Source organism: Acidovorax sp. YS12 (assembly GCA_021496925.1).
GTDB lineage: Bacteria > Pseudomonadota > Gammaproteobacteria > Burkholderiales > Burkholderiaceae_C > Paenacidovorax.
In genome coordinates, this window is sequence record CP053915.1 from 507,781 (window position 1) to 730,281 (window position 222,501).

Below are 222,501 nucleotides of genomic sequence, written 5' to 3' on the forward strand. Positions count from 1 at the left end.
ACGCTGGAGACCCTGTACGCGGCCGAGCGCGAGCGCATCGAGGCCGCCATTCCGCGCGGCACCCGTGTCGTGGCGCTGGACGAACGCGGCACCAGCCTGACCACGAAGGCGCTGGCCGAGCGCCTCAAGGGCTGGCAGCTCGGCGGCGACGACGTGGCGCTGGTCATTGGCGGGCCGGACGGGCTCGACCCGGCGTTCCGCCAGGCCGCGCACGAGCGCATCCGCCTGTCCGACCTGACGCTGCCGCACGCCATGGTGCGCGTGCTGCTGATCGAGCAGCTCTACCGCGCCTGGTCGGTGAATGCGGGGCACCCGTACCACCGCGAATAGACTATTGTTTTCATAGCTGCTTGCGCAGGCTGAGAGCGCTTTGGAGGGCGATTTGACTGATAAATTTATCTACCTCGCCTCGCAGAGTCCGCGCCGCCGCCAGCTGCTGGAGCAACTGGGTGTGCGCTACGAGCTGCTGCTGCCCGGCCCCGAAGAGGACGCCGAGGCCATCGAGGCCGTGCTGCCCGGCGAAGATCCCGCCGCTTATGTGCAGCGCGTCACCGCGCTCAAGCTCGACGCCGCCGTGGCGCGCCACGCGGGGCGGCGGCTGGCACCGGCGCCCATCCTGTGTTCCGACACCACGGTGGCGCTGGGCCCGCGCATCTACGGCAAGCCCGAGGATGCGCAGGATGCCGCGCGCATGCTGGCCGAACTGGCGGGGCGCGCGCACCAGGTGCTCACCGCCGTGGCCCTGCAGGCGGCGGATGGGCGGCGCCTGGCGGCGCTGTCGGTCTCGCGCGTGCGCTTCGGCGCGATGACGCCGGCGCAGATCGCCGCCTACGTTGCCAGCGGCGAGCCCCTGGGCAAGGCCGGGGCCTATGGCATCCAGGGGCCGGTGGCGCAGTACGTGGAGAACCTCGACGGCAGCTACACCGGCATCATGGGGCTGCCCTTGTACGAAACGGCCGGGCTGCTGCGCGCCGCCGGGGTGCTGGACTGACGTTATTGCAGCGTGTGGCTGGCCAGCCGCGCGGCGTTGGGGATGTGGATGTCGCGCTTGTCGATGCGGATCAGGCCGGCTTCCTCCAGCTCGTGCAGCACGCGCGAGAAGTATTCCGGCGTGATCGACAGGCGCGAGGCAATGGTGGCCTTGCTCACGGGCAGCGAGACGTTCAGCGCCACGGCGTCCTTGCAGCCCGTGGCGCTGCCCGCGCTGGCACCGGCGGTGCTGCTGGCGGGGCCGTCCTCGGGCAGCGAGTGCAGCAGGTAGCCGATGACGCGCTGCATGCCGCTGTGCAGCGAGTAGGCCTGCACGTCATGCACCAGCCCGTGCAGGCGGCGCGAGATGCCGGCCAGCATGTGCATGGCGAAGCGCGGGTCGTCCTCGATCTCGCGCACCACGGCGGCCTTGCCCACGCTCAGCACCAGTGCGTCGGCCAGGGCCTGGGCGTTGATGATGTAGGGCTTGTCGGTGAACATCAGCGCCTCGGCGAAGCTCACGCCGGGCCCGGCCAGCTCGATCACCTTCTCCTGCCCGGCGGGCGAGATGGCGAACAGCTTGATCTGGCCGGTGACGGTGACGTGGAACTCCTCGCAGGGCATGCCCACGCGGAAGATGCAGTCGCCGCGCCCGTAGCGCCGCAGGCGGCAGCCCGTGGCCAGCCGCTGCAGCTCGGACGGGGTCATTTCCTGGAACAGCGGCAGGGCGGCCAGGTAGCGGGGGATGTCGAATTGCTGGGTGTCCATGGTGTGGGGATGTTTTTTTGTATTGCCTGCAATTAAAGAGGAATTCTGAATGAATTTTCATGATCTGCGGCAATTCTGCGCCTGTTCTGCCGCAGTTCCATGACACTGTGAATACGGGAAAACGCCTGTCTGCCGCGCACCTGCAAGGCGGCGCACGGCGGGCGGGGCGGTGGGGCAGGGAAAAAGGGGCGCCGCCGCTGTGTTGCGTCAGCGCGTCAGTCCCGCGTAAGCGGCGGCCAGGCGCCGCACCAGGTCCTGCGGGCGGTGCACCAGCGCATAGCCCTGCGAGCCGAACAGGTGCGGCAGGTAGTCGTGCGCCTGGGCGTCGATGGTCACGCAGAACGGCGTGAGGCCTGCCGCGCGCGCCGCGTGCACGGCGTGGCGCGTGTCCTCCAGGCCGTAGCGGCCCTCGTACACGTCGAGGTCGTTGGGCTTGCCGTCGGTGAGGATGAGCAGCAGGCGCTGGCGCTCGCTGCGCTCCAGCAGCCGGGCCGTGGCGTGGCGCAGCGCCGCGCCCATGCGCGTGTAGTAGCCGGGCTTGATGGCGTTGACGCGCGCGATGGCGCCCGCGTCCCAGCGCTCGTTGAAGCCCTTGAGGTGCTGGATGCGCACGTGCTGGCGCCGCACCGAGGAGAAGCCCAGGATCTCGAAGGCGTCGCCGCTGGCCGACAGCGCCTCGCCGAAGACGTGCAGCGCGTCGCGGATCACGTCGATGACGCGCGCGTCCTGCGTGGCGTAGGCGTCGGTGGACAGCGACAGGTCGGCCAGCAGCAGCGTGGCCAGGCTGCGCTCCGCGCGCACGCGCTGGATGTAGACGGGCGGCGCCTCGCTGGCCGGGCCGTGGCCGGCCTCGACCTGGTGGCGCACCCAGGCGTCGATGTCGATGTCGTCGCCCTCGGTGCGCCCGCGCAGGCGGGCCGGGGCGGCGCGCAGGGCTTCGAGCCGGCGGCGCATGCGCCGCGCCACGGCGCGCAGCGGCGGCGGCGCGGTGTAGCGGGCAGCGTCGCGCGCCACGTAGCACTGCACGGCACAGTGGTCGGGGTGCAGCAGCGCGCGCTTGTAGTCCCACTCGGGGTAGCGTGCGCCGGGGCCGAGGGGCAGGTCGTCGTGCGCGGCGCTGGGCAGATCGAGGTCGAACTTCACGCGCGAGGCCATGGCGTGCCCATCGGGGGCGATGGCGAGTTCGTCCATGTCGTTGGCGGCGCTGAGCGCGGTGCCGTCGTCATCGTCGTCGTCGGCGCGGTTGACGCGCGTGAACTCGGTCCACGACAGGATGGACTCGGCGCGGAACATCATCATCAGCGGCGCGTTGTTGCGCTCGTCGGCCACCGACTGCGCGGCGCGGCGGCGCGGGTCGCTCACGGCCGGGGGCTGGACGGCGGCCTCCTCGGCGCCCTGGCCCTGCTTCTTCTGCGTGGGCGCGGCGCGGGCGGCGTCGGCGGCGGGCAGGGTCAGCCACAGCCACAGCGGGGCCACGTCGCCGTGGCGGATGTCCAGGTCCATGTCCAGGCCGGGGGCGTGGCCGTGCAGGGCCTGCTGCACGGCGCGCTCGGCGATGGCGGCGCGGCCACGCAGGCGCGCCGGGTCCGGGCGCTGCGCCAGCTGCCGGGCGCGCAGCCGCTCGTAGCGCGGGCGCAGGCCGGGGAAGGCGGCCAGCGCCGCCTCGGTGGCCGTGACGTGGCCGGCGAGCCAGCCCCGGGCCGGGTCGAGGTGCGCGGCCAGCGCGGCCAGCCACAGGTACAGGTCGCGGTTGTGCGGGGCTTCGTCGAACACGCCAATCTCGGGCGGCAGGGCCAGCACGTCGGCCTGCCACTGGCCCAGCACGGCGTGGGTGCCGCCGCCGGCGATGCGCTGCAGCAGCGAGCGCGCGCCGCCGCCGCCCACGCGGCTGGTGCCCGCCGGGGCGATGCGCACGCCCTGGCCGCCGCCGCCGGCACGGAACATGAGGCCGATGGTGCGCTGCATCTCCTCCAGCCGCACCGGGGCCTGCGAGGCGCGGCCATCGGCCGCGCGCGTGATGAAGCGGTGCCACTGGCGGCCGACCCATTCTTCCATGCCGCTCTCCTGCGAGGTTTCAAAAACAATAGCTGCCAGCGCTTGCCCCGCAAGGGCTGGAGGCCAAAAAGATGCCTAACTGCCTATCACGGCGGCCACCACCTCGGCCAGCGCGGCGGCGGTGTCGGCGTCGTCGGTCAGCGCATCGACCACGGCGGCCTGGCAGGCGGTGGGCAGCGCGATGCCGCTGGCCACCAGGCGTGCGGCCATGACCAGCAGGCGCGTGCTGACGGTTTCCTCCAGGTCCTGCGCGGTCAGGCGGCGCAGCGCCTGGGCCAGCGCCACCAGGCGCTGGGCCACGGCGGCGTCCACGCCCGATTCGCGCGTGACGATGGCCTGCTCCACCTCGGGCGCGGGGTAGTCGAAGTTGAGCGCAATGAAGCGCTGGCGCGTGCTTGGCTTGAGGCTCTTGAGCACGTTCTGGTAGCCGGGGTTGTAGCTCACCACGAGCATGAAGCCCGGGGCGGCGGCGATGTGTTCGCCCGTGCGCTCGATGGGCAGCACGCGGCGGTCGTCGGCTAGCGGGTGCAGCACGACGGTGGTGTCCTTGCGCGCCTCGACCACTTCGTCGAGGTAGCAGATGGCGCCCGTGCGCACGGCGCGGGTCAGCGGTCCGTCGGCCCACACGGTGCCGCGTTCGGAGATGAGGTGGCGGCCCACGAGGTCGGCCGCCGAGAGGTCGTCGTGGCAGCTCACGGTGATGAGCGGGCGGCCCAGGCGCGCCGCCATGTGCTCGACGAAGCGGGTCTTGCCGCAGCCCGTGGGCCCCTTGATGAGCACCGGCAGGCGCTGCGCGAACGCATGCGCGAAGAGCGCGGCCTCGCCGCCTTGCTCGGCGTAGTAGGGCACCTGTTCCAGGTGCTTTTGTTCGCTGTGGTCCATGGGCATGGTCTCGGTGGTTGGGGGGAACTTGCCCGGCCCCGGAGGGCCGGGCAAGCCGCTTGGGTCAATCGCCAGGTCAGACGCGCGGGTGCACGCGCTGGGCCGGCTTGGCCTGCAGCGGGTTCACGGCGGCACCGCTGGCGTGGTCGCCGTCATGGCCGTGCTTGTGGTGCTTCTCGCCGGGCAGCACGTGGTTGCCGCCGGCAAAGAAGCTGGCGAAGTACACGAACTGGCCGATCAGGAACAGCACGCCGCCGCCGACACGCACCCAGTAGAAGATGCGCAGTTCGTCCTGCGTGGCCATGAAGGCCAGGGCGTTGGTCTCGGGCAGGCGCTGCAGCCAGACCTGCACGGTGCCCGCGGCCGTCAGGGCCAGCACCATCACGGCCATGCCGATGCACATGATCCAGAAGCTCCACATTTCCAGGGCCTGCGAGCGCTGGCTGTTGGCCAGGCGGCCGCGCAGCGTGGGCATGGCGTAGCTGATGATGGTGATGACGACCATCACGTAGGCGCCGAAGAAGGCCAGGTGGCCGTGCGCGGCGGTGACCTGCGAGCCGTGGGTGTAGTAGTTGACCGGTGCCAGGGTGTGGATGAAGCCCCACAGGCCCGCGCCCAGGAAGCCCATGACCGAGGTGCCCACGGCCCACAGCACGGCGGCCTGGTTGGGGTGGTTGCGGCGGCGCTTCTGCACCATGTTGAAGGCGAACATGGTCAGCAGGAAGAAGGGCAGGGGCTCCAGTGCCGAGAAGATGCTGCCGATCCACAGCCAGTAGCCGGGCATGCCGATGAAGAAGAAGTGGTGCCCCGTGCCCAGCAGGCCGCTCATCAGCGCGAAGGCGATGATGATGTACATCCACTTGTCGATCACCTCGCGGTCCACGCCGGTGGTCTTGACCAGCACATAGGCCAGCAGCGCGGCCAGGATCAGCTCCCACACGCCTTCCACCCACAGGTGCACCACGAACCACCAGTACATCTTGTCGCGCACCAGGTTCTCGGGGTTGACGAAGCTGAACAGGAACATCAGCGCCAGGCCCCACAGGCCCATGAGCAGCACCAGGGTGATGCTGGTCTTGCGGCCCTTGAGCACGGTCATGCTGATGTTGTAGAGGAAGCCCAGCGCGACGACGACGATGCCGACCTTGGTGGGCAGCGGCTGCTCCAGGAACTCGCGCCCCATGGTCTGCAGCAGGTTGTTGCCCGTCAGCTCGGCCAGCTTGGCGTAGGGCACCAGCAGGTAGCCCAGGATGGTGAGCGCGCCCGCGGCCAGGAAGATCCAGAACAGCGCGATGGCCAGCGCCGGGCTGTGCAGCTCGGTTTCGGCCTCTTCGGGAACCATGTAGTACGCCGCCCCCATGAAGCCGAACAGCAGCCACACGATGAGCAGGTTGGTGTGCACCATGCGCGCGATGTTGAACGGGATGTACGGGAAGAACAGGTCGCCGATCACGTACTGGAGGCCCAGCGTGATGCCGAAGATGATCTGCCCGGCGAACAGCACCATGGCTGCGATGAAGTACAGCCGGGAAACCGACTGGCTTTGGTATTTGAGAACCTGGGTGGTCATGGCTTGTGCTCCTCGGTCAGCCTTCGATGTTGGGTGGCCAGTTTTCGGTATTGATCTCGCCGGTCCACTTGAGGAATTCGATCAGGTTGTTGGTCTGCTCCTCGGTCAGGTTGAACTGCGGCATCTGGCGGCGGCCGGGGGTGTTGGAGGGCATGGAGGCCATCCAGGCCTTGATGAAGTCGGGGCCGCGGCGCTTGACCACGTTGCCCAGCTCGGGCGCGAAATACGCGCCTTCGCCCAGCAGCGTGTGGCAGCCGATGCAGTTGTTCGTCTCCCAGACCTTCTTGCCCGCCACCACCGCAGGGGTGATGGCATGGTCATTCGACCGTTCGGGGATGCGCCGCTCGCTGTCAAAGATGAGTGCGGCGAACAGCAGTGCGAAAAACACCGTGCCGCCGTAGAACATGTTGCGGGCCATTTGCTTGGTAAACCCGCTGTGTACCTGGCTCATTCGTAAGCCCTCCTTTTAAATGGGAGTTTCATCTTCCCCTTTTGCGGCGGAAAAATCCTTGAACTTGTTCAAGATTAAGGTGTCGCCCCGATGGCTTGAAGCGTGTTCTTCAGCGCGCGTGCCAGGCCGAGGCGGCCAGCAGCAACAGCACCACCGCCGCCAGCCAGCCGAGCAGCAGCCGGCGCCACAGCGCCGGTGCGTGGCGCAGTTCCATGTAGTCGAGCACGATGAGCGCGCCCTTGAGCGCCGACAGCCCGAGCACGATGGCGGCGCTGGCCAGCTCGGCGCGCGTGGCGCTGCCGCTCTCGCCCAGCCACCACGTCAGCGCCGTGGCCAGCAGCAGGACGGCCCAGATGACATTGATGCGGCGTGCGGTCATGGTTTTTCAGTGTTTTTGGCCTCCAGCCCTTGTGGGACAAGCGCTGGCAGCTATCAAATTAGTGGATCGGCAGCGAATCAGCGCAATACATAGACCAGCGGGAACAGCACCATCCACAGCAGATCGACCATGTGCCAGAACACGGTGACGGTCTCCAGCGCGTGGCAGTTGCCGGGGCCGTAGGCGCCGCGCCGCGTGGGTGCCCACAGCAGCGCGAACAGCAGGCAGCCCACGGCGGCGTGCAGGAAGTGAAAGCCCGTCAGGCCGACGTAGAGCATGGCGAAGGTGTTCTCGGCGACGTCCAGCCCCTCCTGCCACTTGTGCACGTACTCCAGGCTCTTCACGCCCAGGAACCCCAGGCCGAAGGCCAGCGCGGCCAGCAGCCAGCGCGCGCCCGCGCGGCTGTCGCTGGCGCGCACGGCGTGCAGCGCGCGCGCCGCGCAGGCGCTGGCGCTGACCAGCAGCACGGTGTTGAGCGCGCCCGAGTTCAGGTCCAGCGTGGCCTGGCCCGCGGCGAACAGCGCGGGATCGCGCAGGCGCGCCCCGGCGAAGGCCACGAACAGCATGCCGAAGGTGAGCAGCTCCAGCAGCACCAGCAGCCAGACCACCAGGTCGCCCGGCAGGCGCTGGGCCGGAGCCTGGGGCGTATCGGGTGCGGGGGGGAGGGGGAGCGCCGCTGCTGCGGCGGCGCCGGTCAATGCGAGGTGCCCTCGCTGCGCGTGATCTTGTTCCACACGTTGTATTTTCCTACGGGCTTCTTCATGGGCAGGCGCTTGACCTCCTTGAAGGTGGTGGCATCGAAGACGATGAGGGCGCCGTCCATCTCCCACACGCTGGCCAGCGCGTAGCGCCCGTCGCGCGTGAACTCGATGTGCGCCAGCGTCTTGCCCGGCTCGCGCACCTGGGCCACCGGCTCCAGCGTGCGCTTGTCGATGATGGTGAGCGTGTCCTTGGCGGCGGGGCTCATCATCGAATCCGTCCAGGCGTAGGGCGTGTCCTCGTGGCTGCGCATGAAGAAGCCGGGGCCGGGCGTCTTGAGGGTGCGCACGGTCTTCCAGGTCTTCATGTCGATCACGTCCACCGCGCCGCCGCCCAGGTTGGGGCTGGCCAGCACGGTGGTGCCGTTCCACGCGAAGGTGATGCCCGAGCCGAGGTGCGGCATGCCGGCGATGGGCAGGTCGGCCACCTTGCGGCGGATGTCGAGGTTGACCACCTGGGCGCTGGCGGCGCCTTCGCCCTGCTTGGGGCGCGTGGCGCCGAGCGCGTGGCGGTAGCTCTGGTCGAAGAAGAAGTCGTCCAGCGGCTCGGAGAGGGGCGTGCGGCGCACGCCCAGGTAGCCGGGCTTGGCGATGGATTCGCCCATCTTGTAGTCGTGCACCAGGCCGTCGTAGATGGGTTCGGCCTTCTTGTCGTAGGAGATTTCCCAGAGTTCGGGAATGTCCTTGAGCGCCACCACGAAGCTGTGGCGCGGCGTGGCGTCATAGACGGCCGAGACGCGCGAACTGGCCTTGCCGTCGAGCGTGGCGGCGTCGTAGGTCTTGACCAGGTTGAGGTCGGCGTCGAACAGCGCCAGCGTGTGCGGCAGGTAGTTGGCGGCCATGACCCAGCGCCCGTCGCCGCTCACGGCCACGTTGCGCATGTTCAGGCCGGCGCGCACCTCGGCCACCACGGCCAGGCGCCACAGGTCGTACTTGGTGATCCAGCCGTCGCGCGAGCCGAAGAACACGTAGCGCCCGTCGGGCGTGAACTTGGGGCCGCCGTGCAGCGCATAGCGGCTGGCGAAGCGCGTGATGACCTCGAAGCGGTCGCCGTCGAGCAGCGAGACGTGGTGGTCGCCGCCTTCGACGACGACGAACAGGTTCATCGGGTCCGCGTCCCACTTGGGCTTGACGGGTTCGTCGGCCGGCAGGGGCGTGAAGCTGCGCGAGGCGCGGATGTCGGCCTCGCCCCAGCGCGGCGCGGGCACCACGGGCGTGCGCACCCAGGCCGCCAGGGCGGCGATTTCGCCTTCCGAGAGCTGGCCGCCGAAGCCGGGCATCTGCGTGGCCGGGCGGCCTTGCGCGATGACGCGCTGCAGCGCGGCCGGGCGCGTGCGCTCCAGGCTCTCGGGCAGCAGCGCCGGGCCCATCAGTCCGGTGCGCTGCGCGCCGTGGCACACGGCGCAGTGCTGCTGGTAGAGGGCGGGGGCGTCGGGCTTGGCGGCCTCGGGCGCCTGGGCGTGCGCTGCTGCAAGCCAAGCCATGCCCAGGACGGCCAGATACTGGCGCAGCCGAGGCCAGCGGCCGCCGCGCAAGGGCCGCCCCGCCGCGCTGGCGGCGTCCCCTTTCCCCGCGATAGCGGAGAGAAGGGGGAAGCGGCGCAGCCGCTCAGGGGGATGTCGAAAGTTATGCATGGGCGATCTCGATGGTGCGGCGCGCGTTTTTCCTGGCGGGCGCCTCGAACGGCGTGCTGGCGGCGCCCACCTCGGCATCGCCGAGGTAGCAGCCCGGGTCCTCGAACCACGGGTTGCCGGTGAGCTGCTGGGCGCGCACGCGCGTGTTGCCGTTGCAGATGGCAAGGTACTGGCACGCCGCGCAGCGGCCCTGCACGGGGCGCGGGCGCTGCTTCAGGCCGGCCATCAGCGGGTCGCTGGTGTCGTTCCAGATCTGCGAGAACGGGCGCGCGCGCACGCTGCCCAGGTCGTGGTGCCACCACATGGTGTCGGGGTGCACGTGGCCCAGGTTGTCGATGTTGGCCACCATCTGGCCGCTGGCGTTGCCGCCCCAGGCCACCAGGCGCTGGCGCAGCGCGCCCTCCCACTGCGGCAGGCGCTGGCGCACCCACTGCAGCAGGTAGGGGCCGTCGGCGTCGTTGTTGCCGCTCACGTAGTCGTCCAGGCTGCCGGCCTGGGCGGCAGCCCAGGCGTGGTCGAACAGCAGGTCCATGGCGGCGCGCGTGGCCTGGTGGTGCGCGTCCTTGTCTCGGTGGATGTTGCCGCGCCCGGCGTAGTTCAGGTGCGAGAAGTAGAACTTGTTCGCGCCCTCGTCCTGCATGAGCTGCAAGAGCGCGGGCAGGTCGTGCGCGTTCAGCGCCGTCATGGTGAAGCGCAGGCCCACCTTGACGTTGTGCGTAGCCAGGTGGCGGATGGCGGCCAGGCTGCGGTCGAACGCGCCGTCGAGGCGGCGGAACTTGTCGTGCGTGGGTTTCAGGCCGTCGAGGCTGATGCCCACGTAGTCGAAGCCCGCGCCGGCGATGCGCGCGGCCATGGGGGCGTCGATCAGCGTGCCGTTGGTCGAGAGGCCGGTGTAGAAGCCCAGGTCACGCGCGCGCGCGGCGATCTCGAACAGGTCGGGCCGCAGCAGCGGCTCGCCGCCCGAGAGGATGAGCGCGGGCACGCCGAAGGCCTTCAGGTCGTCCATCACCGTGAAGACTTCCGGCAAGGACAGCTCGCCCGCGTAGTCGTGGTCGGCCGAGAGCGCGTAGCAGTGCTTGCAGGTGAGGTTGCAGCGGCGGATCAGGTTCCAGATGACCACGGGGCCGCGTGCGTGGCGCTCGCGGGGCGTGGGGTATTGGCCGGTGGCTTGTGCCTGGGCGAGTTCGCGCAGGTACTGGCTGATGCGGAACATGGCTTCACTCCTTCAGGCGCAGGCCGGTTTTCTTGAGGATGGCGGTGGAATACAGGATGTCGTGGCCACGGCAGGCGTCGCCCAGCAGCGCGGCGATCTCCCCGGCCTGCTGCGCCACGTTTTCGCGGCTGGTGCCGTGCAGCATGGCGAACAGGTTGTAGGGCCAGCCGGGCAGGTGGCGCGGGCGGCGGTAGCAGTGGCTCACGCCGGGCAGGGCGGCCACGCGCGGGCCGAGCGTGGCGACGTGCTCGTCGGCCACGTCCCACACGCTCATGCCGTTGGCGGTGTAGCCCAGGCGGTAGTGGTTGGGCACGGCGCCGATGCGGCGCACCAGGCCCTGGGCCAGCATGTGTTCCAGGCGTTCGCGCACCTGTTCGCCGGGCACGCCGAGCATGGCGCCCACGGCCTCGTAGGGGCGTGCCACCAGCGGCAGGCCGCCCTGGGTGGCGGCGATCAGCGCGCGGTCGAAGGCATCAAGCGCCATGGCGTTCTCCTGGTGCGGCGGCGGTGGCCAGTGCGGGCAGGCGCAGCTCGACGAAATACTCCTGCTCCTTCGGGAAGGCGAGCACGGGCAGGCCGATGGCGTCCTCGATGCGCGCCAGGGCGCTGCCGGCCTGCGCCGGGGATTCGGCGGCGACGACGAACCACATGTTCAGCGCGTGCGTGCGCCGGTAGTTGTGCGCCACCTCGGGAAAGCTGTTGACCACGGCGTTCACGGCGTCGAAGCGTTCCTCGGGCACGGCGATGGCGGCGAGCACGAACTGCCCGCCCGCGCGCTCGATCTGGAACAGCGGGCCGAAGCGCGTGAGCACGCCCTGCGCCAGCAGCTGGTGCAGGCGCTCGATCACGCGCTCCTCGCTCCAGCCCAGCTCCGCGCCGACGGCGGCGAAGGGCCGGTCCACGAGCGGGAAGCCGCCGTGCAGCCGGTCGATGAGGCGGGCGTCTTCAAGGGTGAGCATCGTGGGTTCCTTGTGTGTTTTTATTGGTCAAATCGGCCTCCATCCCTTGCTGGTCAAGCGCTGGCAGCTATCGAATTCGATAGCTTGGCGGGCGCCAGGTGGGCAAAGCGGCGCGCCCCGGTCTGCTTGAAGCGGCGCAGCGAGAACAGCAGCGCCTGGGGCCGGCTGGCCAGCCCGGCGTGCGCCGTGGCCTGGGCCACGGTGGCGCGCACGGCCTGGCGGTCGCGGCCATGCACCATGCAGTACAGGTTGTAGCGCCAGCCCGGCGCGCGTGCGCGCTGGTAGGCCAGCGTGACGCCCGGCACCTGCGCCAGCGCCTCGCCGCAGGCATCGACGGCGCTGTCGGGCACGTCGAACACGGTCATGGCGTTGGCGGTGTAGCCCAGCTCGTGGTGGCGCACCACCACGCCGAAGCGCGCCAGGGTGCGCTGCGCCAGCCAGCGCTGCAGCTGCGCCAGCACGGCATCGGCGCTCTGGCCGAGCTGTTCGGCCCACAGGTCGTAGGGGCGCTCGGCCAGCGCCAGGCCATGCTCGGCCAGCGCCGCCAGGGGCTGCTCGTGCGGCTGCAGCGGCGTGGCCGCCCAGTGCGTGGCGCCCGTGGCCTGGGACTGGCTGGCGCGCAGGTCGAAGCCGGTGTCGATGCGGTAGGGCCGCAGCATGGGCAGGCGCAGCACGGGCAGGCCGGTGTCGGCCTCGATCTGGCACAGCAGCTGTTCCACCTGCGCGTCGTCGCGCCCGGTGGCGACGAACCACAGGTTGGTGGCGTGCTCGCGCTCGTAGTTGTGGTTTACGCCGGCGTGGCTGGAGACGCTGGCGGCCACTGCGTCGAGCCGCCCGGGCGGCACTGCCATGGCGGCCAGCAGCGAGGCGCCGCCCGCGCCGGGCGCGAACACCGCGCCGATGCGGCTGAGCGTGCCCTGGCGCTGCAGCCGCGCGTAGTGCGCGAGAACCTCGGCGGCACCCAGGCCCAGGGGCTGGCCAATCGCCGCGAACGGCTCGGGCAGCAGCGGAAAGCCGCGCTGCCAGGGGTTGAGCAGGGCAAGGTCGAGGGCCTGCTCGGGCGGGTGTGAGCTCATGCGTACCCCATGCAAAGATCGTGGTCAGAACCCCATGCGTTGCGCGCGTGCGGTGAAGAAGATGCCGCTCGGGGCATCGACAGGCAGCGTGGCCTGCGCCTGCAGCGTGTGCGTGTCGTAAACCTGAATGCGGTTGTCGTCGCGGCAGCTGATCCACACCGATTCGCCGCGTGGCGTGAATTCCATGTGCAGCACGGCCTTGCCGGGCTCCAGCGTCTGCACCACGCGCTGGCTCGGGGTGTCGATGACCTGCACGCGGTTGTAGTCGGGCACCGAGAAGTTGACCCAGACCTGGCGCCCGTCGGGGCGCGCCATGACGAACACCGGCTGGCCCGCGACCGGGATGCGCCCGACCTCGGCCCAGGTGGCGGTATCGACGATGAGCACCTCGTGGCGGCCGATGGCGGGCAGGTAGGCGTGGCGCCCGGCCACGGCCCAGCCGCGCAGGTGCGGCATCTTGTACACGGGCAGGGGCTGCTGGCCGCGCCCATAGCCGCCGAGGATGCGGCGCGCGCGCGGCTGTTCTTCCCACAGATCCACCATGGCCAGGCCGTCCTCGCCGAACAGGCCGGCGATGTAGTGGCGGCCGTTGGGCGACACCAGGGCGTCGTAGGGCTGCTTGCCGATGCCTTCCAGCGTGGTGACGCGGGGCTTGCGCGGGTCGGCGCAGTCGGCGATGCAGATGGCGCCGGCGTCGAACAGGCTGTAGATGAAGCGGCGCTGCGGCAGGTCGGCCAGGCCGACGACGCGCGAGCGCTCGCCGCGGGGGGTGAGCGCGGGCAGGTCTGCCAGCAGCTCCAGCGTGGCGGCGTCGAACACCTTGATGCCGCCGGGCGTGTAGTTCTGCGCCACCACCAGGCTGCCGTCGGCGCTGATGGCGCCGCCGATGGAGTTGCCCGCCTGCATGACGCGGGCGGTGATGCGCCGGGCCAGGATGTCGACCTGGGTCAGTCCGCCGTCGCGGCCGAAGACGTAGGCGAAGCGCTCATCGCGCGAGAACACCACCGAGGCGTGCGAGAGGTCGCCCAGGCCGGTGACGCGGCCGATGGCCTCGCGGCGGCTGGTGTTGACCAGGGTGAGCGCGCCCTGGGCGCGCTCGATGACCACGCCCAGGTCGCCCGTGCCTTGCAGCGCGGTGGCGGGGGCGGACGTGGCCAGGGAAGAGGTGGCCGCGCAGCCGCTGGCGAGCAGCGGCGCGCTGGCGCTGAGGGAGAGCAGGGTGCGCCGGTTCATCATGGGGCGGAGCTCCTGTTTTCTTCGGGGAAGCCGCTGGCCAGTTGCTCTGCGATCCACCGCGCCTCGGCGCCCTGGAGCATGGCGCTCCAGGGGGGCATGGGTGTTCCGGGGATGCCGTGCAGGATGACCGCGGCCAGATAGTCCGGGGGTTTGCCGGCCAGGGCCTGGCGCGTGAGCGCCGGGCCCAGGCCGCCGGTGAGACGCATGCCATGGCACGAGCCGCAGTCCTGCCGCACCATGCGCACGAGCTGCGCGGTGCGCTCGGGGCCGGGCACGGGCACTGGCGCGGTTTGCGCACCAGCGGCCGTGGCCAGCAGCACCCCAGCCAGGGACAGGACGGCGGAACGTGGCATGTCAGGTCTCCAATCGCAGAATCAGTAGACGTCGTGCTGCGTGTTGTACACGTTGAAGTGGCCGGTCGGGGTGATCAGGCGCGGGTCCTTGATGACCTTTTTCAGCTTCAGCGTCTTGTCGTCCACGACAACCAGGGCGCTTTGCTTGTCCTTGGCCGACCAGACGGCGAACCATACCTCGTCACCCGCCTTGTTGTACTCGGGCTGGGTCACGCGCTTGGCACCGCCGTCGTCCGGCAGGCCGGCCCATTCGGCGATGGGCAGCGTGGTGTAGCCCTTGTCGAGGTTGGCGATGTCGAACACCACGACGGCTTGCGAAACCTTCGGATCGGGGTTCAGCGGCGCGTCGGACCACAGGTGCTTGGACTTGGGGTGGCTCTTGATGAAGAGCGCGCCGCCGCCCGGGCCCTTGAGCTTGGCCACTTCCTTGAAGGCATATTGCTTGTGCTTCTCGGGGTCGGTGCCGACGAGCGAGATGGTCTCGTCGCCCAGGTGGCCGGTGGCCCACACGGGGCCGTACTTCGGATGGGTGAAGTTGGCGCCACGGCCCGGGTGGGGGATCTTGCCCACTTCGGTCAGGCCGGCGAGCTTGCCGTCCTTCGCATCGATCGCGGCGATCTTGTTGCTGTTGTTGGCGGCCACCATGAAGTAGCGCTTGGACGAGTCCCAGCCGCCGTCATGCAGGAACGGGGCCGAGCCGATCTCGGTGGTCTTGAGGGAGTTGAGGTTGGAATAGTCCACCAGCATGGTCTTGCCGGTTTCCTTCACGTTCACCAGGAACTCGGGCTTGTAGTGCGAGGCCACGATGGAGGCCACGCGCGGCTCCGGATGGTATTCCTGCGTGCCCACGACCATGCCGCGGGTGGAGACGATCTTCAGCGGCTCCAGCGTGTCGCCGTCCATGATGGTGTACTGGGGCGGCCAGTACGAGCCGGCGATGGCCAGCTTGTCCTCGTAGCCCTTGAACTTGGAGGTATCGACCGAACGCGCCTCCAGGCCCACGCGCACCTCGGCCACGTTGTCGGGCTTTTCCATCCACAGGTCGATCATGTTGATCTTGGCGTCGCGGCCGATCACGAACAGGTAGCGGCCCGAGGCCGACATGCGCGAGATGTGCACCGCGTAGCCGGTCTTGACGATGTTGATGATCTCCTTGGTGTCGCCATCGACCAGCGCCACTTCGCCCGTGTCGCGCAGCGTGGTGGAGAAGATGTTGTCGATGTTGTACTTGTTCATCTTCTTCTTCGGACGCTGGTCCGGAGGAATGATGACTTTCCAGGTGTTCTTGGTGTCGGCCATGCTCCACTCCGGCGGGGTGGGAGGGTCTTGCTGGATGTAGCGCGCCATCAGGTCCACGGTGGCCTCGTCGAACTCACCCGAGGTCTGCCAGTTCGGCATGCCGGCGGGCGAGCCGTAGGCGATGAAGACCTTCAGGTAGTCGGTGCCCTTGCCCAGGGTGATGTCCGGGGTGAGCGGCTTGCCGGTGGCGCCCTTGCGCAGCACGCCGTGGCAGCCGGCGCAGCGCTCGAAGTAGATCTGGCGCGCGCGGTCGAACTCGGCCTGCGTCATCTTCGGCGCCTTGGGGTTCGAGCTCTGGTACATCGGCACGTCGGCCAGCGGCGAGCCGCCGGCCGCCTGGTAGTTCTTCTCCGCCTCCGCGATAGGCTTTTGCGCCATGGCGGTGGCCGACACCAGGGTGGCGGCCGCTAGCGCGACCAGCCTGGCAATTCTTTTTGCGGTCATTGTGGGTCCTCTGCGTCAGGGATCAGCACATGGGTAGTGTCCGCGGCGGATGCCGCGGCACTTCTCGCGAGGTCGCTGTCCATTTCCCTCTTCTTGCGAGTAACGGCATCGTCGCCGTGGGTGGGCCTGGCTGTCCTTGAACTGGTTCAAGGACGGAGCCCCGCATGCGCCCGAACAATGCCTGCACCACGATGCCGACAAAGAAAGGCCGCCATGAAGTTCGTTGAAGACGCGCGCTGGTTCCGCGCTCCCCCCCGCGAGGAATGCGCCAACACCCCCCTGCCGCCAGGGCGCGTGACCCTGGTCGGCGCCGGGCCGGGCGACCCCGAGCTGCTCACGCTGCGCGCCGTCAAGGCGCTGCGCGGCGCGCGCCTGGTGCTGTACGACCACCTCGTCGGCAAGGAGGTGCTGCGCTACGTGGCCGAGGATGCCGACCTGATCTACGTCGGCAAGGAGTCCTCGCACCACACGCTGCCGCAGGAGTCCATCATCGACCTGATGGTGCGCCTGGCGCGCAGCGGCCGTCCGCTGGTGCGGCTCAAGGGCGGCGACGGCTTCATCTTCGGCCGGGGCGGCGAGGAGGCCCAGGCCCTGGCCGAGGCCGGCATCCCGTTCGAGGTGGTGCCCGGCATCACGGCGGCCCAGGGCGCGGGGGCCTGCGCCGGCATCCCGCTGACGCACCGCGACCACGCGGCCACGCTGGTGTTCGCCACCGGCCACCTGCGCGGCGACAACGAGGTGGCGCTCGACTGGGAACTGCTGGCGCGCCCGCGCCAGACCGTGGTGATCTACATGGGCATCGGCACGCTGCCCACCATCTGCGCCGAGCTGGCGCGCCACGGCCTGCCCGGCGACACGCCGGCGGCGCTGGTCGAGCAGGCCTCGCTGCCCACGCAGCGCTGCATCACCGGCACCCTGCAGGCGCTGCCCGCGCTGGCGCAGGAGCACCGCGTGCGCCCGCCCGCGCTCATCGTCATCGGCGGCGTGGTGGCGCTGCAGCCGCAACTGCTGCAAGGCATGCGCGGTCTGGCGCAGCCGGTGGCCCTGTAGCAGATTACTCCTGTTTCGATAGCTGCCAGCGCTTTCCAGATAAGCGCTGGTGGCCGATTCGACGCCTATTCGTCATGTGGGCCCGTGTGGCGAAACGCTTTGAGGCATCATGGCTGCCTCAAGGAATTCCGCCGCCATGCAACAAGACATTCTCATCAACTGGTCCCCGCAGGAAACGCGCGTCGCGGTGGTCGAAAACGGCGCGGTGCAGGAACTGCACGTCGAGCGCACGCTGGAACGCGGTCGGGTCGGCAACATCTACCTGGGCCGGGTCTCGCGCGTGCTGCCGGGCATGCAGTCGGCGTTCATCGACATCGGCCTGGAGCGCGCGGCCTTCCTGCACGTGGCCGACGTGTGGCAGCGCCAGGAGGGCGGCGAGGCGCCGATGTTCGCGCGCAAGGGCGAGCCGCCCGTGCCCATCGAGAAGCAGGTGTTCGAGGGCCAGTCGCTGATGGTGCAGGTCATCAAGGATCCCATCGGCAGCAAGGGCGCGCGCCTGTCCACCCAGATCAGCATCGCCGGGCGGCTGCTGGTGTTCCTGCCACAGGACGACCACGTGGGCGTGTCGCAGAAGATCCCGGCCGACGAACGCGACGCGCTGCGTGCGCGCCTGCAGGCGCTGGTGGGCGACAAGGCATCGGGGGGCGGTGGGGGCTTCATCCTGCGCACCAACGGCGAGGACGCCAGTGACGAGGAACTGGCCGAGGACATCGCCTACCTGCGCAAGACCTGGACCGGCATCCGCCAGGCCGCCATGCGCCTGCCGCCGCTGTCGCTGCTGTACCAGGACCTGAACCTGCTGCAGCGCGTGCTGCGCGACATCGTCAGCGAGGACACGCAAGGCATCCGGATCGACTCGCGCGAGCAGTTCGCCGCGCTGCAGCAGTTCGGGCGCGAGTTCATGCCCGCTGCGGCGGCCAAGCTGCAGCTGTACAAGGGCGAGCGGCCGATCTTCGACCTGTTCGCCATCGACGAGGAAATCGCCCGCGCGCTGGGGCGGCGCGTCGATCTGAAGTCGGGCGGCTACCTGATCGTGGACCAGACCGAGGCGCTGACCACCATCGACGTGAACACTGGCGGCTACGTCGGCGCGCGCAACTTCGACGACACCATCTTCAAGACCAACCTGGAGGCCGCCGGCGCCATCGCACGCCAGCTGCGCCTGCGCAACCTGGGCGGCATCGTCATCGCCGACTTTATCGACATGCTGCGCGAGGACCACAAGAGCGCCGTGCTGGCCGAGTTCAAGAAGCAGCTCGCGCGCGACCGCGTCAAGACCATGGTGGGCGGCTTCTCGCAGCTCGGCCTGGTGGAGATGACACGCAAGCGCACGCGCGAGTCGCTCGCCCACATGCTGTGCGAGCCGTGCCCCACCTGCCACGGCGTGGGCGAGGTGAAGACCGCGCGCAGCGTGTGCTACGACATCCTGCGCGAGGTGCTGCGCGAGGCGCGCCAGTTCAATCCGCGCGAGTTCCGCGTCATCGCCTCGCCCAAGGTGGTGGAACTGTTTCTCGACGAAGAAAGCCAGCACCTGGCCGGGCTGTCGGATTTCATCGGCAAGCCGATCTCGCTGCAGTCCGAGAGTTCGATGGGGCAGGAGCAGTACGACATCGTCTTAATTTGACGTCCAGGTCGGAGGGTGTGCAGAATTTTGTGTAAACGGGCAATCCACCGCCGGCGCAAGCCGGCGTGTCCGTAAGCACCACGAGCACCAAGAAACACGAAGTACCTGAAGAACCGTTGTCCAGCCTGCAGGCCAGCTACAAGAAGCCTGAAGACCTCATCGGCGACAACGGCCTGCTCAACAGTTGACCAAATTGCTCGTCAAGTTGAGAGAGCCGCACAGAGAAATCTTTGTTTTCTCAGCGCGCTGCGCTGAGTTCCGCCAGATCGCGTTCCAGCAGGGCTGGATCGCCGAGTTGCAGCTCAATGAGGCGCCGCAGGTGGGTCACGCTGTCGAGGTCGATGCTGTCGCAGCGCAGGCCCATGCTGGGGCCTTCGGTGTGGACGATTTCCATGCGCATGGCGATGTGATCCCGTTCGCCGAGTTGTACGGTCAGCTGGCAGGCGGTGCCGGCGGCCAGGGAAACGGGGTCTGCCGCGAGCAGCAGGGCGCCCTTGAGGGAAAGGTCCAGCACCTGGACGTCGAACACGCCCTGGGCGCAGCTCAATTGGGCGGGGGAGTCGAACTGGACGCGGACGAAATGGCGGCGCTCGTGGGGCATGGGCGGTTCCTGGTGGGCCGGTGGTGCAGTGCCATCATGCTAGCGCGTGGGCGGTGCCGTGCAAACCCAGTTATCACCTAGTCTTACTGTGTTAATAAAATCAAGGCCTTATGCGAGAATCGTCGCGCAGGAGGTGAGCCTTGATGGAAGAACTTCAAGAGTTTGAGCGCTACCTCGCGCACCTGGGTGGCGGGCTTGGTCATGCAGACCGGCAGGCCGGGCTGCGCGGGTACTGCACCGGGCTGATGGCACCGCTTTCGCGCAAGAGCGTGGAGCCCATGGCCGCACACCTGGCGCCGCAGGCCACACGCTCGCGCCACCAGTCACTACATCATTTTGTCGCCGACTCTGCGTGGTCAGATGAAGAGATGCTGCTGCGCGTAGCCCAGTGGGTGGTGCCCGCGATGGACTTCCAGGAGGGCGGTTGGTGGATCGTGGACGACACGGGCTTTCCCAAGCAAGGCCACCATTCGGTGGGCGTGGCCCGGCAGTACTGCGGCATGCTGGGCAAGCAGGACAACTGCCAAGTGGCGGTCAGCGTGAGCCTGGCCTGTCAGGCGGGAAGTCTGCCGGTGGCCTGGCAGCTGTACTTGCCCAAGGAATGGGCGGACGATCCGGTGCGGCGCCACAAGGCTGGCATCCCTCAAGAGTTGCAATTCGCCACCAAGGGGCAGATCGCGCTGGCCCAGATCAAGCACCTGGTGGCGCAAGGCGCACCCAGGCACTGCGTGCTGGCCGATGCAGGCTACGGCGTGGATACCGCGTTTCGAGAGGGGCTGAGCGAGATGGGTCTGCCCTACGTGGTGGGTGTGACGGGCCCCGTGACGGTATGGCCACCAGGGCATGCACCGCTGTCGCCAGCGCCCTACAGCGGTCGCGGCCCAGTTCCCAAACGCCAGCGGCTGGGTGATGCCATGCACGAGCGGCCCCTGTCGGCCAGGGACGTGGCGTTCGGCCTGGAACCTGCCCAGTGGCACAGCATTGAATGGCGAGAGGGCACGAACTTCACGCTGCGCTCGCGCTTTGCGCGTGTGCGTGTCAAGGCAGCCCACCGAGAGCAGCTACGCACGCAGCAACGGCCACAAGAGTGGCTGCTCATCGAATGGCCCGAAGGCCACAAAGAGCCAATGAAGTATTGGCTGAACACGCTGCCCGAAGACACAGAACTGCAACGCATGGTGCTTGAGGCCAAGATGCGCTGGCGCATCGAGCGCGACTACCAGGACCTCAAGCAGGATCTGGGACTGGGACACTACGAAGGCCGGGGCTGGCGCGGGTTCCACCACCACGCCAGCCTGAGCATTGCGGCCTACGGCTTTCTGATGGCGCAGCAGTTGCGCCATCAGGAAGGGCTGGGCAAAAAAAACGCCGCACGAGGCGAAGAATCTGCCCTACCCACGCATTACAAGCCTCGCGGAAGCCCAGCGCACGCAGCGCCACGTCCCATCATCCATCACGACGTTGCGGCTGCGTATCGCCGCAGCATTGCTCAGGACGCTGCCTAGGTGTCCATGTTGCATGCGCATCAACGCTAGGCTACGTTTTTGACACAGTAAGACTAGGGAAGGTCTTACATGGACGTCTCCAGAAGAGCAAGATTCGGCGGTGTGAAGGTCTGAAGGGTTTGCAGTCTTACATACGGCCTGTCGGTGCAGGGGTTTCGTCCTGCTGGCTCTGATGGCATTCGCGGGTGAGGATCCTGTCTGCATATCGGGCTTGATGCCCTTTATCCCTATCGGATTGCCCCCACCCCGGTTTGACCTGTTGACCCATCACATCGCTTGTTGCGTGCTCTCCTTCAAAACGGTTTCTTGGCGTTTGGTGTGTTCAGATCATCGTTGCGGTCTTAGGCTGCGGCGATGTCAACCGGATTCCATCTCACCGGGTCGAAGGTCTTGCCTTTGACAAGGACTGCCCAAGCTGTTCGGGCCAGTTTGTTGGCCAGTGCTGCGACCACTACGCTGTAGGGGCGGCGCAGTAAAAGCCGCTCGGTCCAGCCGCTTCGCTGACTTCTGGCAATGACCGAGCGAGCACCGTGCATCAACATGGTCCTCACATAGGGGTCGCCGCGCTTGGAGATCCCCAACTGCCGGGTCTTCCCGCCGGTGCCAGTCTGTCGGGGCGTCAGACCCAGCCAGGCGGCAAACTGCCTGCCCGAATCGAAGCTGGACAGATCGGTCGCTGTGGACACCAAGGCTGTCGCGGTCAACGGACCGATGCCCGGGATGGCTTGCAGTGCCTGCATGTGCTGGTTCTGCTTGACCATCGAAGCCAGGCGTTTGTCCAACTGGTCGATGTCGTCCTGCAGACTGTCGATGCGACGCAGTTGATCCTGAACGCTGACAACCACCACCTCGGGCAGCTTCGCCTGTTCCTGGGCTTTGGCCAGTTCGTCGTGAATGTGCTTGAGCAACACGCGATGCCCCTCGGGCAGCACGATGCCGAACTCGTAGAGCAAGCCGCGCAACGCGTTGGTTTGCATGATGCGCACCTTCATGAGCTGAGCACGCATGCGGTGCAGGGTCAGACAGGCTTGCTGCTGCTCGTTCTTGACCGGCACGGCCTTGATGTGAGGTTGCTGGGCCGCGACCCAGATGGCCTGGGCATCACGGGCATCGGTCTTGTCGCGCAGGACAAAGGGACGGACATGTCTGGCAGGCAGCAGCTTCACTTCATGCCCCAGTGCCTGCAGCGTTCTGGCCCAATGGTGTGCACCGCCACAGGCCTCCATCGCGACAAGCGAGCTGTGACGATTGGCAAAGAACGTGGTAACCCGGTCACGCCTGAGTTTGTGTCGTGTGACCTCGCCGGTCTCTGCGTCCGTTACGTGCAGCTGGAACACGTTCTTGGCAATATCCATTCCGATGACTGGCAGCGTTGCGGTAGATTGCATGGTGGGGCCTCCGGTTCTCCAGTGGTTGCGACGAACTTCCACTTTGGCACTTTGATGCCGTTACCGCGAGGCCCCACTTTGTATCGATTCATGGGCCAGCGCCATCAACGGCGGTGTAGGTGGAGACGTCCATGCCATCTGCAAAACCCCATTCGCCAAACCGGCACAGCCTGATGTTGAGCGCAGGGTCACCTGATGCCTGCGCAATCCGCTTTTCGGGGGATTACCGTGCCAGTTGATCTTGCCTGGATGGCTTTGATTACCTTACCTGCACTTGCCCTTTTGCGGGTTTGTCAAAAGAGCTATATCGGTTGAGCGCTCCTTCTTCCAAGATCTCCTGTCGCAGCTTTATCCTGTTTCAGGAGATCACCATGCTTGTGAGCAACGCATGTGCGCAGGAGATGGCCCTGACGTCATCACGGCGCCTGCCGCGCTTGATCTGCGCGGCCTTTGCAGAAGCAGCATGCAAGGGTTTTCACTTATTTGAAACCGCGACGATTTGCACGGATTCTTAAATTACCCGTGTGGGCCTACGAGCCCAGCACGGGGGAATACGTCGCCATCCGCCAGACCCTGGCCGAGCCCGACCCGCTGCGCCTGGCGTGGCGCCAGTGCATCAAGGACACGGTGCACGCCGTCGTCACCCTGCCCGGCGTCGATGCCGTGGGCCTGGTGGAGCAGGCTGTGGCCGGCCACGTGTCCGAGGCCGAGCGTGCGGCGGTGCAGGCCCTCATCCTCGACGAACTGTTGCGCCTGCACGAAGGCGTGCTGGCCCGCTATGGCCTGCGGCCCGGCCAGTGGCGCGCGTGGGTGGCGGCGGCGTTAAGGCGACGCTGAGCCAGTCCCTGCGATGGCGCGCGCCCTGGTTCGGGATGGGCTGTAAGAACGTGTTTACGATCTTTTCATGGTGCCCGTTGCCCCGCAAAGGCCGTGGCTGCAAGGCGCCCACCGCAAGCCGCACTGGTGGGCGGCGAGGATAGACAATGGCGCAGACGCTGCCTTTGCGTGGCAACCCTCCGGGCAAGGCAGCAGAAAGCTGCACTCTTCGTTGCGCGCCTTGCCGCCACCAGCATGGCCTGCGGCGCACGCCATCGCAGGGACTGGCTCAGCGTCGCCTCAAAACCCTGACGTATCCCGCGCCAGCGCCAGCGCGTAGTTGTCCGTCATGCCGCCGATGAAATCGAGCGCTTCGAGAAAGGCGTGGTATTTGCTGCCGCCCGCGCGCGGCGGCTTGTCCAGCAGCCGCAGCACCCGTTTCTGCCGCTCGCTCAGGCCCTGTCCGCGATGGAGGCCGTCGATGGCGGGAATGAGCATCGACAGCAGATGGTGCAGGCAGGGGTAGGCGCCTATTTCCTGCTTGATCTTGCTGGGGTGCGTGTAGATGCGTTCCCCGGCGAAGGCCTTCGACGCTTTCAGCGACAGCGCGCAGTCGGCGCTGGAGCCCTGGAAGAAATCCGCCTGCGCGTATTCGCCCGCCAGGATGGCGTCGTGGTTGCGCATGAATTCATTGCTGGCGTATTCCACGCAATCGCCAATGAAAATGCTGCGCAGCGCCGCACAGCGCTGCCGGGGTTCCATGGCGTAGCTGCCCAGCCGGGGCCGGTAGGGCTGGAGCTGTTCCTCGAATTCGGTGGTGGAGATGATGCCCATCTCCACCGCGTCCTCCAGGTCCAGCACCGAGTAGCAGATGTCATCGGCCGCCTCCATCAGGTACGACAGCGGGTGCCGGGCCCAGCGGCGGTCCGTCTCCAGCGCCTTCAGGCCCAGTTCGCCCGCCACCGCCTTGAAGTAGGGCAGCTCGGACTGGTAGATGTTGAACTTGCCCTTGGGGCCGGACTGGTTCGACGTCCAGGGGTACTTCAGCAGCGCGCCGATGCTGGCGCAGGACAGGCGCATGCCGCCCATGCCGGTATACATCTCGGTCGTGCAGACGATGCGCAGGGCGTGCGCGTTGCCCTCGTAGGTCTGCAGGTCGCGCACCTCGGCGGCGGCCATGCCGTCGAGGTAGCGCGCGTTTTCCGGCTGGCGGAACCATTCGCGCAGCGCGTCCTCGCCGGTGTGGCCGAACGGCGGGTTGCCGATGTCGTGCGCCAGGCACGCCACCTGCACGATGGCACCGATGTCGTAGGGCGTGAACGCCTCGGGCAGCGCGCCGCGCGCCTTCAGCGCCTCGCCCACCTTGATGCCGATGCTGCGGCCCACGGCGGCCACCTCGACGCTGTGCGTCAGCCGGTTGTGGATGTGGTCGTTCTGCGCCAGCGGGTGCACCTGGGTCTTGCGGCCCAGGCGGCGGAAGGCGCGCGAGAAAACCACGCGGTCGTGGTCCTGTTGGTATTCCGAGCGGCTCTGGTTGCTGCCCTGGTTGCGCGAGCGGTAGTCCGAAACCTGTCCGTCTTCCACCTTGAACTTGCGCGTGGACAGGAGATTTTTCCATTGCATACAGGGCCTCCTTGGCATGCCCTGCTTTTTACTCTACTTTTGAGAGCTGCCCGCGCTTTCCCAGCAAGGGCTAGGGCCTGTTTTTGCTTGCAATGCGGGAGCCGTCTTGCGCCGGCTGATGAGCAGCACCCCGGCCAGCACCAGCGCCGCGCCGCCGATCTGCCACCACGACAGCGGCTCGTCCAGCAGCCAGCTGCTGAAGAAAATGGTCAGCATCGGGCCCAAGGTGCCGATGAGCGCGGTCTTGGACGCGCCGATGCGCCGGATCGCCGCCGAGGTCATGAACACCGGCAGCACCGTCGAGAAAATCGCCATGGCCAGGGCGTGCAGGTACACCGGCACCGGCTGCACCAGCGCCCCCAGCGGCTGCGTGGCGGTGAAGTGCCCGAGCGACGCCAGCGTGGACACCAGCAGCGCCAGCGCCGTGAAGCGCGCCGCGCCCAGGCGCTGGATGGCGGGCTCGCTGCCCGCCTGGTAGAAGGCGTAGGACACAGCCGAGCCGAACACGAACCCGGCGCCGATGAGCACCGCGCGCGTGTCGCCGGCCAGCTGCAGGTCGTGCGCGAAGGCCAGGCCGATGCCCGCGTACGACAGCAGCAGCGCGCCGATCTCGCGCCGCGAGGCCGTCTTGCCCAGGAACAGCACGCCGATCACGATGGTCAGCGTGGGGTAGGTGAACAGGATCAGCCGCTCCAGGCTGGCGCTGATGTACTGCAGGCCCATGAAGTCGAGGATGCTCGCGCCGTAGTAGCCCAGCAGGCCCAGCGCCAGCACCAGCAGCCCGTCGCGCGCGCGCAGCGGCTGCAGCGCGCTGCTGGCGCGCCAGCCAACCCAGACGAAGAACGGCATGGAAAACGCCATGCGCAGCGCCAGCAGCGTGACCGAATCCACCGGCACCGCCTGGGGCACGGCATAGGCGAGCTTGACGAAGATGGCTTTGAACGAGAACCCCAGCGCCGCCAGCAGGGCGAAGGCGAGGCCAAGGCGTTCGGAGGACCAGTGTTTCCAGGGCATGGGGCAGGGGCAAGGAGGGCAGGGCACGGTGCGCATGCGCCAAAACCGAAGGCAGCGCACACAGGCCGCCATGGTGCGGGCATTTGCTGCAGGGCACAATTGCCCATTCGGCAAGCGTGCGTTCGCCAAAACCGAACGCACGCGCCCGTTCCTTGCACCACCGCCGCCATGAGCTATGACCTGACCGACCTGCGCCTGTTCGTCGCCATCGCCGAAGAGGGCAACCTCACCCGGGGCGCCGCGCGGGCGTTCCTGGCGCCGTCGTCGGCCAGCCACCGCCTGCGGCGGCTGGAAGACGCGCTGCACACCGCGCTGTTCGAGCGCCAGACGCGCGGCGTGGCCCTGACGCCCGCAGGCGAGGCGCTGCTGCGCAACGCGCGCCAGGTGCTGGCCAGCCTGGAGCAGCTGCACGCCAACCTGTCGCCGTTCGCCAGCGGCATTCGCGGCCACGTCAGCCTGTGGGCCAACACGCACGCCACGCACACCTTCCTGCCCGACGACCTGGCGGGCTTTCTGCGCCAGCAGCCGCAGGTGCGCGTGACGCTGGAGGAGCGCACCAGCACCGACATCGTCGTGGCCGTGGCCGGCGGCGAGATCGAGGTGGGCGTGCTGGCCGACAGCGGGCACAGCGCCGGGGTGGACCTGCGGCCCTACCGGCAGGACCGGCTGGTGCTCATCGTGCCCCGGGGCCATGCGCTGGCCGGGCGCGCGCAGGCGGGTTTCGCCGAGGTGCTCGGCCACCCCTTCGTCATGCTGCACGCGGGCTCGGCCATCCACACCTTCACCATGAACGCGGCGGCAGCGCTGGGGCGGCACCTGGATGTGCGCATCCAGGTGCGCAGCTTCGAGGCCGTGTGCCGCATGGTGGCGGCGGGCGTGGGCATCGGCATGGTGCCGCGCAGCGCGGTGCGCCAGGCCGGGCTGGGCGAGCCGCCCGTGGTGCTGGAGGTGGACGAACCCTGGGCCCAGCGCGACCTGCAGATCTGCACCCGCCGCGGCGCGCCGCTCTCCGGCTTTGCCCAGGCGCTGGTGGCGCACCTGGCGGCCAGCGCGCAGGCGCCGGGCTGAGCATGCTTCATAATTGATAGCTGCCAGCGCTTGCCAGATAAGCGCTGGAGGCCAAAAACACCAAAACTCTTCCCATGCAAGCCCTGCTCGACGCCATTGCCGCCATGCCCCTGCCCACCGATGCCCGGCGCATCTTCCATGGCCGCGGCGGCCTGTACCCGGGGTGCGAGCCGTGGACGCTGGACGTGTTTCCCCCCGTGTTCGTGCTGACCAGCTTCGCGCCTGCCGCCGAGGCGCAGCTGGACGCCGTGGGCGCCGCGCTGCAGGCGCGCTGGGCGCAACTGGCGCCGGGGCAGGCGCTGAACTGGGTGTTCCAGCACCGGGGCGAGGCGCTGCGCCTGGAGGGGCGCAGCGACACCCGCCTGATGGCGGGCGGCGTGCCCGAGCCGCACGTGGTGGCCGAAGACGGCGCGCGCTACCGCGTGCACGTGCTCAAGGGGCAGAACCACGGCCTGTTCCTCGACATGGCCGAGGGCCGCCGCTGGGTGGCGCGCCACGTGGCCGCGTACCGCGCCGCCACGGGCCGGGGCGCCAGGGTGCTGAACCTGTTCGCCTACACCTGCGCCTTCTCGGTGGCGGCGCTGCGCGCCGGCGCGGCCCAGGTGGTGAACGTGGACATGGGGCGCGGCGCCATCGCCAGCGGCCAGCACAACCACCAGCTCAACGGGCTGGCGGACGCGCGCTTCCTGGCGCACGACATCTTCAGCTCCTGGGGCAAGATCACGCGCGGCGGGCCATACGACCTGGTGATCGCCGACCCGCCGAGCTACCAGAAGGGCAGCTTCGTTGCCACCAAGGACTACGCGCGCCTGGCGCGCCGCCTGCCGGACCTGCTGGCGCCCGGCGGCCACGCGCTGCTGTGCCTGAACGCGCCGGAGCTGGGCAGCGCTTTCCTCCAGGCGCAGGTGCTTGCCGAGGCGCCAGGGCTGGCGTTCGTGGCGCGGGTGGAAAACCCGCCGGTGTTCGCCGACGTGGACGGCGAGCGTGCGCTGAAGGTGCTGGTGTTCCGCGCGCCGTGAGCCTGACGGCGCCCATGATTGCTCCTGAAAAAGGAGCTTTCAGCGCTTTCCAGCAAAGGCTTTGCGCCTGATTTGAAAGGATAAATATCAGGCGCCTGGTGGCGCGGGCAGCGCCAGCCCCGCCGCCTGCGCCACGCGCACGCAGTCGCGCAGGTGCTGCTCGCCCAGGTAGCGCAGCGTGGCATAGCCCAGCGCGGCCGAGGCGGCCTGGCCCGCCAGCGGCACGTATTTGGCCGCCTGCTGGGCCGACAGGCGCAGGCCCACGGCCTGCGCGGTGCGCAGCACCAGCTCGCGCGTGATGAACTTGCCGATCAGCGCCGAGCCCACCAGCGCCACGGCCTTCTGCACCTGCTCGCGCTGCTGCGGCGCCAGCCGGTCGATCTGCGCGGGCGTCAGGCCGAATTCGGCGTTGATCCGCGGAATCAGGCGCGAGAGCAGGGCGGCGTCCACCGCCCAGTCCAGGCCCGGCACGGGCACCACCCCGGCGGCGGCGGCCACCAGGGCGCGGCGGTGCAGCAGCTTGCGGCTGCGCTCCACGGCGGCCAGCAGCGGCGGCGAATCGGCCGCCATCTGGCGCGCGTCGGGGGCCTTGGCCGCCATCGTCAGCGGCCCGCGCGGCCCTTGACCAGGCCGTAGAGCGCCAGCAGCACGATGGCGCCGACCACCGAGGCGATCCAGCCCGCCACCTCGCCCTCGCGGTACCAGCCCAGCGCGGTGCCCGCGTAGTTGGCGACGAACGCGCCCGCCACGCCCAGCAGCGAGGTCATGACGATGCCCAGCTTGTCGTCGCCGGGCTTGAGCGCGCGTGCGATCAGGCCCACGATGAAGCCCACGATGAGAGTGCCCAGGAGAGAGAGCATGGGGGTTCCTGCAAAGTCGTAAAGGCCCCGACTGTACGCATTTGCGCGCGGCGCTGCAGGGCGCGCCCCAAAAAGCACACAGGCCCTGAACGGGCCTGCGGTGCGGGGGAGGCGTTGGGAGCGCCTATTGGCGTGCCAGGGCCTCGGGGGTGACGCGGCGCGCGCCGTTGAAGCGCAGGCGCCAGTACGACTCGTCCATGCTTTCCACGCGCACCTGGGAGCCGCTGCGCGGCGCGTGGATGAACTTGCCTTCGCCCACGTAGATGCCCACGTGGCTGAAGGTGCGGCGCATGGTGTTGAAGAACACCAGGTCGCCGGGCTGCAGGTCCTGCTTGTCGATGACCTCGGTGGCCTTGGCCTGCTGCGAGGCGTTGCGCGGCAGGATCAGGCCCACGGTCTGCTCGTACATGGCGCGCACGAAGCCGCTGCAGTCGAAGCCCGTCTCGGCGCTGTTGCCGCCACGGCGGTAGGGCACGCCCAGGAAGCCCATGGCGCTGACGACCAGGTCCGACGTGCGGCCGGCCACGTTGCTGCGCATTTCCTCGAACTGCACCAGCAGCGCTTTCTCGTGCAGGAAGCGGGACATGGAATCGTCGCTGGGTGCCGTGTCGGGCGCCGCGTGGGCGGAGGCGCATACCAGCAGGAGGAGGCATAACCATCTGGACATGGGGCGCGAGGGTACCACGCCATGCCGCCCTGGCCAGCGCAACCGTCCGTAAATTTGACATGCATCAGGCCCCTTGTTCCCGCCTTTCAGGGTTTACCCGTGGCCGAAACGCCCTGCCAGCATGGGCGTGGGGTGGGCGACAATGGTCGCTTGTTGCCCGTTTGCGAAAGAAAGAATCCCCATGCTGCTTGACGCCGAAGAATCCCAGCTGGTCCTGGTGGACTACCAGGAACGCCTGATGCCCGCGATCCACGAAGGCGCCGCCGTGCTGGCCAACGCGCTGCGCCTGGCCCGGGTGGCGCAACTGCTCGACGTGCCGGTGTGGGGCACGGAGCAGAACCCCTCGCGCCTCGGGCCGAATGACGCTGCATTGCGCGCGCTGTGCCAAAAGACCCTGGCGAAGATGCATTTCAGCGCCACCGAGGAAGGCCTGGGCGAGTGGCTGCGCCCCCCGGCCAAGCCGCAAGGCGGCAATGCACGCAGCCTGCCCAAGCACTTGCAAAAGTCCCAGGCCCCGGCGCCGGAGCGCCAGGCCATCGTCATCGCCGGCTGCGAAACCCATGTGTGCCTGCTGCAGACGGCGTTGCAGCTCGTCGAGGACGAGTTCGACGTGTGGGTGGTGACCGACGCCTGCGGCTCGCGCACCGAGCGCAACCGCGACGCCGCCTTCGACCGCCTGGCCGGCGCCGGCGCCGAGCTGGTGACCACCGAGATGGTGCTGTTCGAGTGGCTGCGCTCGTGCGAGCACCCGGCGTTCAAGGACATGCTGGGGCTTGTGAAGTGAAACACCCCCCTGAGCCGCTGCGCGGCTTCCCCCCGCTCTCGCATGGCTGCGCCATGCGGGCAGGGGGACGCAGCCCTCGCTGCGGGGCGGCCCTTGCTCGGCTGCCCTCGCTGGGGCCGCGCCGGTTTCATGGGCCGGGGGTGGCGCGCAGCGCCATGGAAAACTGAGATAAAGAGAGGAAGGCCGGGCATGACCGCACCGACGACAGCACCCATCCGCCGCATCGCCATCAGCACCGGCGGCGGCGACGCCCCGGGCCTGAACGCCGTGATCCGTGCCACCGTGTCGGCGGCGCAGCGCCGTGGCTGGGAATGCGTGGGCATCCGCGACGGCTACAACGGCCTGCTGCTGCCCGAGCGCTACCCGCAGGGCGGCCTGGTGCCGCTGACGCACGAGCGTGTGCGCGGCATCGCGCACCTGGGCGGCACCATTCTGGGCACCACCAACAAGGGCAATCCGTTCCAGTTCCCGGTGCGCCAGCCTGATGGCAGCCTGCGCGAGACCGACCGCTCTGACGAACTGCTCGCCGCCTTCGCGCGCGAGGGCATCGACGCGCTGGTCACCGTGGGCGGCGACGGCTCGCTCGCCATCGCCCACGAGCTGGGGCGCAAGGGCCTGCGCGTGGTCGGCGTGCCCAAGACCATCGACAACGACCTGGACAAGACCGTCACCACCTTCGGTTTCGACACCGCTGTGTCGTTCGCCACCGAATGCCTGGACCGCCTGCACAGTACGGCCGAGAGCCACCAGCGCATCATGGTGGTGGAGGTAATGGGGCGCTATGCGGGCTGGATCGCGCTGCACGCGGGCATTGCCGGGGGCGCGCACGCCATCCTGCTGCCCGAGATTCCGTTCGACCTGGCGGGCGTGGCCGCCAAGGTGCGCCACCGCGATGCGCTGGGGCGCATGTATTCCATCGTCGTCGTGGCCGAGGGGGCGTTTGCGCGCGCGGGCGAGCGCGCGCTCATGGCGCCCGCCGAGGCCGGCCACGCCGAGCGGCTCGGCGGCATGGGCGAGCAGGTGGCGCGCGAGCTGGCCCGCGCCACCGGCAAGGACGCGCGCGTGGTGGTGCTCGGGCACCTGCTGCGCGGCGGCTCGCCCACGGCCTTCGACCGGCTCGCGGCGCTGCGCTTCGGCGCGGCGGCGGTGCGCGCGCTGGAAGGCGGGCTCTCGGGCGTCATGGTGTCGCTGGCGTTTCCCAACGTGGAATACGTGCCGCTGGCCGAGGTGGCGGGGCGCATGAAGGGCGTGCCGCTGGACGGCGACACGCTGCAGACGGCGCGCGACCTGGGCATTGCGCTGGGCGACTGAGGCCCGGGCCGGGGGGAGGCGCGGGCATCGTCAGATTCCCGCAAGGCCGTCATGAATAATTATGAATTCAAATCACCCGTCCCCCAGACGGGCAGAGGCCCCAAGGAGACCCCCACCATGCCGCATTACGCCGACTTCCACCGGCGCTCGATCGACGAGCGCGACGCCTTCTGGGCCGAGCAGGCCCGCCTGATCGACTGGCAGACGCCGCCGCAGCAGGTCTGCGACTACAGCAACCCGCCGTTCGCCAAGTGGTTCGTCGGCGGCACCACCAACCTGTGCCACAACGCCGTGGACCGCCACCTGGCCGCGCGCGGCCAGCAGAACGCGCTGGTGGCCATCTCCACCGAAACCAACACCGAGCGCGCCTACAGCTACGCCGAGCTGCACCAGGAAGTGCAGCGCATGGCCGCCTGCCTGCAGGCGCTGGGCGTGAAGCAGGGCGACCGCGTGCTGATCTACATGCCGATGATCGCCGAGGCCGCGTTCGCCATGCTGGCCTGCACGCGCATCGGCGCCATCCATTCGGTGGTGTTCGGCGGCTTTGCCTCGTCGTCGCTGGCCACGCGCATCGAGGACGCGCAGCCGGTAGTCATCGTCAGCGCCGACGCCGGCTCGCGCGGCGGCAAGGTGGTGCCCTACAAGCCGCTGCTCGACGACGCCATCGAGCTGTCGGCGCACAAGCCCGCCGCCGTGCTGATGGTGGACCGGGGCCTGGCCCCGGCCAACCTGCGCGGCGGGCGCGATTACGACTGGGCCACCCTGCGCGCCTCGCACATGGACACGCAGGTGCCCTGCGCGTGGGTCGAGTCCACCCAGCCCAGCTACACGCTGTACACCAGCGGCACCACCGGCAAGCCCAAGGGCGTGCAGCGCGACACCGGCGGCTACACCGTGGCGCTGGCGTCGAGCATGCGCCACATCTTCCAGGCGGACCCGGGCGACACCTATTTCTGCACCAGCGATATCGGCTGGGTGGTGGGCCACAGCTACATCATCTACGGCCCGCTGATCGCCGGCATGACCACCATCCTCTACGAGGGCCTGCCGGTCCGGCCCGACGCCGGCATCTGGTGGAGCATCGTGGAGAAGTACAAGGTCACGCACATGTTCTCGGCGCCCACGGCGGTGCGCGTGCTGAAGAAGCAGGACCCGGCGTACCTGAGCAAGCACGACATCAGCAGCCTCAAGGCGCTGTGGCTGGCGGGCGAGCCGCTGGACGAACCCACGGCCACCTGGATCAGCGGCGCGCTGAACGTGCCCATCATCGACAACTACTGGCAGACCGAGACCGGCTGGCCCATCCTCACGCTGTGCAATGGCGTGGAGCAGCAGGCCTCGCGCTTCGGCAGCCCGGGCAAGGCGGTGTACGGCTACAACGTCAAGCTGATCGACGAAGCCACGGGCGAGGAGCTGACGGCGCCGAACCAGAAGGGCGTGGTCGCCATCGAGGGCCCGCTGCCCCCCGGCTGCCTGCAGACCGTGTGGCGCGACGACGACCGCTTCGTCAACACCTACTGGAAGAGCATTCCGGGCCGCCTGGTCTACAGCACCTTCGACTGGGGTATCCGCGATGCCGACGGCTACTACTTCATCCTGGGCCGCACCGACGACGTGATCAACGTCGCCGGCCACCGCCTGGGCACGCGCGAGATCGAGGAATGCATCTCCTCGCACGCCAACATCGCCGAAGTGGCGGTGGTGGGCGTGGCCGACCAGCTCAAGGGCCAGGTGGCGCTGGCCTTCGCCGTGCCGCGCAACGCCACCGGCCTGGAAACGCCCGAGGCGCGCGCCGCGCTGGAGGCCGAGGTCATGAAGGTGGTGGACGGCCAGCTCGGCGCCGTGGCGCGCCCGGCGCGCGTGCACTTCGTCACCGTGTTGCCCAAGACGCGCAGCGGCAAGCTGCTGCGCCGCGCCCTGCAGGCCGTGGCCGAGCGCCGCGACCCGGGCGACCTGACCACCATGGAAGACCCGGCCGCGCTGCAGCAGATCAAGGACCTGATCAGCTGAGAAGGTGCTGGTTTGCTCCTGAAAGGGGAGCTGCCAGCGCTTGCCGGATAAGGGCTGGGGCCCAAAAATGCTTGAAACCCCGCAGGCCTGCGCCTGTGGGGTTTTTTGTATCTCAGTGATCCATGGCGCCACCCACGGCCTGTGAAACCGGCGCAGCCCAGGCCAGCGGACGCCGCGCAAGGGCCGCCCCGCCGCGCGGGCGTTGCCCCCCTGCCCGCAGCGCGCAGCACCGCGAGAGCGGGGGGAAGCGGCGTAGCCGCTCAGGGGGGTGTTTCTGCCCGCCAGCCTGCGGGCAGTTTCCAGTGTGCGGCCCAGTGGGCGAAATCCTCCAGCGGCATGGGCCGGGCGATGTAGTAGCCCTGGGCCAGGGGGCAGCCCAGCTGCTGCAGCCGCTGGCCCTGCTGGGCGGTTTCCACCCCTTCGGCGATGACGCCCAGGCCGAACGAGCGTGCCAGGCCGACCACGCCCTGAACGATGGCCAGGTCGCCCGGGTCCACCAGCATGTCGCGCACGAAGCTCTGGTCGATCTTCAGAGTGTCCATGGGCAGGCGGCGCAGGTAGGTCAGCGAGGAGTAGCCGGTGCCAAAGTCGTCCAGCGCTACCGAGATGCCCTGCGCGCGCAGTTGCGCCAGTTCCCCGGCGACGTGCTCCACGTCGTACAGCGCCGCGCTTTCTGTGACCTCCAGCTTCACCAGCGCCGCCGGAACGTCCGGGTGGTTGTCCAGGCAGCCCATGATCCAGCGTGCGAAGCCCGGCTGCTGCAGGTGCCGCGCGGCGATGTTGATGCCCAGCGGCAGCGCCAGGCCCTGGCGCCGCAGCGTGGCGATGCAGCGCAGTGCCTCGGCGAACACCCATTCGCCGAACGGAATCTCCAGCTCGGTGCCCTCCAGGCCCGGCAGGAAGGCGCCCGGCGCCAGCACGCCCTGCTGCGGGTGGCGCCAGCGCACCAGGCACTCGGCGCCCACCACCGCGCCGCTGTCCATGTCCACCTGGGGCTGCAGGTACAGCGTGAACTCGCCGTGCGCCAGCGCCTGGCGCAGCCGCTGGATCTGCAGGTGCTGCTCACGCTGGCTGCGCGCCAGCAGGGCGTCGAAGCCGTGGAAGCGGTTGCGCCCGTTCTGCTTGGCCTGGTACATGGCCTGGTCGGCGTGGCGCAGCAGGGTGTCGGCGTCGGCGTCGTCCTCGGGGTACAGGGTGTAGCCGATGCTGGCGGTGATGCCGACGCGCTCGGACTCCAGCGTGTAGGGCGCCGAGATATGGGCCATGAGCTGCTGGAGCTTTTGCTCGCAGCCCTCGCGCGTCTTCAGGCCGGGCAGCAGGATGACGAATTCGTCGCCGCCCAGGCGCGCCACGCAGTCCGTGGGGCGCAGCGCGCGCGTCAGCCGCGCCGCCACGATCACCAGCAGGCGGTCGCCGGCGCCGTGGCCCAGCTTGTCGTTCACGGGCTTGAAGCCGTCCAGGTCGAGGTAGGCCACGCCCAGCTGGGTGCCGCTGGCGCGGGCCTTTTCCATGGTGTCCTGCAGGCGCTGCGCCAGTTGCACGCGGTTGGGCAGGCCGGTGAGGGCGTCGAAGTGCGCCAGGCGCTGCAGTTGCTCCTGCTGCTCGCGCTGGCGCGTCACGTCCAGGCTCACGCCCAGCATGCGCGCGGGCTGGCCCTGGGCGTCGTGGCCGACGATCTTGCCCATGTTGCGGATCCAGCGCGCGCCGCCCTGGGGCAGGGCCACGCGCCAAGTCACGTCGAACGGCGTGGCGGGCGCGCCGGCGTGGCGCTGCACCTCGGCCTGCACGCGCTCGATGTCCTCCGGCGCCAGGCCCGCGCTCCAGCTGGGCGAAGCGGCGTCCTGCCGGCCGGTCATGGCGCGCCAGCGCGCGTCGCCGCCGATCAGGCCGGTGTGCAGGTCCCAGTCCCACAGGCCCAGCAACGCGGCGGACACGGTGAGCGAGAGCAGCTCCTCGCGTTCGCGCACGCGCTCCTCGCCACGCTTGCGCTCGGTGATGTCGTGCGCCGAGAACAGCCAGCAGGGCTCGCCGTAGTAGTCCACCTCGCGCAGGGACTGCAGCACGGTGCGCCGCGTGCCGCCGCGCGCCGTCAGCGTGATTTCGTAGTCGCTGAGCTGGCCGCTGGACGCCATGGCGGCGAGCATGTCCGCCCGGTCCCCGGGGGCAAACAGGCCCAGCTCCAGCGCGTTGCGGCCCAGGGCTTCGTCCTGCGCGATGCCGGTGAGCGCCTCCCACGCGGGATTGACGATCTGGTAGTGGCCGTCGCTGCGCCGCACCATGCCCATGGGCTGGTCCACCAACTGGAAGATGCGCGCGAAATGCTCCTCGGACTGGCGCAACTGTTCCTCGGCGCGCTTGGCTTCGTCGATGTCCTGCATCACGCCGCGGATGCGCGCCAGGCGCCCGTTTTCCACCACCGGCTCGCCGCGCGCGCGCACCCAGACCCGCTCGCCGTCGGCGCGCACCACCTGCATCACGATGCTCCAGTCGATGCCGTGGCGGATGCATTCCAGGAACTTGGCGCGCATGGCCTCGCGCCAGGGCGGGGCGACGTAGGTGTCGATGTAGTCGCGCGGCAGCGGCGCGCCCAGGGGCAGGCCATGGATTTCGTAGCACACGTCGGACCAGTAGACGATGCCCTGGTCCGGCCCGTCCTCCCAGGCGCCCAGGCGCGCCAGGCGGCCGGCCTGCTGCAGCAGGCCGTTGACGGCCAGCAGTTCGTCGCGCGTGCGCTGCTCCTGCGTCATGTCGTGGAAGACGAAGACTAGGCAGTCCTCGCCGTCGAGCTGCAGCGGCTGGGCCGACATCAGGCCCGGCACCAGCCGCTCGCCGCTGCGCGCCACCAGCGGCAGGCGGGTGGCGTAGCCGTCGCGCTGCAGGGCCTGCAGCAGGCGCGCGCGCTCGTCGGGCGTGGCCCAGATGCCCATCTCCGTCGAAGTCCGGCCCAGCCAGGCGTCGCGCGGGTGCCCGAACAGCGTGCAGAAGGCGGCGTTGACGTCGATGTAGCGCCCGTCGGACTGGCGCGTGATGCCCGCGGGATCGGGCAGCATCTGGTAGATGGCGGAGGACTTGGCCTCCGATGCGCGCAGGACCTCCTTGTCCGCGCGCTGCTGCGTCACGTCCTGCGTCATGCCCACGAAGCGCAGGGGGCGGCCCTGGGCGTCGCGCTGCGCCACGCGCCCGCGCGAAAGCACCCAATGCCACTGGCCGTCCAGGTCGCGCACGCGGCACTCCGACTCGAACAGCGCCACGGCGCCCGTGCGGGCGGTGGCGAGATAGGGGTGCAGGAGCGCGGCGTCGTCGGGGTGGCGCAGGCCGTCCCAGTAGGCCTGGACGGCCTCGGCGGGCTGCTCGTACACGCCGAACTGGCGGAAGAACTCGCCCTGGAAGCGCAGTTGCCGGCTGTCCAGGTCCCACTCCCAGTAGCCGCACCCCAGGGCCTGCATGGCCAGCAGCAGCGCCTGCTCGCGCTCTTGTGCGTACCCTTGTGCGCACGCGCCGGCATCGCCATGGGGCGCGCCGCGCCACCGCGTGGCCAGCCGCCGCCACCATTGCCTCGCCCATGCCATGTCCATGGCTGCAAGTGTAGAGGCGCGCACGGGGGCCTGCGGCGCACCGCGGCTTGGTGCATGCACGGCTTGACGAGCCGCTTCAGCGCCCCCCCGTGCGCCAGGTGACCAGGCCGGTGGAGAGCAGCGTGCCGCAGACGATGACCAGCCCGCACCCCAGCATCCACGGCGTGACGCGCTCACCCAGGAACAGCATGCCGTAGACGACGGCGAACACCGGCGCCAGGAACGTCACGGCCAGCGCGCGGCTGGAGCCGACGCGCGCGATCAGGCGGAAGTACATGATGTACGCGATCCCCGTGCACAGCACGGCGATGGCGGCCACCGCGCCCCAGGCGCGCGGCCCCGGCATGGTGGCGGGCCAGAACCACAGGGTGGGCAGCGCCAGCACCAGGGCCGCGCCCAGCAGGCTGCCCGTGGCCGATGCCAGGGCGGGCACGCCTGCCAGGTAGCGCCGCGTGTAGCTGGCGGCCACCGCGTAGCAGGTCGAAGCCAGCAGGCAGGCCAGCAGGGCCCAGCCCGCGTGGGTGCCCCCGGCGCCCACGCCCCCGGGCGCGCGCCAGGCCAGCAGCGCCACCCCGACGAAGCCCAGCGCGAGGCCGAGCCAGCGCAGCCGGTTGATGCGGTCGCCGAGCCAGGCCCAGGCCACGAGGGCGCCGAACAGCGGCACCGTGGCATTGAGGATCGAGGTCAGCCCGGTGGCGATGTGCATCACGGCCCAGGCGAACAAGGCGAACGGGATGGCCGAATTGATCAGCCCGGCCACCAGGATCGGCCGCCAGTGCCGGCGCAGCGCCGGCCATTGCCCCTGGCGCAGCAGGATGGGGCAGAGGAACGCCGCCGCCAGCGCCACGCGCAGCCCGGCCGTGGGCAGCGGGCCGAACTCGGCCGCGCCCAGGCGCATGAACAGGAACGAAGCGCCCCACAGGGCGGAGAGCAGCAGGAACTCCCCGAGCCAGGAAGGGGCCGGCGTGGCGGTGGATGCAGTCATGAAGGGGTGGAAGGTGGGGGAGTGGCGGCGTCCTCGAGCCGCAGCAGCGCGCGCTTGCGCTCCAGCCCGCCGGCATAGCCCGTGAGGCTGCCGTCGCTGCCCAGCACCCGGTGGCAGGGCACGGCCACGCTCACCGGGTTGCGGCCCACGGCGGCGCCCACGGCGCGCACGGCGGCGGGCTTGCCCAGCGCTTGCGCGATGGCCAGGTAGCTCGTGGTGCGGCCGCGCGGAATGGCGCACAGCGCCTGCCACACCGCCTGCTGGAAGGGCGTGCCGCCGTGCAGGTCCAGCGGCAGGTCGAAGCGCGTGCGCGTGCCGCCCAGGTATTCCTGCAGCTGGCGGGCCGCCTCGCGCAGCACCGGGTGGGCGTCGGCGGCGGGCCAGGCGCCCGGCCCGTCGAGCTGCGCCGGCAGATGGCGCTGGCCGTCGAACCACAGGCCCACGAGCCCCTGGGACGAGGCGGCCAGGCGCACTTCGCCCAGCGGCGAAGTGCAGCGGCCTTGAACGGTGTCGGGGGGATAGTGCATGGCGGAATCCTTTGATTACATACTAAATGGGCCCGGCGTGCCGGGCAGGGCCTTCTGTTGCTCAGAGCGTGGCCCAGGCGCGCACCACCGCGTAGCTGCGCCACGGCCGCCAGGCCTGCGCCGCCTCGGCCGCGGCGCGGGCGGGCTGGCGTGTGCCTTGCACGCCCAGGGCCTTGTGCAGCGCCACGTCGCCGCTGGGGAAGGCGTCGGGCCAGCGCAAGGCGCGCATGGCGATGTACTGTGCCGTCCAGTCGCCAATGCCGGGCAGTTGGCACAGCGCCGCCGTGGTGGCCGGCACGTCGGCATGGGCATGCAGGGCGATCTGGCCGGTGTTCACGGCGCGCGCCAGCGCCACGATGGCGGCCTGGCGCTGGCGCACGATGCCCAGCTGTCCCAGGGCCTCGCCCTCGGCGGCGGCCAGCACGGCGGGGGCCGGGAAGAGGCGGTTCAGCCCGGGCCAGGGCGTTTCGATGGGCGTGCCGAAACGCTCCACCAGGCGCTGCGCCAGGGTGCGCGCCGCCGCCACCGTGATCTGCTGCCCGAGGACGGCGCGCACCGCCAGCTCGAAGCCGTCGAAGCAGCCGGGCACGCGCAGGCCGTCGCCCTCGGGAAAGTCGCCATGCAGCACGGCGGCGATGGCGGCCGGGTCGGCGTCCAGGTCCAGCATGGCGCGCACGCGGGCGATCACCTGGGGCAGCACGGGCAGCAGGCTGTCGCTCACCGAGAGCGCCACCAGGCTGCGCGCCGTATCGAAGGCGGTTTCGAGCCACCCCGTGTGCTCGCCGCCGCCGCAGGCCAGCCGCGCCGTGCGGCGCAGCGCCAGCGCATCGGCCGCCTCGACGGCGGGGATTTGCCGCGCGGCGAAAAAGGCGAGCAGCGCCGCAGGGTCGTACGGCGGGCGGTAGCCCAGGCGCACCGGGCGGCTGCGCCCCGGGTCCGCCGGGCCCGTGCGCCGCAATTGCGTGGGATTGAGTCCGTAGTGCTGGACGAAGGCGGCGTTGAAACGCCGCACGCTGGCGAAGCCGCTGGCCAGCGCCACCTGGGTGACGGGCAGGCAGGTGTCGGTCAGCAACTGCTTGGCCGCCAGCAGCCGCCGCGTCTGCAGGTACTGCAGCGGGGAGATGCCGAGCGCCGCCTCGAACAGGCGGCGCAGGTGGCGGTCGCTCACGCCCAGGCGGGCGGCCAGTTGCGCCACCAGGGCGCCGCCTTCCAGCGGGCTGCCGGCCTGCGGCGTGTCGAGCAGGCGCAGGGCCTGGCGCACGAGGATGGCGCCCGCGTCCTGCACCGACCAGGCGAGCGCCTGCGGCGCCAGCTCCGGCCGGCAGCGCAGGCAGGGCCGGAAGCCCGCGTGCTCGGCCTGCGCGGCCAGGGCGAAGAAGCGGCAGTTCTCGCGCCGCGGCGTGCGCACGGCGCAGACCGGGCGGCAGTAGATGCCGGTGGAGGTCACACCCGTGAAGAAGCGCCCGTCGAAGCGCGCATCGCGCGCCTTCAGGGCGAGGTAGCGGGCGTCGTCATCGTCGGCGGGAGGCAGGGTGGGCATGAAGCGGATGATAGGTTGCGGCCTGCCTGCGGGCGCGCCGTTTCCGGACATGTGCCTGGCTCTCCAGGTGTAGGCGGCGGCCTACAATGCGCGGCTTCTTTCCAGCGTTCGACGACAGGATTCCCCGTGCAGATCTCGCCCACCATCTTCAAGGCCTACGACATCCGCGGCATCGTTCCGAGCACCCTGAACGCCGCCGTGGCCCTGGGCCTGGGGCGCGCCTTCGGCACGGCCGCGCGGGCCCAGGGGCAGACCGTGGTGGCCGTGGGGCGCGATGGCCGCCTTTCGGGGCCGGAGCTGTCGGCCGCGCTGATCCAGGGCCTGGTGGAAAGCGGCGTCGAGGTCATCGACATCGGCCTGTGCACCACGCCCATGCTGTACTTCGCGGCGGCCACGCTGTGCCAGAGCGGCATCCAGATCACGGGCAGCCACAACCCCAAGGACTACAACGGCTTCAAGATGGTGCTGGCCGGCCGCGCCATCCATGACGAGGACATTCAGCAACTGCGCCGCACGATGGAAGCGGAGTCCTGGCAGCTCGCCCCCGGCGGCAGCGTGCGCCAGGCCGACGTGCTGCCCGCCTACGTGCAGCGCATCGTGGGCGACGTGAAGCTCGCGCGCCCGATGAAGATCGTGGTGGACTGCGGCAACGGCGTGGCGGGTGCGTCGGCGCCCGGCATCTTCCGTGCGCTGGGCTGCGAGGTGGTCGAGCTGTTCTCCGAGGTGGACGGCAACTTCCCCAACCACCACCCCGACCCGAGCAAGCCCGAGAACCTGCGCGACCTGATCGCCGCGCTGCAGGGCACCGGCGCCGAGCTGGGCCTGGCCTTCGACGGCGACGGCGACCGCCTGGGCATCGTCACCAGGGACGGCCAGAACATCTTCCCCGACCGCCAGATGATGCTGTTCGCGCAGGACGTGCTCTCGCGCGTGCCGGGCGGCACCATCCTGTTCGACGTGAAGTGCACGCAGCGCCTGGCGCCCGCCATCCAGGCGGCTGGCGGGCAGCCGCTGATGTACAAGACGGGCCACTCGCTCATCAAGGCGCGCATGAAGGAGGTGGATTCGCCCCTGGGCGGCGAGATGAGCGGCCACATCTTCTTCAAGGAGCGCTGGTACGGCTTCGACGACGGCACCTACGCGGGCTGCCGCCTGCTGGAAATCCTGAGCCGCAGCAACGACCCCAGCGCCGTGCTCAACGCCCTGCCCACGAGCCACTCCACGCCCGAACTCAACGTGCAGTGCGCCGAGGGCGAGCCGCACCAGCTCACGGCCGCGCTGCAGGCTCTTGCGGGCGAGGCCTTCGCCGCGCCCGCGCAGGTCAGCACCATCGACGGCCTGCGCGTGGACTGGCCCGACGGCTTCGGCCTGATCCGCGCAAGCAACACCACGCCCGTGCTGGTGCTGCGCTTCGAGGGCCACACGGAAGAGGCGCTGCAACGCATCGAGGCGCACATGCGCGCGCTGCTGGAGCGCGTGAAGCCCGGCGCGCAGGTGGGCAGCGCCGCACACTGACCTGGCCCTTGCCGTGCGCTGGCTCTACAGCACCCTGACCTGGGCCGCACAGCCGTTGCTGCGCCGTAAGCTGCGCCGCCGCGCCGTGGCTGAGTCGGGCTATGCCGTGGCGGTGGAGGAGCGCTTCGGCCGCTACGGCCAGCCCGCGGGTTCCGGCTTCGTCTGGGTGCACGCCGTCTCGCTGGGCGAAACGCGCGCCGCCGCCATCCTGCTGGCCGCGCTGCGGCGCGCGCTGCCCGGCATGCGCCTGCTGCTGACCCACGGCACGGCCACTGGCCGCGCCGAAGGCGCCAAGCTCTTGCAGCCGGGCGACGTACAGGTCTGGCAGCCCTGGGACACGCCCGCTGCCGTGCAGCGCTTTCTGCGCCAGTTCCGCCCGGCGCTGGGCATCCTCATGGAAACCGAGGTCTGGCCGAACCTGGTGGCGGCGTGCCGCCGCCAGGGCATTCCCCTGGCGCTGGCCAATGCGCGCCTGAACGACACCTCGCTGCGCAAGGCGCAGCGCCTGGGCTGGCTGGCGCGCCCGGCCTACCGGGGCCTGGTGGCGGTGTGGGCGCAGACCGAGGCCGACGCCCAGCGCCTGCGCACGCTGGGCGCGCCCGTGCAGGGGGTTTTCGGCAACCTGAAGTTCGACGTCGAGCCCGACGGCGCCCAACTCGCGCAGGGCCGCGCCTGGCGCGCCATGCAGGCGCGGCCCGTGGTGCTGCTGGCCAGCAGCCGCGAGGGCGAGGAAGCCCTGTGGCTCGAGATTTTCAAGCAAAAAACGGCTCCAGCCCTTATGGGGCAAGCGCCAGCAGCTATCAATTCGGAAGTGCAGTGGCTCATCGTGCCGCGCCATCCGCAGCGTTTCGATGCCGTGGAGGCGATGCTGCGGGCGGCGGGCCTGTCGGTGGCGCGGCGCAGTCGCTGGCAGGGCGCGCCGCCGCAGGCCGACGTCTGGCTGGGCGACAGCCTGGGCGAAATGGCGCTGTACTACGGCCTGGCCGACGTGGCCTTGCTCGGCGGCAGCTTCGCGCCGCTCGGGGGGCAGAACCTCATCGAAGCCGCGGCCTGCGCCTGCCCCGTGGTGCTGGGGCCGCACACCTTCAACTTTGCCGAAGCGGCGCAGAAGGCCTGCGCCGCCGGAGCGGCCCGCCGCGTGGCCGGCATGGCGCAGGGCGTGGATGCCGCGTACATGCTGGCGTGCGATGCCGGGGCGCTGGCCGCGGCGCGCACAGCCGCCCTGGAGTTTGCCCAGGCGCACCGCGGGGCGGCGCAGGCCACGGCCGACGCCGCGCGCCGCCTGTTGGGCCGATGAGCCATGCGCACACGGTTTTCGCGCAGGCTGGCGCCTTGCGGCATGGGCCCGTTTCTTGCGGTACCCCGGTTCCCGTATTTCCCGTGCACCAGGCAACACCATGATCCCCTTGCATGACATAGTGGTCGCCACCGTGGCCATGCTCGGGGTCGCGTTTCTCGTCTGCTGGAACGCCGCGCGGCAGAACCATGCCGCCTTGCTGTGGGGCATCGCCCACCTGGCGCTGGCGGGAGCGTCCTGGACGGGCTACCGTTTCATGCTGCAGCCGCAGGCCTGGCTCGGCCTGGTATCCACCCTGCTGACGGGGCTGTTCATCGCCACGCTGCACGCGGCCGCGGAGTCGCTGCGCGGACGGCTGCGCGGCTGGCGGGTGCTCGCGCTGCGCGCGCTGGGCATCGCGCTGGCCGTGGCCGCCGTCGGTTTCGGCGGCAGCCAGATGGCCGGGCGGCTGCTGGTGCTGGCCTTGATGGTGCTGGCCTATGGCGTCTCGGCCCGTTTTCTCCTGGCCATGGGCTACAAGGCGGCGGGCATGGCGTTCGCCGTCAAGGCACTGGCGTGCCTCGCCGCGGTGGCCGAGCTGCACACCGTCGGCACGCCGTTCCAGAGCCCGCTGGCCGTGGTGGTGAACGGGGTGTCGAGCGCGCTGCTGGGCCTGGCGCTGATCGACGCCACCATCCACCTGTCGAGCCAGCGCCTGCGCAACGTGCTGCGCCACCTGCCCGATGCGCTGGTGGCGCGCAGGCTCGACGGCAAGGTGGTGTTCTGCAACGAGCGCTTCGCGCAGCTCGCCGGTGTGGCCTCGCCCGCCAGCCTGGTGGGGCGCAGCGTGCCGCTGCTGGCCGCCGACCAGGGCGAAGCCGATGCCATTGCCCGCAAGGTGAATGCCTTGGCTGAGTCCACCCCGCTGCACGAACCCATCCGGCTGGAGCGCTCCATCACACCGGCGCAAGGGGCGCCGTTTCCCGCGGAGGTGATCTTGTCCAGCCACATGGACCTGGGCTACCGGGTAATCCTGGCGCAGATCCGCGACCTGAGCGAACGCAAGAAGGCCGAGGAGGAGCGGCTGCAGCAGGCCAACACCGACCAGCTCACCGGGCTGGCCAACCGGCGCTTCCTGGAGCAGCAGCTCGATGCCCTGCTGTGGGCGGGCCGGCACCAGGGCACGTACTGCGCCGTGCTGCTGATCGACCTGGACCATTTCAAGAAGGTCAACGACACGCTGGGCCATACCTTCGGCGACCAGGTGCTGTGCGAGACCGCCCAGGCCCTGCTGGCGCACCTGCAGCCCGGGGACCTGCTGGCGCGCCTGAGCGGCGATGAATTCGCGCTGGTCATGCCGCGCCTGCAGTCGCTGGCGAGCGTGCTGGAGGTGGAGGCGCGCGCGCAGGCCATATTGCACGCCGTGCGGCGGGACTTCCGCCATGCGGGCATGGCGTTCAAGCTCGACGCCAGCATCGGCGTGGCGTTTCCGGGCAAGGAGGCGCTGGCGGCCAGCGTGCTGCTGCAGCGCGCCGAAGTCGCCATGTACGAGGCCAAGGCGCGGGGGCGCAGCGGCTGGTGCTTCTTCGACGCGGGCATGGACGAGCGCCTGGCCGGCTCGCTGCGCATCGAGGCCGCGCTGCGCCAGGCCGTGGCGCAGGGCGAGCTGCGCCTGTACTACCAGCCCATCTACTGCGCCCGCACCGGCCGCCTGACCAAGGCCGAGGCGCTGCTGCGCTGGGAGAGCCCGCAACTGGGCTGGGTGTCGCCGGGGCGCTTCATTCCCGTGGCCGAGGAGTCCGCGCTGATCCTGGAGGTCGGCGCGTGGGTGCTCGAAGAGGCCATCCGCCAGGTGGCGCAGTGGCGCGCACAGGGCTGGGACGCCCCGGTGGTCAGCATCAACGTCTCGGCCCGCCAGTTCGCGCACCCGGGCTTCGAGGCCTTGCTGCACATGCTCCTGCACCGCCACGGACTGCCGCCGCGCGCCATCGAGCTGGAACTGACCGAGACCCTGCTGGCCAGCGACCAGGAGAACCTGCCCGCGCTGCTGCACCGCCTGCATGATGCGGGCGTAGGCCTGTCGCTCGACGACTTTGGCACCGGCTATTCATCGCTGAGCTATCTGGCGCGCTTCCATCTGAATACGGTGAAGATCGACCGCAGTTTCGTCATGAACCTGCAGGAGGGCAGCCGCAACCACTCGCTGGTGCGGGCCATCATTTCCATGGCGCACAGCCTGCACCTGCAGGTCGTGGCCGAGGGGGTGGAGTCGGCGCTGCAGCGCGCCATCCTGCAGGCCGAGGGCTGCGATTACCTGCAGGGCTACCTGCTGGGCCGCCCGATGCCCGCGGAGCAGCTACAGGCGCGCCCGCTGGCGCTGACCGAGGAACAGGCGCCTACTGTGCCAGGAACGCATTGATGGCCTTCACGTCGTCCAGCGCGAGCGTGCCCGCCGCTTGGCGCAGCTTCAACTGGCCCATGAGCAGGTTGTAGCGTGCCACGGCCAGGTCCCGCTTGGTCTGGTAGAGCTGGCTCTGGGCGTTGAGCACGTCGATGTTGATGCGCACGCCTACCTGGTAGCCGAGCTTGTTGGCGTCCAGCGCGCTCTGGCTCGACGCCTCGGCGGCCTCCAGCGCCTTGACCTGGCTGCGCAGCGACTGCACGCCGAAGAACGCGGCGCGCGTGCCCTGGGCCACGGCGCGGCGCGCGCCCTCCAGGTCGGCGCGGGCCTTTTCCTCCAGCGCCAGGGTTTCCTGGATGCGGTTCTGCACCGCGAACCCGGCGAACAGCGGCAGGTTCAGCGCCACGCCCACGCTGGCCGTGGTGTTGCGCTGGTTCAGGCCCTGGGCCGTCATGGTGCCCTTGGGGTAGTGGTTGATGGCGTAGCCGGCCTGTAGGTCCACCGTGGGCAGGTGGCCGGTGCGGGCCTTCTGCGTTTCCAGCTGGGCGATGTCGAGCGCCACGGTGGCCTGGCGCACGGCGGGCTGCTGCGCCTGCGATTTCTCCACCCACTCGGCCACGTCGCCCGCTGCATCGGTAGGCAACTGCACGGGCTGGGCCAGGGGCAGGGGGGCGATGCCGGTGCGGCCCACGAGCTGGTCGAGCGCCAGGCGCTTGACGTGCAGGTCGTTCTCGGCCGCGATTTCCTGCGCGACGACGATGTCGTAGCGTGCCTGGGCTTCGCGCTGGTCGGTGATGGTGCTGGTGCCGACCTCGAAATTGCGCTTGGCCGCCGCGAGCTGTTCCTCCACCGCGGCCTTTTGCGCGCGCACGAAGGCCAGCGTGTCCTGCGCGGCCAGCACGTCGAAATAGCCTTGGCTCACGCGCACCAGCAGATCCTGCGTGGCGGCGTCGAGCTGCGCCTGGGCCACGTCGATGCCGCGCTGCCCCTGCGCGTAGCCGATGCGGTTGGCCGGCCGGTACAGCGGCTGCGAGGCCGACAGCGTGACGTTGCGGTTCGGCGTGGTGAGGTTGATCTCCGGGCGGCTGACCTCGGTGCGCGCGGTGGACACCCCGGCCGACAGGCCGGCGCTGGGCAGCAGGCCGGCGCGCGCCTGTTCGGCGCGGCTGGCGGCGGCGTCCATCTGCGCCTTGGCGGACTGCCAGGCGGCGTCGTAGCCACGGGCCTGTTCCACCAGGGCCAGCAGGCTTTGCGCCTGTGCGGAGCAGGCCAGCGCGGCCAGGGCCAGCACAAGGGGGAGACGGCGGAACGGGGTCATGGAGGTCCTTCCAGCGGAAGAGGTCAGTAGTGTCAGTAGCAAGGAACGGAAGGGTCGCGCTCCAGCGCCCAGGCGTGGATGCCCCCGGCGATGTTGGCGACCTGCGCGAAGCCCTGGTGCGCAAGGAAGGCCGCCACCTGCATGCTGCGGCCGCCGTGGTGGCACAGGCAGGCCACCGGGCGATCCGGGTCGAGTTCGCCCAGCCGCACCGGCAGCACGCCCATGGGGATGTGCACGAAGGCGAAGCCGCCGGGCCGCACGCTGGCGGTTTGCAGCTCCCAGGGCTCGCGCACGTCCAGCACCAGCGGCTCGGTGCCGCTGGCTGCGCGGGCCTGGGCCAGCCAGGCTTCGAGTTCGTTGGGGCGGACCTGCGCAATCATGCTCAGAACGTGAAGCGCGAGGGTTCGGCGAAGCCCTGCAGGCGCGGCGCCACGGTGTCCCACGGCTGGGTGGTCTCGAACTGGCTGCCCGTGCGGCGCACGAAGGTGGCGCGCATCATCGGCTCCTGGCCCACGATGGCGCCCAGGCGCCCGCCCTCGCGCAGCAGCGCGAGCAGGCCTTGCGGCACTTCGGCCACGGAGCCGCTGAGCAGGATGACGTCGAACGGGCCGTCGGGAATCGGGTCGCGCGCGCCGTCGGCCTGGCGCACGTCGGCGTTCTGGATGCCGGCGCGGCGCAGGTTTTCGCGCGCGGTCTGCGCCAGGGCGGGGTCGATCTCCAGCGACACCACGCGCTCGGCGCGGCTCGCCAGCAGGGCGGCCATGTAGCCCGAGCCGGCGCCGATCTCCAGCACGCGGTCGGTGGGCTGCACCTGCAGGTCCTGCAGCAGGCGGGCCTCGACGCGCGGCGCCAGCATGCAGTGGCCCAGGCGCAACGCCTCGTCGGCCTGGCCCAGCAGGGGAATTTCCATGTCCATGAACGCCATGCCGCGGTAGGCCGCGGGCACGAACTCCTCGCGCGGCAGGCGCGACAGCAGGTCGAGCACTTCGCTGTCCGACACGTCCCAGGGGCGGATCTGCTGCTCGATCATGTGGTAGCGGGCCACCGTGGTCAGGTCATCGGGGTGGGTGGCGGTGGTGTTCAGGGGCAGGCTCATGGCGTTCTCCAGGCGGATGTGGGCAGGTGTGGGGGAGGTGAGGACAAACCCTTGAGTTTAATGGGCCTGGCCGCTGGCGCCGCCGCCATGGCCCAGGCGCCGGCGCACCCATTGCGCCAGATCGTCCATGTAGCAATAGACCACGGGCACGACCACCAGGGTCAGCAGCGACGAGGTGACGACCCCGCCGATGACCGACTGGCCCATGGGCGCGCGCTGCTCCGAGCCTTCGCTGAGGGCGAAGGCCAGCGGCACCATGCCGAAGATCATGGCCAGCGTGGTCATCAGGATGGGGCGCAGCCGCACGCGCGCGGCCAGCAGCAGGGCCTGCTCGCGCGGCAGGCCGGGCACGGTCTGGCCGGCGTCGTCGTGGTGCTCCTCGCGCGCGCGGATGGCGAAGTCCACCAGCAGGATGGCGTTCTTGGTCACCAGGCCCATGAGCATGACCACGCCGATGATGGAGAACATCGACAGCGCCGAGCCGAACATCATCAGCGCCAGCACCACGCCGATCAGCGTCAGGGGCAGGGCGGTCATCAGCGCCAGCGGCTGCAGGAAGCTCTTGAACTGGCTCGCCAGGATCATGTAGATGAAGACGATGGCCAGCACCAGCGCCGACAGCGCGTAGCCGAACGATTCCTGCATGTTCTTGGTCGAGCCGCCGAACTGGTAGCGGTAGCCGGGCGGGAAGGCCACGGTGTCGAGCACGCGGCGGATGTCGGCCGAGATCTCGCCCACCGAGCGCTGGTCGGCGTTGCCGTTGATGGCCACCTCGCGCATCAGGTCGCGGCGGTTGATCTGGTTCGAGCCGGTGGTCTCGCGCACGCTGGCCACCTGGTTCAGCCGCACGATGCGCGTGCCGCCATCGGCGGCGGCCAGCGCGAAGGGCAGGCGCTCCAAATCTTGCGGCTGGTTGCGCGCCTCGGGCGCCAGGCGCACGTTCACGTCGTAGGTCTGGTCGTCGGCGGCACGCCAGTTGCCCACGGTCTGCCCGGCCACCAGCGTGCGCAGCGAGGCCGCCATGGAGGCCACGGACAGCCCCAGGTCGGAAGCGGCGTCGCGCCGCACCTCGACGTCGATCACGGGCTTGTCGGGCTTGAGGCTGGAGTCGAGATCGACCAGCCCGGGAATGTCGCGCAGCTTCGCCGTGACCTGCGCCGTGAGGCGCTCCAGCTCCTTCAGGTCCGGGCCCTGGATGGAGAACTCGATCTGCTTTTGCCCGCCCACGGGGTCGAGCAGGCCGACGTGGGTCACGGTGATGCCGGCCACCGCGCTCAGGCGCTCGCGCAGCACGACCGACATGGCGTCCACGTTGCGCGTGCGCGCCTTGCGGTCCACCAGGCGCACGTAGACGCTGGCGTACATCTTGCCCTGGGCGCTGCCGGTGTTGATGGTGGTGAGGGTGTAGCGCACTTCGGGCAGCTCGCGCACCAGCGCCTCCACCTGGCGCGCCTTGGCCTCGGTGGCCTCCAGCGACGAACCCACGGGGGTGTAGAAGTTGATGGTGGTTTCGGAATAGTCGGCTTTGGGCACGAATTCCGTGCCCAGCAGCGGCACCATGAGCACGCTGACCACGAAGATCGCGGCGGCCAGCGCCAGCGTGGCCAGCTTGTGCGCCAGCGACCAGCGCAGGATGCGCTGGTAGAACTCCGCCAGGCGCTCGGTGGCGCCGTCGAACCAGCCGGTGACGCGGCCGATGGTCTTGTCGTACAGCGTGCGCGGTGCGCCGCCGGGCTGGCCGTGGGCGTGGATACTCGGGTCGTGCCAGATGCTGGAGAGCATGGGGTCGAGCGTGAAGCTGACGAACATCGAGATCAGCACCGCCGCCACGATGGTGATGCCGAATTCGTGGAAGAACTTGCCGATGATCCCTTCCATGAAGCCGATGGGCAGGAACACCGCGACGATGGACAGGGTGGTGGCCAGCACCGCCAGGCCGATTTCCTGCGTCCCGTCCATGGCCGCCTGGTAGGCCCCCTTGCCCATCTGCACATGGCGCACGATGTTCTCGCGCACCACGATGGCGTCGTCGATCAGCAGGCCCACGCACAGCGACAGCGCCATCAGCGTGATCATGTTCACGGTGAAGCCGAACCAGTGCATGAACAAAAAGGTGCCGATCAGCGCGATCGGCAGCGTCAGCCCGGTGATGACGGTGGAGCGCCACGAGTTGAGGAACAGGAAGACGATCAGCACCGTGAGCAGCGCGCCCTCGATCAGCGTCTGGCGCACGTTGTCCACGGCCACGCGGATCGGGCGCGAGCTGTCGCTCACGGTCTCCAGCCGCACGCCGGGCGGCAGCTCGGCCTGCATCTCGGCCACGGCCCGGTTCAGGCCATCGACGACCTCGATGGTGTTTTCGTCCTGCGACTTCTGCACCGACAGCATCAGCGTGCGCGCGCCGTTGAACAGCGCCAGGCTCTCCAGCTCCTGCGCGCCGTCGTTCACCCGCGCCAGTTGCTCCACGCGCACCGGCGCGCCGTTCTTGCGCGCGACGATGATGCGGCCGAAATCCTCGGGGCGCTGCATGCGCGCGTCGATTTGCACCACGCGCTCCTGCGCCAGCGAGCGGATGGCGCCCAGCGGCAGGTCCTGGTTCTCGTTGCGCACGGCGGCGGCTACCTGGTCCGGCGTGATGCCGAAGGCTTCCAGCGCGCGCGGGTCGAGGTAGATGTTGATCTCGCGCTTGGTGGCGCCCACCAGGTTCACGGCGCCGACGCCGCGCACGTTCTCCAGGCGCTTCTTCAATGTCTGGTCGGCCCAGCTCGTCAGTTCTACCGCGCTGAGCGGCGTGCCGCGCGCATCGTCGGGCAGCACGGCCATGGTCCACACCGGGCGGCTGGCCGGGTCGAAGCGCACCACGCGCGGCTCCTTCACCTCGGTGCGCAGGTTGGGGCGCACGGTGGCGACCTTCTCGCGCACGTCCTCGGCGGCCTTGCGCCCGTCGATGTGCAACTGGAACTCGATGATGACGACCGACGAACTCTCGTAGCTGCGCGAGGTGACGGCCTTGATGCCCGCCACCGAGTTCACGGCCTCCTCGATCTTCTTCGTGACCTCGCTCTCCACGATCTCGGGCGAGGCGCCGGGGTAGTCCACCATGACCACCACTACCGGGAAGTCGATGTTCGGGAACTGGTCGACCTTCAGGCGCTGCAGGGCGAACAGGCCCAGCACCACGAAGGCGAGCATCACCATGGTGGCGAAGACGGGGTTGCGCAGGCTGACTTTGGTGAACCACATGGCGGGGGCGCTTTCGTCGGCGGGAAGTCAGCGGGAAATCTGCACGGCCGTGCCTTCACGCAGCGCGCCGAGCGCGCCGGTGGCGATCAGCGCGCCTTCGGCCAGGCCTTCGGCCGCCACCCAGGTGGCGCCCTCGTGCTGCGCGCGCGCGCCCAGCCGCACGCCGCGGTGCGCGATGCGGCCGTTTTCCACCGCCTGCACGTAGGGCAGCGGCTTGTCGGTGCGCACGGCTTCCAGCGGCACGGCCAGTACCTCGGCGCGGCCCGTCTCCAGCGTGCCCTGCACGAACAGGCCCTGGCGCAGCACGGGCACCGCCGCGCCCGCGCGGCTGGTGTCGATCTCCAGGTACACCGGCACGGCGCGGCTGCCCGCCTGGGCGCTGGGGTTGATGCGCACCACCGTGGCTGCCACCGGCAGGGTACTGCCCTCGACCTGCAGGCGCGCCTGCTGGCCCACGCGCACCTGGGCCGCGTCGGCGGGAGCCACCAGCGCCTCCAGCTCCAGGCGCGAGAGGTCCACCACCTCCACCACGCGGGCGTCCACCGCCAGGCGCTCGCCGCTTTGCGCCAGGCGCTGTGCCACCTGGCCCGCCAGCGGGCTGCGCAGGGTGGTGTCGTCCAGTGCCTTGCGTGCCACGTCGGCGGCGGCTGCCGCCGCCTGGTAGCTGGCCTGGGCCGCCTGCAGGCTCGATTGCGCAGCCTCCAGCGCCGTGGCCGAGATGAAGCCCTGCGCCACCAGGGCGCGGTTGTTGGTGTACTGGCGCTCGTTGATGGCCACCTGGGCCTTGGCCGCGTCGGCCTGCTGCTGCGCCTGGCGCAGGCGGGCGGCGCTTTCGGTGGGGTCGATACGCGCCAGCACCTGGCCCGCGCGCACGGTGTCGCCCTCGCGCACCGCGAAGTCCTGCAGCTCGCCGGCCACACGCGCCTTCACCACCGCCGAGCGCAGCGCCCGCAGCGTGCCCGAAACGGGCAGGTCCAGCGCCAGGGCCTGGCGCTGCACGGCGACCGTCTCGCCGGGCTGCAGCGCCAGCACGGTTTCGGCGCGTTGCTGCGTGGATTGGGCCAAGGCCTGCTGCTGGGCCTTGCGCGCCGACATGGCGCGCCACGCGCCGCTGCCCAGCAGGCCGATCACGATGGCTGCCGCCACCCAGGGGATCCAGCGTTTCATGGAAGGGTTGTCAGAAAGTGGGGGGAGGGGAGGAGGGCGGCTGGCTGGCGCACAGCCCGTGGAGCATGTTGTCGACCTGCACGCGGATGTACTCCTCGGGCGTCAGGCCCAGTTCGTCGGGCACGCACATGCCGACGGAGTGGCGCCAGGTCATGAGGAAAATCATGGGCGCCAGCACGATGTAGATCGCGTAGTCGAGATCGACGGCGCGGAATTCGCCGCTGTCCATGCCGCGGCGCAGGATCCGGCGAATGAGTGCCAGTCCCGCCTCGATCACTTCCTGGCGGTAGAACGACGCAACCTCGGGGAAATTGCCGGCTTCGCTCAGGACCAGCTTGGTGATGCCCGAGGCCTTGGTGGAGCCGATGCGCTCCCACCACACGAAGAAGCAGTAGTGCAGCAATTCGCTGGAGCTGCCCTCGAAGGTCTGCATCTCCAGCTTCCATTCGTCGAAACGGCCGGCGATGTTGTGGCGCACCACGGCCTTGAAAAGCTCCAGCTTGCTCGGAAAGTATAGGAACAGCGTGCCCTTGGAGACGCCGGCCCGCGCAGCCACTTCCTCGACGCGCGTGGCGGCAAAGCCTTTCTCCACGAACAGGTCGAGCGCCGCGTCGAGCAGTTCGCCGGGGCGCGCTTCCTTGCGGCGGCTGCGCTTGCCCGATTCGGCGGAAGGAGGTGGGGTGGGAGTGGACACTGTTTTTAATGACTGACTGGTTAGTAATATTAGCCCGCAAGCGGGCCGGGCGTCAACGCAAAGGCGCTACCCGTGTGTCCGAAAAGCGCTACGGCTCGACCGCCCGCACCGCAGGAAGGCGCACCGCCGCCATGCCTGAACCTGACGACCAAGCGCACGCGCAAGCGCGAGTTCCTGGCGGAAATGGAGCGTGGGGTGCTCTATTGCAAAGTGCGGCGCGTGAAAAGGGATAGCATTCCTCTTGTGCAGTCTTATTGCTTGCTTTACTGAAGGAGAAAAGCCATGTTCAAGCACATTCTGGTTCCCGTGGATGGCTCCGAGACCTCGACCAAGGCCGTGGCCAAGGCCGTCGGCCTGGCCAAGGTTTTTGGCAGCGTGGTCACGGTGCTGTATGTGATCGACCCCTATCCCTTCACCGGCGTGGGCGCCGATTTCGCCTATGGCCAGGCCCAGTACCTGAGCGCGGCGACGGCCGAGGCGAACCAGGCACTGGATGAGGCCAAGAAGGTGTTCGAGGACGCTGGCGTGCAAGTGAACACCCTGGTGGGCGAGGGCCATGCCGTGCACGAGGGCATCGGCCGCGTGCTGTCGAGCGTGGACGCCGACCTGATCGTCATGGGCTCGCACGGCCGCCGCGGGCTGGAGAAGCTGATGCTGGGCAGCGTCACCCAGCGCGTGCTGGGCGTGGTGCACGTGCCGGTCCTGGTCGTGCGTGATTGAGGCGGTTCTTTTCCGCAAACGGCAACGGCTCCCTCGGGAGCCGTTGTTCATTGGGGGGGCCGTTCAGCGCGACAGCAGCCGGGCCAGCCAGCCTTTCTTCTGCTGGCGCTGCTCCAGCTCCTGCAGCAGCTCGGCCTTGAGCCGCTCCCTTTCCGCCTGCTCGTTGCCGCGCGCCATGCGCAGGTAGGTCTTGGCGGCATCGACGTAGCCGTGGTCCTCGTTGCGGATGTGGTTGAACAGCCAGCGTGACAGCATGCCGTGCAGTTCGGCGGCCACGTCCTCGCCGGCGTCGAAGCGGGTCTGCATCTCGGACACGCGGCGCGTGAACAGCTCGTGCACCTTCTTGTGCGGTCCGGCGAACATGTAGCCCGCGTTCTCGATCAAGGTTTCCTCGAAGACGAAGTGCGAGAGGGTGTAGTCCACCATCTCGCCGATCACGTCGCCCAGGGCTTCCCGGTCCGGCGATTCGCGCAGTTCGTAGAGCTTGTTGATGTAGTCCACGATGCGCCGGTGCTGCCGGTCGATCTCGTCGATGCCGGTATCGAGCTCTGGTACCCAGGCCAGGATTGCCATGGAGTTCTCCAAAATCCAAAGATATTCTGGAAGTATGGAAGCCGTGTGACAGCCGTGTCTTGATGCACATCACGTTTGCTGCACTGCACACGTCAAGTCCATCCTGGCCTGGCAGGGCGTTACATGCGCTCGAAGATCGCCGCGATGCCCTGGCCGCCGCCGATGCACATGGTCACCAGCGCATAGCGGCCCTGGATGCGCTGCAGCTCATACAGTGCCTTGACGGTGATCACGGCACCCGTGGCGCCGATGGGGTGGCCCAGCGAGATGCCCGAGCCGTTGGGGTTGACCTTGGCGGGATCGAGCCCCAGGTCCTTGCTCACGGCGCAGGCCTGGGCGGCGAAGGCCTCGTTGGCCTCGATCACGTCCAGGTCCTGCACCGTGAGGCCTGCCTTCTTCAGCGCCATCTGCGTGGCCGGCACGGGGCCGATGCCCATGTACTTCGGATCGACGCCCGCGTGCGCGTAGGCCACCAGGCGTGCCAGCGGCTTGGCGCCGCGCGCCTGGGCGGCCTTGGCGTCCATCAGCACCACGGCGGCGGCGGCGTCGTTGATGCCCGAGGCGTTACCCGCCGTCACCGTGCCGTTCTCCTTCACGAACACGGGCTTGAGCTTGGCCATGTCTTCCAGCGTGGCGTTGGCGCGGAAATGTTCGTCGGTGGCGTAGGCCACCTCGCCCTTCCGGCTCTTGAGCATCACGGGCACGATCTGCTCCTTGAAGTAGCCCGCCTCGGTGGCCTGCTGCGCGCGGCGGTGGCTCTCCACTGCCAGTTGGTCCTGCTCCTCGCGCGTGATGCCCCATTTGGCGGCGATGTTCTCGGCCGTCACGCCCATGTGGATGGTGTGGAACGGGTCGTGCAGCGCGCCGATCATCATGTCGATCATCTTGGTGTCGCCCATGCGCGCGCCCCAGCGGCTGGCGAGGCTGGCGTAGGGCGCGCGGCTCATGTTCTCGGCGCCGCCGCCGATGGCGATGTCGGCATCGCCCAGCAAAATGGCCTGCGAGGCCGAGACGATGGCCTGCAGGCCCGAGCCGCACAGGCGGTTCACGTTGAAGGCGGGCGTGCCCTCGGCGCAGCCGCCGTTGAGGGCGGCCACGCGCGAGAGGTACATGTCCTTGGGCTCGCTGTTGACCACATGGCCGAACACCACGTGGCCCACGTCCTTGCCCTCGACGCTGGCGCGCGCGAGGGATTCGCGCACCACGGTGGCGCCGAGTTCGGTGGGGGGCACGTCTTTGAGACTGCCGCCAAAGGTGCCGATGGCGGTGCGCACGGCGCTGACGACGACGACTTCACGGGTCATGGTTTCTCTCCTGTCGAGGGTGGTGGGTTGCAAGGAAAATCAGGCTCCAGCCCTTGCGTGGCAAGCGCTGGCAGCTATCGAGGGCATAGCGTTCTCACGGCTGGCGCACGTCGGCCACCGGCTCCGCGCCAAAGTCCGGGCGCTGCAGCCAGGCCAGCACGCGCGCGGCGGCGTCGTGCGGCGAGGTGAGCATGCCCGTGGCCTGCAGCTGGGCGAAGTTGGGCTGGTTCGGAAAGGCCGCATGGTCTGCGCCGCGCAGCTGGACCTGCATGCCGGTGTCGATGACCCCCGGCGCCAGCGCGCACACCCTGGCCCCATGGGGCTTGGCCGCCTCGTCCAGCGCCAGGCAGCGGGTGAAGTGGTCCATGCCCGCCTTGGCCGCGCAGTAGGCGGACTGCGAGGCCATGGCCCGGCGCCCCAGGCCCGACGAAATATTCAGCACCTTGCGCGGCACGGCCCAGCCTTCGGTGGCGGCGAGGAAGGCGGCGGTGAGCTGCATCGGCGCTTCCAGCCCCACGCGCAGTGCGTGGGCCAGGCCGGCCAGGCCCTCGGCATCGGCGCACTGCGCCAGTGGCGCGATGCGCGGGATCACGCCCGCGTTGTTGATGAGCGTGGCGCTGGCGTAGGCGCTGTCGGGCTGGGCGTGGAGCCAGTCGGCCAGGCGGCGGGCAGCGGTCGCGCCGTCGGCCAGGTCCAGCGTCCACTGCGCCAGCGTGGCGCCCTCCGGTGCCTTGAGCGCGGGGCTGGCGTTGCGCGCCATGCAAATCAGGCTGTGGCCGGGTTGCAGGAGCTGCTGCGCCATGGCCAGACCCATGCCGCGCGAGCCGCCGGTGAGGATGTAGAGATGCAGAGGCATGGGGCAATGGTAAACGCGCGCCGCCCAGGCGCTGGCACGCGGGCGGCGCCGGGCATCGCGGGCACATTCCGCTTGGCCGGATTTCTGCGCTTTTGCTCCTGAAAAGAGAGCTATTAGCGCTTTACTATAAAGGCTTAGAGGCCTGTTTCGCCAAAATCCGGCGGCAGCGCGAAGCGGCAGTCCTGGCCGCCCATGGGGTGGGCAAAGGCCAGCGCGCAGGCATGCAGCAGCAGCCGCGGCGCCATGGCCTGCGTGGCGGCGTCGGCGTACAGCGTGTCGCCCAGGATGGGGTGGCCGATGCTGGCCAGGTGCAGGCGCAGCTGGTGCGAGCGGCCGGTGAGCGGCTCCAGGTCGAGCAGCGTGACACCGCGCGCTGCGTCGTGGCGCACGCTGCGCCAGCGCGTCTGGCTGGGTTTGCCGTGTTCCCGGTCCACTTTCTGCAGGGGGCGGTTGGGCCAGTCGGCGATCAGCGGCAGGTCGACCAGGCTCCAGCCGCTAGTGCCCGCGGCACTGGCATCCGGCCGGGGCAGGCCGCGCACCACGGCCTGGTAGCGCTTGTCCACGCGCCGTTGGGCGAAGGCGTCGCCCAGGCGGCGCTGGGCCTCGGGGTGGCGCGCCATGAGCACCAGGCCTGAGGTGGCCTGGTCGAGCCGGTGCACCACCAGGGCGCCGGGCCAGCGCGCCTGGGCGCGGGCGCTCAGGCAGTCCTGCTTGTCCGGGCCGCGCCCGGGCACGCACAGCAGGCCGGGGGGCTTGGCCAGCACCAGCAGGTCGCTGTCCTGGTACAGGCATTCGACGCCGCCGGGCGGCGGCGCACCGGCCGGGTCAGGGCGCGTCATGCAGCAGGCGGTCCACGGTGGCGCACAGCTCGTCCACGTCGTTGGGCTTGTGGATCAGCGCGCGCGCGCCGGCGGCCAGCGCGGCCTGCTCGATCTCGGTGGTGACGTAGCCCGAGGCCAGCGCCACGGGCAGGTCGGCGCGGATGGTGCGCGCGGCGTGCAGCAGGTCCACGCCGGAGTAGCCGGGCATGTTGTAGTCGGTCACCAGCAGGTCGTAGCGCTGCGGGTCGGCCTGCAGCGCGGCGGTGGCCTCGTGCGGGTCGGTGAAGCCGCTGACCTGGTAGCCGCGCCGCCCCAGCAGGCGCTTGACGAGGAAGACCAGCGCCTGGTCGTCGTCCACGTACATCACGTGGTGCTGGCGCGCCGAGGCGGGCGGGCTGGCCAGTGCGGGCGCGGCGGGCGCCGGCGCGGGCAGGGCGCGGGCCTGCTCGGCCTCGGACGCCACCGGAAAGTACAGCGTGAAGCACGCGCCTTCGCCCGGGCGGCTGTGCACGTCGATGCCGCCGCCGTGGCTGCGCATCACGCCATGCACCACGGGCAGGCCCAGGCCGGTGCCCTGGCCCACCGGCTTGGTGGTGAAGAACGGCTCGAAGATGCGCGAGAGGGTGCCCGCGTCCATGCCCGGGCCGCTGTCGCGCACGTCCAGCGCCACGTAGGCGCCCAGGGACAGGCCCAGGCGCTCGCACTGGCGCTGGTCCAGGTGCACCTGGCTGGCCTGCATGAGCACGCTGCCGCGCGCGTCGCCGATGGCGTGGACGGCGTTGGTGCACAGGTTCAGCAGGGCCTGCTCGATCTGCGTCACGTCGGCCAGCACCGGGGGCAGGTGGGCCGGGGCCTGCACCTGCAGGTCGATGGTGGGCGGCAGCGTCACGCGCAGCAGGCGCTCGGTGTCGTGCATGACCTCGGCCATGCGCACGGCGCCGCGCTGCAGCGGCTCGTTGCGGCTGAAGGTGAGGATCTGGCGCACCAGGTCGCGCGCGCGGCGCCCGGCCTTCTCGATCTCGCGCAGGCTCTCCAGGATGGGCGACTGCGGGTCCTGCGCCAGCGCGTCGCCCTTGGCCAGCTCGACGTTGCCCAGGATGGCGCTGAGGATGTTGTTGAAGTCGTGCGCGATGCCCCCGGCCAGCGTGCCCATGGCCTGCATCTTGTGCGACTCGCGCAGTTGCACCTCCAGCTCGCCGCGGCGCTCCTCGGCCTTCTTGCGGCCGGTGAGGTCGCGTGCGAACACGGTGGTGGTCTCGCCCTCGCTGTGGCGCTCGAACGAGACGCTGACCTCCACCGCCAGCTCGCGCCCGGCGGCGGTGCGCGCGGTCATCTCGCCCAGGATGGCCTGGGTGGCGAGCTGGTTCAGCTCCAGCGCCCGCGCCGCCTCGGGCAGGAAGCGCTGCAGCGGGCTGCCCAGGGCGTCGCTGGTGGCGCACTGGAACAGCGCCGCCGCCGTGGGGTTGAACACGGTGATGCGCTGGTGCTGGTCGACGCAGATGATGGCGTCCAGCGCCGAGTTGATGACGGCCTCCAGGCGCCGCTCGCTGGCGTGCAACTGCTCGTTGCGCTGCTGCAGCGTCTGGCGCTCGGCGATCAGCGGGCCCTGGTCGATCACCGCGCACAGGTACTGGCGCAGCGGCAGCAGGCTGCCTTGCTGGGCCTCGATGCAGGCGATGTGCAGGTCGCCCGTCATGCGCGCGTGCTCGCCGATGTTGAACACCACCTCGGAAGTGTCGGCGCGCCCCTGCGTGCGCGCGGTGAGGAAGGCGCGGCGCACGCGCTCGGCGTCGGCCTCGCTGACGAAGGGCATGAGCGAGATGAGGTGCGGGTCGCGCTCGGTGGGCTGGAACGAGCGGTGCGCCATGGAGTTGGCCTGCACCACCATGTCGTGCTCGTCGATCACCATCAGCGCCAGCGGCACGCTGGAGAACAGTGTCTCGAAGCGCTCGGACGCACTCTCGGCCGAGGCCTGGCTGAAGCGCAGCACCTTGTTCTGCGTCTCCAGCTCGAACTGGTAGTTGCGCAGCTCGTTCACCAGGTCGTCCATCGGGTCGCGCGGGCGCCTGGGCGGGCGCGGCGCCAGCGGGTCGTCTCCGGCCAGGGGCTGCTCCGGCTCCGGCTCGTCGGGCGTCCAGTTCTGGAACAGGAAGGAAAGGTCGGGGCGGCTCATGGCGTGGAGCGGGGATGGCGCTGGGCGGTTCGGTTCGTTGCAGGGATTGTCTCCGAGAACGCCCGGTGCCTGCGGCGCCAGGCCGCGGGGGCAATGCGCAACCGGCCACAATCCAGCGCCATGACGGTTCCCGCTTCTCCCATGCCCCAGGCGCAAGACCTGTGGATTGATACCCCCCTGGGCGCGCTGTACGCCTGCCGCTGGCAGCCCGCCAGCGCGGCCCAGGCGCAAGCGCCCATCGTGCTGTTCCACGATTCTCTGGGTTGCGTGGCCCTGTGGCGCGACTTTCCGGCGCGGCTGTGCGCCGCCACCGGGCGCGCCGTGCTGGCCTACGACCGGCTGGGCTTTGGCCGCTCGGCGCCGCGCGGCGATGCGCTGGCGCTCGACTTCGTGCCCGCCGAGGCGGCCCAGGTGCTGCCGCTGCTGCGCGCGGCCTGCGGCGTGCCGCGCTTCGTGGCCATGGGGCACAGCGTGGGCGGGGGCATGGCGGCCCATGCGGCGGCGCAGGCGGGCTCGGCCTGCGTGGCGCTGGTGACCGAGTCGGCGCAGTGCTTCGTCGAGCCGCGCACGCTGGCTGGCATCCGCGCCGCCGAGGCCGCCTTTGCCGACCCGGCGGAAATGCAGCGGCTGGCCCGCCACCACGGCGAGCGCGCGCCCTGGGTGCTGCAGGCCTGGACGCGCACCTGGCTTTCGCCCGCGTTCGCGGACTACAGCCTGAAGCCCGCGCTGGCCGCGGTGCGCTGCCCCACGCTGGTGCTGCACGGCGAGGAGGACGAGTACGCCACCCCGCGCCAGCCCGAGCGCATCGCCGCCAGCGTGGCCGGGCCGGCCGAACTGGCGCTGCTGCCGGGCTGCCGCCATGTGCCGCACCGCGAACAGCCCGAGGTGGTGCTGGCGCGCATCGCGGCATTTCTGCGGGCACTGCCGTGAACTCCTGAAACCATAGCTGCTGGCGCTTGCTGTATCTCGCTTTGGCGGAATAAACTGCCTGAAAACGGGCTGTGGAAAGCGCTGGCAGCTATCAAATTTGCACTACAGCCTGCGCAGCCGCTCCAGCGCCGTGCGCAGCGTCTCGTCCTTCTTGGCGAAGCAAAAGCGCACCACGCGCTGGTCGAAGCCGTCGCCGTAGAAGGCCGACAGCGGAATGGCGGCCACGCCGATCTCGCGCGTGAGCCACTGGCAGAAGTCGGCTTCCGGCAGGTCGCTCACGGCCGAGATGTCCACGCACTGGAAGTAGCTGCCGGTGCTGGGCAGCAGCTTGAGGCGCGAGCCCTCCAGCCCCTGGCGGAACAGGTCGCGCTTGGCCTGGTAGAAGGCGGGCAGCTGCAGGTAGGGCGCGGGGTTGCGCAGGTATTCGGCCAGGCCGTGCTGCATGGGCGTGTTCACGGTGAACACGTTGAACTGGTGCACCTTGCGGAACTCGGCCGTAAGCAGCGAGGGCGCGGCCACGGTGCCCACCTTCCAGCCCGTGACGTGGAAGGTCTTGCCGAAGCTGGAGACGATGAAGGCGCGCTCGGCCAGGCCCGGAAAGCGCGCGGCGCTCTGGTGCGTGGCGCCGTCGAAGACCATGTGCTCGTAGACCTCGTCGCTGATGAGCAGCACGCTGGTGGGCGCGAGCAGTTCCTCCAGCGTGCGCATGTCGGCTTCCGTCCATATGGTGGCGCTGGGGTTGTGCGGGCTGTTGATGAGGAGGAGGCGCGTGCGCGGCGTGATGGCGGCGGCGATCTTGCTGAAATCCGGGCGGAACGTGCCGGGTGTGAGCGCCACGCGCACAGGCACGCCGCCCGCCAGTTCGATGCCTGGCACGTAGCTGTCGTAGCAGGGTTCGAGCACGATGACTTCGTCGCCCGGGTGCACGCAGGCCAGGAGGGCCGTGAGGATCGCCTGCGTGGCGCCCGCGGTGATGGTGATTTCGCTGTTGGCGCAATACCGGCGCGCGTGGAGTGCTTCTATTTTTGAAGCAACGGCCTGGCGCAACGCGGGCACGCCGGGCATCGGCGGGTACTGGTTGTGGCCGGCCTGCATGGCGCGCGCCACGGCATCGGCCAGGGCCGGGTCGCAGTCGAAGTCGGGAAAGCCCTGGCCCAGGTTGACGGCGCCGTGCTCGGCCGCCAGCGCGGACATGACGCTGAAGATGGTGGTGCCCACGCGCGGCAGGCGGCTGGGGAAGGCGGGAGTGGTCATAGCTCGTAGTCGTTCACGTGCCCGGTCATGGCGCGGGCGACCAGGTCGCGGCTCAGGCGGTCGCTCAGCAGCTCGGCGAATTTGTAGACGAAGTTGCGCAGGTAGGCGCCGCGCTTGAAGGCCACGCGCGCCACGCTCTGGCCGAACAGGTGGCCCACCGGGCGCACCACGAGGTCGCCCACCGGGTCGTCGCGCATCGCCATCTCGGCCACGATGCCGATGCCCAGGCCCAGGCGCACGTAGGTCTTGATGACGTCGGAGTCGATGGCTTCGAGCACGATGCGCGGCTGCAGCTTGCGTGCGGCGAAGGCCTGGTCGATCTTGCTGCGGCCGGTGAAGGTGGGGTGGTAGGTGATGAGCGCCTCGTGCGCGATGTCCTCCAGGCCCACGCGCTCCTTCTGCGCCAGCGGGTGGCTGGTGGGCATCACCAGCACGTGCTGCCATTCGTAGCAGGGCAGGGTGACGAGGTCGGGGTATTCGGCCAGCGACTCGGTGGCCATGCCGATTTCGGCCACCTCGTCGATCACCATGCGCGCCACCTCGTGCGGCGTGGCCTGGTGCAGGCTGATGGTGACCTTGGGATAGGCCTCGCGCAGCCGCGCCACGGGCGGCGGCAGCACGTAGCGCGCCTGCGTGTGCGTGGTGGCGATGGAGAGGGTGCCGCTGTCCTGCGCGCTGTACTGCTCGCCGATGCGTTTCAGGTTGCCGACCTCGCGCATGATGAGCTCGATGCTTTTCAGCACGTGCTGGCCCGGCTCGGTGATGCGCTTGAGCCGCTTGCCGTGGCGCGCGAAGATGTCCACGCCGAGTTCGTCCTCCAGCTCGATGATGGCCTTGGAGACGCCGGGCTGCGAGGTGTGCAGCGCCTTGGCGGCCTCGGTCAGGTTCAGGTTGCGGCGCGCGGCTTCCTGGACGAAACGGAATTGGTGCAGATTCATACTGAAATGCGGCTAAAAAGTCGCATCATTATGCTGCATTCTTTATAACGATGTTTCCGTGGCGATGTGTGCCATGAGGGCCGTCATGCGCGGGTCTTCGCCCACGGGGCTTTGCACCGCGAAGGCCACGCCGGGGTGGTTCTGGCGCAGCGCCTGCACCAGTTCGGGCAGGTCGTTGCGGGCGTGGCGGCCGGTGCCCAGGAACATGGGGACCACGGTGAGGTGGTCCACGCCCAGCGCCACCAGCTCGGCACAGGCCTGCGGCAGGTCGGGCGCGCACAGCTCCAGGTAGGCGCAGCGCACCGGCAGGCCGGGCTGCTGCGCGGCGATGTGGGCGCGCACGGCCTCGATGGGCGCGCGCCACAGCGGGTCGCGCGAGCCATGGGCGAACAGGACGACACCGGGGCGCATCAGCGTCGGAGCACCAGCCAGCCGAAGGCGGCCAGCGACGCGGCGGTGTAGATCAGCCCGGGCGCGGCGGCGGTGAGCCAGGGCGACCAGTTCTGCAGCGTGCCGGCATAGCCGAACACGGTGTTGAGCAGGAAGAAGCTGATGCCCGCCATCACGCCGCCGAACACGTAGGCCGCGAGGCCGCCGGAGCGGAAATGCAGGTAGGCGAAGGGCAGGGCCAACACCACCATGACGAGGCAGCTCAGCGGGTAGAACACCTTGCGCCAGAACTCGATCTGGTACTTCTGCGCCGACTGGCCGTTGGCCTGGAGGTGGCTGATGTACTGGAACAGCTCGATGGTGGGCATGCGCTCGGGCTTGAGCAGCGCGGCGGAGACCATTTCCGCGGTGATGCCCGTGGGCCAGGGCATGCTGGCGGCGTCGGTCTGCTCCACATGGGCCTGGTCGGCGCCGCGCAGCACGAAGCGGCGCTGCTGCGCCTGGGCCAGCACCCAGCCAGATCCGTCTTCGGCGACCTGGGCGGATGCGGCCTGGATCTGTGCGCTCAGCCGTCCCTGGTCGTCGAAGTCGAAGATGCGGATGCCGATCATCTGCCCATCCGGGCCGAGCGCGCGCACGTTCACGGCCAGCGAATGGCCGTCGTCCTTGCGTTCCTTGAGCCAGCCGCCGGTGGCGCCCGTGGTCAGCTGCCCCAGGTAGCGCGCCTTCAGCATCTGCCCCGCGCGGTCGGCCATCGGGGCCACGTAGTCGCCCATGGCGAAGGTGAGCGCCACGAAGGCGCAGCCCAGCACCAGCAGCGTGCGCAGCGCGCGCCCCGGGCCCATGCCGCTGGTGCGCATGATGGTGAATTCCGAGGTCTGCGCCAGGCTGGCCATCACGTAGATGGTGCCGATCAGCACGGTGATGGGCAGCAGCTCGTACAGGTAGTTGGGCAGGCGCAGCACCACCGTGAGCAGCGCGTGCGAGAGCTGGTAGCCCCCGGGCGCGCGGCTGACCCAGCGCAGCTCGTCGATCATGTCGAAGAAGAAGAACAGCGCCAGGAAGGCCACGGTGACGTAGGCCACGGCCAGCGAGGCCTCGCGGTAGATGAGGCGGCGCAGGATCTTCATGCCGTGCCCCCGGCGCCCGCCCGCGCCCACAGCATGCGCGGCGACCAGCGGTTGTGGCGTGCGGCCAGGGCCGCCAGCGTGCAGGCCAGCACCCCGCCGTGCAGCAGCGCCATGAAGGGCAGCAGGCCGATGCGGCCCAGGGCGATCCAGCTCTGGCCCAGCGTCATGAGGTTGTAGTACACGATGAAGGCGAACAGCGCGAACACCAGGCTGCTGCTGCGCCCGGCGCGCGGGTTGACGCTGGCCACCGTCAGGCCCAGCAGCACGAAGTTGAACGAGCCCAGCGCCAGCCCCAGGCGCCAGCCCAGTTCGGCCAGGTGTTCCGGGTCGGGGCTTTGCAGCAGGGACAGCGTGGGGCGTGCCTTGGCGGCGAGCTCGCCTTCGGCGGCCTGCGATGCCTTGCCCACGCGGGTGCTGTATTCCTCGAACTCGCTCAGGCGCAGGCCGGGCGTGTCCTGCGCGGTTTCCATGCGCGCGCCGTGGAACAGGTAGGCCACGCGCTCGCCGGCCTGGATTTCCACGCGGGCGCTGCGCGCCGAGGTGACGGATTCCTTGCCGGGGTCGGAGGCCGCGATGAACACGTTGCTGGCGGAGCGGTCGTCCGGGCTGTCCTTGTCGATGAAGAACACGCGCGTGCCGTTGGCCGACTCCTGGAACTGGCCGGGGGCGATGCGGTCCACGTCGCTGCGCTGCTCGTACTGCGTCTTGAGCGCCTGGATCTGCTGGTTGGCCCAGGGCCACACGCCCAGCGCCAGCACGCCGATGACCAGCATCACCGGCCAGGCGAAGCGCAGCAGCGGGCGCAGCAGGCTCGCCAGGCCGCGCCCGCTGGCGAACCAGATGACCATCTCGCTGTCCCGGTACATGCGCGAGAGCGAGCCGACGATGGCGATGAACAGGCTCAGGCTCAGGATGGTGGGCAACTGCCCCACCACGGTGAAGCCCATGATGAGCATCACGTCGGACGGGTTGACGTTGCCGCGCGAGGCCTGGCCCAGGGTGCGGATCAGCATCATGGTCATGACCACCGTGACCAGCACCACCAGCGTCGCGCCGAAACTGCGGGCCAACTCCTTGCGGATGGATGAATCGAATAACATCGGTGAGAGCCTGCCCGGCGGGCTCTTGAAGGAAAATGCTGATTATGAACTTTGAATTGAAGGCCCTGGGGCTGCCCGAAGCCGCCACCGAGAAATGCGATCTGCTCGTGCTGCTGGTGGCCGAAGGCTTCGACGCGGGCAGCGACGCCCTCTCGGCCGTGGTGGCGCGCGCGCTCAAGGCCAAGGACTTCGAGGCCCAGCCCGGCAAGACCCTGGAGCTGTACCAGCTGCCAGCCGTGGCGGCGCGGCGCGTGGTGCTGGCCGGCGTGGGCAGCGGCACGGCCAAGGCGGCGCACAAGGCCGTCGTGGCCTGTGCGGGCGCGCTTAAGGGCAACGGCGTGCAGCAGGCCGTCGTCTGCTTTGCCGGGGCGGCCCAGCCCGACGCCGTGGCGGCGGCGGTGCAGGCCGTGGCCGAAGCCACGTATGTGTACACCGCCACCAAGCCCCAGGCGAAGGCGCCCGCCCTGGCGCGCGTGACGCTGGCCGTCGCCGACAGGAAGGCCGCGCAGGCGGCCCAGGCAGCCTTCGCGCGTGGCAAGGCGCTGGCGGCCGGGGTGGGGCTGGCGCGTGAGTGGGCCAACCGGCCGGCCAACCACGCCACCCCCACGCTGCTGGCCGAGGCGGCGCAGGCGCTGGCCGATCTGCCCAAGGTGCAGTGCAAGGTGCTCGGGCCCGCCGAGGTGGAAAAACTGGGCATGGGCGCCTTCATGGCGGTGGCGCGCGGCTCGCACGAGCCGCTGCGCTTCATTGAGCTGCGCTACCAGGGCGGCGCCAAGTCCGAGGCGCCGGTGGTGCTGGTGGGCAAGGGCATCACGTTCGACGCTGGCGGCATCTCGCTCAAGCCCGCCGCCGAGATGGACGAGATGAAGTTCGACATGGGCGGCGCGGCCAGCGTGCTGGGCGTGTTCCGCGCCCTGGGCGAGCTGCAGCCCGCGATCAACGTGGTGGGCCTGGTCCCCGCCTGCGAGAACCTGCCCGATGGCCGTGCGCTCAAGCCTAGCGACGTGGTCACGAGCTTGCAGGGACAGACCATCGAAATCCTCAACACCGACGCCGAGGGGCGCCTGGTGCTGTGCGATGCGCTGGCCTATGCCGCGCGCTTCAAGCCGGCGGCGATGATCGACATCGCCACCCTGACAGGGGCCTGCGTGGTGGCCCTGGGCGGCGTGCGCAGCGGCCTGTTCGCCAGCGATGAGGCCCTGGCCGCCGGCCTGTACGCCGCGGGCGAGGCGGCGCTCGACCCGTGCTGGCGCATGCCGCTGGACGACGAGTACGCCGAGGGGCTCAAGAGCAGCTTCGCCGACGTGGCCAACGTGGCCGGCCGCGCAGCCGGCGCCGTGACGGCGGCGAAGTTCCTGCAGCGCTTCGTGGGCGGCACGCCCTGGGCGCACCTGGACATCGCCGGCACGGCCTGGAAGAGCGGCGCGGCCAAGGGCGGGACGGGCCGCCCGGTGCCCCTGCTGGTGCATTACCTGCTGGAGCGCGCAGGCAAGGCGCCCGCCGCAGCACCGGCCAAAGGCAAGGCGCGCAAGACGGCCGCCGACTGACATGCGCCATGCCTGAAGTCGCCTTCCACTTCAACGCGCCCGACAAGCTGGCCTATGCCTGCCGCTTTGCGCGCAAGGCGCTGCGCAGCGATGCGCGGGTCGTCATCGTCGGGCCGCCCGAGGTGCTGCAGCCGCTGGACGGGATGCTGTGGAACATGGCGCCGCAGGATTTCGTGGCCCATGCGCTGCAGGGCTGCGATGCCGAGCTGTGGAGTGCCTCGCCGGTCGTGCTGGCGCAGGGCACGCAAGGCGCTCCGCACCAGGACGTGCTGCTCAACCTGGGCGCGCAGGTGCCCGAGGGCTTCGAGCGCTTTGCCCGGGTGGTGGAAGTGGTCAGTGCGCACGACGAGACCGACCGGGGCATGGCGCGCCAGCGCTGGCGCCAGTACCAGGCGCAGGGCCATGCCATCGTGCGCCACGACCTTGTTCTCAAAGATTCCTGAACACCATGGCACAGCCACCCCGGACTCCGCCGCGTTTCGTTCCCACCCTGACCGAAGTGGTGCAAGGGGCGGCGGTGCCGCCGGCATCTCCTGTGCCGGCGCATGGCGCGGGCGTCCCTGCGTCCCCGGCGCGGCCGCCGGCATCTGCCGCGCCGGTTTCTCTCGCGCCTGCTCCGGTGGCGGCGTTTGCGGTGCCACCCAAGGCGCCAGCGACCCCTGTGGCCCCTGCGGCGCCCGTGGCCTTGCAGTTGCCGGAGGGCTTCGAGGAGCACCTGGTGCACCGGGTGATGCAGCGCGTGGACGTGGAACTCGATCTGCGCCTGCGCGAGGCCATCGCCACGGTGGTGCAGGAGCAGACGCGCTCCATGGTGCCGCGCCTGCGCGAGGAGGTGGAATCGGTGGTGCGCCACGCCGTCTACGAGGCCGTGGCGCAGGAGCTGGAAGCGCCGCGCTGAGCAGCTTCCTCAGCGGCGTACCTGGAGCGCGCCGGGGTTGACGATGTTCGTCGGTGTGCCGCGAATGTAGTTGACCACGTTGTCGAAGGCCGAACCGAAGTACAGCTCGTAGCTGTCCTGCTCCACATAGCCGATGTGCGGCGTGCAGATGCAGTTCTCCAGCCGCAGCAGGGCGTGGCCCTGCAGGATGGGCTCGCTCTCGAACACATCGACCGCGGCCATGCCGGGGCGGCCCCGGTTGAGGGCGGCGATCAGGGCGTCGTGCTCGATCAGCTCGGCGCGCGAGGTATTGACCAGCAGCGCCGTCGGCTTCATCAGCGACAGGTCCTGCAGCGTGATCATTCCCTGGGTTTCTTCCGACAGTCGCACGTGCAGCGAGAGCACATCGCACTGGGCGAAAAAATCCTCGCGCGTGCTGGCCACCTGGTAGCCATCGGTCAGCGCCTGCGCGCGCGAGGCCTCCCGGCCCCAGACGCGCACGTTCATGCCGAAGGCCCGCCCATAGCCGGCCACGATCTGGCCGATGCGCCCGTAGCCCCAGATGCCCAGCGTCTTGCCGCGCAGCACGTTGCCCAGGCCGAAGTTGGGCGGCATGGAGGCCGCGCGCATGCCCGACTGCTGCCAGGCGCCGTGCTTGAGGTTGGCGATGTACTGCGGCAGGCGGCGCATGGCGGCCATGACCAGCGCCCAGGTCAGCTCTGCCGGCGCCACGGGCGACCCGACCCCCTCGGCCACGGCGATGCCGCGTTCGGTGCAGGCCGCGACGTCGATGTGCGCACCGATGCGCCCGGTCTGGGCGATCAGCTTGAGCCGGGGCAGTTTTTCAACGAGTTGCCGCGTGATGTGGGTGCGTTCGCGGATCAGGACGATGATGTCGGCATCGCGCAGGCGCACCGCGAGCTGTCCGAGACCCTTCACCGTGTTCGTATAGACCTTGGCAGCGTAGGCATCGAGCCGGGATGCGCAGTGCAGTTTCCGTACTGCATCTTGGTAGTCGTCAAGGATCACGATGTTCATCCCGCCATTGTGCCCTGGCGGTACCCCGTGGCCGTTGCAACAGCAGGTAAGTCAGTGGGACATGCCGGGTATGGCCGCCGCCTTGCGGGCCATGCGCCGTTCAGCCCTGTTCGCGGCGCACCATGCGTTCGAGTTCGGCGCACACATCGGCCATGCGCCCGGAGATGACGAGGCGCCCCGCGCAGCCCGGCGCGCTGCTGTCGAGTACGCGCACCACGCGCACCGCGCGCGCTCCCTGGGTTGGGGTGCGCCAGCGCGGCAGGGCGGGAGCGGCGGCGGCTGGAATCGAGGACAAGGCAATTGGCATGTGAAAACTCCAATGAGGAAAAGGGGTGAACACAGGCAGGATTGCGAAGGGGGGTGTGCATCATCCAGGGTTGGCGGGGAAGGCCCGCCAGACGCCCGCCACCTGTATGGCGCGCGGCGGTGCGCTACATCAGCATGGTGTTGCGGATCAGGCCGACGGCCAGGCCTTCGATCTCGAAGGGCTCGCCGGGCTGCACGGTGATCACCGGGTAATCGGGGTTTTCGGGCAGCAGCTCGATGCCTGTGGCCGTGCGGCGCAGGCGCTTGACGGTCACGTCGTCGCCCAGGCGGGCGACGATGATCTGGCCGTTGCGCGCCTCGCGCGTGGCTTGCACGGCGAGCAGGTCGCCGTCCATGATGCCGGCGTCGCGCATCGACATGCCGCGCACCTTGAGCAGGTAGTCGGGCTTGTGCTGGAACAGGCTGCCTTCCACGCAGTAGGTCTGGTCCACATGCTCCTGCGCCAGGATGGGCGAGCCCGCGGCCACGCGGCCCACCAGGGGCAGCACGAGCTGGGTGATGCCCGGAATCGGCAGGCTGAACTGGGTGCCGCGCGCGGCGTTGATGTTGCGCACGGTGTTGCCGCACAGGCGGATACCGCGCGACGTGCCGCTGACCAGCTCGATGACGCCCTTGCGCGCCAGCGCCTGCAGGTGCTCCTCGGCGGCGTTGGCCGACTTGTAGCCCAGCTCGGCCGCGATCTCCGCCCGCGTGGGGGGCGCGCCGGTGCGGGCGATGGCCGTCTGGATCAGGTCCAGGATCTGTTGCTGGCGGGCGGTGAGCTTGGGGTGGTCGAACATGGCGGGTTCCCTTGCTGTACGATGAAATGGGATATGGATTTAAATCCAGTAACTGTATTTTTAACCAGTTTTCGGGAGGTGGCAAGTGCAGGCCAACAACATCGTGGTGCTGGGCATGGGCGGAACCATCGCGGGGACGGCCGTGCGGGCCGGCGACAACGTCGGCTACCAGGCGGCCCAGCTCGGCGTGCAGGCGCTGCTCGACGCCGTGCCGGGGCTGGCCCAGGCGGCGTGCGGGCCTCTGCTGGCCGAGCAGGTGGCGCAGGTCGACAGCAAGGATATGGATACCGACGTATGGCGCGCGCTGGCGGCGCGCTGTGCCGCGCTGCTGGCCGATGCGCGGGTGCGCGGCATCGTCATCACCCACGGCACCGACACGCTGGAGGAAACCGCCTGGTTCCTGCACAGCGTGCTGGCGGCGCGCAAGCCCGTGGTGCTGACCTGCGCCATGCGCCCCGCGACGGCGCTGGCGCCCGACGGCCCGCAGAACCTGCGCGATGCCGTGGCCGTGGCGGCGGCGCCGGGCGTGCAGGGCGTGCTGGTGGTGGCCGCCGGCACAGTGCACGGCGCGCGCGAGGTGCAGAAGGTGCACCCGTACCGCGTCGATGCCTTCGGCTCGGGCGACGCGGGGCCGCTCGGCTGGGTCGAGGAGGGCACCGTGCGCTGGGCAAGAAATATGCCTCCAGCCCTTTGCCAGCAAGCGCTTGCAGCTATGGAAAGCGTAGTGCGGGAGCGCGCCTGGCCGCGCGTGGACATCGTGTTCAGCCATGCGGGCGCCGATGGCGCCATCGTCGATGCCCTGGTGGCCAGCGGTACGCAGGGCATCGTGGTGGCGGCCACGGGCAATGGCACGCTGCACCATGCGCTGCAGGCCGCGCTGGCGCGCGCGCAGGCGGCCGGCGTGCCGGTGCGCGTGGCCTCGCGCTGCCCGCTGGGGCAGGTGCTGCCCCGGCCGGACAGCCCGTTTCCCGATGCAGGGGGCCTGAGCCCCGTGAAGGCGCGCGTGGCGCTGCTGCTGGAACTGCTGGCACGGCAGCCTTGAGCGCGGCGCGTTCCATATCAGCAAAAATGGCCTCCAGCCCTTTTCTGTAAAGCGCAAGCAGCTATCAAATGGTGAGCGAATGCGCCTGCTTCGCCGATGGCGCGCTCACACCCAGGCCGGGCCGCCTTGTCAGCGGAAAGACCGGCCGCGGCGTGGCCAGCAGGCGATGCCGGCCACCAGCGCCACCGCCGCCACGCTGAGCCAGCCCAGCCACAGCATCAGGCCGAAATGCGCCCGCCAGCCCCAGGCGCACAGCCACAGCGCCAGTGCCAGCACCAGCCAGCCCAGGCAGCGCAGCAGGCGCTTCTGCGCGGCGGAGGCAGCCCGGCGCAGCAGCAGCGCGCCCTCGCGCTCGCTCGCCAGCGCCAGCAGGGCCAGGCCCGCCATGTTCAGCAGCAGGGCCGCCAGATGCCAGCCCCAAGGCAGATCGGGCATCATGCCGCGCTCCCTTTCACCAGCCACCACGCCAGCAGCGCCGCCGCGCCGCTCCACAGCAGCAGCCAGCCCCAGGCGCGCGCCGCGCTGCGCGTGTGGAACGTCCACAGCAGGATGGGCACGTAGAGCAGGAAGCCGAGGTCCATCCCGAGGCTCACCGCCTGCGCGCGCGCCAGCGGCAGCAGCAGCCCCAGCAGCACCGCCAGCGCCGAAGCCAGCGCATAGCCGCCCAGCGCCGCCGCCAGCACGCGCGATGCCACGCTCCAGCGGTGGCGGGCGTCGGGGCTCTTGAATTTGCTCATGGCGTGTTCCTCCGCATGGCTGCGCCAAACCACTTGCGCCGCAGCCGCCATGCCGCTGCCCCCAGCAGCAGCGCCAGCACGAGTATGGAAAGGTCGAACCCGGCCAGCCCCCCATCGCCGGCGGGCAGCGTCACGCCCAGGTGCCGGTCGGTCGTCAACGCATTCAGCAGCGGAACCAGCCCGAAGGCCAGTGCCGCCAGCGACAGCACTTCGGTCCAGGCGCGCTTCTCGGGCCGCAGCAGCCCGTACACGATCGCCACCAGCCAGACGGCGAACAGGCCGTGGATTTCCCACGCCGCCCGGCCCTCCAGCCCCACCGGCAGCAGGCGGTTGGCCCAGAAGAACGCTGCCATGCCCAGCGGCAGGCCGGCCAGCATGCCCACGTTCAGCCGCGCCACCAGCTCCACGCCCCAGGGCGCGTCGCCGCGCCGGGCGTGCCTGTCGCGGCGCTTGACCACCCACAGCACCATGCCGGTGGCGATCATGAAACAGCCCAGCAGGCCCGAGAGAACGTAGAGCCACAGCAGCATGGGCCGGGCGAACCAGCCATCGTGCAGGGTCAGCATGACGAAACGCAGGCGAATACCCGGGCCAAGTACCGGTGTCGCCAGCAGCACCCCGGTTGCGGCGTCGAAGCGGAATTCCGTTTCCGGCGTTTCATGGCGCGGCAACTCGCTGCCATAGGGGCGGCGCATGCGTACCTGCAGGGGCTGGCCCGCTGGATGGGTGATGGTGATCTGCCCCACCTCGCCCGTGCCCAGCGTGCGTTCGGCCTGCTCCACCATCGCCATCAAGGGCGCCTTGGGCCGCTGAACGGGCAGGTGGCGCTGTTCCCGGTGCAGCAACTCCGTGTAGTAGCGTTCCACCGCGCCCTGCGACGTGCCATAGGCCACGGCCACCGGCGCGGGCAGGCTCTCACGGTCGAAGTACACCAGCCCGCTGTAGACGATCATTACGAAGAACGGCAGCGCCATCACGCCGGCCACGTTGTGCGCATCGAGCCAGCTGCGTGGCCCCTTGCCAGGGCGGAAAGTGAAGAAGTCCTGGAAGATCTTCTTGTGAACGATCACCCCCGTCACGAGCCCGAGCAGGCCCAGCAAGGCCGCCGCCGCCACGATGCGTTTGCCCAGTCCTTCGCCCAGGTAGTGCAGTTCGCTGTGCAGTTCCAGGAAGGCACGCCCGCCTTCGGTGTCGCGCACGGCGGGGCGCGGCACTTCGGCGCCCGTGTGCGGATCCAGATCGGCCTGGCCCCGCAGATCGCCACGCCAGCCCACGGCCAGCAGCGTGCGTTTTTCCTGCCGGTGGCGATGCCGTTCGTGCGGCAGATAGATATCCCACCGGGACTGGCCTGCCGCATGCTGCTCCAGATAGTCCAGCGCATGTGCCAGTGCCGTTGCACGGTCCACGGGCTGCACCGGCGCATCCAGGGGCCGCTCCGGCTGCATCCAGCGGCTGATCTCGATGTGGAACACCGTCGCCGTGCCCAGCAGGAAAATGAAAAACAGCAGCCACCCGGCCACCAGGCAGCCCCAGGTGTGCAGCCATGCCATGCTTTGGCGGAAATAAGCCTTCATGATCTTGATCCGGACAGCCATCGAGAGGCCCCATTGGCGTGGCCTCTCGATGCAATGGCTTAATCAGAAGGCGTATTTCAGGTTCACGGCGACGCTGCGCGGAGCGCCGTAGAAGTTCTCCAGATTCGTGCCGTAGCTGCCAATGGACTCGTAATAGCGGTGGTCGAACAGGTTGTTGACCGTCATGCCCACTTCCGCCTGCTTGTTGATCCGGTACTTCGCCATCAGGCCGACGATGGTGTAGCCGCCCTGCTCGATGCGGAATCCCGAGCCTTCCGTATACATCCCGCTCTGGGCACGGACATTGCCGCCCACTGTCCAGTCGGTGCCGGGTATCAGGTACGCCGTGTAAGCCCGGAGAATCTGCCGCGGCATATAGGTGCCATAGGCTTTCCCCTGGTTGGCGCCACTGCCGTATTCGCGGTGGACCCAGGTATAGCCGACGCCGGCTTGCCAGCCTGGCAGCAGTTCCCCGTTCAGGCCCAGATCAACGCCCTTGCTGACGACCAGCCCCGCCGCCGTGTAGCACCGGCCGCCATTGCAAGCCGTTTCCGGGACGCTCGTGTCCACTTGCGGCAGATTGGTCTGTTCGAGCCGGAAAACGGACGCCGAGGCATTCAGGCGGCCTTGCAAGAGTTCGCTTTTAACGCCCAGTTCGTGGTTTTTTCCGGCAATGGGGTCGATCGTGCCGCCGCCGAATTTCAGGTTGCTCTGCGGTTTGAAAATGTCGGAATAGCTGGCATAGACCGAGGTGCTTGTGCCGATGTCGTAGACCAGACCGGCATAGGGGGAAACGACGGCGTCCTCTTTCTGCTGCCGGACACCAGCCGCTTCGTACGCATACCAGCTGACCCGGGTGCCGAGAATCAACTTGAGCGTGTCGGCAAGGTTCAAACGGACCGCGCCATAAACGCCGCGTTGCATCGTCTTGTTGGCAACCGGCCATGCGGGAAAATGGCCCGAAGGCTGAAAAGTGGATGCACCCTCGTAGCTGTGGATATTGTCGATGGGGACATAAACAAAAGGCGACGTCAGGCGGCTTTTGTCTTTCATCCGGGCACTGGATGCCCCCAAAATCAGTTCATGCTTCCGCTCCAGAAGCTGGAATGGTCCGCTGGCATAGACATCGAGCACATCGGATTCGAATTCGCGCTGCTGGAGCGCGCTGGATACACGCAAGCCGCCGCCGGTGACGGGGTTCAATGTCCCGCTCAGGTTGTTCACCACGTTGTCACCCGTGATGCCGGTATGGGTATAGGCGGCTTTCAGCAACCAGTCCGCCGGCAATTTCTGATCGAGGTTCAGGGTGTAGCCGGTGAGTTCCTTGGTGCTGTCGCCGTTGGCCAGGCCATAGAACGCCGATCGGGGCAGCCCGAGGTCGGCGCCATTCGGATTCCTCGGTACGCCATAGTGCATGTTGAAGTCGTTCTTCTGGTACATGGCACTGGCGCTCGCGGTCGCCGTTGCCGTCACGTCCGCCTCGACGATGGCGTAGAAGCCCTGGCGGTTGTCGTACACGTGGCCGGTGAAGGCATCGCCGTGGTCCCGCAGCGCAACCGCCCGGCCGCGAACCCTGCCGGACGCGACCAGCGCGCCGGAGACGTCTGCCACCAGCCGCTTCTTGTTCCACGAGCCGAGTTGGGATTCGACATGGGCCTGAAATTGCTCGGTCGGCCGCTTGCGGACCAGGTTGATGGTGCCGCCGGGGTCGCCCGCGCCACCCATCAGGCCGGAGGCGCCTTGCAGTATTTCCACCTTGTCGAGAAACGCGGTATCCGGCGCCGGGCCACGATTGTTCTCGCCAATGCCAATGGGGTTGGGGATGCCATCGAATTGGCTCTGGAGCGCGAATCCTCTGCTGTAGTACGCCGCGCCATCGCCCCCGCGCCTGAGTACCGAAATCGTGCTGCTGCTTTCCAGCACGTCGTCAATGTTGGCCAGCCCGAAGTCGTCCATCTTCTGCCGCGTCACCACAGTCACCGTTTGCGGCGTTTCGCGCAGGCTCAAATCGAGCTTGGTGGCCGTGCGGCTGCTCGTGGTGGTGTACGAGCCGGTGCTTTCGGTCATGCCGTCTTTTACGGGCTGCGCGCTCACCTGCATGGCGGGCAGCGTGGCCTCGGCGTGGGGCGCCGCGCCGGGCGCGGGCGCGCCGGGGTGGGTGGCGCGCAGGCTGTAGCTGCCGTTGGTTTCGCGCGTGGCCTGCAGCGCGTGGCCGCGCAGGATTTCGGCGAAGCCCTCGCGCACGGCGTAGCTGCCGTTCAGCCCGGCGCTCTGGCGGCCTTGCAGCAACTGCGCGTCCACGGTCAGCTCCAGGCCCGCGGCGCTGGCGAAGGCGTTGAGCACCTGGCCCAGTGGCCCGGGGGCGATGCGGTAGCCCTGCCGCGCCTCGGCCGCCGGGCTGGCGGGTGTCTGCGCCCGGACGGGCAGGGCGGTGTACAGGGTGCCGAGGGCCAGGCCCGCCGCCATCGCCAGGGTGCGCGTGGCGGCTGCCGTGCGGGTGAGGGTGCTGGGGGCGGGAAGGCCAGGGGTGCGGCGGTTGCGCATGTTCGGGGCTTTCAGGGGAAGGTTGGTGAATGCAATGAGCGGGTTCACCTTGTTTTCCGAACGAGCGCGGGAAATCCTCAATGCCGGGGCAAGAAAGTGCGCCGCGCCTGCCGCCGCCGGGGCGGAAATCTCAATAAAAATGGCCTCCAGCCCTTGTGCAGCAAGCGCTGCAAGCTATCAAAACAGGAGTTTTATGCCTTATCTGGCGTGCACGCTGACCCAGTAGCGGGTGCGGTAGGTGACGGCCACGGGCAGGCTCAGCGTGAGGTTGTGCAGCGCGCGGTCGGTGTCGTGCAGCGAGAACACGCCGCTCACGCGCAGGCCGGCCACGGCGGGGTCGCAGCGCAGCAGGCCGGGGCGGTAGCGCGCCAGTTCGGCGGTCAGCTCGCCCAGGGGCATGGCGTCCGCCACGAGGATGCCGCGGCTCCAGGCGGCGGCGCTGTCGGGGACGGTGGCCGGGGGCTGCACGCCGCTGGCGGTGAAGCTGGTGCGCTGGCCGGCGGCGATGCGCAGGGGGGCGGCGCCAGCCTGCGCGGGGCGGATGTCCACCGCGCCCTCGAACACGGCGACGTGCGATGCCCCGGCGTCCTGGCGCACGCTGAAGCGCGTGCCCAGCGCCTGCACGGTGCCCTGGCGGCTGCGCACGCGCAGGGGCGCAGCGGGCGCGGGGCCGGGCGCCGAAGTGACGAGGATTTCACCCGCGCGCAGCACGATCAGGCGCTCGCCGGCGGTGTAGCGCAGATCGACGGCGGAGGCGCTGGCCAGCACCATCTGCGTGCCGTCGGGCAGGGTGACGCTGCGGTTTTCGCCGGTGCCGCTGCGCAGGTCGGCGGTGGCCAGGGTCCAGGCTTCGCTTTCACGCACCACGTAGCCGATGCCGCCCACGGCAAGGCCCAGGCCGAGCAGCCGCATGGCGCGGCGGCGCGCGGCACCGGGGGCGGGCGTGCGCAAGGCGTGGCGGGCCATGGCGGCGGGCACGCTGGCGAGCTGGTGCTCGAACGCCAGCAACTGCTGCCAGGCCTGTTCGTGCCCGGCATGGGCCGCGCGCCAGGCGGCGCACGCGGCCTGGTCGGCGGCGCTGGCTTCGCCCGACCACAGGCGCGCCATCCATTCGGCGGCACGCTGGACGGTGGCGGGGTCGGGCGCCGGCGTCTCCGTGGGCGCATCGGCGGGCGCGTTGGTGGGCGTATCGGCCAGGGGGCCTTCGGGCGGGCGCATGGCGGTTCAGCGTGCCGGCGTGGCGTGCAACGCCTGGTGGCAGGCCACCAGGGCGGCGGCGATGTATTTCTCCACCGACGACACCGATACGCCGAGCCGGGCGGCGATGTCGCGGTAGCCCATGCCGTCGAGCTTGCACAGCAGCAGGGCTTCGCGGGCCTTGGCGGGCAGGCCGTGCAGGATGGCGTCGATCTGGATCAGCGCCTCGATGGCCAGGGCGCGCTCTTCCTCCGACGGCGCCAGGGGCTCGGGCAGCAGCGCCAGGGCCTGCAGATAGGCCGATTCGATGTGCCGCCGGCGGTGCAGGTCGATCACCAGGCCATTGGCGATCTGGGCCAGGTGCTGGCGCGACTGCTGCGCCTGCGGCACCTGGCCGGTGCGCAGGATGCGCAGGTAGGTGTCGTGCGCCAGGTCGGCCGCGTCGCAGGCGTTGCCGAGCTTGCGGCGCAGCCAGCCCCGCAGCCAGCCGTGGTGGTCGGTGTAGAGGGCCTCGATCCTTTGCTGCAGCGCGAATTCTGTGTGGGTCATGGCATCCCCGGGGGCGCGGCGGGCGCACGGGCTGGGGCGTTTGGATGGGAATTGTTCTTATTCTATGGGCATGCCACGGGGACGGCTGCGGGAAAAACAAAGGCCCGCGCTGGGCGGGCCTCGGTAGCGTGGGCGCGGCAGCTTCAGCCAGCCAGGGCGGCCAGCGCGCGCTGCGTGATTTCCTCCACGCTGCCGGTGCCGCTGATGGCGCGGTATTGGGGCGCGGCGGCAGGCTCGGCCTGGGCCCAGTTGCTGTAGTAGTCCACCAGCGGGCGGGTCTGGGCGCTGTAGACCTCCAGGCGCTTCTTCACGGTGTCTTCCTTGTCGTCGTCGCGCTGGATCAGGTCCTCGCCCGTCACGTCGTCCTTGCCGGCCACCTTGGGCGGGTTGAACTTGACGTGGTAGGTGCGGCCGCTGGCCGGGTGCGAGCGGCGGCCGCTCATGCGCTCGATGATGGCGTCGAACGGCACGTCGATTTCGAGCACGTAGTCGAGCTTGACGCCCGCCGCCTTCATGGCTTCGGCCTGGGGAATGGTGCGCGGGAAGCCGTCGAACAGGAAGCCCTGGGCGCAGTCGGCCTCGGCGATGCGTTCCTTCACGAGGTTGATGATCAGGTCGTCGCTCACCAGCTGGCCCGCGTCCATCACCGCCTTGGCCTTCAGGCCCAGGGGGGTGCCGGCCTTCACGGCGGCGCGCAGCATGTCGCCGGTGGAGATTTGCGGAATGCCGTATTTCTGGCAGATGAAGGCCGCTTGCGTGCCTTTCCCGGCGCCGGGCGCGCCCAACAGGATCAGTCTCATGGAGTTCCTCGGATGGTGTTGAAATCTCGGGGCGGCGCTGGCCACGGGCCCGCAGGGCCGGGCTGCACCGCTCTTATATAGGACTTGCGAGGATAGCATGGGCATGTCGTCGCCTGGCTTACGCCCCCGGCGGCGGCCCGCGCGGCCGTTTTCCCGGCCGTTTTTCAGCGCGTGGATACGCGCGGGCGCTCAGCCGAAAAGCGCGCGCACCCGGGCCAGGTCTTCGGGCGTGTCCACGCCCGGGCCCGGGGCCTGGGCGCTCACGTGCACGGCGATGCGGTGGCCGTGCCACAGGGCGCGCAGTTGCTCCAGCGCCTCGATGGCTTCGGTGGGCGCGGGCGCCAGGCGCGGGAACTGGCGCAGAAAGCCCGCGCGGTAGCTGTAGATGCCGATGTGGCGCAGCGGCGCGAAGCCCGCCAGCGCGGGGACCGCGGCGGGCGCCTCCCACCACGCCTGGCCCGCATGGTCGCGCGCGTGGGGAATGGGGGCGCGGCTGAAGTAGTGCGCCATGCCCTGCGCGTCGCACACCACCTTCACCACGTTGGGGTTGGCATAGTCTGCCAGGCGGTCGATGGCGTGCGCCGCCGTGCCCATGCTGGCGCCGGGGTGGGCCTGCAGCAGCGCGGCCACGGCGTCGATCAGCGCGGGGTCGATCAGCGGTTCGTCGCCCTGCACGTTGACCACCACGGCGTCGCCGTCCAGCCCGAGCTGCTCGCAGGCTTCGGCCAGGCGGTCGCTGCCGCTGGCGTGGTCGGGCCGGGTGAGCAGCGCGGGTACGCCGTGGCTGTGGCAGGCCGCCTGGATGCGCGCGTCGTCGGTGGCGACGACGGTGCGCGCGGCGCCGCTCAGGCCCGCCTGGCGCGCCACGCGCACGACCATGGGCAGCCCGGCGATGTCGGCCAGCGGCTTGTCGGGCAGGCGGCTCGATGCCATGCGCGCCGGGATCAGCACCGTGAAGCCGGTGGCCGCGGCAGCGGCGGGCGCGCTCATTTTTCGAGTTCCTCGTCGCTCAGCGGGCGCGCCTCGTTCTCCAGCAGCACGGGGATGCCGTCGCGCACCGGGTAGGCCAGGCGCGCGCTGCGCGACACCAGCTCCTGGCGTTCGCGGTCGTAGGTCAGCGGGCCTTTGGTGACGGGGCAGACCAGCAGTTCGAGCAGTTTGGTGTCCATGGCAGGCAAGGGGGTTGGGGCAAATCAGGGCGCTGATGATAGCGAGGCGTCGAGCCGCGCGAAGAATTCCGGCGGCAGGCCCAACTGCAGCGGCACGGCCAGCGCGCCGGGGTGGGCGGGCCAGAGCTTGACGGCGTCTTTTTCGGTGCAAATCAGGGTCTGGCCCTTGTCTGGCAAGCGCTGCCAGCTATTGAAATCGTAGTGATCGGGCAACGCCTCGCAGTGCGCCAGCGTCAGCCCTCGCGCGCGCAGCATGGCGAAGAAGTCCTCGGGCCGGGCGATGGCGGCCACGGCGTGCAGCGGCTGGCCGCGCAGGCTGGCCAGCGGCACCTGGCGGCCTTGCGCGTCGATGGCGCAGGGCGCGAGCTGCCGCGCGAGCCGGAAGGCCGGGGCGCGGGTACCGCGCGGCGGCTGGGGTGCGGCGTGCAGCACGGCATCCACCGCGCGCGGCCAGGGCTCGCGCAGCGGGCCGGCGGGCAGCAGGAAGCCGTTGCCCACGCCTTCGTCGTTGAACACGCAGATTTCCACGTCGCGCGCCAGCGCCAGGTGCTGCAAGCCGTCGTCGCAGACGATCACGTCGGTGGCCGGATGGGCGGCCAGCAGCGCGCGGCCCGCCTCGGCGCGGCGGCGCGCGACGAACACGGGCACGCTGGCCGCACGGGCGATCAGCAGCGGTTCGTCGCCCGCCTCGGCGGCGGTGCTGGCGGGCAGCACCTCGCGGCAGCCATCGCCGGCGCGCCCGTAGCCGCGCGAGACCACGCCGGGTTGCCAGCCCGTGGCCCGCAGGTGGCGCACCAGCGCCAGCGTCACGGGCGTCTTGCCCGCGCCGCCGGCGATCACGTTGCCCACGACGATCACGGGCACCGGCAGCCGCTCGCTGCGCAGCACGCCCTGCCGGTAGAGCGCGCGGCGCAGCGCGGCGAGCGCGCGGTAGGGCAGAGACAGCGGCCAGAGCGCCAGCGCCAGCGGCCCGCGCTGGCGCCAGGCGCTGCGCAGGCGGGCGGACAAGGGCATGGATCCTTAGCGTCCGGCGCTGGCCGAGGATTGGGTGGCGAAGGTGATGCGCGACAGCCCGGCGCGGCGCGCGGCTTCCATCACCGTGATCACGGCCTGGTGCGGCGCCTGCGCGTCGGCGCTGATGATGACGACGCTGTCCGGCCCGGCCTTGGCGGCGTCGCCCAGCACGCGCGCCATGGACTCGACGCCGCCGCCTTCCACCGCTGCCTTGTTGACGGCGTAGCGCCCGTCGGCGGCCACGGCCACGACGATTTCCTTGGGGTAGTCGCGCTGCTGCTCGGCATCGGCCACGGGCAGCGTGAGCTGCAGCTCGGTGAACTTGCTGTACGTGGTGGTGAGCATCAGGAAGATGAGGACCACCAGCAGCACGTCGATGAACGGGATCAGGTTGATCTCCGGCTCATCCTTGGGGCGGGGGCGGAAGTTCATTTCGCTTTCAGCCGCAGCAGGTGGCGCACAAACTGTTCGGCCGACAGCTCCAGCGTGAGCAGGTAGGCATCGACGCGGCTGCGGAAGTAGCGCCAGAAGATCAGCGCCGGAATGGCCACGATCAGGCCGAAGGCGGTGTTGTACAGCGCGGTGGAGATGCCGTGCGCCAGTTGCGCCGGGTTGCCGCTGCCGACGGCGCCGCCGCCCGTCTGCGCGCCGAAGATCTCGATCATGCCGATCACCGTGCCCAGCAGGCCCAGCAGCGGCGCGGCGGAGGCGATGGTGGCCAGCGCGTTCAGGTACTTCTCCAGCCGGTGCGCCACGGCGCGGCCCGTACCCTCCATGGCGGCGCGCAGGTCGGCCTCGGTGCTCTGGGGGTGCAGGTGCAAGGTGCGCAGACCGGTGGCCAGCACTTCACCCAGGGCGGAGTTCTGCGCCAGCTGGTTCACGGTGTCGGGCGCGGGCAGGCCCTTGGCGGACACGGCCATGGCCTCATCGAGCAGCTTCGGGGGAGCGACGCGGGCGGTTTTGAGGGACAGGAAGCGCTCGACAATCAGCGCCAGGGCCAGGATGGAGCAGGCAACCAGGGGCCAGATGGGCCAGCCTGCGGCTTGTATGATCGTCAGCAATTCTCTCTCCGCGCGAATGGGTGCAGCCCACGATTATGGCCTACACCACCGCGCCCGCCGCCGCTGGGCGGGGCTCGGTTGCAGACGGTTGCACAGGCCGGCGCGAAACCCACAAATCCTGTGGATAACTTTGTGGGCAAATGCGTGGACAGCCGCCGCCAGACGGCGCCAATACACGCTTGCGACAGATTGATGAAAAATTGGTCAGTGAAAAATCCTTTAAAATCAATGGCTTGTACGTACTTGCTGGCGTTTCGGGCGGTTTCGGCATGGCGCTGCCGCGCTGCGTCCGCGCTGTGGAGTAATGCCCGCCGCATGGGGCCCGCAAACCCTTTCAGCGCCTATGTTTGAGCCCGAAAACCCTGTATTGGCGCCGCGTGTGTGGGAGGTTGGCGCGCTGTGCCGCGCCGTTGCTGATGCCTTGCAGGCGCGCTTCAACCCGGTCGCGGTGCGCGGCGAGATCACGGGCTTCATGCGCGCGTCCAGCGGGCATTGCTACTTCTCCATCAAGGACGCGCAGGGCCAGATCCGCTGCGCCATGTTCAAGCGCGCGGCGGGCCTGCTCGACTTCACGCCGCGCGACGGCGAGCTGGTGGAGCTGCGCGGCCGCCTGGGCGTGTACGAGCAGCGCGGCGACCTGCAGCTCATCGTCGAGAGCCTGCAGCGCGCGGGGCAGGGCGCCTTGTTCGAGCAGTTCCTGCGCCTGAAGGCGCAGCTGGAGGCCGAGGGCTTGTTCGACGCCGCGCGCAAGCGCCCGCTGCCCGCCATGCCGCGCGCCATCGGCCTGGTGACCTCGCCCGGCGCGGCGGCGCTGCACGACGTGGCCACGGCGCTGCGCCGGCGCGTGCCGCACATTCCGGTGGTGCTGGCGCCGGCGCTGGTGCAGGGCGCACAGGCGCCCGCGTCGCTGTGCGAGGCGCTATCGAAACTGTATCTGCTGGCGCGCTCTGGGCAAGGGCTGGAGGCCGAAAAGGCTGAAAATCCTGGCGTACCGCCGATCGACGTGATCCTGCTGGTGCGCGGCGGCGGCTCCATGGAGGATCTCTGGGCCTTCAACGACGCCCAACTGGCGCGCACCATCGTGCAGAGCCCGGTGCCCGTGCTCAGCGGCGTGGGGCACGAGACGGATTTCACCATCGCCGATTTCTGCGCCGACCTGCGCGCGCCCACGCCCACCGCCGCGGCGGAGCTGGTGGCGCAGCCGCGCGACTTCTGGCTGGGCGCGCTGCAACTACTGGCGCAGCGCCTGGACGACGGCGTGCAGCGCCAGATCGACCTGCGCCACCAGCGGCTCGACGGTGCCGCGCAGCGCCTGGGCCGGCCTTCGGGCAGCGTGGCGCGGCAGGAGCTGCAACTTGCCCGGCTGGCGCAGCGCATGCGCCATGGCGTGCTCCTGAAAACGCAGCGCCTGGCGCAAGCCCAGCAAGCCTTGCAGGCCCAATTGCCGCAAACCCTGCAGCGCAGCCTGGCAGGCCAGGCGCAGCGCCTGGAGCGCGCCGCGCTGCGCCTGGAGCTGCTCGACCCGCGCCTGGTGCTGCAGCGCGGCTACGCGCTGCTGGCCGATACCGAGGGCCGCAGCGTCACCAGCGTGGCGCAGGCGCGGCCCGGCGCGCCGCTGCGCGCCACGCTGGCCGACGGGGTGCTGGACCTCACGGTGGTTCCGCCCCGGCTGGTGTAGGGGCTTGGCGCGCGCCCTCCCTGCACGCGCGGCGGGTTCTTCCTACAATGCTCTTTTGCCCCTTGCCAGGGGAGGGCTACCGCCCGGCCGCCTGCGCATTCCGACAATTTCAACCACGAGGAATACACCATGGAACACACCCTGCCCCCGCTGCCCTATGCCATCGACGCCCTGGCGCCGCACTACAGCCAGGAAACGCTGGAATACCACCATGGCAAGCACCACAACGCCTACGTGGTGAACCTCAACAACCTGCAAAAGGGCACCGAGTTCGAGTCCATGGCGCTCGAAGAGATCGTCAAGAAGTCCAGCGGCGGCATCTACAACAACGCGGCGCAGATCTGGAACCACACCTTCTTCTGGAACTGCATGGCCCCCAATGGCGGCGGCGAGCCTTCCGGAGCGCTGGCGGACGCCATCAACGCTAAATGGGGCAGCTACGCCGCCTTCAAGGAAGCCTTCGTGAAGAGCGCCGTGGGCAACTTCGGCTCGGGCTGGACCTGGCTGGTGAAGAAGGCCGACGGCAGCGTGGACATCGTCAACACCGGCGCCGCCGGCACGCCGCTGACCACCGCCGACAAGGCGCTGCTGACGGTGGACGTGTGGGAGCACGCCTACTACATCGACTACCGCAACCTGCGCCCCAAGTTCGTCGAGACCTTCCTCTCCAACCTGGTGAACTGGAAGTTCGCCGAGGCCAATTTCGCCTGATTCCACCTGGCAGCAGGCCACCCCGAACAGGGCCCGGAGAGCGATCTCCGGGCTTTTTTTTCGGCCGCGCGGCAAAGAAAGTCCGAGACAAGCCTGAGTCTTATAGAAGACTTACGAAAAAAATCGCGTTTCGCGGATAGAATTTTGTATTGTGATAGCGCATTGCAAATGACGTGAAAAGCACGTAGCCTGTGGCGCGCTGTTGCAGCGAACGCCTCAAGCGCCATCCCCGCCCATCCCATCCGGTGGCGGGTCGCAGGTCGGCGGCATGACCTCTGTTTTTTGACCAAAGAGAGACAAGATGAGCACCCAACAACCCACCATCATCTACACCCTGACCGACGAGGCCCCGCGCCTGGCCACGGCATCGTTCCTGCCCATCGTGCGCGCGTTTGCCGCCCAGGCCGGCATCAACGTGGCCGAGAGCGACATCTCGGTGGCCGGCCGCGTCCTGGGCCAGTTCCCCGAAGCCTTGAGCGAGGCGCAGCGCGCGCCCGACAACCTGGCCGAACTGGGCCGGCTCACGCTGCGGCCCGAGGCCAACATCATCAAGCTGCCCAACATCAGCGCCTCCGTGGCCCAGCTCAAGGCCGCCATCAAGGAGCTGCAGGACAAGGGCTACAAGGTGCCCGACTTCCCCGAAAACCCGGCGACCGAGGAAGAAAAGGACATCCGCGCGCGCTACAACAAGTGCATCGGCAGCGCGGTGAACCCGGTGCTGCGCGAGGGCAACTCCGACCGCCGCGCGCCCAAGGCCGTGAAGGAATACGCGCGCAAGAACCCGCACAGCATGGGCGAGTGGAGCCAGGCCTCGCGCTCGCATGTCTCGCACATGCACCATGGCGACTTCTACCATGGCGAAAAGTCGATGACGCTGGACAAGGCGCGCGACGTGAAGATGGAACTCCTCACCAAGAGCGGCAAGGCCATAGTGCTCAAGCCCAAGGTCAGCCTGCTCGACCGCGAGGTGATCGACAGCATGTTCATGAGCAAGAAGGCGCTGCTGGCCTTCTATGAAAAGGAAATCGAGGACGCGCGCAAGACCGGCGTGATGTTCTCGCTGCACGTCAAGGCGACGATGATGAAGGTCTCGCACCCGATCGTGTTCGGCCACTGCGTGCGCATCTTCTACAAGGAGGCGTTCGAGAAGCACGGCAAGCTGTTCGACGAGCTGGGCATCAACGTCAACAACGGCATGGTCGATCTGTACAACAAGATCGCCACGCTGCCGCAGAGCCAGCAGGACGAAATCAAGCGCGACCTGCACGCCTGCCATGAGCACCGCCCCGAGCTGGCGATGGTCGATTCCGCCAAGGGCATCACCAACTTCCACTCGCCCAACGACGTGATCGTCGATGCCTCGATGCCCGCCATGATCCGCAACAGCGGCAAGATGTGGGACGCCAACGGCCGCCTGAAGGACGTGAAGGCCGTGATGCCCGAATCGACCTTCGCCCGCATCTACCAGGAGATGATCAACTTCTGCAAGTGGCACGGCGCGTTCGACCCCAAGACCATGGGCACCGTGCCCAACGTCGGCCTGATGGCCCAGCAGGCCGAGGAGTACGGCAGCCACGACAAGACCTTCGAGATCCCCGAGGACGGCGTGGCCAACATCACCGACCTGGCCACCGGCGAGGTGCTGATGAGCCAGAACGTGGAGCAGGGCGACATCTGGCGCATGTGCCAGGTCAAGGACGCCGCGATCCGGGACTGGGTGAAGCTCGCCGTGAATCGCGCGCGCAACTCCGGCATGCCCGTGGTGTTCTGGCTCGACCAGTACCGCCCGCACGAGAAGGAACTCATCACCAAGGTGAAGATGTACCTGCACGAGCACGACACCACCGGCCTGGACATCCAGATCATGAGCCAGGTGCGCGCCATGCGCTACACGCTGGAGCGCGTGATCCGCGGCCTGGACACCATCAGCGCCACCGGCAACATCCTGCGCGACTACCTGACCGACCTGTTCCCCATCATGGAGCTGGGCACCAGCGCCAAGATGCTGTCCATCGTGCCGCTGATGGCCGGCGGCGGCATGTACGAGACGGGCGCGGGCGGCTCGGCGCCCAAGCACGTGCAGCAACTGGTGGAGGAAAACCACCTGCGCTGGGACTCGCTGGGCGAGTTCCTGGCGCTGGCCGTGTCGTTCGAGGACCTGGGCCTGAAGAACAACAACGCCCGCGCCAAGCTGCTGGCCAGGACGCTGGACGCCGCCACCGGCAAGCTGCTCGACAACAACAAGGGCCCGAGCCCGAAGACCGGCCAGCTCGACAACCGCGGCAGCCAGTTCTACCTGTCGCTGTACTGGGCGCAGGAACTGGCCGCGCAGACCGAGGACAAGGAACTGGCCGCCCGATTCGCGCCCCTGGCCCAGCAACTGACCGACAACGAGCAGAAGATCGTGGATGAGCTGAACGCCGTGCAGGGCAAGCCCGCCGACATCGGCGGCTACTACCTGCCCGACGCCGCCAAGCTCGACGCCGTGATGCGCCCCAGCGCCACGTTCAACGCCGCGCTGGCTGCGTTCGCCTGAACGCCGTTGGCGCCGCCGCGCGCCACGCCCACGCCAAAAGGCCACCCGCAGGGTGGCCTTTTTTATACAAAATCGGGCTCCAGCCCTTGTCCAGCAAGCGCTGGCAGCTATCGTTTGAAGAGCGATCCGCCGAGCTTGCTGCCGGCCTTGATGCCGCGCTTGGCGAACCAGCCCTGGTTCATCTCCAGCACATAGCGCACGGGCTTGGCCGAGCAGTGCGAATCGTCGGTCTGCGGCTTCATGTCGGCCAGGTTGACGATGGTGCCGTCATCGGCCACGAAGGCGGCCGTCAGCGGCAGCAGGGTGTTGCGCATCCAGAAGCACTGGGTGGCGGGCTGCTCGAAGACGAACAGCATGCCCTCCTGCGCGGGCATGTCCTGGCGGAACATCAGGCCCGTCTGGCGCGCCGCGTCCGACGCGGCCACCTGGGCGTCAATGCGGTACATGCCGGCCGTCAGCTCCACGCGCGGCAGGTTCATTTGCGGGCCGGGCTGTGCCGGGGCGGTGCTGCACACCAGGGCGAGAAGAAGGGGCGCAAGGCGCAGGGCAGGCTGTGGCATGGGATGTGGTGCAAAAAAGGCGCGGACAAGGAAAAGCCCGCAAAACGGCTATTTTGCGGGCTTTTGCGTGCACCCATGGACTGGGCGCGATCGGGCGCGGATCAGGCGGCCGACTTCTTCTTGGAGCGCTTCTTGGCGTGCTTCTTGCCAGCCTTGTGGGCCTTGGCGGCCTTGGCTTCGGGGGCCGGGGCGGCTGCGGCGGGAGCGGCAGACACGGCCGGAGCCAGGGGGGCGGCGGGAGCGGCAGGGGCTTGTGCGAATGCACCAGCGCAGAGCAGGCCCGTCGTCAGGAGCGCGAGGAGTTTTTTCATATATGCCATTTCCTTGACAGACTAGGAGGAGGGAGGAGGTGAAGTGCGGCGCGTAGGGCCGCGCTGCCTTTGCATAACGGCGCTTTTCGCTGCGCCGTTGACAGAGGGAGCCCTTGTATTTTGTCGCTAGAATTTCCCCGCTCCGGGGAAGAACGGCCCTGTGGCGTTTCTTTTTTTGCCTGCCACGAGGAGACACAAGCGCATGACCAGCTACCAGCACATCAAGGTACCCGCCGAGGGCCAGAAGATCACCGTCAATGCCGACATGTCCCTGAACGTGCCGGACCAGCCCATCATCGCCTACATCGAGGGCGACGGCACGGGCCGCGACATCACGCCCGTCATGCTCAAGGTGGTGGACGCCGCCGTGGCCAAGGCCTACGGCGGGCGCCGCAAGATCCACTGGATGGAGGTCTACGCCGGCGAGAAATCCACCCAGGTGTACGGCCCCGACGTGTGGCTGCCCGAGGAGACGCTGAACGCCGTGCGCGACTACGTGGTCTCCATCAAGGGGCCGCTGACCACGCCCGTGGGTGGCGGCATCCGCTCGCTCAACGTGGCGCTGCGCCAGGAGCTGGACCTGTACGTCTGCCTGCGCCCGGTGCGCTATTTCAAGGGCGTGCCCTCGCCGCTGAAGGAGCCCGAGAAGACCGACATGGTGATCTTCCGCGAGAACTCCGAGGACATCTACGCCGGCATCGAGTTCGAGGCCCAGTCCGACAAGGCGAAGAAGCTCATCCAGTTCCTGCAGACCGAGTTCGGCGTGAAGAAGATCCGCTTTCCCGAGACCTCGGGCATCGGCGTCAAGCCCGTGTCGCGCGAAGGCACGCAGCGCCTGGTGCGCAAGGCCATCCAGTACGCCATCGACAACGACAAGCCCAGCGTGACCCTGGTGCACAAGGGCAACATCATGAAGTTCACCGAAGGGGGTTTCCGCGACTGGGGCTACGAGCTGGCAGCGCAGGAGTTCGGCGCCGAGCTGATCGACGGCGGACCGTGGATGCGCCTGAAGAACCCGCGCACCGGCAGGGACATCACCATCAAGGACAGCATCGCCGACGCCTTCCTGCAGCAGATCCTGCTGCGCCCGGCCGAGTACAGCGTGATCGCCACGCTCAACCTCAACGGCGACTACATCTCCGACGCGCTGGCGGCGCAGGTGGGCGGCATCGGCATCGCCCCGGGCGCCAACCTGTCCGACTCGGTGGCCATGTTCGAGGCCACGCACGGCACGGCGCCCAAGTACGCGGGCAAGGACTACGTCAACCCCGGCTCCGAGATCCTCTCGGCCGAGATGATGCTGCGCCACATGGGCTGGTCCGAGGCGGCCGACACCATCATCAGCGCCATGGAGAAGGCCATCCAGAGCAAGAAGGTGACCTACGACTTCGCACGCCTGATGGAAGGCGCCACGCAGGTCAGTTGCTCGGGCTTCGGCAACGTCATGATCGACCATATGTGAAGCCGCACCACGACGCCTCATGGCATCTTGTAAGCCCTTGATTTTTCTGGAGAAATTAGGGGTTTCCGTTTCATGGCGTTCCACGGCTGTTTGCGAAATCCGGCCCTTTTGGAGCCAGATTCGGAGCGACAGCGCCGGATCTTTGCTCCAAATTGCTCCATTTGGGGCAGGCAAGAACCGACACCGTGAGGACGCTATGCGAGCACTTAGGATTTATCCGTAAATTAAACTATGTCCCTGAGTTGCCCGTGATGCGACGCAGGAGACCGGGATGGCCAAGGCGCATGCCAATTCATGGGAAGTGACGGACGCGTTCTGGAAGCGGGTCGAGCCACTGATACCGCAGCCAGTGCGCGATCCTGACAAGCAGTACAAGCGCGCTGTCGGGGCGGGTCGGCCGACGAAGCCGCTACGGCTGGTGTTCGAGGCCATCATGTATGTACTGCGCACCGGCTGCCAGTGGAAGGCGCTGCCAACGGCTACTTGCCGCCATCTCGCTTCGAGGCGCAGGCAGCCACTGAACAGCCTTGACCGCAAGATTCCGCCTATCGGCGTGACTTGACCACGACACATTGCCCCAGCGGGCAGTTGCTCCTCAACCCGTTCTCTCAGCAGGAACGCGTCCAGCGGTGTTGCAGAGCCAGTGCCCCGAGCTGAAGCGGCCGCATGCAGTTCTGGGGCGAGCCATCCTCCAGTTCCTCGCGAAACGTCAATGCGGAGCCGGTCAGGCCGGCCAGCACCAGAAAAGCCGATACCGCGAGCCCCACCCGCCGGTGGCGCCGCACGATGACCTGTCGGACGGTGGCCGCCTTGATGCGCCTCATCCCGTCAGAAGCGGTACTTGGCCATCAGCGTGAAGTTGCGTTCGGCCCCCAGGTAGTAACCGCCATAGGCGCGGGATGCGACGTAGTGCTTGTCGAACAGGTTGGCGATGTTCAGGGCGAAGCGCCACGGGCCGTTGTCATAGCGCAGCGCGGCATCCACCAAGGTGAACGAGGGAGTCGATTGGGTGTTGGCCGGGTTGTCGTAGCGTCGGCCCACGTGGCGCACGCCCAGGCCGGCGCTGACGCCCTGCAGGGATCCCGTGAAGGCGTAGTCAAACCCCGCCGAGGCGAGGTGGCGCGGCACCTGGATCGGTGTCTTGCCCATGTCGGCATCCTGGCTGGCCACCACCTTGACGTCGTTGTAGGTGTAGGCGGCATAGGCCTGCAGGCCCGGGGCGAGCCGTGTCTTGGCTTCCAGCTCCAGGCCGCGCGAGCGAATCTTGCCGGTCTGCACGTAGTCGTCGGTGGAAGGGTCGTAGGTCTCCACGTTGGTCTTGGTCAGGTCGAACAGAGCAGCGGTGAACAGGCTGTTACCGCTTGGGGGCTGTACCTTGACGCCCAGCTCCCACTGCTTGCCGCGTGTGGGCCGGTACGGGTCGCCGCTGGAAGTCCGCAGGTTCTGCGGCATGAACGAGGTGGCGTAGCTGGCGTAGGGGGCAATGCCGTTGTCCGCCAGGTAGGTCACGCCTGCACGGCCGCTGAACGCCTGGTCCCGCTGCTTGTCCTGCCGGTCGGTCAGTCGATTGGATGATTGGTTCTCGACCGTGTCCTGGCGCCCGCCCAGTGTCAGCAGCCAACGCTGGTCGACGCGGATCTGGTCTTGCAGATACACGCCGAGTTGTTGGTTGGTGATGCGGTTGCTCGTGCGCAGCACGCTGGGCGAGGGGAAAGCCATGCCGTACACCGGCGCATCGAGGTTCAAGGGGGGCGTGGCGCCAGCGGCGGCATGCCATTCCTTGTAATCGGCGCGCACGTTGCTCCAGTCCAGGCCCATCAGCACGGTGTGCGACAGCCGGCCTTGGCCGAACCGGGCTTGCAGATGCGTGTCCAGCGCCGTTTGGCGCAAGCTGTCGTCCGCATAGCGCGCGCTGCGTGGCAGCAGGTTGCCGGTGATGGCACCGGCCGGGTTGATGTACCAGTTGTCCACCGAGGCGCTGGCTTGGCGGAAGTTCTGCCTCACGGTCCAGGTGTCGTTGATGCGATGTTCCAATTCGTAGCCCAGCTGTGCCTGATCCTGTTCATAGCTGAGGTAGTTGGGGTCGCCGCGCAGCAGGCCGGTGTTCTGGCCATTGCGCACCACGTAGAGCGAGAACCCCTTGTTGACGTTGCGCAGCCATTCGGCACGCACGGTCAGGGTCGTGTCGGCGCTCGGGCGCCAGGTCAGCGATGGAGCGATGAACTGGCGCTCATTGCTGCCCCGGCCGCCGCCCGCAAAACGCAACTGGTTGTCCGTGTCCAGCGCCAGTCCGACCACGCGGTAGAGCAAGGTGCCATCGGCATCGAGCGAACCACCCACATCCGCCGCCAGCTGCTTGCGGCCGTAGCTTCCCGTCTGCAACTCGATTTCGCGCACGGCGTCCGCTTGCGGACGCTTGTTGATGCGATGGATGGTGCCGCCGACCTCGGTCTGCCCATAGACCACGGAGGCCGGTCCTCTCAGCACCTCAATGCGTTCAATCCCATAGGCCTCGGTCTGAAAGTTGATCCAGGTGCTGCGCGCCAGGCGGATGCCATCGACCAGGGCGCTGGTGGCGTTGGAGTCGAAGCCGCGCATCAGCGCCCATTCGCTGCCGCGGGTTTCCACGCCATAGCTGTCGACCGTCACACCGGGCACGTAGCGCAGCGCCTCCATCACGCTTTGCGCACCGCGCGCGTCCAATTCGTCCCGGCCGATGACCGAAACGGACTGCGGCACCTCGATCAAGGCTGTGTCGGTCTTCATGCCCGTGGCACTGCGCCGCGCGACGAATCCATGCACCGGCCCCGATGCCGTTTCTGCTTCCTGCGTGGCGGTGACCCTGACCAAGGGCAGTGTCTGGACACCGTCTTGCCCGCCTGGTGGAGCAACGGCTGGAGCGGCGCGCAGCACGTAGCCCCCGTTGGGCTGGGGAGTGGCGGCCAAACTGGTGTCCGCGAGAATCCGCTTCAAGGCGTCGGCGGCCTCGTGGCGGCCCGTCAGGCCCGGGCTGTGCTTGCCCGTGATGTCCTCCGAGCGGTAGGACAGCATCAGTCCGCTTTCCAGCGCAAAGCGGGTCAGCACGCCTTCCAGTGTTCCAGCCGGGATGGCGTAGGTTTTGGCGCTTGCCGGGACCTGTGCGGCGCTGGGGGCGGCCAGCAGGGCCGTGCCCAGCGTGGCAAGCATCAGTGCCTGGCTGGCGGCCAGGGAGGCGGCATGCCGCTGGAAGGTGTGCACGGCGCGGCGGCGGTGTTTCTGCATGGAGGGTGTCCTTTCCCGATAAAAATGTGGCTTCTCAAGGACATGCCACGCGAGAAAGAAAAACACCTCAACGTCCGCTCAAATTTTTCTCCGGTCCAGCCATGCTCAGGTGCCACGTGGTCTGAGGGTGATCCAAAACCGCGTCATCGTTCGGGCTTCGACAGGCTGCGTGCGCAGCAGCATGTCGATCACCCGGTCCGTGTCGTCCAGCGGATAGATGCCCGAGACCTTCAGGTGGGCGATCCCGGGGGCACAAGCCACGCGGCCCGGCCGGTAGCGCTCCAGCTCGGCGACGAATTCCGCCAGGGGCATGTCGCGGGCGACGAACATGCCTTTTGCCCAGGCTGGCTCCCCTGCGGTCAACGGCTGTGTGGGGGTGATCTCCAGGCGGTCAAAGCGGGTTTGTTCCCCAGCGCGCAGGACGCGGGTCCCAGAGGGCGCAAGGGCCGGTTGGATTTCCACCGCACCGTCGAAGACGGCCAGGTGGGTCTCGCTGCCGTATCGGCGCACCGAGAAGCGGGTGCCCAGGGCGCGCAACCGGCCATCGGGCGTGTCCACCAGGAACGGCCAGAAGGGCGCTGCCGTGTCACCGGTGGCATCGGCGCCGGTCGTGATCAGGATCTGCCCGTGCAGCAGTTCGACCAGGCGCGCTCGCGGAGAAAAGCGCACGGCAATGGCGCTGGCCGTGTCCAGATCGATGCGGGTGGCATCGGCCAGCGTGACCGTGCGGCGTTCGCCGGTGCGGGTGCGGTGGTCGGCAGTCCAGTCTTGCCATCCCGTGTGCAGCGGGTCGCGGGCCAGCCAGGCTCCGCTGCCGGTGAACAGGGCCACGGCCAGGTAGCGGATGGCGCGGCGCCGCTGGCGCGATGCCGCTTCGCCCCGTTCCAGCGTGCCGTGCACGAGGGGCGCATCCAGCCCACGCAACTGGGCCGAAAACGATTCGATGTGCCGCCAGGCGCGTTCATGGTCGGCATGCGACGTGCGCCAGTGCTGCCAGGCTTGCTGGGTCGCCTCGTTCGCGCCCGGGGCTTGCAGGGCCACCATCCATTCCACCGCCTGGGTGCAGACCTCCTCGGGAAGGGCCGGCCCCTGCAGCGCCGGCAGGAGGGTAGGGGAAACGTCGGATGGGGACATTTGGGAGGCCCAGGAGGGTTTCAGACGTCCAGGCCGAAGAAGCACATGCGCGCCGCTTTCGCGATGTGACGTTGCACCGTGGCGAGCGAGAGGTTCAGCTCGATGGCGATGTCCGCCTGCTTCATGCCATCCAGTTGCGAGAGCAGGAAGGCCTTGCGCACGGGGACGTCGAGCGCGTCGAGCCGGCGGTCCAGTTCGACCAGGGTCTCCAGCAATATGGCGCGGGTCTCGGGGCTGGGTGCCGTGGGCTCGGGCAGGGATGCCAGGGTGGCGAGATAGGCTTCTTCAACCCGGCGGTGGCGATGGAAGTTGGACACCACCCCCTGCGCCACGGTGGTCAGCAAGGCCCTGGGTTCACGGATGGCAGGAAGGTCATCGCGGCGCAGCAGCCGCAGGAAGGTGTCGTGCGCCAGGTCGGCGGCGTCGAAGGAGTTGCCCAGGCGCCGCCGCAACCAAGCCTTCAGCCAGCCATGGTGATCGGCGTAGAAGCTCTCGATGCTCTGCTGCAGTGCGATTCCGGTCGTCGGCATGAACCCTCCAGGGAACGCTGGGCGTGGAGGCGTGAGCACCGGCGTGAATGGGAATGCGTCGCATTATATTCAATGACGGGTCGGCGCCATGCTGAGCACCTGGGCAGCAGCCCTCTATGGCAGTTCCATCGTCCAGGGTCAGCTCGGCAGCTAGGCGGAGTGGTCGAACCAATCGCAGCGGATCTCGGGTTGGGCCGCACGCAGCGCCAGAAACTGATCCTGCGAAAAGTTCTGCCCGCAGTGCAATGCACGCAACTGCCCGAGACGTTGGAGGGGCGCGAGGGACTTGTCTGGCACCTGGCAGTTGATGGGCGACAGGCACTGCAACCGATCGAGTCCGGCCAGCGGCGTCAGCGAATCCAGTTGCAGGGGCGTCCAGGTCCCTCCGTCGCGCGCGAGTCCCCGCAACTGGGTCTGCGCCGCCAACGCGGTGATGTCATGCAGCAGGGGCCAGTTCTCGAGAGACAGCACCTCCAGCGTTCGCCGCTCACCGAGCCAGGACAGGTGGCCGATGGCGGGCACGCCGTCCAGCGAGAGGTGCCTGAGGGCCTTTGCGTCCTGCAGCAGGGAGAGATCCTGCGCTGTGACCTTCTCCATGAACAGCACCTCCAGGTTGGGCAGCGCGCACAGGCCATGGAGCAGGTCCTGGTCCACGCCGTGCACCCATATCCGGCGCAGGCTGGTGCGCGCGGCAATGCCCTTGAGCGACTTGCCCTTGCGCAGCTAAGCGGGCGTCCCGGCCGTAGGGCCGTAGGGCCATAGGGCCGGGCAGGGCGCTTGTCTTGCATATTGGAGGCGAAAAGGCCCGCGCTGCACGCGGTATGCAGCGCGGGCCTGCTCCTGCCCGTGGTTCAGTGCCCCCTGCGCTGCGCGGCGGGGGGCGTGTTCAGATGCCGAGCACCTTGGCCACGTAGTCGGCGTCCTTGTCGCCCCGGCCCGAGAGGTTCACCAGGATGTGCTGGTCCGGGCGCAGCGTGGGCGCTACGCGCATGGCCCAGGCTACGGCGTGGGCGCTCTCCAGCGCGGGGATGATGCCTTCCACGCGCGAGAGCTGCATGAAGGCGTCCAGGCACTCCTTGTCGGTCACCGATTCGTACTGCACGCGGCCGATGTCCTTGAGGTAGCTGTGCTGCGGCCCCACGCCGGGGTAGTCCAGGCCCGAGGCGATGCTGTGCACCGCGGCGGGCACGCCCGGGGCGTCTTCCAGCACGTAGCACTTCATGCCGTGGATCTCGCCGGGCTTGCCCATGGTGAGCGTGGCGGCGTGGCGCCCGGGCTTGTCCGTGCCTTCGCCCGAGGGCTCCACGCCCACCAGCTTCACGTCCGCGTCATTCAGGAAGGCGGTGAACATGCCCATGGCGTTCGAGCCGCCGCCCACGCAGGCCGTCACGTAGTCCGGCAGGCGGCCATGCCTGGCCTGGAACTGCTCGCGCGCCTCGCGGCCGATGATGCTCTGGAAGTCGCGCACCATCATCGGGAACGGGTGCGGGCCGACCACCGAGCCGATGGCGTAGAGGTAGTCGGTCGGGTTGGTCAGGTATTCCTCGAAGGCGCTGTCCACGGCTTCCTTCAGCGTGGCGGCGCCGCGCGTCACCGCCACCAGCTTGCAGCCGAGGATGCGCATCTTGGTGACGTTGGGGTGTTCCTTCTCGATGTCCACCTGGCCCATGTGGATCTCGCACGGAATGCCCACCAGCGCGCAGGCCGTGGCCAGGGCCACACCGTGCTGGCCGGCGCCGGTTTCGGCGATCACCTTCTTCTTGCCCATGAACCTGGCCAGCAGCGCCTCGCCCAGGCAGTGGTTGATCTTGTGCGCGCCGGTGTGGTTCAGGTCCTCGCGCTTGAGGTGGATTTGCGCGCCGCCGAGCTGCGCCGACAGGCGCCGGGCGTGGAAGATGGGGCTGGGCCGGCCCACGTAGTCGGCGAACAGCTGTGCCAGCTCGTCCTGGAAATCCTGGCGCTGGGTGATTTCGGCATAGGCGGCGTTGATGTCGTCCATGGCCTGCTTGAGGTGCGGCGGCACCAACTGGCCACCGTAGGGGCCAAAGAAACCGGCAGCGTCAGGCATGGGGGCGAAGGAGGTAGAAGCTGTCATCGCTATGCAAAGGAGTGGTTGGGAATTCGGTTTTGATAGCTGCCAGCGCTTGCCTGGCAAGGGCTGGAGGCCATTCGATGCCTGGTGCGGCGGCCCATGCCATGGAGCGCCCGCGGCGGCGTGGAGCAATATACGCGCAGATGCGGGGGCTGGATCCCATTGGCGCATCAGGGCTTGCCCCAGCGCAAGGCCCGAGGCGGTCGCGCCGCATGGTGGAGCGACTTCATGAAGGGTGTCTTTTTGTTTTTATAACTTGTTGTATTGAAAAGAGTTTCGGTATAAAAATTGGAAACTTTAAAAAATACCGAAATGCAAGAAATCAGCCCCGCAGCAGCCCGCCAGTACATTGATGCCGTTGCCGTCTTCGAGGCGTGGGAAGAAGCGCAGCAGGACGCGGCCCAGGTGCGCGGCGGCATGTACTGGCACGCGGGCCCGCCGTCCGCGCCCGAGGCGCGCTATCTCGTGCGCACGACCCCTGCCGGGGCACAAACCAGCCTGGGGCCGCAGTCCCCCGAGAACCAGGCCATCTATGACCGTTTCATGCAGCGCAAGCAGGAAAGCGCGGAGCGCATGGCGGGCCTGAAGGCCGCGCTCGACCAGCACCGGCGCCTGAACCGCGCCCTGCGCGTGGGCCGGGTGGAGCCGCTGGTGGTGAGCTTGCTGGCGCGTCTGGCCGACACACAGCTCAGCCCGCACTTCCGCGTGGTGGGCACGCACGCTCTGTATGCCTACGAGGCCGCGGCCGGCGTGCGTCTGGACGCCGATGCGCTGGCCACGCGCGACACCGACCTGCTGTGGGACACGCGCAAGCGCATCCAGTTCGCCACCCAGCTCGCGCGGGTGGACAGTTCCATGCTCGGGGTACTGAAGAAGGTGGACGGCACCTTCCGCATGCGCAGGAGCCAGCAGTACACCGCCGTGAACAAGGATGGCTTCGAGGTGGACATCATTCGCCGCGAGCAGGTGGAAGACGATCCGCACCCTATCAAGCTCAGCGGCGAGGATGACGATTTCTGGGTGGCCCAGGCGCGCCGCGCCAACGTGCTGCTGGACGCGCCGGGATTTTCCGCCGTCGTCGTGGCGACCAATGGCACCATGGCGCGCATGAACACGGTGGCGCCAGGCACTTTCGTGGCATTCAAGCGCTGGCTGGCGGATCAGCGCGACCGGGATGCGCTCAAGCGGCGGCGGGACGTTCTGCAAGCGGCTGCGGTGGAGAAACTCATGGATGAGTTTTTGCCATGAAGGGCCGCAGCGCGCCACAAGCCCCGCCCCCCGCAGATCACCCTTTTTTCTGCAGCATCTTGATCACGCCGGAGAAATCCTCCCCCCCGTGCCCGGCGATGCTGTGCGCCGCGTAGATCGCGCGCGCCAGCCCGCCCAGCGGCGTGGCGGCTTTCACGGCCATGGCGTTTTCCTGCGCCAGGCCCAGGTCCTTGAGCATCAGGTCGGTGCCGAAGCCGCCCGCATAGCCCTTGCTGGCGGGGGCGTTCTCGTGCACGCCGGGGAAGGGGTTGTACTTCTCCAGCGCCCAGTTGCCGCCGGAGCTGCGGCGCATGATCTCGCTCAGCACCTTGGGGTCGAGGCCGTTGGCCACGCCCAGGGCGATGGCTTCGCTGGTGCCGGCCATGAGGATGCCCAGCAGCATGTTGTTGCAGATCTTGGCCGTCTGGCCCGCGCCCACGCTGCCCGCGTGGAAGATGTTGGCACCCATCTTTTCCAGCAGCGGGCGCGCGCGCTCCAGGTCGGCGCTGCTGCCGCCTACCATGAAGGTGAGGGTGCCGGCAATGGCGCCGCCGGTGCCGCCGGAGACGGGCGCGTCGATGAAGGCGATGCCCGCCGCTTCGGCAGCCTTGGCCACCTTCTGGCTGGTGGCGGCGGCGATGGTCGAGCTGTCGATGACCAGCGCGCCCTTGGCGATGCTGGACAGCAGGCCGGGCTGGCCGTCGCGGCCGAGGAACAGGCCCTCCACGTGCTGGCTGGCGGGCAGCATGGTGACGACCGCCTCGGCGCCTTGCACGGCAGCTTGCGCGCTGGCCGCGGCCTGGCCGCCTTCGGCGACCACTTTGGCCACGGCGTCCTGGCTCAGGTCGAAGGCCTTGACGCTGTGGCCGGCCTTGACCAGGTTGATGGCCATGGGGGCGCCCATGTTGCCCAGGCCGATGAATGCGATTTGCATGGTGCTGTCTCCTGTGGTGTGTGAAAAGAAACTACGGTTTTGATAGCTGCTCGCGCTTGACTGGTAAGCGATAGAGGCTAAAAACACTGAAAATCATGCGGCGCGCTCCTTGCGCCGCCGCGGCGTTGCCTTGGCCTGCGGGTTGTAGGCGAGGGCGGTGTCCACCCAGTGCTGCCACTGCGCGCGCGTGGCGTAGCCCGAGGGTTCGACCCAGAAGTAGCCGGGCATGCCGCCGCGCGGGTCCAGCTCGCGCACGCCGGGCTGCTCGGCCACGGCGGCGTGCTGCGCGGGCGGCAGGCGCACCAGCAGGTCTTCGCCCTTGACGGCCAGGCACAGCTTGCCGTCCACCATGAAGGCGTGGCAGCCGAACAGCGGCCGTTCCTCCACCGTGGCCCGCGCGCCCAGGCGCTCTGCCAGTGCGTCTTGCACGGCGGCGATGAGCTGCAGGGTTTCTGGCATGACGGGGCGGGCGGGCATGAGGAAAATAGGCCTCCAGGGCTTGTCCAGCAAGCGCTGGTAGCTATTGTTTCGCTAACGGATCACGTCCGGCGCATCGCCGTCGAGCATGCGCCGCCCGATGATGACGCGCATGATCTCGTTCGTCCCTTCGAGGATCTGGTGCACGCGCGCGTCGCGCAGCAGGCGCTCCAGCGGGTATTCGCGGATGTAGCCGTAGCCGCCGTGCAACTGCAGCGCCTCGTTGACCACGGTGAAGCCCGCGTCGGTGGCGAAGCGCTTGGCCATGGCGCAGTAGGTGCTGGCGTCGGGGGCACCAGCGTCCAGCTTGCTGGCGGCCAGGCGCACCATCTGGCGTGCGGCGACGAGTTCGGTCGCCATATCGGCCAGCTTGAACTGCAGCGCCTGGAAGCTCGCCAGCGCCTTGCCGAACTGCTTGCGCTCGTGCATGTAGCGCTGCGCGTGGCCGAGCGCGCCTTGCGCAGCGCCGACCGAGCAGGTGGCGATGTTGATGCGCCCGCCGTCCAGGCCCTTCATGGCGATCTTGAAGCCCTCGCCTTCGCGGCCCAGCAGGTGGCTGGCGGGAATGCGTACGTTGTCGAAGCTGATCTGGCGTGTGGGCTGGCTGTTCCAGCCCATTTTTTCTTCCTTCTTGCCGTAGTGGATGCCGGGCAGGTTCGCCGGCACGGCGAAGGCGCTGATGCCGCCCGCGCCCGACTGGGCGTCGCCCGTGCGCGCCATCAGCACCAGCACGTCGGTACTGCCCGCGCCGCTGATGAAGGCCTTGCTGCCGTTGATCACGTATTCGTGCCCGGCCTGTTCGGCACGGGTCTTGATGGAGGCGGCGTCGGAGCCGCTGCCGGGTTCGGTCAGGCAGTAGCTGGCCAGCTTCTGCCCGCTAGTGAGTTGCTCACCCCATTCGGCGCGCACTTCATCGGTGGCCCAGGTGCCAAGCATCCAGGTCGCCATGTTGTGGATGGTGATGAAAGCGGTGGTGCTGGGATCGACGGCGGCCAGTTCCTCGAACACCAGCGTGGCGTCGAGCCGGGGCAGGGCCAGGCCGCCGGCATTCTCGGGCGCGTACAGGCCGCAAAAGCCCAGCTCGCCCGCACGGCGAATAGCCTCGCGCGGGAAGGTGCCCTGGGCGTCCCACTCGGCGGCGTGGGGGGCCAGCTCCGCCTGGGCGAATTGGCGTGCCGTGTCGGCAAAGGCGCGCTGGTCTTCGGTCAGTTCAAAGTCCACGGGCAGTGTCTCCTGCTTTTGTTTTGATAGCTTCCAGCGCTTGCTGGACAAGGGCTGGCAGCATATTTTTTCAAAAAAGGCTGGCCTCCGTGCGGCAGGCCAGCCGGGCGCCTTACTTCAGACTGATGGTGGTGTTCACGCCATGGCTGGCGGTGCTGTCGTCGAACCAGCGCGCCGTCACCGTCTTGGTCTGCGTGTAGAACAGCACCACCTGCTTGCCGTAGGGGCCCAGGTCGCCGAGCTTGGAGGCGCGGCTGCCGGTGAACGAGAACAGCGGCACGGGCACGGGCACAGGCACGTTGATGCCGACCTGGCCCACATCGATCTCCTCCTGGAACTTGCGCGCCGCCGCGCCCGACTGCGTGAACACGGCGGTGCCGTTGCCGTTGGGGTTGGCGTTGATGAATTCGATGGCTTCGTCCAGCGTGGCGGCGCCGACCACGCACAGCACGGGGCCGAAGATTTCCTGGTCGTAGATGCTCATGCCGGGCTTGACGTCGCTGAAGATCGTCGGGCCGACGAAGTTGCCCTTCTCATAGCCGGGCACGCTGGGCTTGCGGCCGTCCAGCGCCAGCGTGGCGCCCTCGGCCACGCCGCGCTCGATCAGGCCCTCGATGCGCGACAGCGCGGCGCACGAGATCACCGGGCCCACGTCGGTGCCGGGCTCGGTGCCGCCGCTGACCTTCAGCGACTGGGCCTTGGCCACCAGGTCGGGCAGCCACTGCTGCGCCTCGCCCACCAGCATCACCACCGGCAGCGCCATGCAGCGCTGGCCCGCTGCGCCGAAGGAGGCGCCGGCGATGGCGTTGAGCGTCTGCTCCTTGTTCGCGTCGGGCAGCACGATGGCGTGGTTCTTCGCGCCCATCATGCACTGCACGCGCTTGCCGTTGAGGCTGGCGCGGTTGTACACGTGCGTGCCCACGCGGGTGGAGCCGACGAAGCTGATGGCCTTGATGTCCGGGTGGTCGCAGATGGCGTTCACGGCGTCCTCGCCGCCGTGGATCACGTTCAGCACGCCCGGGGGCACGCCGGCTTCCAGCGCCAGTTCGCACAGGCGCATGGTGACGATGGGGTCCTGCTCCGAGGGCTTGAGCACGAAGGTGTTGCCCGTGGCGATGGCCATGGGGAACATCCACAGCGGGATCATGGCCGGGAAGTTGAACGGCGTGATGCCCGCGCACACGCCCAGCGGCTGCAGCACGGTGTAGGTGTCGACGCCGTTGGCCACGTTGTTGGCCAGCTCGCCGAGCTGCAGGTTGCCGATGGCGCTGGCGTGCTCCACCACCTCCAGGCCGCGGAACACGTCGCCCTCGGCGTCGGGCAGGGTCTTGCCCTGCTCGGCGGTCAGCAGCGCGGCCAGTTCCTTCATGTTCTCGCGGATGAGCTGCTGCAGCTTCAGGAAGATGCGCGCGCGCGCGCCGATGGGCGTCTTCTTCCAGGTCTTGAACGCTTCCTTGGCATTCGCCACGGCGGCGTTGATCTCATCGGGCGTGGCGAAGGGCACGCGCGCCAGCACTTCCTGCGTGGCGGGGTTGACCACGTCGCGCCACTGGGTGGTCTGGGATTCGACGAACTGGCCGTTGATCAGCAGCTTGACGGTAGGAATGGGTGCGCCCATGGTGCGTGTCTCCTTGGTAGGTGGTTGAAACGATCGGCGTCCATGGTATGTGTGCGAAATTCATCATGCAATAGCTAAACTTGCACCTTGGCTTTGCAAATTTGCACAAAGAGGCATGCATGGACTGGGACCACCTGCGCTACTTCCTCGAACTCGCCCGCGCCAGCACCCTGGCCGCCGCCGCGCGCCGCCTGGGCGTGGAGCACACCACCGTGGCGCGGCGCATCCAGGCGCTGGAAAAGCAGCTTGGCGGCGCGCTGTTCGCGCGCGAGGCCGCGGGCCACCGCCTGACCGAAGCGGGCCGCCACCTGCTGCCCGCCGTCGAGGCCATGGAGGCCGCCGCGCTCGGCGTGGAGCGCGCCACGCCCGTGCCGGGCGGCGGCCCCTCGGGCCTGGTGCGCGTGGGCGTGACCGAGGGCTTCGGCACGCTGATCCTGGCGCAGCACCTGGCGCAGCTCACGCAGCGCTACCCGCAACTGTCCATCGATCTGCTGGCGCTGCCGCGCCTGCTGCACCTGTCGCGGCGCGAGGCGGACATCGTCATCTCGCTGGAGCGGCCCAAGCGCGGCGCGGTCATCGTCACCAAGCTGGCCGACTACAGCCTGCACCTGTACGGCCAGCGCGAGTACCTGGCGCGCCGCCCCCTGGTCACGCGCCGCGAGGACCTGCGCCACCATGACTTCATCAGCTACGTGGACGACCTGCTGTTCACCAAGGAGCTGCAGTTCATCGACCAGCTCTACCCGCCCGAGCGCTTCGCGCTGCGCAGCACCAGCGTGAGCGCCCAGTACGAGGCCGTGCGCGCGGGCGCGGGCCTGGCGGTGCTGCCCGCGTTTCTGGCCGACCGCGACCCCATCCTGGCGCGCGTGCTGCCGCAGGAGGCGCGCTTCACCCGCACTTTCTGGATGAGCATGCCCGGCGAGGCCAAGCACCTGGCGCGCATGCAGGCCGTGTGGGGGTTCCTGAAGGAAGTGGGGCAGCAGGAAGCCGGGCGGCTGATGCCCGGGTGACCGCCTCCATTACAGTGCACGGCTTTGGAGACGCCCGCCGCGATGAAAACCGAAACCCTGCTGCTTTTCCTGCCCGCCTGCTTCGCCCTGAACATGGCGCCGGGGCCGAACAACCTGCTGTCGGTGTCGAACGCCACGCGCCATGGCTTTGGCGTGGCCTGCCTGGCCGGGGCAGGGCGGCTGCTGGCCTTCGCCGCGATGATCGCCATCGCGGCCACCGGGCTGGCGGTGGTGCTGCAGGCGTCCGGGGCGCTGTTCCTGGCCATCAAGGTGGCGGGCGCGCTGTACCTGTTCTATCTCGCGCTGCAACTGTGGCGCGCGGCGCCCGCCGAAGCCGAGGCACCCGTGGCCTGCCGCCGCACGCGCTGGGGCCTGGCGCGGCAGGAGTTCTGGGTGGCGGCGGGCAACCCCAAGGCGATCCTGATCTTCACCGCCTTCCTGCCGCAGTTCATCGACGCCACGGCGCCCGCCATGGCGCAGTTTGCCGAGCTGGGCGCGTGGTTCCTGCTGCTGGAGTGGGTGGCGATCGCGGCCTACGCCGCCATCGGCAGCCACCTGCGCCGCTGGTTCGCTGCGCCCCGGCGCCGCCAGTGGTTCAACCGCGTGTGCGCCGCGCTGCTGGGTGCCGCCGGTGCCGGCCTGCTGGCCGCGCGCCGTTCCGCCGGCGGGGCGTGATTCAGCGTCGTTTCAAGCAAATTCCTCGATGAGTAAGTCCTGTCGGGGTATCGCGCGTCTGGAGCTGGGCGTGGTGGCACTGCTGGGTTCCTCCGCCCGGTGACGGCGGTCTTGCTGGGCGGTATCTGGCTGGGGCAGCTCGGTGCTTGAAATTTGATAGCTGCCAGCGCTTGATGGATGGGCGCTGGCAGCACTTTTGGCCGCATCGCCAGCGTGGGATAAAGTGCGTGGTTTCTGGACATTGGTTTCAGCGATGGCCGTTTCACATGCTTCCATTTTGAAAACCGCCATGTTGATGTATGGCGTAGCCGGGGCTTCCCTTGGGTTGCAGTATGGCGGCGCCATTTGTCCTGTTTTTTGCGTTTATCAGTTGGGCTGGTTCTTGTGGCTGCTGTAGCCTGTGGCTGCTTTCGTGACGGGCACTGTGTTGATGCTTTGGTATGCATGGTGCCGATGCTGGGCGCATTGAATCGACGCGACAAGGCAAAACGGAGGGGCAGGAGGCGTGCTTGAATGACTGAATCGGAGGCGCTTGTGCTGGATGAGCTTGCATGGTCGTTGGCGGAGCCCGTTCCTCCAAGAATGAGCCAGTATGTAGAGGCGCTTCGTGCGTATGCAGAGGACGTAGGCGTTTATTTCGATGAGAAAGCGCTGATAAGGAAATTCTCCGGTCAGAGCCTGGATGTCGAGTACACCATCTGGGTGCGCGAGGAGGTGGGTGGTGACTGGCATCCCTTGAAGAAAACCGTTTTTCTGCGCTTCCAAAAACGGCCGACCTATATCGAGTTGCTTTACGAATTTCATGTTGCTGCTTTTGATGATTTGTCAAGCCAGGACCATCATTTCTTTGAGGGTTTTGATTTTGTCCGGGAGAATCCCGAGAGCGGCGTGCCTATCTATCAGGTGCGGCTTGGGAGTTGAAACGGGTGTGGTTGGTGTTGCAATTGCATGGAGCATGGGATGAAAGCCAGGATTCTTGCTGGTGTGTTCGCTGCTAGTTTATTGATGGGATGCGGCGATGCGCCTCTTTTGATGACGCCATTGCAAAATGGTTATACGTTTGATTCCAATGGTGGTTATTATGGATTCATACGCAATCCATCAGGGCAGTGGCTTTATATGTACTTTGGAATGCAGGATGGTGGTGTTGAGTATTGGTGCAATGAGTTCGGCTGGAAGGGGGATGCTGTCGTTTGTGCCATGGGAAAAATCGTCCGGGGCAATAGCAAGGAAATCTCCGCAGGGTATTTCATACTGAACACCCGGTCCGCCGAGACGTGGCTCGTGCCCGATGAGGCGCGTGCCCTGGAGGTTTTGCGCACCCAGTCCGTGTCTGAGCTGCCCAAGATGGCCAGGCGCCACCCAAGTACCTCGAGGAAATGGTTCGTGGGATTGCGTTGACATGGCCTGAAGGGACGGGAGGGCGGCGGGGCCGTGGCGCATGTCGTTCAGGGTTTTCCCTGGTTTATGCTCGCCCCTTGCTCGTTTCGCCGGTGTTCGCCGCCAGGAACGGGCGCCTGTTCATTTCCATCTACGAGAGCCTTTGCCATGACCCACAAGGTCCCCTCCGACGCAAGGCGCACGCACGGCCAAGACGACCTGCAGCGCAACCTCACCAACCGCCACATCCAGCTCATCGCCATCGGCGGCGCCATCGGCACGGGCCTGTTCATGGGCTCGGGCAAGACCATCAGCCTGGCCGGGCCGTCCATCGTGTTCGTCTACGCCATCATCGGCGTGATGCTGTTCTTCGTGATGCGCGCCATGGGCGAGCTGCTGCTGTCGAACCTGCAGTACCGCTCGTTCATCGACTTCTCCGACGACCTGCTCGGCCCCTGGGCCGGTTTCTTCACCGGCTGGACCTACTGGTTCTGCTGGATCATCACCGGCATCGCCGACGTGATCGCCATCTCGGCCTACGCGCAGTTCTGGTTTCCCGGCGTGCCGCAATGGGCGCCGGCCATCGCCTGCGTCGGCCTGCTGCTGGCGCTGAACCTGCTCACGGTGAAGCTGTTCGGCGAGATCGAGTTCTGGTTCGCCATGATCAAGATTGTCGCCATCGTCACGCTGGTGGGCACGGGCCTGTACATGGTGGCCACGGGCTTCACCGCGCCCACGGGGCGCCAGGCCAGCCTGGCGAACCTGTGGAACGACGGCGGCATGTTCCCGCACGGGGCCATGGGCTTCTTCGCCGGGTTCCAGATCGCGGTGTTCGCCTTCGTCGGCATCGAGCTGGTGGGCACCACCGCCGCCGAGGCCAAGGACCCCGAGCGCACGCTGCCGCGCGCCATCAATTCCATTCCGGTGCGCATCATCGTGTTCTACGTGTGCGCGCTGCTGGCCATCATGGCCGTCACGCCCTGGCGCGACGTGGTGCCGCACAAGAGCCCGTTCGTCGAGCTGTTCGTGCTCGCCGGGCTGCCGGCGGCGGCGGGCATCATCAACTTCGTGGTGCTGACCTCGGCGGCCTCTTCGGCCAACAGCGGGGTCTTTTCCACCAGCCGCATGCTCTACGGCCTGGCGCTCAAGGGCGACGCGCCGCGCGCCTTCCACCAGCTCTCGCGCGCCAGCGTGCCCTCGCGCGGGCTGCTCTTCTCGTGCGCCTGCCTGCTGGGCGGGGCGTTCCTGATGTGGGTGATCCCCGATCTGGTGCAGGCCTTCACGCTGGTCACCACGGTGTCGGCCATCCTGTTCATGTTCGTGTGGTCGCTGATCCTGCTGTCGTACATCGCCTACCGCCGCCAGCGCCCGGTGCTGCATGCGGCGTCGCGCTACAAGATGCCCGGCGGCGTGGCCATGTGCTGGGCCTGCCTGGCGTTCTTCGCAGGCATCCTGGTGCTGCTGACGCTGGAGGCCGACACGCGCCAGGCGCTGCTGGCCACGCCGGCATGGTTCGTGCTTCTGGCTGTGGCGTACCGGGTGATGCGCCAGCGCGCGGCGGCCTGATGGCAGGGTAGCTACCCACGCGCTGCGGCGCGAAGCACGCTATTCTCGGTTCCCAGTACCAAGGCGACAGCAAGGACGAAGACCAACCGGGGAGTGGTTCACGGCATGGGCGCGACGGCATCTTCTGCATTCAGATCCTGGATACCGGGCATCGTGGTGGCGCTGGTGGGCCTGGCGCTGACCCATGCGCTGGTGCAGCAGCAGCGCAGCGCCAGCGAGGCCATCGCCAGCGTGCGCTTCACCGAGGAGGTGCGCTCGTCGGCCAACGCCATCGAGCAGCGCATCGTCGCCTATACCGAGATCGTCTCGGGCATGCGCGACCTGTTCCTGGTGAACCCGGGCCTGGGCTACCGGGATTTCGAGCGCGTGGCAGCCGAGCGTGCGATACGCCAGCGCTACCCCGAGATCCGCAACCTCAACTTCTCCCGCTGGGTGCCCACGCAAGGGCTGCCCGCGTTCGCGCAGCGCCTGCGCGCCCAGGGACGCACGGGCGAGCGCGCCCAGCAGGAGATACTGCACCGGCTCACGGACGGCCCGGACCACTACGTCATCGAATACCTCTGGCCCTGGGAGGGCAACGAGCGCATCTGGGGGCTGGACATCGGCTCGCAGCCCGCCAACCTGGCGGCCGTGGTGGCAGGGCGGGCCACGGGGCAGGCCACGGTGTCGGCGCCGTTCGAGCTGCTGCAGGAGAAGGAGCAGCGCCTGGGCTTCATCCTGCGCCAGCCCCTCTTCGCGGCGGATGCGGGCGCGGGCTTCGTCGGCTCGGTGGGTGTTTCCGTGCGGGTCAGCGCCATGCTCGATGCCATTGCGTCGGCGGGCTTCTTCAACGGCGTGGCGCTGCGGCTCGAAGACGTGGGCAGCGTGGCCGGCAGCGCCGCGCCCGCGCTGGCGCTGCTGGGCCAGTTCGGCGCCTGGCCCGAGGCCTCGGCCGCGCGCGAGCTGCGCGTGCTGCAGGTGCATGACCGGCGCTGGCGCCTGACCTTCGTGCCCACGCGCTCCATGCTCTCGGGCGTGGAGCGCCAGTTGCCCTGGTGGATGGGCAGCGCGGGCGTGGCGCTGACGCTGCTGCTGGCCGTGCTGGCCAGCCTGCTGGTGCGCCAGCGCGCGCTGGCGCTGGGCGAGGCGCAATCCTCCAACGAGGCCCTGGAGCAGAGCGAGCAGCGCTTTCGCGCGGTGTTCAACCAGGCGGCGGTGGGCGTGTCGCTCACGCGCGTGGACACGGGCCAGATCCTGCGCGTGAACCAGCGCTACTGCGACATCATTGGCTACAGCGCCGAGGAACTGCTGCAGCGCGACGTGCACAGCCTGTCCCACCCCGACGACCACGCCGCCAACCTGGCGCAGCTCGCGCGCCTGAAGGCAGGCGACATCACCGCCTTCCACATGGAAAAGCGCCTGCTGCGCAAGGGCGGCGACACGGTCTGGGTCGATCTCACCGTCTCGCCCATCTGGCGGCCCGGCGAGGCGCCGGTCTACAACGTCAGCGTGATCCAGGACATCACCGGGCGCCGCCGCATGCAGGACCAGCTGCGCGAGAGCGAGCGCAACCTGCGCAACATCCTCGACCACCTGCCCGTGGGCGTGCTGCTGGTGCAGGGAGGCGAGCGCATCGTGTTCCGCAACCGCAGCTTCGTGCAGATCACCGGCTACACCGAGCAGGACGTGGGCGGCACGCAGCGCTGGTGGGAGCGCGCCTACCCCGACGCGCAGATGCGCGAGCGCACGCGCCGCCATTGGGACGCGCTGTGCGACACCGCGCGCCAGGGCGACGGCTGCATCCGCGCGGGCGAGTACGACATCACCTGCCGCGACGGGCAGTGCCGCACCGTGGACATCTCGGGCGTGCTGCTCGGGCCGGACCACCTGGTGTTCTTCGAGGACCTGAGCGAGCGCAAGGCCGCCGAGGAAGAGGCCACCTACCTGGCCTACTACGACCCCCTGACCGGCCTGCCCAACCGGCGCATGCTGCTCGACCAGGTGCGCCAGGCCATGGCGACGAGCGCGCAGTCGGGGCGCAGCGGCGCGCTGCTGATGCTCGACCTGGACCATTTCAAGACCATCAACGAAACGCGCGGCCACGACTGGGGCGACATGCTGCTGCGCCAGGTGGCCGAGCGCCTGCGCGCCTGCACGCACGAGGAACACACCGTGGCACGCCACGGCGACGATGAATTCGTGGTGGTGCTGGAGTCGCTGGCGGACAATGCCGCCGACGCCGCCGTGCAGGCGCAGGAGGTGGCGCAGCGCATCCAGGCGGCGCTGCGCGCGCCCTACATGCTCGGCGGCGAGCCCTGGCACGCCAGCGTGAGCATGGGCGCGGCCATCTTCCGCGGGCTGGGCGAGAGCGTGGACGACCTGCTCAAGCGCGCCGACGTCGCCATGTACCAGGCCAAGGCCGCCGGGCGCGACACGCTGCAGTTCTACGACCCGCGCATCCAGGCCGTGGTGCATGCCCGCGCCGCGCTGGAGCTGGACATGCGCGCGGGCCTGGAGCAGGGCCAGTTCGAGCTGTTCTACCAGGCGCAGATGGACCGCGGCCGCATCACCGGCTGCGAGTGCCTACTGCGCTGGCGCCACCCGCGCGACGGCTTCGTCTCGCCCGCTGCCTTCGTGCCGCTGGCCGAGGAAACCGGCCTGATCCTGCCGCTGGGCGAATGGGTGCTGCAGGCGGCCTGCCGCCAGCTCGCCGCCTGGGCGCGCCAGCCCGCGCTGGCGCACCTGACGCTGGCCGTCAACGTCAGCCCGCGCCAGTTCCACCAGGCGGCGTTCGTGTCGCAGGTGCTGGCGGCGCTGGCGGGCTCGGGCGCCGACGCGCGCCACCTCAAGCTGGAGCTGACCGAGGGGCTGCTGCTGCAGGACGTGGAGGACACCATCGCCAAGATGGCGCAGCTCAAGGGCTACGGCGTGGGCTTCTCGCTCGACGACTTCGGCACCGGCTACTCGTCGCTGTCGTACCTCAAGCGCCTGCCGCTGGACCAGCTCAAGATCGACCAGGGCTTCGTGCGCGACGTGCTCACCGACCCCAACGACGCCACCATCGCCCGCACCATCGTCGCGCTGGGCACCAGCCTGGGCCTGCACGTCATTGCCGAGGGCGTGGAGACCGAGGCGCAGCGCGAATTCCTCGCGCGCAGCGACTGCCACGCCTGGCAGGGCTACCTGCTGAGCCGCCCCGTGCCCGTGGCAGAGTTCGAGGCGCTGGTACTGCGCCAGCAGGCCGGCGGCCGAAACTCCTGAAAGCATAGCTGCCAGCGCTTGCCTGCAAAGGGCTGGAGCCGGATTTTTACCTGAATGTCAAAACCCGCGCTGGGCCGGTGCGCGCAGGGCGGTCACGGTATGATTCAGGGCTTTCCCGACCACGCGCCTCCTCCACCCCTACCTGCCCCGTGCGTCTCCAGTCCATCAAGCTCTCCGGCTTCAAGTCCTTCGCCGAGCCCACCAACTTCATGCTGCCCGGGCAGCTGGTGGGCGTGGTGGGGCCGAACGGCTGCGGCAAGTCCAACATCATGGACGCCGTGCGTTGGGTTCTGGGCGAGAGCAAGGCCAGCGAGCTGCGCGGCGAGAGCATGCAGGACGTGATCTTCAACGGCACCACCAGCCGCAAGCCCGCCAGCCGCGCCAGCGTGGAACTCACGTTCGACAACAGCGACCACCGCGCGGGCGGGCAGTGGAGCCAGTTCGGCGAGATCGCCGTCAAGCGCGTGCTCACGCGCGACGGCAACAGCAGCTACTACATCAACAACCAGCCGGTGCGCCGCCGCGACGTGCAGGACGTGTTCCTGGGCACGGGCCTCGGCCCGCGCGCCTACGCCATCATCGGCCAGGGCACCATCAGCCGCATCATCGAAAGCCGCCCCGAGGAACTGCGCCTGTTCCTGGAGGAAGCGGCCGGCGTCTCCAAGTACAAGGAGCGCCGCCGCGAGACGGAAAACCGCCTGTCCGACACGCGCGAGAACCTCACGCGCGTCGAAGACATCCTGCGCGAGCTGAACGCCAACCTGGATCGGCTCGAAAAACAGGCCGAGGTGGCCGCGCGCTACCACGGCCTGCAGCAGGACGTGACGCTCAAGCAGCACCAGCTCTGGTTCCTCAAGCGCGCCGATGCCGAGGAGGAACAGAACCGCGTGCGCACCGAGGGCCTGCAGGCCGTGAACGACCTGGAAGCGCGCATGGCCGAGCTGCGCCACGTCGAGGCCGATCTGGAGGCCATCCGCCAGGCCCACTACGCCGCGGGCGATGCCGTGAACCAGGCCCAGGGCCAGCTCTATGAGGCCACGGCCGAGGTCGGCAAGCTCGAAGCCGAGATCCGCTACGTGGTCGAAGGCCGCCAACGCGTGGAGCAGCGCCTGGCACAACTGGCCGAGCAGGCCGCGCAGTGGGCCACGCGCCGCGAGGAAGCCGCCGCCGAGATGGAAAACCTCGAAGGGGCGGGCATGGACGCCGAAGAGCAGGCCGAGATCCTTGCCGCGCAGGTGGAGGAACAGGCCGCGCGCCTGCCCGACCTGGAGGACGCGCTGCGCCAGGCGCAGTCGCGCGCCGCCGCGCAGCGCGCCGCCGTGGTGCAGGTGCAGCAGCAGATCCAGGTGCTGGCCGCCGAGCAGCGCAGCATCGACGAGCAGCGCCGCCAGCAGGAGGCGCGCCACGAGCGCCTGCGCGCCGACCGCAGCGCCCTGGCCGTGCCCGACGAGGCCCGCCTGGCCGATCTGCAGGAGCAGCTTGCCAATGCGCAGGAAGGCGCAGAAATGGCCGAGGCCGTGCTGTTCGAGCTGCAGGAATCCGTGCCCCAGCTCGACGAGGACCGCCGCGCGCGCCAGCAGGCCGTGAACCAGGAGAGCGCGCGCCAGGCCGACCTGTCCGCGCGCATGGAGGCGCTGAAGGCGCTGCAGGAAAAAGTGAAGGTCTCCGGCAAGCTCCAGCCCTGGCTGGCGCAGCACGGGCTGGACGGGCTGCCGGGCCTGTGGAGCCGCATCCACGTCGAGCAGGGCTGGGAGAACGCGCTCGAAGCCGCGCTGCGCGAGCGCATGGGCGCGCTCGAAGTCGGGCGGCTGGAGAGCGTGCGCGGGTTTCTCGGCAGTGGCGGGCACGGCGCGCCGCCCGCGCGCCTGGCCTTCTACAGCCTGCCGCCTGGCGACGGCACCGCAGAGCCGCCCGCATCGTGGCAACGCCTGTCGGCCCTGCTGCGCGTGAGCGACGGCGGCCTGCGGGCGCTGCTGGTGCAGTGGCTGCACGGCTGCTACACCGCCGCCACGCTGGATGAAGCGCTGGCCCAGCGCGCCAGCCTGCAGCCGGGCGAAACCATCTACGTGCCCAGCGGCCACGCCGTCGGGCCGCACAGCGTGGGCTTTTACGCGCAGGATTCCGAGCAGGCCGGGCTGCTGGCGCGCGCGCAGGAGATCGAGCACCTGGACAAGGAGCTGCGCGCCCAGGCGCTGATCTGCGACGAGGCGCGTACCGCGCTGGTGCGCGCCGAGAGCCAGTACGCCGACGCCGCGCAGCGCCTGGTGGCCGCGCGCCGCGAGGCCAGCGAGGCGCAGGCCCAGGCGCACGCCCTGCAGGTCGAAACCCTGCGCCTGGCGCAGCAGGCCGAGCAGATGCGCGCGCGCAGCCAGCAGATCGACGGCGACCTGGCCGAAGTCACGGCGCAGCTCGACGACCTGCAGGAGCGCAGCGTGGCCGCCGAGGCGCGCTTCGAGGAACTCGACATGCAGCTCGCCGACAGCCAGGAGCACGAGGCGCAATTGGGCGATGCCGTGATCGAGGCCGAGCGCCGGCTCGGCGAATGCCGCGAGCAGCAGCGCGCGCTGGAGCGCCAGGCGCAGGAGGCCACGTTCTCGCAGCGCAGCCTGCAGGCGCGCCGCGCCGAGCTGTCGCGCACCATCGAGACGGCGCAGCAGCAGGCGCGCGCCCTGCAGGATGAGGAGCAGCGCGCGCGCGAGGAGCAGTCGCGCCTGTCCGCGGCCGCCGCGCAGGGCGGCCTGGAAGACGCGCTGGCGCTGAAGCTGGCGCGCGAGAAGGCGCTGGGCGAATGCCGCAGCCAGTACGACGGCCTGACGGCGCAGCTGCGCGCCAGCGACGAACGGCGCATGCAGGCCGAGCGCACGCTGGACCCGCTGCGCCAGCGCATCACCGAATTCCAGCTCAAGGAGCAGGCCGCGCGCCTGGGCCTGGAGCAGTACAGCCAGTTGCTGGCCGACGCGCAGGCCGACCTGGCGGCAGTGGCGCAGTCCATCGCCGAGGGCAACGTGCGCCTGCACGGCCTGCAGGGCGAGATCGACCGGCTGCACCGCGAGATCCAGGCGCTGGGCGCGGTCAACCTCGCGGCGCTCGACGAACTCACGCTGGCGCGCGAGCGCAAGACCTTCCTCGACGCGCAGACCGAAGACCTGACGCTGGCCATGAACACGCTGGAGGCGGCGATCCAGAAGATCGACGCCGAGACGCGCGAGCTGCTCTCGGGCACCTTCGAGACCGTCAACGGCCACTTCGGCCGCATGTTCCCCGAGCTGTTCGGCGGCGGGCAGGCGCGGCTCATCATGACGGGCGACGAAATCCTTGACGCTGGCGTGCAGGTCATGGCCCAGCCGCCGGGCAAGAAGAACCAGACCATCCACCTGCTCTCGGGCGGCGAGAAGGCACTCACCGCCATCGCGCTGGTGTTCGCCATCTTCCAGCTCAACCCGGCGCCGTTCTGCCTGCTCGACGAGGTGGACGCGCCGCTGGACGACGCCAACACCGAGCGCTACGCCAAGCTGGTGTCGGCCATGAGCCGCGGCACGCAGTTCCTGTTCATCAGCCACAACAAGATCGCCATGGAAATGGCCCAGCAGCTCATCGGCGTGACCATGCAGGAGCAGGGCGTGTCGCGCATCGTGGCGGTGGACATGGAGTCGGCCCTTTCCATGGCGGAGCTATGAGGCCCGGCGTGCGCCGCACCACTACAGAGAACCACTTCCTATGAGTACCTTGCAACTCAGCCTGGCCATCATCGGCGGCATCGTGCTGGCGGTCGTCGTGGCCTACAACGCCTGGAACAACCACCGCAACACGCCCCGGCGCGCGCAGCCTGAAAGCCGCGAGGGCCGGGACGGGCATGCGCCGGCGCTAGCGCCCGAGCCGGCGCTGCGCCAGGAGCCGTCGTTCGACGGCGCCGTGGCGCCCGCGCCCATGGCGCTGGACGAGCCGGGCCTGGATGGCGCCGATGCCGAGGTGCTGGCGCAGCAGCACGTGCCGACGGTGGACGCGCACGATGCGCTGCACATTCCCGCTCCGGCGCCGGCGCACGAGCGCCGCCTGCAGCTCGACCCGCTGATCGACGCCATGGCTTCGCTGCTGGTCGAGAGCCTGGTCTCGGGCGACGCCGCGCTGGCCGCCGTGCCGCCCACGCGCCGCGCGGGCAGCAAGCCCTTCGGCATCGAGGGCTTCAACGCCACCACCAAGCTGTGGGAGCCGCCGCAGCCGGGCCAGCGCTACATGGCCTTTCAGGCCGGGGTGCAGCTGGCCAACCGCACGGGCGCGCTGAGCCAGATCGAGTTCTCCGAATTCGTCGGCAAGGCCCAGGCCTTCTGCGACGCGGTGAATGCCGCGCCCGAGTTCCCCGACATGCCGCACGAGATCGCCCGCGCGCGCGAGCTGGACCAGTTCGCCAGCGAGCACGACGCGCAACTGTCCTTCGTGCTGCGCGCGCGCCAGGCCGCCTGGAGCCCGGGCTACGTGCAGCAGTGCGCCGCGCGCCTGGGCTTCGTGCCCGGCCCCATCGCCGGGCGCCTGGTGCTGCCCAGCTCCACCCCCGGCCAGGCGCCGCTGCTGCACCTGGCCTGCGACCAGCACGCCGCCCTGTCCGACGACCCGGACCAGGCCGCCGTGCGCGACCTGGCGTTGAGCCTGGACGTGCCCCAGGTGCCACGCGGCGAGCAGCCCTTCGCGCGCCTGCGCGAAGTGGCCACGGCGCTGTGCCAGGCCATGGACGGCGTGCTGTGCGACCAGGATGGCAACCCGCTGCCCGCCATGGCCATGGACGCCATCGCCGCCGACCTGGAGCAGCTCTACGACGTGCTCGACCAGCGCGAGCTGTCCGCCGGCTCGGCGCTGGCGCGGCGGCTGTTCAGCTGAGCAGGCGGCCAGCCATGATCGACCTGCAGGCCCAGGGGCTGCGCCCCTTCGTCCCCGCGCGGGATTTCGCGCTGTCCCAGGACTTCTACACCGCCCTCGGCTGCACGCTCGAATGGGCCGACGACCGCCTGGCGCTGTTCAACCTGGGCGGTTCGCGCTTCTACCTGCAGGGCCACTACGTGCGGGAATGGGCGGAAAACTGCATGCTGCACATCGCCGTACAGGATGCCGCGCAATGCTTCGCCGACATCTCGGCGCTGACCGCGTCGGGGCGCTTTCCCGGCGCCAGGGTGGCAGCGCCGCGGCGCGAGCCCTACGGCGCCTGGGTCACTTACGTGTGGGACCCGTGCGGCGTGCTGCTGCATCTGGCCCAGTGGGACTGAGCATGGCTGAACAATCCGACCTTTTTTCGGCGCCAGCGCCCGCGGCGCCTGCGCTGGTAGCTACGAAAGTAGAAGCATTGCGTGCCCAGCTCAACGCCTGGGCGCACCAGTACTACGTGCAGGACGCGCCCAGCGTGCCCGACGCCGAGTACGACCGCGCGTTCCAGCAACTGCAGGCGCTCGAAGGCGCGTACCCCGGCCTGGTCACGCCTGACTCGCCCACGCAGCGCGTGATCGGCGCGGTGATGGACGGGCTCACGCCCGTGCGCCACCGCGTGCCCATGCTCTCCATCCGCACCGAAACCGACACCGAGGCCACGGGCGCCGAAGCGTTCGACGCGCGCATCCGGCGCGAGCTGAAGCTGGCACCAGAAGAGCCGCCCGTCGAATACGTGGCCGAGCCCAAGTTCGACGGCCTGGCGATGAGCCTGCGCTACGAGGCCGGCCGCCTGGTGCAGGCCGCCACGCGCGGCGACGGCGAGGTGGGCGAGGACGTGACGCACAACATCCGCACCATCCGGCAGATTCCGCTGGCGCTGGCGGATGCCCCGCCCGTGCTGGAGGTACGCGGCGAGGTCTACATGCGCCGCGCGGACTTCGACGCGCTCAACGAGCGCCAGCGCGAGCAGGGCGGCAAGACCTTCGTCAACCCGCGCAATGCCGCCGCCGGTGCCGTGCGCCAGCTCGATTCGGGCATCGCCGCGCAGCGGCCGCTGTCGTTCTTCGCCTACGGGCTGGGCGAGGTGGAAGGGGCGGAATTCGCCACGCACTTCGAGGTGCTGGAAAAGCTCAAGGCATGGGGTTTTCCGGTCGCAGCCCAGGCGAGTATTGCGCAAGGCGCTCCTGAACTAATAGCATTCCACCAGCGCATCGGCGCGCAGCGCGACCAGTTGCCGTATGACATCGACGGCGTGGTCTACAAGGTGAACAGCCTGGCGCTGCAGAAACAGCTCGGCTTCGTGACGCGCGAGCCGCGCTGGGCCGTGGCGCACAAGTACCCGGCGCAGGAGATGATGACGCGCGCCCTGGGCATCGACGTGCAGGTGGGCCGCACGGGCAAGCTCACGCCCGTGGCGCGGCTCGCGCCCGTGTTCGTGGGCGGTGTCACCGTCACCAACGCCACGCTGCACAACCTGTTCGAGCTGCGCCGCAAGAAGGTGCGCGTGGGCGACCAGGTGATCGTGCGCCGCGCGGGCGACGTGATTCCCGAGGTGGTGGGCGTGGTGCCCGCGCCGCGCGAAGCGTATGTGCCGAACTTCCGCATGCCCGCGCAGTGCCCGATCTGTGGCAGCGCCGTGGTGCGCGAGCCGGGCGAGGTCAACCACCGCTGCTCGGGCGGCCTGTTCTGCCCCGCGCAGCGCAAGCAGGCGGTGCTGCACTTCGCCCAGCGCCGCGCGATGGACGTGGAGGGCCTGGGCGAGAAGCTGGTCGATCAGCTCATCGACGGCGACGTGATCCGCACGCTGCCCGACCTGTTCCGGCTCGGCCTGCCCGCGCTGGCGGGGCTGGACCGCATGGCGGAGAAGTCGGCGCAGAACGTGCTCGACGCGCTGGAGCAGTCCAAGCGCACCACGCTGCCGCGCTTCCTGTTCGGGCTGGGCATCCGCCACGTGGGCGAGGCCACGGCCAAGGACCTGGCGCGCCACTTCGGCGCGCTCGACGCCATCATGGATGCCAGCGTCGACCAGCTCCTGCAGGTGAACGACGTGGGCCCCGTGGTGGCGCAGAGCATCCACACCTTCTTCGCCCAGCCGCACAACCGCGAGGTGGTGGCGCAGCTGCGCGCCTGCGGCGTGGCCTGGGAGGAGGGCGCGCCCGTCGAGGGCGCCACACTGCCGCTGGCGGGCAAGACCATCGTGCTGACCGGCACGCTGCCCACCCTGGGCCGCGACGAGGCCAAGGACCTGCTCGAAGCCGCGGGCGCCAAGGTGGCCGGCTCGGTCAGCAAAAAAACCTATTGCGTGGTGGCCGGGGCCGAGGCCGGCAGCAAGCTGGACAAGGCGCAGGCCCTGGGCATTCCCGTGCTGGACGAGGACGGCCTGCGCGCGCTGCTGCAGGGGCAGTTGCCGGGCGGTGCGGCGTCCTCCTGATTTGATAGCTGCTGGCGCTTGCCCAGCAAGGATTTGCGGCCTTTTTAGTGCTTGTGGCCGTGTGCGTCGTGCGGCGCGGCGGCGGGGGTATTCAGCGCGCGCGCCGGGGCCTGTACGTTGACCGTGCTGCGCTGGCCATCCTTGTCCTCGAACACCAGGGCCAGCGGGATGTTGTCGCCCGCCTTGACCTGCTGCTGCAGGTTGAGCAGCATGATGTGGTAGCCACCCGGCTTCAGATCGACGGGCTTGCCCGCGGGCACTTCGACAGCGGGAACCTCGCGCATTTTCATCACGTTGTCCTGCATCAGCATCTCGTGCACCTCCACCGTGGCGGTGAGCGGGGACGATGCGCCGACGAGCTTGGTGTCCTGTGCCGACTCCAGGCGCATGAAGGCGCCGGTGGCCTTCTGCTGCGCCACGGTGGCGCGGACCCAGGCGTCCTTGACGGTGACCTGGGCCTGGGCGGCACCGGCGGCGGCCATGGCGGCGGCCAGGGTGAGGGTGCGGATCAGATGCTTCATGGTGTTGCCTTTGCAAAAAGAAATGGAAAGGGAGAGGGCGGGGCGGCGCGTCATTCGATGTCGATGCAGTGCACGCCGAACTGGCCCGCGCGGCGGTCGGCGAAGTAGCGCAGCAGCGTTTCGCGCACGGTGCGGAAGGCCAGTTCGTCCCAGGGCACCTCTTCCTCGGTGAACAGGCGCGCCTCCATGGTTTCATAGCCCGGCGCGAACTGGTCGCTCAGCAGCGTGGCGCGGTAGAACAGGTGCACTTGCCCCACGCGCGGCACGTTCAGCAGCGAGAACAGCGGCCCCAGCGTGAACTGGGCGCCGGCTTCTTCCACGGTTTCCCGGGCCGCGCCCTGGGAACTGGTTTCGTGCAGTTCCATGAACCCTGCCGGCAGCGTCCACTTGCCCTTGCGGGGCTCGATGTTGCGCTTGCACAGCAGCACCTTGCCGTCCAGCACGGGCACGGTGCCCACCACGTTGAGCGGGTTCTCGTAGTGGATGGTGTGGCAGGCCGGGCAGACGGCGCGCTCGCGGGTGTCGCCGTCGTCGGGAATGCGGTATGCGACGGCGCTGCCGCAGGTGCGGCAATGCCGGATGGTGCGTTGGAACATCATGGGTGGATTGTGCCGTTGTACGATGCTGCGTTTTGCAAACGGTGAAGCAAGGAGCGTTGGCTGTGATGGCTTTGGGAATGCCGGTGCGGTGGGTGCGCGCCATGGCCGTGCTGGCCCTGTGCGGAGCCGTGGCGGGGTGCTTCCAGCGCCAGGCGGCGCCGCTGGTGCGTTTCGAGCCCGAGGCCTTCAGCGCCGCGGCGGGCTTTTCGCGCTTCTACGAGACCTCGCCCGCCCTGGCCTGCGAGGCCGCGCGCCGCACGCTGCTCAGCCAGGGCTATGTGATCGGCAGCGCCAGCGACGAGCAGGTCACGGGACGCAAGTTCTTCCAGCCCAACGCCGAAACCCATGTTCCGCTGGAAATGCGCGTGGTGTGCGCCACCGAGGCGGGCGACGCGGCCGTGGTCTTCGCCGTGGCGGTGCAGGAGCTGCATGCCGTGCGCAAGGCCAACCATTCGGCCTCGCTCGGCGTGGGTGGATTGGGCTCGCTGTCGCTGCCGGTGGAGGGCAGCAACGACGGCATGGTCAAGGTCGGCACGCAGACGGTTTCCGACCCGCATTTCTATCGCAGCTTCTTCGACCTGCTGGGCGAGCACCTGGCGCAGTGATCAGACGATCTGCAAACGGAGGCTGCCCAGGCCGTCGATGCCGCCTTCGAGCAGGTCGCCGCGCTGTACGGCGCCCACGCCTTCGGGCGTGCCGGTGAAGACCAGGTCGCCCGGCTGCAGCTCCCAGGCGCTGGAGAGCTGCTCCAGCGTCTCGCCGATGTTCCAGATCAGCCGGTCGATGCGGCTGTGCTGGCGCTCCTGGCCGTTGACCTGCAGCCAGATCGCGGCGCTGGCGATGTCGCCGGCCTGCGCCGCAGGCGTGATGGGCCCGATGGGGGCGCTGTGCTCGAAGCCCTTGCCGATGCACCAGGGGCGGCCCTGCTTCTTCATGTCGTTCTGCAGGTCGCGGCGCGTCATGTCCAGGCCCACGGCGTAGCCGTAGATGTGGCGGGCCGCGTCGCGGGCGGCGATGCGGCTGCCGCCCACGCCGATGGCGACGACCAGCTCGATCTCATGGTGCAGGTTGCCCGTCAGGCTGGGGTAGGGCATCCGGCCGGTGCCGCCGGAGGGTACGGGAACGACCGTATCGGCAGGCTTGAGAAAGAAGAACGGCGGCTCGCGGCCGGTGAAGCCCATTTCCTGGGCGTGCTCGGCGTAGTTGCGGCCGACGCAGTAGATGCGGTGCACCGGAAAGCGGTCTGGCGTGCCCAGCACGGGCACGCTGGCTTGCGGGGGAGGGGCGATCACGTAGGACATGGCGGCACCAGGGCAAAAACCCGCAGTTTGCCATGCGCACAGCCCGCCGCAGGCCGCGCTGCGGGCAGCGCATCCCTGGGGCTACACTGCCGCCATGACACGAGGCTACGACTTCCGGCAGGCGCCGGGCCATCTGGTGCGGCGCGCACACCAGCGTTCCGTGGCGATATTCGCCGAGGAGATGGGGCGCTTCGACGTCACGCCGGTGCAGTTCGCCATCCTCATGACGCTGATGGACAAGCCGGGGGTGGACCAGGTGACGCTGGCAGCCCACGTGGCGCTCGACGCCGCCACCTCCGGCTCGGCCATTGGCCGCCTGGAGGCGCGCGGCTGGCTGCGGCGGGAGTGCGACCCGCGCGACCGGCGCCGCAAGCTGCTGTGGATCACCCCCGAAGGCGCGCAGGCCGGGGCCGAGATGGCGCTGGCGGCGCCGCGCATCCAGGAGCGCCTGGTGGCGCCGCTGGCGCCCGAGGAGCGCGCGCAGCTGAGCCTGCTGCTGTCCAAGCTCGAAGAGGGTACGCCATGAGGCTCTACAGCTACTTCCGCTCCTCGGCCGCGTACCGCGTGCGCATCGCGCTGCAGCTCAAGGGGCTCGATTACACCTACGTTCCCGTGCACCTGGTGCGAGGGGAGCACCTGCAGGCCGCGCATGCGCAGCGCCAGGGCGACGCGCTCGTGCCCCAGTTGCAGACCGGCGACGGGCACGTGCTGGGCCAGTCCATGGCCATCATCGAATACCTGGAGGAAGCCTACCCCGAGACTCCCCGGCTGCTGCCCGCCAGCGCCGTGGCGCGCGCGCGCGTCCGGGGCCTGGCGCAGATGGTGGCCTGCGAAATCCACCCGCTCAATAACCTGCGCGTGCTCAAGTACCTGGTGCACGGCATGCACGCCAGCGAGGAGGCCAAGACCGCCTGGTACCACCATTGGGTGCGCGGCGGCCTGGAGGCCTTCGAGCGCCAGCTCGCGCTGCTGGCCGGGGAGCGCGCGCATGAAGGCCTGGCGCCTTCGCGCTACTGCTGGGGCGACGCGCCCACGCTGGCCGACTGCTGCCTCGTGCCGCAGCTCTTCAATGCCCAGCGCTTCGAGGTGCGCCTGGACGGCCTGCCGCTGACGATGGGCGTGCATGCCGCGTGCATGCAGCTGCCCGCCTTCCAGCGGGCGCAGCCTTCGGCCTGCCCGGACAGCGAAGCCTGATGCACCCCGGCTGGATCGTTCCCGACTGGCCCGCGCCCGCCGGCGTGCATGCGCTGTGCACCACGCGCGCCGGCGGCGCCAGCGCCGCGCCCTACGACAGCCTGAACCTGGGCGACCACGTGGGCGATGCGCCCGGGGCCGTCGCGGCCAACCGCGGGACCCTGCAGCAGGCCCTGGAGCGGCAAAGCCCTGGCGCGCGCGCGGTGTTCCTGCGGCAGGTGCATGGCGTGCAATGCCTGCATCTCGGGGCATCGACCCCCGACGGCGCGCCTGCCGATGCCTGCGTCAGCAACGCGCCGGGCCGCGTGTGCACCATCATGGTGGCCGACTGCCTGCCGGTGCTGCTGGCGCACCGTGGCGGCGGCGTGGTGGCGGCGGCGCATGCGGGCTGGCGTGGCCTAGCGGGTGCTGCGGGGCAGGGGGTGCTGGAATCCGTTTTCAAGGAATTTTCGGCCTTGGCCCTTGCTGGGCAAGCGCTAGCAGCTCCTGAAACCATAGCGCGCGACACGCTCGCCTGGCTGGGGCCGTGCATCGGGCCGCAGGCGTTCGAGGTGGGGGGCGAGGTGCGTGCGGCCTTCTGCGACCATGACCCGGGTGCGCAGGCGCATTTCAGCGCGCAGGCCGGGGGCAAGTTCCTGGCGGATCTGCCCGCCCTGGCGCGGCGGCGGCTGGCCGCGCTGGGCATTGCCGCCATCCATGGCAACGACGGCAGCGCGCCATGGTGCACGGTGGCGAACCCGTCAAGGTTCTTTTCGCACCGGCGCGACGGTGCCGCCCTCGGCGGCAGCGGGCGCTTCGCCGCCTGCGTCTGGATCGCCTGACGCCTGCGCGGCCTGCCACGCCTGCTGCTCGGCCTGGCGGCGCGCCTGCAGGGCCCGCTTGCGCCCCGGGGTGCCCAGGATGTAGGCGACGATGGCCATGGGCAGCAGCCCGTACAGCACGAAGGTGACGATGGCGCCCAGCACGCTGCCGGTGCTGCTGGTGGCCTCCGCCAGCGCCATCATCAGCGTGACGTACAGCCATGCAATGATGACGAGGTACATGGGAAAACGTGAAAAAGCGGCAAATGGGCGACTAGATTGCGATGCAATCGTTGCTTTTGCCATTCGCGCTGGGCAACAATGGGAAAACCATCAAGGCATTCCACACAAAGAGACCGAGGCATGAATTCTGAAGCAATCTGGGCCGAAGGCGCCCAGCAATTCCAGCAAATGTTCGCCAATGGCTGGACCCAGGCCCTGGAATCTTTCCAGAAAATGGATTTGGGCAATGCCAAGGCCCCCATGCCCCTGCGCCTCGCGCCGGAGAAATTGCAGGCGCTGCAGGCCCAGTACCTGCAGGAAGCCACCGATCTCTGGCAAAGGGGGCTGCAGCAGGGCCCTTCGGCGGCGGGGGACAAGCGGTTTTCCGGCGAAGGCTGGGCGCAAAATCCGGTCGCGGCATTTTCGGCCGCGGCCTATTTGCTCAATGCGCGCACGCTGATGCAGTTGGCCGAAGCGGTCGAGGCGGACGAAAAAACCCGCGCGCGCATCCGTTTCGGCGTCGAGCAATGGATGGCGGCCATGGCGCCGAGCAATTTCCTCGCGTTCAATCCCGATGCGCAGAAAAAAGCCCTGGAAACGCAGGGCGAGAGCATTGCCAAGGGCATTGCCAATCTGCTGCACGACCTGCGCCAGGGCCATGTGTCGATGACCGACGAGAGCCTGTTCGAGGTGGGGCGCAACGTCGCCACCACCGAGGGCTCGGTGGTGTTCGAGAACGACCTGTTCCAGCTCATCGAATACAAGCCGCTCACGGCCAAGGTGTACGAGCGGCCCTTCCTGATGGTGCCGCCGTGCATCAACAAGTTCTACATCCTCGACCTGCAGCCCGAGAACTCCCTGGTGCGCTATGCGGTCGAGCAGGGCCATCGCACCTTCGTGGTGAGCTGGCGCAACCCCGATGCATCGCTGGGCCACAAGACCTGGGACGACTACATCGACGAGGCCGTGCTCACGGCCATCGCCACGGTGCAGAAGATCGCCGGGGCCGAGCAGATCAACGCCCTGGGCTTCTGCGTCGGCGGCACCATGCTGGCCAACGCCCTGGCCGTGCTGGCGGCGCGCGGCGAGGCGCCGGTGGCCAGCGCCACCTTCCTGACCACGCTGATCGATTTCGCCGACACCGGCATCCTTGACCTGTTCATCGACGAGGCCTTCGTGCGCTTCCGCGAGATGCAGATGGGGCAGGGCGGGATGATGAAGGGGCAGGATCTGGCCTCCACCTTCAGCTTCCTGCGGCCCAACGACCTGGTGTGGAACTACGTGGTGGGCAACTATCTCAAGGGCGAGACGCCGCCGCCGTTCGACCTGCTGTACTGGAACAGCGACAGCACCAACCTGCCCGGCCCCTACTACGCCTGGTACCTGCGCAACTTCTACCTGGAAAACAAGCTGGTGCAGCCGGGCGCCCTCACGGTGTGTGGCGAGAAGATCGACCTGGGCCGCGTGGATCTGCCGACCTACATCTACGGCTCGCGCGAGGACCATATCGTCCCCATCACCGCCGCCTATGCCTCGACCCAGGCGCTGCCGGGCGACAAGCGCTTCGTCATGGGGGCGTCGGGCCACATCGCGGGCGTCATCAACCCGCCCGCCAAGGGCAAGCGCAGCCACTGGATCCGTGCCGACGGGCAGTTGCCGCCGACGCTGGACGAATGGCTGGCGGGTGCCACCGAGCACAAGGGCAGCTGGTGGTCCGACTGGGCCGCCTGGCTGCAGGGCCATGCCGGCAAGCAGATCGCCGCGCCCAAGGCCTATGGCAAGGCGCCGCGCTTCAAGGCCATCGAGCCAGCACCGGGCCGCTACGTGAAGCAGAAGGCCTGATATTCCCTTGCTCCCGCGAGCGTTTCTTCATCAGCGCCGCGCGGCTGCCGCCGCAGCGGCGCATGCATCCCTGTCGTAACTAGAAAGACTGCCATGGAAGACATCGTCATCGTTTCCGCCGTTCGCACGCCCGTGGGCAAGTTCGGCGGTTCCCTCGCCAAGACGCCGGCCTCGGCGCTCGGCGCCATCGTGATCCAGGAAGCCCTGGCACGCGCCCAGGTCGGGCTGGACCAGGTCGGCGAGGTCATCATGGGCCAGGTGCTGGCGGCAGGCTGCGGCCAGAACCCGGCGCGCCAGGCGCTGATGAAGGCCGGCGTGGCCAAGGAGACCCCGGCGCTGACCATCAACGCCGTGTGCGGCTCGGGCCTGAAGGCCGTGATGCTCGCGGCCCAGGCCGTCGCCACCGGCGACAGCGAGATCGTGGTGGCCGGCGGCCAGGAGAACATGAGCCTGTCGCCCCACATCCTCAATGGCTCGCGCGACGGCCAGCGCATGGGCGACTGGAAGCTGACCGACACCATGATCGTCGATGGCCTGTGGGACGTGTACAACCAATACCACATGGGCATCACCGCCGAGAACGTGGCCAAGCAGTACGGCATCACGCGCGACATGCAGGACGCGCTGGCCCTGGCCAGCCAGCAGAAGGCGGCCGCCGCGCAGGACGCGGGCCGCTTCGCCGATGAAATCGTCGGCGTGAGCCTGCCGCAGAAGAAGGGTGACCCGATCCTCTTCAACGTGGACGAATACCTCAACCGCAAGACCAACGCCGAGGCGCTGGCGGGCCTGCGCCCGGCCTTCGACAAGGCCGGCACGGTGACGGCGGGCAACGCCTCGGGCATCAACGACGGCGCCGCCGCCGTGGTGGTGATGAGCGCCAGGAAGGCCGCCGCGCTGGGCCTGAAGCCGCTGGCGCGCATCGCCGCCTACGGCACATCGGGGCTCGATCCGGCCACCATGGGCATGGGTCCGGTGCCCGCCTCGCGCAAGGCGCTGCAGCGCGCGGGCTGGAACGTGGCGGACGTCGATCTGTTCGAGCTGAACGAAGCCTTCGCGGCGCAGGCCTGCGCGGTGAACAAGGAGCTGGGCATCGATCCGGCCAAGGTCAACGTCAATGGCGGCGCCATCGCCATCGGCCACCCCATCGGCGCCTCGGGATGCCGCGTGCTGGTCACGCTGCTGCACGAAATGCAGCGCCGCGATGCCAGGAAGGGCCTGGCCGCGCTGTGCATCGGCGGCGGCATGGGCGTGTCGCTGGCCCTGGAGCGCTAGGAAAACGCACCGGGGCCCTGCGGCCTTGGTGTTTGCCACAGCATGGCAATGCACGAATCTTGGTTAGAGTGACCAAGCCAACTATCACAACAGGAGCAAGAGAATGAGTCAGAAAGTAGCGTATGTCACTGGCGGCATGGGCGGTATCGGTACCGCGATCTGCCAGCGTCTGCACAAGGAAGGCTTCAAGGTCATCGCGGGTTGCGGCCCGACGCGCGACTTCCAGAAGTGGCTGGATGAGCAGAAGGCCCTGGGCTACACCTTCCACGCCTCGGTGGGCAATGTCGGCGACTGGAATTCCACCGTCGAGGCCTTCGCCAAGGCCAAAGCCGAGCACGGCAGCATCGACGTGCTGGTGAACAACGCCGGCATCACGCGCGACCGCATGTTCCTGAAGATGACGCCCGACGACTGGGCGCAGGTGATCGACACCAACCTGAACAGCATGTTCAACGTCACCAAGCAGGTGGTGGCCGACATGGTGGAAAAGGGCTGGGGCCGCATCGTCAACATCTCCAGCGTGAACGGCGAGAAGGGCCAGGCCGGCCAGACCAACTATTCCGCCGCCAAGGCCGGCATGCATGGCTTCACCATGGCGCTGGCGCAGGAGCTGGCCACCAAGGGCGTGACCGTGAACACCGTGGCGCCGGGCTACATCGGCACCGACATGGTCAAGGCCATCCGCCCCGACGTGCTGGAGAAGATCGTCGCCACGGTGCCCGTCAAGCGCCTGGGCGAGCCCAGCGAGATCGCCTCCATCATCGCCTGGCTGGCCAGCGACGAGGGCGGCTACGCCACCGGCGCCGAATTCTCGGTCAACGGCGGCCTGCACATGAACTGAGCGCCATGTGCCCACAAAAAAACCCGCCTCGGCGGGTTTTTTTGTTTGACGATGACTCCAGCCCGGTACTTCGCTGGACTGCGCCGTAGCTCGATACAGCAGGTTTATCAAGAACTTACGCGCGTCCATCATATGCCGGTGCTTTCTGAAACTTGACCCGGTTTTCCCTCGCGCCGCTCCTATCTGGCTCTTGGAATTCGGGTCGTTCCAAGGAGTCATCATGGCAAAGATCAAGCTCACCAAGACCGCCGTAGAGTCGGCGCAACCCCAGGCCAAGGACATCGAACTACGGGATACCGTGGTGCCGGGTTTCCTCTGCAAGATTACCCCGAAGGGCCGCCGGGTGTTCATGCTCCAGTACCGCACGAACTCCGGGCAGCCCCGCAAGCCCTCGCTGGGCCTGTTCGGGGAACTGACCGTGGAGCAGGCCCGCGTCATGGCGCAGGACTGGCTGGCCGAGGTTCGCCGGGGCGGTGACCCCGGCGGCGCCAAGGCCGAGGCGCGCAAGGCGCCCACGGTCGAAGCGTTGTGCAAGAAGTTCATGGAGGACTACTCCAAGAAGCGCAACAAGCCCAGCACGCAGCGCGGCTATCAGGCCGTCATCGACCGCTGCATCGTCCCGCTGATCGGCCGCAAGAAGGTGCAGGACGTGAAGCGGCCCGACATTGCCGGGCTGATGGAGAAGCTGGCCTACAAGCCGGCCGAGGCGAACAACGCCTTCGGCGTGCTGCGCAAGATGTTCAACCTGGCCGAAGTGTGGGGCTACCGCCCGGACGGCACGAACCCATGCCGCCACGTCCCGATGTACCCGCCCGGCGAGGAAACCCGGCTCATCGTGGACGACGAGCTGGCGCTGATCTTCCGCCATCTGGAGAAGCTGGAGGGGGAAGGACTGGAGAACTACGTCATCCCGCTGGCGATCCGTCTGCAATTCGAGTTCGCCGGCCGTCGCTCCGAAATCTGCATGCTCGAATGGGATTGGGTCGATCTGGAGAACCGGCGCGTGGTCTGGCCCGACAGCAAGACCGGCGGCCTTTCAAAGCCCATGAGCGCGGAAGCCTACCGGCTGTTTTCGACGGCGCCGCGCCGGGAGGGTTGCCCCTATGTCCTGCCGTCGCCCAATGACCCGACCAAGCACCTGACCTTTGGCGAGCACTACGGCGGCTGGTGCCGGGTGCTCAAGGCCGCCGGCGTCCCGCACGTCGGCACGCACGGCATCCGCCACCGCTCCACGACCGACATTGCCAATTCGGGCGTGCCGACCAAGGTAGGCATGAAGCTGACGGGCCACAAGACCGTGGCGATGTTCATGCACTACGTCCACACCGAGGACAAGCCGGTGCGGGAGGCAGCCGAACTGGTGGCGAGCCGGCGGCAGGCCATCACGGGCGTGCGGCAACCAACGGAGGCCCTGGCATGAGCAAGCGCAAGGCATCCATCACATCAACCGCAGCGCCGACGGCGCTGCTGGGGGATATTCGGGCACTGATCGAAGCATCGAGCCAGCGCGTCGCCTCAACGGTCAATGCGGAGTTGACCATGCTGTTCTGGCGCATCGGCCAACGCATCCATACGGAGGTGCTGGCCGGACAGCGGGCCGGGTACGGCGAAGAAATCCTGCCGACCCTGGCCGAGCAGCTTGCGCGCGACTATGGGCGCGGCTTCGGGGAAAAGAATTTGCGCCGGATGGTCAAGTTCGCCGCCACGTTCCCTGACGAACCAATTGTCGCGACACTGTCGCGACAATTGAGCTGGTCGCATTTCGTCCTGCTGCTGGCACTCAAGGAACCGCTCCAGCGGGACTACTACGCGCAGATGGCCGGTGCCGAACGCTGGAGCGTGCGCACGCTGCGCGAGCGCATCGACTCGATGTTGTACGAGCGCACGGCACTATCCAAGAAGCCGGACGAAACGATTGCGCAGGAGTTGGCGACCCTGCGCGATGCGCAGCGCATGACACCGGCGCTGGTCATGCGCGACCCGTACATTCTCGACTTCCTAGGGCTACGGGATACCTGGCAGGAAGGCGACCTGGAGGCGGCGATCATCCGCGAAATGGAATCCTTCCTACTGGAACTGGGCGCGGGCTTTTCCTTCCTGGCCCGGCAAAAGCGCATCCAGATCGACGACGAGGATTTCCACCTTGATCTGCTGTTCTACAACCGCAAGCTGCGGCGGCTGGTGGCGGTGGAGTTGAAGATCGGCGAGTTCAAGGCGGCCTACAAGGGGCAGATGGAGCTTTACCTTCGCTGGCTCGACAAGCATGAGCGGGAGCCGGAAGAAGCCTCGCCTCTGGGGATCATCCTCTGCACTGGCAAGAAGTCCGAGCAGATCGAGTTGCTGGAGTTGGACAAGTCCGGTATTCACGTCGCCGAGTACCTGACTACCTTGCCGCCGCGCGCCGTCTTGGCGCAGCGGCTGCACCAGGCGACGCAGAGGGCGCAGTTGCGGATCGAGCAGCGCCGCTCAGACTCCAAGGAGAGCGAGTCCTAGCCGATCAGTTCGCATGCGTGATGGGATGCCCTTGCGCAACCGCTGGATTCTTCCGGCCCTGACGTCTGACATAGACCACGCCCCAGGCCATGCCAAGCAGCGCAGCTACAAGTGAACCCATCAGTACCCCCAGCTTGGCCGCGCCCAAGAGGGTGCCGTCTGTGAAGGCCAGCATGGCGATGAAGATCGACATGGTGAAGCCGATGCCTGCCAGCAGGCCGATGAGCCAGATGCCACCCCAGGACACGCCGGGCGGCAGGCGGCACCACCCTAATCGCACCATCAGCCAACTTACAGTGACCACGCCCAGCGGCTTGCCGAGCACCAGAGCCAGCATCACGCCCGCCACGACCCACTGCGCCCCGCCGGCGGACAAGTCCATGCCACCGAGGCTGACGCCTGCATTCGCCAGCGCGAATAGAGGCATCACGCCATAGGCCACCCATGGATGCAGCGCGGACTGCACGCGGACCACCGGTGGCAGCAGCTCACGCTGAGCCAGACGAAGTTGTCGTAGCGGCTGCGCCAAATGGTTCGGGTCCGGCCTGGCGTTGGCGTCCGTTCCGGTCAGTTCTGCGGCAATGCGAGAAAGCACGTCCAACGGCCGCTCGCGCATGCGCACGGACACCACAGGCGTCATTAGGCCAAGCACCACGCCGGCCAAGGTGGGATGGGCACCGGTCATCAGCAGGCCGATCCAGACGATCGCCCCCGGAACCACATAGGCGAAGGCCGAGCCGATTCCCATCTGCTGCAACCCGAGCACCAGCACGAGCCCCGCGCCAGCCACCGCGAACCCGGAGTAGTCAAGCCCGCCCGAGTAGAACAGCGCGATGATGAGCACCGCGATGATGTCGTCGATGATGGCCAGCGCGAGCAGGAAGACCCGCACATTGCCAGGGATCGAGCGCCCCAACAGTGCCAGCACGCCCACTGCGAAGGCGATATCGGTGGCCGTCGGCACAGCCCAGCCATGCCGGCGCACGGCGTCGCCGTTCAGCGCCAGATAAATCAACGCCGGTACCACGACGCCGCCGAGGGCCGCCGCGATGGGCAGGCTGGCTTGCCGCAGGTTGCTCAGCGCGCCTTCGTGCATCTCTCGCCGGATCTCCATGCCGACAACCAGAAAGAACACGGTCATCAGCGCATCGTTGATCCAGAAATGCAGCGACTGGGAAAACACGAATCCACCGAACCCGAACGACAGCGGTGTGTGCCAGAGGTGATGGTAGCTGTCGGCCAACGAGGAATTGGCCCAGATCAATGCGATGGCGGCAGCGACCAGCAGCACGATGCCGCTGACGGCTTCGATGTGGAGGAAACGTTCGAGCGTGGCGAAAGCGCGTTCGGTCAAACGCTGCGCCCGCGGCAAATCCTGCCGTGAGGGGTGTTGATTCATGGTCGTGCAAACTCCGCGTGGCGGCCCGACCAGCGCATGAACCTGTCTCGCTGCAACGCGCAGCTAACACCCAGCTTTCATTTTACCTGATGACAGTCGGGAGAGCGACGGCGGCTCCTACGCTTCTACATCGCCATTACCCAACCCGCCAATCCGGCCAGCAGCACGACGAGGACTGGAGAGACATGCCCATAGACCAACAGCCCAAAGGCGGCGAGCGCCAGCCCGAAATCCGCCCGGCCATGAATGGCACTGGTCCACACTGGGTCGTACAGGGCCGAGAGCAGGATGCCGACCACGCCGGCGTTGATGCCCGCCATCGTGGTTTGGATGCCCTCGCGGTGGCGAAGACTCTCCCAGAACGGCAGCGCACCGACGAGCACAAGGAATGCCGGCAGGAAGATGACGCCGAGCAACACCAATCCGCCGCTCCAGCCGCTCAGCGGTCCTTCTGCGATGGCGCCGAGATAGGCCGCGAACGTGAACAGCGGCCCCGGCACAGCTTGGGCTGCACCATAGCCCGCAAGGAAATCGGCATTGCTCACAGCGCCGCTGGGCACGACCGTTGCCTGTAACAACGGCAGCACAACGTGGCCCCCACCAAAGACAAGCGCGCCGGAACGGTAGACGCCTTCGAGCAAAGCCAGCGTGGACGAGCCGCTGGCCGCTGCCCACAGCGGCAGCGCGATGAGCGGCGCCGCGAACAGCAGCAAGGCCGCGATACCGAGCTTGCGCGTGACGGGATAGGCATGGGCCTGGCCGCCAGCGGGTTGCATGATCTTCAATCCCCATCGACCCACCAGGCCGGCGACAACGATGGCGGCGACCTGGCCTGCGGCCGATGGCAGGAACAAGGTCATCAGTGCTGCCAGGAGCGCCAACGCGGCGCGTGGACGATCGGGGCAGAGCGACCGGGCCATGCCCCACACGGCCTGCGCCACGATGGCCACGGCCGCGACCTTGAGCCCATGTACCCAGCCCGATTCAGCCAGGCCCTGGTACTGGGCGATGCCAAAGGCGAACAGGATCAGCGCGATGGCCGACGGCAAGGTGAAACCCGCCCAGGCAGCCAGCAGCCCCGGCCAGCCCGCGCGTCCCAGGCCCAGCGCCATGCCGACCTGGCTGCTGGCCGGCCCCGGCAGGAACTGGCACAGCGCGACCAGATCGGAGTAGCTGCGGTCATCCAGCCAACGGCGGCGCTCGACGAACTCCGTGCGGAAATAGCCCAGGTGCGCGATCGGCCCACCGAACGAGGTCAGACCCAGACGCAGGAAGACCAGAAAGACGCGCCCGGCGCTGTCGCGGTTGTCGGAGTCTCGGGCCAGCGTCAGATGGCCTCCTGTCGCATGCGTCTGGACAACGCCTCGGCGCTCTCCTTGCGTTCGCTGTACCGATCGACCAAGTACGGTGCCACGTCGCGCGTCAGCATCGTGAACTTCATCAGTTCTTCCATCACGTCCACCACGCGGTCGTAGTAGGCCGAGGGCTTCATGCGTCCGGCCTCGTCGAACTCCTGGTGCGCCTTGGCGACCGAGGACTGGTTCGGGATGGTCAGCATCCGCATCCAGCGGCCCAGCACGCGCATCTGGTTGACGGCGTTGAACGACTGCGAGCCGCCCGATACCTGCATCACCGCCAGCGTCTTGCCCTGGGTCGGGCGCACCGCGCCGACCGACAGCGGAATCCAGTCGATTTGGGTCTTCATCAGGCCGGTCATCGCGCCGTGGCGCTCCGGCGAACTCCACACCATGCCCTCGGCCCATTGCACCAGTTCGTGCAGTTCCTTGACCTTCGGGTGATCGGCCGGCGCATCGTCCACCAGAGGCAGCCCGGACGGATTGAACAATCGGGTCTCGCCGCCCAGCGCCCGCAGGATGCGTGCGGCTTCTTCGGCTGCGAGGCGGCTGAACGAGCGTTCGCGCAGCGAACCATAGAGCAGCAGGAAGCGCGGCGCGTGCGTGGCCCGTGCCGGCGCGAACAGATGTTCGGTGTCCGGTTGCTGGAACAGCGCCGTGTCGATGTTCGGCAGGTCGAGACGGGATTCAGACACGGCGACCGTCCTGATCGACCACCGGCTCGCCGTCTTCCTTGTTGAACGCGCCGCGCTGCGGCTGCGGCAGCAGATCGAGCACGGTTTCCGAGGGCCGACACAGTTTCGTGCCCAGCGGCGTGACCACGATCGGCCGGTTGATGAGAATGGGATGCCGGAGCATGAAACCGATCAGGTCGTCATCGCTCCACTTCGGATTGCCCAGGTCGAGTTCGGCATAGGGTGTGCCTTTCTCGCGCAGCACAGCGCGCAGCGGCACGCCCATCGCGGCGATCAACGCCTGGAGCGTGTCGCGGTCGGGCGGCGTTTTCAGGTACTCGATGATGGTCGGTTCTTCGCCGCTGTTGCGGATCAGTCCGAGCACGTTGCGCGAGGTGCCGCAGGCGGGGTTGTGGTAGATCGTGATGGTGCTCATGGGATGACCTTGAAGATTACGAAGCGGTCGCGCGGCGTTCGTACCAGCCACGCGAGCGGTTGACCACGCGCACCACCAGCAGCATCACCGGCACCTCGATGAGCACGCCGACCACTGTTGCGAGTGCTGCGCCGGAATGGAAGCCGAATAGGCTGATCGCGGCGGCCACGGCCAGCTCGAAGAAATTGGATGCGCCGATCAGCGCCGAGGGGCCGGCGATGCTGTGCTTCTCGCCTACCTTGCGGTTGAGCCAGTACGCCAACCCGGAGTTGAAGAACACTTGGATCAGAATGGGCACGGCCAGCATGGCAATCACCAGCGGTTGACGCAGGATGGCTTCGCCTTGGAAGGCGAACAGCAACACCAGCGTCAGCAGCAGCGCCGCGATCGACAGCGGGCCGATGCGTTCCAGTGTCCGGTCGAACGCGGCTTGGCCCCGGCGCAGCAGCGCACGACGCCAGAGCTGCGCGAGGATGACCGGGATGACGATGTAGAGCACCACCGACACCAGCAGCGTGTCCCACGGCACCGTAATGGCCGACAGGCCCAGCAGCAGGCCGACGAGCGGCGCGAAGGCAAACACCATGATGGTGTCGTTCAAAGCCACCTGTGAGAGCGTGAACACCGGATCGCCGCCGGTCAGCCGGCTCCAGACGAACACCATTGCGGTACATGGGGCAGCGGCCAGCAGGATCAGGCCGGCGATGTAGCTGTCGAGCTGGTCAGCCGGCAGCCAGTCGGCGAAGACCTGACGAATGAAGATCCACGCCAGCAGCGCCATCGAGAACGGCTTGACCGCCCAGTTGACGAACAGGGTGACGCCGATTCCGCGCCAGTGCTGCCCGACCTGGCCGAGCGCGCCGAAGTCCACTTTCAGTAGCATCGGCACGATCATCACCCAGATCAACAGCCCGACCGGCAGGTTGACCTGGGCGATTTCCATGCGGCCGATGGCCTGGAACACGCCCGGCACGAACTGGCCGAGCGCGATGCCGGCAACGATGCACACCGCCACCCACAGCGTCAGGTAACGCTCAAAGCCGCTCATTGCGGAGGTGGCCGGCGCGGGGCCGGCGGTATCGGTTGCGGTCATCGGGGGGCCTCACTGGCGGCCAATGTCGCGCAGCTCGCGCTGCAACGACATGGCATCGAGACGCTGCAATGGCAGCGACAGGAACAGCTCAATGCGCCGACGCAGCGTGATCGCCGCATCGAGGAACGCTTTGCGCTGCTGTTCCTCGGTGCCTTCGACCGCAACCGGGTCGGGTACGCCCCAATGGGCCGACACGGGCTTGCCCGGCCACAGCGGACACGCCTCGCCGGCGGCGTTATCGCAGACGGTGAAGATGAAATCGAACACCGGCGCGTCGGGTTTCACGAACTCGTCCCAGCTCTTGCTGCGGTAGCCGGTTGTCGGCAGGCGCAGCCGCTCCAGCGTGGCAAGCGCCAGCGGGTGAACCTCGCCCTTTGGGTGACTGCCGGCGGAATAGGCATGGAAGCGACCTTGGCCTAGCTCGTTTAGCAAGCCTTCGGCAAGGATGGAGCGGGCGGAGTTGCCCGTGCAGATGAACAAGGCGTTGTAGGTGGTCATGGCGTCAGCAGTCGCAGCGGGTGGTTGTGTCGGAAACCTCGCAGACACCGCCTTGGCAGCAGTGCTCGGTCATGTAGCCGAGCAAACCGTTCATCCGGGCGAAGTCGGCGCGGTAGATCAGATTGCGGCCCTGCTGCTCGATGGTGACGAGCCCGGCATGGGCCAATTCCTTCAAGTGGAAGGACAGGGAGTTACGGGCCACGTCGAGCTGGTCGGCAAGGACGCTGGGCGTCAGTCCCTCGGGGCCGGCGACCACCAGGGCGCGAAATACGCGCAGCCGCTGGGTGTGAGCCAAGGCACCGAGGGCGGAAACGGCTTGATCTTCATTCATTATTCGATAATACAACATTTATTGAATCATTGTGCGAGTGAGCAACACACAAAGGCTCATGGCGTCCCGGTGTGCCGCCGTCGCGCTGTCGTGCTGCGCATCGAGCCTCGCTGCGCGAGTCTCGCCCCATTCGGGCTTCCATCGTTCCCTCGCTTCGCTCGGCTGACGCCTCCGGCCCGGCTCGATGATCCGTGCCTGCGCGCTTCGCTTGCCCAAAGACGGGTGTGTGCAGTGGGCGGGGTGTGGGCGGTCTTGCTGTTCCCTGCACCGTATCACGGCGTTCTCGCCGTCAAGGGCTGCACGCGCCTTGCGCGCTTGCGTCCTGGCGGCCGTCTGCGACCCCTGACTGCTTGCGCTGCGCCGTGCTGGCGACGGTTCCGGGCAATTCCGCCCGTGCAACCGGAGATCGTCATGAACGACAAATCGCACGTTTCGCTTGAACAACACGTTTGCCTTGTCTGCGGTACTCGCTTCGACACCGGCGCCGTCCTGCTGGATCGCCGCCTGCGCGCGAGCATGGAGCGCCACACGGCAACCGGCTGGGGCTTGTGCCCCGAACATCAGAAGCTGTCCGACGATGGCTTTGTCGCGCTGGTCGAGTGCGACCCGCAGCGCAGCGGCTCACCGGCGGGCGGTGGCCGCGTGAAGCCCGAACAGGCATACCGGACGGGCCGCCTGGCGCACCTCAAGCGCGAAGCCTTCGCGCAGGTGTTCGACGTGCCGATCGCGGCCGACCAGCCGTGCGTCTTCGTCGAACCCGGCGTGATCGAGCAGTTGCAGACGATGACGGCGAACTGATCGCGCCTGGTGCCATCCGGTGCGCTGCCCTGCGGGGCGGCGCACCTTTTTTTCTGCTGCGCCCTGGTGCCGATGACTTCGCGCCCGCGGCGCTGCGCGCTGGCGCTTGCACTCCAGGGGAAGTGCCTTTGGCACATCCCCGCCGCGCTTCGCTTGGCGCCCCTACAACACCGCCGCCCCGGCTGCGCCGGCGCGGCAATACCGATGCCGCAAAGGCTGCTTGTCCACCACAGAAGATCCACGCTGCATCTCCATGACTGCATGGGCGTCCCCGGCCAAAAAGCATGGCCGGTCGCGCTGTCGTGCTTCGCATCGAGCCGCCTGCAGCGTCTCGCCCCCTTCGGGCTTCCATCGTTCCCTCGCTCCGCTCGGCTGACGCCTTCGGCCCGGCTTCCAGCTTCGGGCCTGCGCGCTTCGCTTGCGTGCGGTCGGCACAAAGGGACGGCCGTTGCCATGTCCAGCCGTCTCCCCTGACTTCATCACCTTACCCGCGACCGTAGCCCGCTCCCGTGTGCCGTCAAGGCGCGCAGGGCCGTGTCCTCGGCTGCGCCTGCGGGCCGCACCAACCCTGCGCTTGTCTCCTTGACGGCCCCCGTCCGCGCGCTCCTTTGGCCGCGGGCGATGAACTCAGGAAAGACGGTGGCAACAGGGCCAACCGGGTTCCTCGTGCCGACCGCACCGAACAGCCGAAAGGCTGGGCTCCGAATCTAGGAATCCGGTGTGCGGTTTGAACAGCAAACCCTTTTCGTCAGGAGAAATGCAATGCAACTCGCATCCCGATTCGCTTCCCGTTCCCCGTCGCTGCGCAGCGATTACCCGCTGTCCGACGATCAAATCCGCAAGGTCGCGCCGTCCATCTTCGCGGACGCCCCGCACGAAAGCCGTTCCGAACGGTACGCCTACATCCCCACCGCCGCCGTGCTGGCAGAACTGCGCAAGGAAGGGTTTGAACCCTTCATGGCAGCGCAAACCCGCGTGCGCCACGACGACCGCCGCGACTACACCAAGCACATGCTGCGCCTGCGCCACGCCAGCCAGATCAACGGAGCGGAAGCCAATGAAATCGTGCTGTTGAACTCGCATGACGGCACGAGCAGCTATCAGATGCTGGCCGGAATGTTCCGGTTCGTGTGCAGCAATGGCCTTGTCTGCGGCGACACGGTGGCAGACGTGCGCGTGCCGCACAAAGGCGACGTGGCCGGTTCCGTCATCGAAGGCGCTTACGAAGTCTTGCGCGGCTTCGACCGTGTGCAGGAATCCCGCGATTCCATGCGCGCCATCACCTTGAACGATGGCGAATCCGAAGTGTTCGCCCGCGCCGCGCTGGCCCTCAAGTACGACGACCCCGACAAGCCCGCGCCCATCACGGAATCGCAAATCCTGATGCCGCGCCGCTTTGATGACCGCCGCCCGGACTTGTGGAGCGTGTTCAACCGCACGCAAGAGAACCTGACCCAAGGCGGCCTGCGCGAGCGCAGCGCCAACGGACGCCGCCAGCAAACCCGCCCGGTGCAGGGCATCGATCAAAACATCCGCCTCAACCGTGCGCTTTGGCTGCTGGCCGACGGCATGCGCCAGTTGAAAGCCTGAATCCCCACGCGGCAGGGGCAGGCAGCAGCCCTTGCCGCTTCTCTCGCTGCTGCATCCCTAACCGCAAGGAGTCATCACCATGAACGCCGTCCTGAAAACCGAAACCATCGCCACCGAAACCGCCCCGCCGCTGGAAGTGGCCGACCCGACCAAGAACCTGATTTTGGTTCCGCTCTCGCAGTTGCTGCCGCGCCGCTCCAAGCGCAACGCGCGGACGACCTCGCGCATGTCCATCCCCGAACTGGCCGCGAGCATTGCCCGCGTCGGCCCGCTGCAAAACCTCGTCGTCATCCTTGCCGCTGATGGCGAGCATTACGAAGTGGTGGCTGGCGACCGCCGCCTGACCGCCTTGAAGCTGCTGGCGAAGAAGAAGCGCATCCCTGCCGACTACGAAGTGGCGTGCCTGCTGGTGCCCGACGCTTCGGCCCGTACCGTCAGCCTCGCGGAAAACCTGCTGCGCGAGCAGATGCACCCGGCCGACCAGTTCGAGGCGTTCGCCGCACTGGTCAAGGAAGGCCGCCCCATCGAAGACATTGCCGCCGACTTCGGCGTGACCCCGCTGGTGGTGCAGCGCCGTCTCAAACTCGCCAACGTCTCGCCGCGCCTGCTGGCCGACTACCGGGGCGGAGCCGTCACGCTGGAACAGTTGATGGCCCTGACCATCACCGACGACCACGCCGCGCAGGAAAGCGCGTTCTACGGTGCGCCCGAATGGCAGCGTGGCGCGTCCGCGCTGCGCGAACGCCTGACCGAACGCGAAATCGACGCCACGCATCCGCTGGTGCGCTTCGCCGGGCTGGACGCCTACACGGCGGCGGGCGGCGGCATCCGCCGCGACCTGTTCGCGGAAGGCGATGCCGGAACCTACCTGACCGACGCCGCGCTGCTGGAAACGCTGGTGCGTGGCAAGCTGGATGCGCTGGCCGGGGACGTGCGCGCCGAGGGTTGGGCGTGGGTCGAAGCCGTGCCGCACATGAGCTACGCCGAGCGGCAGGCGTTCCAGAACGCGCCGCGCCAGCGCCGCGAACCGAACGCCCGCGAAGCCCGCCGCATCGCCTCGCTGCAAACCCGCCTCGACAAGATCGACGCCGAACTGGAAGAAGCCTACGACGCCGAGGACGAGGACAAGACCGAAGCGCTGGAACCGCGCCGCGAACAGGTTGCCGGGGAACTGCAAGCCGTGGAGGAAGCCTTGCAGGGCTACGCCCCGGATGTGCGCGCCGTGGCCGGTGCCATCGTCACCCTCGACCGCAGCGGCGAAGCCGTGATTCATCGCGGGCTGCTGCGCGAGGCAGAGGCCAAGGCGCTGCGCACGCTGGAACGCTTGCGGCAGGGTTTCGGCAGCGCGGAAGGCGAAGCAGGGAACGACGACGAAGGCGAGGACACCGAGCAGCCCAAGGCCGCGAGCCTGTCCGACCGGCTGGCGCAGCGCTTGAGCGCGCACCGCACCGCCGCGCTGCAAATCGAAGTCGCCCGCCATCCGCAAGTCGCGCTGGCCGCGCTGGTGCATGGCATGGTGCAGAGCGTCTTGCAGGACAACCACTACGGCCACGACTTGCCGCTGGGCGTGAGCCTGAAAGTGCAAGACCGGCTGGAAGGCATGGCCCCCGACTGGCCCGAGTCGCCCGCCGCCGTCGCCCTGCGCGAGTTGCAGCAGGTCGCGGGCGAAGCGCTGCCGCAGGACAGCGCCGAACTGTTCGTCGCGCTGCTGGCGATGGAGCAAGGCGAACTGGTGCGGCTGCTGGCGGTATGCGTAGCGGCGACCGTGGACGTGGTGACGCCTCGCGCCACGGCTCACCAGCCGGGCGCGGAACTGGCGCAGGCTGTGGGGCTGGACATGGCCGCATGGTGGCAGCCCACCGCAGACGGGTATTTCCAGCATGTGCCGAAGGCCGCGATTCTGGAAGCCGTGGGCGAGTTCGCACCGTCGCACGCTGCCCGGCTGGCGAAGTTGAAGAAGGCCGACATTGCCAGCGAAGCGGAACGGCTGGCCGATGGTACGGGCTGGATGCCCGCCATCTTCAACACCGAAGGCCCGGAAGCTGCGCCGCAGGAAACGCAGGCGCAGGACGCCCCGGAGGATGCCGAGGCAATGGCGGATGAACCCGCCGAGGCACTGGCCGCTTGACCCGCGCCGAAGGCAAGCGCCCCGGCACTCGACCGGGGCGCTCGCTTGAAGGAGAAGCCCCCATGACCCGCACCACCACCAGCCGCCCACGCATGGCGGCGATCTATGCGCCCGGCGCAGTACGCGCCCGCCGCTGGCACGGCGAAGGCGACGTGCGCGGCTACCGCCCACCCTCGGGCTGGTCGGCCCGTGCCGACCTCATCGACATTCACCCCATCACGGGCCGCGCCTTGCCGCGTGCCATGTGGTGGATTATCGAAACCAAGGAATAACGAGCCGCACCGGCCCCAAGCCGTTCCGCCTTGGGGCCGGTGGTCGGAAATCCGGGCGCGGCGGTGGCCGCGCCCGGTTCCAGCGTCCAAAGCAAAATCGCCACGTCGCCGCCTTCGACCAGGCGGCGACGTGGCGGACGTGCAAGTGCCTTGCACGCGGTACAGCGATCGGCGCCCGCTGGCGCGGGCAAGGTTTCGATGGCGCCCCGCCGCAATGGGCGGGGCTTGTGGGGCTACGCCCCCGCTTGCTGCGGCAGGTTGTGCCAAAGCGTGCCGTCCTCGACGCTGGCGGTTCGCGCTTGTACGTCACGAAGGACGGTTCACCGACACGCCCCCCGGCTTCGCTATGGAGCATCCACGCCACGCCTCAACCACGTCGTCGCAATCTGCGGCAAGAAGCGTTCTCGCTCGTCGTTGGGGTGTTGGCCTTGCCAGTGTCAGGGCGCAAGCCGGTGAAGCCGTCACGCGGGGATGCCGAGTCGGCCACGTCTCCATTCGGGAGCGGGCGGCCCGTGCGTCCTTGGCTTGTCGTGAATCGTGGCGAGGGAACGGCTGCGCCTTGGGCTTCATGGCCGCAACCTTCCAGCGAAAACAATTTCCCCTGCGCTGCGCGCATTCCTCGCGGGACAAATTCTTTTCGCTTCCAGGCTCTCCACGGTGTTGCGACCGCTGCGCGGTGCGGCCAGCCCATCCCCCGCCGGACGGTTCACAACAAGGACGCACTGGCGCGACCTTGTTCAACCCGAAAGGAGAAACATCATGGCCAACATCGGCACCTTCACCGCAGAGAAAGACGGCTTCACCGGCACGCTTCGCACCCTGACGCTCAACGTCAAGGTCAAGCTGGTTCCCAACGACAAGGGCGACAGCGAGAACGCCCCCGACTTCCACCTTCAGGCGGCCGGCCACGAGATCGGCGCGGCATGGAAGAAGACCAGTGAGGCCGGGCGCGAGTACCTGTCCGTGAGCATCGACGACCCTTCGTTCCCGGCGACGGTCTATGCCCGCCTGATCGAGAACGAGGACGGCACGCACGACCTGATCTGGTCGCGCAGCAAGCCCAAGGCGGCCTGACGGCCACCCACCGCGCCCCGCCCATTGCGGCGGGGCGCCTTTCGCTGACAGCCTACGTCTCGGACACGGACGCGAGCTGGCTTTCCGTCGCGGCCATCAGCACGGCGGTACTGCAACTAAGCGCGCTGGCGATCTTGAAGATGATCGCCAGCGTGGGCATGTGCTCGCCACGCTCGACCTTGCCCATATGGGAACGCTCGATGCCAGCCAGGTTGGCCAGCGATTCCTGCGCAATCCCGCGTTCCATCCGCAGCGCACGCACCGCCGCGCCGAAGGCTTGCGCCAACTCGGCATCGAAGGTGGTGGCACCGGCCGGTCGGCCAGGTTGTACGGATCGCTTCTGCATAGACAGAAGCGTCCAGTCGCGGGACAATTAAAACCACGTTATCTTTAACTCATGACAGTAATTTAGTCCGCTTCCGTGCTTTTACTGAAATCCGCAACTGCGGATTTCACCAGACCCGGGGAGCCGCATCCGTGTCTTTCCTGACCTGCGTAATTCCGCTTCTGCGTTTCCGTGCATGTACGGATTCGATGGCTTGCGCCTTCGTGCTTTCCCGCCAAAGCACGCATCCGCTTCGGCGGTTCCGCGCTTCGATGGAAAATCGTATCCGTGCATCCTCGGATGCGTGGGGATTCGGGCCATGACCCAGCCGCTCGTCACCGCTGAACAGCGGGCGCAACTGCTCGCCGTCGGCGCGGCACGCGCCGCTGATCGGGGCATTGACCCGATGCCGGCGGTGCGACTGTTCACCCCTGACGCGCACGCCACCTGGTTGCTGGCCGCGCTCGACCCGGCCGATGGCGATACGGCATGGGGGCTGATCGACCTGGGAATAGGCATGCCCGGCCTGGGCCATGTGAAGCTGTCCGATCTGGCGTCCATCGTCGGGCCGCATAAGCAAACTGTGATGCGCGATCGCTACTTCCAGCCCGTGCGGCTGCTGTCGGAGTACCTGCGGCTGGCCGAGGAAAACGGCTCGATCACCGACTGAGCAGTCCCAGCCAACGACGGCGCATTCTGACTATTTCAGTCTTACCCAAGACCTGCGCAGTCTGAATCCACACTCTTGCACCGAAGCGGTGCGCTTCTGATGCAAACAGTCATGATCTTTGGCGCGGGCTGCTGCACGGTGCTCCACGCTGCGCACCATTTTCGTGGCGGCGCAGCCGTCGCATTCAGACGATTTCCGCAATGCCCTGGAGCGAATCAGTCTTGACACCAGCAGTTACAGCGTACCCCGATTTCGATGACGACTTGATGGCGACTCGATAGCTCCCGCACGGCGGAATCCGTGGCGACGTTCCTGCTGAATGACAGGAGGTTGCGTCATGGCCGACCCGAGCGCCGAACACTGGTATCCGACCGCCGCGTATCTCTACACGCTGCACCTCGACGGCCCCGCGCTGGCGTGGGAATACCTGCGCCGCCACCCCGACTACCGCCGCGACTGGCTGCGCCGGCGCCGCCGGCCAGAGGCTGCCGCGCGCTGGGGACTGCGCCTGCTGGAAGATCCCGCCCTGGATGCGCGCGACGCGCACCCGGCCTGGTTCCCCGATCACGATGCGGTGGTGCAGCTCTACCCGGACGCCGACCCGCCGCCCGACGCGGTGGCCTTCGCGTTCTGGTGCCTTCCCGGCCAGAAGCGTCTGATCCACGACGGCAAGCGCCTGGTGCTGCTGACACGCTGGCCGGGCTGCTGCCTGCGGCTGGTGATCGCTCCCGGCTTGGCCGACGGCATGGCCTACGCCTACGCCATTCGCGCCTGCGCCGCATCCTGCGGGCGCTATCAGGCGCTGGCGGCCGAACTGGACAAGCTGGCCGCCGCTGGCGATGCAGCGCCAGCGGGAACGGCACGGTCGCGGCCGGCCCCCGCGGCGCTGCTGGAGTTGAACACGCTCCAGGCGCTCGACGGCACCCTCGCGGGCGCGTCCCTGCGCGACGTGGCCGAAGGGCTGTTCGGCGTCGATGCCGTCGCCGACGACTGGTACGCCGACAGCGCCTTGCGCGCCCGCGTTCGCCGGCTGGTGCGCCGGGGCGATGCGCTGATGCGCGGCGGCTATCGCCGCCTGGCACAGCTTCCGCCCGTTGCACAGGGACGCGCTGCATCCTCTGCAAAACGTCCCTGAGCAGGAAGCCTTGCTTTCTTGAAAGTGCCTCTATCCGGCCGCGTGGTGTGGCCGGGCTTGATGGAGGTACATCCCATGCGACCCGCTCCCTTGCGGCCTGCCGCCGCTGCTGTCGCTGCGCCCGTGCAGCCCCAACGCTACCTGACCAACGACGAAGCCGCCGAATACCTGCGCCTGTCGCCGCGCACGCTGGAGAAACAGCGCGTGATCGGCGGCGGCCCGAAGTTCCGCAAGTTCGGCCGCCGCGTCATGTACGCGGTGGCCGACCTCGATGCCTGGGCCGACCAGCGCAGCTACGAGGCCACGTCCGACCCGGAATATGCCGAGCGTCACGCGGGCGACTACCGTGATGGCCGCTGATCGTCGGCTCGCCGGTGGCTATCGTCATGTCCAGCCCATCGCTGCCGTCGGGGCAGCGATCGCAGCAGCGGGAACAGCTCGACCTGTTCCGCGCGCTGCCGGGCGACGGCATGGCGCCGCGCGACAGCCAGGACTTGATGGCCTTTCCGTTCTTCTCGCTGGCGAAGTCGCGGCGCACGGCGCCGATCGACTTCCGCAGCGGGAACATCACCATCCGCGTGGAAGGCACGGCCGAGCACGGCATCGCCACGATATGGGATGCCGACGTGTTGATTTGGGCGGCCTCGCAGATCGTGGAGGCGCGCGACGCAGGCATTCGCCCGTCGCGCTGGATACACGCCACGCCCTACGAAATCCTGCGCTTCATCGGGCGCGGCACGTCCCTCAACGACTACCAGCGCCTGAAAGCCGCGCTCGACCGGCTGCAATCGACCAGCGTGGCAACGTCCATCCGCGAAACCACCGGGAGGCGCTTGCACCGCTTTTCGTGGGTGAACGAATGGCGCGAGCTGGCCGACGCCAGCGGCACGCCGCTGGGCATCGAGCTGATCCTGCCGGACTGGTTCTATGCCAGCGTGCTCGATGCCGCCCTGGTGTTGACCATCGACCCGGCCTATTTCCGCTTGAAGGGCGGTATCGAACGCTGGCTGTATCGCCTGGTGCGCAAGCACGGCGGGCGGCAGGAACACGGCTGGCAATTCGACTTCCGGCACCTGCACCGCAAGTCCGGCAGCGCGGCGCGCTTCTCGGACTTCGCCTACGACCTGCGCGTGCTGGTCGCGCGTCAGTCGCTGCCCGGCTACGTCCTGGGCATCGAGCCGATACCGGGCGAAAGGCTGGAACTGCTGACCTTCCGGCCCGTGCCGTTCACGGCACGGGGATAACTGCGGGAAAAGATGTGGACGGCCTCGTGCTATCAGGAGTACGGGGTATCGTGCTATCGGGAGTACGACCCTCGTGCTATCAGGAGTACGAAAACGCCGCAAAGCCAGTAACGGCGCGGGTTTGCGTCCCCTCTAACTTACCTAACTATAAATCTCTAACTTTTGGTAGAAGCGCGCCGTTTCGGTGGACAACCACGAAACGGCACGGCCAGGCCGGCTTTCCAGCAGGGAGGGCCGCGCCATGATCTTCGCGTTTCTCAATCAAAAAGGCGGCGTCGGCAAGACCACACTCGCTACCCACATCGCGGGCGAGCTGGCGATGCGCGGGCTGCACGTCATCCTGCTGGACGCCGACCCGCAGGGTTCATCGCTGGACTGGACGCAGCGCAGAAGCCAGCAGGGCTTGCCACGGCTGTTCAGCGCCGTGGGTCTCGCCCGCGAAACGCTGCATCAGGAAGCGCCGGAGCTGGCCCGCCGCGCCGATCACATCATCATCGACGGCCCGCCGCGCATCGCCGCCCTGGCGCGTTCCGCGCTGCTGGCGGCCGAGCGCGTGCTGATTCCCGTGCAGCCCAGCCCGTATGACCTTTGGGCCAGCGCCGAGATGGTGGCGCTGATCCGCGAGGCACTGGTGTTCCGGCCTGCGCTGCGCGCGGCCTTCGTCATCAACCGGCGCGTCAGTACCACCATCATCGGCAGGGAAGCACGGCAATCGCTGGCCGAACAGCCGCTGCCGGCGCTGCACAGCGAAGTGCGCCAGCGCATCGTCTTCGCCGACAGCGTGGCCGCTGGCCGGCTCGCCCGCGAAACCGCGCCCGACAGCGCCGCCGCACGCGAGATCGCCGTGCTCACCGATGAACTGCTGCGGTGGCCGACATGAGCAGCCCGCGCAGCAAGCGCGTCGGCATCGGCGCACGTCCGCCCGCGAATCCACACGCCGAGGCGTGGATTCGCCAGGGCGATGCCGATGCACTCAACAAAGGCGACCTCTACACCGCACGCCTGACCCTCGACATCACACCCGCGATGCGTGCTCGCATCAAGGTGTCGGCCTTCACGCGAGGCGTGACCGTGGCCGAGTTGCTGCGCGGCTTGCTGGAACGAGAGTTCCCCGACAACCGCACGGAGAACCTGCCATGAACGCATCCGCCTTGCCTGCCGCTCACGCGGCGACGGCTGCACCGGCTGCTGCGCCGCCGCCTTCACTTTCGACGCCCGCCGGCCAGGCTGGCAGCGTGCCGCTGACTCGCGTATCGCTCGCCTACATCGAACCGCGATTCAAGCTCTACCTGCGCTTCGGCGAGCCGGCGCGCTCGCTGCGGCTCGACCGCTGGCGGCGCTGCGCGGTGTTCCTGCCGCGTGCAATGTTCTGCCGCGTGCGCTGGGAAGCAAACGACTACGGCACGATCCGCTGGCAGCTCATGGTGATGCAAGCCGCCACGCCGCTGGACGACATGCAGCGCATCCCCGGCGTGCGGCCGGGCGCACGCCTGCTGCTGTACGCCGAAGGCGAAAACGCGGTGCGTGCCGTGCTGGAACGCATCGACGGCATCGAAGGGCAAGGCATCGCCGCCATCGACGTGTCGCCCGCGTACTGGCGCACGCTGGGCAACCGTCTGGCGGCCCGCCTGGCGCTGCCCGAATACACCGCCGAGCGGCACGCCGCCTGGCTGGCCGGAAGGGCGCTGCCATGACGACCCAATCCAACACCACATGCACGCACGAAGTCGCGCCGCATCCTCGCTCGCGCCTGCGCGTTCGCATCGTGCTGGCGGGCTTCGCCGCCGTCGGCCTCGCTGCGCTGGCCTGGGCGGCTTTCGTGTCGCCGCTGCCGCGTCTGACCTACAACCCGTCCGACAGCGTGGCGGTCGGCTGGTATCGCATCGAACCGTTCGACCCGCGCACCGCCTCGCTGCCACGTCCGTTGTCCGTGGACAGCATCGTGCTGGTGCCGCTGCCCGACAGGGCCGCCATGCTGGCTGCGCAGCGCGGCTACCTGCCGACCCGCGTTCCGCTGCTCAAACGTGTGGGCGCAGTCGCGCCGCAACACGTTTGCATCGTCGCCGGGCAGGTACGCATCGACGGCGTGCCTGCGGCCGCCGCGCTGCCTGCCGACCGGCTGGGCCGGCCACTGCCATCCTTGCAGCTTTGCCGCCGCCTCGAACCAGGCGAGCTGTTCCTGTTGAGCGTGACCAATCCGGCGTCGTTCGACAGCCGCTATTTCGGCCCGGTCAGCGCATCCGCCGTGATCGGCGTCGCGCAACCGGTCTGGCTGGAGACACGCCCATGATGGCCGCCGATTCACTGCACGTTGCCGTGCCTCTCATCGTGCCAACGGGCATGCCGTTCCGGCTGCCGCCGCCGTGTCGTCGCGCGTGCAGCGCGGGCGCATTCGCGCCGCGCTTCGCGCAACATCCGGCGCAGCCGTCCAGCGTGCAGGCGTCTTGCCTCGAACGCGCACGGCCTGCGGCCCCCATCGCGTCCATCTGCGCGTTCGCCGGCGGGCTGGCTGCAAGCAGCGCAGCGCCGCCGGGCCGCCGACGCCCGGAGCGACAGCGAGGGGCAAAGGCGGAAGGCAAGACAAAAGGACGCGGCACCGGGCCGCGTCGAAAGCCAGTCTGCACGTGGGGTTGGCGCAGCACGGAGCGGCTTCGCCGCCGTGCCGTTTGTGGCGCGAGGCCCGCGCCAATGCAGGCATGTCCGCGTGCTTCGCACGACCGGACACGCCAGAGCTTGCAGAGGGCACAGCCATGACCGACCGCCGCGACGACGATTTCCGCATCCGCCCCAGCGCCCCGAAGAATCGCGGCCAGGGCTTTGTCTCCAAGGTGCTCAAGCAGGCAGGCAAGGCCAGCGGCGGCAAGTCCTCGGTGCGCCGTCCTGGGACGGCTGGCGGCACCGGGAGGGGCACCGGCCAGCGGCCCGGTTCGCGCCTGGGGCGCGGCCACACGGCGGCGCGCTTCGCGGGGGCGAAGCTCACGCCCATGTCGCGGCGCGTGACCATCAAGACGCTGCTGGTCAACCAGCGCCAGGCCAGCCCGCAGTCGCTCGCCAAGCACCTGCGCTACATCGAGCGCGATGGCGTGGGCCGCGATGGCGAGCCGGGCCAAGCCTACGGGCCGCAGACCGATGCCGCCGACCTCGACGCCTTCAAGGAACGCTGCGCCGACGACCGACACCATTTCCGCTTCATCCTCTCGCCCGAGGATGGCGCCGAGCTGGAAGACCTGCGCACCTACACGCGGCACCTCATGGGCCGCATGGAAGCCGACCTGGGCACGGGCCTCGATTGGGTGGCCGTCAACCACTGGAACACCGACAACCCGCACACGCACATAGTCGTGCGCGGGCGCGACGACACCGGCAAAGACCTCATCATTGCGGGCGACTACATCGCCGATGGCTTCCGCCATCGCGCCGCCGAGCTGGCGACCGAATGGCTGGGGCCGCGCACCGAGCTGGAGATCCAGCAGACCTTGCAGCGCGAGGTGGAGCAGGAGCGGTGGACGAGCCTGGATCGCACCCTGCAACGCGAGGCCGGCGACGACGGCCGAGTGCAGATCGAACGCTTCAACGAACCGAGACTGCAACGCCAGCGCCTGTTGCTGGTTGGCCGGCTGCAACGCTTGCAGCGCCTGGGCCTGGCCGACGAAATGCAGCCCGGCACCTGGGCCGTCCACGCCGACGCGGAAAAGACCCTGCGCACCCTGGGCGAGCGTGGCGACATCATCCGCACCATGCAGCGGGCCATGCGCGGCGAGCCGCGCGAGCTGGCAGTGTTCGAGCCGGGCGACGATGGCCGAACCATTCTCGGCCGCGTAGCCGCGAAGGGGCTGGCCGACGAGCTGCGCGACCGGGGCTATCTGGTCATCGACGGCGTGGACGGCAAGGCCCACTACGTCGCGCTCAATGCCCGCGACGAGCTGGCGAACTATCCGACCGGCGCCGTGGTGGCGGTGAAGGGATCGGCCGACGTGCGTGCGGCCGACAAGAACATCACCGCACTGGCGAGCGGTGGCCTGTACCGCACCGACCATCATCTGGCCGTCGCGCAGGGGCAGACAGTGCCGGGCCGTGATCCGCAGGAAGTCGTCGCGGTCCACGTCCGCCGGCTGGAAGCCCTGCGCCGCGCCGGCATCGTGGAGCGCGTGGCCGAGGGACTTTGGAAGGTGCCGGACGACCTGGCCGAACAGGGCCGCCGCTACGACGCGCAGCGTCTGGGCGGCGTGGCGGTGGAACTGAAATCGCACCTGCCCATCGAGCGGCAGGCCCGCGTGATTGGGGCCACTTGGCTCGACCAGCAATTGATCGGCGGCGGCTCGGGCCTGGGCGACCTCGGCTTTGGCAGCGAGGCCAAACAGGCGATGCAGCAGCGCGCCGACTTCCTGGCCGAACAGGGATTGGCCGAGCGGCGCGGCCAGCGCGTGATCCTGGCGCGCAACCTGCTGGGCACACTGCGCAACCGGGAACTGGCGCAGGTCGCCAAAGACATTGCGGCCGAAACTGGCTTGGAGCATCGACCCGTGTCCGATGGGCAGCGCGTGGCCGGCATCTACCGGCGCTCCGTCATGCTTGCCAGCGGGCGCTACGCGATGCTCGATGACGGCATGGGGTTCAGCCTGGTGCCGTGGAAACCGGTGATCGAGCAGCGAATGGGGCAGCAGCTTGCCGGGACGGTGCGCGGCGGCGCGGTGTCATGGGAGATTGGGCGGCATCGGGGGCCAACCATTTCTTGAGTCAAGGTAATGCCACAAGCCGGTGGGAAAAATTAGATCCTATTTATTGATGGTTGATCAATCCAAAGCATTACCAAAGGTTGGGATTCCAGAATTAAAATTTTCTGTAATTTCGGATACATGGCCACATTCAAAGGCACGCTATCGCGTATCTGGATTGATGGTTTCAGACCAATACCGCATGCGCCTTCCGCAGAATTTAGGGCAAATCCACGATGAAGAGAATAATTTGGACGTTCTGGTTTTTTGCGCTGGCATTGAGCGCTCTATGGCTTTTTACCGATACGCTCTGGCCTGCACAGTCCAACTACTTCGCCCTGCGAACGGTATGGATTCAATACAGCGGCGTACTGGCCATCGGCACGATGTCCGTGGCGATGGTGCTGGCCACGCGCCCTGCGTGGCTGGAGCCCAGCTTGAACGGACTGGACAAGATGTACCGCCTGCACAAGTGGCTCGGCATCGCCGCTCTGGCCGCTGCAACAATACACTGGCTGTGGGCGCAGGGTACTAAGTGGGCCGTAGGCTGGGGCTGGCTGACGCGCCCGGCGCGCAAGCCCCGCGCAGCGGCTGATTCAATGGGCTCCATTGAATCGGCGCTGCGTGGCTGGCGCGGACTGGCCGAGGACTTGGGCGAATGGGCCTTCTACGCCGTCGCGGTGCTACTGGTACTGGCTTTGGTCAAGCGCTTTCCATACCGGCTGTTCGCCAAGACGCACCACTGGATGGCAGCGATCTACTTGGTGCTGGCCTTCCACACCTTGGTGCTGGTTCAGTTCTCCTACTGGGCGCAGCCCGTGGGCTGGGCTTTGGCTATGCTGCTGGCGAGCGGCACGGTATCGGCGGTGTGGGTGCTGCTGGGCCGGGTCGGTGCGCAGCGCACCACGCACGGTGTCATCGAATCGCTGCAGACCTACCCTGCGCTGAACGTGCTGGAAACCACCCTGCGAATGGACCCGGCCTGGCCCGGCCACCGGCCCGGACAGTTTGCCTTCGCCATGTCCAACCCGAAAGAAGGCCCGCATCCCTACACGCTGGCCTCAGCCTGGGTGCCGGAAGACCGGCGCATCACCTTCATCACCAAGGCGCTGGGCGACCACACCCGCCGGCTGCCGGAACGCCTGCAAGTTGGCGACCGGGTGACGGTCGAGGGGCCTTACGGCTGCTTCACTTTCGACGACGGGCGTGCCCGCCAGATCTGGATCGGTGCTGGCATCGGCATCACGCCGTTCATCGCGCGCATGAAGTTCCTGGCGCAGCACGAGGGCCAAGACGCACGTCCCATCGATTTGTTTCATCCGACGAGCGACGTTGATCCGCAGGCCATCGAGAAACTGAGCGCCGACAGCGAGGCGGCCGGCGTTGCGCTACACCTGTTCATCGACAAGAAGGACGGTCGCCTGACAGGTGAGCGCCTGCGTGCCATGGTTCCCGGTTGGAAAGACGCCAGCGTCTGGTTCTGCGGCCCCACGGCCTTCGGCAGCGCGTTGCGCGCCGACCTGCTGGCCCAGGGGTTGGAGCCGGAAGCCTTCCACCAAGAGCTTTTCGAGATGCGCTGAATGGAAGAAAGCATATGCGCGTATTGATCGTGGAAGACTCGCAAACGCTGGCCGAAGCCCTGAGCCAGAGCCTTCAGTCGGAAGGCTATGCCTGCGATACAGCAGCCGATGGCGTGTCCGCGCTGAAGTTTCTTGCCAGCTACCGGTACGACGCCATCATTCTGGACTTGATGCTGCCCCGGCTGGACGGCTTTGGCGTGTTGCGCGCATTGAGCCGGGAGGCCCATGCCGCTCCGGTATTGGTGCTCTCCGCGCGCGAACTGCTTGACGACCGGGTGCGGGCCTTGGATGCGGGTGCCGATGACTACCTGACAAAACCCTTCGAGCTGGCCGAACTGCTGGCTCGCCTGCGGGCGCTGGTGCGGCGTCCGCCGCAACGGGACGTTCCAGTTCTGCGCCACGGCGATCTGGAGGTCGATCCGCGCTCGCGCACCGCGAGGTTCAAGGGCATTGATCTTGGGCTCACGCCGAAGGAATATGGACTGCTCGACTTGCTGCTGCGTCGGCGCGGCGCCACGCTGTCGCGCCCGCAGATTTTTGAACATTTGTACGACAGCCGCAGCGATGCATCGGACAAGGTGGTGGAGGTGATCGTCAGCACCTTGCGAACCAAGCTCGCCCAGTGCGGCCTGGATGAACTGATCGTGACACGACGTGGCTTCGGCTACATACTGCCCTGAACGATGGTACGTCCCGATTCCGAAGCCCTCTCTGATGCGAGTCAAGGCAGATCCTGGTCCTTGCAGCGGCGGCTGGCTGCCAGCCTGGTGATCTGCATTGGAGGAACCTTCGCCATCCTGTTTCCCGTCCTCGACTACTGGATCGACCACGAAATCTACCGACGGATGGATACCACCCTGATGCAACGATCAGCGGCGGTGGGGCGCGTGCTGCAGGAGTTGGATGCGAGAAAGCTCGAAAGCCTCATGCCGGAATACGAGCCTGGCGGGCATACCGAGTTCTTCACGGTCTTCGATTCGCAGACCCACCGGACCTTGCTGCGTTCGCCCAGCAGTGCTGGGGCCGAGCTGGCGCTTGGACCGGTGGAGCAAGGCACCCCACGCTACTACGACGTGATACTCCCGGACGGCCACGCGGGCCGCGCGCTGGCGACGCGCGTGCCGGTAAGAGGTGAGGAATCTCGATTGCTGGTTGTGGCAACAGAACGTCGGGATTGGGATCAAACCGAACGGCGCATCCACTTCACGCTCCTGGGCGGTATCGTTCTGGCGACGCTCCTGGCCACAGGCCTGGCGCTGCTCATGGTTCGGCGCATCGTGGTCATGCTGGAGCGCGTTGGCGTGCAACTGGCCGACCTGCGTTCGGATCGGCCGATTGCGCGGATCGGAGCGGACTTTCCACGCGAACTGCGGCCGTTTGCCGAAGCCTTCAATCAGGGCTTGCATCACCTGTATGCGGCCATTGCCCGCGAGCGCCGCTTCTCCCGCGACGTGGCCCACGAGTTGCGCACGCCCTTGGCAGAAATCCGCATCAGCGCAGAAAGCGCTTTGATCGATGCCGACCCGACCCGAATCCAGCGCGCCCTGAATGCAACGATCCAGGCCAGTTCACGCATGCAGCGCAGTGTGGACACTCTGCTGTTGTTGGCGCGGCTTGAATCCGGCCAACACACACTTGCGCTTGATCCTCTGGATCTAACAGCTTTGCTGCAAGAGTTGCTGGCGGGATTCAACGTCCAGCAAATGGCACCCAAGTCACCTATCCGTGTGACTTTGCCTGAATCGGCATGGGTGCAAAGCGATCAGGGCGTGATCGAACGCATCGTCTCCAACCTCTTGCGCAATGCCATCGAATACGCGCCCGAAGGCGACGACATTCAATGTAGGCTGGAGCGCGCGGCTTCCGGCTGGATGTTGACCATCGTCAACACAGCTCCCAATTTGCAGGCATCCGATCTGGATCAATTCGGACTTCGCTTCTGGCGCAAGGATTCCGAAGGTGGCACGGCGCACCACGCCGGGCTGGGACTTGCACTGGCCCTGGCGCTCGCGCATGCCATAGACCTGCCGCTGGCGTTCTCACTGGACAACGGTCGGCTGTCCGCGCGGCTTGGCCCTTGGCCACCGCTGCTCTGAGATTGACGCAGATCTACACCGCAGTGCCGAACATGGCTCCCACGCCCGCTGTCACCGCCATGGCAAATGTGCCCCAGAACGCGACGCGCAGCGCACTTTTGAAGAGCGGCGTACCACCCACGGCAGCGGCCGCAGCGCCGAGAAGGGCCAGGAAGACAATCGCCGTCGCGACGATCCAATAGAGCAGGCTCTGCTCCGGCGCCAACAGAACCACGGCCAGCGGCATGGCCGCACCCATCGCGAAGCTCCCAGCGGACGCCATGGCGGCTTGCAGCGGGCGAGCGCTCAAGGTTTCAGAAATGCCCAATTCATCGCGCGCGTGCGCGCCCAGCGCATCATGCGCCATCAATTGCGTGGCGACCTGATCCGCGAGTCGATGATCCAGGCCACGCCGGACATAGATGGCCGTTAGTTCCCGATGCTCTGCTTCCGGACTGTTTTCCAGTTCATCACGTTCCCGCGCCAAATCCGCCTTCTCCGTATCAGCTTGTGAATAGACCGACACGAACTCGCCTGCAGCCATGGACATGGCACCGGCTACCAACCCCGCGATGGCCGTGGTCATGATGCTGGCATGGCTTGCATGGGCAGCAGCCACGCCTGCAACCAGGCTGGCCGTGGAAATGATGCCGTCATTGGCACCCAGAACAGCGGCGCGCAGCCATCCGATATGTTCAGTGCGGTGACTTTCAGGGTGGGCGCGGTGGTGAAATTTGGTCATTGGAGATTCGAATCCATATAAAGCAGCCTGAGGCCAGTAGGTCAGGGGCGACGACCGGGAAGCATGCGAACCAGTGTGTTGTCACGCATGACGTAGTGGTGCAACAGCGCCGCCATCGCATGCGATCCGATCAAGACATAGCCCAATGTCGCCAGCGCCTCATGGACATCCTTGAGTTGGCGCGACAAAGCAACGTCGGTGCCGATCAGAGAGGGAATGGGCAAGCCAAACAGAACAACCGGCTTGCCCGCCGCACTCAAGGTGAGCCATCCGAGCAGCGGCATGGCGAGCATGAAGCTGTAGAGCGCATAGTGCATGACATCGGCGAGCGTGGCCTGCCAGCGTGGCATGGGTGGTTGGATCGCGGGCTTCACGCCCGCCTGGATGCGCACCCCGATACGGATCACGACGATAACCAGAACGCTGAGGCCCAGCAGGTAGTGCAAGGACTTCATGGCGTCTCTCAAGGCTCCCTTGGGTGCCAGTCCGCGCAGCTCCATGCTCGCATAGACCGCGATGATGAGAAGCACGGTCAGCCAATGCAGTCCTATGACCAAAGGACTGAAGCGGTATTCGGAATTCCTGACATTCATGGTGTATGGCTCCGATGTTTGAGGTAGCAAAGGCGCACCGCTGGCATATCAGAGCAAGTTACTGAAAAATCAGTTTATCGATTGCTTGCTGCTCAAAGCAGGCGTTTCGCCGAAATACATCGTACTGAGCAAATTTCGCTTTCTCCAAAGCTTTCTCAAAGCTTCACCGAAGAACATGAGCCGATCTTTTACAAGAGATCGACCGCATGTTTCGCCTCATTAACCTCGCGCACCGCTTCATATGCGACGGATTTTCAATCCGCGCTGTGTGCTCGCTACTCTGCTCTACGTCGTTTGGAGCAGCACAAGCATGAGCTTCCCGACCTTGAAAGCGGCGGGTGCCTCCAGCCGAACCAAGACTCTGGCCCTGTCCGCTATCAGCGTGGCGGTTCTGGTTGCCGCAGGGTACGGCTGGTGGGCCTGGACAACGCCGCGGACAACCGTAGCCGATAAAGACGCGAGCGAGGCTGTCGCCCAACCGAGCGCTGGCGGCGTTCAGCTCAACGCTGCTCAGCTTCGCGCGCAGGGTGTGGAAACCGCGCTCGTCAAAGACACCGCAGTGATACCGCTGGATGGCTTGCCCGCGCAGACCGTAGCGCCGCTCTCGGCCAGCGCGCACGTCGTAGCGCCCTATGGCGGTGTGGTGACGCGTGTTTTGGTCGATGAAGGCGCTGCGGTGCGTCAAGGACAAGCTCTGGCGCACATCCAGAGCAAGGACGTTCTGGCGGCGCAGGCCGATCTGGCGCGTGCCCGCACCGAAGCGGCGGTGGCCGCGGCGCAGGCCCGGCGCGATGCCTCGCTCTTGGCCGAGGGCATCATCCCAGCCACGCGCAACGAGCAAACCCAAGCGCGCGCGGCGGTTGCGCAAAGTACGTTGCAAGAGACCAATGGCGCCCTCGCACGGCTTCGACCCGTTAGCGGTGGGCAGGCGGGCGAGTATGAATTGCTGGCGCCTTTGTCCGGGCGGGTGATGCGTCGTCACCTGAGCCTCGGGCAGGCGGTCGCGCCGCTCGACATCGCCTTCCTGGTGGCTGAGCCTGGCCCGCTGGATGTCAGCGTCACGGTTCCGCTGCGGTGGCGCTCGGATCTCCGCCCGGGCTTGGAAGTGCGTCTTCCCGATGGCACGATCGCTCGGGTGACGGCCGTTGGTGGCGACACTGACCTCAGTAGTCAGAGCCTGCGGGTACGTGCCCGCGTCGATGCAGATCAGGCAGGGGCAGACCGCTATGCGGCCGGGCAGCAGATCAGTGTCGCGCTGTTGCTGCCAGCACCGCATGGCACCTTGAGCGTGCCATCGTCCGCACTGCTGCCAGCGGGCAGCGCCCACGTGCTCTACGTTGCTGAGCCGTCATCGCAAGACAAGCAAGGCGACCTACGCGTCCGCGCTGTTCCGGTGCAACTGCTGGGGCAAGACGAATCAGAGGCGTCAAGCGCCGTGCGTGCCGTCTCGCCAGACACTGCGCCGCTTGCGGCAAGCATGCAGGTCGTCGTGCGCGGCACGGCACTGCTCAAATCCATGATTCCATTGCAATGAGGGGCGACCACGCATGTTGTCCCGTCTGATTGAATTTTCCCTGCGCCAACGTGCGCTGGTGCTACTCGGCGTGCTGGCTTTGGCAGGTGCGGGCTTGGCAGCCTTCCTGCAACTGCCGATCGATGCCTATCCGGATATTTCCCCCACGCAGGTCAAGCTGATCATCAAGGCCCCCGGCATGACGCCCGAAGAGGTGGAGTCGCGCGTGATCACGCCGCTGGAGATGGAGTTGCTCGGCGTGCCGCAGGGCGTGATGCTGCGCTCCACGGCCAAGTATGCCATCGCCGACATCACGCTGGACTTCGCCGAAGGCAGTGACATCTACTGGGCGCGTCAGCAGGTGGCCGAGCGCTATGGCGGCGTTTCGGGCAGCCTACCCGAAGGCGTCAGCGGCGGACTAGCGCCGATTTCGACACCACTGTCGGACGTGTTCATGTTCACCATCGAAGGCGGTGGCCTCACGCTGAGCGAGCGCCGCGCTCTGCTGGACTGGACGCTGCGCCCGGCCCTGCGCACGCTGGCCGGTGTTGCCGATGTCAACGTGCTGGGTGGAGAAGCCAAGAGCTTTGCCGTGGTGCCGGATCGCGCACGGCTTTCCGCTGCGGGCCTCAGCTTCTCTGATGTCATCACGGCAATCGGCCGCAACAACCGCAATGACGGTGCGGGCCGCCTGGATGCAGGCGAAGACACGCTGATCGTGCGCGCCGAAGGCGCGATCCACACTTTGGACGATTTATCCCGTCTGATCCTGCGCGCGGGGGCCAATGGTACGGCCCCAGTTCGCCTGGGCGACGTGGCCCAGGTGCGCATCGAAGGCGTGACGCGCTATGGCGCCGTCACCCGGGACGGCGCGGGCGAAGCGGTGGAAGGCATCGTGGTGGCGCTGCGCGGGGCCGATGCCTCGGCGCTGGTCAAAGCCATTCGAGCCCGGCTGGACGAGGTGACTCCCAGCCTGCCGCCCGGCGTCAAGGTGGTGCCATTCTATGACCGCAGCACGTTGATCGAGCGCGCTGTGGGCACGGTGGAAAGCGCCTTGCTGGAAGCCACGGTACTGGTCGTTATCCTGCTGCTTCTGTTCCTCGGCGAGCTTCGCGCCGCGCTGGTTGTGGCGGTGATGGTGCCTTTGGCGGCACTGGGCACCTTCCTTCTGATGCGTCTGGTCGGCATGAGCGCCAACCTGATGAGCTTGGGGGGCCTCGCGATCGCCATCGGCATGCTGGTGGACGCTGCCGTAGTGGTGGTGGAAAACGCCGTCAGTCGGCTCGACCCGCACGCGCCCAGTGCGCACCAGCCGCGCCTGCACCGCATATTCGCCGCGGCGCGCGAGGTCGCCATGCCTGTGGCCTCGGGCATCCTCATCATCTGTCTGACCTTCATGCCCCTGCTCACGCTGCAAGGGTTGGAAGGCAAACTGTTTGTGCCGGTGGCGCTGACCATCGTGTTCGCCCTGGGCGTCTCGCTGCTGCTGTCGCTCACGCTGGTGCCGGTGCTGGCCTCGCTGCTGCTCAAGGAACACGCGCACACCGAGCCGTGGGTGATGCGCTGGGCCACGCGCCTGTACCAACCGCTGCTGGAGGCTGCGCTTCACCACCCGCTACGCGCATCGGCGGTCGCCATCGCGGCCCTGACATTGGGTGTGGTGGCCTACCTCGGCACGGGCAAGGCGTTCATGCCGACGATGGACGAGGGCGATATCCTGCTGCAACTGCAAAAGCCGCCGTCCATTGGGTTGCAGCGCTCGCTGGAGATTGACCTGGCGGTGCAGAAGGCCATCGGTGCGGCGGTGCCCGAGGTGCGGCACAGCATCGGGCGGGTGGGCTCGGACGAGCTGGGGCTCGACCCGATGGGCCTGAACGAAACCGACCTGTTCATGCAGCTCGCACCGCGCAAGGATTGGCATGCAGCCGACAAGGACGCGTTGAGTGCCGAGATACGCAAGGTGATGGATGCCTTCCCCGGCCTGGAATTCGGCTTTACCCAGCCCATCGAGATGCGCATCTCGGAAATGCTCACCGGCAGCCGGGGCGACGTGGCCGTCAAGCTGTTCGGCCCTGATCTGCAAACGCTGGGCGATCTGGCGCAGCGCATGGCCGCTCGCATCGAGAAAGTGCCCGGTGCGCGCGACGTGCTCACCCAGGCCAGCGACAGCGTGGAATACCTGCAGGTGAAGGTGGATGCGCAGGCGGCCGGTCGCGCCGGACTGGCCGTGACGCAGGTTCAGGACGAGCTGCGTGCGCAGCTCGAAGGCGTGCCGGCCGGGCTGGTGATCGAGCCGGACAGGCGCACGCCCATCGTGGTGCGCGGGGATGCCCGGCTGCGCGGATCGGCCGAGCGGTTCAAGGACTTGCAGCTCGCCCGTGGCGATCAGGGCGAGATCCCCCTAGCCTCGCTGGCGCGCATCGCCACCACCGATGGCCCCGTGCTGGTGCGGCGCGAGAACGGTTCGCGCTTCGCGCTGATCCAGTCCAGCGTGAGCGGGCGCGATCTGGTCGGCTTCGTAGATGAAGCGCGCGAAGCCGTGGCGCTCGACGTGCCGCTGCCGCCCGGCTACCGCGTCGAATGGGGCGGGCAATTTGAGAACCAGCAACGTGCAGCGGCCCGCCTAGGCATGGTAGTGCCGGTGGCCCTGGGGCTGATTTTCTTCGTGCTGTTCATGACCTTCGGCTCGGTGCGGCAGGCCGCGCTCATCCTCGGCAACGTGCCGTTTGCCATGGTCGGCGGCGTGGCGGCGCTGTGGCTGTCGGGGCAGTACCTGTCGGTGCCTGCTTCGGTCGGCTTCATCGCGCTGCTGGGCATCGCCGTGCTCAACGGATTGGTGCTGGTGACGCACTTCAACCACCTGCATGCGCTAGGCCTGCCCATGGAACAGGTGGTGCGCGAAGGTTCGCTGCGACGGCTGCGCCCCGTGCTGATGACGGCTTCCATCACCGCCTTTGGCCTGGTGCCCCTGCTGCTGGCCAGTGGCCCTGGCTCTGAGATCCAGCGCCCACTCGCCATCGTGGTGATTGGCGGACTGGTCAGTTCCACGGCGCTGACCCTGGTCCTGCTGCCGGTGCTGTACCGGCGATTCGGCCAGGCCATCTCCTCACAACAAGGAGTCCACGCATGAACGGATTGAAAGAAGCGCAACTGGTGCGCCTGAATCTGGTGTTTCCACCCACGCTCGAAGACGCCGTCACCGATGCCCTGATGGCCGACCCGGTGCTGCCAGGGTTCACCCTGTTGCACGCCGAAGGGCATACCGGCGACTTCGCGCGCGCGTCCATTCGCGAGAAGGTTCGCGGCCGTGTGGATCGGCGCGTCATCTGGGTGTTGATCGAATACGAACAACTGGAACAGGTCCTGGCGCATCTGCGCCAGCGCATCGCGTCTAGCGATGTCCGCTGGTGGGTGGAGTCGGTGTTGGCAAGTGGAAGACTGGTATGACGAGTAAAAACAAAGGATGCAGCCTGGTACTACCGGCTGGTGCCGTCATGGTGGCTATCGCGGCTTTGACATTTCATCCCGCGCAAGCGCGCGCCGATGATCTTTCGTGGCTGCCTGCGCAGGCGCAAGTCGAAGCGGCGATAAAAATCCAGCCGGTCGTGAATGCCGCAGCCGCTCGCTTGGACGCGGCGGCCGCCACGCAAAGCGCCCTTGAAGCCGGTAGCCACGAATTTGAATTCAGTAGTGGCCTACAACGTCGCAACGTGACCAACGAAGCGCGTCGCTACAACGAATGGGAAATCCAGCTCAGCCGTGCTGTTCGCTTGCCAAACAAGGCGCGTATAGATCGGGACATCGGCAGCCGCACCCGTAGGGTGGCCGATATGCGCCTTGAAGATGCCGAGCACCAAATGGCAAGGCGACTGTTGGAAGTCTGGGCCGGATGGCTGCGCAGTTTCGTCGTAGCCGACGAGATGCAAGCTCAGGAAAAGTTGCTTAGACGTGAGCAGGAAGCAATGGCCCGCCGCGTGGCCCTGGGCGATGCAGCGCAGCGGGACAGCGACGTTCTGCAAGCCGAACGCGCGATGCTTGCAGCCCAGGTTAGCGCTGCGCGCGACGCAGAACGGGCAGCACGACAAACGATGGTGATCGAGTTCCCGGGCATTGAGATTCCCGCGCGGCCATCCACGCTGCCAGATCCCGATCCTTTGCCGGGCGGGGTACAGGAGTGGCTGGCGCGAATTGTGCGACAAAGCGTCGAAATCGGCATTGCCGATGGAGAGGCAGCGCGCCTTGCCAAGGTGGCCGAGCGAGCTCGCGCCAACCGCACGCCCGACCCCACAGTCGGGGTACGGATGATGTCTGAACGCGGTGGGACGGAACGTGTCATTGGCGTTGTCCTGACGGTGCCATTTGGCACTGACTATCGCAGTGCAATGGCTGCCACGGAAAGCGCCAACGCAGCTGCCGCAGAGGCAGAGGCGCTCGGCGTGCGGCGCGCGGTGGAGCAAAGTGCGTGGGTAGCCGCGCAGGCAGCTGAAAGTAAGCGCACGCAGTGGCAGTCATTCGCGCAGGCGCTGGCCGCGCAGACCACGGCCAGCAACCGCACGCGGCGAGCTTGGGAACTGGGAGAGGCCCCCTTGGCCGAATACCTCTTGACGTTGCGAAACCTGCGCCAGACACGCCTCGGTGAGGCACAGGCTCGCATCGATGCGCTGCAAGCGTCAGCACTGGTGCGTATCGATGCGCATGCGCTGTGGCATTCGAAGGAGGCACATGCCGATGCCCCTCAATGAATCCCGACTACTGGGCAACGCCCCACTATCCAACGCACCATTCGCACCTCGATTCTTAATCACTCATTTAGCGCTACCAGCGGGTGCGGCGCTGATCATCAGCAGTCTATTGATGGATGGCGGTGGGGACTTCTGGGTCGCCGATCATCTCTATCGCTTGCAGGGCAGCCGATGGGCTTTGCGGGATGCCTGGCTAACCAGCAACCTGCTGCATCGTGGTGGGAAGAATCTTTCCACCTTCCTGGCAATTGCGGTTGCAGCAACGTGCATCTGGGCTTGGAGAAAAAAACGTAGCAACAAATGCTCGGCATACCTACGCTGGCCGCTACTGTATCTTTTTTGTGCGTACTTGATCGGGGCACTGACGGTTTCGGCGCTGAAATCGTTCACTAACATGGATTGCCCCTGGAACTTGGTGCGCTATGGCGGAGCGCGAGTGTTTGTGGGCCTGTTTGAAACACGCCCGCCCGGTATGCCGCGCGGTGTGTGCTTTCCCGCAGGGCATGCAAGTGCCGGATATGCATGGGTCAGCCTATATTTCTTTACCTTGATGGTTCGTCCTGCCTGGCGTTGGATGGCCTTGGCTGCAAGTTTGATGATAGGTGCCATCTTTGGATGGACCCAGCAGGTGCGCGGAGCCCACTTCCTTTCCCATGACTTGTGGACGCTCCTGATTTGTTGGGTCGTTGCCTTGGGTCTTTTCATGGTCTGGCAACGCTGGTTTGTTGATGGCTCAGGCGATGTCTATTCATCGGGGTTCCAAGCATGAGAACTTTCAAACAGGCTCTCGGTCTGATGCCGCGATTCAGAACTGCAAACCTCAAGGACCTAAGCCATTGGCGACCACAATGCAGCGTCGAGTGGCTGATCTTGATGACCAGTATTTTCTTTGCACTAGCCTGCAATGGTCTATTTTGGAGTAGCGCCTTAGGCGTCCAGTCCAGCTTACGCATGGGTACATCCGTACTGCTGTTTCTGGTGGGCATTCACAGTCTGCTGTTGAGTTTGGTTGTGTGGCGCTGGAATGCCAAGGTTTTACTTGCGGTGCTTTTTGTTGCCTCTGCCCTCGCAACACATTACATGCGCAGCTTTCATATCTACCTCGATTCGAGCATGTTGCGCAATGTTCTAGCCACAGACTTCAAGGAAAGTCGCGAGCTACTGACGCCTGCATTGATTGCTCCACTAAGCCTACTGGCAGTAGTTCCGATTATTTTTCTTTGGCGAATCCGATTGCTCGGGCGTACTTGGCTGAAAGCAACCGTGTGGCGTATGGGATTGATGCTGCTTTCGACACTGATGATTTCGGGCGGTGTCATGCTGTCATTTCAGGACATGTCCGCACTGATGAGAAATCATCGCGAAGTGCGATACTTGATTACACCGGGAAACTATCTGGTGGGTTTGCCGAAGGCACTGACAGGTTCCTCTATCACGCAGTCCGCCGAAAAAATACCCATTGGAGCTGATGCCGTTGCAACAGTCAGGCCCGAAGGCAGTCGGCCACGTTTATTAGTCTTTGTCGTAGGCGAGACGGCTCGCGCCCAAAACTGGGGATTGAACGGCTATGCACGCGAAACAACGCCTCAATTGACTCAGATGGGTGTGATCAATTTCTCCGACGTGCACTCCTGTGGAACTAATACCGAGGTTTCTGTGCCTTGCATGTTCTCGTCCTTTGGTCGCCGAAACTACGATGAAGACAAGATTCGCTCACACCAATCCTTACTGCATGTTCTGGAGCGCGCCGGTATTACCACATTATGGAGAGATAACCAGTCAGGTTGCAAAGGGGTGTGCGATGGTCTCGAATATCAAAGCCTAGGGAATGCACAAAGTCCCTCTTTATGCGTTGATGGTCGGTGTTTCGATGAGATTTTGCTTGAAGACTTACCAGCTCAGGCTCGCAAAAATCCCGGTGATCGTGTGATTTTTTTGCACCAGCTTGGAAATCATGGCCCCAGCTACTTTCAACGATACCCAGCAGCGTATCGAAAATTCATCCCAACATGCGACACACCGGAAATGGGGAAATGCACCCGCGAACAGATTGTGAATAGCTACGACAACGCTATTCTCTACACAGATCATTTCCTAACCCAAGTCATTAAAAAATTGCAGGGCCTTTCCGACTACGACACAGCTATGATATTCGTCTCGGATCACGGCGAATCCCTGGGCGAGAAGGGACTTTTTCTGCACGGCATGCCTTATGCGATTGCTCCACAAGAGCAGACTCGTGTTCCTTTGGTTATGTGGTTCTCTTCAACGTTTACTCAAAGTCGAGGGCTGAATATTGGCTGTTTGAGTGAGCGAGCCCGCTCTTATGCGAATCACGACGCATTGTTTTCGTCTGTCTTGGGGCTAATGCAGGTTAAAACAAGTGAGTACGATAGGAATTTCGATTTTTTCTTTGGCTGTGATGATGAGAATATATAAGAGTTGTTCTCATGAAAGATAAAAAACACACAATCCCAGCTGAGTCGCATGCCCGCATTCGAAAATAAACAAAAATCTCGCCGAGGAATATTGAGAATTTGGCATGCGTCCCATTACTCAATTCAGGGATTGCGCGCTGGATGGAATGAGCCGGCTTTTAGACTTGAGTCAGTATTTTCCTTTGTGTTGGTCCCATTGGCCTTCTGGTTGGGGCAGGGATGGGTCGAAGTCGCTCTTCTCTCAGGAAGTATCCTTATTTTGATGATTGTGGAGCTACTCAATACTGCTGTGGAATCGGCGATTGATCGTATTGGCCCTCAATGGCATGAGCTATCAAAGCGTGCAAAGGACATGGGAAGCGCTGCCGTGCTGTTAGCCACTTTGCTGACCGGGGGGGTTTGGCTGTCAGCACTCTGGCAAAGGCTGATTAATTAGCCGCGCAAATGAAATTAGACGAATTAAAGTGGAGTGAGCACAATGGAGCTTCGACATCTTCGCTGCTTTCTCATCGTTGCGGAGGAACTTCATTTCGCTCGCGCCGCTGAACGACTACATATCGACCAATCTCCACTTTCACGCACTATCAAAGAATTAGAAGAGGAACTTGGTGCTCGTTTATTCATTCGTACTACCCGAAGCACTCAACTAACCCGTGCCGGGCGACAGCTTTTGGAGCATGTCCCGCGCATTTTTACCGCATTGAATCAGGCCCGTGATGGCGTCAAGTCTGCCGCCAACGGATTTTGCGGCCAGTTGCGCATTGCCTTGTCTGACGGTGTAACTCCCTCACGCTTGCCAACTTTACTGGCGCAATGCCGTGAAGAGGACCCCGAAGTTGAGATACGTCTGTTCGAGGTGCCGCTCGGGCAACAGATCAAGGGTTTGCATGAAGATCTGTATGACGCAGGTTTTTCAATGGCCGAAGACGGAGGCGATGGCATCTTGGCCACGCCCGCCTGGGAGGACGAGTTGATGGTTGCGGTGCCAACTCGCCATTCTCTGCTCGCCCATAAGCGCGTTCCGTTGGAGGAAGTACTACGTCATCCGTTGGTGCTCGGCGACCCAGCAGTATGCGAAGGCCATGCACGGCAAGTCGATCGTTTTCTCCGCAAGCTCGATCAGGAGCCATTGATAGTCCAGCGCGTGGCGACCTTTGACGTGATGATGACATTGGTTTCCGCCGGTTTGGCTTTGGGCCTAGCAGGCGCAGCGCATATAGCTTCTTGTCGAGAGTCAGGCATCGTGGGTCGCCCCTTGGCAGGCAAGCCGCCAATGCTGACAACCTATCTGTTGCGCCGTGATGCCGCACCTTTCGAGATGTTGAACCGATTCATTGAACGAGTCGCCTTTCTTGAGGCAAGGGGTAATCTGAACCTGGCCGAAGATTCCTGACTTACTCGACGAAAGGACTGGGAACCATGAACAAAGTGCTGCTGATAATGGTCATCACCCTAACGGCATGTGGTCAATCTCGACCCTCGGAAACCGTGGACTTCCTTGTGGCCCACCCCGACCGCATCAAGGAACTCCAGCGCCAATGCAAGGAGGATCGCGCAAGGGTCGGCGATGAACTCTGCGTGCGCGCGGCCGAGGCCGCCAATCGGCGCTTCTTCGGTGATCGGCCGGAGCAAAAGACGAAGTAGCGTCCGCCGCTGTTGCTTCGCTACGACGAAGCTCTCGCTACTACCTCCATACGCCGCAACGCGCCCGCGCTCGCGGCGTTTTTATTGTCTTCGCCATTGCAAGAAATCTGGCTTTTTTGGCCTAAATCACAGCCATAACGGCCTTTGACCGGCCTGTACGCACGCCTTGATCCTCAGTGCTGCGGCACCTCCGTGTGCCGTGATCGGAGGCGAGGTTATGCAAGGGACGAACGTGCTGTTCGGTCAGATCGCCGTGGTATTCGGCATCGTGATCGCCGGTGTGTGGAGCGCCACACAATGGACGGCAGCGGCCCTGGGCTATCAGCTACGCCTTGGCTCGCCGTGGTTCGATTTTCTAGGCACGCCGGTCTATCACCCGTGGCGACTGTTCGAGTGGTGGTTCTTCTTCGATGCCTACGTGCCCCGCGTGTTCGACATCGGCGGCGCTATTGCGGGCGGCAGTGGTCTCGCCGCCGTGCTGGTGGCGATTGGCATGTCGATCTGGCGCTCGCGGCAATCGCGCCTGGTCACGACTTACGGCTCGGCCCGCTGGGCGAACGCGGATGACATTCGCAAGGCTGGCCTCACGCAGCCGGCCGGCGTGTTCCTGGGCCAGCACGACCGTCAGTACCTGCGGCATGAAGGCCCGGAACACGTCCTGACCTTCGCACCCACGCGCAGCGGGAAAGGCGTTGGCCTGGTGGTGCCGACGCTGCTGTCCTGGCCCGCGTCCGCCGTGATCCACGACATCAAGGGCGAAAACTGGCAGATCACCGCCGGCTGGCGTTCGCGCTTCTCGCATTGCCTGCTGTTCAACCCGACCGATGCGAAGTCGGCCGCCTACAACCCGCTGCTGGAGGTGCGACGCGGCGCGCATGAGGTGCGCGACGTGCAGAACATCGCGGACATTCTGGTCGATCCCGAAGGCGCGCTGGAGAAGCGCAACCATTGGGAAAAGACCTCGCACGCGCTGCTGGTCGGGGCCATCCTGCATGTCCTCTACGCGAGCGAAGACAAGACGCTGCGCGGCGTCGCCAACTTCCTCTCCGACCCGGCCAGCCCGTTCGAGCTGACCTTGCACCGGATGATGACCACGCCGCACCTCGGCGATGGGCCGCATCCGGTCGTCGCATCGGCGGCGCGTGAAGTGCTCAACAAGAGCGACAACGAACGCTCGGGCGTGCTGTCCACGGCCATGTCGTTCCTCGGCCTGTACCGCGATCCCACGGTAGCCGAAGTCACCTCGCGCTGCGACTGGCGCATCGCTGACCTGATCGCGGCCGAGCATCCGGTGTCGCTGTATCTGGTGGTGCCGCCCTCAGACATATCGCGGACGAAGCCGCTCATTCGCCTGATCCTCAACCAGATCGGGCGGCGCCTGACCGAATCGCTCGATGGCTCCGACGGCATCGAGCGCCGCCACAAGCTGCTGCTGATGCTTGACGAGTTCCCGGCGCTGGGGCGCCTGGACTTCTTCGAGACGGCGCTGGCCTTCATGGCCGGCTACGGCATCCGCAGTTTTCTCATCGCCCAAAGCCTGAACCAGATCGACAAGGCGTATGGGCAAAACCATTCCATCCTCGATAACTGCCACGTCCGCGTGACGTTCGCCACGAACGACGAACGCACGGCCAAGCGTATTTCCGAAACGCTCGGCACCGCCACCGAGCTGCGCGCGCAGCGCAACTATGCGGGCCACCGGCTCGCGCCGTGGCTGAGCCATCTCATGGTGTCGCGTCAAGAGACGGCCCGCCCGCTGCTGACGCCGGGCGAAGTCATGCAGCTTCCGCCCGACGAGGCGGTGGTGATGGTGTCCAGCGTGGCGCCGATCAAGGCGAAGAAGCTGCGCTACTACGCGGACGCCAATTTCAAGCGGCGCGTGCTGCCGTCGCCCACGCTGACGGACGGACAGTACGCCGACGCGCCGCCGCTGCGCCCTGACGACTGGAGCGGGATGGCGATTCCTGCCGTGCCCGCCGCGCTTGCGGCCGATACCGCCGAAGGCTTCGGCGCCGCAACCGACGACGGCGGCCCGCGCCGTCAGCCCGAACTCTCGCAAACCGTCGCCTACGACCCCGAGCTGGCCGCGCCCGCAGCCGACCTCGGGCTGCTCGATGACGACGACGACCTGCCGCTTCCCCTTCCTCGCCAGCTCGATCCGGCCATGCAGCGCACGGCCCGGCTGGCTTCCCTCGACCCCAACGACGGAATCGAGCTATGAGCCACTACCGCCTGAACCTCTTTATCCAGCCCGAGCACGCCCAGCGGCTCGATGAACTGGCCGCCAAAAAAGGCGTGTCCAAGTCCAGCATTGTCGCTGCCGCCTTGGCGTCCTGGCTGTCGCCGGACGCGGCCGACCAGCGCGAGGCGGCCATCGCCAAGCGGCTGGATCGCCTGTCGCGGCAGGCCGAGCGCCTGGAGCGCGACCAGAACATCGCCATCGAGACATTGGCGCTGTTCGTTCGCTACTACCTGACCGTCAGCACACCGGTGCCCGAGGCGCACCAAGACGCGGCCCGTGCCCAGGGCAAGGCGCGCTTCGAGCAGTTCGTCGAACAACTCGGGCGCCACCTGCTGCGCGGGCGCAGCCTGGTACGTGACGTGGTGGAAGAACTGCATCCCGACCCGATGCGGATGGAGGACGCGGCGGCAGCCGCGCAAGCGCAGGAGCGCGCGTCATGAGCGCCACATCGCTCGACCGCCGCATCCAGATGCTGCGCACGGCGATGGGGCCGCTGATCGCCACTGCGCTCGAAGACCCGGACGTGGTGGAAATCATGCTCAACCCCGATCGCACCCTTTGGGTGGATCGGCTGTCGTCGGGCCGCGCGCCGATGGGCGTGGAGCTGTCCGAAGCGGACGGCGAGCGAATCATCCGCCTCGTGGCCGCCCACGTCGGCGCGGAAGTGCATCGCGGCCAGCCGCTGCTGTCGGCAGAGCTGCCCGAAACGGGCGAACGCTTCGAGGGCATCTTGCCGCCTGCCGCGCCGGGGCCGGCCTTCGCGCTGCGCAAGCGTGCCATCGGTGTGATCCCGCTGGAGCGGTATGTCATCGACCGGGTGATGACCGCCGCGCAGGCAGCCTTTCTCGTTCGCGCCGTGCGCGAGCGCAAGAACATCCTCATCGCCGGCGCTACCAGCAGCGGCAAGACCACGCTTGCTAATGCCTTGCTGGCGGAAATCGCCGCCACCGGCGACCGCGTGCTGGTGCTCGAAGACACGGTGGAACTGCAATGCTCGGCCCGCGACCACGTTCCGCTGCGCACGCGCGCGGGCGTGGTGTCCATGACCGAGCTGGTGCGCTCGTCCATGCGCCTGCGGCCGGATCGCGTCGTCGTCGGCGAGGTGCGCGGCCCCGAGGCGCTGGATCTCATCAAGGTGTGGGGCACGGGCCACCCCGGCGGCATTGCCACGATCCACGCGGGTTCCGCACTGGGTGCGCTGCTGCGCATGGAGCAACTAATTCTCGAAGTGGCGGTGAACCCGCCCCGTGCACTGATCGCCGAGGCCGTGGACGTGGTGATCCACATCGCCGGGCGCGGGCACAAGCGCCGCATCGAGAGCATCGCCCGCGTCGTCGGCTTCGACGGCGTGGGCTACCAACTGGCGGACGCGCTGGACGCGCCGTTTCCCGAGCTGCCTTCGCAGTCCGACCTTTCTTCCCCGTCCCTCAACCACTCTGGAGAACTGCCATGACGCAGATGCACATTCCTGCTTTCCGTGTTTCCGTAAATCCGCCCTCGCGGCTGCCGAGGCTGGCCCGGCTGCACAGCCTGGCCCGCCCTGCGGGGCAAGGGCTGCTGCTGTCCGCGCTGCTGTTGTTCCTGGCCGGCACCGCGCAGGCCGCTGGTTCCTCAATGCCGTGGGAAGGCCCCTTGCAGTCGATCTTGGAGTCGATCCAAGGGCCGGTGGCGCGCATCGTGGCAGTCATCATCATCATCGCCACGGGCCTCGCTCTCGCGTTCGGCGACACGTCGGGCGGCTTCCGCAAGCTGATTCAGATCGTGTTCGGCTTGAGCATCGCGTTCGCCGCGTCCTCGTTCTTCCTGTCGTTCTTCAGCTTCTCCGGCGGGGCTGTCGTATGAGCGCCCCGGATAGCTTCGCGGCGGGGTTCGAGGTGCCTTTGCACCGCTCGCTCACCGAGCCGATCTTGCTGGGCGGTGCGCCGCGCACCGTGGCGATTGCCAACGGCACGCTGGCTGCCGCTGTGGGGCTGGGCCTGCAACTCTGGATTCCCGGTGCCGTGCTCTGGATCGTCGGCCACTCGCTGGCGGTGTGGGGAGCGCGCGTCGATCCGCAGTTCATGCAGGTCTTTGCGCGACACATCAAGCATCGCCCGCTGCTGGACGTGTGAGGGGACGCCGCCATGCTGAACCTCGCCGAATACCGCCAGCGGCCTGCGCTGCTGGCCGACTGGCTGCCCTGGGCCGGGCTGGTCGCGCCGGGCGTCGTCTTGAACAAAGACGGCAGTTTCCAGCGCACGGCCCGGTTTCGCGGGCCTGACCTCAACAGCGCCACGCAAAGCGAGTTGATCGCCACGTCAGCGCGATTGAACAACGCGCTGCGGCGGCTGGGTTCGGGCTGGGCGCTGTTCATCGAAGCCGAGCGCTGCGCTGCCGCCGACTATCCGCACTCGGAGTTCCCCGAGCCGCTTTCGTGGCTGGTGGACGAGGAACGCCGCGCAGCGTTCGAGGAATCGGGCAACCATTTCGAGAGCGGCTATCACCTGACGCTGGTGTACCTGCCGCCCGAGGAATCGCGCGCGCGTGCGGCGGGGATGCTGTACGAGAACCGGCCCACCGAAGGCGTGGATTGGCGTGAGCGCCTGCAAGCCTTCGTCGCGGAGACGGATCGCGTCTTTGACCTGCTCGATGGCGTGATGCCGGAAATCGCATGGCTCGATGACAGCCAGACGCTGACCTACCTGCACGCCACCATCTCGACGCGGCGCTATTCGCTGGCGGTGCCCGAGGTGCCGTTCCACATCGACGCGCTGCTGACCGATTCCGTGATGGTCGGCGGCCTCGCACCGATGCTGGGCGACCAGCACCTGCGCGTGGTGTCGGTGCGGGGCTTCCCGACCTCGACCTGGCCAGGGATTCTGGACGACCTCAACCGCCTGGGCTTTGCGTATCGCTGGAGTACGCGCTTCCTGTGCCTGGACAAAGCCGAGGCGGAAAAAGAACTCACCCGGCTGCGCCGCCAGTGGTTCGCAAAAAGGAAGAACGTCATCGCGCTACTGCGCGAAACGATCTTCCAGCAGGAAAGCCCGCTGGTCGATACCGATGCCAGCAATAAAGCCGCCGACGCGGACGCGGCGTTGCAGGAGCTGGGCAGCGATCAAGTCGCCTTCGGCTACCTCACCGCCACGGTGACGGTGCTCGATGCTGACCCAGCCGCAGCCGACGAGAAGCTGCGCATGGTGGAGCGCGTCATCCAGGGGCGCGGGTTCGTGACCATTCCCGAAACGCTCAACGCCGTGGATGCGTGGCTGTCCTCGCTCCCCGGCAACGCCTACGCCAACGTGCGCCAGCCCATCGTCTCGACGCTGAACCTGGCGCACATGATGCCGGTGTCGGCGGTATGGGCCGGGCCGGAGAAGAATGACCACTTGGGCGGCCCGCCGCTGATCGTCACGCGCACCGATGGCGCGACGCCGTTCCGGCTGGTGACGCACATCGGCGACGTGGGCCACACGCTGGTCGCCGGGCCGACCGGCATGGGCAAGTCGGTCTTGCTCGCCACGCTGGCGATGCAGTTCCGCCGCTATCGCGGCTCGCGCATCTTCGTGTTCGACATGGGGCGTTCCATGCGCGCCACGATCCTCGGGCTGGGCGGCGAGCACTACGACCTGGGCACGGATGGCGAAATCGCCTTCCAGCCGCTCGCCCGCATCGACCGCGAGGGCTACCGCACCTGGGCCGCCGAATGGATCGAAGGCCGCTTGCTGCATGAGGGCGTGGCGGTCGGCCCGGACGAGAAGGCCGCCATATGGTCGGCACTCGGCAGCCTCGCCGGTGCTCCGTTGGAGCAGCGCACGATGACGGGCTTGTCGGTACTGCTGCAATCGAACGCGCTGCGTCAGGCGCTCGCGCCCTATGTGCTCGGCGGCGCGCACGGCAAGCTGCTGGACGCCGACCACGACCGGCTGGGCAACGCCGACGTGCAGGGCTTCGAGATGGAGGAGCTGATGCACAGCAAGGCCGCCGTCATGGCCGTGCTGCATTACCTCTTTGCGCGCTTCGATGAACGCTTCGACGGCGCGCCCACGCTGCTGATCCTCGATGAAGCGTGGCTGTTTCTGGATGACCCGGTGTTCGCGGCCCGCATCCGGCAATGGCTCAAGACGCTGCGCAAGAAGAATGTCTCGGTCATCTTCGCCACCCAGAGCCTGGCCGACATCAAGGATTCGAGCATCGCGCCCGCGATCATCGAAAGCTGCGCCAGCCGCATCTTCCTGCCGAACCCGCAGGCGACCGAGCCGCAGATTCGCACGATCTACGAGGGCTTCGGCCTCAACCGGCGGCAGATCGAAATCGTCGCCACCGCGCAGCCCAAGCGCGACTACTACTACCAATCCCGCCTCGGCAACCGTCTGTTCGACCTCTACCTGGGGCCGGCGACGCTGGCCTTCGCGGGCGCTTCCACGCCGCAAGACCAGCGCGCCATTGATGACGTTCTTGGCCGCGTGCCGCCGGACGCCGGCGCACCCGGCTTCGCGGGCGCCTGGCTGCGCCATCGCGGCCTCGATTGGGCGGCCGACCTGCTGCCCTCGTTTCCCGGCCTTGTGCCGGGTTCCCTCCGTACTACCGACCACCCACAGGAGAGCCTGTCATGAAGAAGCGCCTGATCGCCGCCGCCGTCGCGGCCATGCTTTGCACCGCCACCGCCCATGCGCAATGGGTCGTGATCGACCCCACCAACCTCGTGCAGAACACGCTGACCGCGATCCGCACGCTGGAGCAGATCAACAACCAGATCCAGCAGCTCCAGAACGAAGCGCAGATGCTGATGAACCAGGCGCGCAATCTCGCCAGCCTGCCGTCCAGCGTGGTGGGCCAGTTGCGCGCCAATCTGGCGACGACCGAGCGGCTGATCGCCCAGGCTCGCGGCTTGGCCTACGACATGACGAACCTCGATCGGGAGTTCGCGCGCCTATATCCCGAGCAGTACGCCGCCACCGTCAGCGGTGACCAGATGTACCGCGACACGCAGGAGCGTTGGAAGAACACGCTCAACGGCTTGCAAACCACCATGCAGATGCAGGCGCAGGTGTCGCAGAACCTGGGCGTTGACGAAAGCGTGCTGGCCGACCTCGTGGGCAAGAGCCAATCGGCCGAAGGCGCGTTGCAGGCGATGCAAGCCATGAATCAGTTGCTCGCCTTGCAGGCCAAGCAGTCGATCCAGTCGCAGCGGCTCCAGATCACGCAAGACCGAGCCACCGCACTGGAGCTGGCGCGGCAGGCCGCAGCCACCGAGCGCGGGCGCGAAGTGACGCGGCGCTTCCTGGGCAGCGGCACGCCGTACACGCCGCAGTCCGTCGATTTCTACAACCACTGACGGGTGCGGCCATGAAGAACGCGCCCGTCCTGTTCGCTCTCGCGTCCCTGCTGACCGGCTGCGACCGGCCGCCTTCGGCGGATGCGCTGGCCGCCGACCCGTCCCGGCTGCACGCGCTGCTCGCGCAATGCCGCGCGGGCGAGCACGACGGCGCGTTCTGCGCACACGTGGCCCAAGCCGACCTGCGCCGCTTTCTCTCCGGCAAAGCCGGCCCCGGCGAGTACCAGACGCTCGCCGACCTGCCGCCGATTCCACCCAGCTTCGATGAACCCGCCGATGACAACGGGCCTGGGCAGGAGAACTCGCCATGAATGACGTGACCATCATCGACCGCTTCCTCGATACGTTCTCGCGCTACATCGACTCGGGCTTTGGCCTCCTGCATGGCGAGGTGGCGTTTCTGACCGCCACGCTGATCGTCATCGACATGACGATCGCCGGGCTGTTCTGGGCAATGAGCCATGCCACCGGCCAGGGCGAAGACGTGATCGCCAAGCTGATCCGCAAGGTGCTCTACGTCGGTGCCTTCGCCTACATCATCGGCAACTTCAACTGGCTGGCCGGCATCGTGTTCCGCTCGTTCGCGGGCCTGGGCCTGACGGCCAGCGGCTCGACCTTGAGCATGGAGAACTTCCTGCATCCGGGAAGGCTGGCCAAGATCGGCATCGACGCCGGGGCGCCGATCCTCGACCAGATCGGCGACATGGCGGGCTTTCCCGAGGTGTTCGTGAACATCACGCCCATCGTCGTGATGTTCCTCGCGTGGCTGATCGTCCTGCTGTGCTTCTTCGTGTTGGCGATCCAGCTTTTCATCACGCTGATCGAGTTTAAATTGACGACGCTCGCGGGCTTCGTGCTGGTGCCGTTCGCCCTCTGGAACAAGACCGCGTTCCTCGCCGAAAAGGTGCTGGGCAACGTGGTGTCGTCGGGCATCAAGGTGCTGGTGCTGGCCGTCATCGTGGGCATCGGCTCGGGCTTGTTCGCCGAGTTTCAGGTGCAACCGGCCGAGCCGTCCATCGACCATTCGGTCGTCGTGATGCTGGCCTCGCTGACGCTGCTGGCGCTGGGCATCTTCGGGCCAGGCATAGCGACCGGGCTGGTGTCGGGCGGCCCGCAGCTCGGAGCGGGCGCGATGGCCGGTGCCGCGCTGGGCGCGGCGGGCGCTGCCGTTGCCGTGGGCGCTGCTGCCACGGGCGTCGGGGGCGCTGTCGCTGCCGGCGCACGCATGGCCCCGGCTGCCGCCAAGCTGGCCGGCAGTGGTGCGCGTGCCGCCGCCGGGGTCGCCGGCAGCGCGAAGTCGGCGTTCCAGGCCGGCTCCGCTTCCGCTGGCGGCGGCCTCAAGGGCGCTGCCGCCGGTGTGGGCAATGTCGCCAAGACCGGCGCGCAGGCGGCCGGGCAGAAGGTGGCGCAAGGCGCGCGCTCGATCCGCGAACGTGCTGCCGCAGCGTTCAGCGCAGACGCGCCCGCGTCCGCATCCACAGCGGGGAGCGGTGCCCCCAGCGGCGACGCGCCGCCGTCCACGCCGCAGGAGCAGCCCGCCTGGGCGAAGCGCCTGCACCGACGCCAGCAGCTCACCCATGCCGCCACAACTGCCGCCCACACGCTGCGCGGTGGCGATGGCGGCGGCTCCGGCCAGGGGCCGAGCCTGCGCGATTCTGATTCATAAGGAGAACTGACCATGCGATTCAAGAAGCCGCAGGTGCGCTACGCCGACACGCCGCAGCCTGCCACGCCGTATCAAGCTGCCGGCCAGGTGTGGGACGACCGTATCGGCTCGCCGCGCGTGCAGGCGAAGAACTGGCGGCTGATGGCCTTCGGGTGCCTCACGCTCGCGCTGCTGATGGCCGGCGGCCTGGTGTGGCGCTCGGCGCAGTCCATCGTGACGCCCTACGTGGTGGAAGTGGACAACGCGGGCCAGGTGCGCGCCGTCGGCGAAGCCGCCACGCCGTACCGGCCCAGCGATGCCCAGGTGGCCTATCACCTGGGCCGCTTCATCGAGCTGGTGCGCTCGCTGTCCATCGACCCCATCGTCGTGCGCCAGAACTGGCTCGACGCCTACGACTACACCACCGACAAGGGCGCCGTGGTGCTCAACGACTACGCGCGCACCAACGACCCGTTCGCGCGCATCGGCAAGGAGTCGGTGACGGTGCAGATCACCAGCGTGACACGCGCCAGCGACACGTCTTTCAACGTGCGCTGGACGGAACGGCGCTTCGTCAACGGCGCCGCGGCGGGCACTGAACGCTGGAACGCCGTGATTTCCATCGTGCAGCAGACCCCGCGTACCGAACAGCGCCTGCGCAAGAACCCCCTGGGCATCTACGTCAACGGTCTGTCGTGGAGCCGCGAACTGGATTCTTCCGAAGGAGCCAAGCCATGAATCCGCTTTTCCGTAAATCCGCCTTGCCGTTGATCCTGCTTGCTTCGGCTGTCTTGTTCTCCGGCTGCGCCACGCAGGGCAAGCCGCCGCCGGCCATCTCGCTCGATGAGCCGGTGCAGGCCCAGCCGCTGCCGGAGCCACCCGCGCCGGTGGAAGTGGTCAAGGTGCCCGAGCCGCTGGCGCTGCCGGCGCAGTTGAAGCCATTGCCCGAAGCCGAGGGCGCCAAGCCCGCGCCGGAACCGGCCGACGAAACCGTGCGCGTCTCGCGCGCCAACGCGGAGGCCCGCATCGCGCCCACGCGCGAGGGCTATGTCAATGCGATTCAAGTGTGGCCCTTCACCGATGGCGCGCTGTATCAGGTCTATGCGGCCGTGGGCCGTGTGACCGTGATCGCGCTCCAGCCGGGCGAGGAACTGGTGACGGTGGCCGCAGGCGATACCGTGCGCTGGATCGTGGGCGACACGTCCAGCGGCAGCGGCGATGCGCTGCGCGTCAATGTGATGGTCAAGCCCATCCGCTCGGGCCTCAAGACCAATCTGGTCATCACCACCAGCCGGCGCACCTATCTGCTGGAGCTGACCTCGACCGAAAAGACGTGGATGGCCTCGGTGTCGTGGGAGTACCCGAAGGACAAGATGCTGGCCTTGCAGCGCCAGGCGCAGGCGGCCAGCGCCGCCGCGCCGGTCGATACCGGCTTGTCGCTGGAGAAGATCCGCTTCCGCTACGCGATCAGCGGCAGCAATCCACCGTGGAAGCCGCTGCGCGCCTTCGATGACAGCGAGAAGGTCTATATCCAGTTCCCCGCCGGCATCGCGCAAGGCGAGCTGCCACCGCTGTTCGTGATCGGTGCGCAGGGCGACGGGCAACTGGTGAACTACCGCTTCCGAGCGCCGTACTACATCGTGGATCGCCTCTTTGGCGCGGCGGAGCTGCGCCTGGGTGGTGACAAGGGCGACGTGGTGCGGATCGAGCGCACGGACGGCACGCGGAGGAACTGACCATGAGCCAGGATGACACTCCCGACCTCGCCACGCCGCAGGCGGGCAAGGTCGCGCCCGAGGCGGTGGCGCTGCGCGCCCAGCCGCGCCCGGTCACACGCTTGAACCGGCGCACGTTGGCGATGCTCATGGGTGGCCTATCGGTCGCCGTGCTGGGCGCGACCATCTGGTCATTGCAGCCGCAGCGGCGCGGCGGGAGCGAGCAGACCGAGCTTTACAACGTCGATCGCGTCTCGAAGTCCGAAGGGCTGGACGGCCTGCCGGCCGACTACTCGAAGCTGCCGCCGAAGGTGCCGGAGCTGGGGCCGCCGCTGCCGGGCGACCTTGGCCCGGCCATCGTGAACTCGCAGCAGCCCGTGACGCCGACCTATGCGCCGCCTGGGCATAACCCCGAGGACGCCTTGCGCAAAGAGGCGGACGCGGCGGCGGCCTCGGCGGTGTTCTTCCGCTCGGGCCAGCAGGGCAAGGCCGCAGCGCCTGCCACAGCCCAAGCCGCTGCGGCTGTGCCGGGCAGCGCCTTCGACCCGCTGGCGGCCGGGCCGGCCTCGACGGCGGCACAGCCTGCCGATCCGACCGCCACGCAGAACCGGCAAGACCAGAAGGAGGCGTTCTTGAAAGGCGGTTCTACGGAAACTCGCAATTCCGGCAATCTGCAAATGCCGGCCTCGCCATATCAGGTCATGGCCGGAACAGTGATCGCCGGGGCGCTGGTGACGGGCATCAAGTCGGACTTGCCGGGCGACGTGATCGCCACGGTGACGGAGCCGGTCTATGACTCGGCGACGGGCAAGTTCCTGCTGATCCCGCAGGGGTCGCGCATCCTCGGCAAATACAACAGCCAGGTCAGCTACGGGCAGAGCCGCGTGCAGGTGGTATGGAACCGGATCATCCTGCCCGACACGTCTTCGCTGACCATCGACAACCTTGTGGGCACCGATCCGGCGGGCTATTCCGGCCTTGAAGATGGCGTGGACTACCACTGGGGCCGCATCGTCGCTGGCGCGGCGCTGACGACGCTGCTGGGCGTGGGCGCGGAACTGGCTGCGCCGGAGAACCGGCAGGACGGCAACCGCATCGTGATCGCGGGGCGCGACAGCGCGCAGGACAGTATCAATCAGGTCGGACAGGAGATGACCCGGCGCAATATGAACATCCAGCCGACGTTGACAGAGCGGCCTGGGCTGCCGGTGCGGATCATCGTCAACCGCGACTTGGTGCTGCGGCCTTATCAGCCGATGTTCTTCAACAGGGGAGCGATGCGATGAGCACGGGTAAGAAGCTGCGGCTCGGGCCGCTGCCGAAACTGGAATCCACCAAGATGACCTTCGCGTGCCCGGCCGGCCTGCGGGCCGATCTTGACCGCTACGCGGCGCTGCACGCGCAGACCTACGGCGAAGCGGTCGATGCCATGACGTTGATCCCGCACATGCTGGAGGCATTCATGGCGGGGGATCGGGGATTCAGGAAGGGCACTGCAACACGGAGCGTGCCGTCGAAGCCGACATGATGGCGTCGCCTACCATCCAGCGGCATCCATCCAACGCGCAGCCCCAGGGCTGCGCGTTCTTCGTTCTGGATGCTGGGCTATGATGATGAAACAGGCCCGCTGTTCCTCGACAATCCAGCACGACACCGTGCGATGCGGCTTTCCCTCCCGACGCTCCTATGTGGCTCCTAGCCCACGAGGCAACACTTCTGCGAAGTGGCCTGAAAAAGAGCTAACCTACTGTCCCATATACGGTTTCAAGCCCCGCGTGATTTACACGGAGGACTTGACACCAGAACTTTTTTGTGGGTCAAAGAACGATGGACCGCGATGCAGCCTTCGCGCTGCCCGCGCTCAGAGGCGGGCGGGTGCGCGCTTGCGATCACGTTCGTCTTCGGGCCAGGCAGACAGGATAGCGGTGGTGTTCATGGCAAATCACTCCTTTGATGAGTGAACAACGCCCCGGCTACGCGGGACGTTGACAGCAGAACGCAAAAAATTGTTCGCTACTAAAGTAATAGCTTCCAGCGCTTTCTCAGCAAGGGCTGGAAGCCATTTTCATGCGGAGGCATGGGCCGCTTCGAGGGCCTCGATCTCGGAGGACAGCACCAGCCAGCGCTCTTCCAGGGCCTCGATTTCGTCGCCGCAGGCCTTCAGGCGCCGCCCGCAGTCGGCGATCTCCGTGGGGGGCAGCGGCTCGGCCAGGCGCTGTTCGAGCTGCTGCCTTTCCGCGCCGAGCTGCGCCAGGCGCTTGTCCACCTGTTCCAGCTCGCGCTTGAACGGTTTGGTTTTCTCGGCCAGCTGCTGGCGCGCCAGGGCGCTGGCCTTGCGCTGCTCGCGGCCATCCTTCGGGGCTGGCACGGCGGCGGTGGGGGTGTTGTTGGGCTCGGCGGTGGCGCGGGCCTGCTCGCGCAGGCGCCGGGCTTCTTCCAGCAGGTAGCGCTGGTAGTCGTCCAGGTCGCCGTCGAACGGGCCGACCTGGCCCCGGCCGACCAGCCAGAATTCATCGCATACGGCGCGCAGCAGGGCGCGGTCGTGGCTGACCAGCATGACGGTGCCCTCGAACTCGTTGAGCGCCATCGACAGCGCCTCGCGCGTGGCCAGGTCGAGGTGGTTGGTCGGTTCGTCAAGCAGCAGCAGGTTGGGGCGCTGCCAGACGATCATGGCCAGCACCAGGCGCGCCTTTTCGCCGCCGCTCATGCTGCCCACGGCCTGCTGCACCATGTCGCCGCTGAAGTTGAAGCTGCCCAGGAAATTGCGCAGGTCCTGCTCGCGCGCGTCCACGCCCAGCGTGCGCGCCAGCCGCACCATGTGGCCCAGCGGGTGGTCGTCGCCGTGCAGCACGTCCAGCTCCTGCTGCGCGAAGTAGCCAATCGACAGGCCCTTGCCCTCGGTCACCTTGCCGCCCAGCGGCGGCATCATGCGCGCGATGGTTTTCACCAGCGTGGACTTGCCTTGGCCGTTGGCGCCCAGGATGCCGATGCGCTGGCCCGCCAGCACCGTGCGGTTGACGCCGCGCAGGATGGTGGTGGGCGCGCCGCCGTCCGCGGGCGGGTAGCCGAAGGCCGCGTCGCTGATGGCGAGCATCGGGTTGGGCAGGTTCGGCGGCTCCTTGAACTCGAAGGTGAAATCGGCGCTGGCCAGCACGGGCGCGATTTTCTCCATGCGCTCCAGCGCCTTGACGCGGCTTTGCGCCTGCTTGGCCTTGGTGGCCTTGGCCTTGAAGCGGTCGATGAACTTCTGCAGGTGCGCAATCTTCGTTTGCTGGCGCTCGTAGGCCGCCTGCTGCAGCGTGAGCTGCTGCGCGCGCAGTTCCTCGAACTGGCTGTAGTTGCCGCCGTAGCGTGTGAGCTGCGCGTTGTCGATGTGCAGCGTGACCTGGGTCACGGCGTCGAGGAATTCGCGGTCGTGGCTGATGACGACCAGCGTGCCCTCGTAGCGCTGCAGCCAGGCTTCGAGCCAGACCAGCGCGTCCAGGTCCAGGTGGTTGGTCGGTTCGTCGAGCAGCAGCAGGTCGCTCGGGCACATCAGCGCGCGCGCCAGCTGCAGGCGCATGCGCCAGCCGCCCGAGAAGCTGTTGACCGGGCGTTCCAGCTCGTGCACCTGAAAGCCCAGGCCCAGGATCAGTGCCTGCGCGCGCGCGGCGGCGTCGTGCGCGCCCGCGTCGTGCAAGTCGGAATGCGCCTGGGCAATGGCCATGCCGTCGCCCGCCTGTTCGGCTTTTTGCAGCGCCAGGCGCAGCGCCAGCAGGCGCGTGTCGCCGTCGAGCACGAAGGCGGTGGCCGGCTCGGCGGTTTCGGGCATGTGCTGCGCCACCTGCGCCATGCGCCACTGCGGCGGCAGGAAGAAGTCGCCGCCGTCTTCGTGCAGCGAGCCGTTGAGCAGCGCGAACAGGGTGGATTTGCCGGCGCCGTTGCGGCCCACCAGGCCGACTTTTTCGCCGGGGTTGATGGTGGCGGAAACGCCATCCAGAAGCACCTTGGCGCTGCGGCGCAAGGTGACGTTCTTCAGTGTGATCATCAGGGAGAGGGAAAGTCGGCCAGAGCGCTGCGGGTGATGAGCAGCACCTGGTCTTCGCCCGCGCTGGTTTCGAGCCAGAACACGGGCAATTGGGGAAAGGCCGCCTCGAAATGCGCGCGCTCGTTGCCGATTTCGAGCACCAGCACGGCGTCCTCGCGCATGCAGGCCGGGGCGGCGCGCAGCAGGCGGCGGATGAAGTCCATGCCGTCGGCGCCGCCGGCCAGCGCCAGTTCGGGCTCGGCGCGGTATTCGGCGGGCAGTTGCGCCATGCTGTGGGCATTGACGTAGGGCGGGTTGCACAGGATCAGGTCCCACGGGCCGGGCACGCCGGCCAGCGCGTCGGACGGCACCAGGCGCACGCGCTCCTGCAGGCCGTGGCGCTCGACGTTGATGCGGGCCACGGCCAGCGCATCGGCGGAAATGTCGGCGCCGGTGACCTGCACCTCGGGCCAGGCCATGGCCGCGAGCACGGCCAGGCTGCCGTTGCCGGTGCACAGGTCGAGCACGTCGCGCGTCTGGTCGCTGAGCCAGCCGTCGATGCTGCCGTCGGCCAGCAGCTCGGCGATGAAGCTGCGCGGCACGATGGCGCGTTCGTCCACGTAGAACGGCACGCCCACCAGCCAGGCCTCGCGCGTGAGGTACGCGGCAGGCTTGCGCGTGGCGCTGCGTTCTTCAAAAAGCGTAGCTACCAGCGCTTGCTGGGTGGGCGTTACGGGCTGATTTGCCACGGAATCGGGTTCGTCGCCCAGGGCGCTGTCGAGCGGCAGGCCGAGGCGCCACAGCACCAGCCAGGCGGCCTCGTCGCGCGCGTTGGCGGTGCCGTGGCCGAAGCCCGCGCCCGCGGCCTCCAGGCAGGCCGCGCCGCTGGCGATGAGTGCGCCCACGGTGGCGCCTTGCACGGCGGCGCTCATGCCGCGGCCTGGGCGTTGAGGTTTTCGAGCGTGCGGCGGTAGATGTTCTTCAGCGGCGCGATGTCGGCCAGCGCGATGTGCTCGTCGATCTGGTGGATGCTGGCGTTGGGCGGGCCAAGCTCGATGACCTGCGGGCAGATCTGCGCGATGAAGCGGCCGTCGCTGGTGCCGCCGGTGGTGGACAGCTCGGTGTCCAGCCCGGTTTCGGCGTGGATGGCCTGCTGCACGGCGCTCAGCAGATCGCCCGGCTCGGTCAGGAAGGGCTGGCCGCCAAGTGTCCACAGCAGCTCGTACTCCAGGCCATGCCGGTCGAGCAGGGCGTGCACGCGCTGCTTCAGGCCTTCGGCGGTGGATGCGGTGCTGAAGCGGAAATTGAAGTCGATCACCACATGGCCCGGGATCACGTTGGTGGCGCCGGTGCCGGCGTGGATGTTGCTCATCTGCCAGCTCGTGGGCGGGAAGAAGGCGTTGCCAGCGTCCCAGGGGGTGGCCGCCAGTTCCGCCAGCGCCGGCACGGCCTGGTGGATGGGGTTGCGCGCCAGGTGCGGGTAGGCGATGTGCCCCTGCACGCCGCGCACGGTGAGCTTGCCCGAGAGGGTGCCGCGGCGGCCGTTCTTCACCATGTCGCCGGTCTGGCGCACCGCGGTCGGCTCGCCGACGATGCACCACGACAGCGCCTCGCCGCGCGCGCGCAGGCGCTCGACCACGACCTTCGTGCCGTCGACTGACGGGCCCTCCTCGTCGCTGGTGAGCAGGAAGGCGATGGCGATGGCCGGGTCGGGGTGCGCGGCGAGGAATTCCTCGACGGCCACGACGAAGGCGGCGATCGAGGCCTTCATGTCGCTGGCGCCGCGGCCGTAGAGCTTGCCGTCGCGCTGCGTGGGCGTGAACGGGTCGCTGCGCCACTGCTCCACGGGGCCGGTGGGCACGACGTCGGTGTGGCCCGCGAAGACCAGCGTTTTTGCTACGGTTTCAGGAGCGTCTGGCGCTTGATTGGCGGGCGCTGCGGGCCGTTTTGCCCATAAATTGCAGACGTGGAAGTGGGGCGGGCCGCTGTCCATGCGTTCGCAGACGAAGCCCAGGGGCTCCAGGCGGCTGGCCAGCAGTTCGAGGCAGCCTGCGTCCTCGGGGGTGACGGAGGGGCGGGCGATCAGCTGTTCGGTCAGCTGCAAGGTGAGGGGCATGGCGTGTGCGGGGGGCGGTTCAGTTGGGCTTGACGTCGAGAACGATCTCGGTGAACGACGGCATGTCTTCGTCCTGGGCGGCCTCGTTGGCCTCCTTCTGGGCCTGGGCGGCCTTGCCGGCCATGGCGAAGTCGTTCTGCAGGCGCCACATCAGGTTGGTGGGCGAATCGGCGTAGGCGATGCCTTCCTTGCGGTCGATGCGGCCTTCGCGGATCAGGCGCGCCAGGTCTTCCTCGAAGGTCTGCGAGCCTTCGGCCATGGATTTTTCCATCGCCTCGCGCACGCCGGAGAAGTCGCCCTTCTCGATCAGCTCGCCCACCAGCTTGGTGTTGAGCATGACCTCGCAGGCGGGCACCCGGTTGCCCGACTGGGTGCGCACCAGGCGCTGCGAGACCACGGCCTTGAGCGCCGAGGCCAGGTCGCCGAGCATGGTCGGGCGCACCTCGACGGGGTAGAACGACAGGATGCGGTTGAGCGCGTGGTAGCTGTTGTTGCCGTGCAGCGTGGCCAGCACCAGGTGGCCGGACTGGGCGTAGGCGATGGCGGCCGACATGGTTTCGCGGTCGCGGATTTCGCCGATCAGGATGACGTCGGGCGCCTGGCGCAGCGCGTTCTTCAGCGCGGTCTGCAGCGACTGCGTGTCGCTGCCGATCTCGCGCTGGTTGACGATGGATTTCTTGTTCTTGAACTGGAATTCGACCGGGTCCTCGATGGTCAGGATGTGGCCGGTCAGCACGGCGTTGCGGCTGTCGAGCAGCGAGGCCAGCGTGGTGCTCTTGCCCGAGCCGGTGGCGCCCACCATGAGCAGCAGGCCGCGCTTTTCCATCACCAGCTCGCCCAGCACCGGCGGCAGGTTCAGCGTAGCCAGCTCGGGGATGTGCTGCGCGATGAAGCGCACCACCACGGCGTAGCTGCCGCGCTGGCGCATGGCGCTGACGCGAAAGCGCCCCACGCCCGACAGCGGCACGCCCATGTTCAGCTCGCCCGTTTCCTCCAGCTCCTCTATGCGGTTGGGCGGCACCACCTCGGCCAGCAGGTTCTTGGGGGCGTCGGGCGGCAGGATCTGGTTGTTGATCGGGACGCACTCGCCGTTGATCTTGATCAGCGCCGGAGCGGCCGCCGAAAGGTAGACGTCCGAGGCCTTTTTTTCCGCCATCAGGCGCAGGATGCGCTCCATGGTGCTCATGAGGGATGTCTCCTTTCGGGGGCGCTGGGGGGGCGGGGCGCGTCAGTCGCGCAGCAGGTCGTTCAGGCTGGTCTTGGCCCGGGTCTGCGCATCGACGCGCTTGACGATGATGGCCGCATACAGGCTGTACTTGCCGCCGTCCTTGGGCAGGCTGCCGCTGATGACCACCGAGCCCGCGGGCACCCGGCCGTAGCTGACCTCGCCCGTGGCGCGGTCGTAGATCGGGGTGCTCTGGCCGATGTACACGCCCATGGAGATCACGGAGTTTTCCTCCACGATCACGCCCTCGACGATTTCCGAGCGCGCGCCGATGAAGCAGTTGTCCTCGATGATGGTCGGGTTCGCCTGCAGCGGCTCCAGCACGCCGCCCAGGCCCACGCCGCCCGACAGGTGCACGTTCTTGCCCACCTGCGCGCAGGAGCCGACGGTGGCCCAGGTATCGACCATGGTGCCTTCGTCGACGTAGGCGCCGATGTTCACGTACGAAGGCATGAGGATGGCGCCCTTGGCGATGAAGCTGCCGCGGCGCGCCACGGCGGGCGGCACCACGCGCACGCCGGTGGCGGCCAGTTCCTCGGCGCTCAGGCCGGCGAACTTGGTCGGCACCTTGTCGTAGAAGCCCAGGTCGCCGGCGTTGATGGCCACGTTGTCGTTCAGGCGGAAGGACAGCAGCACCGCCTTCTTGATCCATTGGTGCACCGTCCACTGGCCCACGCCTTCGCGGGTGGCCACGCGCAGGCGGCCGGCGTCGAGTTCGCGGATGACGTGCTCGACGGCGTCACGCACTTCCTGCGGGGCGGACTGGGACGAAATGGCGGCGCGCTGCTCCCAGGCAGCGTCGATGATGGTTTGCAGTTGTTGGCTCATGGGAGCGGCTCAATGGGTGTGGGATTGGATGAATTGCACGATGCGTGCAGCGGCCTCGACGCATTCCGAGGTTTCGGCCACGAGGGCCATGCGCACGCGTTGCGCGCCGGGATTGATGCCTGCGCTGTCGCGCGCCAGGTAGCTCCCCGGCAGCACGGTGACATTGTATTGAGCCAGCAGCGCGCGGGCGAATTCGGCGTCGCTCATGCCCAGGTGGCCGGGCACCTTGGCCCAGAGGTAGAAACCGGCGTCGGGCAGCGCCACTTCCATCACGGCGGACAGCATGGGCGTGACCTGGGCGAACTTCTCGCGGTACAGCGCGCGGTTTTCCGCCACGTGGGCCTCGTCGTTCCAGGCGGCAATGCTGGCGCCCTGCACGGCCGGGCCCATGGCGCTGCCGTGGTAGGTGCGGTACAGCAGGAAGGCCTGGATGAGCGCGGCATCACCCGCGACGAAGCCGCTGCGCAGGCCCGGCACGTTGCTGCGCTTGGACAGGCTGGTGAACGCGATCAGGCGGCGGTAGTCGGCGCGGCCCAGTTTGGCGGCGGCTTCCAGGCCGCCCAGCGGGGGCTCGCCCTGGAAATAGATTTCGCTGTAGCACTCGTCGGAGGCGATCACGAAGCCGTAGCGGTCGCTCAGCGCGAACAGCTTTTCCCATTCGGCCAGCGGCATCACTGCGCCCGTGGGGTTGCCAGGCGAGCAGACGAAGAGCAGTTGCGTGGCCTGCCAGACGGATTCGGGCACGCTGTCCCAGTCCACGGCGAAATTGCGCGCCGGGTCGCTCGGGGCGTACCAGGGCGTGGCGCCGGCCAGCAGCGCGGCGCCTTCGTAGATCTGGTAGAACGGGTTGGGGCACACCACGGTGGCGCCGGGGCGCGAGGCGTCGATCACGGTTTGGGCAAAGGCGAACAGCGCCTCGCGCGAACCGTTGATGGGCAGCACCTGCGTGTCGGGGTCCACGGCCACGCCGTAGCGGCGCTGCAGCCAGCCGGCGCAGGCCTGGCGCAGGCGCGGCTCGCCCGCCGTGCTGGGGTAGTTGGCCAGCCCGGCCAGGCTCTGCACCAGGGCTTGCTGGATGAAGGCAGGAGTCGGGTGGCGCGGCTCGCCCATGCCCAGGCTGATGGGGCGGTGCTGGGGCGCCGGCGTGACCCCCGCGAACAGTTGCCGCAAACGCTCGAACGGGTAGGGCTGGAGTTTGGAGAGCAGGGGATTCATGGGCCGCCATTATCGTGGCAATGGCGGCCCGCCCCGGCTGCGTGCAGCTGCGCGGCGGCGTGTCAACCGGCACCGAGAGCCCCTAGGCGCAGCAGTCGTGTCAAGGCGGTGTAAGCGGTACACCCATAGCATTGCCGATGCACATGACCAGGCGCTTGCGAGGCGCCGTGGCAAGGAGACATCAACGATGGCTGGTTTTTTTGTCCTGCGGCCAGGGGTATGGCTGATGCGGCGCTTGCCCCTCGCGGGCAAGCTGGCACTGGTGGCGGGCGTCTTTGGCTGCGCGCTCGTGGCGGCGGCCTGGCTGCAGGGCGCGGCCGCATGGGGCGCCGCGGGCGTGGGCGCGGCGCTGGCCGCGTACCTTGTGCTGGCGCTGTATGCCAGCCAGGCCAGCAGTCTGGCGCGCATCACGCGCGCCATGGAGCAGGTGACGCGCGGCGACCTGCGCGCCCGGGCGGCGATCCGCGGCGATGACGAACTGGCCCGGATGGCCGGCCTGCTCGACGGCATGGTGCTCACGCTGTCGGCCATGGTGGCCGACATCCGCAGCAATGCCGCGCTGGTGGCCCATGCCGGGCAAAGCCTGGCGCACGACAGCCGTGCCCTGGCCGAGCGTACCGATCAGCAGGCCGCAAGCCTGGAGCAGACGGCAGCCAGCGTCGATGCGCTGTCGGCCGCCGTGCAAAACAATGCCGAGACGGCCCAGAGCGCCGACCAGCGCGCCGCGCAGGTGCGCGATGCGGCCCAGGCCGGCACCGAGGCCATGGAGCGTGCCGTGCACTCGGTGCAGGGCATCCAGCAGGGCGCGCGGCGCATGAACGAGATCATCGGGGTGATCGACAGCATCGCCTTCCAGACCAACATCCTGGCGCTAAACGCGGCGGTGGAGGCGGCGCGCGCGGGCGAGCAGGGCCGTGGGTTCGCCGTGGTGGCGTCCGAGGTGCGCTCGCTGGCCCAGCGCTCGGGCGAGGCGGCGCGCGAGATCCGCCAGCTCATCGGCAGCTCGGTGCAGCAGGTGGAAGCCAGCGCGGGCCTGATCCGCACGGCGGGCGAAGGCATCGCCAGCATGGCGGGGGGCATCCGCGTGGTGGCGGCGAACATGACCGACATCGCCGAGTCCGGGCGCAAGCAGAACCAGGGGCTGGCCGAGATCGGCACGGCCGTGCAGCAGCTCGACCAGATCACCCAGAGCAACGCCCGCATGGTTGGCGAGGCCGTGCACCGCGCCGAGGCCCTGGAGCAGCGCGCGGCCACGCTTTCCAGCGCCGTCGCGGCCTTTCAGCTGCAGCAGGGCACGGCCGAGGAAGCGCAGGCCCTGGTGCTGCGCGCTGTGGCGCTGGGGCGGCAGGCGGGAACGGGCGCGACGCTGCTGCGCAGCATCACCGACAAGGCGCAGGGCTTCCACGACCGCGACATGTATGTCTTCGCGCTGGACCGCGAGGGCGCCTACCTCGCCTTCGGCGGCAACGAAGCCAAGGTGGGCACGCGGGTGCAGGACATCGCGGGCGTGGACGGTGTGCGCCTGCTGGCCGACATCTGGGAGCAGGCGGACCGCGGGCCGGGCTGGGTGGAATACGACATCACCAACCCGCTGACCGGGAAGGTGCAGACCAAGATGTCGTTCGTGCACACCCTGGGTGAGTGGGTGCTGGGCTGCGGCGTGTACAAGTCGTTCTCGGGGTAGGGCGCAGAGCGCACATCTCAGGTGTCTCAGGCGCGGCGGGCCCGGGCACGCGCCAGCGCTGCGGCGATCACCGATTGCTTGGCGGCGGTGCCGTCTTCCGGTGCCACGGGGCTGGCCTGCGGTGCCTGGCGCTGTGCCATGCGCCGCTGGCGCCGCGCGTAGCGCATGCGTGCCGCATCGGCCTGCGCGGGCGACCAGGCGGCCCAGCCGGTGGCCCCGGCGCTGGCTTCCTGCAGCGCGATGCAATCGACGGGGCATACCGGAACGCACAGTTCGCAGCCCGTGCAGTGGGCAGCGATCACGGTGTGCATGTGCTTGTTGGCGCCGAGGATGGCATCGGTCGGGCAGGCCTGGATGCACAGCGTGCAGCCGATGCACCAGGTTTCGTCGATCACGGCCAGCGTGCGCGGCCCTTCCCGGCCGTGCGCCGGGCTGATCGGCAGGGCGGGCTGGCCCGTCAGCGCGGAAAGGCGTTCCACGCCTTCCATGCCCCCGGGGGGGCACTGGTTGATGGGAACGCCTTCGCTGGCAATGGCCTGCGCGTAGCCCGCGCAGTCAGGGTAGCCGCAGCGCGTGCACTGGGTTTGCGGCAGGGCCGCGTCCAGACGGACCGCCAGCAGGCCAGCGGATCCGCCGAAGCGCCCCTGGCCGGGGCCGTTCACGCCTTGCGGGCCGGGCGCCGGGCGCGTGCCTGGGGGGCCGCCGTCACGGCGGCGGCGGGCAGCGGCTCTTCTTCCACGGCCGGGGCGCTGGGGGCGGCGCCGGTGGCGGGGCGCTGCGTGGCCTGTGCGCTGGTGTCGTTGGCGCGGATGAAGTCACGCACCTGGGGATAGACGGTCTCGCGCCAGCGGCGGCCGCTGAAGATGCCGTAGTGGCCCGCGCCCTTGACTTCTAGGTGGCGCTGCTCGCGGTCCTGCAGCCCGTTGCACAGGTCGTGCGCGGCGCGCGTCTGGCCCGAGCCGGAAATGTCGTCCAGCTCGCCCTCGATGGTCAGAAGGGCGGTGGCGCGGATGTCCTGCGGGCGCACGCGCTCGACCTCGCCCTCGGGCGAGCGCACGTCCCAGGTGCCGTTGACCAGCTTGAAGTCCTGGAACACGGTGGCGATGGTCTCCAGGTAGTAGTCGGCGTCCATGTCGAGCACGGCGTTGTACTCGTCGTAGAACTTGCGGTGCGCTTCAACGCTGGCGTCGTCGCCCTTGACCAGGTCCTTGAAGTAGTCGTAGTGGCTGGTGGCGTGGCGGTCGGGGTTCATGGCCACGAAGCCTGTGTGCTGCAGGAAGCCGGGGTACACGCGGCGGCCGGCACCGGGGTAGTTCTCGGGCACGCGGTAGATCACGTTGTTCTCGAACCACTGGAAGCTGCGCTGCACGGCCAGATCGTTCACCGCCGTGGGCGAGCGGCGCGCGTCGATGGGGCCGCCCATCATGGTCATGGACAGCGGCGTTTTCTCGCCCCGGCTGGCCATCAGCGAGACGGCGGCCAGCACCGGCACCGTGGGCTGGCACACGCTCATGACGTGGCAGTTGCCATAGACGCCCTGGAGGTGGCGGATGAATTCCTGCACGTAGTTGACGTAGTCGTCCAGATGGAACTCGCCGTCCTCCATGGGCACCAGGCGCGCGTTCTTCCAGTCGGTGATGTAGACCTTGTGGTCCTTGAGCATGGCACGCACGGTGTCGCGCAGCAGCGTGGCGTAGTGGCCCGACAGCGGCGCCACGACCAGCACCACGGGCTGAACCTTGAGCTTGGCCAGCGTGGCCGGATCGTCGGAAAAGCGCTTGAAGCGGCGCAGTTCGCAGAAGGGCTTGTCGATCTCGATGCGCTCGTGGATGGCCACGCCCACGCCGTCAACGTCCACCGTGGTGATGCCGAAGGCGGGCTTTTCATAGTCCTTGCCCAGGCGGTACAGCAGGTCGTAGCCCGCAGCCACGCGCTGCGCGAGCGGGGTCTGGCCCAGGGGCGAAAGGGGGTTGCTGTAGAGCTTGGCGGCGGCCTGCGCGAAATCGGCGAACGGCTCCATCAGCGAGCGCTGGGCTTCATAGATCTGGTACAGCATGGGGTCTCGGAGTGTGTTTATGTTGCACTGCAATATAACAGCAGAAGCCGGTTTGTGTCATGTTGTATACGTGACACCCACGCAGCGCGGCTGCGCCCGTTCGGGGCATTGGTGAATGTGCCAGCCTGGGCGCGCCCGCGTGCCACGGTCCCTGCAAAAACTGCGCTGGCAACAGGGTAGGGAGAACCCCAGGCACTCGCCGCCGGGGCTTCTTGCTTCACTTTCCATAGCTGCTGGCACTTGACCACAAAGGGCTAGGCCACGATTTGGCTCATATTCCGGCACAGGGTGCCGCAACGGGCCGGGTGCGTGCCAGCGCCATGACCTCGCGTGCCGGCAACTGCTTCATGCGGTGGTCGCTCCAGACCTGGCGCCAGCGCCGTGCGCCCGGCAGGCCGTTGCGCAGCCCCAGCATGTGGCGCGCGATGGCATACCAGGGGGTGCCATGGGCGCGTGCCTCGCGCTCCATGTAGTCCACCATGGCTTCCTCCACGCCCTCGCGCGTCAGGGCGCGGTCTGGCCCGCCCAGGTGCAGCGCGTCCCAGCGGGCGAGCCACCAGGGGTTGTGGTAGGCCTCGCGTCCGACCATCACGCCGTCGAGCAGCGCCAGCTGCTCCTGCACGGCCGCGTCGGTCTGGAAGCCGCCGTTGATGGCGATGGTGAGCTGCGGAAAGTCGCGCTTGAGCTGCGCCGCCACGGCGTAGCGCAGCGGCGGGACCTCGCGGTTTTCCTTGGGCGACAGGCCCTTGAGCCAGGCATTGCGCGCGTGCACGATGAACACGCGGCAGCCCGCCTCGGCCACGGTGCCGACGAAGTCGCGCACGAAGCCGTAGTCCTCGTTCTGGTCGATGCCGATGCGGTGCTTGACCGTGACCGGCACGCTCACCGCGTCGGCCATGGCCTTGACGCAGTCGGCCACGAGCCGCGGCTCGCCCATCAGGCAGGCGCCGAAGGCCCCGCGCTGCACGCGCTCGCTCGGGCAGCCGCAGTTGAGGTTGATCTCGTCGTAGCCCCACTGCTGGCCCAGGCGCGCGCACTGCGCCAGGTCTCGCGGCTCGCTGCCGCCCAGCTGCAGCGCCACCGGGTGTTCGGCGGCATCGAAGCGCAGGTGCCGCGCCACGTCGCCATGCAGCAGTGCGCCCGTGGTCACCATCTCGGTGTAGAGCAGGGCGCGCTGCGACAGCAGGCGGTGCAGGTAGCGGCAGTGGCGGTCGGTCCAGTCGAGCATGGGGGCGACGGACATGCGCCAAGGGGTGGGGAGGGTGTTTTCTGGCATGCGGGTTCTGGGGAAATTCCGGCCGTTGCCGCCGGGGTGCGGGGCCTTGTCAGCGGCGTGTAATGTTTTGTTAAGCTCTCACCCATGCCGCGAGGGGGGGCGGGTCACCACCAGAGGCTATAAGGAAGAAAGAAAGGGCGTTCCGCCATTTTAGAAATCCTGGGGCGCACCATCACGTCCCCAGGCTGGCGGACGGGGCGCAACCAGCGCCGGGCTGCACTGCTTTTTTCCTGCCCCTGTCCCTTGCCGTACGCAAGTTCCGCTGCGGGCCTTGCACCAGGATCACCCCAATTTTAGGAAACGTCTCATGCAAACCGACCCTACTCCACCAGTGCAGTGCATTGGCATCCCCAGGGAAACCTTCCCCGGCGAGAAGCGCGTGGCCACCGTGCCCGACGTGGTGGAAAAACTCACCAAGCTCGGCTTCAAGGTCGCCGTGCAGGCTGGCGCCGGCGAGGCCGCCAACTTCAGCGACGATGCCTACCGCGCCGCCGGGGCCGAGGTCATCGACGGCGCAGCGGCCCTCTGGGCCGCTGCCGACATCGTCTTCAAGGTGCGCCCGCCCAGCAGCGAGGAAGTGGCGCTGATGCGCGAAGGCGGCGCCTTGATCGGCTTCGTCTGGCCCGCGCAGAACCCGGCGCTGATGGAGCAGCTCGCCACCCGCAAGGCCACGGTGCTGTCCATCGACTGCCTGCCGCGCACGCTGAGCCGCGCGCAGAAGATGGATGCGCTGACCTCCATGGCGGGCGTGTCCGGCTACCGCGCCGTCATCGAGGCGGCCAACGCCTTCGGCCGTTATTTCAACGGCCAGATCACGGCGGCGGGCAAGGTGCCCCCGGCCAAGGTGTTCATCGCCGGCGCCGGCGTGGCGGGCCTGGCGGCCATCGGCACGGCGGCCAACCTGGGGGCCATCGTGCGCGCCAACGACACGCGCGCCGAGGTGGCCGACCAGGTCAAGTCGCTGGGCGGTGAGTTCGTCAAGGTCGATTACGAGGAAGAGGGCTCGGGTGGCGGCGGCTACGCCAAGGTCATGAGCGAGGGCTTCCAGGCCGCGCAGCGCCAGATGTACGCGCAGCAGGCCAAGGATGCGGACATCATCATCACCACGGCCCTGATCCCCGGCAAGCCCGCACCCAAGCTCATCACCGCCGAGATGGTGCAGAGCATGAAGCCCGGCAGCGTGATCGTGGACATGGCCGCCGAGCAGGGCGGCAACTGCGAACTCACGGTGCCCGGCGAGGCCGTGGTGCGCCATGGCGTGACCATCGTCGGCTACACCGACCTGGCCTCGCGCCTGGCCAAGCAGTCGTCCACGCTGTACGCCACCAACCTGCTGCGCCTGGCGGAAGAACTGTGCAAGGCCAAGGACGGCCATGCCGTGGTCAACATGGAGGACGATGCGATCCGGGGCCTGACCGTCATCAAGGACGGTGCGGTCACCTGGCCTGCGCCGCCCCTCAAGCAGGCGCCCGCGCCTGCCCCCAAGGCCGCCGCCGCACCCGTGGAGCAGAAGAAATCGGGCCACGGCCATGGCGCGGGTGCGCCCATGTCGGCCAAGGCCCTGGTCATCGTCTTCGCTGTCGCGGCCGTGCTGTTCGCGCTGATCGGCGCCTATGCGCCGGCGGCCTTCCTGGGCCACTTCACGGTGTTCGTGCTGGCCTGCTTCATCGGCTACATGGTGGTGTGGAACGTCACGCCCGCGCTGCACACGCCGCTGATGAGCGTCACCAACGCCATCTCCAGCATCATCGCCATCGGCGCGCTGGTGCAGATCGCGCCGCCCGAGGCAGGCCTGAACGGGCGCCCGGACAGCCTGATCCTCTGGCTGGCCTTTGCCGCGCTGGTGCTCACGGCCGTCAACATGTTCGGCGGCTTTGCCGTCACGCGCCGCATGCTGGCCATGTTCCGCAAATAACGACAAGAACGACGAGGAAACAGAACCATGTCCCAAAGTCTCGCTACGGTGGCCTATCTGGGCGCCGCCATTCTTTTCATCCTGAGCCTGGGAGGGCTCTCCAACCCCGAAACCTCGCGCCGTGGCAACCTGTTCGGCATGGTCGGCATGGCGCTGGCCGTGCTGGCCACCGTGTTCGGCCCGCGCGTGGGCTCCGGCGGCATCGCCTGGATCGTCGGTGCGCTGGTCATTGGCGGCGGCATTGGCCTGTATGCGGCCAAGGTCGTGAAGATGACGCAGATGCCCGAGCTGGTCGCGCTCATGCACAGCCTGGTGGGCCTGGCGGCCTGCCTGGTGGGCTTCGCCAGCTACGTGGACACGTCCATCCAGCTCACGGGCGCGGAAAAGGCCATCCACGAGGTGGAGATCTACGTCGGCATCCTGATCGGCGCCGTCACCTTCTCGGGCTCGCTCATCGCCTTCGGCAAGCTCAACGGCAAGATCGGCGGCAAGCCGCTGCTGCTGCCCGCGCGCCACTGGCTCAACCTCGTGCTGCTGCTGGTGGTGATCTGGTTCGGCCGCGAGTTCCTGCGTGCCGAAACCGTGGAGCAGGGCATGCTGCCGCTGGTCGTGATGACGGTGATCGCGTTGCTGTTCGGCATCCATATGGTCATGGCCATCGGCGGTGCCGACATGCCGGTGGTGGTGTCCATGCTCAACAGCTACTCGGGCTGGGCGGCGGCGGCCACGGGCTTCATGCTCTCCAACGACCTGCTGATCGTCACCGGCGCGCTGGTGGGCTCCTCGGGCGCGATCCTGTCCTACATCATGTGCCAGGCGATGAACCGCAACTTCATCAGCGTGATCGCGGGCGGCTTCGGCTCCGGCGCGCCCGCCAAGAAGGGCGATGCCGCCGCCGCCGAGCCGCAGGGCGAAGTGACGCCCGTGAGCGCCACGGAGACGGCCGAGCTGCTGCGCGAATCCAAGAGCGTCATCATCGTGCCCGGCTACGGCATGGCCGTGGCGCAGGCGCAGCACACCGTGAACGAGATCGTCAAGACGCTGCGCGACAAGGGCGTGCAGGTGCGCTTCGCCATCCACCCGGTGGCGGGCCGCATGCCCGGCCACATGAACGTGCTGCTGGCCGAGGCCAAGGTGCCCTACGACATCGTGATGGAGATGGACGAGATCAACGAGGACTTCCCCGAGGCCGACGTGGCCATGGTCATCGGCGCCAACGACATCGTGAACCCGGCGGCGCAGGACGACCCGGCCAGCCCCATCGCCGGCATGCCGGTGCTGGAGGTGTGGAAGGCCAAGCACTCCATCGTGATGAAGCGCTCCATGGCCTCGGGCTACGCGGGTGTGGACAACCCGTTGTTCTACAAGGAGAACAACCGCATGCTGTTCGGCGACGCGAAGAAGATGCTCGACGAAGTGCTCTCGGCCCTCAAAGGCTGAAAATGCTCCTGCTTCGATAGCTGCCAGCGCTTGCCTGGCGGGCGCTGGAGGCCGATTTGACCCGTATTGCCGGCAAGGGCATGCGGGGCTGAAATGGCCGAAGGCGCATCCGTCCGGCCTGCGTTACATTGGCGGCTTCCTTTTTTGGCGCCGCCGCCAGTTCCCGCTGGCGGCGGCGCATTGCATTCGCACCATGATCGACCTCCGGGGTATCACCCAGATTTACCAGGGCCCACAAGGCCCGGTCGAGGCCTTGCGGGGCATCGACCTTTCCATCGCGCCGGGCGAGGTGTTCGGCATCATCGGGCGCAGCGGCGCGGGCAAGAGCTCGCTGGTGCGCGTCATCAACCTGCTCAACCGGCCCACCCAGGGCGCCGTCGTGGTGGCGGGGCGCGACCTCACCCAGCTCGACGGCGCGCAGTTGCGCGCCGCGCGGCGCGATATCGGCATGGTGTTCCAGCACTTCAACCTGCTGTCCTCGCGCACCGTATACGGCAACGTGGCCCTGCCGCTGGAGCTGGCGGGCATGGCGCCGGCGGCCATGCGCGAGCGCGTGGGGCCGCTGCTGGAGCTGGTGGGCCTGTCGCACCTGGCCGACCGCTACCCAGCGCAGATCTCAGGCGGGCAGAAGCAGCGCGTGGGCATTGCCCGGGCGCTGGCCAGCCGCCCCAAGGTGCTGCTGTCCGACGAGGCCACCAGCGCCCTCGACCCGGAGACCACGCGCTCCATCCTCGACCTGCTGCGCCAGGTGAACCGCGAGCTGGGCCTGACGGTGGTGCTCATCACGCACCAGATGCAGGTCATCAAGCAGATCGCCGACCGCGTGGCGGTGATCGACGCCGGGCAAATCGTCGAAATGGGGCCGGTGCTCGACGTGTTCACGCGCCCGCGCCAACCCATCACCAAGAGCCTGATCGACGAAATCGTGCCGCAGGAACTGCCCGCCAGCGTGCTGGCGCGCGTGCGCAGCCTCGCTGCGCGCCTGGCGCCGGGCGACAGCGGCCAGCTGCTGCGCCTGTCGTACGCGGGCGAGCAGGCGTACGAGCCCATCCTGTCGCACCTGATCCGCGAGCTGGGGCTGGACCTGTCGATCCTGCACGGGCAGATCGACGAGATCCAGGAACAGACCTTCGGCTCGCTGGCGGTTTACGCCAGCGGCTCCATGGCGCGCATCGGCGCGGCCATCGACTATCTGCGTGCCCAGGGCGTGGTGGTGCAGACCGTGGAAGTGAAGGGGTGACGCGATGTTCGAGAATTTTTCCGAAATGATGCTGGAGCTGTTTGCCACCTCGCTGTGGGAAACGGTGCTGATGGTGGGGGTCTCGGGCATCGTGGGCGGCCTGGTGGGCATTCCGCTGGGCGTGTTCCTGCGCCTGACCGACAAGGGCGGGGTGCTGGAGCATGGCCTGGCCAACAAGGTGGTCGGCGGCATCGTCAATGCCGTGCGCTCCACGCCGTTCATCATCCTGCTGGTGGCCATCATTCCGTTCACGCGGCTGGTCACCGGCACCTCGATCGGCACCTGGGCCGCCGTGGTGCCGCTGACGCTGGCCTGTGCGCCCTTCATCGCGCGCCTGGTGGAAACCGCGTTGCGCGAGGTGGACCACGGCCTGGTGGAGGCCGCGCAGTCCATGGGCGCCTCGACCTGGCAGATCGTGTGGAAGGTGCTGCTGCCCGAGGCGCTGCCCGGCATCGTGGCGGGCCTGACCATCAGCTTCGTCAGCCTCACCGGCTATTCGGCCATGGCCGGCGCGGTGGGCGGCGGCGGCCTGGGCGACCTGGGCATCCGCTATGGCTACCAGCGCTTTCTGCCCGACGTGATGCTGGCCGTGGTGCTGCTGCTCATCGTGTTCGTGCAGGCCATCCAGAGCCTGGGCGACTGGGTGGTGCGGCGTCTGTCACACCGCTGAATACTCATTTTTCCATAGCTGCTGGCGCTTGATGGGTAAGCGACAGCAGCCATTTATGCCATATACCGAAGGAACTCTCATGCGCAAGCGCACCGCACTGCAATCGCTGGCCCTGGCCATCACCCTGGGGTGGATGGGCACCGCCCTGGCCCAGGAAAAGCCGCTCAAGATCGGCGTGACGGCCGGCCCGCATGCGCAGATCTTCGAGCAGGTCAGGAAAGTGGCGGAAAAGCAGGGCCTGAAGATCCAGGTCGTCGAGTTCAGCGACTACGTGCAGCCCAATGCGGCCCTGGCCGCCGGCGACCTGGACGCCAACAGCTACCAGCATAAGCCCTACCTGGACGCGCAGATCAAGGACCGCGGCTACCCCTTCGCCGTGGCGGCCAACACCGTCACCTTCCCGATCGGGCTCTACTCCAAGAAGGTCAAGAAGCTGGCCGACCTGAAGGAAGGCGCGCGCTTCGGCCTCCCCAACGACCCCACCAACGGCGGCCGCGTGCTGCTGCTGTTGCAGAGCCTGGGTTTGATCAAGCTCAAGGATGGCGCAGGCCTGAAGGCCACGCCGCTGGACGTGGTAGGCAACCCCAAGAAGCTGAAGTTCGTCGAGCTGGATGCTGCGCAGCTGCCGCGCTCGCTGGACGACCTGGACGCCTCTGCCATCAACACCAACTTCGCCATCTCGGCCGGGCTCAACCCCAAGACCGACGCCATCGCGCAGGAAAACGCCGACGGCCCCTACGTGAATATCCTGGTCGTGCGTGAGGCCGACAAGAACAAGCCCTGGGTGTCGCAGCTCGTGAAGGCCTACCATAGCGACGAGATCCGCCGCTTCATCGACACGCAGTTCAAGGGTTCGGTGGTGGCGGGCTGGTAATTCCTCCACTCCGCTCCGAAAGGACTTTCCATGGGTACGTACAGCATCGCCGTCGTCGTCGGCAGCCTCCGCAAGGACTCCTTCAACCGCCAGCTGGCCACGGCGCTGGCGCGGCTGGCACCGCAGGGTTTCGCGTTCCAGCAGGTGCGCATCGACGACCTGCCGCTGTACAACCAGGATGACGACGGCGCCCCGGCCGAAGCGGTGCGCCGCTTCAAGGCCGAGATCGCGGGCGCGCAGGGCGTGCTGTTCGTCACGCCGGAATACAACCGCTCCATCCCGGGCGTGCTCAAGAACGCGCTCGACCAGGGCTCGCGCCCTTATGGGCAGAGCGCCTGGGCGGGCAAGCCTGCGGGGGTGATCGGCACCTCCATCGGCGCCATCGGCACGGCGCTGGCGCAGCAGCACCTGCGCAACGTGCTGGCCTACCTGGACATGCCCACGCTGGGCCAGCCCGAGGCCTTCGTGCACGCCAAGGACGGCCTGTTCGATGCCGAGGGCAACATCGGCGAAGCCAGCCGCGCCTTCCTGCAAGGCTGGGTGGACAAGTACGTGGCCTGGGTCAAGCGCCACGCCTGAGATTGCTCCTGATTCGATAGCTTCTAGCGCTTGCTGGATAAGCGCTCGGGGCATTTTCGATGCTTTAAACCGAGGTGGTGCGCTAAAATCCTGATTTTGAGAATTTCTCTCATCAACAGCCAGCGAGCACGACGGACACCACTTCGATGAGGTGCTGGACATGCACAACACCGGGCGCAGCGTGCACACGGAGAGCCGGCAGATGCTGAAAGTGCTGGGCTTCGTGGACGCGATGCAGCGCCGGGCCCAGCCGGGCCAGCCCCTGAGCGAGTGCCAGAAGCGGCGCAACCAGCGCATTGCCAGAAAGCGTGCCCGGGTCGAACATGCGTTTGCCGGCATCCGGCACCTGGGCGGCAAGTTCGTGCGCACGATCGGGCAGGCGCGCGCCACGGTGGCAATGACGATGATGGCCGCCTGCTTCAACATGAAGCGCCTGGCGTCGTTCCTGCATCGGGGAGTGGATGCGTTCTTCAACGCCTGAACCCGCTGCAGGCTGAACCAGAGTTGAAGGCTATTTAGGTCCTCTGGAGGCGGACAACCACTCGTGTCGAAGAAGAGCGTACTGCATGGTGTTCTCATAAATCGGAGCGCCACTGGCATCATTCCTGAAAGAGATGAACTCCATGAAAACGCCCTCCTGCCGCATGCCTAGTCGTTCACATAGTCTTTGAGAGGACGTGTTCGTATCCTCCACATAGGCATACAGCCGACGTGCTGCCCGTTTTTTGAACAGGTGAATGAACAGTGCAGTAGCAGCTTCATGGGCATAGCCCTTACCGCCGAAGTCAGGATGAAAGTTCCAGCCAACCGAAAAGGTATCGCCCTCCGGCTCAGCGAACAAATCGCCGATGAGTTTGTCAGATGTGCGCAAACACACGGCGATACTCGCGTCGTGCGTGCTGCGCTCCAGTGCTTCGCGCTCCGCGTCTCGGATATCGGCCAGCGCTAGCGACAGAAAGCAGCTTGCCACGGGCTGGTGCAAATACTCGAAAAGATCGGCTGCGTCCCCCTGGACAAATCGCCTCAAGACAAGGCGTTCGGTTTCGATGGCTTCCATTTGCTTCCTTTCTGATCCCTTCAGCTGGCCCATGGCATCGCAGTAGCGTGCCGGCCAAGACGAAGACTTATGCGGGGGATTGGCAGGATTATTGGATTGGCCGTGATGACACCATTTCATGTGAACGCGGCAGCAGGGCCTAAACTACGCGATGTGCGCTTGATCCCGGCGCCCGCGACAGCAAGGGCGCCATCACCTACCGACTCTTGAGCGTCAAGTGGCTGCGGGCCACGGCGGCGCCCTGAGCCCTTCTTCCCAACTCACATTCGCCCAGATTCCGATGAACCACACCACGTCAACCGATCCTAACCGGTACTCGGCAGCAATGCGCTGGCTGCATTGGCTGCGCGCTGGAGCTGTGTTGGGCACGCTGGCCATCGGCCTGATCATGGTGAACCTGCCAGATGAGCTTCAGGCCAAGTTCGATGTGCTGTACCCCAATCACAAGCAGTTCGGCCTGCTCGCGTTGTTGCTGGCCGCCGCCGCACTCATCGTGCGTGCCTGCACCCACGTGCCCAAGCCTCCTGCCAGCTTGGCGCCATGGGAGCGCACTCTCTCCAAGTTCGTGCACTGCGCGCTCCTCGTCCTGCTGATAGCCGTGCCGCTGTTGGGCTATTCGATGTCCAGCACCTTCACGCAAAGTGACGGGGTTCCCTTCTTCTTTTTTGGCCACTTGCCCGAACTACTCCCAAAGAACGATCGCTGGTTCGAGCGCTTCCAGTGGCTGCATCGCGTACTCGCGTACGCACTTTTAGGCTTGCTGGTGCTGCATGTCGCCGGGGCACTCAAACACCGCTTCCTGGACAAGGATTCTCAGGCCGATGTTCTGCGACGCATGCTGTAGCAGGCACTGGGGTGGCGTACACGATCGCCCGGGATGCGACACCTAGTGCCTCAAAGAAAAGAAAAGGGCTGGAAGTCAGGTTCTTTTTCCGGCATGGTTCTGAATTGCACTCCTTATGGTTGATGGTATTTCATCATTGAACGAGTGAGACATGATCATCCAGGGCCTTGGAAGTACCACTTCACTGTATAGCACCCTCACCAAATCAAATGTTCAGCGGCAGGAATTGCCAAGCGCAGCGGCAAATTCTGCCGCCACAGTGACTATTTCAGAGGCGGCCAAAGCGCTTGCCTCTTCTGGCAGCGATGGTGCGACGCAATCCACGACAGCAGCGCAGCAACGAATTTTGAAATCTGCGGGCAGTGACTCTCAGAGTGCTGGAAAAATTGCTTATGAAATGGCAAATACCAACAGCACCATTTTTTACGACATCCGCGACTCCCTTCAATCCGGGAAAATGGATGATATAAAACTATCGTCAACAGGAAGGAAGATTGACGATGCATTCAAGGAAAAATTCACCAAAGAAGCCGCAGAGATTGATGCAAAGCGGCTGGAAATATACAACACAGAAAAAGCCAAAGGCACCAACCCGGTAGAGATCATTGCCAAAATGATTGGCTTCACGAACTCCCAATCAAGAGATTATCTTGAGGGTTCTGCATGGTTGGGGTAGATTGAAATTTCCCGCAAAAAAGCCCATCGAACAGCTGGCCTTTTTTGGTTTTCTGGGATTGATGCAAAAACCATGGAGACACATGGGCTTCGTAATGCACGGCGCAGGTAGCCCGCCAGCAATCCTTGCTTGAGGGCGCAGATGGTGATCTCTGCCTCCCTGGCAATGGAAGCAAGCCGGACCCAGGCCAGTTTTCGCGCAAAATAAGCCGTTGGTCAAATATTGGAAAACAGCCTCCATGGAAAGACTCGTTGAAACTCAACAGAACAGAAAGCTTGAGACGATAGTTTTGGGCGGCGGCTGCTTCTGGTGCACCGAGGCGATTTTCGGCCGCGTGCGCGGCGTGACCGATGTGCAGAGCGGGTACGCCAACGGCCATGTGCCGCACCCTTCGTACGAGCAGGTCTGCACCGGCAGCACGGGGCATGCCGAGGTGGTGCGGCTGCGCTTCGATCCCGGGCAGATCGGCCTGCGCGCCATTCTGGAGATTTTCCTGGCCACGCACGACCCGACCTCGCTCAACCGCCAGGGCAACGATGTCGGGACGCAGTACCGCAGCGGCATCTATTACAGCGATCCGGCGCACGAGGCCGTGGCCCGCGCCGTGCTGCGCGAACTGGCGGAAAACGGCGCCCATGGCGCGCCCATCGTGACCGAGGTGGCGCCGCTGGCGGCGTACTGGCCCGCCGAGGACTACCACCAGGACTACTTCGTGAAACACCCCCACCAGGGCTACTGCGCCTTCGTGGTCGGCCCCAAGGTGGAGCACTTCCAGACGGCCTTTGCGCGCTACTGTCACGAAACCAGCGCCGATCGGCGTTAAGCTTGCGGCCCACGGCGCCCCGCGCGCCGCATTCCTGCCATGCCGCCGTCCATTTCTTCCTTCCTGCTCCCGCGCCCACGCCTGGCACGCCGCCTGGCGCTGGCGTGGCTGGTGCTCGCCCTGGCGCTGGCACCGGCCCTGGGGCAGATGCACCGGGTGCTGCACCTGCCCGGCGCCCTGGGGCTGGCCCAGCCGGCAGCGCATGACCACGGCCTGGGCGCACTGTTCGGCGGACACAGCCCGGCCGACTGCCAGCTGCTCGACCAGTTGCACCACGGCGGGGCCGCCGTGGCGGAAAGCCGCGTGCCGCTCGCCCAGCCCGACGGCCAGCGGGTGGCATCGCCCGCTGCGCAGCCGCTGCGCGCCGCGCCGCCGCTGCCTTTCCAGGCCCGCGCGCCGCCCCTGGCCTGAACCTCCTTTACTCCTGATTCCATAGCTGCCAGCGCTTGCCAGACAAGCGTTGGCGTTGTTTTTCGCCTTGAATTCCGTGGGTCTTCAAGGCGCGCTGCGCCTGCCTTCCTGCAAGGGGGCAGGGCGGCGCATCCCCTTTTTTCCGACCATGAAGCACATTCCGAACCTCGTTTCCTTCCACGGCGCCCGTTCCGGCGCGCTCCACGCGGCGCAGACGGCCGCCGCCCTGGCCGTGGCCCTGCTCATCACCACCCTGGCGCAGGAGGCGCAGGCCCAGCCGCAGGGCGCAGCCGCTGCGCTGCCCGAGGTCACCGTCTCCGCCAGCGGCCTGCAGCTCGGCAGCGACGACATGGCCACGCCCGTGAGCGTGCTGGAGGGCGATGAACTGGTGCGTCGGCGCGAAGGCACGCTGGGCGAAACTCTGAACAGCGAGCCGGGCATCCAGTCCAGCCACTTCGGCGCAGGCGCCAGCCGCCCGGTGATCCGCGGCATGGACGGGCCGCGCGTGCAGGTGCTGTCCGACGGCTCGCAGGTGCAGGACGCCTCCACCGTCAGCCCCGACCACGCCGTGGTCGCCGAACCCCTGCTGGCGCGCCAGGTCGAGGTGCTGCGCGGCCCCTCGGCGCTGATCCACGGCGGCGGCGCCATCGGCGGCGTGGTCAACGTGCTGGACGACAAGATCCCCACGGCCATTCCTCAGAAGGGCTACGAGGGCAGTGCCGAGCTGCGCCTGGGCAGCGCCGCGAGCGAGAAAACCGGCGCCTTCCAGCTCACGGGCGGCGCGGGCAACCTGGCCGTGCACGTCGAAGGGCTGGCGCGCGATGCGGGCGACTACCGCGTGGGCAGCGGCTGGGAGGGCGGGCGCAAGGTGCCGGGCAGCTTCAACCGCACCGACTCCGGCAGCCTCGGCCTGTCGTGGATCGGCGACCAGGGCTACCTGGGCGTGGCCTACACGCGCCAGACCGCCAAGTACGGGCTGCCAGGGCACAACCACAGCTTCGAGGGCTGCCACACGCACGGCGACCACCTGCACTGCGGCAGCCATAGCGGCCACGACGGGCATGACCACGGGGACGACGACCACGACCATGACCATGGCGCGGAGGACGTGCCCGTGGTGGACTTGCGCAGCGAACGCTGGGACGTGCGCGGCGAGCTGCGCAACCCCTTCGCCGGCTTCTCGGCGCTGCGCCTGCGCGCGGGCGTGACCGATTACCAGCACGACGAAGTGGAAGACGGCGCCGTCGCCACCACCTTCCGTAACAAGGCGCACGACCTGCGCGTGGAACTGCAGCACGAGCCGCTGGCCGGCTGGCGCGGCGTGTTCGGCGTGCAGGCCACGCAGCGCAAGTTCAGCGCCGAGGGCGAAGAGGCCTACGTGCAGCCGACCGAAACGCGCCGCACCGGCCTGTTCCTGCTGGAGGAATACCAGTGGCAGCAGTGGCGCTTCGCCGCCGCGCTGCGCCACGAGCGCCAGACGGTGGACGCGCTGACCTCGGGCCTGTCGAACAGCCACAACGGCACCTCGGCCTCGCTCAGCGCGGTGTGGAAGTTCACGCCCGGCTACGCGCTGTCGGCCTCGTGGACGCAGGCGCGCCGCATGCCCACGGCCGAGGAGCTGTACGCCAAGGGCCTGCACATGGCCACCAGCACCTACGAGCGCGGCGACCCGAACCTCAAGCCGGAAACGGCCCAGTCCATCGACCTGGCCCTGCGCAAGACGGCGGGCGACACCACCTTCGGCGTGAGCGTGTTCCACAACCGCGTGAAGGACTACATCTACGGCCGCACGCTGGACGAACTCGACGGCCTGCAACTGCTGCAGTACAGCCAGGCCGACGCCACCTTCACCGGCCTGGAGGCGCAGGTGCGCCAGCGCCTGACCCGCAACCTGGGCGTGACGCTGTTCGGCGACGTGGTGCGTGCCAGGCTGGACGCGGGCGGCAACCTGCCGCGCATTCCCGCCGCCCGCGCGGGCCTGCGCCTGGACGCCAACTGGCAGGCCTGGGACGGCCAGGTGGAATGGGTGCAGGCGGCGCGCCAGGACCGCGTGGCCGACTTCGAGACCGCCACGCCCGGCTACGGCATGCTCAACCTGGGCCTGGCCTACAGCAGCCGCCTGGCCGGCGGCACGCCGTGGCAGCTCTACGTGAAGGGCAACAACCTGACCGACCGCCTGGGCTACGCCCACACCTCGTTCATCAAGAACGCGGCGCCGCTGATGGGGCGCAACGTCACGGTGGGCGTCAAGGTGTCGTTCTGATGCATTGATCTCCCCGCCAGGCGCCCGGACGCCTGGCGGGGACGTGGTGCCCGTGCCATAAAGTAAGCGCTTTGGGCGGGTTCCTTGCGGCCCCGCAGGTGTCGAACACACAGCCGCATCGTGGCGACAGGGTTTTCAATGAATGGTCCCCTTCCTTCCGAAATACACCCGATGGCCGGATTCCCTCAGGTGTGCTTCATCAAGAACATCATCACCAATCCGCATATCGTGGTGGGCGATTACACCTATTACGATGACCCAGACGGTTCGGAAAACTTCGAGCGCAATGTGCTTTATCATTTTCCCTTCATTGGCGACCGGCTGGTGATTGGGAAGTTCTGTGCATTGGCCCGGGGCGTCAAATTCATCATGAATGGGGCCAATCACAAGATGTCGGGAATTTCCACCTATCCTTTCCAGATTTTCGGAAATGGGTGGGAGAAGGTCATGCCCGGCATGGACGATTTGCCCTACAAGGGCGATACCATCATTGGCCATGATGTATGGATTGGATATGACAGCGTCATCATGCCAGGCGTGAAAATCGGCAACGGCGCCATTATTTCGGCGCGTTCCGTGGTGGCAAGCGATGTGCCGGCCTACACCATTTATGGCGGCAATCCCGCCAGATGCATCAGAGAGCGTTTTCCCGAAGCAACCGTGGCCATCCTGGAAGAAATCGCCTGGTGGGATTGGTCCATTGAGAAAATATCCAGAAATCTGGCGCTGATTGTTTCTTCGGATATTGAGGCGCTCCAGGCTTGCGCTGCGGCTTCGTCGTGAATGCCTTTGAACTCCATGCGCTGCTGACCGGCCCGGCTGGCCTGGTGCCGGAGCCCGCTGACAACCGCATCGCACGAACCTATTTTCACGAACGGGTGGAATGGCATCCGGGCCGCAGCACCCGCGTGCTGCGCGTGATCTATGGCGCGCAGGGCGAGCCCGAGCGAATTCAGCGGTGTGTCTCGTCCGACAACAATAATGCGGTGCTGCTGAGCGGTCCATTCGTGAAACGGCAGGTGCTGGACGCTGCGGCCCAAGAGGTCGCCAGCCTCCTGGCGCGTAACGTGCGAACCGAAGGATGTGATGAGGGCGCGAACGAAAAGTGACGCCAGGGCTTATCCAGCAAGCGCCAGGCGCTATTCTTTCAAGAGCGCCACTGGTCTGCCGGGCCTGTTGTGGGCGAGCTCCACGCAAAACGCTGCCCGGCGGATAATGCCCGTTTACCTGCCGGCCACAACGTCCGCGCTTCTGCTTTCGTGGATTCCCCCGTCTTCTCTTCCCTCATCCCGGTCATCCTGTGCATCGGCATCGGCTTCTTCGCGGCGCGCATGGGCTGGGTGCGCGCGGCGGCAATTCCCGATTTCTCCAACCTCGTGTTCCTAGTGCTCACGCCCGCGCTGCTGTTTCGCACCATGGGCGCGGTGCGCATCCAGGAACTGAACTTCCGCCCCGTGGCGCTGTACTTCCTGGCGGCGGGGCTGATGTTCGCGGTGACGATGGCGGTGTCGGGCTTTTCCACGCGCGCGGCGGCGCGCGGGCTGGCGCACATGTTCAGCAATACGCTGATGATCGGCGTGCCCCTGGTCGGGCTGGTGTACGGCAAGGAAGGGCTGGTGACGCTCATCACCCTGATCTCGCTGCACTCGCTGATCCTGCTGACGGGCGTCACCATCGTCTTCGAGCTGGCCGAGGCGCACGAGCGCCAGAAGTCGGGCCAGAGCGCGCCGCGCCCCATGCTGCACACCGTGCTGCAGGCGGTGCGCAGCGGCATCCTGCACCCGGTGCCGCTGCCCATCCTGGCCGGGCTGGTGTTCGCGCAGACGGGGCTGAAGCTGCCCGGCGTGGTCGATCACTCGCTGCAGGTGCTGGGCCAGGCGCTCGGCCCCATGGCGCTGCTGCTGGTGGGCGTGACGCTGGCCTACACCCCCGTGGGCCAGCACCTGCGCAGTGCCTGGGGCATTGCCCTGGCCAAGACGGTGCTGCACCCGCTGCTGCTGGCGGCGCTGGCCTGGCTGTTCGGGCTGTCGGGCCTGCCGGTGGCGGTGATGTTCATGGCCGCCTCGCTGCCGGTGGGGGCCAATGTGTTCCTGTTCACGCAGCGCTATGGCGTGCTGCAGCAGGAGGTGTCGGCCAGCATCGCCGTGTCCACGGCGCTGGCGCTGCTCACGGTGCCGCTGATGCTGGCGCTGGCGCAGCGCTTCCTCGCCTGATGCTTCGCTTTCAATAGCTGCTAGCGCTTGCTGGGCAAGGGCTGGAGCCGTTTTTCATGCGATTTTCAAGGCGCTTCAAGGCGCCAGGCGCTCGCGCAGCCACGCGCCGCTTTCCAGGCGGTAGCGCAGCCGGTCGTGCAGGCGGCTTTTGCGGCCTTGCCAGAATTCCCAGCGCTCGGGCACCAGCCGGTAGCCGCCCCAGTGCGGCGGGCGCGGCGGCTGCAGCAGGAATTGCGCGCCGTACCTGGCGGCATTGGCCACCAGCACGCTGCGGCCGGGAATGACCTGGCTCTGCGGGCTGGCCCAGGCGCCGATGCGCGAGTCCAGCGGGCGGCTGGCGTAGTAGGCGTCGCTGTCGGCGGCGTCCACCTTTTCCACGCGGCCCTCGATGCGCACTACGCGCTCCAGCTCCACCCAATGGAATTGCAGCGCGGCAAAGGGGTTGCCCGCCAGTTCGCGGCCCTTGCGGCTGCCGTAGTTGGTGTACCAGACGATGCCGCGCGCGTCGTAGCCCTTGATGAGCACGATGCGCGTGCTGGGGCGCAGGCTGCCGTCCACGGTGGCCAGGGTCATGGCGTTGGGCTCGGGCACCTGGGCTGCCAGGGCTTCGTGGAGCCATTGGTCGAATTGCTGCAGCGGGTCGGCGTGGGAGGCGTCTTCGCTCAGTTCCGCGCGCTCGTAGCTCTTGCGCAGGTCGGCGATGGAGGAGGGCGTTGCGTTCATGCGCTCATTGTGCCGCGCCGTCCGGCGCGGCGTAGGCCAGCAGGCGACCGAGCGCGCGGTCGTGGATGCCCAGGCGGCGCAGTTCGTCGTAGGTGGCCCGGGCGTAGTCGTGCGTGCTGCCGTAGATGCCGCGCGCCTGGTTGAAGATGCGGCGGTACTGGGCCTCGGTGAGTTCGCCGGTATGGCTCGGGCTGCGGCGCGAGAGCGTGAAGGCCAGCGCGCGCACCGTGCCCTGCACCGCGCCACCGGCCGTGATGCGGCAGGGCAGCCAGCGCGGGTCGTACACGCCGAGCACCATTTCGCGCTGCCACAGGGGCGGCAGGATGCGCGCCACCTGCGCGCGTTCGATGCGGAAGGCCATGCCCTGGCAACTGCCCCCGGGCAGCAGGGCCAGCACCAGGCCGGGGCACTCGGGCGTGCCCCGGTTGACCCGGCTCCACATCTTGAGTGCGCGGTGCCAGCCGTGCACGCGCGCCGGGTGCCGTTCGGCGAAGGGAAACTCGGGGCGCCAGATGAGCGACCCGTAGCCAAAAACCCACAGATCCTGCTGGCCGCCCCATTCGGCCAGGGTGCGCGCGAGCATCGGGGCGGGGTCGCGCAGCGGCGCGGGCAGGGCAGTCATGGCTTCACTCTACAATGACGGGTTTTGTCCAACGCCCTCATTATTCACCTTACGGAGTTTCAAAAATGTCCAGTTCCGACGACGATAGCCAGCAGCGTTTTGCCCTCGGGTTCCTGTTTGCCCTGATTGCGCTGGTGGTTTCCACCGTGGTGGGGGTCGTGGTGTTCAAGCGCGGCATCGCCCATGCGCCGGCGGCGCCCAAGGCCGCCGTGGTGCAGGCCGTCGAGGCCGCCGCGCCCGGGGTGGCCGTGGTGGAAGAAGCCACCGTGGTGGTCGAGGGCGGCGTGGTCAAGTTCTACTTCGCCACCGGCAAGGCCGACCTGGCCACGGGCGCCAAGCAGGCCCTGGCGGACGTCATCAAGGGCGTGCTGCAGGGCAGGAAGGCCGTGGTGTCGGGCTTTCACGACGCCACCGGCGATCTGGCCGTGAACCAGGAACTGGCCAAGCAGCGCGCCTTCGCCGTGCGCGACGCGCTGCTCTCGCTGGGCATCACCGAAGAGGGCATCGAGCTGAAGAAGCCCGAGCAGACCCTGGCCGATGGCAGCAACGCCGAGGCCCGCCGCGTGGAAGTGACGCTGGCGCCCTGATCCCCGGTTTTTTTCCGCCCAACAACGCCGCGCTGCTTTCAGTAGCGCGGCGTTTCGTTTGGGCGCAGGTCGAACAGCAGCACCTCGGCCTGCTCGCCCTGGGCGAATTCCACCTCGCGCACCTGCCGCAGCTTGACGGCATCGCCCGCCGCCAGGCGCTGGCCGTTGACCTGCAGCGCCCCGCGTGCCACGTGCACGTAGGCAAAGCGGTTTTCCGGCAGCACGAAGCGCTGCTGCTCGGCCCCATCGAACAGCCCGGCGTAGACGCGCGCATCCTGGTAGACCGATAGCGCACCGTCGGCTCCGTCGGGGGTGATGATGGCGCGCAGGCGGCCACGCTTTTCCTCTGCGCCGAAGTGGCGCTGCTGGTAGCGCGGCGCCACGCCCTTGCGGTCGGGCACGATCCAGATCTGCAGGAAATGCACCGGCGCCTGGCGCGAGGCGTTGTATTCGCTGTGGCGCACGCCGCTGCCGGCGCTCATCATCTGCACGTCGCCCGGCTGGATGGCCGAGCCCGTGCCCATCGAGTCCTTGTGCTCCAGGGCGCCGTCGAGGACGTAGGAAAAAATCTCCATGTCGCGGTGGCCATGCGGGTCGAACCCCCGGCCCGGCTGCACCCGGTCCTCGTTGATCACCAGCAGGTCGGAGAACCCCTGGTGCTGTGGATCGTAGTAGCTGCCGAAGGAGAAGCTGTGCTGCGAGTGCAGCCAGCCCAGGTTGGCGATGCCGCGCTGCGCGGCGGGGCGGAGTTCCATCATGTCCTTGTCCTCGGGCGCCGCTGGGGCGCTACGTTCAGTTCTTGATTGCTTCGAGGGAAACGGTGATCGTCACCTCGTCACCCACGTTCGGCGCATACTTGCCGGCGTTGAACTCGGTGCGCTTGATGGTGGTGGTGGCGTTGGCGCCGATGGCGTCCTTCTTCAGCATGGGATGGGGCATGTTCACGAAATGCGTCACCTTCAGCGTCACGGGCTTGGTCACGCCCTTGATGGTCAGGTTGCCGTCGATCGCCACCGGCTTGTCGCCCTCGAATGTCACCTTGGTGGACTTGAACGTGGCCGTGGGGTACTTGGCGGTGTCGAGGAAGTCCTCGCCCTGGATGTGGCCGTTGAACACGTCGAAGCCGGTGTTCACCGAGGTCATATCGATGGTGATGTCCACGGCGCCGGTCTTGGCGGCCTTGTCCAGCGTCACGGTGCCGGTGGTCTTGTCGAACTTGGACAGCTGGGTGGACAGGCCGAAGTGGCTGTACGAGAAACGCGGGAAGGTGTGCGTGCCTTCCACGTTGTAAACCTCGGGCGCGGCCAGCGCAGGGGAGGCGGCGGCAAAGCTGACGAGCAGGGCGGCGGAGAGCTTGGCGATACGGTTCATGGCAAGGGTCCTTTCAGGATGGAGGGAAAAACAGGGGATCAAACGGAGGTACCGGGGGCTTACTGGGCCGCCGCGGTGAGGCGGAACTGGATCACCACATCGTTGGCGACGATGTCGAAGGCCTTCCAGGCACCTTCGCCGATGGAGAAGTCGCCCCGGCGGATCGTCAGGCGGCCCTCGAACACGCCGGTCTTGCCCTGGGCGGCGAAGGTGGCGGGCACCACCACGTCCAGGGTCTTGCCCTTGATGGTGAGCTTGCCGGCCACTTCGTACTTGTTGCCGCCCAGCGCCTTGACGCTGCTGGACTCGAAGCGCGCCCGGGGGAAGGCCTTGGTGTCGAACCAGGTCTTGGTGGCGACTTCGGTATCGCCTTCGCTGCTGCCGGTGTCCACGCTGGCCAGCTCCACCTCGATGGTGCTCTTGGCGGCGGCGGGGGCGGCGGGGTCGAAGCGCAACTGGCCGGCGAACTTCTTGAACGCGCCTTGCATGGCCACGCCCATCTGCTGGTAGGCGAAGGTGATCTGGCTCTTGTCGGGCTGGACCTGCGTGTACTCCACGGCGTGTGCGGCAGTGGCCAGCGAGAGGGCCGAAAAGAGGGCGAGGGCGGTACGTTTCATGGTGAACGGTCCTTTCAGGGGAAAAATAGCGGATCAGGCGCGGCGGGCCAGCATGCGGGTGAGCACGTCGTCCTTGTCGATGAAGTGGTGCTTGAGCGCCGCGCCGACGTGGCCCAGCAGCACGGCAACCAGGGTGAAATTCAGGCCCATGTGCACGGTCTGCAGCAAATCGCCCAGCGCCTTGTCCTTGCCCAGCAGGTCGGGAATCGGCAGCACGCCGAACCACACGGTCTGGAAGCCCTTGGCCGAACTCATCAGCCAACCCGACAGCGGAATGGCGAACATCAGCACGTACAGCAGGTGGTGGCCCGCATGCGCCGCCAGGCGCTCCAGCGGGCCCATGTGCTGCGGCAGCGCCGGCGGGCGGTGCGTGGCGCGCCACGCCAGGCGCGCGGCAGCCAGCAGGAAAACGCTGACGCCGGCCCATTTGTGCCACGAATACAGCTGCAGTTTGCTGGGTGAGAGAGGCAGGCCGGTCATGTAGAAGCCCAGCCCGAGCAGGCAGAAAATCAGGGTGGCGATGCCCCAGTGCAGGGCTTTGGCGGTCGTGGTGTAGTGCGTGGTCATGGGGGTTGTCCTTCACGGCAGGCATGGCGATGCATTGCCGATGGGTGAACTGTAGGCGGATGCTTTGTGGCGAAATAGGGGACAATCAAGAAATCTTTATTGCCAATACAGCAACAATGAACCGGCTCGACGCGATGACCCTCTTTGTCCGCGTGGCGGACCTCGGCAGCTTTGCCGCGGCGGCGAACCATATGGGCGTGGCGCGCTCGGTGGTCACGCGGCAGATCGCCGCGCTGGAAGAGCACCTGGGGGTGAAGCTCATCGTGCGCACCACGCGCAAGCTGACCCTGACCAGCGCCGGCGCCGATTACCTGGACAAGTGCCGCACCATCCTGGACCTGGTGGAGAGCGCCGAGGCCGATGTGATGGAGGCGCGCCTGACGCCGCGTGGCAATCTGCGCATCGCGTTGCCACTGAGCTTTGGCCTCAAGCGCATCGCCCCCGTGCTGCCGCGCTTTCTGCAGAGCCACCCGGAAATCACCCTGGCGCTGGACTTCAACGACCGCCAGCAGAACCTGATCGACGAGGGCATCGACATGTCGATCCGCATCAGCGCGCGGCTCGACCCCGGCATCGTGGCGCGCAAGCTGGGCGAAACCCGGCTCATCACGGTGGCTTCGCCCGGCTACCTGCGGCAGCACGGCCACCCGCGCCATCCCGATGAGCTGGTGGCGCACCAGGCCCTGGGCTACACGGCCAAGGCCAGCAACCGCCCGCTGGAGTTCTGGGTCGAGGGCAAGCCGTACAGCGTTTACGTGCCTTTTCGCATGCAGGCCAACAACGGCGACGCCCTCGTGGAAGCCGCGCACCAGGGCATGGGCATCACGGTGCAGCCCGATTTCATCGTCGCCAAGTACATCGAGCGCGGCACGTTGGTGCCGCTCCTGGAGGACTATGCACTGCCCCCGCTGGGCATTCATGCGGTGCTGCCCAGCAGCCGCTATATGCCGCAGCGCCTGCGGGTGTGGATCGAATTTCTGGCGGCGGAGCTGGGGCAGGGCCGTGGCAAAGGATTAGAGTGAAAATGGCTTCCAGGGCTCGCCAGCCAAGCGCTGGAAGCTATCAATAGCAGAGCAAGTCAACGCAGGCCGCTGCCCGTGGCGTTCTCTGCCCGCTGGATCAGCTCGATCTTGTACCCGTCCGGATCCGTCACGAACGCGATCACCGTCGTGCCGCCCTTCACCGGCCCGGCCTCGCGCGTCACCTTGCCGCCGGCGGCCTTGATCTTCTCGCAGGCCGCGTACGCATCGGGCACGCCCAGGGCGATGTGGCCGTAGGCGTTGCCGTGGTCGTAGCTCTCCACGCCCCAGTTGTAGGTCAGCTCGATCTCGGCCTGGCCGGGGTTGCCGCCCTCGAAGCCGAGGAAGGCCAGCGAGTATTTGTATTCGGGGTTCTCGGACTGGCGCAGCAACTGCATGCCCAGCACCTGGGTGTAGAAGTCAATCGAGCGCTGGAGGTTGCCAACGCGCAGCATCGTGTGGAGGAATTTCATCCCTTCGATTGTGCAGGGATGAGGCGCCCCTGTGTGAATCGACTCTCCATTCGGCTGGCCTCTGCCCGGTCCATCTGCAAAAGGCCCTGGAGAAGGCGGATACGTCTCGATAGCCCAGCAGCGAGGCCACTTCCTTGACGGATTGATCGGTAAGCCGAAGTGTGCGCTGCGCGATGTCGCTGCGCGCTTCATCCAGCAGCTTCTCGAAAGTGGTGCCCTGCTGCGCCAGTTTCCGATGCAGCGTGCGCCGGTGCATGGCGAAGAGGTCGGACACCCGTTCGATCGTGCAGTTCCCCGATGGCAGCAATGAAGGCAGCACCCGCCGGATCTGGCCTGCCACGTCGCCCCGATGCTGCGCATCCAGCCGCAGCATGCACTCCCGCATGGCCTGTTCGATCTCCGGATTGGCGCTCACGACGGGCTGGCTGAGCCAACTGGCAGGGAAGGTGAGCGTGCTGCATGATTGTTCGTAGCGCACCATGGGGCCGAACAGATCCCGGTAGGGCGCTTCATCAGCGGGTTTGCTGCGGGCGAGCAGTGCGGTCTCAGGGCGCCATGCGCTCCCGCACGCCAGCTTCATGAAACTGACGAAGCTGGCCATGGACAAGTCGTGTATGTGATCGCTGTCCGGGCCGTAAGGGGTTTCAAGCTCGAAGCTGAAGCTGGCGACGTCCTGGGCCACGGAAAGATGCACGCGCACGCCCGCCGCGCGCAGATGCAGGAAGCGGTCGAGGTATTCACACGATGCCTTGACCGTGGGGGCGTGCAGCATCAACAAGCTGATGGGGCCGAGCAGTGCATGCTCAAGATGCATGCCGAGCGACAGGCCCAAATGCGGGCAGCCAACATGCATTGCAGCCAGCGAAAGCAAGGTGACCGCCTTGCTCAGCGGCAACAGACGCTGGCGATGGACGGCTGGGGCGCAAGCAAACAGGCTGGCGTCGATGCCGCAATGCCGGAGCACTTCGTGGGGATTGCCGCCCAGGTTTGAAATGAATCCCGGGATGCGGGCCAGGCCGGCTGCGTCGATGAATCCGGCTTCGTGAACTGCTGGCATGGATGCTGTGTCGCTGAATGCTAACGCGGGGGTCAGGGGTAACTCGATCAAGGAAACGCGTGTGCCGTTTTTGACGAGTAACGCATAAGCCAGGCAGGCAGGGCTTGCGTTCGGTCAATTCTGGGGGGCTGGCGTATTAAGTGTTATCCCGCATGCGCCTGGACGCCGCCCCCAAGTGCATGGCAGGTGTCACGAAATGCATGCCGGCCGGCAGCGCCAGCCGCGAAACTGCCTTCCACCCACCGAATGGATGCGAAGTACAGGAGTAGCAAGGATGCAAAGCACAGGTATGCGGAGACGGGAATTTCTGGCCGGCAGCGGGGCCGGCATGCTGGCCCTGTCCCTGCCTTCACTGGCGCCCGGCGCCCAACAGATGGAGCGTTTGCTTGAAAACGCGTTCAAGCCAGGTGCCGCCCCCACCTATGCGGTCTGGGAAGACCTCTACCGCATGAACTGGACCTGGGACCGCACGGCGTTTGGCTCCCACCTCAATATCTGCTGGCCGGTCGGCTCCTGCCTGTTCCACGTCTATGTGCGCAACGGCATCGTCTGGCGCGAAGAGCAGGCGGCCCGCACGAAGGCTTGCAACCCCGACTACCCCGACTACAACCCGATGGGCTGCCAGAAGGGCGCGGCCTTCAACAACAACCTCTACGGCGACGAGCGCGTGCTGTATCCGCTCAAGCGAGCTGGCGAGCGGGGCGAGGGCAAGTGGCAGCGCATCGGCTGGGACCAGGCGCTCGAAGAAATCGCCGACGCCATTCTCGATGCCCATCAAACGGATGGGACGGACGGCTTCGTGCTGGATGCGCCCCACCACCACTGCGGCTCGATCGGCTGGGCCGGCTCGATGCGCCTGAACTACCTGCTCGACGGCGTGCAGCCCGACGTCAACATCGACATCGGCGACGTGTACATGGGTGCGCTGCAGACCTTCGGCAAGATGCAGGCCGGCTACTCGGCCGACAACCTGATGGACGCCCAGCTCATCTTCATGATGTGCAGCAACTGGTCGTACACCTATCCCTCGGGCTATCACTTCCTGACGGAGGCGCGCTACAAGGGCGCGGAGGTGGTGGTCATCGCGCCCGACTACAACCCCACGATGCCGGCGGCCGACATCCACGTGCCGGTCAAGGTGGGCGCCGATGCCGCGTTCTGGCTCGGCTGCTGCCACGTGATGATCGAAGAGGGGCTGGTGCACCGCGACTTCGTGTGCGAGCAGACCGACATGCCGCTGCTGGTGCGCGACGACACGGGCAAGTTCCTCTCGGCGCAGGAGGTGGATGGCGGACGCGCCGACCAGTTCTACCACCTCGATGCCGCCACGCAGCGCCCGCGGCCGGCCAGCCGCGCCACCCTCGCGCTCGACTACACGGCGCAGTTGGAAGGCGCGGTCGAGCTGACGCTCAAAGATGGCCGGCGCGTTGGCGTGCGCCCGGTGTTCGACCGGCTCAAGACGCAACTGGCGCGCGACTACACGCCCGAGCTGGCAGCCCGCAAGAGCGGCGTGCCCGCTTCGCTGATCAAGGAGCTGGGCCGCAAGATCGCCACCAGGCGCACCTGCACCTACATCGGCTTCACCGTGGGCAAGCACTACCACGGCGACCTGATGGAGCGTGCCCACCATCTGGCCATGGCGTTCAGCGGCAACTGGGGCAAGCCGGGCACGGGGTTCTCGATCTCGACCACGCCCGAAGAGCACATCACCTACCTGGTGGCGATGAGCAAGCCGGTCAGGCAAGGCGGCATCGAGGAGGTGGAGGAAATGGAGCAGATCGCCCTGCAGGGGCTGCTCAAGACCGATCCGCACACCAACGACGAGCTCGCCGGCCTGACCACCGCCGAGGACAGCACCAAGCTGATGGGCTTTGTCACGCCCTCGCTGTGGCTCTACAACCACGTGGGCTACAAGTCGCTCTACGACCACCCCTCGGTGGCCGACCCGATCACCAAAAAGGTCTACGGCGACTACCTCAAGGACGCGGTCGACAAGGGCTGGTGGGTCAAGGACTCGCTGCGCCCGGCCGAGGGCAAGACGCCGCGCGTGCTCATGCTCATCAACCACAACCCGCTGCGGCGCAAGCGGGCGGGCATGAAGATGTACCCGGAGCATCTCTTCCCCAAGCTGAAGATGATCTTCACGCTGGAAGCGCGCATGTCCACCTCGGCCGTGTTCTGCGACATCGTGCTGCCCTGCGCGTGGTACTACGAGAAGCACGAGATGACCAACGGCACCTCGGGCAACCCGTTCTACACCTTCGTCGACCGCGCCGTCGCTCCGCCCGGCGAGTGCAAGGAGGAGTGGACCATCATGGCGCTGCTCACGAAAAAGCTCGGCGAGCGTGCGAAGGCGCGGGGCATGGCCGAATACACCGACCAATTCGGCATGAAGCACCGTTACGACGCGCTCTACGACGACTTCACGATGAAGGGCCACCTCGTCACCAACGAAGACTGCCTGAAGGAGCAGATCCTGGTCTTCGAGCACTTCGGCGTGATGCCCAAGGGCTACACCTACGACCAGTTCCGCAAGGAAGGGCAGGTGCGCATCCACGGCCTGGGCGGCAGGCCGCTGCTGGCTGCGGCCAACGAGTTCGACCCGGCGAAGCCCTTCTACAGCTTCGCCTGGCACGTGGACAAGAAGAAGATATTCCCCACGCACACCCGCCGCGCGCAGTTCTACCTCGACCACGACTGGTACATGGAGGCGCAGGAAGCGCTGCCCGTGCACAAGGACGCGCCGCCGATGGGCGGCGACTACCCCTTCCTGCTCACTGGCGGCCACCCGCGCGTGAGCATCCACTCGGTGCACCTGTCCAACTCCTTCCTGTCGCGCCTGCACCGCGGACAGCCGGTGGTGCACATGAACGACCAGGACGCCCACCGGCTGGGCATCAAGGACGGCGAGGAGGTCGAGCTGTTCAACGACCTGGGCGACAGCCGCCTGATGGCGCGCCTGAGCGGCGCCGTGCAGCCGGGGCAGCTCATCGTCTATTTCTGGGAAACCTACCAGTACAAGAACTGGAAGCCCTACGACTCCCTGCTGGTCGGCCTGCCCAAGCCCCTGCACCTGGCCGGCGGCTACACGCAGTTCCGCTATTACCTGATGAACGGCGGCCCCCAGCCGGCCACCGACCGCGGTGTGCGCGCCGGCATGCGCAAGGTGGCCTGACCGCACCGGCCGACCCCCCCGAAAAGGACTCTGAACCATGACCTATAAAGCCGGCGGCAGCAAGAACGAGCTGCGCCACGCCAAGCGGCAGCTCGTCACCGTACTGGACCTCAACAAGTGCATCGGCTGCCAGACCTGCACTGTGGCGTGCAAGAACATCTGGACCAAGCGCCCGGGCACCGAGCACATGCGCTGGGCCAACGTGACCACCTACCCGGGCGAGGGCTACCCGCGCAACTACGAGAAGAAGGGCGGCGGCTTCAGGGACGGCAAGCCGCAGCGCGGCGTGATCCCGATCTACACGGAGACGGGCGACAACTTCCAGTTCAACCAGAAGGAAGTGATGTTCGAGGGCAAGGGCCAGCGCGCCCACATGCAGCCCAGGCGCTACCTGGACGGCAAGGCCCCCGACTGGGGTTACAACTGGGACGAAGACCAGGGCGGCGGCGAATGGCCCAATGCCTTCTTCTTCTACCTGGCGCGCATGTGCAACCACTGCACCAAGCCGGCCTGCCTGGAGGCATGCCCGACCCAGGCCATCTACAAGCGCGAGCAGGACGGCATCGTGCTGGTCGACCAGACCAAGTGCAAGGGCCACCGCCATTGCGTCGAGGCCTGCCCGTACAAAGCGATCTACTTCAACCCGGTGTCGCAGACCAGCGAGAAATGCATCATGTGCTTTCCTCGCGTCGAGCAGGGCATCGCCCCCGCATGCAACCGCCAGTGCCCGGGCCGCGTGCGCTGCTTCGGCTACATCGACGATGAGACGGCCTTCGTCCACAAGCTCGTGCACAAGTGGAAGGTGGCGCTGCCGCTGCACCCGGAGTACGGCACCGAGCCCAACGTGTTCTACGTGCCGCCCATGGGCTCGCGCGCCTTCGGCGGCGATGGCGAGATCACCGACAAGAGCCGCATTCCCGACGAGAAGCTGATGGAGCTGTTCGGCCCGCGCGTGCTCGACGCCCTGGCCGTGCTGCGCAGCGAACGCGAGAAGCAGCACCGCGGCGAGGGCTCCGAGCTGATGGACATCCTGATCAGCAACAACTGGAAGGACCGCTTCGGCGGCTTCGACAAGGACCCGCTCACGCAGGCGTCCGCAGGGGAGTGGTGATCATGCAGGCCCTCAGAACTTCCGCCAGCGACGCCGCCTTGCTCGACCCCGCATCGTCGGCATGGTCGGGCGCGCGCTGGACGTCTTTTGACATGATGCCGGCGCCGCTGGCGATGGTGGAGCCGGCCTCGGCCTTCCTGGCGCTGAGCGCCGACCACGGCGCCGTGAGCAAGCTCGATGCGGCCTTCCTGCACAACGGCTCGGCCTTTGCCGTGGCCCTGCGCTGGGCATCCGCGCGCCACGACCGGATCAAGGACCTCGACCAGTTCGCCGACGGCGTGGCGGTGATGTTCCCGCTGGCGCGCACCTCCATCGCGATGACGATGGGCAGCCCGGGTGCGCCGGTCAACGCCTGGCTGTGGCGTGCCGACAAGCCGGTGCCCTATGGCGTGATCGCCGAGGGCTTTGCCGCAACGCGGCGGCTGCCGGCCGACGAAGCGGGCGACCTGGCGGTGAGCGCCCGCCACGACGGCAGCCGCTGGACCGTGATCCTGCGCCGCGCGCTGCAGGGGCCGGCAGGCCACGCCCGGCTCGTGGCGGGGCAGAGCACCAGGGTGGCCTTCGCCGCGTGGGACGGCGGCAACCGGGAGCGCTCGGGGCGCAAGGCGTTCTCGGGCGACTTCATCGACCTCGACATCGCCCGCTGAAGGAGCAGCACATGAACGCACCCACCGACGCAACCATCGCCCCGGCCGTCCACGTGCCGGTCTCCGAGCGCACCCGGGCCGTTGCCGCGCGCTCGCAGGTCTACCAGCTTTTCGGCCAGTTGTTCATCTACCCTCGCGCGGCCGGGCAGCAGCAGTTCGTGCATGCCGGCGCGCTGGAGCAACTGCGCCGTGTGCGCGCGCTGCTGCCCTACCGCGTGGATGCGTTCCACACGCTGCAGGCGCCGCCGCCCGACCCCGATCTGCCGGTGACCTACACGCGCCTGTTCGACAACTGCACGGGCCGCTCCCTGATGTCGCTCAACGAGAAAGACCACCTGGGCGAGCCGGCGCAGAGCATCTGGGAAGACCTGATCCGCTTCTACGAGCACTTCGGCATCCGCTACGAACTGGGCGTGAACAAGGAATGGCCCGACTGGATCGGCATCGAACTGGAGTTCATGCACTACCTCGCCGCGCTGGAAGTGGCGGCGACAAGCGAGGCGGACGCCCGCAACTTCATCGCCGCGCAGGCCGACTTCATCGACCGCCACCTCGCCCGCTGGGTGCCCCGGCTGTGCGAGGCCCTGCAGAAGAAGGCGGCAAACACCGCTTATGGCGCCTGGGCCGAGGCGCTGGGGGCGTTCGTACAGGCCGAACAGCAGTTCAACCGGCAACGCCGCCCGCTGGCCCAGGCGGCCTGAGCCAATCCCCGTTCCAACCAGCACGAGAGAAAACACATGGAAAAATTCAACTTCACGCACATTCCCCTGCCCGAGCTGCCGCTGGGCGGGCTGGAAACCCCGCTTACCGACGACGAACGCATGATCGTCGATGCCGTCGCCGCGTTTGCCCAGGAGGTGATGCGCCCGCTGGGCCAGCAGCTCGACCGCATGACGCCCGAGGAGGCCGCCGCGCCCGAATCGCCCATCCACGGCTTCCTGCAGCAGCTCAAGGACATGGGCATCGGCCCGGAGGGCCTGGTGACGATGGCGCCGGAGCAGATGGCGCGCATGCTGCCCATGATCCAGGGCATCCTGGGCTGGGGCGATGCGGGCCTGGCCATCCTGGCGGGCAGCACGGGCTTCGCCGGCTTCGCCGCGCACCAGACGGGCAACGCCGAGCTGATCGAGCGCTTCGGCTCGGCCCCGGGCTGCTGGGTGGGCACGCAGCCGGACCGCGGCTCGGACTGCTCCGACATCGAGGGCAAGGAGATCCTCCCCGGGCGCCGCCACGGCAAGCCCAACCTCACCGCCCGCGTGACGGCCGACGAGGTCATCCTCAACGGCCAGAGCTCGGCCTGGGTATCCGGCGCGCCGATCGCGCAATGCGCGCTGGCCTACGTGCCGGCCGACTATGGCGACGGCCTGTACGACGCCAACGGCCTCATGCGCGGCGTGGCGCTGTTCATCTCCTTCGACGAGAAGGGCGTGAAGAAGGGCCGGCCGCTGGACAAGATGGGGCAGCGTTCGCTGCCGCAGGGCGAGGTGTTCTTCGACGAGGTGCGCGTGCCGCGCCGCTACGTGCTGGCGGACGAAGGCGCGTTCAACGGCAGCTTCTTCGGCGCCTTCACCCTGGCCAACATGGAAATGGCCTGCGTGTTCTCCGGGCTGGCGCGGGCCGCCTACGAGGAGGCGCTGGCCTACGTGCACCAGCGCCGCCAGGGCGGGGCGGTGCTGATCGAGCACCAGTCGGTGCGCGCGCGCCTCTACAAGATCTGGGAGAAGGTCGAGCTCTGCCGCGCCATCACCCAGCGCGCGTGCAACTTCAACGTGCTGGGCCAGCCGCACGTGCTGGCCTCCATCACGGCCAAGGTCTCGGTCACCGAGCACGCGCTGGCCGCCGTCAGCGAAGCGCTGCAACTGTTCGGCGGCAACGGGCTGACGCGCGAATACCCGCTCGAAAAGATGTACCGCGACGCCCGCGCCGCCACCATCGAAGACGGAGAGAACCATGTGCTGGGCCTGGTGGCAGCCGGGCACCTGAGCAAGTGGTATCGCCAGCACCATGAATGACGGATCGATGGGAGTACACGAGATGAACACGACTTCAAATACAGAGGGCCGGCGCGTGCTGCCTGATCTCCGTGGCCTGGTTGCCGTCGTCACGGGCGGGGGCAGCGGCATTGGCCTGGCACTTGCGCTGCGCGCTGCCCGCGAAGGCATGAAGATTGCCATCGCCGATATCGAAGCTGGAGCCGTCGAGCGCGCGGTCGAGCGCGTGAAGCAAGCGGGCGCGCGGCAGGTCATCGGCGTGATCACCGACGTATCCCGGCTGGAGTCCGTGCGGCAGCTGTCGCAGACGGTGCATGCGCAACTGGGCGCCCCCTGGCTGGTCGTCAACAACGCGGGCGTGGCGAAGGCGGGGCTGTCCTGGGTGCTCCAGGACAAGGACTGGGACTGGATGCTCGGTGTCAACCTGGGCGGCGTCGTCCATGGCATCACGACCTTCCTGCCGGGCTTGGTCGAACGCGATGCTGGCTACATCGTCAACACGGCGTCGGCCGCTGGTTTGATGGGGGTGCCCGGTGGCGCGCCCTATGTGGCATCCAAGCACGCCGTGGTGGGGCTGTCCGAGTCGATCTACCGGGAACTGCAGGCCGTGAAGGCTGGCGTGGGCATCTCCGTGCTCTGTCCGGCCACCGTGGACACCCGCATTGCGTATGCCGACCGGAACCAGCCGGGCGTCGAGCACTACGAGGCGCCCACGGAGGGCCTGCCGCCCATTCCTTTCGAGGAGCCCTTGCATGTCCTGTCCCCGGAAGCCGTGGCCAATCAGGTATTTGGCGCCATCGCGCAGCGCCGGTTCTGGGTGCTCCCCCACGCCGGGCTGATCAGCCCGGCCGTTCGGGCGCGCGCGGACCAGATCACGAGCCAGCGAAATCCTGACACCTTCAGCATCGATCAGGACTCCGCACGCATCCACAGCATGGCGACCGGCGTGGATTTCATTGAATGACCTTCTTTCTGGAAAGGGGAACGAAATGCGCAAGAAATGGATAGCCGCCGTGTTGGTCCTGGCCGCGGCCGTGGGCGCGGGCGGATGGCTGCTGGGCTTTTGGCCAGGCACCCAGGGGGAGCCTGACGGGGAGCGCTTCAGCGTCGACACCACCCCATTGGGCCGGCTGCTGGACACGCCCTGCACGCGCGCGCTGTTCATCGACAAGTTCGGTGCCGCCGCAATGGTCGATGCGCCCCAAATCAACCTGGCCCGTCATCTCACGATGAAACGCCTGGCGGCCTTCCCATTGGCGGGTATCAATGATTTCAAGCTGCGGGCGATGCAGGCCGAGTTCTTCAAGTTGGATCCGAAGTCGCCGGATTGCCAGCGCCCGGCGGTTTGACGCCATCCAGTAATCCAATAGGAATCGCTTATGTTTTCAAACATTGCCAAAGGCCTGCGCGCATTGCGTCGCTATGGCGTACTGCAAAAAGGTCCGTGGTGGACCAACGCGCGCATGGTGTTCGCCGATGTGCCCCTCGAATACGAAGTGGTCAAGGAGTGGGTGCCTTTTCCGCTGACCATCCCCAAGCAGCCGGTGGCCACCGTGTTCATGGCGCACTATCCGCATTGCGCGTTCGGAGTGCCCTATCTCGAAGTCGGGGTGATGGTCCAGGTCAAGCTGTTCGGCATCTTCCCGATGCTGCATTGCCCCTGGATGCTCGTCGACGACGATCTGCACCTCATCAATGGCCGCGAGCTGCTGGGATACCCCAAAAAGATGGCCCAGATGGAGTTTGAGGAAAAGGATGGGCGCTTTGTCGGCTCGGCCACCCGGCGCGGGCAGGAAGTCTTCCGCATCGAGGGCACGATCGGCAAGCCCCTGACCAACCCACGGCCTGGAGCAGGGCAGTGGTGGATCAACATGCGCCACATGCTCACCTTCTTCCCGGGCCACCTGGTGGCGTTCCGTCCTCAGGAAACAGTGCATCACGCCAACGAGATGCCCGACATCAAGGTCACGTTCTCGCCTTCGGAGTTCGACCCCATCGGCCACGTCACGGGGCCGGCACGGCACGGGTCGATCCGCACCTGCGACTTTACCGGCAACATCACCCTGCCTCCTTTGCGCGTCTGGCCCGTGGGCCCGTTCTTTCAATCCAAGCTGCTCCCGCTGCGTACGCGCTGAGCCGCTGATTTCCCTTCCTTTCACAACAGGAGCAACGCCATGAGCGTCAACGACATCATCAATCGCTTTCCCGCAGCCGTGCGGGGTAGCGCTGCAGCCAACGTCAAAAAGACCTGGCAATACAACATCACCCGCCCGTGCTACGTGGTGCTCGATCACGGCAAGTGCGAAGTTCACGAAGGTGCGACCGACCAGTTCGATGTCCGTTTCACCATCTCGGACGACAACCTCGTCGCCCTGTTCAAGGGAGAGCTGTCGGGCATGGCCGCCTTCATGTCCGGCAAGCTCAAGGTAGAAGGGGACCGCATGTTCGCGCAGCGCATTCCCTCCTTGTTCAACACCGACATCCTGCTTGGGCGCGCTTGAATACCGGGCCTGAAAAAGACATGGACGCCGCTGTGCCGCTGACATTGACGATGCCCGTTGTCCGGTGCGCGTCGGTCATGTGGCGCAGGTTCGTCGCAATCCTACAGGCATGAAACATGACCGACATCCGTACACCGCGGCGCATCGACGTCCACCACCACATCATTCCGCCGGCGCTCGTGCAGCGCATGGACGAACTGGGCATCAACGCCGTGGCCAATGCCCCGCTGCCAGGCTGGACACCTCGGCACTCCCTCGACGTAATGGACATCAATGACATCGAGACCGCCATCACCTCGCTGTCTGCTCCTGGCGTCTACTTTGGCGACAAGGACAAGGCAGTCAGCCTGGCACGTGCCTGCAACGAGTTCGCGGCGAACATGGCGCGGCGGCATCCGGGCCGGTTCGGCAATTTCGCCGTGCTGCCCCTGCCGTTCACCGACCTCGCCTGCAAGGAGGCGATCCATGCACTGGAACATCTGGGCGCGGACGGCGTGACGCTGCTGGGCAGTTCGGAGGGCTATTTCCTGGGGGATGACCGCTTCGACGAATTGCTGGACGAACTGAACCGCCGGCAGGCCACGGTCTTCGTGCACCCCAATGTCCATGCATCCAGCGAGACGCTGAAACTGTCGATTCCGGAGTTTTTCGTCGAGTTCCTGTGCGATACCACCCGTGCGGCCACCAACCTGATCCTCAACGGCAAGATCGAGCGCTATCCCCGCATCCGATGGATCCTGGCCCACGCAGGCGGCTTTCTGCCCTACGTCGCATGGCGCCTGTCTTTGTCGAACGTGATACCCAAATTTGCGCGCAAGGCGCCGCAGGGCTTTCTGCACTACGTCAGGCGCTACTACTTTGATACGGCCCTGTCTCCTTCCCCCTTCGCGCTGGCCGCGCTGCAGCAACTGGTGGATCCGTCCCACATCCTGTTCGGCAGCGATTTCCCGTTCGCACCAGCGCCGGTTACGGCCCTGCAAACCCAGCAGCTCGGGCAAATCAGCTTCATCGATGACGCCACCCGGCAGGGCATCAACAGGAACCATGCGCTGGCGCTCTTTCCGCGCCACGCGGATCCCACGGATTCCTTTGGCGTAGCCCCCACCCACGGCCGGGCGAGCCTTCGCACGCGGCTGGGGCGCATGGCGCTTCAGCCCATTCTTGCCCTGGCGGACCGCACCCGCAACCGCTGAACCCAGCCGATGGCTGCGCGGGCGTCGCGCGGCATGGCCTGCATCCGCGTTAAATTTGTATGTACAACTATTGCATATACAATCAATCGCATGCAAGCCGAAACCACCCCGGTGCTTCCGCAAGGCTGCACCAACTTCAAGCTGCGCCAGCTGATGCGCCGCGTGGCCCACCACTACGACGCCGAGATGGCGCGCTGCGGGCTCAAGACCACGCAGTATTCGCTGCTGTCGCATGTGCTCAAGCTCGGGCCGATCCGCCCGGGCGATCTGGCGGCGGCGATGAAGATGGACGCCTCCACGCTCACGCGCAATCTGCGCCCCCTGGTGGACGCGGGCTGGGTCACGCTGGAGCCGGGCGCCGATGCGCGCAGCCGCCTGGTGCACATCACCGATGCGGGCCGCGACAAGCGCGCCGAGGCCCAGCATTGCTGGAAGGTGGCGCAACGGTCGCTCAACGAGGCCCTGGGCGTGGAGCGCGTGAACGCCCTGCACGCGCTGGTGGACGACGCGCTGGCGCTGCTGGCCCCGGCGCAGGAGGTGGAACATGGCGACGCCGCCTGATACCCGCAGCGCCCCGACCTTGTCCCTGTGGCTGGTGCTGCTGGCGGCGGCGGGCGCCTTCGCGCTCACCATGGGCACGCGGCAGACCATGGGCCTGTTCCTGTCGGCGCTCAACACCTCCACGGCGCTGGGCATTGGCAGCATCAGCCTGGCCTTCGCGTTCGGCCAGCTCTGGTGGGGCCTGACGCAGCCTTTCGCCGGGGCCGTGGCGGACCGCATCGGCACGGGGCGCGTGATTGTCATCGGCGCGCTGCTGGTGGCGTTGGGCACCTTCATCACGCCGCTGATGACCAGCACGGCCGGACTGATTTTCGCCATCGGCGTGCTGGCGGCGGGCGGGGCGGGCATGGCCGGCCCCTCGGTGCTGATGGCCGCCACGGCGCGGCTGGTGCCGGCGCAGCGGCGCGGGCTGGCCACGGGCGTGGTCAACGCGGGCGGCTCCTTCGGCCAGTTCGCCATGGCGCCCATCGCCATCGGCCTGACGGCCGCCGTGGGCTGGGCCAGCGCCATGCAGTGGCTGGGCGTGCTGGTGCTGCTGGCGCTGCCCGCGGCGTGGGTGCTGCGGGGCAACTCGCGGGCGCTGGCCGCGCAGGCCGCCGCCGCGTCGGGCCAGAAGGCGCTGAACGCGCGCGAGGCCATCGTCCAGGCCCTGCGCACGCCCAGCTACCGCTATCTGGCGGCGGGGTTCCTGGTCTGCGGCTTTCACGTGGCCTTCCTGGCCACGCACCTGCCTGGCGTGATCGCCGCCTGCGGCCTGCCGCCCGAAGTGGGCGGCTGGGCGCTGGCCGTGATCGGACTGTTCAACATCGCGGGCAGCCTGCTCATGGGCTGGGCCGTGGGGCGCTGGCGCATGAAGTCGCTGCTGGCGCTGCTGTACGCCACGCGCGGGCTGGCGGTGCTGGTGTTCCTGCTGGCGCCCAAGACGGCGGCGGTGGTGCTGGTCTTTTCCGCCGTGATGGGCGTGACCTTTCTCTCCACCGTGCCCCCCACGGCCGGGCTGGTGGCCAAGATGTTCGGCACGGCCAACATGGCCATGCTGTTCGGCATCGTGATGCTGGCGCACCAGGTCGGCGGCTTCTTCGGCGCCTACCTGGGCGGCAGCGTGTTCCAGGCCACGGGCAGCTACGACTGGGTCTGGTACGCGGACATCGTGCTGGCTGCGGGCGCCGCGCTGGTCAACCTGCCCATCCGCGAGGCGCGGCCGGTGCGGCCGGCGCCGTCGGCCGCCTGAAACCAACAACGCAAGGAGAGCCTTTCATGACCACCCCCCTGTACTTGGACGACCTCGCCGTGGGCGACCAGTTCCAAAGCGGCGAGCACGCCATGGACGAAGGCCAGATCAAGGCCTTCGCCGCGCAGTTCGATCCGCAGCCGTTCCACCTGGACGACGCGGCCGCCCAGGCCACGCTGTTCGGCGGGCTGGCCGCCAGCGGCTGGCACACGGCGGCCGTCACCATGCGGCTGCAGGTGACCAGCGGCCTGCCCATCGCGGGCGGCATCATCGGCGCGGGCGGCGAGCTGAGCTGGCCCCGGCCCACGCGCGCCACCGACGTGCTGCACGTGGTGAGCGAGGTGGTGCAGGTGCAGCCCTCCAAGTCCAAGCCGGACCGGGGCATGGTCACGGTGCGCAGCGAAACCCGCAACCAGCACG

At 67.6% G+C, this 222,501-nt stretch carries 213 protein-coding genes and 3 pseudogenes (2 of these 216 cut by a window edge); 115 read left to right on the top strand and 101 right to left on the bottom strand.

Features of this window, described 5'->3' with window-relative positions:
• Positions 1 to 330, top strand: partial view of a 23S rRNA (pseudouridine(1915)-N(3))-methyltransferase RlmH gene (gene rlmH, locus YS110_02435; GenBank protein ID UJB63699.1) — the 3' portion only. The gene continues 138 nt to the left of window position 1, outside the view; 330 of the gene's 468 nt are visible here — the last part of the coding sequence; its start codon lies beyond the left edge, outside the window; it ends in the stop codon at positions 328 to 330.
• 52 nt (positions 331 to 382) lie between these two features.
• A complete protein-coding gene (gene maf, locus YS110_02440) occupies positions 383 to 991 on the top strand; it encodes a septum formation inhibitor Maf (GenBank protein ID UJB63700.1) in 609 nt (202 codons plus the stop codon).
• Between the two features lie 2 nt (positions 992 to 993).
• Here the strand turns inward: maf and YS110_02445 are convergent, their stop codons facing one another.
• From YS110_02445 to YS110_02515, 15 genes are all read right to left on the bottom strand, one after another.
• Positions 994 to 1,737, bottom strand: coding sequence for a Crp/Fnr family transcriptional regulator (locus tag YS110_02445; protein UJB63701.1), 744 nt, complete (start codon positions 1,735 to 1,737; stop codon positions 994 to 996).
• 207 nt (positions 1,738 to 1,944) lie between these two features.
• Positions 1,945 to 3,792, bottom strand: a complete 1,848-nt coding sequence (locus tag YS110_02450) for a VWA domain-containing protein (protein ID UJB63702.1) — start codon at positions 3,790 to 3,792, stop codon at positions 1,945 to 1,947.
• A 75-nt stretch (positions 3,793 to 3,867) separates the two neighbouring features.
• The gene (locus YS110_02455) at positions 3,868 to 4,680 is read right to left on the bottom strand and encodes a CbbQ/NirQ/NorQ/GpvN family protein (protein UJB63703.1); all 813 of its coding nucleotides are present in this window, start codon (positions 4,678 to 4,680) and stop codon (positions 3,868 to 3,870) included.
• Positions 4,681 to 4,750: 70 nt separating this feature from the next.
• Positions 4,751 to 6,244: a cbb3-type cytochrome c oxidase subunit I gene (locus tag YS110_02460; GenBank protein UJB63704.1), complete on the bottom strand. Its 1,494-nt coding sequence runs from the start codon at positions 6,242 to 6,244 to the stop codon at positions 4,751 to 4,753.
• 16 nt (positions 6,245 to 6,260) lie between these two features.
• Positions 6,261 to 6,695: a cytochrome c gene (locus YS110_02465; GenBank protein UJB63705.1), complete on the bottom strand. Its 435-nt coding sequence runs from the start codon at positions 6,693 to 6,695 to the stop codon at positions 6,261 to 6,263.
• 109 nt (positions 6,696 to 6,804) lie between these two features.
• A complete protein-coding gene (locus tag YS110_02470) occupies positions 6,805 to 7,074 on the bottom strand; it encodes a cytochrome C oxidase subunit IV family protein (GenBank protein UJB63706.1) in 270 nt (89 codons plus the stop codon).
• Between the two features lie 77 nt (positions 7,075 to 7,151).
• Positions 7,152 to 7,640: a cytochrome c oxidase subunit 3 gene (locus YS110_02475; protein ID UJB67321.1), complete on the bottom strand. Its 489-nt coding sequence runs from the start codon at positions 7,638 to 7,640 to the stop codon at positions 7,152 to 7,154.
• 128 nt (positions 7,641 to 7,768) lie between these two features.
• Complete coding sequence (locus YS110_02480; GenBank protein ID UJB63707.1) at positions 7,769 to 9,316, bottom strand: c-type cytochrome; 1,548 nt, start codon at positions 9,314 to 9,316, stop codon at positions 7,769 to 7,771.
• Between the two features lie 142 nt (positions 9,317 to 9,458).
• On the bottom strand, positions 9,459 to 10,679 hold the full coding sequence (gene nirJ, locus YS110_02485; GenBank protein ID UJB63708.1) for a heme d1 biosynthesis radical SAM protein NirJ: 1,221 nt from the start codon (positions 10,677 to 10,679) through the stop codon (positions 9,459 to 9,461).
• Positions 10,680 to 10,683: 4 nt separating this feature from the next.
• Complete coding sequence (locus tag YS110_02490) at positions 10,684 to 11,163, bottom strand: Lrp/AsnC family transcriptional regulator (protein UJB63709.1); 480 nt, start codon at positions 11,161 to 11,163, stop codon at positions 10,684 to 10,686.
• Positions 11,153 to 11,638: an Lrp/AsnC family transcriptional regulator gene (locus YS110_02495; protein UJB63710.1), complete on the bottom strand. Its 486-nt coding sequence runs from the start codon at positions 11,636 to 11,638 to the stop codon at positions 11,153 to 11,155. The genes YS110_02490 and YS110_02495 overlap by 11 nt, the downstream gene beginning before the upstream one ends.
• Positions 11,639 to 11,691: 53 nt before the next feature.
• A complete protein-coding gene (locus YS110_02500) occupies positions 11,692 to 12,714 on the bottom strand; it encodes an Lrp/AsnC family transcriptional regulator (protein ID UJB63711.1) in 1,023 nt (340 codons plus the stop codon).
• Positions 12,715 to 12,738: 24 nt separating this feature from the next.
• Positions 12,739 to 13,947 carry a protein nirF gene (locus tag YS110_02505; GenBank protein UJB67322.1) on the bottom strand — a complete coding sequence of 403 codons (1,209 nt, stop codon included), beginning with the start codon at positions 13,945 to 13,947 and terminating at the stop codon, positions 12,739 to 12,741.
• On the bottom strand, positions 13,947 to 14,303 hold the full coding sequence (locus YS110_02510) for a cytochrome c (protein UJB63712.1): 357 nt from the start codon (positions 14,301 to 14,303) through the stop codon (positions 13,947 to 13,949). The genes YS110_02505 and YS110_02510 overlap by 1 nt, the downstream gene beginning before the upstream one ends.
• 21 nt (positions 14,304 to 14,324) lie before the next feature.
• Positions 14,325 to 16,046 (bottom strand): c-type cytochrome, encoded by a 1,722-nt coding sequence (locus YS110_02515; GenBank protein ID UJB63713.1) that lies wholly within the window; start codon positions 16,044 to 16,046, stop codon positions 14,325 to 14,327.
• A gap of 213 nt (positions 16,047 to 16,259) precedes the next feature.
• Between YS110_02515 and cobA the strand changes: the two genes are divergently transcribed.
• Both cobA and rng read left to right on the top strand, forming a co-directional pair.
• On the top strand, positions 16,260 to 17,096 hold the full coding sequence (gene cobA, locus YS110_02520) for a uroporphyrinogen-III C-methyltransferase (protein UJB63714.1): 837 nt from the start codon (positions 16,260 to 16,262) through the stop codon (positions 17,094 to 17,096).
• A 136-nt stretch (positions 17,097 to 17,232) separates the two neighbouring features.
• On the top strand, positions 17,233 to 18,720 hold the full coding sequence (gene rng, locus YS110_02525) for a ribonuclease G (protein UJB63715.1): 1,488 nt from the start codon (positions 17,233 to 17,235) through the stop codon (positions 18,718 to 18,720).
• Between the two features lie 238 nt (positions 18,721 to 18,958).
• Here rng and YS110_02530 read toward each other — a convergent pair whose 3' ends face one another.
• Positions 18,959 to 19,321: a PilZ domain-containing protein gene (locus YS110_02530; GenBank protein ID UJB63716.1), complete on the bottom strand. Its 363-nt coding sequence runs from the start codon at positions 19,319 to 19,321 to the stop codon at positions 18,959 to 18,961.
• A 143-nt stretch (positions 19,322 to 19,464) separates the two neighbouring features.
• On the opposite strand from YS110_02530, the gene YS110_02535 reads away from it, so the two are divergent.
• Positions 19,465 to 20,826: an IS701 family transposase gene (locus tag YS110_02535; GenBank protein ID UJB63717.1), complete on the top strand. Its 1,362-nt coding sequence runs from the start codon at positions 19,465 to 19,467 to the stop codon at positions 20,824 to 20,826.
• A 341-nt stretch (positions 20,827 to 21,167) separates the two neighbouring features.
• On the opposite strand, the gene YS110_02540 is transcribed toward YS110_02535, so the two are convergent.
• On the bottom strand, positions 21,168 to 22,214 hold the full coding sequence (locus tag YS110_02540) for an IS110 family transposase (GenBank protein UJB63718.1): 1,047 nt from the start codon (positions 22,212 to 22,214) through the stop codon (positions 21,168 to 21,170).
• A gap of 522 nt (positions 22,215 to 22,736) precedes the next feature.
• On the opposite strand from YS110_02540, the pseudogene YS110_02545 reads away from it, so the two are divergent.
• Positions 22,737 to 23,051 (top strand): annotated as a pseudogene (locus YS110_02545) (Fic family protein).
• Positions 23,052 to 23,330: 279 nt separating this feature from the next.
• On the opposite strand, the gene YS110_02550 reads toward YS110_02545, so the two are convergent.
• Both YS110_02550 and YS110_02555 read right to left on the bottom strand, forming a co-directional pair.
• Positions 23,331 to 24,653 carry a deoxyguanosinetriphosphate triphosphohydrolase gene (locus tag YS110_02550; protein UJB63719.1) on the bottom strand — a complete coding sequence of 441 codons (1,323 nt, stop codon included), beginning with the start codon at positions 24,651 to 24,653 and terminating at the stop codon, positions 23,331 to 23,333.
• A 33-nt stretch (positions 24,654 to 24,686) separates the two neighbouring features.
• Positions 24,687 to 25,667, bottom strand: a complete 981-nt coding sequence (locus YS110_02555; protein UJB63720.1) for a DMT family transporter — start codon at positions 25,665 to 25,667, stop codon at positions 24,687 to 24,689.
• A gap of 168 nt (positions 25,668 to 25,835) precedes the next feature.
• Here YS110_02555 and YS110_02560 point away from each other — a divergent pair, with 168 nt between their 5' ends.
• Both YS110_02560 and YS110_02565 read left to right on the top strand, forming a co-directional pair.
• A complete protein-coding gene (locus YS110_02560) occupies positions 25,836 to 26,735 on the top strand; it encodes a LysR family transcriptional regulator (protein UJB63721.1) in 900 nt (299 codons plus the stop codon).
• A gap of 74 nt (positions 26,736 to 26,809) precedes the next feature.
• Positions 26,810 to 27,754 (top strand): class I SAM-dependent methyltransferase, encoded by a 945-nt coding sequence (locus YS110_02565; protein UJB63722.1) that lies wholly within the window; start codon positions 26,810 to 26,812, stop codon positions 27,752 to 27,754.
• An 87-nt stretch (positions 27,755 to 27,841) separates the two neighbouring features.
• Here the strand turns inward: YS110_02565 and YS110_02570 are convergent, their stop codons facing one another.
• The 3 genes from YS110_02570 to YS110_02580 all read right to left on the bottom strand — a co-directional run bounded on the left by YS110_02570 (position 27,842) and on the right by YS110_02580 (position 29,281).
• A complete protein-coding gene (locus YS110_02570; GenBank protein ID UJB67323.1) occupies positions 27,842 to 28,324 on the bottom strand; it encodes a hypothetical protein in 483 nt (160 codons plus the stop codon).
• Positions 28,325 to 28,356: 32 nt separating this feature from the next.
• Positions 28,357 to 28,614: a GlsB/YeaQ/YmgE family stress response membrane protein gene (locus YS110_02575; protein ID UJB63723.1), complete on the bottom strand. Its 258-nt coding sequence runs from the start codon at positions 28,612 to 28,614 to the stop codon at positions 28,357 to 28,359.
• A gap of 124 nt (positions 28,615 to 28,738) precedes the next feature.
• Positions 28,739 to 29,281, bottom strand: a complete 543-nt coding sequence (locus tag YS110_02580; GenBank protein ID UJB63724.1) for a C40 family peptidase — start codon at positions 29,279 to 29,281, stop codon at positions 28,739 to 28,741.
• 181 nt (positions 29,282 to 29,462) lie between these two features.
• On the opposite strand from YS110_02580, the gene YS110_02585 reads away from it, so the two are divergent.
• The 3 genes from YS110_02585 to YS110_02595 all read left to right on the top strand — a co-directional run bounded on the left by YS110_02585 (position 29,463) and on the right by YS110_02595 (position 33,386).
• The gene (locus tag YS110_02585; protein UJB63725.1) at positions 29,463 to 30,065 is read left to right on the top strand and encodes an isochorismatase family protein; all 603 of its coding nucleotides are present in this window, start codon (positions 29,463 to 29,465) and stop codon (positions 30,063 to 30,065) included.
• A 189-nt stretch (positions 30,066 to 30,254) separates the two neighbouring features.
• Positions 30,255 to 31,376, top strand: a complete 1,122-nt coding sequence (locus YS110_02590) for an ATP-dependent 6-phosphofructokinase (GenBank protein ID UJB63726.1) — start codon at positions 30,255 to 30,257, stop codon at positions 31,374 to 31,376.
• A 117-nt stretch (positions 31,377 to 31,493) separates the two neighbouring features.
• On the top strand, positions 31,494 to 33,386 hold the full coding sequence (locus YS110_02595) for a propionate--CoA ligase (protein UJB63727.1): 1,893 nt from the start codon (positions 31,494 to 31,496) through the stop codon (positions 33,384 to 33,386).
• Positions 33,387 to 33,646: 260 nt separating this feature from the next.
• Here the strand turns inward: YS110_02595 and YS110_02600 are convergent, their stop codons facing one another.
• From YS110_02600 to YS110_02615, 4 genes are all read right to left on the bottom strand, one after another.
• A complete protein-coding gene (locus tag YS110_02600; protein ID UJB63728.1) occupies positions 33,647 to 36,961 on the bottom strand; it encodes an EAL domain-containing protein in 3,315 nt (1,104 codons plus the stop codon).
• Positions 36,962 to 37,037: 76 nt separating this feature from the next.
• A complete protein-coding gene (locus YS110_02605) occupies positions 37,038 to 37,946 on the bottom strand; it encodes a DMT family transporter (protein UJB63729.1) in 909 nt (302 codons plus the stop codon).
• Positions 37,943 to 38,473 carry a methylated-DNA--[protein]-cysteine S-methyltransferase gene (locus YS110_02610; GenBank protein ID UJB63730.1) on the bottom strand — a complete coding sequence of 177 codons (531 nt, stop codon included), beginning with the start codon at positions 38,471 to 38,473 and terminating at the stop codon, positions 37,943 to 37,945. The genes YS110_02605 and YS110_02610 overlap by 4 nt, the downstream gene beginning before the upstream one ends.
• A gap of 61 nt (positions 38,474 to 38,534) precedes the next feature.
• Positions 38,535 to 40,013 (bottom strand): helix-turn-helix domain-containing protein, encoded by a 1,479-nt coding sequence (locus YS110_02615; protein UJB63731.1) that lies wholly within the window; start codon positions 40,011 to 40,013, stop codon positions 38,535 to 38,537.
• Positions 40,014 to 40,139: 126 nt separating this feature from the next.
• On the opposite strand from YS110_02615, the gene YS110_02620 reads away from it, so the two are divergent.
• The 3 genes from YS110_02620 (at position 40,140) to YS110_02630 (ending at position 45,223) form a co-directional block, all read left to right on the top strand.
• On the top strand, positions 40,140 to 41,528 hold the full coding sequence (locus YS110_02620) for a phosphomannomutase/phosphoglucomutase (GenBank protein ID UJB63732.1): 1,389 nt from the start codon (positions 40,140 to 40,142) through the stop codon (positions 41,526 to 41,528).
• A gap of 1 nt (position 41,529) precedes the next feature.
• Positions 41,530 to 42,825: a 3-deoxy-D-manno-octulosonic acid transferase gene (locus YS110_02625; GenBank protein UJB67324.1), complete on the top strand. Its 1,296-nt coding sequence runs from the start codon at positions 41,530 to 41,532 to the stop codon at positions 42,823 to 42,825.
• Positions 42,826 to 42,925: 100 nt separating this feature from the next.
• On the top strand, positions 42,926 to 45,223 hold the full coding sequence (locus YS110_02630; GenBank protein ID UJB63733.1) for an EAL domain-containing protein: 2,298 nt from the start codon (positions 42,926 to 42,928) through the stop codon (positions 45,221 to 45,223).
• On the opposite strand, the gene YS110_02635 is transcribed toward YS110_02630, so the two are convergent.
• Genes YS110_02635 through YS110_02660 form a run of 6 tightly spaced genes read right to left on the bottom strand, consistent with a single transcriptional unit; the run spans position 45,201 to position 52,723 of the window.
• Positions 45,201 to 46,523: a TolC family outer membrane protein gene (locus YS110_02635; GenBank protein UJB63734.1), complete on the bottom strand. Its 1,323-nt coding sequence runs from the start codon at positions 46,521 to 46,523 to the stop codon at positions 45,201 to 45,203. The two genes, YS110_02630 and YS110_02635, sit on opposite strands and share 23 nt — an antisense overlap.
• Positions 46,524 to 46,555: 32 nt before the next feature.
• A complete protein-coding gene (locus tag YS110_02640) occupies positions 46,556 to 46,903 on the bottom strand; it encodes a sulfurtransferase (GenBank protein UJB63735.1) in 348 nt (115 codons plus the stop codon).
• Positions 46,904 to 46,905: 2 nt separating this feature from the next.
• Positions 46,906 to 47,619 (bottom strand): protein-L-isoaspartate O-methyltransferase, encoded by a 714-nt coding sequence (locus YS110_02645; protein ID UJB63736.1) that lies wholly within the window; start codon positions 47,617 to 47,619, stop codon positions 46,906 to 46,908.
• A 57-nt stretch (positions 47,620 to 47,676) separates the two neighbouring features.
• On the bottom strand, positions 47,677 to 50,862 hold the full coding sequence (locus YS110_02650) for an efflux RND transporter permease subunit (GenBank protein UJB63737.1): 3,186 nt from the start codon (positions 50,860 to 50,862) through the stop codon (positions 47,677 to 47,679).
• 27 nt (positions 50,863 to 50,889) lie between these two features.
• Entirely contained in the window at positions 50,890 to 52,029 is a 1,140-nt protein-coding gene (locus YS110_02655) for an efflux RND transporter periplasmic adaptor subunit (protein UJB63738.1), read from the bottom strand.
• A 10-nt stretch (positions 52,030 to 52,039) separates the two neighbouring features.
• Positions 52,040 to 52,723: a TetR/AcrR family transcriptional regulator gene (locus YS110_02660; GenBank protein UJB63739.1), complete on the bottom strand. Its 684-nt coding sequence runs from the start codon at positions 52,721 to 52,723 to the stop codon at positions 52,040 to 52,042.
• A 282-nt stretch (positions 52,724 to 53,005) separates the two neighbouring features.
• On the opposite strand from YS110_02660, the gene YS110_02665 reads away from it, so the two are divergent.
• A complete protein-coding gene (locus YS110_02665; protein UJB63740.1) occupies positions 53,006 to 53,443 on the top strand; it encodes a universal stress protein in 438 nt (145 codons plus the stop codon).
• 63 nt (positions 53,444 to 53,506) lie between these two features.
• Here the strand turns inward: YS110_02665 and YS110_02670 are convergent, their stop codons facing one another.
• From YS110_02670 to YS110_02690, 5 genes are all read right to left on the bottom strand, one after another.
• On the bottom strand, positions 53,507 to 54,016 hold the full coding sequence (locus YS110_02670) for a bacteriohemerythrin (protein ID UJB63741.1): 510 nt from the start codon (positions 54,014 to 54,016) through the stop codon (positions 53,507 to 53,509).
• A 119-nt stretch (positions 54,017 to 54,135) separates the two neighbouring features.
• Positions 54,136 to 55,320, bottom strand: a complete 1,185-nt coding sequence (locus YS110_02675) for an acetyl-CoA C-acyltransferase family protein (protein UJB63742.1) — start codon at positions 55,318 to 55,320, stop codon at positions 54,136 to 54,138.
• 94 nt (positions 55,321 to 55,414) lie between these two features.
• A complete protein-coding gene (locus YS110_02680) occupies positions 55,415 to 56,176 on the bottom strand; it encodes an SDR family NAD(P)-dependent oxidoreductase (protein UJB63743.1) in 762 nt (253 codons plus the stop codon).
• Between the two features lie 134 nt (positions 56,177 to 56,310).
• On the bottom strand, positions 56,311 to 57,015 hold the full coding sequence (locus YS110_02685; protein UJB63744.1) for an RluA family pseudouridine synthase: 705 nt from the start codon (positions 57,013 to 57,015) through the stop codon (positions 56,311 to 56,313).
• Positions 57,002 to 59,170 carry a response regulator gene (locus YS110_02690; protein UJB63745.1) on the bottom strand — a complete coding sequence of 723 codons (2,169 nt, stop codon included), beginning with the start codon at positions 59,168 to 59,170 and terminating at the stop codon, positions 57,002 to 57,004. Before YS110_02690 ends, YS110_02685 begins: the two co-directional genes overlap by 14 nt.
• Positions 59,171 to 59,290: 120 nt before the next feature.
• Between YS110_02690 and YS110_02695 the strand changes: the two genes are divergently transcribed.
• Positions 59,291 to 60,100 (top strand): alpha/beta hydrolase, encoded by an 810-nt coding sequence (locus YS110_02695; GenBank protein ID UJB63746.1) that lies wholly within the window; start codon positions 59,291 to 59,293, stop codon positions 60,098 to 60,100.
• A 102-nt stretch (positions 60,101 to 60,202) separates the two neighbouring features.
• Here the strand turns inward: YS110_02695 and YS110_02700 are convergent, their stop codons facing one another.
• From YS110_02700 to lptF, 5 genes are read right to left on the bottom strand one after another with little or no spacing between them, the layout of a single operon-like run.
• A complete protein-coding gene (locus tag YS110_02700; GenBank protein UJB63747.1) occupies positions 60,203 to 61,354 on the bottom strand; it encodes a pyridoxal phosphate-dependent aminotransferase in 1,152 nt (383 codons plus the stop codon).
• The gene (locus YS110_02705; protein ID UJB63748.1) at positions 61,351 to 62,292 is read right to left on the bottom strand and encodes a CysB family HTH-type transcriptional regulator; all 942 of its coding nucleotides are present in this window, start codon (positions 62,290 to 62,292) and stop codon (positions 61,351 to 61,353) included. The genes YS110_02700 and YS110_02705 overlap by 4 nt, the downstream gene beginning before the upstream one ends.
• A gap of 42 nt (positions 62,293 to 62,334) precedes the next feature.
• Entirely contained in the window at positions 62,335 to 62,703 is a 369-nt protein-coding gene (locus YS110_02710) for a CbiX/SirB N-terminal domain-containing protein (GenBank protein UJB63749.1), read from the bottom strand.
• Positions 62,703 to 63,812, bottom strand: coding sequence for an LPS export ABC transporter permease LptG (gene lptG / locus YS110_02715; GenBank protein UJB63750.1), 1,110 nt, complete (start codon positions 63,810 to 63,812; stop codon positions 62,703 to 62,705). Before lptG ends, YS110_02710 begins: the two co-directional genes overlap by 1 nt.
• Positions 63,809 to 64,912: an LPS export ABC transporter permease LptF gene (lptF, locus tag YS110_02720; protein UJB63751.1), complete on the bottom strand. Its 1,104-nt coding sequence runs from the start codon at positions 64,910 to 64,912 to the stop codon at positions 63,809 to 63,811. The genes lptG and lptF overlap by 4 nt, the downstream gene beginning before the upstream one ends.
• 44 nt (positions 64,913 to 64,956) lie before the next feature.
• Between lptF and YS110_02725 the strand changes: the two genes are divergently transcribed.
• The 3 genes from YS110_02725 to YS110_02735 are packed head-to-tail and all read left to right on the top strand — an operon-like array spanning position 64,957 to position 67,357.
• A complete protein-coding gene (locus YS110_02725; GenBank protein ID UJB63752.1) occupies positions 64,957 to 66,459 on the top strand; it encodes a leucyl aminopeptidase in 1,503 nt (500 codons plus the stop codon).
• Between the two features lie 8 nt (positions 66,460 to 66,467).
• Entirely contained in the window at positions 66,468 to 66,902 is a 435-nt protein-coding gene (locus YS110_02730; protein UJB63753.1) for a DNA polymerase III subunit chi, read from the top strand.
• Positions 66,903 to 66,907: 5 nt separating this feature from the next.
• A complete protein-coding gene (locus YS110_02735; protein ID UJB63754.1) occupies positions 66,908 to 67,357 on the top strand; it encodes a hypothetical protein in 450 nt (149 codons plus the stop codon).
• 9 nt (positions 67,358 to 67,366) lie between these two features.
• Here YS110_02735 and YS110_02740 read toward each other — a convergent pair whose 3' ends face one another.
• The 3 genes from YS110_02740 to lexA all read right to left on the bottom strand — a co-directional run bounded on the left by YS110_02740 (position 67,367) and on the right by lexA (position 69,480).
• Positions 67,367 to 68,374, bottom strand: coding sequence for a D-2-hydroxyacid dehydrogenase family protein (locus YS110_02740; protein UJB63755.1), 1,008 nt, complete (start codon positions 68,372 to 68,374; stop codon positions 67,367 to 67,369).
• A 100-nt stretch (positions 68,375 to 68,474) separates the two neighbouring features.
• Positions 68,475 to 68,681: a hypothetical protein gene (locus tag YS110_02745; GenBank protein UJB63756.1), complete on the bottom strand. Its 207-nt coding sequence runs from the start codon at positions 68,679 to 68,681 to the stop codon at positions 68,475 to 68,477.
• A gap of 124 nt (positions 68,682 to 68,805) precedes the next feature.
• The gene (gene lexA, locus YS110_02750) at positions 68,806 to 69,480 is read right to left on the bottom strand and encodes a transcriptional repressor LexA (GenBank protein ID UJB63757.1); all 675 of its coding nucleotides are present in this window, start codon (positions 69,478 to 69,480) and stop codon (positions 68,806 to 68,808) included.
• Between the two features lie 115 nt (positions 69,481 to 69,595).
• Between lexA and YS110_02755 the strand changes: the two genes are divergently transcribed.
• Complete coding sequence (locus YS110_02755) at positions 69,596 to 70,522, top strand: asparaginase (GenBank protein ID UJB67325.1); 927 nt, start codon at positions 69,596 to 69,598, stop codon at positions 70,520 to 70,522.
• 129 nt (positions 70,523 to 70,651) lie between these two features.
• On the opposite strand, the gene YS110_02760 is transcribed toward YS110_02755, so the two are convergent.
• The 12 genes from YS110_02760 to YS110_02815 form a co-directional block, all read right to left on the bottom strand.
• The gene (locus YS110_02760) at positions 70,652 to 70,960 is read right to left on the bottom strand and encodes a DUF3325 family protein (protein ID UJB63758.1); all 309 of its coding nucleotides are present in this window, start codon (positions 70,958 to 70,960) and stop codon (positions 70,652 to 70,654) included.
• Positions 70,957 to 71,259, bottom strand: a complete 303-nt coding sequence (locus YS110_02765) for an iron transporter (GenBank protein UJB63759.1) — start codon at positions 71,257 to 71,259, stop codon at positions 70,957 to 70,959. The genes YS110_02760 and YS110_02765 overlap by 4 nt, the downstream gene beginning before the upstream one ends.
• Positions 71,256 to 72,833: a PepSY domain-containing protein gene (locus tag YS110_02770; GenBank protein UJB63760.1), complete on the bottom strand. Its 1,578-nt coding sequence runs from the start codon at positions 72,831 to 72,833 to the stop codon at positions 71,256 to 71,258. Before YS110_02770 ends, YS110_02765 begins: the two co-directional genes overlap by 4 nt.
• Positions 72,834 to 72,896: 63 nt before the next feature.
• Entirely contained in the window at positions 72,897 to 75,425 is a 2,529-nt protein-coding gene (locus tag YS110_02775; GenBank protein ID UJB63761.1) for a TonB-dependent siderophore receptor, read from the bottom strand.
• Positions 75,426 to 75,575: 150 nt separating this feature from the next.
• Complete coding sequence (locus YS110_02780; GenBank protein ID UJB63762.1) at positions 75,576 to 76,595, bottom strand: FecR domain-containing protein; 1,020 nt, start codon at positions 76,593 to 76,595, stop codon at positions 75,576 to 75,578.
• A gap of 6 nt (positions 76,596 to 76,601) precedes the next feature.
• Positions 76,602 to 77,123, bottom strand: coding sequence for a sigma-70 family RNA polymerase sigma factor (locus YS110_02785; protein ID UJB63763.1), 522 nt, complete (start codon positions 77,121 to 77,123; stop codon positions 76,602 to 76,604).
• A gap of 143 nt (positions 77,124 to 77,266) precedes the next feature.
• Positions 77,267 to 77,923 (bottom strand): adenylate kinase, encoded by a 657-nt coding sequence (gene adk, locus YS110_02790; protein ID UJB63764.1) that lies wholly within the window; start codon positions 77,921 to 77,923, stop codon positions 77,267 to 77,269.
• 189 nt (positions 77,924 to 78,112) lie between these two features.
• Positions 78,113 to 78,913 carry a 3-deoxy-manno-octulosonate cytidylyltransferase gene (kdsB, locus tag YS110_02795; protein ID UJB63765.1) on the bottom strand — a complete coding sequence of 267 codons (801 nt, stop codon included), beginning with the start codon at positions 78,911 to 78,913 and terminating at the stop codon, positions 78,113 to 78,115.
• Entirely contained in the window at positions 78,910 to 79,092 is a 183-nt protein-coding gene (locus YS110_02800) for a Trm112 family protein (GenBank protein ID UJB63766.1), read from the bottom strand. Before YS110_02800 ends, kdsB begins: the two co-directional genes overlap by 4 nt.
• Before the next feature lie 24 nt (positions 79,093 to 79,116).
• A complete protein-coding gene (locus YS110_02805) occupies positions 79,117 to 80,106 on the bottom strand; it encodes a tetraacyldisaccharide 4'-kinase (protein UJB63767.1) in 990 nt (329 codons plus the stop codon).
• Between the two features lie 6 nt (positions 80,107 to 80,112).
• Positions 80,113 to 80,538, bottom strand: coding sequence for a biopolymer transporter ExbD (locus tag YS110_02810; GenBank protein ID UJB63768.1), 426 nt, complete (start codon positions 80,536 to 80,538; stop codon positions 80,113 to 80,115).
• The gene (locus tag YS110_02815) at positions 80,535 to 81,167 is read right to left on the bottom strand and encodes a MotA/TolQ/ExbB proton channel family protein (GenBank protein ID UJB63769.1); all 633 of its coding nucleotides are present in this window, start codon (positions 81,165 to 81,167) and stop codon (positions 80,535 to 80,537) included. Before YS110_02815 ends, YS110_02810 begins: the two co-directional genes overlap by 4 nt.
• Positions 81,168 to 81,510: 343 nt before the next feature.
• On the opposite strand from YS110_02815, the gene xseA reads away from it, so the two are divergent.
• From xseA to YS110_02830, 3 genes are all read left to right on the top strand, one after another.
• Positions 81,511 to 82,845 carry an exodeoxyribonuclease VII large subunit gene (gene xseA / locus YS110_02820; GenBank protein ID UJB63770.1) on the top strand — a complete coding sequence of 445 codons (1,335 nt, stop codon included), beginning with the start codon at positions 81,511 to 81,513 and terminating at the stop codon, positions 82,843 to 82,845.
• A gap of 129 nt (positions 82,846 to 82,974) precedes the next feature.
• A complete protein-coding gene (locus YS110_02825; GenBank protein UJB63771.1) occupies positions 82,975 to 83,556 on the top strand; it encodes a superoxide dismutase [Fe] in 582 nt (193 codons plus the stop codon).
• A 301-nt stretch (positions 83,557 to 83,857) separates the two neighbouring features.
• Positions 83,858 to 86,092, top strand: a complete 2,235-nt coding sequence (locus YS110_02830) for an NADP-dependent isocitrate dehydrogenase (protein ID UJB63772.1) — start codon at positions 83,858 to 83,860, stop codon at positions 86,090 to 86,092.
• A 107-nt stretch (positions 86,093 to 86,199) separates the two neighbouring features.
• Here the strand turns inward: YS110_02830 and YS110_02835 are convergent, their stop codons facing one another.
• Entirely contained in the window at positions 86,200 to 86,652 is a 453-nt protein-coding gene (locus YS110_02835) for a DUF192 domain-containing protein (GenBank protein UJB63773.1), read from the bottom strand.
• 101 nt (positions 86,653 to 86,753) lie between these two features.
• Positions 86,754 to 86,963 carry a hypothetical protein gene (locus YS110_02840; GenBank protein ID UJB63774.1) on the bottom strand — a complete coding sequence of 70 codons (210 nt, stop codon included), beginning with the start codon at positions 86,961 to 86,963 and terminating at the stop codon, positions 86,754 to 86,756.
• 202 nt (positions 86,964 to 87,165) lie between these two features.
• Here YS110_02840 and icd point away from each other — a divergent pair, with 202 nt between their 5' ends.
• Both icd and YS110_02850 read left to right on the top strand, forming a co-directional pair.
• Positions 87,166 to 88,425 (top strand): NADP-dependent isocitrate dehydrogenase, encoded by a 1,260-nt coding sequence (gene icd, locus YS110_02845; GenBank protein UJB63775.1) that lies wholly within the window; start codon positions 87,166 to 87,168, stop codon positions 88,423 to 88,425.
• A 271-nt stretch (positions 88,426 to 88,696) separates the two neighbouring features.
• Positions 88,697 to 88,900: pseudogene (locus YS110_02850) on the top strand (transposase).
• A gap of 133 nt (positions 88,901 to 89,033) precedes the next feature.
• Here YS110_02850 and YS110_02855 read toward each other — a convergent pair.
• The 6 genes from YS110_02855 to trpB form a co-directional block, all read right to left on the bottom strand.
• Positions 89,034 to 89,249, bottom strand: a complete 216-nt coding sequence (locus tag YS110_02855; GenBank protein UJB63776.1) for a hypothetical protein — start codon at positions 89,247 to 89,249, stop codon at positions 89,034 to 89,036.
• Between the two features lie 4 nt (positions 89,250 to 89,253).
• Positions 89,254 to 91,686 carry a TonB-dependent siderophore receptor gene (locus YS110_02860; GenBank protein ID UJB63777.1) on the bottom strand — a complete coding sequence of 811 codons (2,433 nt, stop codon included), beginning with the start codon at positions 91,684 to 91,686 and terminating at the stop codon, positions 89,254 to 89,256.
• A 105-nt stretch (positions 91,687 to 91,791) separates the two neighbouring features.
• Positions 91,792 to 92,820 carry a FecR domain-containing protein gene (locus tag YS110_02865; GenBank protein UJB63778.1) on the bottom strand — a complete coding sequence of 343 codons (1,029 nt, stop codon included), beginning with the start codon at positions 92,818 to 92,820 and terminating at the stop codon, positions 91,792 to 91,794.
• Positions 92,821 to 92,840: 20 nt separating this feature from the next.
• Positions 92,841 to 93,350: a sigma-70 family RNA polymerase sigma factor gene (locus YS110_02870; GenBank protein UJB63779.1), complete on the bottom strand. Its 510-nt coding sequence runs from the start codon at positions 93,348 to 93,350 to the stop codon at positions 92,841 to 92,843.
• Positions 93,351 to 93,500: 150 nt separating this feature from the next.
• Positions 93,501 to 94,004 (bottom strand): hypothetical protein, encoded by a 504-nt coding sequence (locus YS110_02875; protein ID UJB63780.1) that lies wholly within the window; start codon positions 94,002 to 94,004, stop codon positions 93,501 to 93,503.
• 232 nt (positions 94,005 to 94,236) lie between these two features.
• A complete protein-coding gene (gene trpB, locus YS110_02880) occupies positions 94,237 to 95,445 on the bottom strand; it encodes a tryptophan synthase subunit beta (GenBank protein ID UJB63781.1) in 1,209 nt (402 codons plus the stop codon).
• Positions 95,446 to 95,754: 309 nt separating this feature from the next.
• Here trpB and YS110_02885 point away from each other — a divergent pair, with 309 nt between their 5' ends.
• Positions 95,755 to 96,690 (top strand): hypothetical protein, encoded by a 936-nt coding sequence (locus YS110_02885; GenBank protein ID UJB63782.1) that lies wholly within the window; start codon positions 95,755 to 95,757, stop codon positions 96,688 to 96,690.
• Between the two features lie 37 nt (positions 96,691 to 96,727).
• Here YS110_02885 and mmsB read toward each other — a convergent pair whose 3' ends face one another.
• The 4 genes from mmsB to YS110_02905 form a co-directional block, all read right to left on the bottom strand.
• Positions 96,728 to 97,624: a 3-hydroxyisobutyrate dehydrogenase gene (gene mmsB / locus YS110_02890; protein UJB63783.1), complete on the bottom strand. Its 897-nt coding sequence runs from the start codon at positions 97,622 to 97,624 to the stop codon at positions 96,728 to 96,730.
• Positions 97,625 to 97,717: 93 nt separating this feature from the next.
• On the bottom strand, positions 97,718 to 98,101 hold the full coding sequence (locus YS110_02895; GenBank protein ID UJB63784.1) for a TfoX/Sxy family protein: 384 nt from the start codon (positions 98,099 to 98,101) through the stop codon (positions 97,718 to 97,720).
• A 54-nt stretch (positions 98,102 to 98,155) separates the two neighbouring features.
• Positions 98,156 to 99,322, bottom strand: a complete 1,167-nt coding sequence (locus tag YS110_02900; protein UJB63785.1) for an acyl-CoA dehydrogenase family protein — start codon at positions 99,320 to 99,322, stop codon at positions 98,156 to 98,158.
• Between the two features lie 112 nt (positions 99,323 to 99,434).
• Positions 99,435 to 100,940 carry a CoA-acylating methylmalonate-semialdehyde dehydrogenase gene (locus YS110_02905; GenBank protein UJB63786.1) on the bottom strand — a complete coding sequence of 502 codons (1,506 nt, stop codon included), beginning with the start codon at positions 100,938 to 100,940 and terminating at the stop codon, positions 99,435 to 99,437.
• 119 nt (positions 100,941 to 101,059) lie between these two features.
• On the opposite strand from YS110_02905, the gene YS110_02910 reads away from it, so the two are divergent.
• The 10 genes from YS110_02910 (at position 101,060) to ligA (ending at position 116,156) form a co-directional block, all read left to right on the top strand.
• The gene (locus YS110_02910; protein ID UJB63787.1) at positions 101,060 to 101,950 is read left to right on the top strand and encodes a LysR family transcriptional regulator; all 891 of its coding nucleotides are present in this window, start codon (positions 101,060 to 101,062) and stop codon (positions 101,948 to 101,950) included.
• A gap of 42 nt (positions 101,951 to 101,992) precedes the next feature.
• Positions 101,993 to 102,625, top strand: a complete 633-nt coding sequence (locus tag YS110_02915) for a LysE family translocator (GenBank protein ID UJB63788.1) — start codon at positions 101,993 to 101,995, stop codon at positions 102,623 to 102,625.
• Positions 102,626 to 103,138: 513 nt separating this feature from the next.
• Entirely contained in the window at positions 103,139 to 103,546 is a 408-nt protein-coding gene (locus YS110_02920; GenBank protein ID UJB63789.1) for a hypothetical protein, read from the top strand.
• Positions 103,547 to 103,585: 39 nt separating this feature from the next.
• Positions 103,586 to 104,026: a hypothetical protein gene (locus YS110_02925; protein UJB63790.1), complete on the top strand. Its 441-nt coding sequence runs from the start codon at positions 103,586 to 103,588 to the stop codon at positions 104,024 to 104,026.
• 147 nt (positions 104,027 to 104,173) lie between these two features.
• Positions 104,174 to 105,571 (top strand): D-serine/D-alanine/glycine transporter, encoded by a 1,398-nt coding sequence (gene cycA / locus YS110_02930; protein ID UJB63791.1) that lies wholly within the window; start codon positions 104,174 to 104,176, stop codon positions 105,569 to 105,571.
• Positions 105,572 to 105,676: 105 nt separating this feature from the next.
• Positions 105,677 to 108,811, top strand: coding sequence for an EAL domain-containing protein (locus tag YS110_02935; GenBank protein ID UJB63792.1), 3,135 nt, complete (start codon positions 105,677 to 105,679; stop codon positions 108,809 to 108,811).
• Positions 108,812 to 108,960: 149 nt separating this feature from the next.
• A complete protein-coding gene (smc, locus tag YS110_02940) occupies positions 108,961 to 112,488 on the top strand; it encodes a chromosome segregation protein SMC (protein ID UJB63793.1) in 3,528 nt (1,175 codons plus the stop codon).
• Positions 112,489 to 112,528: 40 nt separating this feature from the next.
• Positions 112,529 to 113,683: a cell division protein FtsZ gene (locus YS110_02945; GenBank protein UJB63794.1), complete on the top strand. Its 1,155-nt coding sequence runs from the start codon at positions 112,529 to 112,531 to the stop codon at positions 113,681 to 113,683.
• A gap of 14 nt (positions 113,684 to 113,697) precedes the next feature.
• Positions 113,698 to 114,066, top strand: a complete 369-nt coding sequence (locus YS110_02950; protein UJB63795.1) for a hypothetical protein — start codon at positions 113,698 to 113,700, stop codon at positions 114,064 to 114,066.
• Between the two features lie 2 nt (positions 114,067 to 114,068).
• Positions 114,069 to 116,156, top strand: coding sequence for an NAD-dependent DNA ligase LigA (ligA, locus tag YS110_02955; protein UJB63796.1), 2,088 nt, complete (start codon positions 114,069 to 114,071; stop codon positions 116,154 to 116,156).
• A 44-nt stretch (positions 116,157 to 116,200) separates the two neighbouring features.
• Here ligA and YS110_02960 read toward each other — a convergent pair whose 3' ends face one another.
• Together YS110_02960 and YS110_02965 are read right to left on the bottom strand one after the other, a co-directional pair.
• On the bottom strand, positions 116,201 to 116,677 hold the full coding sequence (locus YS110_02960) for a copper chaperone PCu(A)C (protein UJB63797.1): 477 nt from the start codon (positions 116,675 to 116,677) through the stop codon (positions 116,201 to 116,203).
• 50 nt (positions 116,678 to 116,727) lie between these two features.
• Positions 116,728 to 117,276 carry an NUDIX hydrolase gene (locus YS110_02965; protein UJB63798.1) on the bottom strand — a complete coding sequence of 183 codons (549 nt, stop codon included), beginning with the start codon at positions 117,274 to 117,276 and terminating at the stop codon, positions 116,728 to 116,730.
• 65 nt (positions 117,277 to 117,341) lie between these two features.
• Between YS110_02965 and YS110_02970 the strand changes: the two genes are divergently transcribed.
• Positions 117,342 to 117,881: a DUF2242 domain-containing protein gene (locus YS110_02970; GenBank protein UJB63799.1), complete on the top strand. Its 540-nt coding sequence runs from the start codon at positions 117,342 to 117,344 to the stop codon at positions 117,879 to 117,881.
• Here the strand turns inward: YS110_02970 and YS110_02975 are convergent, their stop codons facing one another.
• Positions 117,882 to 118,577, bottom strand: a complete 696-nt coding sequence (locus tag YS110_02975; GenBank protein ID UJB63800.1) for a fumarylacetoacetate hydrolase family protein — start codon at positions 118,575 to 118,577, stop codon at positions 117,882 to 117,884.
• Positions 118,578 to 118,671: 94 nt separating this feature from the next.
• On the opposite strand from YS110_02975, the gene YS110_02980 reads away from it, so the two are divergent.
• Genes YS110_02980 through pgeF form a run of 3 tightly spaced genes read left to right on the top strand, consistent with a single transcriptional unit; the run spans position 118,672 to position 120,592 of the window.
• The gene (locus YS110_02980; GenBank protein ID UJB63801.1) at positions 118,672 to 119,103 is read left to right on the top strand and encodes a MarR family transcriptional regulator; all 432 of its coding nucleotides are present in this window, start codon (positions 118,672 to 118,674) and stop codon (positions 119,101 to 119,103) included.
• Positions 119,100 to 119,771, top strand: coding sequence for a maleylacetoacetate isomerase (gene maiA / locus YS110_02985; GenBank protein ID UJB63802.1), 672 nt, complete (start codon positions 119,100 to 119,102; stop codon positions 119,769 to 119,771). Before YS110_02980 ends, maiA begins: the two co-directional genes overlap by 4 nt.
• Positions 119,771 to 120,592 carry a peptidoglycan editing factor PgeF gene (gene pgeF / locus YS110_02990; GenBank protein ID UJB63803.1) on the top strand — a complete coding sequence of 274 codons (822 nt, stop codon included), beginning with the start codon at positions 119,771 to 119,773 and terminating at the stop codon, positions 120,590 to 120,592. Before maiA ends, pgeF begins: the two co-directional genes overlap by 1 nt.
• On the opposite strand, the gene YS110_02995 is transcribed toward pgeF, so the two are convergent.
• Positions 120,512 to 120,814 carry a hypothetical protein gene (locus YS110_02995; protein UJB63804.1) on the bottom strand — a complete coding sequence of 101 codons (303 nt, stop codon included), beginning with the start codon at positions 120,812 to 120,814 and terminating at the stop codon, positions 120,512 to 120,514. The genes pgeF and YS110_02995 overlap by 81 nt on opposite strands.
• A gap of 120 nt (positions 120,815 to 120,934) precedes the next feature.
• On the opposite strand from YS110_02995, the gene phaC reads away from it, so the two are divergent.
• From phaC to YS110_03020, 5 genes are all read left to right on the top strand, one after another.
• Entirely contained in the window at positions 120,935 to 122,635 is a 1,701-nt protein-coding gene (gene phaC, locus YS110_03000; GenBank protein ID UJB63805.1) for a class I poly(R)-hydroxyalkanoic acid synthase, read from the top strand.
• Between the two features lie 93 nt (positions 122,636 to 122,728).
• A complete protein-coding gene (locus tag YS110_03005) occupies positions 122,729 to 123,907 on the top strand; it encodes an acetyl-CoA C-acetyltransferase (GenBank protein ID UJB63806.1) in 1,179 nt (392 codons plus the stop codon).
• A gap of 103 nt (positions 123,908 to 124,010) precedes the next feature.
• Positions 124,011 to 124,748 carry an acetoacetyl-CoA reductase gene (gene phbB, locus YS110_03010; protein ID UJB63807.1) on the top strand — a complete coding sequence of 246 codons (738 nt, stop codon included), beginning with the start codon at positions 124,011 to 124,013 and terminating at the stop codon, positions 124,746 to 124,748.
• A 220-nt stretch (positions 124,749 to 124,968) separates the two neighbouring features.
• Positions 124,969 to 126,168 (top strand): tyrosine-type recombinase/integrase, encoded by a 1,200-nt coding sequence (locus YS110_03015; protein ID UJB63808.1) that lies wholly within the window; start codon positions 124,969 to 124,971, stop codon positions 126,166 to 126,168.
• Positions 126,165 to 127,241: a DUF1016 domain-containing protein gene (locus tag YS110_03020; protein ID UJB63809.1), complete on the top strand. Its 1,077-nt coding sequence runs from the start codon at positions 126,165 to 126,167 to the stop codon at positions 127,239 to 127,241. The genes YS110_03015 and YS110_03020 overlap by 4 nt, the downstream gene beginning before the upstream one ends.
• Before the next feature lie 4 nt (positions 127,242 to 127,245).
• Here YS110_03020 and nhaA read toward each other — a convergent pair whose 3' ends face one another.
• The 7 genes from nhaA to YS110_03055 form a co-directional block, all read right to left on the bottom strand.
• Positions 127,246 to 128,640 (bottom strand): Na+/H+ antiporter NhaA, encoded by a 1,395-nt coding sequence (gene nhaA / locus YS110_03025; GenBank protein UJB63810.1) that lies wholly within the window; start codon positions 128,638 to 128,640, stop codon positions 127,246 to 127,248.
• A 125-nt stretch (positions 128,641 to 128,765) separates the two neighbouring features.
• The gene (gene chrA / locus YS110_03030; GenBank protein UJB67326.1) at positions 128,766 to 129,971 is read right to left on the bottom strand and encodes a chromate efflux transporter; all 1,206 of its coding nucleotides are present in this window, start codon (positions 129,969 to 129,971) and stop codon (positions 128,766 to 128,768) included.
• Entirely contained in the window at positions 129,968 to 130,690 is a 723-nt protein-coding gene (arsH, locus tag YS110_03035) for an arsenical resistance protein ArsH (GenBank protein UJB63811.1), read from the bottom strand. Before arsH ends, chrA begins: the two co-directional genes overlap by 4 nt.
• Positions 130,683 to 131,105 (bottom strand): arsenate reductase (glutaredoxin), encoded by a 423-nt coding sequence (gene arsC / locus YS110_03040; protein UJB63812.1) that lies wholly within the window; start codon positions 131,103 to 131,105, stop codon positions 130,683 to 130,685. Before arsC ends, arsH begins: the two co-directional genes overlap by 8 nt.
• 16 nt (positions 131,106 to 131,121) lie before the next feature.
• Complete coding sequence (gene arsB, locus YS110_03045; GenBank protein UJB63813.1) at positions 131,122 to 132,198, bottom strand: ACR3 family arsenite efflux transporter; 1,077 nt, start codon at positions 132,196 to 132,198, stop codon at positions 131,122 to 131,124.
• Positions 132,199 to 132,207: 9 nt separating this feature from the next.
• Positions 132,208 to 132,696: an arsenate reductase ArsC gene (locus YS110_03050; protein UJB63814.1), complete on the bottom strand. Its 489-nt coding sequence runs from the start codon at positions 132,694 to 132,696 to the stop codon at positions 132,208 to 132,210.
• 4 nt (positions 132,697 to 132,700) lie between these two features.
• On the bottom strand, positions 132,701 to 133,045 hold the full coding sequence (locus YS110_03055) for a helix-turn-helix transcriptional regulator (protein ID UJB63815.1): 345 nt from the start codon (positions 133,043 to 133,045) through the stop codon (positions 132,701 to 132,703).
• Between the two features lie 393 nt (positions 133,046 to 133,438).
• On the opposite strand from YS110_03055, the gene YS110_03060 reads away from it, so the two are divergent.
• The 5 genes from YS110_03060 to YS110_03080 all read left to right on the top strand — a co-directional run bounded on the left by YS110_03060 (position 133,439) and on the right by YS110_03080 (position 138,889).
• Complete coding sequence (locus YS110_03060; protein UJB63816.1) at positions 133,439 to 133,825, top strand: ATPase; 387 nt, start codon at positions 133,439 to 133,441, stop codon at positions 133,823 to 133,825.
• A 762-nt stretch (positions 133,826 to 134,587) separates the two neighbouring features.
• On the top strand, positions 134,588 to 135,415 hold the full coding sequence (locus YS110_03065; protein UJB67327.1) for a DUF945 domain-containing protein: 828 nt from the start codon (positions 134,588 to 134,590) through the stop codon (positions 135,413 to 135,415).
• A 79-nt stretch (positions 135,416 to 135,494) separates the two neighbouring features.
• Positions 135,495 to 137,543 (top strand): ParB/RepB/Spo0J family partition protein, encoded by a 2,049-nt coding sequence (locus YS110_03070; protein UJB63817.1) that lies wholly within the window; start codon positions 135,495 to 135,497, stop codon positions 137,541 to 137,543.
• Positions 137,544 to 137,605: 62 nt separating this feature from the next.
• On the top strand, positions 137,606 to 137,815 hold the full coding sequence (locus tag YS110_03075) for a hypothetical protein (protein UJB63818.1): 210 nt from the start codon (positions 137,606 to 137,608) through the stop codon (positions 137,813 to 137,815).
• 759 nt (positions 137,816 to 138,574) lie between these two features.
• The gene (locus tag YS110_03080; protein ID UJB63819.1) at positions 138,575 to 138,889 is read left to right on the top strand and encodes a DUF736 domain-containing protein; all 315 of its coding nucleotides are present in this window, start codon (positions 138,575 to 138,577) and stop codon (positions 138,887 to 138,889) included.
• Between the two features lie 52 nt (positions 138,890 to 138,941).
• Here the strand turns inward: YS110_03080 and YS110_03085 are convergent, their stop codons facing one another.
• On the bottom strand, positions 138,942 to 139,235 hold the full coding sequence (locus YS110_03085) for a helix-turn-helix transcriptional regulator (GenBank protein ID UJB63820.1): 294 nt from the start codon (positions 139,233 to 139,235) through the stop codon (positions 138,942 to 138,944).
• A gap of 298 nt (positions 139,236 to 139,533) precedes the next feature.
• Between YS110_03085 and YS110_03090 the strand changes: the two genes are divergently transcribed.
• From YS110_03090 to YS110_03145, 12 genes are all read left to right on the top strand, one after another.
• A complete protein-coding gene (locus YS110_03090) occupies positions 139,534 to 139,884 on the top strand; it encodes a DUF2958 domain-containing protein (GenBank protein UJB63821.1) in 351 nt (116 codons plus the stop codon).
• Positions 139,885 to 140,221: 337 nt separating this feature from the next.
• Complete coding sequence (locus tag YS110_03095; protein UJB67328.1) at positions 140,222 to 141,019, top strand: DUF2285 domain-containing protein; 798 nt, start codon at positions 140,222 to 140,224, stop codon at positions 141,017 to 141,019.
• Positions 141,020 to 141,094: 75 nt separating this feature from the next.
• Positions 141,095 to 141,379: a helix-turn-helix domain-containing protein gene (locus YS110_03100; GenBank protein ID UJB63822.1), complete on the top strand. Its 285-nt coding sequence runs from the start codon at positions 141,095 to 141,097 to the stop codon at positions 141,377 to 141,379.
• A 26-nt stretch (positions 141,380 to 141,405) separates the two neighbouring features.
• Positions 141,406 to 142,263: a replication initiator protein A gene (locus YS110_03105; GenBank protein UJB63823.1), complete on the top strand. Its 858-nt coding sequence runs from the start codon at positions 141,406 to 141,408 to the stop codon at positions 142,261 to 142,263.
• Between the two features lie 241 nt (positions 142,264 to 142,504).
• Positions 142,505 to 143,143 (top strand): AAA family ATPase, encoded by a 639-nt coding sequence (locus YS110_03110; GenBank protein UJB63824.1) that lies wholly within the window; start codon positions 142,505 to 142,507, stop codon positions 143,141 to 143,143.
• Positions 143,140 to 143,403 carry a chromosome partitioning protein ParB gene (locus tag YS110_03115; GenBank protein ID UJB63825.1) on the top strand — a complete coding sequence of 88 codons (264 nt, stop codon included), beginning with the start codon at positions 143,140 to 143,142 and terminating at the stop codon, positions 143,401 to 143,403. Before YS110_03110 ends, YS110_03115 begins: the two co-directional genes overlap by 4 nt.
• Complete coding sequence (locus YS110_03120; protein ID UJB63826.1) at positions 143,400 to 143,957, top strand: DUF2840 domain-containing protein; 558 nt, start codon at positions 143,400 to 143,402, stop codon at positions 143,955 to 143,957. Before YS110_03115 ends, YS110_03120 begins: the two co-directional genes overlap by 4 nt.
• The gene (locus YS110_03125) at positions 143,954 to 144,553 is read left to right on the top strand and encodes a S26 family signal peptidase (protein UJB63827.1); all 600 of its coding nucleotides are present in this window, start codon (positions 143,954 to 143,956) and stop codon (positions 144,551 to 144,553) included. Before YS110_03120 ends, YS110_03125 begins: the two co-directional genes overlap by 4 nt.
• 460 nt (positions 144,554 to 145,013) lie before the next feature.
• Positions 145,014 to 146,999 (top strand): relaxase/mobilization nuclease and DUF3363 domain-containing protein, encoded by a 1,986-nt coding sequence (locus tag YS110_03130; protein UJB63828.1) that lies wholly within the window; start codon positions 145,014 to 145,016, stop codon positions 146,997 to 146,999.
• 215 nt (positions 147,000 to 147,214) lie between these two features.
• Positions 147,215 to 148,558 (top strand): ferric reductase-like transmembrane domain-containing protein, encoded by a 1,344-nt coding sequence (locus tag YS110_03135; protein UJB63829.1) that lies wholly within the window; start codon positions 147,215 to 147,217, stop codon positions 148,556 to 148,558.
• Positions 148,559 to 148,572: 14 nt separating this feature from the next.
• Positions 148,573 to 149,238, top strand: coding sequence for a response regulator transcription factor (locus tag YS110_03140; protein ID UJB63830.1), 666 nt, complete (start codon positions 148,573 to 148,575; stop codon positions 149,236 to 149,238).
• Positions 149,239 to 149,241: 3 nt separating this feature from the next.
• On the top strand, positions 149,242 to 150,654 hold the full coding sequence (locus YS110_03145) for a two-component sensor histidine kinase (protein UJB63831.1): 1,413 nt from the start codon (positions 149,242 to 149,244) through the stop codon (positions 150,652 to 150,654).
• Between the two features lie 13 nt (positions 150,655 to 150,667).
• Here the strand turns inward: YS110_03145 and YS110_03150 are convergent, their stop codons facing one another.
• Both YS110_03150 and YS110_03155 read right to left on the bottom strand, forming a co-directional pair.
• Positions 150,668 to 151,375 carry a VIT family protein gene (locus tag YS110_03150; protein UJB63832.1) on the bottom strand — a complete coding sequence of 236 codons (708 nt, stop codon included), beginning with the start codon at positions 151,373 to 151,375 and terminating at the stop codon, positions 150,668 to 150,670.
• 41 nt (positions 151,376 to 151,416) lie between these two features.
• The gene (locus YS110_03155) at positions 151,417 to 151,968 is read right to left on the bottom strand and encodes a cytochrome b (protein UJB63833.1); all 552 of its coding nucleotides are present in this window, start codon (positions 151,966 to 151,968) and stop codon (positions 151,417 to 151,419) included.
• Between the two features lie 310 nt (positions 151,969 to 152,278).
• Here YS110_03155 and YS110_03160 point away from each other — a divergent pair, with 310 nt between their 5' ends.
• From YS110_03160 to YS110_03265, 22 genes are all read left to right on the top strand, one after another.
• Positions 152,279 to 153,502 (top strand): efflux RND transporter periplasmic adaptor subunit, encoded by a 1,224-nt coding sequence (locus YS110_03160; GenBank protein UJB63834.1) that lies wholly within the window; start codon positions 152,279 to 152,281, stop codon positions 153,500 to 153,502.
• 13 nt (positions 153,503 to 153,515) lie between these two features.
• Positions 153,516 to 156,611: an efflux RND transporter permease subunit gene (locus YS110_03165; protein ID UJB63835.1), complete on the top strand. Its 3,096-nt coding sequence runs from the start codon at positions 153,516 to 153,518 to the stop codon at positions 156,609 to 156,611.
• On the top strand, positions 156,608 to 156,928 hold the full coding sequence (locus YS110_03170; protein ID UJB63836.1) for a DUF3240 family protein: 321 nt from the start codon (positions 156,608 to 156,610) through the stop codon (positions 156,926 to 156,928). The genes YS110_03165 and YS110_03170 overlap by 4 nt, the downstream gene beginning before the upstream one ends.
• Positions 156,929 to 156,975: 47 nt before the next feature.
• Entirely contained in the window at positions 156,976 to 158,223 is a 1,248-nt protein-coding gene (locus tag YS110_03175; protein ID UJB67330.1) for a TolC family protein, read from the top strand.
• On the top strand, positions 158,210 to 158,992 hold the full coding sequence (locus YS110_03180; GenBank protein ID UJB67329.1) for a phosphatase PAP2 family protein: 783 nt from the start codon (positions 158,210 to 158,212) through the stop codon (positions 158,990 to 158,992). Before YS110_03175 ends, YS110_03180 begins: the two co-directional genes overlap by 14 nt.
• Positions 158,993 to 159,018: 26 nt before the next feature.
• Positions 159,019 to 160,662, top strand: a complete 1,644-nt coding sequence (locus YS110_03185) for a phosphoethanolamine transferase (protein UJB67331.1) — start codon at positions 159,019 to 159,021, stop codon at positions 160,660 to 160,662.
• A gap of 48 nt (positions 160,663 to 160,710) precedes the next feature.
• Positions 160,711 to 161,097: a diacylglycerol kinase gene (locus YS110_03190; protein ID UJB63837.1), complete on the top strand. Its 387-nt coding sequence runs from the start codon at positions 160,711 to 160,713 to the stop codon at positions 161,095 to 161,097.
• Between the two features lie 42 nt (positions 161,098 to 161,139).
• The gene (locus YS110_03195) at positions 161,140 to 162,054 is read left to right on the top strand and encodes a LysR family transcriptional regulator (protein ID UJB63838.1); all 915 of its coding nucleotides are present in this window, start codon (positions 161,140 to 161,142) and stop codon (positions 162,052 to 162,054) included.
• 26 nt (positions 162,055 to 162,080) lie between these two features.
• Positions 162,081 to 162,305 carry an EexN family lipoprotein gene (locus YS110_03200; GenBank protein UJB63839.1) on the top strand — a complete coding sequence of 75 codons (225 nt, stop codon included), beginning with the start codon at positions 162,081 to 162,083 and terminating at the stop codon, positions 162,303 to 162,305.
• A 217-nt stretch (positions 162,306 to 162,522) separates the two neighbouring features.
• Positions 162,523 to 164,526, top strand: coding sequence for a conjugal transfer protein TraG (locus YS110_03205; protein ID UJB63840.1), 2,004 nt, complete (start codon positions 162,523 to 162,525; stop codon positions 164,524 to 164,526).
• The gene (locus tag YS110_03210; protein ID UJB63841.1) at positions 164,523 to 164,987 is read left to right on the top strand and encodes a CopG family transcriptional regulator; all 465 of its coding nucleotides are present in this window, start codon (positions 164,523 to 164,525) and stop codon (positions 164,985 to 164,987) included. The genes YS110_03205 and YS110_03210 overlap by 4 nt, the downstream gene beginning before the upstream one ends.
• Positions 164,984 to 166,000: a P-type conjugative transfer ATPase TrbB gene (gene trbB / locus YS110_03215; GenBank protein UJB63842.1), complete on the top strand. Its 1,017-nt coding sequence runs from the start codon at positions 164,984 to 164,986 to the stop codon at positions 165,998 to 166,000. The genes YS110_03210 and trbB overlap by 4 nt, the downstream gene beginning before the upstream one ends.
• A complete protein-coding gene (locus tag YS110_03220) occupies positions 165,997 to 166,389 on the top strand; it encodes a TrbC/VirB2 family protein (protein UJB63843.1) in 393 nt (130 codons plus the stop codon). Before trbB ends, YS110_03220 begins: the two co-directional genes overlap by 4 nt.
• Positions 166,386 to 166,658, top strand: a complete 273-nt coding sequence (locus YS110_03225; protein ID UJB63844.1) for a VirB3 family type IV secretion system protein — start codon at positions 166,386 to 166,388, stop codon at positions 166,656 to 166,658. The genes YS110_03220 and YS110_03225 overlap by 4 nt, the downstream gene beginning before the upstream one ends.
• Before the next feature lie 12 nt (positions 166,659 to 166,670).
• Entirely contained in the window at positions 166,671 to 169,142 is a 2,472-nt protein-coding gene (locus YS110_03230; protein ID UJB63845.1) for a conjugal transfer protein TrbE, read from the top strand.
• On the top strand, positions 169,139 to 169,864 hold the full coding sequence (gene trbJ / locus YS110_03235) for a P-type conjugative transfer protein TrbJ (protein UJB63846.1): 726 nt from the start codon (positions 169,139 to 169,141) through the stop codon (positions 169,862 to 169,864). Before YS110_03230 ends, trbJ begins: the two co-directional genes overlap by 4 nt.
• Before the next feature lie 11 nt (positions 169,865 to 169,875).
• The gene (locus tag YS110_03240) at positions 169,876 to 170,175 is read left to right on the top strand and encodes a hypothetical protein (GenBank protein ID UJB63847.1); all 300 of its coding nucleotides are present in this window, start codon (positions 169,876 to 169,878) and stop codon (positions 170,173 to 170,175) included.
• The gene (gene trbL / locus YS110_03245) at positions 170,172 to 171,530 is read left to right on the top strand and encodes a P-type conjugative transfer protein TrbL (GenBank protein ID UJB63848.1); all 1,359 of its coding nucleotides are present in this window, start codon (positions 170,172 to 170,174) and stop codon (positions 171,528 to 171,530) included. Before YS110_03240 ends, trbL begins: the two co-directional genes overlap by 4 nt.
• A gap of 12 nt (positions 171,531 to 171,542) precedes the next feature.
• On the top strand, positions 171,543 to 172,247 hold the full coding sequence (locus tag YS110_03250; protein ID UJB63849.1) for a conjugal transfer protein TrbF: 705 nt from the start codon (positions 171,543 to 171,545) through the stop codon (positions 172,245 to 172,247).
• Positions 172,244 to 173,245 carry a P-type conjugative transfer protein TrbG gene (gene trbG / locus YS110_03255; protein UJB63850.1) on the top strand — a complete coding sequence of 334 codons (1,002 nt, stop codon included), beginning with the start codon at positions 172,244 to 172,246 and terminating at the stop codon, positions 173,243 to 173,245. Before YS110_03250 ends, trbG begins: the two co-directional genes overlap by 4 nt.
• Before the next feature lie 2 nt (positions 173,246 to 173,247).
• The gene (locus YS110_03260) at positions 173,248 to 174,510 is read left to right on the top strand and encodes a TrbI/VirB10 family protein (protein UJB63851.1); all 1,263 of its coding nucleotides are present in this window, start codon (positions 173,248 to 173,250) and stop codon (positions 174,508 to 174,510) included.
• Positions 174,507 to 174,752 (top strand): DUF2274 domain-containing protein, encoded by a 246-nt coding sequence (locus tag YS110_03265; protein UJB63852.1) that lies wholly within the window; start codon positions 174,507 to 174,509, stop codon positions 174,750 to 174,752. Before YS110_03260 ends, YS110_03265 begins: the two co-directional genes overlap by 4 nt.
• 537 nt (positions 174,753 to 175,289) lie before the next feature.
• Here YS110_03265 and YS110_03270 read toward each other — a convergent pair.
• Genes YS110_03270 through YS110_03295 form a run of 6 tightly spaced genes read right to left on the bottom strand, consistent with a single transcriptional unit; the run spans position 175,290 to position 182,614 of the window.
• Positions 175,290 to 177,251, bottom strand: coding sequence for an ATP-binding cassette domain-containing protein (locus tag YS110_03270; protein ID UJB63853.1), 1,962 nt, complete (start codon positions 177,249 to 177,251; stop codon positions 175,290 to 175,292).
• Entirely contained in the window at positions 177,251 to 178,162 is a 912-nt protein-coding gene (gene prmB, locus YS110_03275) for a 50S ribosomal protein L3 N(5)-glutamine methyltransferase (GenBank protein UJB63854.1), read from the bottom strand. The genes YS110_03270 and prmB overlap by 1 nt, the downstream gene beginning before the upstream one ends.
• A complete protein-coding gene (gene dapE, locus YS110_03280; GenBank protein ID UJB63855.1) occupies positions 178,159 to 179,346 on the bottom strand; it encodes a succinyl-diaminopimelate desuccinylase in 1,188 nt (395 codons plus the stop codon). The genes prmB and dapE overlap by 4 nt, the downstream gene beginning before the upstream one ends.
• A 19-nt stretch (positions 179,347 to 179,365) precedes the next feature.
• Positions 179,366 to 180,532 (bottom strand): PilT/PilU family type 4a pilus ATPase, encoded by a 1,167-nt coding sequence (locus YS110_03285; protein UJB63856.1) that lies wholly within the window; start codon positions 180,530 to 180,532, stop codon positions 179,366 to 179,368.
• Between the two features lie 42 nt (positions 180,533 to 180,574).
• Positions 180,575 to 181,399 (bottom strand): 2,3,4,5-tetrahydropyridine-2,6-dicarboxylate N-succinyltransferase, encoded by an 825-nt coding sequence (dapD, locus tag YS110_03290; protein ID UJB63857.1) that lies wholly within the window; start codon positions 181,397 to 181,399, stop codon positions 180,575 to 180,577.
• Positions 181,400 to 181,408: 9 nt separating this feature from the next.
• The gene (locus YS110_03295) at positions 181,409 to 182,614 is read right to left on the bottom strand and encodes a succinyldiaminopimelate transaminase (protein UJB63858.1); all 1,206 of its coding nucleotides are present in this window, start codon (positions 182,612 to 182,614) and stop codon (positions 181,409 to 181,411) included.
• Positions 182,615 to 182,801: 187 nt separating this feature from the next.
• Here YS110_03295 and YS110_03300 point away from each other — a divergent pair, with 187 nt between their 5' ends.
• On the top strand, positions 182,802 to 184,298 hold the full coding sequence (locus tag YS110_03300) for a cache domain-containing protein (protein UJB63859.1): 1,497 nt from the start codon (positions 182,802 to 182,804) through the stop codon (positions 184,296 to 184,298).
• 26 nt (positions 184,299 to 184,324) lie between these two features.
• Here YS110_03300 and YS110_03305 read toward each other — a convergent pair whose 3' ends face one another.
• The 3 genes from YS110_03305 to dusA all read right to left on the bottom strand — a co-directional run bounded on the left by YS110_03305 (position 184,325) and on the right by dusA (position 187,630).
• Positions 184,325 to 184,960 carry an RnfABCDGE type electron transport complex subunit B gene (locus YS110_03305; protein ID UJB63860.1) on the bottom strand — a complete coding sequence of 212 codons (636 nt, stop codon included), beginning with the start codon at positions 184,958 to 184,960 and terminating at the stop codon, positions 184,325 to 184,327.
• Positions 184,957 to 186,354 (bottom strand): polyhydroxyalkanoate depolymerase, encoded by a 1,398-nt coding sequence (locus YS110_03310; GenBank protein UJB63861.1) that lies wholly within the window; start codon positions 186,352 to 186,354, stop codon positions 184,957 to 184,959. Before YS110_03310 ends, YS110_03305 begins: the two co-directional genes overlap by 4 nt.
• A gap of 271 nt (positions 186,355 to 186,625) precedes the next feature.
• Positions 186,626 to 187,630: a tRNA dihydrouridine(20/20a) synthase DusA gene (gene dusA, locus YS110_03315; GenBank protein UJB63862.1), complete on the bottom strand. Its 1,005-nt coding sequence runs from the start codon at positions 187,628 to 187,630 to the stop codon at positions 186,626 to 186,628.
• A 307-nt stretch (positions 187,631 to 187,937) separates the two neighbouring features.
• Here dusA and YS110_03320 point away from each other — a divergent pair, with 307 nt between their 5' ends.
• The 7 genes and pseudogenes from YS110_03320 to YS110_03350 all read left to right on the top strand — a co-directional run bounded on the left by YS110_03320 (position 187,938) and on the right by YS110_03350 (position 194,829).
• The gene (locus YS110_03320; GenBank protein UJB63863.1) at positions 187,938 to 189,545 is read left to right on the top strand and encodes a Re/Si-specific NAD(P)(+) transhydrogenase subunit alpha; all 1,608 of its coding nucleotides are present in this window, start codon (positions 187,938 to 187,940) and stop codon (positions 189,543 to 189,545) included.
• 27 nt (positions 189,546 to 189,572) lie between these two features.
• Positions 189,573 to 190,985 (top strand): Re/Si-specific NAD(P)(+) transhydrogenase subunit beta, encoded by a 1,413-nt coding sequence (gene pntB / locus YS110_03325; protein ID UJB63864.1) that lies wholly within the window; start codon positions 189,573 to 189,575, stop codon positions 190,983 to 190,985.
• A 193-nt stretch (positions 190,986 to 191,178) separates the two neighbouring features.
• On the top strand, positions 191,179 to 192,225 hold the full coding sequence (locus YS110_03330) for a methionine ABC transporter ATP-binding protein (protein UJB63865.1): 1,047 nt from the start codon (positions 191,179 to 191,181) through the stop codon (positions 192,223 to 192,225).
• Positions 192,226 to 192,229: 4 nt separating this feature from the next.
• On the top strand, positions 192,230 to 192,895 hold the full coding sequence (locus YS110_03335) for an ABC transporter permease (protein UJB63866.1): 666 nt from the start codon (positions 192,230 to 192,232) through the stop codon (positions 192,893 to 192,895).
• A 79-nt stretch (positions 192,896 to 192,974) separates the two neighbouring features.
• Positions 192,975 to 193,769: a MetQ/NlpA family ABC transporter substrate-binding protein gene (locus YS110_03340; protein ID UJB63867.1), complete on the top strand. Its 795-nt coding sequence runs from the start codon at positions 192,975 to 192,977 to the stop codon at positions 193,767 to 193,769.
• A gap of 30 nt (positions 193,770 to 193,799) precedes the next feature.
• Positions 193,800 to 194,348, top strand: coding sequence for an NAD(P)H-dependent oxidoreductase (locus YS110_03345; protein UJB63868.1), 549 nt, complete (start codon positions 193,800 to 193,802; stop codon positions 194,346 to 194,348).
• 106 nt (positions 194,349 to 194,454) lie between these two features.
• Positions 194,455 to 194,829 (top strand): annotated as a pseudogene (locus tag YS110_03350) (transposase).
• 30 nt (positions 194,830 to 194,859) lie between these two features.
• On the opposite strand, the gene YS110_03355 reads toward YS110_03350, so the two are convergent.
• Positions 194,860 to 195,405 (bottom strand): GNAT family N-acetyltransferase, encoded by a 546-nt coding sequence (locus tag YS110_03355; protein ID UJB67332.1) that lies wholly within the window; start codon positions 195,403 to 195,405, stop codon positions 194,860 to 194,862.
• Between the two features lie 280 nt (positions 195,406 to 195,685).
• Here YS110_03355 and YS110_03360 point away from each other — a divergent pair, with 280 nt between their 5' ends.
• The 8 genes from YS110_03360 to YS110_03395 all read left to right on the top strand — a co-directional run bounded on the left by YS110_03360 (position 195,686) and on the right by YS110_03395 (position 202,635).
• Complete coding sequence (locus YS110_03360; GenBank protein UJB63869.1) at positions 195,686 to 196,249, top strand: cytochrome b; 564 nt, start codon at positions 195,686 to 195,688, stop codon at positions 196,247 to 196,249.
• A gap of 151 nt (positions 196,250 to 196,400) precedes the next feature.
• Positions 196,401 to 196,925 carry a hypothetical protein gene (locus YS110_03365; protein ID UJB63870.1) on the top strand — a complete coding sequence of 175 codons (525 nt, stop codon included), beginning with the start codon at positions 196,401 to 196,403 and terminating at the stop codon, positions 196,923 to 196,925.
• Positions 196,926 to 197,163: 238 nt separating this feature from the next.
• On the top strand, positions 197,164 to 197,748 hold the full coding sequence (gene msrA / locus YS110_03370; protein UJB63871.1) for a peptide-methionine (S)-S-oxide reductase MsrA: 585 nt from the start codon (positions 197,164 to 197,166) through the stop codon (positions 197,746 to 197,748).
• Between the two features lie 39 nt (positions 197,749 to 197,787).
• A complete protein-coding gene (locus tag YS110_03375; GenBank protein ID UJB63872.1) occupies positions 197,788 to 198,159 on the top strand; it encodes a hypothetical protein in 372 nt (123 codons plus the stop codon).
• Positions 198,160 to 198,307: 148 nt separating this feature from the next.
• On the top strand, positions 198,308 to 200,422 hold the full coding sequence (locus YS110_03380) for a TonB-dependent receptor (GenBank protein UJB63873.1): 2,115 nt from the start codon (positions 198,308 to 198,310) through the stop codon (positions 200,420 to 200,422).
• 138 nt (positions 200,423 to 200,560) lie between these two features.
• Entirely contained in the window at positions 200,561 to 201,205 is a 645-nt protein-coding gene (gene vat / locus YS110_03385) for a Vat family streptogramin A O-acetyltransferase (GenBank protein UJB63874.1), read from the top strand.
• Positions 201,202 to 201,531: a hypothetical protein gene (locus YS110_03390; protein UJB63875.1), complete on the top strand. Its 330-nt coding sequence runs from the start codon at positions 201,202 to 201,204 to the stop codon at positions 201,529 to 201,531. Before vat ends, YS110_03390 begins: the two co-directional genes overlap by 4 nt.
• Before the next feature lie 150 nt (positions 201,532 to 201,681).
• On the top strand, positions 201,682 to 202,635 hold the full coding sequence (locus tag YS110_03395; GenBank protein ID UJB63876.1) for an AEC family transporter: 954 nt from the start codon (positions 201,682 to 201,684) through the stop codon (positions 202,633 to 202,635).
• 75 nt (positions 202,636 to 202,710) lie between these two features.
• Here the strand turns inward: YS110_03395 and pdxH are convergent, their stop codons facing one another.
• The gene (gene pdxH, locus YS110_03400) at positions 202,711 to 203,358 is read right to left on the bottom strand and encodes a pyridoxamine 5'-phosphate oxidase (protein UJB63877.1); all 648 of its coding nucleotides are present in this window, start codon (positions 203,356 to 203,358) and stop codon (positions 202,711 to 202,713) included.
• Between the two features lie 4 nt (positions 203,359 to 203,362).
• A complete protein-coding gene (locus YS110_03405; protein UJB63878.1) occupies positions 203,363 to 203,980 on the bottom strand; it encodes a gamma-glutamylcyclotransferase in 618 nt (205 codons plus the stop codon).
• A gap of 65 nt (positions 203,981 to 204,045) precedes the next feature.
• Between YS110_03405 and YS110_03410 the strand changes: the two genes are divergently transcribed.
• Positions 204,046 to 204,567, top strand: coding sequence for an OmpA family protein (locus tag YS110_03410; protein ID UJB63879.1), 522 nt, complete (start codon positions 204,046 to 204,048; stop codon positions 204,565 to 204,567).
• Between the two features lie 38 nt (positions 204,568 to 204,605).
• Here YS110_03410 and YS110_03415 read toward each other — a convergent pair whose 3' ends face one another.
• From YS110_03415 to YS110_03430, 4 genes are read right to left on the bottom strand one after another with little or no spacing between them, the layout of a single operon-like run.
• Positions 204,606 to 205,325, bottom strand: a complete 720-nt coding sequence (locus YS110_03415) for a pirin family protein (GenBank protein UJB63880.1) — start codon at positions 205,323 to 205,325, stop codon at positions 204,606 to 204,608.
• 34 nt (positions 205,326 to 205,359) lie between these two features.
• Positions 205,360 to 205,938 (bottom strand): polyisoprenoid-binding protein, encoded by a 579-nt coding sequence (locus YS110_03420; GenBank protein ID UJB63881.1) that lies wholly within the window; start codon positions 205,936 to 205,938, stop codon positions 205,360 to 205,362.
• 59 nt (positions 205,939 to 205,997) lie between these two features.
• Positions 205,998 to 206,555, bottom strand: coding sequence for a YceI family protein (locus tag YS110_03425; GenBank protein UJB63882.1), 558 nt, complete (start codon positions 206,553 to 206,555; stop codon positions 205,998 to 206,000).
• 33 nt (positions 206,556 to 206,588) lie between these two features.
• Positions 206,589 to 207,122: a cytochrome b gene (locus YS110_03430; protein UJB63883.1), complete on the bottom strand. Its 534-nt coding sequence runs from the start codon at positions 207,120 to 207,122 to the stop codon at positions 206,589 to 206,591.
• 116 nt (positions 207,123 to 207,238) lie between these two features.
• On the opposite strand from YS110_03430, the gene YS110_03435 reads away from it, so the two are divergent.
• Entirely contained in the window at positions 207,239 to 208,144 is a 906-nt protein-coding gene (locus tag YS110_03435; protein UJB63884.1) for a LysR family transcriptional regulator, read from the top strand.
• Between the two features lie 56 nt (positions 208,145 to 208,200).
• Here YS110_03435 and gloA read toward each other — a convergent pair whose 3' ends face one another.
• Both gloA and YS110_03445 read right to left on the bottom strand, forming a co-directional pair.
• Positions 208,201 to 208,614: a lactoylglutathione lyase gene (gloA, locus tag YS110_03440; GenBank protein ID UJB63885.1), complete on the bottom strand. Its 414-nt coding sequence runs from the start codon at positions 208,612 to 208,614 to the stop codon at positions 208,201 to 208,203.
• The gene (locus tag YS110_03445) at positions 208,562 to 209,671 is read right to left on the bottom strand and encodes an AraC family transcriptional regulator (protein ID UJB63886.1); all 1,110 of its coding nucleotides are present in this window, start codon (positions 209,669 to 209,671) and stop codon (positions 208,562 to 208,564) included. The genes gloA and YS110_03445 overlap by 53 nt, the downstream gene beginning before the upstream one ends.
• 289 nt (positions 209,672 to 209,960) lie before the next feature.
• On the opposite strand from YS110_03445, the gene YS110_03450 reads away from it, so the two are divergent.
• From YS110_03450 to YS110_03510, 13 genes are all read left to right on the top strand, one after another.
• On the top strand, positions 209,961 to 212,846 hold the full coding sequence (locus YS110_03450) for a molybdopterin-dependent oxidoreductase (GenBank protein ID UJB63887.1): 2,886 nt from the start codon (positions 209,961 to 209,963) through the stop codon (positions 212,844 to 212,846).
• Between the two features lie 37 nt (positions 212,847 to 212,883).
• Positions 212,884 to 213,957 (top strand): 4Fe-4S dicluster domain-containing protein, encoded by a 1,074-nt coding sequence (locus YS110_03455; protein ID UJB63888.1) that lies wholly within the window; start codon positions 212,884 to 212,886, stop codon positions 213,955 to 213,957.
• Between the two features lie 2 nt (positions 213,958 to 213,959).
• Positions 213,960 to 214,604 carry an ethylbenzene dehydrogenase gene (locus YS110_03460; GenBank protein UJB63889.1) on the top strand — a complete coding sequence of 215 codons (645 nt, stop codon included), beginning with the start codon at positions 213,960 to 213,962 and terminating at the stop codon, positions 214,602 to 214,604.
• An 11-nt stretch (positions 214,605 to 214,615) separates the two neighbouring features.
• The gene (locus tag YS110_03465; GenBank protein ID UJB63890.1) at positions 214,616 to 215,305 is read left to right on the top strand and encodes a molecular chaperone TorD family protein; all 690 of its coding nucleotides are present in this window, start codon (positions 214,616 to 214,618) and stop codon (positions 215,303 to 215,305) included.
• A 36-nt stretch (positions 215,306 to 215,341) separates the two neighbouring features.
• Positions 215,342 to 216,616 (top strand): acyl-CoA/acyl-ACP dehydrogenase, encoded by a 1,275-nt coding sequence (locus YS110_03470; GenBank protein UJB63891.1) that lies wholly within the window; start codon positions 215,342 to 215,344, stop codon positions 216,614 to 216,616.
• Between the two features lie 22 nt (positions 216,617 to 216,638).
• Positions 216,639 to 217,559: an SDR family NAD(P)-dependent oxidoreductase gene (locus tag YS110_03475; GenBank protein ID UJB63892.1), complete on the top strand. Its 921-nt coding sequence runs from the start codon at positions 216,639 to 216,641 to the stop codon at positions 217,557 to 217,559.
• Between the two features lie 25 nt (positions 217,560 to 217,584).
• Positions 217,585 to 217,944 (top strand): hypothetical protein, encoded by a 360-nt coding sequence (locus tag YS110_03480; protein ID UJB63893.1) that lies wholly within the window; start codon positions 217,585 to 217,587, stop codon positions 217,942 to 217,944.
• A gap of 30 nt (positions 217,945 to 217,974) precedes the next feature.
• Positions 217,975 to 218,730, top strand: a complete 756-nt coding sequence (locus YS110_03485; protein UJB63894.1) for an acetoacetate decarboxylase family protein — start codon at positions 217,975 to 217,977, stop codon at positions 218,728 to 218,730.
• Between the two features lie 39 nt (positions 218,731 to 218,769).
• Complete coding sequence (locus tag YS110_03490) at positions 218,770 to 219,096, top strand: SCP2 sterol-binding domain-containing protein (protein ID UJB63895.1); 327 nt, start codon at positions 218,770 to 218,772, stop codon at positions 219,094 to 219,096.
• A gap of 116 nt (positions 219,097 to 219,212) precedes the next feature.
• On the top strand, positions 219,213 to 220,289 hold the full coding sequence (locus YS110_03495; GenBank protein UJB63896.1) for an amidohydrolase: 1,077 nt from the start codon (positions 219,213 to 219,215) through the stop codon (positions 220,287 to 220,289).
• Between the two features lie 90 nt (positions 220,290 to 220,379).
• Positions 220,380 to 220,850: a winged helix-turn-helix transcriptional regulator gene (locus YS110_03500; GenBank protein UJB63897.1), complete on the top strand. Its 471-nt coding sequence runs from the start codon at positions 220,380 to 220,382 to the stop codon at positions 220,848 to 220,850.
• Positions 220,834 to 222,081: an MFS transporter gene (locus YS110_03505; GenBank protein ID UJB63898.1), complete on the top strand. Its 1,248-nt coding sequence runs from the start codon at positions 220,834 to 220,836 to the stop codon at positions 222,079 to 222,081. Before YS110_03500 ends, YS110_03505 begins: the two co-directional genes overlap by 17 nt.
• A 26-nt stretch (positions 222,082 to 222,107) precedes the next feature.
• A protein-coding gene (locus YS110_03510; GenBank protein UJB63899.1) for a MaoC family dehydratase crosses the window boundary here: on the top strand, positions 222,108 to 222,501 show its 5' portion. 65 nt of this gene lie beyond the right edge of the window; the window shows 394 of its 459 coding nt (coding positions 1–394); the start codon lies at positions 222,108 to 222,110; the stop codon falls past the right edge of the window.

What these genes read in the sequence shown, in the direction of transcription:
- YS110_02495 (UJB63710.1), bottom strand. Translation starts at nt 11,638, where the DNA reads ATGCTCACCCTTGAAGACGCCCGCCTCATCGACCGGCTGCACGGCGGC.
- YS110_02740 (UJB63755.1), bottom strand. Translation starts at nt 68,374, where the DNA reads ATGAACATCGTGATCCTTGACGACTACCAAGATGCAGTACGGAAACTG.
- YS110_02475 (UJB67321.1), bottom strand. Translation starts at nt 7,640, where the DNA reads ATGCTGTTCGTGGCCTTCGCCGGGGCGCGCCTGCGCGATCCCGCGCTG.
- YS110_02480 (UJB63707.1), bottom strand. Translation starts at nt 9,316, where the DNA reads ATGGCTTGGCTTGCAGCAGCGCACGCCCAGGCGCCCGAGGCCGCCAAG.
- YS110_02830 (UJB63772.1), top strand. Translation starts at nt 83,858, where the DNA reads ATGAGCACCCAACAACCCACCATCATCTACACCCTGACCGACGAGGCC.
- adk (UJB63764.1), bottom strand. Translation starts at nt 77,923, where the DNA reads ATGAGACTGATCCTGTTGGGCGCGCCCGGCGCCGGGAAAGGCACGCAA.
- YS110_03220 (UJB63843.1), top strand. Translation starts at nt 165,997, where the DNA reads ATGACGCAGATGCACATTCCTGCTTTCCGTGTTTCCGTAAATCCGCCC.
- YS110_02800 (UJB63766.1), bottom strand. Translation starts at nt 79,092, where the DNA reads ATGGACACCAAACTGCTCGAACTGCTGGTCTGCCCCGTCACCAAAGGC.
- cobA (UJB63714.1), top strand. Translation starts at nt 16,260, where the DNA reads ATGAAGTTCGTTGAAGACGCGCGCTGGTTCCGCGCTCCCCCCCGCGAG.
- YS110_03475 (UJB63892.1), top strand. Translation starts at nt 216,639, where the DNA reads ATGAACACGACTTCAAATACAGAGGGCCGGCGCGTGCTGCCTGATCTC.
- YS110_02695 (UJB63746.1), top strand. Translation starts at nt 59,291, where the DNA reads ATGACGGTTCCCGCTTCTCCCATGCCCCAGGCGCAAGACCTGTGGATT.
- YS110_02550 (UJB63719.1), bottom strand. Translation starts at nt 24,653, where the DNA reads ATGCAATGGAAAAATCTCCTGTCCACGCGCAAGTTCAAGGTGGAAGAC.
- YS110_03180 (UJB67329.1), top strand. Translation starts at nt 158,210, where the DNA reads ATGCCCCTCAATGAATCCCGACTACTGGGCAACGCCCCACTATCCAAC.
- YS110_03070 (UJB63817.1), top strand. Translation starts at nt 135,495, where the DNA reads ATGAACGCCGTCCTGAAAACCGAAACCATCGCCACCGAAACCGCCCCG.
- YS110_02585 (UJB63725.1), top strand. Translation starts at nt 29,463, where the DNA reads ATGCTGCTTGACGCCGAAGAATCCCAGCTGGTCCTGGTGGACTACCAG.
- YS110_03160 (UJB63834.1), top strand. Translation starts at nt 152,279, where the DNA reads ATGAGCTTCCCGACCTTGAAAGCGGCGGGTGCCTCCAGCCGAACCAAG.
- YS110_03415 (UJB63880.1), bottom strand. Translation starts at nt 205,325, where the DNA reads ATGATGGAACTCCGCCCCGCCGCGCAGCGCGGCATCGCCAACCTGGGC.
- YS110_03340 (UJB63867.1), top strand. Translation starts at nt 192,975, where the DNA reads ATGCGCAAGCGCACCGCACTGCAATCGCTGGCCCTGGCCATCACCCTG.
- YS110_03360 (UJB63869.1), top strand. Translation starts at nt 195,686, where the DNA reads ATGAACCACACCACGTCAACCGATCCTAACCGGTACTCGGCAGCAATG.
- YS110_03345 (UJB63868.1), top strand. Translation starts at nt 193,800, where the DNA reads ATGGGTACGTACAGCATCGCCGTCGTCGTCGGCAGCCTCCGCAAGGAC.
- YS110_02600 (UJB63728.1), bottom strand. Translation starts at nt 36,961, where the DNA reads ATGGACATGGCATGGGCGAGGCAATGGTGGCGGCGGCTGGCCACGCGG.
- YS110_02670 (UJB63741.1), bottom strand. Translation starts at nt 54,016, where the DNA reads ATGGCAATCCTGGCCTGGGTACCAGAGCTCGATACCGGCATCGACGAG.
- trbG (UJB63850.1), top strand. Translation starts at nt 172,244, where the DNA reads ATGAATCCGCTTTTCCGTAAATCCGCCTTGCCGTTGATCCTGCTTGCT.
- YS110_03105 (UJB63823.1), top strand. Translation starts at nt 141,406, where the DNA reads ATGTCCAGCCCATCGCTGCCGTCGGGGCAGCGATCGCAGCAGCGGGAA.
- trbL (UJB63848.1), top strand. Translation starts at nt 170,172, where the DNA reads ATGAATGACGTGACCATCATCGACCGCTTCCTCGATACGTTCTCGCGC.
- trbJ (UJB63846.1), top strand. Translation starts at nt 169,139, where the DNA reads ATGAAGAAGCGCCTGATCGCCGCCGCCGTCGCGGCCATGCTTTGCACC.
- YS110_03085 (UJB63820.1), bottom strand. Translation starts at nt 139,235, where the DNA reads ATGCAGAAGCGATCCGTACAACCTGGCCGACCGGCCGGTGCCACCACC.
- YS110_02605 (UJB63729.1), bottom strand. Translation starts at nt 37,946, where the DNA reads ATGACTGCATCCACCGCCACGCCGGCCCCTTCCTGGCTCGGGGAGTTC.
- pdxH (UJB63877.1), bottom strand. Translation starts at nt 203,358, where the DNA reads ATGAACGCAACGCCCTCCTCCATCGCCGACCTGCGCAAGAGCTACGAG.
- YS110_02580 (UJB63724.1), bottom strand. Translation starts at nt 29,281, where the DNA reads ATGTCCAGATGGTTATGCCTCCTCCTGCTGGTATGCGCCTCCGCCCAC.
- YS110_03120 (UJB63826.1), top strand. Translation starts at nt 143,400, where the DNA reads ATGAACGCATCCGCCTTGCCTGCCGCTCACGCGGCGACGGCTGCACCG.
- YS110_02825 (UJB63771.1), top strand. Translation starts at nt 82,975, where the DNA reads ATGGAACACACCCTGCCCCCGCTGCCCTATGCCATCGACGCCCTGGCG.
- YS110_03355 (UJB67332.1), bottom strand. Translation starts at nt 195,405, where the DNA reads ATGGAAGCCATCGAAACCGAACGCCTTGTCTTGAGGCGATTTGTCCAG.
- nhaA (UJB63810.1), bottom strand. Translation starts at nt 128,640, where the DNA reads ATGAATCAACACCCCTCACGGCAGGATTTGCCGCGGGCGCAGCGTTTG.
- lptF (UJB63751.1), bottom strand. Translation starts at nt 64,912, where the DNA reads ATGTTATTCGATTCATCCATCCGCAAGGAGTTGGCCCGCAGTTTCGGC.
- YS110_03080 (UJB63819.1), top strand. Translation starts at nt 138,575, where the DNA reads ATGGCCAACATCGGCACCTTCACCGCAGAGAAAGACGGCTTCACCGGC.
- YS110_03410 (UJB63879.1), top strand. Translation starts at nt 204,046, where the DNA reads ATGTCCAGTTCCGACGACGATAGCCAGCAGCGTTTTGCCCTCGGGTTC.
- YS110_03130 (UJB63828.1), top strand. Translation starts at nt 145,014, where the DNA reads ATGACCGACCGCCGCGACGACGATTTCCGCATCCGCCCCAGCGCCCCG.
- YS110_02640 (UJB63735.1), bottom strand. Translation starts at nt 46,903, where the DNA reads ATGATTGCGCAGGTCCGCCCCAACGAACTCGAAGCCTGGCTGGCCCAG.
- YS110_02995 (UJB63804.1), bottom strand. Translation starts at nt 120,814, where the DNA reads ATGTACCTCGTCATCATTGCATGGCTGTACGTCACGCTGATGATGGCG.
- icd (UJB63775.1), top strand. Translation starts at nt 87,166, where the DNA reads ATGACCAGCTACCAGCACATCAAGGTACCCGCCGAGGGCCAGAAGATC.
- YS110_03200 (UJB63839.1), top strand. Translation starts at nt 162,081, where the DNA reads ATGAACAAAGTGCTGCTGATAATGGTCATCACCCTAACGGCATGTGGT.
- YS110_02450 (UJB63702.1), bottom strand. Translation starts at nt 3,792, where the DNA reads ATGGAAGAATGGGTCGGCCGCCAGTGGCACCGCTTCATCACGCGCGCG.
- mmsB (UJB63783.1), bottom strand. Translation starts at nt 97,624, where the DNA reads ATGCAAATCGCATTCATCGGCCTGGGCAACATGGGCGCCCCCATGGCC.
- YS110_03300 (UJB63859.1), top strand. Translation starts at nt 182,802, where the DNA reads ATGGCTGGTTTTTTTGTCCTGCGGCCAGGGGTATGGCTGATGCGGCGC.
- nirJ (UJB63708.1), bottom strand. Translation starts at nt 10,679, where the DNA reads ATGTTCCGCATCAGCCAGTACCTGCGCGAACTCGCCCAGGCACAAGCC.
- rng (UJB63715.1), top strand. Translation starts at nt 17,233, where the DNA reads ATGCAACAAGACATTCTCATCAACTGGTCCCCGCAGGAAACGCGCGTC.
- YS110_02610 (UJB63730.1), bottom strand. Translation starts at nt 38,473, where the DNA reads ATGCACTATCCCCCCGACACCGTTCAAGGCCGCTGCACTTCGCCGCTG.
- YS110_03230 (UJB63845.1), top strand. Translation starts at nt 166,671, where the DNA reads ATGCTGAACCTCGCCGAATACCGCCAGCGGCCTGCGCTGCTGGCCGAC.
- YS110_02615 (UJB63731.1), bottom strand. Translation starts at nt 40,013, where the DNA reads ATGCCCACCCTGCCTCCCGCCGACGATGACGACGCCCGCTACCTCGCC.
- YS110_02595 (UJB63727.1), top strand. Translation starts at nt 31,494, where the DNA reads ATGCCGCATTACGCCGACTTCCACCGGCGCTCGATCGACGAGCGCGAC.
- YS110_02460 (UJB63704.1), bottom strand. Translation starts at nt 6,244, where the DNA reads ATGACCACCCAGGTTCTCAAATACCAAAGCCAGTCGGTTTCCCGGCTG.
- YS110_03480 (UJB63893.1), top strand. Translation starts at nt 217,585, where the DNA reads ATGCGCAAGAAATGGATAGCCGCCGTGTTGGTCCTGGCCGCGGCCGTG.
- YS110_02735 (UJB63754.1), top strand. Translation starts at nt 66,908, where the DNA reads ATGGCACAGCCACCCCGGACTCCGCCGCGTTTCGTTCCCACCCTGACC.
- YS110_03170 (UJB63836.1), top strand. Translation starts at nt 156,608, where the DNA reads ATGAACGGATTGAAAGAAGCGCAACTGGTGCGCCTGAATCTGGTGTTT.
- YS110_02915 (UJB63788.1), top strand. Translation starts at nt 101,993, where the DNA reads ATGAAAACCGAAACCCTGCTGCTTTTCCTGCCCGCCTGCTTCGCCCTG.
- YS110_03405 (UJB63878.1), bottom strand. Translation starts at nt 203,980, where the DNA reads ATGACTGCCCTGCCCGCGCCGCTGCGCGACCCCGCCCCGATGCTCGCG.
- trbB (UJB63842.1), top strand. Translation starts at nt 164,984, where the DNA reads ATGAGCGCCACATCGCTCGACCGCCGCATCCAGATGCTGCGCACGGCG.
- arsC (UJB63812.1), bottom strand. Translation starts at nt 131,105, where the DNA reads ATGAGCACCATCACGATCTACCACAACCCCGCCTGCGGCACCTCGCGC.
- xseA (UJB63770.1), top strand. Translation starts at nt 81,511, where the DNA reads ATGTTTGAGCCCGAAAACCCTGTATTGGCGCCGCGTGTGTGGGAGGTT.
- YS110_02540 (UJB63718.1), bottom strand. Translation starts at nt 22,214, where the DNA reads ATGCAATCTACCGCAACGCTGCCAGTCATCGGAATGGATATTGCCAAG.
- YS110_03430 (UJB63883.1), bottom strand. Translation starts at nt 207,122, where the DNA reads ATGACCACGCACTACACCACGACCGCCAAAGCCCTGCACTGGGGCATC.
- YS110_03155 (UJB63833.1), bottom strand. Translation starts at nt 151,968, where the DNA reads ATGAATGTCAGGAATTCCGAATACCGCTTCAGTCCTTTGGTCATAGGA.
- YS110_03150 (UJB63832.1), bottom strand. Translation starts at nt 151,375, where the DNA reads ATGACCAAATTTCACCACCGCGCCCACCCTGAAAGTCACCGCACTGAA.
- YS110_02745 (UJB63756.1), bottom strand. Translation starts at nt 68,681, where the DNA reads ATGCCAATTGCCTTGTCCTCGATTCCAGCCGCCGCCGCTCCCGCCCTG.
- YS110_02785 (UJB63763.1), bottom strand. Translation starts at nt 77,123, where the DNA reads ATGACCCACACAGAATTCGCGCTGCAGCAAAGGATCGAGGCCCTCTAC.
- YS110_02650 (UJB63737.1), bottom strand. Translation starts at nt 50,862, where the DNA reads ATGTGGTTCACCAAAGTCAGCCTGCGCAACCCCGTCTTCGCCACCATG.
- YS110_02780 (UJB63762.1), bottom strand. Translation starts at nt 76,595, where the DNA reads ATGCGCCCGCCCGAAGGCCCCCTGGCCGATACGCCCACCAACGCGCCC.
- YS110_02935 (UJB63792.1), top strand. Translation starts at nt 105,677, where the DNA reads ATGGGCGCGACGGCATCTTCTGCATTCAGATCCTGGATACCGGGCATC.
- YS110_02960 (UJB63797.1), bottom strand. Translation starts at nt 116,677, where the DNA reads ATGAAGCATCTGATCCGCACCCTCACCCTGGCCGCCGCCATGGCCGCC.
- YS110_02965 (UJB63798.1), bottom strand. Translation starts at nt 117,276, where the DNA reads ATGATGTTCCAACGCACCATCCGGCATTGCCGCACCTGCGGCAGCGCC.
- YS110_02665 (UJB63740.1), top strand. Translation starts at nt 53,006, where the DNA reads ATGTTCAAGCACATTCTGGTTCCCGTGGATGGCTCCGAGACCTCGACC.
- YS110_03260 (UJB63851.1), top strand. Translation starts at nt 173,248, where the DNA reads ATGAGCCAGGATGACACTCCCGACCTCGCCACGCCGCAGGCGGGCAAG.
- YS110_02950 (UJB63795.1), top strand. Translation starts at nt 113,698, where the DNA reads ATGATCGACCTGCAGGCCCAGGGGCTGCGCCCCTTCGTCCCCGCGCGG.
- YS110_02765 (UJB63759.1), bottom strand. Translation starts at nt 71,259, where the DNA reads ATGAGCAAATTCAAGAGCCCCGACGCCCGCCACCGCTGGAGCGTGGCA.
- YS110_02680 (UJB63743.1), bottom strand. Translation starts at nt 56,176, where the DNA reads ATGCCTCTGCATCTCTACATCCTCACCGGCGGCTCGCGCGGCATGGGT.
- pgeF (UJB63803.1), top strand. Translation starts at nt 119,771, where the DNA reads ATGCACCCCGGCTGGATCGTTCCCGACTGGCCCGCGCCCGCCGGCGTG.
- YS110_02835 (UJB63773.1), bottom strand. Translation starts at nt 86,652, where the DNA reads ATGCCACAGCCTGCCCTGCGCCTTGCGCCCCTTCTTCTCGCCCTGGTG.
- YS110_03140 (UJB63830.1), top strand. Translation starts at nt 148,573, where the DNA reads ATGCGCGTATTGATCGTGGAAGACTCGCAAACGCTGGCCGAAGCCCTG.
- msrA (UJB63871.1), top strand. Translation starts at nt 197,164, where the DNA reads ATGGAAAGACTCGTTGAAACTCAACAGAACAGAAAGCTTGAGACGATA.
- YS110_02975 (UJB63800.1), bottom strand. Translation starts at nt 118,577, where the DNA reads ATGTCCTACGTGATCGCCCCTCCCCCGCAAGCCAGCGTGCCCGTGCTG.
- vat (UJB63874.1), top strand. Translation starts at nt 200,561, where the DNA reads ATGAATGGTCCCCTTCCTTCCGAAATACACCCGATGGCCGGATTCCCT.
- YS110_03285 (UJB63856.1), bottom strand. Translation starts at nt 180,532, where the DNA reads ATGAGCACCATGGAGCGCATCCTGCGCCTGATGGCGGAAAAAAAGGCC.
- YS110_02685 (UJB63744.1), bottom strand. Translation starts at nt 57,015, where the DNA reads ATGACGCGCCCTGACCCGGCCGGTGCGCCGCCGCCCGGCGGCGTCGAA.
- YS110_03075 (UJB63818.1), top strand. Translation starts at nt 137,606, where the DNA reads ATGACCCGCACCACCACCAGCCGCCCACGCATGGCGGCGATCTATGCG.
- YS110_02505 (UJB67322.1), bottom strand. Translation starts at nt 13,947, where the DNA reads ATGAACCGGCGCACCCTGCTCTCCCTCAGCGCCAGCGCGCCGCTGCTC.
- YS110_02945 (UJB63794.1), top strand. Translation starts at nt 112,529, where the DNA reads ATGAGTACCTTGCAACTCAGCCTGGCCATCATCGGCGGCATCGTGCTG.
- YS110_03425 (UJB63882.1), bottom strand. Translation starts at nt 206,555, where the DNA reads ATGAAACGTACCGCCCTCGCCCTCTTTTCGGCCCTCTCGCTGGCCACT.
- YS110_02555 (UJB63720.1), bottom strand. Translation starts at nt 25,667, where the DNA reads ATGCCCTGGAAACACTGGTCCTCCGAACGCCTTGGCCTCGCCTTCGCC.
- YS110_03445 (UJB63886.1), bottom strand. Translation starts at nt 209,671, where the DNA reads ATGCCAGCAGTTCACGAAGCCGGATTCATCGACGCAGCCGGCCTGGCC.
- YS110_02710 (UJB63749.1), bottom strand. Translation starts at nt 62,703, where the DNA reads ATGCGCCCCGGTGTCGTCCTGTTCGCCCATGGCTCGCGCGACCCGCTG.
- YS110_02560 (UJB63721.1), top strand. Translation starts at nt 25,836, where the DNA reads ATGAGCTATGACCTGACCGACCTGCGCCTGTTCGTCGCCATCGCCGAA.
- YS110_03020 (UJB63809.1), top strand. Translation starts at nt 126,165, where the DNA reads ATGAGCAAGCGCAAGGCATCCATCACATCAACCGCAGCGCCGACGGCG.
- YS110_03495 (UJB63896.1), top strand. Translation starts at nt 219,213, where the DNA reads ATGACCGACATCCGTACACCGCGGCGCATCGACGTCCACCACCACATC.
- phbB (UJB63807.1), top strand. Translation starts at nt 124,011, where the DNA reads ATGAGTCAGAAAGTAGCGTATGTCACTGGCGGCATGGGCGGTATCGGT.
- kdsB (UJB63765.1), bottom strand. Translation starts at nt 78,913, where the DNA reads ATGAGCGCGCCCGCCGCTGCCGCGGCCACCGGCTTCACGGTGCTGATC.
- YS110_03065 (UJB67327.1), top strand. Translation starts at nt 134,588, where the DNA reads ATGCAACTCGCATCCCGATTCGCTTCCCGTTCCCCGTCGCTGCGCAGC.
- YS110_03265 (UJB63852.1), top strand. Translation starts at nt 174,507, where the DNA reads ATGAGCACGGGTAAGAAGCTGCGGCTCGGGCCGCTGCCGAAACTGGAA.
- YS110_02980 (UJB63801.1), top strand. Translation starts at nt 118,672, where the DNA reads ATGACACGAGGCTACGACTTCCGGCAGGCGCCGGGCCATCTGGTGCGG.
- YS110_03250 (UJB63849.1), top strand. Translation starts at nt 171,543, where the DNA reads ATGCGATTCAAGAAGCCGCAGGTGCGCTACGCCGACACGCCGCAGCCT.
- YS110_03470 (UJB63891.1), top strand. Translation starts at nt 215,342, where the DNA reads ATGGAAAAATTCAACTTCACGCACATTCCCCTGCCCGAGCTGCCGCTG.
- YS110_02635 (UJB63734.1), bottom strand. Translation starts at nt 46,523, where the DNA reads ATGACCCCGTTCCGCCGTCTCCCCCTTGTGCTGGCCCTGGCCGCGCTG.
- YS110_03490 (UJB63895.1), top strand. Translation starts at nt 218,770, where the DNA reads ATGAGCGTCAACGACATCATCAATCGCTTTCCCGCAGCCGTGCGGGGT.
- YS110_03225 (UJB63844.1), top strand. Translation starts at nt 166,386, where the DNA reads ATGAGCGCCCCGGATAGCTTCGCGGCGGGGTTCGAGGTGCCTTTGCAC.
- YS110_03295 (UJB63858.1), bottom strand. Translation starts at nt 182,614, where the DNA reads ATGAATCCCCTGCTCTCCAAACTCCAGCCCTACCCGTTCGAGCGTTTG.
- YS110_02470 (UJB63706.1), bottom strand. Translation starts at nt 7,074, where the DNA reads ATGACCGCACGCCGCATCAATGTCATCTGGGCCGTCCTGCTGCTGGCC.
- prmB (UJB63854.1), bottom strand. Translation starts at nt 178,162, where the DNA reads ATGAGCGCCGCCGTGCAAGGCGCCACCGTGGGCGCACTCATCGCCAGC.
- YS110_03060 (UJB63816.1), top strand. Translation starts at nt 133,439, where the DNA reads ATGAACGACAAATCGCACGTTTCGCTTGAACAACACGTTTGCCTTGTC.
- YS110_03050 (UJB63814.1), bottom strand. Translation starts at nt 132,696, where the DNA reads ATGACCACCTACAACGCCTTGTTCATCTGCACGGGCAACTCCGCCCGC.
- YS110_03465 (UJB63890.1), top strand. Translation starts at nt 214,616, where the DNA reads ATGAACGCACCCACCGACGCAACCATCGCCCCGGCCGTCCACGTGCCG.
- YS110_03090 (UJB63821.1), top strand. Translation starts at nt 139,534, where the DNA reads ATGACCCAGCCGCTCGTCACCGCTGAACAGCGGGCGCAACTGCTCGCC.
- YS110_03240 (UJB63847.1), top strand. Translation starts at nt 169,876, where the DNA reads ATGAAGAACGCGCCCGTCCTGTTCGCTCTCGCGTCCCTGCTGACCGGC.
- YS110_02465 (UJB63705.1), bottom strand. Translation starts at nt 6,695, where the DNA reads ATGAGCCAGGTACACAGCGGGTTTACCAAGCAAATGGCCCGCAACATG.
- YS110_03110 (UJB63824.1), top strand. Translation starts at nt 142,505, where the DNA reads ATGATCTTCGCGTTTCTCAATCAAAAAGGCGGCGTCGGCAAGACCACA.
- cycA (UJB63791.1), top strand. Translation starts at nt 104,174, where the DNA reads ATGACCCACAAGGTCCCCTCCGACGCAAGGCGCACGCACGGCCAAGAC.
- YS110_02445 (UJB63701.1), bottom strand. Translation starts at nt 1,737, where the DNA reads ATGGACACCCAGCAATTCGACATCCCCCGCTACCTGGCCGCCCTGCCG.
- YS110_03380 (UJB63873.1), top strand. Translation starts at nt 198,308, where the DNA reads ATGAAGCACATTCCGAACCTCGTTTCCTTCCACGGCGCCCGTTCCGGC.
- YS110_03095 (UJB67328.1), top strand. Translation starts at nt 140,222, where the DNA reads ATGGCCGACCCGAGCGCCGAACACTGGTATCCGACCGCCGCGTATCTC.
- YS110_03115 (UJB63825.1), top strand. Translation starts at nt 143,140, where the DNA reads ATGAGCAGCCCGCGCAGCAAGCGCGTCGGCATCGGCGCACGTCCGCCC.
- YS110_03460 (UJB63889.1), top strand. Translation starts at nt 213,960, where the DNA reads ATGCAGGCCCTCAGAACTTCCGCCAGCGACGCCGCCTTGCTCGACCCC.
- YS110_03100 (UJB63822.1), top strand. Translation starts at nt 141,095, where the DNA reads ATGCGACCCGCTCCCTTGCGGCCTGCCGCCGCTGCTGTCGCTGCGCCC.
- YS110_03125 (UJB63827.1), top strand. Translation starts at nt 143,954, where the DNA reads ATGACGACCCAATCCAACACCACATGCACGCACGAAGTCGCGCCGCAT.
- trpB (UJB63781.1), bottom strand. Translation starts at nt 95,445, where the DNA reads ATGACAGCTTCTACCTCCTTCGCCCCCATGCCTGACGCTGCCGGTTTC.
- gloA (UJB63885.1), bottom strand. Translation starts at nt 208,614, where the DNA reads ATGAAATTCCTCCACACGATGCTGCGCGTTGGCAACCTCCAGCGCTCG.
- YS110_02700 (UJB63747.1), bottom strand. Translation starts at nt 61,354, where the DNA reads ATGACCACTCCCGCCTTCCCCAGCCGCCTGCCGCGCGTGGGCACCACC.
- YS110_03185 (UJB67331.1), top strand. Translation starts at nt 159,019, where the DNA reads ATGCCGCGATTCAGAACTGCAAACCTCAAGGACCTAAGCCATTGGCGA.
- YS110_03505 (UJB63898.1), top strand. Translation starts at nt 220,834, where the DNA reads ATGGCGACGCCGCCTGATACCCGCAGCGCCCCGACCTTGTCCCTGTGG.
- YS110_03485 (UJB63894.1), top strand. Translation starts at nt 217,975, where the DNA reads ATGTTTTCAAACATTGCCAAAGGCCTGCGCGCATTGCGTCGCTATGGC.
- YS110_02870 (UJB63779.1), bottom strand. Translation starts at nt 93,350, where the DNA reads ATGCCGACGACCGGAATCGCACTGCAGCAGAGCATCGAGAGCTTCTAC.
- YS110_03145 (UJB63831.1), top strand. Translation starts at nt 149,242, where the DNA reads ATGGTACGTCCCGATTCCGAAGCCCTCTCTGATGCGAGTCAAGGCAGA.
- YS110_03365 (UJB63870.1), top strand. Translation starts at nt 196,401, where the DNA reads ATGATCATCCAGGGCCTTGGAAGTACCACTTCACTGTATAGCACCCTC.
- lexA (UJB63757.1), bottom strand. Translation starts at nt 69,480, where the DNA reads ATGTTCGACCACCCCAAGCTCACCGCCCGCCAGCAACAGATCCTGGAC.
- YS110_02970 (UJB63799.1), top strand. Translation starts at nt 117,342, where the DNA reads ATGGCTTTGGGAATGCCGGTGCGGTGGGTGCGCGCCATGGCCGTGCTG.
- YS110_02500 (UJB63711.1), bottom strand. Translation starts at nt 12,714, where the DNA reads ATGAGCTCACACCCGCCCGAGCAGGCCCTCGACCTTGCCCTGCTCAAC.
- YS110_02705 (UJB63748.1), bottom strand. Translation starts at nt 62,292, where the DNA reads ATGAATCTGCACCAATTCCGTTTCGTCCAGGAAGCCGCGCGCCGCAAC.
- YS110_02920 (UJB63789.1), top strand. Translation starts at nt 103,139, where the DNA reads ATGACTGAATCGGAGGCGCTTGTGCTGGATGAGCTTGCATGGTCGTTG.
- dapE (UJB63855.1), bottom strand. Translation starts at nt 179,346, where the DNA reads ATGCCCCTCACCTTGCAGCTGACCGAACAGCTGATCGCCCGCCCCTCC.
- YS110_02925 (UJB63790.1), top strand. Translation starts at nt 103,586, where the DNA reads ATGAAAGCCAGGATTCTTGCTGGTGTGTTCGCTGCTAGTTTATTGATG.
- YS110_03190 (UJB63837.1), top strand. Translation starts at nt 160,711, where the DNA reads ATGCCCGCATTCGAAAATAAACAAAAATCTCGCCGAGGAATATTGAGA.
- YS110_03500 (UJB63897.1), top strand. Translation starts at nt 220,380, where the DNA reads ATGCAAGCCGAAACCACCCCGGTGCTTCCGCAAGGCTGCACCAACTTC.
- YS110_02630 (UJB63733.1), top strand. Translation starts at nt 42,926, where the DNA reads ATGATCCCCTTGCATGACATAGTGGTCGCCACCGTGGCCATGCTCGGG.
- YS110_03205 (UJB63840.1), top strand. Translation starts at nt 162,523, where the DNA reads ATGCAAGGGACGAACGTGCTGTTCGGTCAGATCGCCGTGGTATTCGGC.
- YS110_02565 (UJB63722.1), top strand. Translation starts at nt 26,810, where the DNA reads ATGCAAGCCCTGCTCGACGCCATTGCCGCCATGCCCCTGCCCACCGAT.
- YS110_03335 (UJB63866.1), top strand. Translation starts at nt 192,230, where the DNA reads ATGTTCGAGAATTTTTCCGAAATGATGCTGGAGCTGTTTGCCACCTCG.
- YS110_03195 (UJB63838.1), top strand. Translation starts at nt 161,140, where the DNA reads ATGGAGCTTCGACATCTTCGCTGCTTTCTCATCGTTGCGGAGGAACTT.
- YS110_03055 (UJB63815.1), bottom strand. Translation starts at nt 133,045, where the DNA reads ATGTTGTATTATCGAATAATGAATGAAGATCAAGCCGTTTCCGCCCTC.
- YS110_02810 (UJB63768.1), bottom strand. Translation starts at nt 80,538, where the DNA reads ATGAACTTCCGCCCCCGCCCCAAGGATGAGCCGGAGATCAACCTGATC.
- YS110_02755 (UJB67325.1), top strand. Translation starts at nt 69,596, where the DNA reads ATGGGCGGAACCATCGCGGGGACGGCCGTGCGGGCCGGCGACAACGTC.
- YS110_02675 (UJB63742.1), bottom strand. Translation starts at nt 55,320, where the DNA reads ATGACCCGTGAAGTCGTCGTCGTCAGCGCCGTGCGCACCGCCATCGGC.
- YS110_02690 (UJB63745.1), bottom strand. Translation starts at nt 59,170, where the DNA reads ATGAGCCGCCCCGACCTTTCCTTCCTGTTCCAGAACTGGACGCCCGAC.
- YS110_02590 (UJB63726.1), top strand. Translation starts at nt 30,255, where the DNA reads ATGACCGCACCGACGACAGCACCCATCCGCCGCATCGCCATCAGCACC.
- arsB (UJB63813.1), bottom strand. Translation starts at nt 132,198, where the DNA reads ATGACCGCAACCGATACCGCCGGCCCCGCGCCGGCCACCTCCGCAATG.
- YS110_02530 (UJB63716.1), bottom strand. Translation starts at nt 19,321, where the DNA reads ATGCCCCACGAGCGCCGCCATTTCGTCCGCGTCCAGTTCGACTCCCCC.
- YS110_02570 (UJB67323.1), bottom strand. Translation starts at nt 28,324, where the DNA reads ATGGCGGCCGATTCGCCGCCGCTGCTGGCCGCCGTGGAGCGCAGCCGC.
- YS110_02770 (UJB63760.1), bottom strand. Translation starts at nt 72,833, where the DNA reads ATGAAGGCTTATTTCCGCCAAAGCATGGCATGGCTGCACACCTGGGGC.
- YS110_03135 (UJB63829.1), top strand. Translation starts at nt 147,215, where the DNA reads ATGAAGAGAATAATTTGGACGTTCTGGTTTTTTGCGCTGGCATTGAGC.
- YS110_03310 (UJB63861.1), bottom strand. Translation starts at nt 186,354, where the DNA reads ATGCTGTACCAGATCTATGAAGCCCAGCGCTCGCTGATGGAGCCGTTC.
- YS110_02760 (UJB63758.1), bottom strand. Translation starts at nt 70,960, where the DNA reads ATGATGCCCGATCTGCCTTGGGGCTGGCATCTGGCGGCCCTGCTGCTG.
- maiA (UJB63802.1), top strand. Translation starts at nt 119,100, where the DNA reads ATGAGGCTCTACAGCTACTTCCGCTCCTCGGCCGCGTACCGCGTGCGC.
- YS110_03455 (UJB63888.1), top strand. Translation starts at nt 212,884, where the DNA reads ATGACCTATAAAGCCGGCGGCAGCAAGAACGAGCTGCGCCACGCCAAG.
- YS110_02455 (UJB63703.1), bottom strand. Translation starts at nt 4,680, where the DNA reads ATGCCCATGGACCACAGCGAACAAAAGCACCTGGAACAGGTGCCCTAC.
- phaC (UJB63805.1), top strand. Translation starts at nt 120,935, where the DNA reads ATGAATTCTGAAGCAATCTGGGCCGAAGGCGCCCAGCAATTCCAGCAA.
- dapD (UJB63857.1), bottom strand. Translation starts at nt 181,399, where the DNA reads ATGAGCCAACAACTGCAAACCATCATCGACGCTGCCTGGGAGCAGCGC.
- YS110_02655 (UJB63738.1), bottom strand. Translation starts at nt 52,029, where the DNA reads ATGAAACGCTGGATCCCCTGGGTGGCGGCAGCCATCGTGATCGGCCTG.
- YS110_03435 (UJB63884.1), top strand. Translation starts at nt 207,239, where the DNA reads ATGAACCGGCTCGACGCGATGACCCTCTTTGTCCGCGTGGCGGACCTC.
- YS110_03210 (UJB63841.1), top strand. Translation starts at nt 164,523, where the DNA reads ATGAGCCACTACCGCCTGAACCTCTTTATCCAGCCCGAGCACGCCCAG.
- YS110_03175 (UJB67330.1), top strand. Translation starts at nt 156,976, where the DNA reads ATGGTGGCTATCGCGGCTTTGACATTTCATCCCGCGCAAGCGCGCGCC.
- YS110_03450 (UJB63887.1), top strand. Translation starts at nt 209,961, where the DNA reads ATGCGGAGACGGGAATTTCTGGCCGGCAGCGGGGCCGGCATGCTGGCC.
- YS110_02860 (UJB63777.1), bottom strand. Translation starts at nt 91,686, where the DNA reads ATGCAGAAACACCGCCGCCGCGCCGTGCACACCTTCCAGCGGCATGCC.
- YS110_02725 (UJB63752.1), top strand. Translation starts at nt 64,957, where the DNA reads ATGAACTTTGAATTGAAGGCCCTGGGGCTGCCCGAAGCCGCCACCGAG.
- pntB (UJB63864.1), top strand. Translation starts at nt 189,573, where the DNA reads ATGTCCCAAAGTCTCGCTACGGTGGCCTATCTGGGCGCCGCCATTCTT.
- dusA (UJB63862.1), bottom strand. Translation starts at nt 187,630, where the DNA reads ATGCCAGAAAACACCCTCCCCACCCCTTGGCGCATGTCCGTCGCCCCC.
- YS110_02885 (UJB63782.1), top strand. Translation starts at nt 95,755, where the DNA reads ATGCAAGAAATCAGCCCCGCAGCAGCCCGCCAGTACATTGATGCCGTT.
- YS110_02490 (UJB63709.1), bottom strand. Translation starts at nt 11,163, where the DNA reads ATGGCGCTTGATGCCTTCGACCGCGCGCTGATCGCCGCCACCCAGGGC.
- YS110_02905 (UJB63786.1), bottom strand. Translation starts at nt 100,940, where the DNA reads ATGGGCGCACCCATTCCTACCGTCAAGCTGCTGATCAACGGCCAGTTC.
- YS110_02645 (UJB63736.1), bottom strand. Translation starts at nt 47,619, where the DNA reads ATGAGCCTGCCCCTGAACACCACCGCCACCCACCCCGATGACCTGACC.
- lptG (UJB63750.1), bottom strand. Translation starts at nt 63,812, where the DNA reads ATGAAGATCCTGCGCCGCCTCATCTACCGCGAGGCCTCGCTGGCCGTG.
- YS110_03270 (UJB63853.1), bottom strand. Translation starts at nt 177,251, where the DNA reads ATGATCACACTGAAGAACGTCACCTTGCGCCGCAGCGCCAAGGTGCTT.
- YS110_02805 (UJB63767.1), bottom strand. Translation starts at nt 80,106, where the DNA reads ATGCCCTTGTCCGCCCGCCTGCGCAGCGCCTGGCGCCAGCGCGGGCCG.
- YS110_03320 (UJB63863.1), top strand. Translation starts at nt 187,938, where the DNA reads ATGCAAACCGACCCTACTCCACCAGTGCAGTGCATTGGCATCCCCAGG.
- YS110_02730 (UJB63753.1), top strand. Translation starts at nt 66,468, where the DNA reads ATGCCTGAAGTCGCCTTCCACTTCAACGCGCCCGACAAGCTGGCCTAT.
- YS110_02910 (UJB63787.1), top strand. Translation starts at nt 101,060, where the DNA reads ATGGACTGGGACCACCTGCGCTACTTCCTCGAACTCGCCCGCGCCAGC.
- YS110_02840 (UJB63774.1), bottom strand. Translation starts at nt 86,963, where the DNA reads ATGAAAAAACTCCTCGCGCTCCTGACGACGGGCCTGCTCTGCGCTGGT.
- YS110_03005 (UJB63806.1), top strand. Translation starts at nt 122,729, where the DNA reads ATGGAAGACATCGTCATCGTTTCCGCCGTTCGCACGCCCGTGGGCAAG.
- YS110_02855 (UJB63776.1), bottom strand. Translation starts at nt 89,249, where the DNA reads ATGAGGCGCATCAAGGCGGCCACCGTCCGACAGGTCATCGTGCGGCGC.
- YS110_02575 (UJB63723.1), bottom strand. Translation starts at nt 28,614, where the DNA reads ATGCTCTCTCTCCTGGGCACTCTCATCGTGGGCTTCATCGTGGGCCTG.
- YS110_02895 (UJB63784.1), bottom strand. Translation starts at nt 98,101, where the DNA reads ATGCCCGCCCGCCCCGTCATGCCAGAAACCCTGCAGCTCATCGCCGCC.
- ligA (UJB63796.1), top strand. Translation starts at nt 114,069, where the DNA reads ATGGCTGAACAATCCGACCTTTTTTCGGCGCCAGCGCCCGCGGCGCCT.
- YS110_02510 (UJB63712.1), bottom strand. Translation starts at nt 14,303, where the DNA reads ATGCCACGTTCCGCCGTCCTGTCCCTGGCTGGGGTGCTGCTGGCCACG.
- YS110_03375 (UJB63872.1), top strand. Translation starts at nt 197,788, where the DNA reads ATGCCGCCGTCCATTTCTTCCTTCCTGCTCCCGCGCCCACGCCTGGCA.
- YS110_02515 (UJB63713.1), bottom strand. Translation starts at nt 16,046, where the DNA reads ATGACCGCAAAAAGAATTGCCAGGCTGGTCGCGCTAGCGGCCGCCACC.
- YS110_02535 (UJB63717.1), top strand. Translation starts at nt 19,465, where the DNA reads ATGGAAGAACTTCAAGAGTTTGAGCGCTACCTCGCGCACCTGGGTGGC.
- YS110_03165 (UJB63835.1), top strand. Translation starts at nt 153,516, where the DNA reads ATGTTGTCCCGTCTGATTGAATTTTCCCTGCGCCAACGTGCGCTGGTG.
- YS110_03420 (UJB63881.1), bottom strand. Translation starts at nt 205,938, where the DNA reads ATGAACCGTATCGCCAAGCTCTCCGCCGCCCTGCTCGTCAGCTTTGCC.
- YS110_03330 (UJB63865.1), top strand. Translation starts at nt 191,179, where the DNA reads ATGATCGACCTCCGGGGTATCACCCAGATTTACCAGGGCCCACAAGGC.
- YS110_02865 (UJB63778.1), bottom strand. Translation starts at nt 92,820, where the DNA reads ATGTCCCCATCCGACGTTTCCCCTACCCTCCTGCCGGCGCTGCAGGGG.
- YS110_03015 (UJB63808.1), top strand. Translation starts at nt 124,969, where the DNA reads ATGGCAAAGATCAAGCTCACCAAGACCGCCGTAGAGTCGGCGCAACCC.